Origin of the sequence: Streptomyces sp. NPDC001678 (assembly GCF_042892945.1) — a bacterium.
GTDB lineage: Bacteria > Actinomycetota > Actinomycetes > Streptomycetales > Streptomycetaceae > Streptomyces.
Genome location: NZ_JBIAUP010000012.1, coordinates 57,672 through 230,235, shown reverse-complemented (window position 1 = coordinate 230,235; position 172,564 = coordinate 57,672). Strand labels below are relative to the sequence as shown.

148 protein-coding genes, 1 tRNA gene, 3 pseudogenes and 2 riboswitches (1 of these 154 running past the window's edge) are annotated in these 172,564 nt (G+C 72.9%); of the genes and pseudogenes, 94 read left to right on the top strand and 58 right to left on the bottom strand.

Features of this window, described 5'->3' with window-relative positions; genetic code table 11:
- The first annotated feature begins 462 nt into the window (after positions 1-462).
- The 4 genes from ACFYZR_RS24705 (at position 463) to ACFYZR_RS24690 (ending at position 7,199) form a co-directional block, all read left to right on the top strand.
- Entirely contained in the window at positions 463-3,204 is a 2,742-nt protein-coding gene (locus ACFYZR_RS24705; protein ID WP_391913773.1) for a M4 family metallopeptidase, read from the top strand.
- 121 nt (positions 3,205-3,325) lie between these two features.
- Positions 3,326-4,087: a DeoR/GlpR family DNA-binding transcription regulator gene (locus ACFYZR_RS24700; protein ID WP_391913771.1), complete on the top strand. Its 762-nt coding sequence runs from the start codon at positions 3,326-3,328 to the stop codon at positions 4,085-4,087.
- On the top strand, positions 4,084-5,031 hold the full coding sequence (gene pfkB / locus ACFYZR_RS24695; protein WP_391913769.1) for a 1-phosphofructokinase: 948 nt from the start codon (positions 4,084-4,086) through the stop codon (positions 5,029-5,031). Before ACFYZR_RS24700 ends, pfkB begins: the two co-directional genes overlap by 4 nt.
- A 68-nt stretch (positions 5,032-5,099) precedes the next feature.
- Positions 5,100-7,199 carry a fructose-specific PTS transporter subunit EIIC gene (locus tag ACFYZR_RS24690; RefSeq protein WP_391913767.1) on the top strand — a complete coding sequence of 700 codons (2,100 nt, stop codon included), beginning with the start codon at positions 5,100-5,102 and terminating at the stop codon, positions 7,197-7,199.
- A gap of 93 nt (positions 7,200-7,292) precedes the next feature.
- Here ACFYZR_RS24690 and ACFYZR_RS24685 read toward each other — a convergent pair whose 3' ends face one another.
- On the bottom strand, positions 7,293-7,643 hold the full coding sequence (locus ACFYZR_RS24685; protein WP_361709706.1) for a peptidase inhibitor family I36 protein: 351 nt from the start codon (positions 7,641-7,643) through the stop codon (positions 7,293-7,295).
- Positions 7,644-7,790: 147 nt separating this feature from the next.
- Entirely contained in the window at positions 7,791-8,231 is a 441-nt protein-coding gene (locus tag ACFYZR_RS24680) for a MarR family winged helix-turn-helix transcriptional regulator (protein WP_391913765.1), read from the bottom strand.
- 122 nt (positions 8,232-8,353) lie between these two features.
- Here ACFYZR_RS24680 and ACFYZR_RS24675 point away from each other — a divergent pair, with 122 nt between their 5' ends.
- The gene (locus tag ACFYZR_RS24675) at positions 8,354-9,397 is read left to right on the top strand and encodes a hypothetical protein (protein ID WP_391913763.1); all 1,044 of its coding nucleotides are present in this window, start codon (positions 8,354-8,356) and stop codon (positions 9,395-9,397) included.
- A 97-nt stretch (positions 9,398-9,494) separates the two neighbouring features.
- Positions 9,495-10,331 (top strand): SAM-dependent methyltransferase, encoded by an 837-nt coding sequence (locus tag ACFYZR_RS24670; RefSeq protein WP_391913761.1) that lies wholly within the window; start codon positions 9,495-9,497, stop codon positions 10,329-10,331.
- Between the two features lie 15 nt (positions 10,332-10,346).
- Here ACFYZR_RS24670 and ACFYZR_RS24665 read toward each other — a convergent pair whose 3' ends face one another.
- On the bottom strand, positions 10,347-12,011 hold the full coding sequence (locus ACFYZR_RS24665) for an APC family permease (protein WP_391913759.1): 1,665 nt from the start codon (positions 12,009-12,011) through the stop codon (positions 10,347-10,349).
- 686 nt (positions 12,012-12,697) lie between these two features.
- On the opposite strand from ACFYZR_RS24665, the gene ACFYZR_RS24660 reads away from it, so the two are divergent.
- The 12 genes from ACFYZR_RS24660 (at position 12,698) to ACFYZR_RS24605 (ending at position 26,860) form a co-directional block, all read left to right on the top strand.
- Positions 12,698-13,957: a hydroxymethylcytosylglucuronate/cytosylglucuronate synthase gene (locus ACFYZR_RS24660; protein WP_391913757.1), complete on the top strand. Its 1,260-nt coding sequence runs from the start codon at positions 12,698-12,700 to the stop codon at positions 13,955-13,957.
- A gap of 77 nt (positions 13,958-14,034) precedes the next feature.
- Complete coding sequence (gene blsE, locus ACFYZR_RS24655) at positions 14,035-15,024, top strand: cytosylglucuronate decarboxylase (protein WP_391913755.1); 990 nt, start codon at positions 14,035-14,037, stop codon at positions 15,022-15,024.
- A complete protein-coding gene (gene blsF / locus ACFYZR_RS24650) occupies positions 15,012-15,938 on the top strand; it encodes a CGA synthase-related protein (protein ID WP_391913753.1) in 927 nt (308 codons plus the stop codon). The genes blsE and blsF overlap by 13 nt, the downstream gene beginning before the upstream one ends.
- A 91-nt stretch (positions 15,939-16,029) precedes the next feature.
- Positions 16,030-17,193 carry an arginine 2,3-aminomutase gene (gene blsG / locus ACFYZR_RS24645; RefSeq protein ID WP_391913751.1) on the top strand — a complete coding sequence of 388 codons (1,164 nt, stop codon included), beginning with the start codon at positions 16,030-16,032 and terminating at the stop codon, positions 17,191-17,193.
- Positions 17,190-18,368, top strand: a complete 1,179-nt coding sequence (locus ACFYZR_RS24640; RefSeq protein WP_391913749.1) for a DegT/DnrJ/EryC1/StrS family aminotransferase — start codon at positions 17,190-17,192, stop codon at positions 18,366-18,368. The genes blsG and ACFYZR_RS24640 overlap by 4 nt, the downstream gene beginning before the upstream one ends.
- A 29-nt stretch (positions 18,369-18,397) precedes the next feature.
- Positions 18,398-19,591 carry an ATP-dependent carboxylate-amine ligase gene (locus ACFYZR_RS24635; RefSeq protein WP_391913791.1) on the top strand — a complete coding sequence of 398 codons (1,194 nt, stop codon included), beginning with the start codon at positions 18,398-18,400 and terminating at the stop codon, positions 19,589-19,591.
- Complete coding sequence (locus tag ACFYZR_RS24630) at positions 19,588-20,820, top strand: MFS transporter (protein WP_391913747.1); 1,233 nt, start codon at positions 19,588-19,590, stop codon at positions 20,818-20,820. The genes ACFYZR_RS24635 and ACFYZR_RS24630 overlap by 4 nt, the downstream gene beginning before the upstream one ends.
- A 97-nt stretch (positions 20,821-20,917) precedes the next feature.
- The gene (locus ACFYZR_RS24625; RefSeq protein ID WP_391913745.1) at positions 20,918-22,768 is read left to right on the top strand and encodes a hypothetical protein; all 1,851 of its coding nucleotides are present in this window, start codon (positions 20,918-20,920) and stop codon (positions 22,766-22,768) included.
- A 46-nt stretch (positions 22,769-22,814) separates the two neighbouring features.
- Positions 22,815-23,462 carry a class I SAM-dependent methyltransferase gene (locus tag ACFYZR_RS24620; RefSeq protein WP_391913743.1) on the top strand — a complete coding sequence of 216 codons (648 nt, stop codon included), beginning with the start codon at positions 22,815-22,817 and terminating at the stop codon, positions 23,460-23,462.
- 87 nt (positions 23,463-23,549) lie between these two features.
- The gene (locus tag ACFYZR_RS24615; RefSeq protein ID WP_391913789.1) at positions 23,550-24,314 is read left to right on the top strand and encodes an endonuclease/exonuclease/phosphatase family protein; all 765 of its coding nucleotides are present in this window, start codon (positions 23,550-23,552) and stop codon (positions 24,312-24,314) included.
- Between the two features lie 91 nt (positions 24,315-24,405).
- Positions 24,406-25,686 carry a CAP domain-containing protein gene (locus ACFYZR_RS24610; RefSeq protein ID WP_391913741.1) on the top strand — a complete coding sequence of 427 codons (1,281 nt, stop codon included), beginning with the start codon at positions 24,406-24,408 and terminating at the stop codon, positions 25,684-25,686.
- 301 nt (positions 25,687-25,987) lie between these two features.
- On the top strand, positions 25,988-26,860 hold the full coding sequence (locus ACFYZR_RS24605) for a class II glutamine amidotransferase (RefSeq protein WP_391913739.1): 873 nt from the start codon (positions 25,988-25,990) through the stop codon (positions 26,858-26,860).
- Positions 26,861-26,881: 21 nt separating this feature from the next.
- Here ACFYZR_RS24605 and ACFYZR_RS24600 read toward each other — a convergent pair whose 3' ends face one another.
- Positions 26,882-27,751: an ATP-grasp domain-containing protein gene (locus ACFYZR_RS24600; RefSeq protein WP_391913737.1), complete on the bottom strand. Its 870-nt coding sequence runs from the start codon at positions 27,749-27,751 to the stop codon at positions 26,882-26,884.
- 118 nt (positions 27,752-27,869) lie between these two features.
- Here ACFYZR_RS24600 and ACFYZR_RS24595 point away from each other — a divergent pair, with 118 nt between their 5' ends.
- Entirely contained in the window at positions 27,870-28,268 is a 399-nt protein-coding gene (locus ACFYZR_RS24595) for a hypothetical protein (protein WP_391913735.1), read from the top strand.
- 14 nt (positions 28,269-28,282) lie between these two features.
- Here the strand turns inward: ACFYZR_RS24595 and ACFYZR_RS24590 are convergent, their stop codons facing one another.
- Positions 28,283-29,869: a phytoene desaturase family protein gene (locus ACFYZR_RS24590; protein WP_391913733.1), complete on the bottom strand. Its 1,587-nt coding sequence runs from the start codon at positions 29,867-29,869 to the stop codon at positions 28,283-28,285.
- 95 nt (positions 29,870-29,964) lie between these two features.
- The gene (locus ACFYZR_RS24585; RefSeq protein ID WP_391913731.1) at positions 29,965-30,537 is read right to left on the bottom strand and encodes a TetR family transcriptional regulator; all 573 of its coding nucleotides are present in this window, start codon (positions 30,535-30,537) and stop codon (positions 29,965-29,967) included.
- A gap of 139 nt (positions 30,538-30,676) precedes the next feature.
- Here ACFYZR_RS24585 and ACFYZR_RS24580 point away from each other — a divergent pair, with 139 nt between their 5' ends.
- Together ACFYZR_RS24580 and ACFYZR_RS24575 are read left to right on the top strand one after the other, a co-directional pair.
- Positions 30,677-31,867: a cytochrome P450 gene (locus ACFYZR_RS24580; protein ID WP_391913729.1), complete on the top strand. Its 1,191-nt coding sequence runs from the start codon at positions 30,677-30,679 to the stop codon at positions 31,865-31,867.
- A 5-nt stretch (positions 31,868-31,872) separates the two neighbouring features.
- Complete coding sequence (locus ACFYZR_RS24575; RefSeq protein ID WP_391913727.1) at positions 31,873-32,088, top strand: ferredoxin; 216 nt, start codon at positions 31,873-31,875, stop codon at positions 32,086-32,088.
- A 16-nt stretch (positions 32,089-32,104) separates the two neighbouring features.
- On the opposite strand, the gene ACFYZR_RS24570 is transcribed toward ACFYZR_RS24575, so the two are convergent.
- From ACFYZR_RS24570 to ACFYZR_RS24535, 8 genes are all read right to left on the bottom strand, one after another.
- Positions 32,105-33,316, bottom strand: a complete 1,212-nt coding sequence (locus ACFYZR_RS24570) for a cytochrome P450 (protein ID WP_391913725.1) — start codon at positions 33,314-33,316, stop codon at positions 32,105-32,107.
- Positions 33,317-33,325: 9 nt separating this feature from the next.
- Positions 33,326-33,913: a GNAT family N-acetyltransferase gene (locus ACFYZR_RS24565; RefSeq protein ID WP_391913723.1), complete on the bottom strand. Its 588-nt coding sequence runs from the start codon at positions 33,911-33,913 to the stop codon at positions 33,326-33,328.
- 46 nt (positions 33,914-33,959) lie between these two features.
- Positions 33,960-34,706, bottom strand: a complete 747-nt coding sequence (gene uppS, locus ACFYZR_RS24560) for a polyprenyl diphosphate synthase (RefSeq protein ID WP_391913721.1) — start codon at positions 34,704-34,706, stop codon at positions 33,960-33,962.
- A 430-nt stretch (positions 34,707-35,136) separates the two neighbouring features.
- Positions 35,137-36,201, bottom strand: a complete 1,065-nt coding sequence (locus tag ACFYZR_RS24555; RefSeq protein ID WP_391913719.1) for a chitinase — start codon at positions 36,199-36,201, stop codon at positions 35,137-35,139.
- Positions 36,202-36,302: 101 nt separating this feature from the next.
- On the bottom strand, positions 36,303-38,297 hold the full coding sequence (locus ACFYZR_RS24550; protein ID WP_391913717.1) for a M6 family metalloprotease domain-containing protein: 1,995 nt from the start codon (positions 38,295-38,297) through the stop codon (positions 36,303-36,305).
- 201 nt (positions 38,298-38,498) lie between these two features.
- The gene (locus ACFYZR_RS24545) at positions 38,499-39,230 is read right to left on the bottom strand and encodes an SDR family oxidoreductase (RefSeq protein WP_391913715.1); all 732 of its coding nucleotides are present in this window, start codon (positions 39,228-39,230) and stop codon (positions 38,499-38,501) included.
- A 23-nt stretch (positions 39,231-39,253) separates the two neighbouring features.
- Positions 39,254-40,471 carry a ferritin-like domain-containing protein gene (locus ACFYZR_RS24540; RefSeq protein ID WP_391913713.1) on the bottom strand — a complete coding sequence of 406 codons (1,218 nt, stop codon included), beginning with the start codon at positions 40,469-40,471 and terminating at the stop codon, positions 39,254-39,256.
- Positions 40,468-41,295 (bottom strand): DJ-1/PfpI family protein, encoded by an 828-nt coding sequence (locus ACFYZR_RS24535; RefSeq protein ID WP_391913711.1) that lies wholly within the window; start codon positions 41,293-41,295, stop codon positions 40,468-40,470. Before ACFYZR_RS24535 ends, ACFYZR_RS24540 begins: the two co-directional genes overlap by 4 nt.
- Before the next feature lie 290 nt (positions 41,296-41,585).
- On the opposite strand from ACFYZR_RS24535, the gene ACFYZR_RS24530 reads away from it, so the two are divergent.
- The 5 genes from ACFYZR_RS24530 to ACFYZR_RS24510 all read left to right on the top strand — a co-directional run bounded on the left by ACFYZR_RS24530 (position 41,586) and on the right by ACFYZR_RS24510 (position 45,612).
- Positions 41,586-42,386 carry a cupin domain-containing protein gene (locus ACFYZR_RS24530; protein ID WP_391913709.1) on the top strand — a complete coding sequence of 267 codons (801 nt, stop codon included), beginning with the start codon at positions 41,586-41,588 and terminating at the stop codon, positions 42,384-42,386.
- Between the two features lie 23 nt (positions 42,387-42,409).
- Entirely contained in the window at positions 42,410-42,970 is a 561-nt protein-coding gene (locus tag ACFYZR_RS24525) for a DJ-1/PfpI family protein (RefSeq protein WP_391913707.1), read from the top strand.
- A gap of 91 nt (positions 42,971-43,061) precedes the next feature.
- Complete coding sequence (locus tag ACFYZR_RS24520; protein ID WP_391913705.1) at positions 43,062-43,790, top strand: HAD family hydrolase; 729 nt, start codon at positions 43,062-43,064, stop codon at positions 43,788-43,790.
- Between the two features lie 47 nt (positions 43,791-43,837).
- A complete protein-coding gene (locus tag ACFYZR_RS24515) occupies positions 43,838-44,512 on the top strand; it encodes a type 1 glutamine amidotransferase domain-containing protein (protein ID WP_391913703.1) in 675 nt (224 codons plus the stop codon).
- A gap of 188 nt (positions 44,513-44,700) precedes the next feature.
- Positions 44,701-45,612 carry a LysR family transcriptional regulator gene (locus ACFYZR_RS24510; RefSeq protein WP_391913701.1) on the top strand — a complete coding sequence of 304 codons (912 nt, stop codon included), beginning with the start codon at positions 44,701-44,703 and terminating at the stop codon, positions 45,610-45,612.
- Between the two features lie 42 nt (positions 45,613-45,654).
- Here ACFYZR_RS24510 and ACFYZR_RS24505 read toward each other — a convergent pair whose 3' ends face one another.
- Positions 45,655-47,043, bottom strand: a complete 1,389-nt coding sequence (locus ACFYZR_RS24505; protein ID WP_391913699.1) for an MFS transporter — start codon at positions 47,041-47,043, stop codon at positions 45,655-45,657.
- Positions 47,044-47,129: 86 nt separating this feature from the next.
- Here ACFYZR_RS24505 and ACFYZR_RS24500 point away from each other — a divergent pair, with 86 nt between their 5' ends.
- From ACFYZR_RS24500 to ACFYZR_RS24465, 8 genes are all read left to right on the top strand, one after another.
- The gene (locus ACFYZR_RS24500; RefSeq protein ID WP_391913697.1) at positions 47,130-48,083 is read left to right on the top strand and encodes a LysR family transcriptional regulator; all 954 of its coding nucleotides are present in this window, start codon (positions 47,130-47,132) and stop codon (positions 48,081-48,083) included.
- 132 nt (positions 48,084-48,215) lie between these two features.
- Positions 48,216-48,983, top strand: a complete 768-nt coding sequence (locus tag ACFYZR_RS24495; RefSeq protein WP_391913695.1) for an antibiotic biosynthesis monooxygenase — start codon at positions 48,216-48,218, stop codon at positions 48,981-48,983.
- A gap of 136 nt (positions 48,984-49,119) precedes the next feature.
- Positions 49,120-50,478, top strand: coding sequence for a condensation domain-containing protein (locus ACFYZR_RS24490; protein ID WP_391913693.1), 1,359 nt, complete (start codon positions 49,120-49,122; stop codon positions 50,476-50,478).
- 112 nt (positions 50,479-50,590) lie between these two features.
- Positions 50,591-51,478: a diiron oxygenase gene (locus ACFYZR_RS24485; RefSeq protein WP_391913691.1), complete on the top strand. Its 888-nt coding sequence runs from the start codon at positions 50,591-50,593 to the stop codon at positions 51,476-51,478.
- Positions 51,462-51,737 carry a phosphopantetheine-binding protein gene (locus ACFYZR_RS24480; protein ID WP_391913689.1) on the top strand — a complete coding sequence of 92 codons (276 nt, stop codon included), beginning with the start codon at positions 51,462-51,464 and terminating at the stop codon, positions 51,735-51,737. Before ACFYZR_RS24485 ends, ACFYZR_RS24480 begins: the two co-directional genes overlap by 17 nt.
- The gene (locus ACFYZR_RS24475) at positions 51,727-52,590 is read left to right on the top strand and encodes an aminoacyl--tRNA ligase-related protein (protein ID WP_391913687.1); all 864 of its coding nucleotides are present in this window, start codon (positions 51,727-51,729) and stop codon (positions 52,588-52,590) included. The genes ACFYZR_RS24480 and ACFYZR_RS24475 overlap by 11 nt, the downstream gene beginning before the upstream one ends.
- Positions 52,591-52,672: 82 nt before the next feature.
- A complete protein-coding gene (locus tag ACFYZR_RS24470; RefSeq protein WP_391913685.1) occupies positions 52,673-53,692 on the top strand; it encodes an agmatine/peptidylarginine deiminase in 1,020 nt (339 codons plus the stop codon).
- The gene (locus ACFYZR_RS24465; protein ID WP_391913683.1) at positions 53,689-54,879 is read left to right on the top strand and encodes an MFS transporter; all 1,191 of its coding nucleotides are present in this window, start codon (positions 53,689-53,691) and stop codon (positions 54,877-54,879) included. The genes ACFYZR_RS24470 and ACFYZR_RS24465 overlap by 4 nt, the downstream gene beginning before the upstream one ends.
- A 36-nt stretch (positions 54,880-54,915) precedes the next feature.
- Here the strand turns inward: ACFYZR_RS24465 and ACFYZR_RS24460 are convergent, their stop codons facing one another.
- From ACFYZR_RS24460 to ACFYZR_RS24420, 9 genes are all read right to left on the bottom strand, one after another.
- A complete protein-coding gene (locus ACFYZR_RS24460) occupies positions 54,916-56,016 on the bottom strand; it encodes a calcium:proton antiporter (protein ID WP_391913681.1) in 1,101 nt (366 codons plus the stop codon).
- Between the two features lie 230 nt (positions 56,017-56,246).
- The gene (locus tag ACFYZR_RS24455) at positions 56,247-57,440 is read right to left on the bottom strand and encodes a saccharopine dehydrogenase family protein (protein WP_391913680.1); all 1,194 of its coding nucleotides are present in this window, start codon (positions 57,438-57,440) and stop codon (positions 56,247-56,249) included.
- Between the two features lie 45 nt (positions 57,441-57,485).
- Positions 57,486-58,283 (bottom strand): 3-hydroxybutyrate dehydrogenase, encoded by a 798-nt coding sequence (locus tag ACFYZR_RS24450; RefSeq protein ID WP_391913678.1) that lies wholly within the window; start codon positions 58,281-58,283, stop codon positions 57,486-57,488.
- A 16-nt stretch (positions 58,284-58,299) separates the two neighbouring features.
- The gene (locus tag ACFYZR_RS24445) at positions 58,300-60,666 is read right to left on the bottom strand and encodes an Orn/Lys/Arg decarboxylase N-terminal domain-containing protein (protein WP_391913676.1); all 2,367 of its coding nucleotides are present in this window, start codon (positions 60,664-60,666) and stop codon (positions 58,300-58,302) included.
- 131 nt (positions 60,667-60,797) lie between these two features.
- On the bottom strand, positions 60,798-61,028 hold the full coding sequence (locus ACFYZR_RS24440; protein ID WP_391913674.1) for a hypothetical protein: 231 nt from the start codon (positions 61,026-61,028) through the stop codon (positions 60,798-60,800).
- A 122-nt stretch (positions 61,029-61,150) separates the two neighbouring features.
- Positions 61,151-62,464, bottom strand: a complete 1,314-nt coding sequence (locus ACFYZR_RS24435) for an MFS transporter (RefSeq protein ID WP_391913672.1) — start codon at positions 62,462-62,464, stop codon at positions 61,151-61,153.
- Positions 62,461-63,723: a hypothetical protein gene (locus ACFYZR_RS24430; protein ID WP_391913670.1), complete on the bottom strand. Its 1,263-nt coding sequence runs from the start codon at positions 63,721-63,723 to the stop codon at positions 62,461-62,463. Before ACFYZR_RS24430 ends, ACFYZR_RS24435 begins: the two co-directional genes overlap by 4 nt.
- Positions 63,724-63,823: 100 nt before the next feature.
- A complete protein-coding gene (locus ACFYZR_RS24425; RefSeq protein ID WP_391913668.1) occupies positions 63,824-64,036 on the bottom strand; it encodes a hypothetical protein in 213 nt (70 codons plus the stop codon).
- Between the two features lie 212 nt (positions 64,037-64,248).
- Positions 64,249-65,502, bottom strand: coding sequence for a S8 family peptidase (locus tag ACFYZR_RS24420; RefSeq protein WP_391913666.1), 1,254 nt, complete (start codon positions 65,500-65,502; stop codon positions 64,249-64,251).
- Between the two features lie 1,253 nt (positions 65,503-66,755).
- Between ACFYZR_RS24420 and ACFYZR_RS24415 the strand changes: the two genes are divergently transcribed.
- Positions 66,756-67,007 carry a hypothetical protein gene (locus ACFYZR_RS24415; protein WP_391913664.1) on the top strand — a complete coding sequence of 84 codons (252 nt, stop codon included), beginning with the start codon at positions 66,756-66,758 and terminating at the stop codon, positions 67,005-67,007.
- 17 nt (positions 67,008-67,024) lie between these two features.
- Here the strand turns inward: ACFYZR_RS24415 and ACFYZR_RS24410 are convergent, their stop codons facing one another.
- Both ACFYZR_RS24410 and ACFYZR_RS24405 read right to left on the bottom strand, forming a co-directional pair.
- Positions 67,025-67,306 carry a hypothetical protein gene (locus tag ACFYZR_RS24410; protein WP_391913662.1) on the bottom strand — a complete coding sequence of 94 codons (282 nt, stop codon included), beginning with the start codon at positions 67,304-67,306 and terminating at the stop codon, positions 67,025-67,027.
- Complete coding sequence (locus ACFYZR_RS24405) at positions 67,303-68,046, bottom strand: HNH endonuclease family protein (protein WP_391913660.1); 744 nt, start codon at positions 68,044-68,046, stop codon at positions 67,303-67,305. The genes ACFYZR_RS24410 and ACFYZR_RS24405 overlap by 4 nt, the downstream gene beginning before the upstream one ends.
- A 207-nt stretch (positions 68,047-68,253) precedes the next feature.
- Between ACFYZR_RS24405 and ACFYZR_RS24400 the strand changes: the two genes are divergently transcribed.
- Positions 68,254-68,787 (top strand): DinB family protein, encoded by a 534-nt coding sequence (locus tag ACFYZR_RS24400; RefSeq protein ID WP_391913658.1) that lies wholly within the window; start codon positions 68,254-68,256, stop codon positions 68,785-68,787.
- 38 nt (positions 68,788-68,825) lie between these two features.
- Here the strand turns inward: ACFYZR_RS24400 and ACFYZR_RS24395 are convergent, their stop codons facing one another.
- Entirely contained in the window at positions 68,826-69,611 is a 786-nt protein-coding gene (locus ACFYZR_RS24395; protein WP_391913656.1) for an ABC transporter permease, read from the bottom strand.
- A gap of 7 nt (positions 69,612-69,618) precedes the next feature.
- Complete coding sequence (locus tag ACFYZR_RS24390; protein WP_391913787.1) at positions 69,619-70,224, bottom strand: ABC transporter ATP-binding protein; 606 nt, start codon at positions 70,222-70,224, stop codon at positions 69,619-69,621.
- Between the two features lie 344 nt (positions 70,225-70,568).
- Here ACFYZR_RS24390 and ACFYZR_RS24385 point away from each other — a divergent pair, with 344 nt between their 5' ends.
- From ACFYZR_RS24385 to ACFYZR_RS24300, 18 genes are all read left to right on the top strand, one after another.
- Positions 70,569-71,474: a hypothetical protein gene (locus ACFYZR_RS24385; protein WP_391913654.1), complete on the top strand. Its 906-nt coding sequence runs from the start codon at positions 70,569-70,571 to the stop codon at positions 71,472-71,474.
- 510 nt (positions 71,475-71,984) lie between these two features.
- Entirely contained in the window at positions 71,985-73,250 is a 1,266-nt protein-coding gene (locus ACFYZR_RS24380) for a hypothetical protein (RefSeq protein ID WP_391913652.1), read from the top strand.
- A gap of 52 nt (positions 73,251-73,302) precedes the next feature.
- Positions 73,303-74,841 (top strand): hypothetical protein, encoded by a 1,539-nt coding sequence (locus tag ACFYZR_RS24375; RefSeq protein WP_391913650.1) that lies wholly within the window; start codon positions 73,303-73,305, stop codon positions 74,839-74,841.
- Between the two features lie 87 nt (positions 74,842-74,928).
- Positions 74,929-76,239, top strand: coding sequence for a hypothetical protein (locus ACFYZR_RS24370; RefSeq protein ID WP_391913648.1), 1,311 nt, complete (start codon positions 74,929-74,931; stop codon positions 76,237-76,239).
- Between the two features lie 42 nt (positions 76,240-76,281).
- Entirely contained in the window at positions 76,282-77,595 is a 1,314-nt protein-coding gene (locus tag ACFYZR_RS24365) for a hypothetical protein (protein ID WP_391913646.1), read from the top strand.
- Between the two features lie 33 nt (positions 77,596-77,628).
- Entirely contained in the window at positions 77,629-78,024 is a 396-nt protein-coding gene (locus tag ACFYZR_RS24360; RefSeq protein ID WP_391913644.1) for a hypothetical protein, read from the top strand.
- Entirely contained in the window at positions 78,021-78,179 is a 159-nt protein-coding gene (locus ACFYZR_RS24355) for a DUF6760 family protein (protein ID WP_391913642.1), read from the top strand. Before ACFYZR_RS24360 ends, ACFYZR_RS24355 begins: the two co-directional genes overlap by 4 nt.
- A gap of 1,956 nt (positions 78,180-80,135) precedes the next feature.
- Positions 80,136-80,567 carry a phage tail protein gene (locus ACFYZR_RS24350; RefSeq protein ID WP_391913640.1) on the top strand — a complete coding sequence of 144 codons (432 nt, stop codon included), beginning with the start codon at positions 80,136-80,138 and terminating at the stop codon, positions 80,565-80,567.
- Positions 80,568-80,595: 28 nt separating this feature from the next.
- The gene (locus tag ACFYZR_RS24345) at positions 80,596-81,318 is read left to right on the top strand and encodes a LysM peptidoglycan-binding domain-containing protein (RefSeq protein WP_391913638.1); all 723 of its coding nucleotides are present in this window, start codon (positions 80,596-80,598) and stop codon (positions 81,316-81,318) included.
- Positions 81,315-83,078, top strand: a complete 1,764-nt coding sequence (locus tag ACFYZR_RS24340) for a VgrG-related protein (protein ID WP_391913636.1) — start codon at positions 81,315-81,317, stop codon at positions 83,076-83,078. The genes ACFYZR_RS24345 and ACFYZR_RS24340 overlap by 4 nt, the downstream gene beginning before the upstream one ends.
- Before the next feature lie 39 nt (positions 83,079-83,117).
- Entirely contained in the window at positions 83,118-83,519 is a 402-nt protein-coding gene (locus ACFYZR_RS24335; protein WP_391913634.1) for a GPW/gp25 family protein, read from the top strand.
- Positions 83,520-83,533: 14 nt separating this feature from the next.
- Entirely contained in the window at positions 83,534-85,663 is a 2,130-nt protein-coding gene (locus ACFYZR_RS24330; RefSeq protein ID WP_391913632.1) for a hypothetical protein, read from the top strand.
- 35 nt (positions 85,664-85,698) lie between these two features.
- Positions 85,699-86,283: a phage tail protein gene (locus ACFYZR_RS24325; protein WP_391913630.1), complete on the top strand. Its 585-nt coding sequence runs from the start codon at positions 85,699-85,701 to the stop codon at positions 86,281-86,283.
- On the top strand, positions 86,280-89,576 hold the full coding sequence (locus tag ACFYZR_RS24320; protein ID WP_391913628.1) for a putative baseplate assembly protein: 3,297 nt from the start codon (positions 86,280-86,282) through the stop codon (positions 89,574-89,576). Before ACFYZR_RS24325 ends, ACFYZR_RS24320 begins: the two co-directional genes overlap by 4 nt.
- Positions 89,573-92,536, top strand: a complete 2,964-nt coding sequence (locus ACFYZR_RS24315) for a beta-propeller fold lactonase family protein (protein WP_391913626.1) — start codon at positions 89,573-89,575, stop codon at positions 92,534-92,536. Before ACFYZR_RS24320 ends, ACFYZR_RS24315 begins: the two co-directional genes overlap by 4 nt.
- Entirely contained in the window at positions 92,533-93,177 is a 645-nt protein-coding gene (locus tag ACFYZR_RS24310; protein WP_391913624.1) for a DUF4255 domain-containing protein, read from the top strand. Before ACFYZR_RS24315 ends, ACFYZR_RS24310 begins: the two co-directional genes overlap by 4 nt.
- Positions 93,174-95,318 carry an AAA family ATPase gene (locus ACFYZR_RS24305; protein ID WP_391913622.1) on the top strand — a complete coding sequence of 715 codons (2,145 nt, stop codon included), beginning with the start codon at positions 93,174-93,176 and terminating at the stop codon, positions 95,316-95,318. The genes ACFYZR_RS24310 and ACFYZR_RS24305 overlap by 4 nt, the downstream gene beginning before the upstream one ends.
- Positions 95,315-97,630: a hypothetical protein gene (locus ACFYZR_RS24300; RefSeq protein ID WP_391913620.1), complete on the top strand. Its 2,316-nt coding sequence runs from the start codon at positions 95,315-95,317 to the stop codon at positions 97,628-97,630. Before ACFYZR_RS24305 ends, ACFYZR_RS24300 begins: the two co-directional genes overlap by 4 nt.
- 63 nt (positions 97,631-97,693) lie before the next feature.
- Here ACFYZR_RS24300 and ACFYZR_RS24295 read toward each other — a convergent pair whose 3' ends face one another.
- The 13 genes from ACFYZR_RS24295 to ACFYZR_RS24235 all read right to left on the bottom strand — a co-directional run bounded on the left by ACFYZR_RS24295 (position 97,694) and on the right by ACFYZR_RS24235 (position 114,391).
- The gene (locus ACFYZR_RS24295) at positions 97,694-99,283 is read right to left on the bottom strand and encodes a hypothetical protein (RefSeq protein WP_391913618.1); all 1,590 of its coding nucleotides are present in this window, start codon (positions 99,281-99,283) and stop codon (positions 97,694-97,696) included.
- 8 nt (positions 99,284-99,291) lie between these two features.
- Positions 99,292-100,707 carry a hypothetical protein gene (locus ACFYZR_RS24290; protein ID WP_391913616.1) on the bottom strand — a complete coding sequence of 472 codons (1,416 nt, stop codon included), beginning with the start codon at positions 100,705-100,707 and terminating at the stop codon, positions 99,292-99,294.
- Between the two features lie 81 nt (positions 100,708-100,788).
- Positions 100,789-101,220, bottom strand: coding sequence for a hypothetical protein (locus ACFYZR_RS24285; protein ID WP_391913614.1), 432 nt, complete (start codon positions 101,218-101,220; stop codon positions 100,789-100,791).
- Positions 101,221-101,224: 4 nt separating this feature from the next.
- Complete coding sequence (locus tag ACFYZR_RS24280) at positions 101,225-102,556, bottom strand: phage tail sheath family protein (RefSeq protein ID WP_391913612.1); 1,332 nt, start codon at positions 102,554-102,556, stop codon at positions 101,225-101,227.
- Between the two features lie 35 nt (positions 102,557-102,591).
- Positions 102,592-103,032 (bottom strand): phage tail protein, encoded by a 441-nt coding sequence (locus ACFYZR_RS24275; RefSeq protein WP_391913610.1) that lies wholly within the window; start codon positions 103,030-103,032, stop codon positions 102,592-102,594.
- 26 nt (positions 103,033-103,058) lie between these two features.
- Entirely contained in the window at positions 103,059-104,501 is a 1,443-nt protein-coding gene (locus ACFYZR_RS24270; protein WP_391913608.1) for a phage tail sheath family protein, read from the bottom strand.
- Between the two features lie 180 nt (positions 104,502-104,681).
- Positions 104,682-105,566 carry a sigma-70 family RNA polymerase sigma factor gene (locus ACFYZR_RS24265; RefSeq protein ID WP_391913606.1) on the bottom strand — a complete coding sequence of 295 codons (885 nt, stop codon included), beginning with the start codon at positions 105,564-105,566 and terminating at the stop codon, positions 104,682-104,684.
- A gap of 209 nt (positions 105,567-105,775) precedes the next feature.
- The gene (locus tag ACFYZR_RS24260) at positions 105,776-106,561 is read right to left on the bottom strand and encodes an alpha/beta fold hydrolase (RefSeq protein ID WP_391913604.1); all 786 of its coding nucleotides are present in this window, start codon (positions 106,559-106,561) and stop codon (positions 105,776-105,778) included.
- 73 nt (positions 106,562-106,634) lie between these two features.
- Entirely contained in the window at positions 106,635-107,933 is a 1,299-nt protein-coding gene (locus ACFYZR_RS24255; RefSeq protein WP_391913602.1) for an MFS transporter, read from the bottom strand.
- Positions 107,930-108,457 (bottom strand): nitrite reductase (NAD(P)H) small subunit, encoded by a 528-nt coding sequence (locus ACFYZR_RS24250; RefSeq protein WP_391913600.1) that lies wholly within the window; start codon positions 108,455-108,457, stop codon positions 107,930-107,932. The genes ACFYZR_RS24255 and ACFYZR_RS24250 overlap by 4 nt, the downstream gene beginning before the upstream one ends.
- The gene (gene nirB, locus ACFYZR_RS24245) at positions 108,454-110,955 is read right to left on the bottom strand and encodes a nitrite reductase large subunit NirB (RefSeq protein ID WP_391913785.1); all 2,502 of its coding nucleotides are present in this window, start codon (positions 110,953-110,955) and stop codon (positions 108,454-108,456) included. The genes ACFYZR_RS24250 and nirB overlap by 4 nt, the downstream gene beginning before the upstream one ends.
- A 53-nt stretch (positions 110,956-111,008) precedes the next feature.
- Positions 111,009-112,274 (bottom strand): NAD(P)/FAD-dependent oxidoreductase, encoded by a 1,266-nt coding sequence (locus ACFYZR_RS24240; protein WP_391913598.1) that lies wholly within the window; start codon positions 112,272-112,274, stop codon positions 111,009-111,011.
- Complete coding sequence (locus ACFYZR_RS24235) at positions 112,271-114,391, bottom strand: molybdopterin oxidoreductase family protein (RefSeq protein WP_391913596.1); 2,121 nt, start codon at positions 114,389-114,391, stop codon at positions 112,271-112,273. Before ACFYZR_RS24235 ends, ACFYZR_RS24240 begins: the two co-directional genes overlap by 4 nt.
- A gap of 191 nt (positions 114,392-114,582) precedes the next feature.
- On the opposite strand from ACFYZR_RS24235, the gene ACFYZR_RS24230 reads away from it, so the two are divergent.
- The 3 genes from ACFYZR_RS24230 to ACFYZR_RS24220 are packed head-to-tail and all read left to right on the top strand — an operon-like array spanning position 114,583 to position 117,061.
- Positions 114,583-115,716, top strand: a complete 1,134-nt coding sequence (locus ACFYZR_RS24230) for a uroporphyrinogen-III synthase (RefSeq protein WP_391913594.1) — start codon at positions 114,583-114,585, stop codon at positions 115,714-115,716.
- On the top strand, positions 115,716-116,684 hold the full coding sequence (locus tag ACFYZR_RS24225) for a sirohydrochlorin chelatase (protein WP_391913592.1): 969 nt from the start codon (positions 115,716-115,718) through the stop codon (positions 116,682-116,684). Before ACFYZR_RS24230 ends, ACFYZR_RS24225 begins: the two co-directional genes overlap by 1 nt.
- Positions 116,685-116,686: 2 nt before the next feature.
- A complete protein-coding gene (locus tag ACFYZR_RS24220) occupies positions 116,687-117,061 on the top strand; it encodes a DUF488 domain-containing protein (protein ID WP_391913590.1) in 375 nt (124 codons plus the stop codon).
- Between the two features lie 23 nt (positions 117,062-117,084).
- Here the strand turns inward: ACFYZR_RS24220 and ACFYZR_RS24215 are convergent, their stop codons facing one another.
- Positions 117,085-118,404, bottom strand: a complete 1,320-nt coding sequence (locus ACFYZR_RS24215; protein WP_391913588.1) for an aminotransferase class I/II-fold pyridoxal phosphate-dependent enzyme — start codon at positions 118,402-118,404, stop codon at positions 117,085-117,087.
- A gap of 111 nt (positions 118,405-118,515) precedes the next feature.
- On the opposite strand from ACFYZR_RS24215, the gene ACFYZR_RS24210 reads away from it, so the two are divergent.
- From ACFYZR_RS24210 to ACFYZR_RS24170, 9 genes and pseudogenes are all read left to right on the top strand, one after another.
- Complete coding sequence (locus ACFYZR_RS24210; RefSeq protein ID WP_391913586.1) at positions 118,516-119,733, top strand: MFS transporter; 1,218 nt, start codon at positions 118,516-118,518, stop codon at positions 119,731-119,733.
- Between the two features lie 143 nt (positions 119,734-119,876).
- Entirely contained in the window at positions 119,877-120,818 is a 942-nt protein-coding gene (locus ACFYZR_RS24205) for an FkbM family methyltransferase (protein WP_391913584.1), read from the top strand.
- Between the two features lie 230 nt (positions 120,819-121,048).
- Positions 121,049-125,176: a Pls/PosA family non-ribosomal peptide synthetase gene (locus ACFYZR_RS24200; protein WP_391913582.1), complete on the top strand. Its 4,128-nt coding sequence runs from the start codon at positions 121,049-121,051 to the stop codon at positions 125,174-125,176.
- Entirely contained in the window at positions 125,173-126,495 is a 1,323-nt protein-coding gene (locus ACFYZR_RS24195) for an aminotransferase class III-fold pyridoxal phosphate-dependent enzyme (protein WP_391913580.1), read from the top strand. Before ACFYZR_RS24200 ends, ACFYZR_RS24195 begins: the two co-directional genes overlap by 4 nt.
- Positions 126,496-126,537: 42 nt before the next feature.
- Positions 126,538-127,833, top strand: a pseudogene (locus tag ACFYZR_RS24190) (aspartate kinase); the annotation flags it as partial.
- Positions 127,834-127,925: 92 nt separating this feature from the next.
- Positions 127,926-128,378 carry a MarR family winged helix-turn-helix transcriptional regulator gene (locus ACFYZR_RS24185; RefSeq protein WP_391913578.1) on the top strand — a complete coding sequence of 151 codons (453 nt, stop codon included), beginning with the start codon at positions 127,926-127,928 and terminating at the stop codon, positions 128,376-128,378.
- Positions 128,379-128,439: 61 nt separating this feature from the next.
- Positions 128,440-129,333, top strand: a complete 894-nt coding sequence (locus tag ACFYZR_RS24180; RefSeq protein ID WP_391913576.1) for an ABC transporter ATP-binding protein — start codon at positions 128,440-128,442, stop codon at positions 129,331-129,333.
- The gene (locus ACFYZR_RS24175) at positions 129,293-130,177 is read left to right on the top strand and encodes an ABC transporter permease (protein ID WP_391913574.1); all 885 of its coding nucleotides are present in this window, start codon (positions 129,293-129,295) and stop codon (positions 130,175-130,177) included. Before ACFYZR_RS24180 ends, ACFYZR_RS24175 begins: the two co-directional genes overlap by 41 nt.
- A 4-nt stretch (positions 130,178-130,181) precedes the next feature.
- Positions 130,182-131,510: a M1 family metallopeptidase gene (locus ACFYZR_RS24170; RefSeq protein WP_391913572.1), complete on the top strand. Its 1,329-nt coding sequence runs from the start codon at positions 130,182-130,184 to the stop codon at positions 131,508-131,510.
- Here the strand turns inward: ACFYZR_RS24170 and ACFYZR_RS24165 are convergent.
- The gene (locus tag ACFYZR_RS24165; protein WP_391913570.1) at positions 131,507-132,391 is read right to left on the bottom strand and encodes a DUF2127 domain-containing protein; all 885 of its coding nucleotides are present in this window, start codon (positions 132,389-132,391) and stop codon (positions 131,507-131,509) included. The two genes, ACFYZR_RS24170 and ACFYZR_RS24165, sit on opposite strands and share 4 nt — an antisense overlap.
- A gap of 213 nt (positions 132,392-132,604) precedes the next feature.
- On the opposite strand from ACFYZR_RS24165, the gene ACFYZR_RS24160 reads away from it, so the two are divergent.
- Complete coding sequence (locus ACFYZR_RS24160; RefSeq protein ID WP_391913568.1) at positions 132,605-133,120, top strand: hypothetical protein; 516 nt, start codon at positions 132,605-132,607, stop codon at positions 133,118-133,120.
- Positions 133,121-133,123: 3 nt separating this feature from the next.
- Here ACFYZR_RS24160 and ACFYZR_RS24155 read toward each other — a convergent pair whose 3' ends face one another.
- The 3 genes from ACFYZR_RS24155 to ACFYZR_RS24145 form a co-directional block, all read right to left on the bottom strand.
- Complete coding sequence (locus tag ACFYZR_RS24155) at positions 133,124-133,402, bottom strand: DUF1540 domain-containing protein (protein ID WP_391913783.1); 279 nt, start codon at positions 133,400-133,402, stop codon at positions 133,124-133,126.
- A gap of 85 nt (positions 133,403-133,487) precedes the next feature.
- Complete coding sequence (locus tag ACFYZR_RS24150; RefSeq protein ID WP_391913566.1) at positions 133,488-133,763, bottom strand: hypothetical protein; 276 nt, start codon at positions 133,761-133,763, stop codon at positions 133,488-133,490.
- A 58-nt stretch (positions 133,764-133,821) separates the two neighbouring features.
- Positions 133,822-134,481, bottom strand: a complete 660-nt coding sequence (locus ACFYZR_RS24145) for a class I SAM-dependent methyltransferase (protein ID WP_391913564.1) — start codon at positions 134,479-134,481, stop codon at positions 133,822-133,824.
- A gap of 87 nt (positions 134,482-134,568) precedes the next feature.
- On the opposite strand from ACFYZR_RS24145, the gene ACFYZR_RS24140 reads away from it, so the two are divergent.
- The 7 genes from ACFYZR_RS24140 (at position 134,569) to ACFYZR_RS24110 (ending at position 141,198) form a co-directional block, all read left to right on the top strand.
- The gene (locus ACFYZR_RS24140; protein ID WP_391913562.1) at positions 134,569-135,162 is read left to right on the top strand and encodes a helix-turn-helix domain-containing protein; all 594 of its coding nucleotides are present in this window, start codon (positions 134,569-134,571) and stop codon (positions 135,160-135,162) included.
- Positions 135,163-135,237: 75 nt separating this feature from the next.
- Positions 135,238-137,106, top strand: a complete 1,869-nt coding sequence (locus ACFYZR_RS24135) for a potassium transporter TrkA (protein WP_391913560.1) — start codon at positions 135,238-135,240, stop codon at positions 137,104-137,106.
- A gap of 109 nt (positions 137,107-137,215) precedes the next feature.
- On the top strand, positions 137,216-137,791 hold the full coding sequence (locus ACFYZR_RS24130) for a TerD family protein (RefSeq protein WP_391913558.1): 576 nt from the start codon (positions 137,216-137,218) through the stop codon (positions 137,789-137,791).
- Positions 137,792-137,855: 64 nt separating this feature from the next.
- Positions 137,856-138,515 (top strand): transglycosylase SLT domain-containing protein, encoded by a 660-nt coding sequence (locus ACFYZR_RS24125; RefSeq protein WP_391913556.1) that lies wholly within the window; start codon positions 137,856-137,858, stop codon positions 138,513-138,515.
- Between the two features lie 323 nt (positions 138,516-138,838).
- The gene (locus ACFYZR_RS24120; protein ID WP_391913554.1) at positions 138,839-139,135 is read left to right on the top strand and encodes a hypothetical protein; all 297 of its coding nucleotides are present in this window, start codon (positions 138,839-138,841) and stop codon (positions 139,133-139,135) included.
- A gap of 193 nt (positions 139,136-139,328) precedes the next feature.
- A complete protein-coding gene (locus tag ACFYZR_RS24115; protein WP_391913552.1) occupies positions 139,329-140,129 on the top strand; it encodes a maleylpyruvate isomerase family mycothiol-dependent enzyme in 801 nt (266 codons plus the stop codon).
- Between the two features lie 181 nt (positions 140,130-140,310).
- Complete coding sequence (locus tag ACFYZR_RS24110; RefSeq protein ID WP_391913550.1) at positions 140,311-141,198, top strand: ATP nucleotide 3'-pyrophosphokinase; 888 nt, start codon at positions 140,311-140,313, stop codon at positions 141,196-141,198.
- Here ACFYZR_RS24110 and ACFYZR_RS24105 read toward each other — a convergent pair.
- Positions 141,174-141,596, bottom strand: coding sequence for a RidA family protein (locus ACFYZR_RS24105; RefSeq protein WP_391913548.1), 423 nt, complete (start codon positions 141,594-141,596; stop codon positions 141,174-141,176). The genes ACFYZR_RS24110 and ACFYZR_RS24105 overlap by 25 nt on opposite strands.
- Positions 141,597-141,690: 94 nt before the next feature.
- Between ACFYZR_RS24105 and ACFYZR_RS24100 the strand changes: the two genes are divergently transcribed.
- Together ACFYZR_RS24100 and ACFYZR_RS24095 are read left to right on the top strand one after the other, a co-directional pair.
- Positions 141,691-143,142 carry a sensor histidine kinase gene (locus tag ACFYZR_RS24100; protein WP_391913546.1) on the top strand — a complete coding sequence of 484 codons (1,452 nt, stop codon included), beginning with the start codon at positions 141,691-141,693 and terminating at the stop codon, positions 143,140-143,142.
- A 7-nt stretch (positions 143,143-143,149) separates the two neighbouring features.
- Entirely contained in the window at positions 143,150-143,848 is a 699-nt protein-coding gene (locus ACFYZR_RS24095; protein WP_391913544.1) for a response regulator, read from the top strand.
- Positions 143,849-143,950: 102 nt separating this feature from the next.
- Here ACFYZR_RS24095 and ACFYZR_RS24090 read toward each other — a convergent pair.
- Positions 143,951-144,166, bottom strand: a pseudogene (locus tag ACFYZR_RS24090) (phosphatase PAP2 family protein); the annotation flags it as partial.
- Between ACFYZR_RS24090 and ACFYZR_RS24085 the strand changes: the two are divergent.
- Positions 144,123-144,383, top strand: a complete 261-nt coding sequence (locus tag ACFYZR_RS24085; RefSeq protein ID WP_391913793.1) for a hypothetical protein — start codon at positions 144,123-144,125, stop codon at positions 144,381-144,383. The pseudogene ACFYZR_RS24090 and the gene ACFYZR_RS24085 overlap by 44 nt on opposite strands.
- A 245-nt stretch (positions 144,384-144,628) precedes the next feature.
- On the opposite strand, the gene ACFYZR_RS24080 is transcribed toward ACFYZR_RS24085, so the two are convergent.
- Complete coding sequence (locus ACFYZR_RS24080; protein ID WP_391913542.1) at positions 144,629-145,840, bottom strand: FAD-dependent oxidoreductase; 1,212 nt, start codon at positions 145,838-145,840, stop codon at positions 144,629-144,631.
- 154 nt (positions 145,841-145,994) lie between these two features.
- Between ACFYZR_RS24080 and ACFYZR_RS24075 the strand changes: the two genes are divergently transcribed.
- Positions 145,995-146,537 carry a TetR/AcrR family transcriptional regulator C-terminal domain-containing protein gene (locus ACFYZR_RS24075; RefSeq protein WP_391913540.1) on the top strand — a complete coding sequence of 181 codons (543 nt, stop codon included), beginning with the start codon at positions 145,995-145,997 and terminating at the stop codon, positions 146,535-146,537.
- Positions 146,538-146,554: 17 nt separating this feature from the next.
- On the opposite strand, the gene ACFYZR_RS24070 is transcribed toward ACFYZR_RS24075, so the two are convergent.
- A complete protein-coding gene (locus tag ACFYZR_RS24070; protein ID WP_391913781.1) occupies positions 146,555-147,925 on the bottom strand; it encodes an MFS transporter in 1,371 nt (456 codons plus the stop codon).
- 50 nt (positions 147,926-147,975) lie between these two features.
- A complete protein-coding gene (locus ACFYZR_RS24065) occupies positions 147,976-148,626 on the bottom strand; it encodes a TetR/AcrR family transcriptional regulator (protein ID WP_391913538.1) in 651 nt (216 codons plus the stop codon).
- A 116-nt stretch (positions 148,627-148,742) separates the two neighbouring features.
- Here ACFYZR_RS24065 and ACFYZR_RS24060 point away from each other — a divergent pair, with 116 nt between their 5' ends.
- A complete protein-coding gene (locus ACFYZR_RS24060) occupies positions 148,743-149,177 on the top strand; it encodes an SRPBCC family protein (RefSeq protein WP_391913536.1) in 435 nt (144 codons plus the stop codon).
- 70 nt (positions 149,178-149,247) lie between these two features.
- Here ACFYZR_RS24060 and ACFYZR_RS24055 read toward each other — a convergent pair whose 3' ends face one another.
- Together ACFYZR_RS24055 and ACFYZR_RS24050 are read right to left on the bottom strand one after the other, a co-directional pair.
- Entirely contained in the window at positions 149,248-150,153 is a 906-nt protein-coding gene (locus ACFYZR_RS24055; protein WP_391913534.1) for a hypothetical protein, read from the bottom strand.
- A gap of 43 nt (positions 150,154-150,196) precedes the next feature.
- Entirely contained in the window at positions 150,197-150,379 is a 183-nt protein-coding gene (locus ACFYZR_RS24050; protein WP_391913532.1) for a CsbD family protein, read from the bottom strand.
- Positions 150,380-150,536: 157 nt separating this feature from the next.
- Here ACFYZR_RS24050 and ACFYZR_RS24045 point away from each other — a divergent pair.
- The 3 genes and pseudogenes from ACFYZR_RS24045 to ACFYZR_RS24035 form a co-directional block, all read left to right on the top strand.
- A pseudogene (locus ACFYZR_RS24045) lies at positions 150,537-151,055 on the top strand (phosphatase PAP2 family protein); the annotation flags it as partial.
- A 101-nt stretch (positions 151,056-151,156) separates the two neighbouring features.
- Positions 151,157-151,244: transfer RNA gene (locus tag ACFYZR_RS24040), tRNA-Leu, on the top strand.
- Positions 151,245-151,954: 710 nt separating this feature from the next.
- Entirely contained in the window at positions 151,955-152,512 is a 558-nt protein-coding gene (locus tag ACFYZR_RS24035) for a hypothetical protein (protein ID WP_391913530.1), read from the top strand.
- A 431-nt stretch (positions 152,513-152,943) separates the two neighbouring features.
- Here the strand turns inward: ACFYZR_RS24035 and ACFYZR_RS24030 are convergent, their stop codons facing one another.
- The 4 genes from ACFYZR_RS24030 to metE all read right to left on the bottom strand — a co-directional run bounded on the left by ACFYZR_RS24030 (position 152,944) and on the right by metE (position 157,941).
- Positions 152,944-153,669, bottom strand: a complete 726-nt coding sequence (locus tag ACFYZR_RS24030; protein ID WP_391913528.1) for a uridine kinase — start codon at positions 153,667-153,669, stop codon at positions 152,944-152,946.
- 612 nt (positions 153,670-154,281) lie between these two features.
- Positions 154,282-154,533 (bottom strand): hypothetical protein, encoded by a 252-nt coding sequence (locus tag ACFYZR_RS24025; RefSeq protein WP_391913526.1) that lies wholly within the window; start codon positions 154,531-154,533, stop codon positions 154,282-154,284.
- A 203-nt stretch (positions 154,534-154,736) separates the two neighbouring features.
- On the bottom strand, positions 154,737-155,522 hold the full coding sequence (locus tag ACFYZR_RS24020; protein WP_391913524.1) for an aminotransferase class IV family protein: 786 nt from the start codon (positions 155,520-155,522) through the stop codon (positions 154,737-154,739).
- Positions 155,523-155,598: 76 nt separating this feature from the next.
- Positions 155,599-157,941, bottom strand: a complete 2,343-nt coding sequence (metE, locus tag ACFYZR_RS24015; RefSeq protein ID WP_391913522.1) for a 5-methyltetrahydropteroyltriglutamate--homocysteine S-methyltransferase — start codon at positions 157,939-157,941, stop codon at positions 155,599-155,601.
- A gap of 160 nt (positions 157,942-158,101) precedes the next feature.
- Positions 158,102-158,249, bottom strand: a riboswitch (cobalamin riboswitch).
- 323 nt (positions 158,250-158,572) lie between these two features.
- Positions 158,573-158,659, top strand: a riboswitch (cobalamin riboswitch).
- A 62-nt stretch (positions 158,660-158,721) separates the two neighbouring features.
- Here metE and ACFYZR_RS24010 point away from each other — a divergent pair.
- The 7 genes from ACFYZR_RS24010 (at position 158,722) to ACFYZR_RS23980 (ending at position 165,385) form a co-directional block, all read left to right on the top strand.
- Entirely contained in the window at positions 158,722-158,961 is a 240-nt protein-coding gene (locus tag ACFYZR_RS24010) for a CbtB-domain containing protein (protein WP_358623380.1), read from the top strand.
- Between the two features lie 19 nt (positions 158,962-158,980).
- A complete protein-coding gene (locus tag ACFYZR_RS24005) occupies positions 158,981-159,739 on the top strand; it encodes a CbtA family protein (RefSeq protein WP_391913520.1) in 759 nt (252 codons plus the stop codon).
- A 226-nt stretch (positions 159,740-159,965) separates the two neighbouring features.
- Positions 159,966-161,465: a CoA-acylating methylmalonate-semialdehyde dehydrogenase gene (locus ACFYZR_RS24000; RefSeq protein ID WP_391913518.1), complete on the top strand. Its 1,500-nt coding sequence runs from the start codon at positions 159,966-159,968 to the stop codon at positions 161,463-161,465.
- Positions 161,466-161,470: 5 nt separating this feature from the next.
- The gene (locus ACFYZR_RS23995; protein ID WP_391913516.1) at positions 161,471-162,619 is read left to right on the top strand and encodes an acyl-CoA dehydrogenase family protein; all 1,149 of its coding nucleotides are present in this window, start codon (positions 161,471-161,473) and stop codon (positions 162,617-162,619) included.
- Positions 162,616-163,665 (top strand): enoyl-CoA hydratase/isomerase family protein, encoded by a 1,050-nt coding sequence (locus ACFYZR_RS23990; protein WP_391913514.1) that lies wholly within the window; start codon positions 162,616-162,618, stop codon positions 163,663-163,665. Before ACFYZR_RS23995 ends, ACFYZR_RS23990 begins: the two co-directional genes overlap by 4 nt.
- Positions 163,665-164,588: a 3-hydroxyisobutyrate dehydrogenase gene (gene mmsB, locus ACFYZR_RS23985; protein WP_391913512.1), complete on the top strand. Its 924-nt coding sequence runs from the start codon at positions 163,665-163,667 to the stop codon at positions 164,586-164,588. The genes ACFYZR_RS23990 and mmsB overlap by 1 nt, the downstream gene beginning before the upstream one ends.
- Positions 164,588-165,385: an enoyl-CoA hydratase gene (locus ACFYZR_RS23980; protein WP_391913510.1), complete on the top strand. Its 798-nt coding sequence runs from the start codon at positions 164,588-164,590 to the stop codon at positions 165,383-165,385. The genes mmsB and ACFYZR_RS23980 overlap by 1 nt, the downstream gene beginning before the upstream one ends.
- 147 nt (positions 165,386-165,532) lie before the next feature.
- On the opposite strand, the gene ACFYZR_RS23975 is transcribed toward ACFYZR_RS23980, so the two are convergent.
- Positions 165,533-166,966 carry a short-chain fatty acyl-CoA regulator family protein gene (locus ACFYZR_RS23975; RefSeq protein WP_391913508.1) on the bottom strand — a complete coding sequence of 478 codons (1,434 nt, stop codon included), beginning with the start codon at positions 166,964-166,966 and terminating at the stop codon, positions 165,533-165,535.
- 194 nt (positions 166,967-167,160) lie between these two features.
- On the opposite strand from ACFYZR_RS23975, the gene ACFYZR_RS23970 reads away from it, so the two are divergent.
- The 5 genes from ACFYZR_RS23970 to ACFYZR_RS23950 form a co-directional block, all read left to right on the top strand.
- Positions 167,161-168,681, top strand: a complete 1,521-nt coding sequence (locus ACFYZR_RS23970; protein ID WP_391913506.1) for an MmgE/PrpD family protein — start codon at positions 167,161-167,163, stop codon at positions 168,679-168,681.
- Positions 168,681-169,586 (top strand): methylisocitrate lyase, encoded by a 906-nt coding sequence (gene prpB / locus ACFYZR_RS23965; RefSeq protein WP_391913504.1) that lies wholly within the window; start codon positions 168,681-168,683, stop codon positions 169,584-169,586. The genes ACFYZR_RS23970 and prpB overlap by 1 nt, the downstream gene beginning before the upstream one ends.
- A gap of 21 nt (positions 169,587-169,607) precedes the next feature.
- On the top strand, positions 169,608-170,732 hold the full coding sequence (locus ACFYZR_RS23960) for a bifunctional 2-methylcitrate synthase/citrate synthase (protein WP_391913502.1): 1,125 nt from the start codon (positions 169,608-169,610) through the stop codon (positions 170,730-170,732).
- A 366-nt stretch (positions 170,733-171,098) separates the two neighbouring features.
- Positions 171,099-172,430 (top strand): wax ester/triacylglycerol synthase family O-acyltransferase, encoded by a 1,332-nt coding sequence (locus ACFYZR_RS23955; RefSeq protein ID WP_391913779.1) that lies wholly within the window; start codon positions 171,099-171,101, stop codon positions 172,428-172,430.
- Positions 172,431-172,480: 50 nt separating this feature from the next.
- Positions 172,481-172,564, top strand: partial view of an NAD(P)/FAD-dependent oxidoreductase gene (locus tag ACFYZR_RS23950; RefSeq protein WP_391913500.1) — the 5' end (the start) only. The gene runs 1,302 nt beyond the window's last position; only the first 84 of its 1,386 coding nucleotides appear in the window; it begins with the start codon at positions 172,481-172,483; its stop codon lies off the right edge, out of view.

Genomic DNA, 172,564 nt, shown 5'->3' with positions numbered 1-172,564 from the left:
CGCCTACGCCGCCGACAAGTACGGCTCCATGGACAACGTCAACTCCGCGTACTAAGCGGACCCACAGACGCGAAAAGGGCGGCGGCACCCCACCCGGGGCGCCGCCGCCCTCCCCGTATATCCGCTTCGTCGCCGGGGGATATCCCCCGGCCGCTGGAGGCGGGGGCGGCGGGACGACAGTAGGGGGCTCCGAGCGAATCAAGGCTCGATTCCACTCGCGGAATCACCTTGCCCATTGATGAGCGGGCTCACCACCGCTTGCATGTTCCTGCTGTCGGGCACGTTACGCACCGCTCGTCGCGACGCATCGGACGCGACGTACTCGGAGGGGGAACCTTGCGCGAACCCAGAGCACGGACAGAAAGACGGACAGAAAGACGCACGGCAAGACGGACGGCACGGCCGAGGGCATCCACCGGTGCGGCGGCGCTGATCAGCGCCGCCGCACTCGTCGTCCCCGCGGTGCCCGCCGGCGCGGCCGCCGGGCCGTCGGGCACCGCGCCGGGAGAGGTGGTTCCCGGCCGGCGCACCGCGACGCCCGCCCTCGTCGAGGGCGTCCGGGAGCCGGTGGCGGCCACGGGGAGCGCGGCGGACGCGGCGCTCGTCCATCTCGCCGCCGGGGAGAGCCGCTACCGGATCGCCGATCCCGCCCGCGACCTGACGCCCCTGCTGACCACCGCCTCCGGCACCTCGGAGACCGTACGGTTCCAGCAGAAACACCGGGGCGTGGACGTCCTGGGCGGGCAGTACGTCGTTCGCATGCAACGGCAGAACGGCAAGCGCGTCGTCACCGGCGCCTCCGGCAAATACTTCACAGCGCTGACCACCGGCACCACACCCGAGGTGAGTGAGGAACTCGCTGTCGAACGGGCCGTCGACGCGACACTCACCCGGCTCGACCGCGACGGCTTCGGCGTTCGCGGCGGGGACGACCGGGACGACGAGGACGCGCCGCCGCTGACCGGCACCGCGCGCGGCCTGGTCGTCCTGCCCAGGGGTACGGGTGTGCTCGCCCAGCACGTCACCGTGCGCGGCACGGACCCGGCCACCGGGGCACCGGTGCTGGAAGAGGTCTACGTCGACGCCGCCGGCGGCTATCCGGTCTTCCAGTACAGCAGTATCAAGACGTTCGACGTGCCCTCACGGGACTTGCTCTCCGGCACATACGACCCCAACGGCACACCCGACGCACCCAAGCCGCCCCCGCCGGGGCCCGCAGTGCTGGGCTCCGGCGTCAGGGCCGACGGGACGACCGTCGAACTGCGGCTGGACCGCGACGAAGCGCGCAAGGAATACGTCATGCGCGACTACTCCCGAGCACGGGACGGCGGCGGCAAGAAGCCCATCGCCACCTGGGACGCGCGCCACATGGGCCCCAGCTGGGTGGCCGGTACCTGGCCGCCCGGTCTCAGGGAGTTCGGCTCGGCGACCCCGGCCTTCGGCAAGGAGGCCACCGAGGCCGGCGCGGTCGACGCGCACTGGGCAGCCGGGAAGGTCCACGACTACTACAAGTCCGTCCTCGGGTGGGACAGCGTCGACGGCCGGGGCATGGCGGTCAACTCCCTGGTGGGCCTCTGGGACTACGGACACCCGCTCAAGAACGCCTTCTGGGAGGGCACCAAGGCGGCGTACGGCGACGGCGACGCTGAGTACCGCCCGTTCTCCGCGGCCCTGGACGTGGTCGGCCACGTGATGACGCACGGAGTCGTCGAGCGCACCGCCGGGCTCGTCCAGGCGGGCCAGTCCGGAGCGCTCGCCGGGGCGATCGCGGACTACTTCGGTGCCGCCGTCAAGACCGACGCCCGGGGCACGTCCATGGGCGACCCGGAATCGGGGCTGCTGGGCGAGACCCTGTGCCGCACGAAGTCCCCGCGCGCGTGCGCCGTCCGGGACATGAACGACGGCAGGACGACCGCCAAGTCCTTCCTCGGCGTGGGCTTCGCCACCGACAGCGGCGGCGTCCACCTCAACTCCACCATCTTCTCCGGCGCGCTCTGGGACATCCGCAAGGACCTCGACCGCACCCTCGCCGACAGGATCGTCCACCGGGCACTCACCGGCTACATGACCCCGCTGGACGGCTTCACCGAAGGCCGCGACGCCGTCGTCGCCGCCGCCCGGGAACTCGGCGTCGCCGGAAAGGATCTCAGGGCCGTCGAACGGGCCTTCACCGCCCACGGCATCGTCCCCGGCTGGGAGCTGGCCATCGGCGCCGACACCGACCGGCTCCTCTCCAGGGTGACTACCGACAGGACGAACGTGGGCGCGGGCGGCGGCTGGTGGGCCGCGTCCGCGTCGAACGAGAGCGGTACCGAGGCCAACTCGGTCTGGGCCGGGCGTACGGACGGCACCGGCGAGAAGAAGCTGATCAGCCCCAACGACGGCCGGAACCACGTCGAGCCGGCCACCGACGGCAGGACGGTGGTCTGGGTGGCGTACCGGGGCAACCGTGTGGAGGTCCTGGCGCGGCCGATCGCCGGCGGGCCCATCAAAAAGCTGTACGCCGACCGGCACGGGATCTACTCGCCCCGGATCGAGGGGAAGGACGTGGTCTTCGAGATCGGGCAGCGCAAGGGCGGCAACCGCGTGGTGTACCTGCGCATCGGTGAGATCGAGCCTACGGAGATCTACCCGGAGTCGGGCAAGCTCTGGGCCATGACGGCACGGCCGTCCCTGAAGAACGGCCGCATCGCCTACACCGACTCGGGCCGCGTCCTCGGCGTCTACCGCCAGGACACCAAAGTGCTGGACATCGCGACCGGCAAGGTGACGGTACTGCCGCAGATCGGCACACCATATGACCTGGGGCGGACCGCGATCACGAGCAAGCACGTCTTCTGGCTGGTCAGGGACGCCAAGGACAGCGCCCGGACGGCCGTGCGGCGCGCGGGCCTCGACGGCACGGGCGTCGTCGACATCAGCCCGGGGCAGGGGGAGAACGCGCTGTACGGCGTCGGTCTGACGGCCTCCGAGGACGCGGTGACCGTCACGGCAGGGACGCCGGACACCGTCTTCCGCAACGAGACGCTGTCCAAGCTGTGGCAGCTCTCGACCGACGGCTCCCGCAGGGGCCGGGTCTCCTGCGGCCGCGGTGAACAGCTGGGAGCCGCCGCCGCAGCCGGCGCCCAGGTGGTGTGGATCGACGCGACCACCGGGTATCCCGACCTCGTCACCCGGTCCCGCCCAGCCGGGAAGTGCGGCTGATAACCCCGAGCAATGCCCGATCATGTCCGTTTGCTTGCCCGATTCTGTTTACTTTCTCACCATCCAGTCAGTAGGGTGGCCGATAACAACAGATTCGGGCATCGAACGGAAGTAGTCCTTCATGTACGCACCGGAGCGTCAGCAGGAGATCCTGCGCCTCGCCCGTGAGCGCGGCCGGGTGGAGGTGCTCTCCCTCGCCGAGGACTTCCGGGTCACCGCCGAGACCGTGCGGCGCGACCTCAAGGCCCTCGACCGGGCCGGGCTCGTCCGGCGGGTCCACGGTGGCGCCATCCCCGCCGGACGGCTCGACTTCGAGCCGGACCTCGCCGAGCGGGAGACCACGGCGGCGGACGAGAAGGACGCCATCGCGCGGGCCGCCCTCGCCGAGCTCCCCGCCGACGGCAGCGTCATCATCGACGCGGGTACGACCGCCACCCGCCTCGCCGGGCTGCTCCCCCTCGACTCCACCCTCACCGTCGTCACCCACGCCCTGCCGGTCGCCGCCCGGCTGGCCGACCACCCGGGCATCGCGCTGCACCTCGTCGGCGGCCGGGTACGGCGACGGACGCGCGCCGCCGTGGACGAATGGGCGCTGCGCGCGTACGCCGAGATCCACGCGGACGTCGCCTTCCTGGCGACCAACGGCTTCTCCCCCGACGGCGGCCTGACCACGCCCGATCTGGCGGAGGCCGCCGTCAAGCGGGCGGTGACGGGCGCGGCGCGGCGTGTGGTGCTGCTCGCCGACTCCGGCAAGTACGGTCAGCGGCACTTCGCGCGCTTCGGCGACCTGGCCGACGTGGACCTGGTCGTGACGGACTCGGGCCTGTCGCCGCAGGACGCGCGGGCCGTCGAGCTGGCCGGGCCGGCGGTGGTCCGCGCGTGATTCTCACCGTCACCCCCAATCCCAGCCTGGATCGCACTTTCGAGGTGCCTCGGCTCGAGCGCGGCGCTGTGCTGCGGGCGGGTGCCGACCGGGTCGACCCCGGTGGCAAGGGCGTCAACGTCTCGCGTGCCGTGGCCGCCGCCGGGCGGCGCACGGTCGCGGTGCTGCCGCTCGGCGGCGCGGAGGGCGCGCTGCTGGAGCGGCTGCTGGACGAGCAAGGCATCGAGGTGGCGGGGGTGCCCGTCCACGGCTCGACGCGTGTGAACGTCGCCGTCGCCGAACCGGACGGCACCCTCACCAAGATCAATGCCGCGGGTCCGGAGCTGGCCCCGGCCGAGGCCGACGCCCTGCTCACCGCCGTGGGGGCGCGGTCGGCCCGCGCGGACTGGGTCGCCTGCTGCGGCAGCCTGCCGCGCGGCCTGGCCCCCGAGTGGTACGGGCGGCTGGTGGCCGCCGCGCACGCGGGCGGGTCCCGGATCGCCCTGGACACCTCGGGGCCCGCGCTCACCGCGGCGCTGCGGGAGCGCCCGGACGTCGTCAAGCCCAACGCGCACGAGCTCGCCCAGGCCGTCGGCCGGCCGCTGGCCACCATCGGCGACGTGGCCGACGCGGCGGAGGAGCTGCGGGCCCTGGGCGCGCGGGCGGTGCTGGCCAGCCTCGGCGCGGACGGCCAGCTGCTGGTCGACGACAGCGGCACGCACTTCGGGACGGCGCCCGTAGCCGCCGTGCGCAGCGACGTCGGCGCGGGCGACGCGTCCCTGGCCGGCTTCCTCGTCGCCGGGGGGACCGGCCCGGCCGCCCTGGCCTCGGCCCTCGCGCACGGCGCGGCGGCCGTGGGGCTGCCCGGCAGCGCGATGCCGGTCCCGGCCGATCTCGTGCCGGAGGCGGTGACGGTCACGGCGGCGGTGCCGTACGACCGCGCGCTGGCCGGGCCCGCCGTCTGACGTCCTCTGCATTCCCCCTCCTGTCCCCCACCGCCCGCCGGGCGTCAGCGCGTGCAAGGGAGCCCGCGATGAGTGAACTGATCACGGCCGGACTGGTCGATCTGGACCTGTCCGCCAGTACGAAGGAAGCGGCGGCGCGCTCGCTCGCCGAACGGATGCGGGCCCTGGGCCGGGTCACGGACCTGGAGGGCTTCCTGGCCGACGTGGCCGCGCGCGAGGCGCAGATGCCGACGGGACTCGACGGTGGCATCGGCATCCCCCACTGCCGCAGCGCGCACGTCACCGAGCCGACGCTGGCCTTCGGCCGCGCTTCCGCCGGGATCGACTTCGGGGCGCCGGACGGCCCGGCGGACCTGGTCTTCCTGATAGCCGCCCCGGCGGGCGCCGACAGCGACCACCTCACCATTCTGTCGGCGCTGGCACGGCAGCTGATGGACGCGGAGTTCACGGGCGCGCTGCGGGCGGCGGAGAGCGCGGAGGCCGTCGCGGCGCTGCTGCGCGGCGACGCGCCGCCGGCGCGGGAGGAGGCCCAGGCGGACGAGGGGCCGGCCGAGGCCGCGGAAGTGACCGGGGCTCCGGCCCCGGCCCGGCGTCCGGACGGGGCCGAGGCGCCGGAGGCGGGGGCCGAGGCCCCGGGCGTCGTCGCGGCCTACGAGCGGCCCCGGGCGGCCGCGGTGGCGGAGCCGACGCCGTCGGCCCCCGCCGGCGCCTCCGGACGGCCGCCCCTGCGTCTCGTCGCGGTCACGTCCTGCCCGACCGGTATCGCGCACACCTATATGGCGGCCGAGGCGCTGCGGCAGGCCGCCGTGGACGCGGGGGTGGAGCTCGTCGTCGAGACGCAGGGTTCCGCCGGGTTCACCCGGCTCGACCCGGCGGTCGTCGCGGCGGCCGACGGCGTGATCCTCGCCCATGACGTGGAGGTGCGCGAGCGGGACCGTTTCGCGGGCAAGCCCACCGTGGACGTCGGCGTGAAGGCCGGGGTCAACCGGCCCGCCGAGCTGATCGCCGAGGTGTGCGGGCTGGCGGCGGCCGGTGGTGTGCGGGCGGCGCGCCCGGCCGCGCCCATGGACGCGGGGGCCGGGGCGGGCGACGGGTTCGGCACCCGGCTGCGTACATGGCTGATGACGGGCGTGAGCTACATGGTGCCGTTCGTCGCGGCGGGCGGTCTGCTGATCGCCCTGGCCTTCGCCGTCGGTGGCTACCAGGTGAACAAGGCGCCGTCGGTCGCCGACCACTTCCTGTGGACCGAGTCCGCGAGCTGGGCCGCGTTGTTCTTCCAGACCGGTGGGGCCGCCTTCGCGTTCCTGGTGCCGGTGCTGGCGGGCTATATCGCCTACGGGATGGCCGACCGGCCCGGGCTCGTGCCCGGTTTCGTGGGCGGTTCGATCGCCCTGACCGTGAACGCGGGCTTCCTGGGCGGGCTGATCGCCGGTCTCCTGGCGGGGACGGCCGTCCTGGGCGTCCGGCGGGTGACCGTTCCGCCCGTGCTGCGCGGCATCATGCCCGTGGTCGTGATTCCGCTGCTCTCGTCGGCGGTGGTCGGGTTCCTGATGTTCCTGGTGGTCGGCAAGCCGGTCGCCGCGCTGCAGAAGGCGCTCACCGACTGGCTGGGCGGCCTGTCGGGGACGAACGCGGTCGTCCTGGGCGCGGTGCTGGGCCTGATGATGTGCTTCGACCTCGGCGGTCCGCTGAACAAGTGCGCGTACACCTTCGCCGTCGGTGGGTTGGCCGACCCCAACGCGGGCAGTCTGAAGGTGATGGCGGCGGTCATGGCGGCCGGGATGGTGCCGCCGCTGGCGATGGCCCTGGCCACGGCCGTGCGGGGACGGCTGTTCACCCGGGCCGAGCGGGAGAACGGCAAGGCCGCGTGGGTGCTGGGCGCCTCCTTCATCACCGAGGGCGCGATCCCCTTCGCGGCGGCGGACCCCCTGCGCGTGATCCCTTCCGCGATGGCGGGCGGCGCGGTGACGGGCGCCCTGTCCATGGCGTTCGGCTGCACCCTGCGGGCACCGCACGGCGGTGCCTTCGTCGTCCCGCTGATCGGGCAGCCGCTGCTGTACCTCGTCGCGATCGCGGCGGGCACGGGCGTCGGCGCCGCGCTGGTCGTCCTCCTGAAGGGGCTGCGCCGCCCGGAGCCGGAGCGGGACGCGGCTGCGGCCGTCGCCTGACACGGCCGTCGCACCGCTGCGGGTCCCGGCGTCCTCCACGCCGGGACCCGCGGGCGTTTCAGCAGGTCATGCGGGTCATGCGGGTCATGCGGGTCAGCAGTTGCCCCCGTTGACCCCGTCGATCCGGCCGCCGAAGTCGCCCCCGTACGCCCTGCGCCAGTCGCCGTTGTGCACCTGGCGGGTCTCCTTCGGGTCCCAGTTGATGAAGCAGGCGTCGGTGCTCGCCACGAAGGATCCGACGTTGTCGTGGAGGGCCGGGGGCATGTCGCGGTAGCCGCTGGAGGCCGTCCACTCCCAGCTCGAGCCGTGGTAGTCCGACCCGCTGAAGAAGCAGACCGAGCCGTTGGGGCAGGCCGGTGGCCCGGCGGCCGGGGCGGCGAAAGCGCTGGTCGCAGGCATGAGGAGCGCGATCAGGGACATGGTGACGGCGGAGACGATGCGCATGGTTCACCCTTTCCAGGAACGGTCACGGAAGGCGTCGGCGGTGTCCTGAAGCAGTCGCTTCACCGCCACCGACAGCGACATCATCCGCACCCTTGGTGAGCGCCGTCGACTGCTTCGATCTCCGTCGAAGACCGCTCCCGGCGACGGCTACGCGCCCCCGGAGGGCTCGTGCGCCCCGTTGTAGCGCAGGAGGTGCGCGGCGAAGCCGGCGAGGTCCTCCTCGTTCCAGTCGGCGAGGCGCTCCTGGAAGGCCATGTGGCGTCGCGCGGCGACCTGGGCGAGGGTCTCCCGGCCCGCCGCGGTGAGGTGGAGGACCTGAACACGCTGGTCATCAGGGTCGACGCGGCGTTCGAGGAGGCCGAGGCGCTCCAGCGTGGCGATCTGCCGGCTGACGGTGGACTTGTCCAGCAGGTAGTGGGCCGCGAGGTCGGTGGCGCGGCAGCCCTGCCGGTCCTCGAGGTGGGACAGCAGGGTGAAGGAGACCAGGGAGAGCTCGGGGTGCACCCGGGCCGCGGAGGCGCGGGCGCGGCGGGCGAAGGCGGTCAGCTCCCGCTGGATGATCTCCACGGACTCGTCACGGTGGGGCACGGGGACTCCTTTCAGGCCATGTGGTTGTAGAGTACAACTTGAAGAGAGAGTTGTATTTGCCAACTATCTGCCGGCTATCACGCTCACGGCTCCCCGCACCGGGGAGCCCGAGGAAGGCACCGATGAGATCCACCAACGGCGGCGCGCTGCGTCATGTGCTGACCCACCTGCTCACCCCCCTGCTGATGTGCGTCGGCATGGGCCTCGCCTACCTGGGCGCCTTCGCCCACCCCGAGCCGCACCGGCTGCCCGTCGCCGTCGTGGGCTCCGGCACCGGCACCCAGGTGCTCGCGCAGACCATCGCCGACAAGGCGGGCGACCGCCTCGCCGTACGGACGGTCGCCGACCGCGAGGAAGCGGTCCGGCAGCTGAAGGACCGACAGGTCTTCGGCGCCTACGTACCCGGCCGGCGCTCCCCCGAGCTGCTGATCGCCTCGGCCGGCTCGGACACCACGGCCGTCGCCGTGCAGAAGGTCTTCCAGCCCGTCGCCGCGCGCCAGGGTGCCCCGCTGAAGGTCACCGACGTGGTGCCGCCCGCCGAGGACGATCCCACGGGCCAGGGCATCTTCTTCCTGCTGGTCGCGCTCAGCATCGGCTCGTACGCCTCCGTCGCCGTGATCGGCGGAGCGGGCGCGGTGCTGCCGATGCGGCTGCGGGTCGCGCTCTCCGGTGCCATGTCGCTCGTCGTCAGCGTGATCGGCACGCTCTTCGCCGGGCCCGTCTTCCACCTGGTCGACCGGGGCCTGCCGGGGCTGTGGGCCATGGCGTGGGTCTACTCGGCGGGCGTCCTGCTCGTCGGCACCGGACTGCACACCTTCCTCAAGCGCTGGACCACGCTGGGCGTGATGGTCCTCTTCGTCATGCTCAACTTCACCAGCGCCGGCGGTGTCTACCGCCCCGAGCTCCAGAACGGCTTCTTCGCCGCGCTGCACTCCTTCTGGAACGGCGCCGGGTTCGTCGAGGGCATCCGCAGCCTCGTCTACTTCGGCCACGCGGGCCTGGGCCGGCACGTGTGGACGCTGGCGCTGTGGCTGGTCGCCGGCGTCGCGGTCGTCTGCGCCGCCTGGGCCGCCGAGGCCCGGCGCGCTCGGCCCGCCACGTCCGCCGCGCCCGGGGCGGCCGCCGACGACGCGGAGGAGGAGATGGAGGAGGCCGTGGGGGTGTGAGCGACACCGCCCGAGCGCGCCCGCCGGGTCGGCGGGCGCGCGGGCGCGCGGGCGCATCCCCCAGGTCCCCGGCCGCGCCGGTGGGCATCCTGCCCCCATGACCACACCAGAACCCGCCGCCGGGCCCACCGGGGCCGTGTCGTTCAGCCCCGTCAGCAGGACGGCCCTGGCCGTCGCCCGGGTCCGGGCACGGGAGAGCGAACGCCCGGACGCCCTCTTCACGGACCCCCACGCCGCGGCGTTCCTCACCGCCGCCGGATACCCAGCCGAGCCGGCCGTACAGCCCGGGCCGTACGCCACCGCCATCACCCATCACACGGTGATCCGCACCCGCTTCTACGACGACTTCCTGCTCGCCGCCTGCGCGGCCGGGTGCCGTCAGACGGTCCTGCTGGCCGCCGGGCTGGACACCCGCGCGTACCGGCTGGCCTGGCCGGACGGGGTGCGGCTGTACGAGCTGGACCTTCCGCCCGTGCTGGCCTTCAAGGAACACGTCCTGGCCGGTCGGGCGGCCCGGCCGCGCTGTGCCCGGACGGCGGTGGCGGCCGATCTGCTGTCGCCCGAGTGGCCCGCCCTGCTGGCCGCGGCGGGCTTCGACCCGGCCGCGCGGACGGCCTGGCTGGCCGAGGGGCTCCTGGTGTACCTCACGGAGGAGCAGGCCACCGGACTGCTCCTCGCGCTCGGCGGGCTGTCCCGGCCGGGCGACCGGTTCGCCATGGAGCGCGGCCGGGACATCCCGGCGGCCGCCGCCGAACCGGGTCTCACCCACATCGCCCCGCTGTGGCGGGGCGGACTGGGCCCGGGCCTGGGCGACTGGCTCGGCGCCAACGGCTGGGACGTGGCGACCCACCCCATCGAGGAACTGTCGGCGACATACGACCGCCCCGGGACCGGTCCGGCCCGGGGCGGTTTCCATACCGCGACGCGACGCTGAGCGGCGCGGCCGTCGTCAGACGGCCGTGACCGCGGCGGGCTCGGGAGCCTCCCGCTCGTCCTCGGCCGCGCGCGCGGCCGGGGACCCGGCGCCGAGCACCGGGTCGGGGCCCGGCAGCCCGGCGCGATGGGCCTGGACGCCCGCGCGGACCGCCCAGAAGTAGAAGCCCAGCGCGGACACGCCCACCAGCGCGATGTCCAGGCCGCCGGGGATCACCCCGTGACCGCCGAACTCCTCACTGCCCAGCGCCGACAGCGCCGAGAGCCACAGCAGGAACGCCGCCATCCACCAGGCCGGCGCGAACTGCTTGCGCAGGTCCTTCTCGCCCCGGCGGCGCAGCACGATCGCGGCGATGGGCACCGAGAGCAGGGTGAGGACGGCGACCTTGCCGGTGTTGGGCCACTTCGACCAATACAGGGCGCAGGCCGCGAAGGCGAAGATGAGGGGGCAGAGGACCTTGGCGGCCGGGAGCCGGAAGGGGCGGGGCAGCTCGGGCTTGGTCTCCCGGAAGACGCCGACGGCGATGGGGCCCATGAGGTAGGAGACGACCATCGCGGCGGAGACGACGCTGGCCAGGGCCTCCCAGCTGTGGCCGATGGTCAGCAGCAGGAGGACGGAGAAGCCCAGGTTGAGCCACATCGCGGGGCGGGCGACGCCGTAGCGGGGGTGGACCTCGGCGATCTTCTTGGGGAAGAAGCCGGTCTCGGCGAGGTTCTGCGCCAGGTAGGCGGAGGAGGCGACGTTGCCGATGTTGGCGCCGTTGGGCGAGATGAAGGCGCCGAACTGGAGCATGGTGACGACCCAGTGGAGCATCAGCAGCTTGGCGAGGTCGGCGAAGGGGGAGGCGAAGTTGACGCCGCTCCAGCCGCCGGCCTCGGCCAGCTTCTCCGGCGGGACGGCGCCGAGGAAGGCGACCTGGAGGGCCAGGTAGATCACCAGGCCGAGGGAGAGCGCGCCGACGAGCGCGAGCGGGATGGCGCGGCCGGGGTTCTTGGCGTTGCCGCCGAGGTTGACGACGGCCTGGAAGCCGTTGAAGGCGAAGACGACGCCGGAGGCGGTGACGGCGGTGAGGACGGCGGACCAGCCGTTGGGGGCGAAGCCGCCGTGGGAGGTGAGGTTCTCCGTGTGGAAGCCCGAGGCGATGAGCGCGCCGACCGCGAGGACGGGGATGGCGAACTTGACCAGGGTCAGGAGGTTGTTGGCGCGCGCCAGCAGCTCGACCGACCAGTAGCAGGCCAGCCACAGGGCGAAGGTCAGGATCAGGGCCGTCGCGATGCCGGTGGCGGTGAGGCTGCCGCCGGAGACCAGCCCCTTGGCCCAGCCGAAGCTCCAGGAGGACATGTACTGGGTGCCCGCGATGGCCTCGATGGGGATCAGGGAGGCGGTCGCGATCCACACGGCCCAGCCGGTGATGAAGCCCAGCACCGGGCCGTGGGAGATGGAACCGAAGCGGGCCATGGCGCCCGGCAGCGGATAGGCGGCGCCCACCTCGGCGTACGTCATGGCGATCATGCCGATGAAGATGGCGCCGATCACCCAGGCGACCAGGGCGGCGGGCCCGGCCACCTGGGCCGCCTGACCGGCTCCGAAGAGCCAGCCGGAGCCGAAGATCGACCCCAGGCCTATCATGATCAGGGCGAAAAGGCTGAGGCCTTTCCTGTTGGCCGCGCTCATGTCCACGAGCTGTTTTTCCGTTCTGCCGGGAGACAAGGACTGGAAGTCCCTATGCGCCTCTTCGGCGTACGGCTGCCGGGGCCGTCCCACCGGCTCGCGCCGATGGACGGCGACGCCTGTCGAACTGAACGGGGATCAGTCGCCGACACCGCGTACCGGCCTGTTGGGCTTCGCCGGGATCGGCCCCGGGAACGGACACCGGGTACGACGCGACGAGCCCGGGGACTGCCCCAGAAGCGGTTCGGGAACGGTCCGGGCTCGTTGACGACGAGATGGCCGAGGACGCAATAGCGACGCCGGTCATACTACGCCAACCAGGAGTAACACCTCCAACCGCCCCATCGGCCCCGGTGGTCCGGCGGCCCGGATCGTCCGTTCCGCCGTCTTTCGGCCACACGGTTGCGTCCCGGCCGGGTGCGCGCCCCGGCGTACGACCTCCATGAGAGCCACGTCTCACTCGCACCGCCTCCCCCATGGAGCACAGCGAGCCCGGCATCGGCGCATATCTTCAGACTCATTCCTGATATACGCCTATCAGGGTTCTTCATATGACCTGTCCCCTTCGGGCAAGGGAGGTCCGGCCGCTGGCCGGAAGCCGATGCCACCGTCCTTGCGCCGCACCGGTCGCGGCCGCGAACGTGGTCCTCCCCTGCCCTGAAGGGCCGGGCCGCCGAGGAAGCCGGGAGGAACCGATGCGCTCCGTTCCCGGTCCACGACCGCGACACCGCCGCGACGAGCCCGTCACCGTGGCGATCGCCGGGGCGGAGTTCGGCTGGGGCAGCTCGGGGAAGCTGAGCGCCGTGCTCGGCGCGCTGCGGGAACGTTCGGGCGGATGCCCGCCGAGGATCGTCGGACTGGGCACCGGCCTCGGCCGTCCCCTGCTCACCGGGCATCCCGTCGCGTCCTGGCACGACCTGCCGGACACCGCGGCGGCCGCCCGCGACGCCGTCGCCGGCATCGTCCGGGCCCAGGGGGTGCGGGCGGCGCTCGTCGTCCTGGACGGGCCCGTCGCCATGGCCCTGGAGGCCGCCGGGGTGCCCACCGTGTTCGTCGACAGCCTGCCGTTCCTGTGGACCGACGGCGACCGGGAGGCGCTGCCGCTGGAGGCGGCCGCCTACTGCGCCCAGCGCTCCGTCGAGCTGCCCGCCGAGTGCCGGGGAGTCCTGGCCGCAGTCCGTCACCCGCGCTGGGTCGAGGCGGTCGTCGCCACCGCGCCCGGGGCGGCCACCGGACCCGGCGCCCGTGCCGACGGCCGCCCGTACCGCACGGCCCTCGTCAGCCTCGGCGGGCTCCGGGCGCCCCGGCTCGCCGATCCGGCGTGCTACCCGCGCGTCGTCGTGCCCGCGGTCCTCGCCGCGCTCGCCGCCCACGGCGTCCGGGAGGCGCACCTCGCGGGCAACCTCCCCGACGGCCTGGCCGCCCGGCTCACCGCCGGTCCCGCCGTCCCGCCGCGCGTCACGGCGGGGCCGCTCCCCCACGACGCGTTCCTGCGCCGCCTGGCCGACTGCGACGTCCTGCTCGCCTCCCCCGGGCTCACCACCCTGCTGGAGGCCGGCCGGACGGCCGTGCCGACCGTGTGCCTGCCGCCGCAGAACCTCAGCCAGATCTTCAACGGCCGGTTCCACAGCCGCGCCGTCGGCGCGGACGTCCGCGTCACCTGGCCCGGGGACGTCCTCTCCGAGGAAGCCGCCCTCGCGCTCCGCTCGGGCGGCGAGGACAGCGCCCTGGAGTTGATCTACGGCGGGATCGCCCGGGCCGCCGCCGACGACGCACCCGCGCCGGGCGGCCGTACGACCGGCGACGCCCTGCGCGAGGGCGTCCTGGCCGCGCTGCGCCGGGCGGCCGGGGGCGCCGACTGGGGCGGGCTCACCGCCGCCGTCGGCACCGGCGGCGCCGCCCAGGTGGCCGACGCGCTGCTGGAGATAGCGCGGCGGGCACCCCTGCCCGCCTGACCCCGCCCGCGCCCCGCCCCGACTCGTCCCGTCCCCGCACGCACGCATGCCCGCGAACGGTTCCGGAAGGTCTCCCCATGCGCCAGCGCGACCGCTATCTCTTCATCAGGATCCTGGAAGCCTGCAACGCCGACTGCTTCATGTGCGAGTTCGCCCTCTCCCGCGACGCCTTCCGCTTCCCTCTCGCCGACTTCGCCGGCCTGCTGCCCGAGGCCCGGGAGGCCGGGGTGCGCTACGTGCGCTTCACCGGCGGCGAGCCCCTGATGCACCCCGACGTCGTCGAGCTGGTGCGCGCGGGCACGGCCGCCGGCATGCGGATGTCCCTCATCACCAACGGCGCGCTGCTGCCCAGGATGGCCGGACGGCTCGCCGAGGCGGGGCTGGCCCAGGTCGTCGTCAGCGTCGACGGCGCGTCTGCCGCCACCCACGACGTGTACCGCCGCTCCCCCGGCATGTTCGACAGCGCCCTGCGCGGTCTGGTGGCCGCCGCCGGGTTCGGCGTCCTGCCCCGGGTCAACACGGTCGTCGGGCCGCACAACTACACCGAGATCCCCCGGCTCCAGCGGGTCCTCACCGACGCCGGGGTGCGCCAGTGGGAGCTGTCCGCGCTCAAGCTCGGCCGCCCCATCGTCTACCCCGACCCGGCCCACGTCCGCGCCGTCTGCGACCCGGTCTACGACGCCGGCCCGGAGGCGCTGCTCGTCCCGCTGGGCAAACGGTTCTACGGCGACACGCCGGAGGAACAAGAGGACTACTTCTCCCGCTCGCGGACCCCGCGCGCCTCCGGGCCGCTGTGCCACGTCGTGGACGACGTCATCTACATCGACGGCAAGTACGGGCGGGCGTACGCGTGCAGCTGCCTCCCGCACCGCGACGACGGCCACGGGCCCGGCGGCGCGGCCCTGCGCGAGGGCGGCGCGCTCCGCCTCGACACCCCGGACTTCGCCGCCCACGCGGGCTTCTTCCGCGAGCGCGGCCCCGAGCTGTGCTCCGGCTGCTCCACGACGGCCGCCGGCTACAGCGACGACGTCGCCCGGCTCGGAACGGCGGCGCCGTGGAGCTACTGACCCCCGGCCGCCGGCCCGGGCCCCCGGACCCCGCCGCGCCGTTCCGCCGGGTGCTGCTGATCTCCCGGGACGACGAGCTGGACTCGGTGCTGGCACGCCGCCGCGTCGCCGCCCACCTCGGCGGCCTGCGCCCCGTGCCCCTCGTCCCCGGCGGCCCGCCCCCGGACGCCGCGCTGGTCTGCGACGACGAGCGGGCCACCGCCCGGCTGCTCGGCCTCGGCGTCCCCGTGGTGCACCTGCGGTCGGGGCACGACCCCGGCCCGGGCCCCGCCACCGGCGACGACGGCCGGGCGTTGCGCCGGCTGCACCGGCCCGGCTGGCTGCCGGGCCCCCGGCCGGCCGGGGCGCGGACCACGGGGGTGCTCGCGCCCGCCCGGCTCACCCGCGACCGCGCCCGTGCGGGCACCTTGCTCCTGCTGTCCCTGTGGGGCGTGCCGGACGGGGAGGCCGGCGCGTTCGCCGCCGGGCCGTTGCGCGCGCTGGTCCACGAGGCCGAGCGCCGTACCGGGCGGTGCGAGGTCGTCTGCGACGTCCGGCTCGCGGCCGTCCGCGCGGGTCTCGGCGGGGCACGGCCGGTGCGTGCCGTCGCCGAGGTGGACGTGGACGCGCTGCACGCCGCCGCCGAGGTGTTCCTCGCCTCGCCCACGACGGGCGCGCTGGCCCTCGCCCACGCCCGGGGCGCGCCCCTGTGCTTCCTGCCGCCGCTGGGCGCCGCCCAGCGGGACCTGGCCGAGCGCGTGGGCCGCGTCGTCCCCGTGCCCCGGGCCGCCGACCCGGCGGACCCGGCCGTGTGGACACCGCCGGGGGTGGGCCCGCGCGGGCTGTGGGACGCCGTCGATCCCGGCCTCGACGATCTGCGGGGCGCGCAGCGCGTCGCCCGGACCCTCCGTCAGCTCGCGCTCGCCCCACTGTGAGCCCATTGTGAGCCCGCTGGGAGCCCGTGATGAGCCCGCTGTGAGCCCCGCTGTGAGCCCCGCTGTCGATCCCCCTCACCCTGGAGCCGCCATGCCCGGCACGACCGCAGCGTCCGGCACGCCCGCAGACCCGCCCTTCCGACCCCGCGTGCCCGCCGAGCTGTGGGACGACTGGCGCTGGCACATGCGCAAACGCATCACCAGCGTCGCCAAGGCCCGGCAGTGGCTGCGTCTCAGCGCGGACGAGGAGAAGGCGATCGCCGGGTCCGCCGGCCGGTACCGGTGGAGCATCACCCCGTACTACGCGTCCCTGATGGACCCCGACGACCCCTCCTGCCCCGTCCGGATGCAGGCCGTGCCGGCGCTCGCCGAGCTGGAGGAGTTCCCCGGTGCCGAGGTCGACCCGGTCGGGGACATGACCTACCGCAGGACCAACCGCGTGGTGCACAAATACCCGGACCGGGTGATCCTGCTGGTCACCGAGGCCTGCCCGGTCTACTGCCGGCACTGCACCCGCAAGTTCCACACCACCGACGTCGACGGCACGTACTTCCGCGACGACGAGGGCGGCTCGTTCGACGAGGACCTGCGCTACATCGCCGCCCACCCGGAGATCCGGGACGTGCTGCTGACCGGCGGCGACCCGCTGTCCTACCCGGACGGCAGGCTGGAGGAGATCGTCGCCGGGCTCCGGGCGATCCCCAGCGTGGAGATCATCCGTATCGGTACCCGCTTCCCGGTGCTGCTGCCGCAGCGGATCACCGAGGACCTGTGCGCGATGCTGGCCCGCCATCACCCGGTGTGGCTCAACACCCACTTCAACCACCCCAAGGAGATCACCGACGACGCGGCCCGCGCCGTGGACCGCCTGCTGCGCCACGGCATCCCCGTCGGCAACCAGACCGTGCTGCTGCGCGGCGTCAACGACGACGTCGCCACCATGCGCACCCTGATGACGGAGCTGCTGCGCGTCCGCGTCCGGCCCTACTACCTCTACCACTGCGACAACGTCACCGGTGTCTCGCACTTCATGACCTCCGTGGAGAAGGGCTGGCAGATCATGGAGGGCCTCCAGGGGCACATCACCGGGTTCGGGGTCCCCCAGTACGTCCTCACCACGGCGATCGGCAAGATCCCCGTCACCCGCCCGTACTTCACCCGCACCCCCGACGGCCTGCTGCTCCGCAACCACCACGGCCAGGAGCTGGCCGTCGGCGGCCCGGGGCACCCGATCACGGAGTCCGACACGCGATGACCCTCGACAAGCGGCTCGGGCAGCGCTTCCTGCCCTACGGCGCCAACTACCTCGACTGGTCCGACATGACGGAGCTGCGGGAGGTGATCGACCGGCGGGTGCTGTTCCGCTATCAGACGGAGGGCGAGAGCATGGCCTCCCGGCTGGAGCGCCACGCGGCGCGGCGCCTGGGCGCGCGGCACGCACTGGCCGTGCACAACGGCACCGAGGCGCTGCGCCTGGCCCTGGTCTCCACCCGTCCCCGCGTCGGCGACCTGGTGTTCGTCCCGGCCGTCACCTTCGTGGCCGTGGCCGGGGCGGTGCTGGCCAGCGGGCTGATCCCCGTCCTCGTCGACACCGACGCATCGCTCTCCCTCGACCCCACTCTTCTGCCGCCGGACGCCCGGCGGGTCGTGGTGGCGCACATGGAGGGCACGGTGGGGCCCCTGCCCGAGGGCGTGCCGTTCGTGATCGAGGACTGCGCGCAGTCCCTGGGCGCCCGGCTGCCCGACGGACGGCACGCGGGGACCGCGGGCTACGCCGGGACGTTCAGCTTCCACCACAACAAGGTGCTCACCTCGGGCGAGGGCGGTCTGGTCGTCACCGGCGACGACGAGGCGTGGGCGAGGATGCGCGGCTACCACGACCACGGCTCGGCGCGGGTCCCCGGGCGCTATCCGACGTGGGATCAGGACGCGTACTTCGGGGAGAACTTCGTCACCAGCGAGGGCGTGGCCGCCATCCAGAGCCAGCAGTTCCGTCATCTCGACGCGCTCCTGGCCGGGCTGGAGCGCATGTACGCCATCGCCGCGGCGGAGCTGCCGGACCGGCCCGGCCTGGAGGCGCTGCCGCGGGCGGCGGGGGATGTGAAGGTCAGTCTGCGGTTCCGGTGGGAGAGCCGCGAGCTGCGTGACGCCGCCGTGGCCGGGCTCACCGCCCGGGGGATCGCCAACTGGACCCTGGGCAAGTACTTCCTGCCCGAGCATCCGGTGCTCACAGGCCGGCGCTCCCTCTACGCCGACGGCTTCCCCTGGGGCCTCGCCCCGGACGGGCCCCTAGCCCTCAGCCGTGACGGCTTCGCCCGCACCCGCGACCTGCTGGACCGGACCCTGTGCGTCCCGTTGTCGCCGGAGCTCTCCGAGCCGGATCAGGTCCTCGCCGTCAAGGCGATCCGCCAGGCCCTGGACGCGGTGTGAGCGCGCCCGGAGGAGGGCCGGTGCTGCTGATGGTGGACGACCGCCCGTCCTCCTTCACCCAGTACGCGATCCGTGCCCTCCCCGGCGGGCTGGTGCTGCTGCGTTTCGAAGGGCTCCGCCACGACCTCCCGGAGGGGTATCTGCGGCGGACCGCGCACCTCCCGGCGTTCTGGGTGCGCGAGGGGGTGCCGCTGGAGGTGGAGGTGCGGCGGTACGAGCGGTGGGCCGGGCGGCTGCCGGCGCGGCCGGCCCGCTTCTGCAATCCGTCCGAGCCCCGCCAGGGCGTCGCCCAGCGGTTCGCGGCGCTGGCCGGGCTGCCGCACCTGACGGAGCGACAGGTGGCGTGGGTGCGGGACAAGACGGCCATGAAGGACCGCTTCCGGCAGCTGGGGCTGCGTACGGCCCGGTACGCGCGGGTGCGGTCGGCCGGGGACGTGGAGCGGTTCGCCGGGCGGTACGGCTGGCCGGTCGTCCTCAAGCCGGTGGACTCCTTCGCCTGTGTGGACACCCACCGGCTGACCGGGCCCGGCGCCCCGGCCGGCCTCGACTTCGGGGCGCGGCGGTGGATGGTGGAGGAGCACCTCGGGGGCGTCGAGTGGGAGGTGTGCGGGCTCGTCCACGCCGGGGAGGTGCTGGACGCCTGGCCGAGCGCGATGCCCTGCCGTCCGCTGGACATCGTCGACGGCGCGATGAACGCCAACATCAGCGTCGGCAGCGGCGAGGGACCGCCCGTGGACCTGCGGGCCCTGCTCCAGCGCGTCGTCACCGGGATGGGCGTCGACCACGGCTACGCGCACATGGAGTTCTTCGTGGTCGACGGGGAGGTGTACGCGGGCGAGATCGGTGTGCGGCTGGCCGGCTGCGAGATCCCCGCCAACCACGGGCACGCCTACGGCTTCGACGTCTTCGGCGCCACCCTGGACGTCTATCTGGGCCGCCGTCCCGTCCTCGACTACCGCGAACGGCGTTGCGCGGGCGACCTGCTGCTGCCGCTGCCGGGCTCGGGTACCGTGCGCCGCATCACCCCGAGGGAGGAGTTGCTGCGCATCCCCGGGGTCATCGACGCCGTTCTCAAGGTGGGCGTCGGCGAGTCGGTGGCGGCCCGCCGGGCGTCGCACAACGCGTCCGGGTACGTGCATGTCGCGGGAGCGTCGATCGGTGAGGTGGAAAGCCGTATGCGGGAGGTCCTGGACGTCTTCACGATCGAGGTGGCCCCCGCGTGACCGGCACCCTGCCCCGCCGTTTCCTCGCCCTGCTCACCCGGCGTCATGTCGCGGGCCCGGCCTGGTGGAGCGTCGTCGCCCGGATGCCGGTCTATCTGCTGTCGCTGGCCATGGTGCTCGTCGTCCGGGAGCAGGGCGGCGGCTACGCCCGGGCCGGTTTGACGGCCGCGCTGTGCACCACGGGCATGGCCCTGGGCGGTCCGCTGATCGCCCGGCGGATGGATCGTGCCGGGCGCCGTGCGGTGCTGCTCGTCACCGGTGTGTGCCATCCGTCGGCGCTGTGCGCGCTGGTGTGGGCCACCCGTCCGGGCGGCTGGGCGCAGCCCGTCATGGCGTTCGCCGCCGGGCTGACGCTGCCGCCCGCGAACGCCTGCATGCGCTCGCTGTGGGCGCGGCTGCCGCTGGAGGACGAGGAACGGGAGCTGGCCTATCTGTGGGAGGCGCTGCTCACGGAGGTCCTGGTGATCGGGGCGCCGTTGGTGCTGGCCGCGCTGATGCTCGTGGGGTCGGCGGGGCTCGCGCTCACCACGGTGGCCGTGATCGGCGGCGCCGGGTCGCTGGGGCTCGCCCTCACCCCGCTGCCCGCCGGTACGGACCAGCCGGACCCGGCGGCGCGGGAGGCCGGGCCACGCCATCCGCTGGGGCCGTTGCGGTCGCCGGCGATGCTGGCCCTGACCGGCATCATGGCCGTGTGCGCCGTGCCCATCGGCCTGATGACGCTGGCCATTCCGGCGTCGGTCGCCGCCCATGGCAGTACGGGCGGCACGGGCGTGGTGTACGCCTGCTGGGGCGTCGGCAGCGCGGTGGGGGCGCTGTGGCTGGGGCGCGCCCAGTCGGAGGTCGCCGCGTACCGGCGCTTCCCGCGCCTGGTGCTCGCCTACGCCGCCGGCACGGGGCTGACCCTGCTCGCCACGTCCCAGCTCACCCTGGGCGTGGCCCTCGCGGTCGGCGGCGCGCCGATCGCCCTGGTGTCGGCGAGCGAGATGACGCTGGTCAGCACGGTCGCGGACCGGGATGCGCTGGCGGAGGCGTTCACCTGGGCGTCGCTGGCGACGGTCGTGGGGGACGCCGTGGGGCAGCAGGCCGGGGGGCTGCTGATGGATCCGCTGGGGCCGCGCGGGGTGTTCACCGCCGCCTTCGCCACGGCCGTGGCGGGGGCGGTGCTGGCCTTCGGCTGTCAGGGGCTGCTGGGCCGGGGCTCCCGGCGGCGCGCGGAGTGCGCGGCGTGAGCCGCGCCCGTACGGCCAGACCGCCACCCCCTTCTTCACGCATCCCGCTTCCGGCGTCCGTTTCCCAGGTCAGCGCGAGAACACGAGGTATCCCGTCATGAACACCGTCGCCACCCTCTTCCGTACGGTCGGCTTCGGGCAGTTGCCCGACGCCGTACGGGAGTTCCTGGCCTCCCCCGGCGGCACGCCCGTGCCCGTCCCGGTCGAGGGCCGCGCGGACCTGGAGCGGAGTGTGGAGCTGGCGGCCGGGCTGTACACCGGGCCGTGTTCCCCCCACCCCCTGGACGTCGGGGTCGTGCTCGGGGAGAAGGAGCTGCCCGAGGGGACGGTGGAGCTGGCCCGGCCGCTCGCCCGTACCTGGGTGGCCGAGGAGGAGCTGTCCGGCGGCGACGGCCCGTTCGCGGCGCGGCATCCCGGGACCCTGCTGGTCGTGGGCTGTTACGACCGGCTCACCCTGGACCCGGTGCGGGAGCTGCTGCTGGCCACGTACCGGGGCGCGGAGCACGGTCTGACCGTGCTGAGCGGCCGCGACGGCGCCTCCGTCGCCTGGAACGTCGCCAAGCAGTACGCCGCGCCGGACCCGGGCGTCGGGGCGCTGGGCCTGTTCACCGACACGGACCGGCCGCCGCGCCCGGACGGCGTGCGGGTCTTCGACGACCGCGACTTCGAGCGCGTCGACATCCAGACCGAGATCCTCGGCACCCGCTGGCGCCGGGTCGTCTTCCAGGGGCACGGCAAGGACGACAGCGTGAACCTCGGCGAGTTCACCATCTGCGGCATGAACCCGTCCGTGCCCGCGCGGCCGGGGCTGCTCGGACCCCGCTGCGCCTACGGCCTGCCCTGCTACAAGCCCGAGGACAAGCTCGTGCCCCTCAACCGGGTGGCGGCCGTGGAGCTCGTCCTCAGCGCCTGCAACAGCGGCCCGCTCGCCGACCTCGCGCTCTACGACCCCAAGTACCAGCTGCTGCTCAACGCCCTGGACGGGCCGGCCCGCACGGTCGTCTCCGCCGTGTCCGTCCACGACTCCGACCGGCCGGAGAACGTGGCGTGGATGCGGGCCGCCACCGGCGGCGCGGACTCGGTGGACGCCCTCAACGCCAGCCTGGCGGGCTCGCACCCCTATCCGGCGTTCATGCGCTTCGGCCTGCCCGGGGCGCCGGGGCGGGCGCCCGCCGCGCCGGCCCCGGCCGACCACCGGCCCGACCCGCTCGTCCTCACCACCGGGCGCAGGCTCACCGCGCTGCTCGCCTCGGACCTGCTGCCGCACCACCATCCCCTGCGCCCCCGGCTCACCAAGCTCGCCCGCAAGGTGGACCTGTGGGCGGCCCGGCCCACCCATCTCGCCGACCGGTCGCGGGAGGAGATCCACCGCTCGCTCTCGGCAGACCTCCAGTCCCTCGACCACGCCATCGCCGAACTGGTCGCCACCAACCCCGAGAACGAGATCATGAACTACCCCGCGCACTTCGGGGACCGCAGCTCCCTCGACCCGGACGTCCGCGAGGTCACCTGCCACTGCGGCCGTCCCGCCCAGGAGTTCACCCGGCGCGGGCTCCTCCCGTACGTCCTGGACACCACGTGCGTGGTCTGCATGCGCTGCGGCGACGTCACCTTCCGGGTGCCCGACGCGCCCTCGCTGCTGGCCCACGCCGCCGACGAGGCAGAGCGGGGCGGGGTGCTCCAGGTGCGGGCCGCGCTCACGGCCGCACGCCCCGGCCCCGTCCGCATGGGCCTGTTCGTCCCCACCTATCTGCGCGAGGACACCACGGTCGAACCGGTCACGACAAAGATCCGGGCCACCCCCGGCCGGGTCGAGGACGTCGTCTTCCGCGTGCGCTTCGCGCCCTCGACGGCACCCCAGGCCTACTACTTCACGGTCTTCGCCGTGCAGGACCTCGCGGTCTCCACCGCCCGGCGGCACTTCGGAGTCGTACCGCCCCGGGCCTGAGCGTCCACCGATCGCCTCCCACGAATCCCACGAAGGACGGTTGTCCATGGAACAGAACGCGAACGGGCCCGCGATCGAACTCGTCGAGCAGGACGGCGAGGTGACCCTGAGCATCGGCGGCGAACAGGCCATGCAGGCCTGGGAACGCGACCTGATGTGGGCGAGCGCCGACATGCTGTGCGCGTACGGCCACGACTTCTACGAGGTGGGCCTGGGCCTCGGCCTGTCGGCCCTGCGCATCGCGGGCAACCCCGCCACCCGCCGCCACACCGTCCTGGAGCTCCACGGCGAGGTCGAGGACCTCTTCCGCGCCCGCCACCCCGAACTGCCGGACAACCTCACCGTCGAGCGCGGCGACTTCTTCGAGCGGATCTTCGAGCTGCCCTCGGAGAGCGTCGACGGGATCTTCTTCGACCCGGCCCTGGAGATGGAGGTGTGGAAGGACGAGGCACTGTGGCGCCGGACCATGCCGGAGGTGGTGCGGGTGCTGCGGCCCGGCGGGGCGTTCATCCCGTTCTTCAGCACCCGTCCCGAGCTGCGGTGGCAGTACACCCCGCACTTCCGCGTGATCCGGGTGGAGCGTCACCCGTATGTGGCGTACGACTCCACCGAGTACACCTACGGCACCAGCGGCGACGCGTTCATCCAGTGTTTCGTGAAGGATCCTTCGTCTTTGTCAGCGTCGTCCTCGTGACCGCCGGGCCGGGCCGCGCGGTTACGGGCGGCCTGGCGGGGGAACACCCGAACCGTGACCACACATGTGTCGCACGCGCTTCGGGTGATGTCCTTCAATCTGCGCTACGCCTCCGAGAGCGATCCGCACCCCTGGTCGGAGCGCCGGCCGGTGATGCGCCGGCTGCTGCGCGAGGAACGCCCCCATCTGCTGGGCACGCAGGAGGGGCTGCACGGGCAGTTGCGCGACATCGCCGAGGATCTGGGCCCGGGCCACGCCTGGGTCGGCCTGGGCCGCCTCGGGGGCAGTCATGACGAGTTCGCGGCCGTCTTCTACGACACCGGACGGCTCGTGCCCGTCGAGTACGACCACTTCTGGCTGTCGGACACCCCCGCTCTCATAGGCTCGGCCACCTGGGGCAACACCGTGGTGCGGATGGCGACCTGGGTGCGCTTCGCCGATCTGAGCACGGGCACGGAGTTCCTCGCCCTCAACACCCACCTCGACCACGCCCACCAGCACTCGCGCGAGCGCGCCGCGGAGCTGATCACCCGGCGTCTGCGGGAGGCGGCTGCCCCGGCCCTCCCCCGCCTCGTGACCGGCGACTTCAACGTCCCCGCCCACGGCAACCCCGTCTACGACGCGATGCTGGACGGTGGCGCCCTGGCAGACAGCTGGGACACCGCCGAGGAACGCGGCCCCCAGTACGCCACCTTCCACGGCTACGAACCGCTGGTGCCCGACGGGGACCGTATCGACTGGATCCTCACCTCGCCCGCCGTGCGCACCCTCGGCGCCACCGTCAACACGTACTCCGAGGACGGCCGCTTCCCCAGCGACCACCTTCCCGTGCGGGCGCTCGTCGAAATGTGACCGGGAACGCTCGCCGTCCGCCGGGCGTTCCTCCTGCACATACCTCGATCCGGGGCGGGTGAGCCCGCCTCCCTCACGACGGGCGGACCCGGTGCGCGACCTGATTTCCGGAGGGAACCTTCCGCTGCCGGACGGCCCGGTGTCGGTCCAGGTGCCCGGCCCGTTCGACATATCGGCGCTGATCACCGGGGACGACGGCAAGGTCCGCGGCGACGGCGACTTCGTCTTCTACAACCAGCCCACCGCCCCCGGCGCCCGCCTCGCACCCGGCGGGCTCACGGTGGACCCGCGGCGGCTGCGGGCCGGGGCGACCCGGGTCACCGTGGTCGTCACCCCCGCCGAGCCCGGTGCCGTGCTCAGCGCTCTGCCCGCGCCCGTCCTGTGCGTCGCCGACGGCGGCGACCGGGGTGCGCTCGCCCGGTTCGCGCCCGCGCGGCCGGTCCACGAGACGGCGCTGCTGCTCGCCGAGATCTACCGGCGCGGGCCGCAGTGGAAGCTCCGCGCGCTCGGCCAGGGCTACGCGGACGGGCTGGCGGGCCTGGCCCGGGACTTCGGCGTCGAGGTGACGGAGGACGACGCCGAGCCGGACGCCGACCCTGCCACGACGGCGCTGGTCAACGCCATACGCGTAGCAGCCGGCGCGCCCCCGCTGACCTCCGACGCCCGGCTCGTGGCGGCGGCCCGGGCGCACGCTACGGCCATGGCCGCCCAGCGGCGCCTGGACGCCACGGGCCCTGACGGGGCGTCGGTCTTCCAGCGGGTCACCGCCGGCGGCTACGCGTACGCGCGGATGGCGGAGCACCTGGTGTCCGGGCCGCGCACCGTCGACGCGTTCCTGGACTACTGCCTGGGCGAGGGCCGGGCGCGGGCCGGCCATCCGGCGCACGACCCGGCCTTCACCCACGTGGGCATCGCCCACGCCGTCGCGGCCTCGGGCGACACGTACTGGACGGCGCTGTGGGCCGAGCCGCTGACCGACGAGAGCCTGGCGCGCACGGTGGCGGAGGTCCTGGCGCTCACCAACGCCGAGCGGGCCGCCGCCGGTCTGCCGCCGCTGACCGCCGACGCCCGTCTGGCAGCGGCGGCCCAGGCGTACAGCACGGACATGGCCGCGCGCGGCTTCTACTCCCACACCTCCCCCGAGGGCACCGAGCCCTGGGACCGGGCGGCCGCCGCCGGGGCGGGCCACCGGGGCATCGGCGAGAACATCGCGTGCGGTCAGCGCTCCCCCGCCGAGGTCGTCCGGGGCTGGATGGACAGCCCCGGCCACCGCGCGAACATCCTCAAGCCCGGCTTCACCCACCTCGGCGTGGGCTACGCGGGCGGCGGCCCGGCCGGTACGTACTGGACGCAGCTCTTCGGCATGGCCTGAGCACCGGGCCGTCAGTTCCCCGACGGCGGCGTCGAGGTGCCCGGCGAGGCCGCCCACCGTGAACTCCGGCAGGGAGATCGGCCGCTCCCAGGCCGTGGCGACCGCCGGCTCGCGCAACAGGCCCACGGCGACACGGGCCATGGACAGGGAGTCGTCCCTGATGTCGGTCATCCCCCCGTCCTCCCTCTGCCGGAGCGGAACGCAGCCGGATACCGACTGTCGGCGTGGGCGCGCCGCGCCGATGCTGTACGCGGCGGGACCCGGAGGGAAGAGGGGACCCCGAGGGAGAGGGGACGGGCCCATGTGCCGTCTGTTCGGCATGAGCAGCACTCCGCTCCGTACCCGGGCCACGTTCTGGCTGCTGGACGCGCCCGACAGCCTCAGCGTCCAGAGCCGTCGCGATCCCGACGGGACGGGCCTGGGGTTCTTCGACGCGGCGGCGGTGCCGCGGGTGCACAAGGCTCCGGTGGCCGCCTACGCGGACCGGGCCTTCGCCGAGGAGGCGCGGCAGGTGGAGTCGGCGACGTTCCTCGCCCACATCCGCTTCGCCTCGACCGGGCGGCCGGAGACGCGCAACACCCATCCGTTCGAGCAGGACGGGCGGCTGTTCGCCCACAACGGCGTCATCGAGGGCCTCGACGCGCTCGACGACCGCCTGGGCCCGGCGGCCCGGGCCACGGTGCGCGGGGAAACCGACTCCGAGCGGTTCTTCGCCCTGATCACCCGTGAGATCGCCGCGCACGGCGGCGACGTCACGGCGGGCATCGTGGGGGCCGCCCGGTGGATCGCCGACGAGCTGCCCGTCTTCTCCCTCAATCTCGTCCTCACCACACGGGACGAGCTGTGGGCGCTGCGCTATCCCGACACCCACGAGCTGTATGTGCTGGAGCGCGCGGCGGGCGGCCACCACGGGGGCCGGCACCTGGACCACAGCGGCACCGGCGGCCGGCTGCGCGTCCACTCGCACGACCTGAGCGAGGCCCCGGCCGTGGTCGTCGCCAGCGAGGCCATGGACGAGAACCCCGGCTGGCGGCCGCTGGAGAGCGGTGAGCTCCTCCACGTAGGGCCGGATCTGGCCACCACCGGCCGGATCGTCCTCCCCGGCCCGCCCCGCCACCGGCTGGCCCTCGGCGACCTGCGCCCCGAAGCGGCACGGTCGCAGAAGGCGCGCTGACCCGGGGCCACCGCGCTGGGGCTACCCCGCGTTCAGCAGCGGTCCGAGCAACGCCGAGGGGTCGGTCCCGGCGGGCAGGTCGCTGACCTGCCCGTCGCCGACCTCGATCACCCGCCAGGCGCCGTCGGCGCGCCGGGCGAGGTCCGTGGTGACGAACCGGCACCCGAGCGCGGCCACCAGCGGCGCGACCTCGCCGAGGCCGGGACCGGGCGTCAGGCCGGGGGTGTCCGGGTGGGCGGTGGTCAGCAGCGGACGCCCGTCGAGCCACCACACCCGTGCCTCGCCCTCCTCGCCTCGCAGCTCCTCGAAGGCGCGCAGGACGACGCCGCCGATGAGGGAGTCCTCCTGGAGCTCCACGAACCGGGACACCACCGCGTGGAGCGCCGCCGTGTCGGCGAGGTCGGGCACGTGGCAGGCCCGTTCCCAGTCGTGCTTGCGGGACTTCACGAAGTCCTTGACGATGCCGGGCCCTTGGGGGAGGCGTGCGGCGGCCTCCGCCAGCGCGGCCGGTCCCGGTGCCCGGAAGGGGGCGCAGGGCAGCCAGGTGCTCGCCGGTGTCACCGCCGTGAACGTCCCGTACCAGCCGGGCAGCTCGTGGGCGGTGCGGTAGCGCTCCGCGCCGGTGCGCAGGAGGGCGCCGCGCGCGGCGAGCGCGGCCTGGAGCCCGGCGTAGGCGGTGGCGGGGATCATCCAGCCCCGGTACCACAGCGGTCCGATGTCCCGGGGCACGCGCCGTACGGCCTCCTCCGCGCGGCCCGCGAGCAGCGCGTCGTGGTCGAGCAGCGCCACCGTCGCGCCGGCCGCGCGGGCGGCGGCGGCCTGCGCGGCGAAGTGCGGGTCGCTGCGGGCGGGGCGGAGCGGGTCGGCGCAGAGCAGCAGGGAGTCGGTCATCGCCCCACCGTAGAGGGTCTCCGTTCGGGTGATATCGGCGGTCGGCGCGAGCGTGCGGGAGGCCGGGGCCGGGTGTGCTGGCAGGCTCGTCGCACACCGACGAACGAAGGGCGGAGCTGTGACGAAGTGGTTGGCGGCGAGGACGCGTTGGGCACTGCGGTCGGCGGTGAGCGCGGTGGGCACCCTGACCTTGCTCCTCGCCACCGGGCCGACGGCCTTCGCGGCGACGTCGTGCGGAGGGCAGTCGTGCCTCACGGTGGACGCGAAGGGCCGGTACGTGCTGCGGGCGTCGGCCACGCCCGCGCCGGACGGTGACTTCCTCGGCCTGTTCCACATGTACGGCGGCGGCCTGGACGGCAAGAGCGCGCTGCGGCACTGGCGTCCCGGCCAGCTGTACGGGATGGCGCTGGGCCGGACGCTGCCGGACCGTACGTGGATCTGCGTCGACGGGTGGCGGAAGCTCGACGAGGGCGGCCTCGCGCCGCACGGGCACGCGTGTGTGCAGGTCCACGGGTAGGGGCTCGTGTCCGTTCAGGGCCGTGCCGGTCCGGTCAGTTCCTTGGCGACGATGTAGCCGGAGCCGCCGTTGACGCCGTGGCCGGGCCAGGTCGCGGCTCCGACCATGAAGAGGTTGGGGACGACGGTGCGGTGCGAGGGCTGTCCCGGGAGGGGGCGCAGGAGGTAGCTCTGGGCGAGTTCGTGGCTGCCGCCGTAGGGGTCGCCGGGGCCGCAGTTGGGGTTGAAGCGGGCCAGGTCGGGCGGTGCGATGACGTGGCGGCCGAGGACGGCGCCGGGCAGGTTGGGGGCGTGGCGGCCGGCGAGTTCGAGGACGCGGTCGGCGAAGGCGTTCTTGACGTCGTCGGTCCAGCCGCCGGCCGTGTCGATCTCGCCGGCCGCGTCGCCCCGCAGGCGCAGCGGGACGTCGAGCAGTTGCAGCCTGGCCACGGCCGCGCCCGGTGGGCAGCGGGTGGGGTCCGCGGCGGCGGGGGTGTCGATGGAGATGGTGGGTTCCGCGGGGAGGAGGCCGCGGGTGGCCTCGTTGACGGAGCGGGAGAGCGCGTCGAGGCCGCCGGTGAGGTGGGACTGGCCGGTCCTGGTGAGGCGTTCGTCGGTGAAGCGGGGCGGTTCGGAGAGGGCCAGGTGGATCTGTACGCAGCCGCGCCCGTAGCGGTAGTCGCCGGCCTGCCGCCGGATGAGGGGCGGGACGACGCCGTCCTCGTGGGCGAGCAGCCGGAGGTAGAGCTGGTCGGGGTTGACGGAGGCGACGACGGCCTCGGCGGCGCGCACGACCTCGCCGTCGGCGGTGCGGACGCCCACGGCACGGCCGTCCCGGACCAGGATCCGGTCCACCCGGCGGCCGGTCTCGATCCGTCCACCGTGCCGTTCGGTCAGGGCGGCGAGGGCCTGGGCGAGGCGTTCGCTGCCGCCTTCGGGGGTGGGCATGCCGGCGGAGGTGACGGCGAGGAGCACCATGACGGTCCAGAAGGAGCTGTTGACCTCGTCGGGGCCGCGGCCCAGGTGGAGGGCCCAGGGTGCGAGCAGGCCGTGGGCGACCGGTGAGGCGAAGGTGTGTTCCAGCAGGTCCCGGGCGGTGCGCAGGAACTGCTGGGTGAAGGCCGAGTAATGCCCGTCGTCGTGCGTCAGGTCGTGGATGACGCGGGCGGACACGGGGCTCGCGAGCTCGGCCGCGAACAGCTGGAACACCGGGCCGGCGTGGGGCTGGAAGTCCTTGAGGAGGGCGGTCAGGGCGGCGCCGTCGCCGGGGGCGAGGCGCTCGGCCTCGGCCACGTTCTCATCAAGGTTCGTCGACAGTACGGCCGTCCGCGCGCCGGGCATCGACACACCCACGCAGTAGCGGGAGTTGCGGTAGGTGAGGCCGAGGGCGGTGAGCTCCGGGCCCAGTTCGGCGTAGGCGGGGCCGGTGGTGAACAGGGGGTGCGCGGAGGAGTAGGTGTCGTGGAGGAAGCCGGGGACGGTGAGCTCTTCGGTGCGGACGAGGCCGCCGGGCCGGTCGTTTCCTTCGAGGACGACGACGCCCCGGCCCGCCCGGGCCAGATATGCCGCCGTGACCAGGGCGTTGTGGCCGCTGCCGACCACCACCACGTCGTAACGCCGCATGATGGATGGTGGCACGCGGGTTTCGCCCGGGTGAAGTACGCAAAGGGCTGAGACGGGCCGGGCTCCGTGTCTACACGAGGGGTGTCCGCACGAGCTCAGGCCAGCCCCTCCAGCAGGGTCCGGGAGGCGTCCAGCATCAGCCGGCACACCCGTTCGGGGTCCGCGCCGGCCAGTGGCTCCTGGCGTACGACCAGCCGGGAGAGCCCGATGCCGAGCAGCCAGGCGAGGACGAGGGCCGCGCGCAGCTCGGCGTCCTCCTCGCCGGTGAGCCGGGCCAGGGCCCGGGCGTACTCCTCGCCCAGGCGCCGGCTGGCGTCCGCCACCTCGTCGTCGCCCCCGGCGGAGCGCAGGAAGACCTCCAGGGAGCGGTCCCCGTGGGGGGCGTCGCCGGGGGCGAGCAGCCCGCGCAGGGCGGATTCCAGCAGCCGTTCGGGCGGGCTCTCCCGCAGCCGTCTGCGCCCGTCGTTCGCCATGACCTCGCCGAAGAGGGCGGTCTTGGAGCCGAAGTACCGGAAGAGCAGGGCCTGGTTGACGCCGGCGCGGTCGGCGATCGCGCGGACGGTGGTCCGTTCGTACCCCCGCTCGGCGAACAGCCCGGCCGCGGCGTCGATCAGCGCCTGCCGGGTCGTATCGGCGCGGCGGCGCCGTATGGGCTTGTCCTCGGTCATCCCCCGGCTCTCCTTCCCCACGGGACCGCCCGGTGATCCCCGGCGGGTGCGACAACCCTGGCCGAAGGCACCGTTGACGCGCTACCCACTCCGCCCTACGTTTTTGTAAGCAGACGCTTACATCGCGAAGAGGGGTCTCATGTCCACCTCCCACGACGAACCTGTCGTCTATCCCTTCAACCACGCCGAGGGCCTCGCCCTGTCCCCGGCGTACGAGCGGGCACGGCACGGCGAGGGGCTGCTGCGGGTGCGGTTGCCCTACGGCGAGCCGGCCTGGCTCGCGACCCGGTACGCGGACGCCCGCCTCGTCCTGGGCGACCGCCGGTTCAGCCGGGCCGCGGCCCAGGAGCACGATGCACCCCGCCAGTCGGCGGGCCGGAGCGACGCCGGTCTCCTGTCCATGGACCCGCCCGACCACACCCGGCTGCGCACCCTGGTGACCAAGGCGTTCACCGTGCAGCGGGTGGAACGGATGCGGCCGGGCATCCGCGCCCTGGCCGAGGGCCTGCTGGACGACATGGTCGCCGCGGGCCCGCCCGCCGACCTGGTGGAGCACTTCGCGCTGCCGCTCCCGGTCGCCGTGATCTGCCGGATGCTCGGCGTGCCCGAGGAGGACCGGCCGCTCTTCCGCAAGTGGAGCGACGACGCGCTGTCGACCAGCTCGCTCACCGCCGAGGAGTGGGAGAGGAGCCGGGACGAGCTGCGGGCCTATATGGCCGGGCTGGTCGCCGAGCACCGCGCCCGGCCCGCCGACGACCTGATGACGGCGCTCATCGAGGCCCGGGACGGCACCGGCCGGCTCTCCGAACTGGAGCTGGTCGACCTGTGCGTGGGCATCCTCGTCGCCGGCCACGAGACCACCGCGACCCAGATCCCCAACTTCCTGCTGACGCTCCTGGAGCACCCCGGTGAGCTGGCGCGGCTGGGCGAGGACCCGGAGCGGGTCCCCGCCGCGGTGGAGGAGCTGATGCGCTTCGTCCCCCTGGGCATGGCCGCGGGCTTCGCCCGGTACGCCACCGAGGACGTCGAGGTGGGCGGCACGCTGGTGCGGGCTGGCGAGCCGGTCCTGGTGGCCGTGGGCTCCGCCAACCGCGACGCACGGCGGTTCGACTCCCCCGACAGCCTCGACCTGGGCCGCGAGGGCAACCAGCACCTGGGCTTCGGCCACGGCGTCCACCACTGCCTGGGGGCGCCCCTGGCCCGGCTGGAGCTCCAGGAGGCGCTGCGGGCCCTGGCCCTGCGGCTGCCCGGCGTCCGTGTCGCCGGGGAGATCGGCTGGAAGACGGAGATGCTGGTCCGGGGGCCGCGCTCGATGCCGGTGGGGTGGTGAGGGCGATGGCCTGGCGGGTGACGGTGGACCGCGGCCGGTGCATGGGCTCGGGGATCTGTACGGCCCTGGCGCCGGAGCTGTTCACGATGGACGGCGAACGGTCGCACGGGCCGGACGGGGAGTGCGGGCCGGACGAGGAGCTCCTCGACGCGGCCGACTCCTGCCCGGCGGGGGCCATCACGGTCGTCGAGGACGGGCGGGTGATCGGCCCCCGCGACTGAGATCGCTGACAGCGGCTCAGCACTCCACGAGCAGCTCCCGCAGCCCCCGGATGACAAAGCCCGTTCTCCACTCCGGCTCCGCCACCAGCCGCAGCTTCGGTGCCCGCCGCAGCAGCTCGCCGAAGGACGCCGCGAGTTCGAGGCGGGCGAGCGGCGCGCCGAGGCAGTAGTGGATGCCCGCGCCGAAGCTGAGGTGGGGGTTGTCGGCGCGGGTGAGGTCCAGCCGGTCCGGTGCGGGGAACCGGGCCGGGTCGCGGTTGGCGGAGCCGAGGAGCAGGGCGACCTCGCTGCCGCGCGGGACGAGAGTGCCGCCGATCTCGATGTCGTCGAGCACCCAGCGTTCGAAGAGCTGGAGCGGAGTGTCGTAGCGCATCAGCTCTTCGATCGCCCCCGGCAGCAGCCCGTGGTCGGCGTGCAGGGCGGCGAGCTGCTCCGGGTGGCGGAAGAGGGTCCACCAGCCGTTTCCGGTGGTGTTGACGGTGGCCTCGTGGCCGGCGTTGAGGAGCAGGACGCAGGTGGAGACCATCTCCTGCTCCGTGAGCCGGTCCCCCTCGTCATGGGCGACGATCAGCGCGCTGATCAGGTCGTCGCCGGGGTCGGCGCGGCGGGCGGCGATCAGCGACCTCAAGTACGCGGAGAACTCGGCCGAGGCCCGTACCGCGCGCCGCGCCGTCTCCTCGCCGGGGTTGAGCTCGTACATCCCGCAGATGTCCGCCGACCAGGGGCGCAGCAGGCCCCGGTCGGCGGCGGGGATCCCGAGCGTCTCGGCGATGACGGCCACCGGCAGGGGCTCGGCCAGCGTCGTCATCAGATCGCCGCCGCCCTCGGCGAGGAGGCCGTCGACCAGTTCGCGGGCCAGCCGCCGGACGACCGGCGCGAGCCGTTCGACCGTGCGCGGGGTGAAGGCCTGCGACACCAGGCGCCGGATCCTGGTGTGGTCGGGCGGCTCCAGGTCCAGCAGGCCCTGGTCGTTGAGGGTGTGGAAGGGCTCGTGCTCGGGGGGCGGCGGGGTGCGCCCGAACTCCTCGTGGGTGAACCGGTGGAGGTAGGTGCGCCCCAGCCGGCGGTCGCGCAGCAGTGCCGAGACGTCGGCGTGCCGGGGCACCAGCCACTGCCGGCTGGGCTCGAACCAGTGCGCGCGCCCGGCCGCGCGCAGTCTTTCGAATCCGGGGTAGGGGTCGGCGACGAACCGGGGGGACCAGGGGTCGAAATCGGCGCTCGCATCCATGTGCGGATGCTACTCGGGGCGGCCGGCCGCCAGCCGGGCGTGGAGATGGGCGTCGTGGCGCCGCCCGGAGGGTTCCTTGAAGTAGTCCCGCATCACGCCTTCCGGGCGGAAGCCGGCGGCGACCGCCACCCGGCACGAGGCGACGTTGGACTCCACGTGGTCGAGCGAGATCCGGTGGACGCCGAGCCCGCCGTCCTCGGGGGCGGCGAGGGCCCAGCCGGCCGCCGTGTCGAGGGCGGTCCGGGCCACGCCCCGGCCCCGGGAGCGCGGCGTGACCCAGTAGCCGACGACCGCCTGGTCCGGAAGCCGGTTGATCTCCCGGACGCCCAGCGCCCCGTGGAACTCTCCCGTCGTCCCGTCGGTGACGGCGAAATAGGCGTCCCCGGCCGCCCACCCGGATATGCGCGACCGCAGCCACACGGCCGCGCGCTCGTGGACGGGCGCGCGGACGGTGGCGTGGCCGGCCGCCCAGCGGAGGATGTCCGCGTCGCGCAGCGCTTCGGCGACGGCGGGCTCGTCGCTCTCCCGGAGGGGCCGCAGGAGCAGGCCCTCGGCGGAGAGGGTCGTCGGGGCGAGGGACGGTGTCGCAAAGGTCATCCCTGTGTTGTAGTCGATCTCCTTTCGCCGCTGCCGGGCGGGGTGTTCACAAGCCGTAGCGCCGGTGCCGCGACGCGTACGAGTCCAGGGCCAGGTCGAATTCGTCACGGGTGAAGGAAGGCCAAGGCACGTCGCAGAAGTAGAACTCGGAGGCGGCGGTCTGCCAGAGCAGGAAGCCGGAGAGCCGCTGCTCCCCCGAGGTCCGGATGATCAGGTCGGGGTCGGGCTGGTTGCGGGTGTAGAGGTGTTCGGCGATCAGGTGCTGCCAGTTGCCGGCCGGGTCGTCGGCGTCGGCCGGCGGTATCGTGCCGGCGCACAGGATCTGCCGTACGGCGTGGGCGATCTCCCGGCGGCCGTCGTAGGCGACCGCGACGTTCACGGTCATGCCGGGTGCCCGGTGGCTGGCGTCGCGGGCGCGTTCCATGGCGGCGCGCAGATGGCCCGGCAGGGCCATGAGGTCGCCGATGGGGTTGACGGGCCAGCGCCGGAGGGCGGCCAGCTCCTCGATGGTCTCGCCGATCAGCGGGAGCAGGCCGGAGAGTTCCTGGTCGGACCGCTTCAGGTTGTCGGTCGACAGCCCCCATAAGGTCAGCGCGGTGAGCCCGGCCTGTTCGGCCCATTCGCACACCTCGCGGAGCCGGCGGGCGCCCTCCCGGTAGCCTTCGACGGGGTCGAGCCCCCGGGCCCGCGCCCAGCGCCGGTTGCCGTCCATGATGATGCCCACGTGCTGGGGTATCGGCCGGGCCGTGGCCGGCCGGGCCACGGCGGGGGTCGTACTGACCACTCCTGACATGCGGTGCCTCCTTGCCGCTCACCCGGGCTCCGCCGGCGGATGCCGCCCGGGTGCCGGGAACGTACGCAGGGCCTGTCTCGGTGGTGGACCGGGGACCGTCACACCTCACACCTCTGAGCCCCGCAGAGCAATCACCCTCACGGGGGGCTCACGCGCCTCAGCGGCGCACAGCTACAACCGTCGACGGGGAGCCCCGGGCTTCTCGCTCCGCGCGCCCGTGCTCCGCGCCTCGTACGCCGGAATCGGCCGGCCACCGCGATGGTGATGAACGTGAGCCACGGTCACACACTTTCCGTGAGGCGGCTGACTCAACCTCGGCAACTTTGTTCGCCCGGGCTACGGCGCTACGACACCTTCGGCCGGGAGGCGGGCGGCATATTCCGTAGGCGGCTCGCCGGAGGCAGGTGCCGGGCCGTAGCGGTGCCGCGTCTCAACGCCCCTGGAGGGCCTTGACGTTGTCGCCGAAGGTCCAGTTCCGCGCCCCGTCCCAATTGACCGACCAGGTCATCAGGCCCTTCAGGGCGCCGCCGTAGGTGTTCCACGCGCGGGCCACGAGACCGGGGGACATATGGCCGCCGCCCGCGCCCGGCTGGGCCGGGAGCCCCGGGACCTGTTTGTCGTAGGGGACCGTGACCGTGGTGCCCTGGACGACGAGTCCGCTGTTCAGGCAGTCGGTCTGGGCGGTGAACCCCTCGACCGTCCCGGCGGAGTAGGAGTCCCCGGAGCAGCCGTACATGCTCCCGTTGTAGTACTGCATATTCAGCCACCAGAGACGGCCGTCGTCCGCGTACTTCTTCACGATCGGCAGGTACGCGCCCCAGATCGAGCCGTAGGTGACGCTACCTCCGGTGACGTAGGCCGTCTCCGGCGCCATGGTGAGGCCGAAACCCCGGGGCATCCGGGCGAGCACACCGTCGATGATGCGGATCAGATTGGTCTGGGAGGGCGAGAGGCGGTTGATGTCCCCGCTTCCGACGAGACCGGTCTCGATGTCGATGTCGATGCCGTCGAAGTTGTACGTCCTGAGAATGGGGACGATCGTCTCGACGAACCGGTCGGCGACGGCGGCGGAGCTCAGATCGATGCCCGCCGCCGCGCCGCCGATGGACAGCAGGACCGTCTGCCCGGCCGCCTTGGCCCGGCACATCTCGGCCGGGGTGGGGATCTTGACGGTCGCGTCCATCCCGTCCTCCCAGAGGGCGGTGCCGTCCGGGCGGATGACGGGGAACGCCGCGTTGAGCACGTTGTGGCCGTGGGCGGGGATACGGGGGTCGTCGACGGGCGTCCAGCCGAAGGGCGGGTGGACGCCGTTGGCGGCGCCGTCCCAGTTCTCCCAGTACCCCTGGAGCACCTTCCCCGCGGGTCTCGGCTTGACCGCGCACGTGTCGTCGCGCGCGGCGCCGGTCGCGGTGGCCGCGACCGGCGTCGACAGGGCGAGGGCCAGGGCCGTGCAGACGAGCGGCGGCAGGGCTCTCCGGAACGGCGCGCGCGACATGTCCACCTCCGGGGCTGTGGGGGCCTGGAGACTGGTGCGGTGGGGTCGACCGCACGGTAGGAGAGCCCACGACCGACGTCAATAGGTCTGGACCAAGTCCCCTATTTCTTGAGCGAGCAGGTGGCCGTGGCCGTTCTGCCCGGGTCGCTCTCCGAGCGCGCGGTCAGGGTGACCTTGCCGTTCCGGTCGGCGCCCGCCGCCGCGCTCACGGCGACGTCGACGGGGACCCGGGCGCCGGGGGCCGCGGTGGCCAGCCGGTTGGGGAGCCAGGCGGACCAGCCGCGTCCGGAGGCCGTGGCCGACAGCCGGTAGATGTCGGAGGCGTGGGACGCCTCGTCCTGGGGCGCGGCCCGCCCGGTGTTGGCCAGGGCGAACGTGCACAGCGCCCGGCCGTCGGCCGGCCTGCCCTTCGGCGCGCCCCGGCCGAGGGCCACGCCGCGTGTCCGGGCCGCCCCGGCGCCGTCGAGGGACCTGACGCCCACGGTGTAGGACAGGACGCCGGAGGCGTCGCGCTTGACGTCGACGATGTAGAAGTGCAGCCGGTTGGCCCGGTCGACGTACTCGTAGGAGCTGCCCGAGTCGGCGCCCGCGTGGAAGAGGGCGTCGCTGAGCTGGCGGTAGTCCCCCATGGTGATCTTCTGCTGGGTGCCGTCGGGGCGGGTGAAGTCCACCAGGTCGATGTCCTCGGGGTGGGCGTCGACCACCCAGGCGAAGGGCGCGCGGTCCGCGTTCTTGGTCTTGCTCAGGAGCACGCCGCTGTCGGGCGTGAAGGAGTCCATGCCCATGCGGTCGACGACCTCGACGGTGTAGTTGTCGTAACCGCCGCCGTCGCACAGCGGGTCGGTGGCGCGGTCGCAGGCGGGGGACAGATCGCGGCGCATGGCGATGTTGACGCCCGTGAGCCCCTTGTCGCCGGGCGGGGCGGAGCGCGCGGTGACGCGGGCGACGACGGGGCCGGAGTCCTTGAGGGCGTCGCGGTCGAGGCGCAGCACGTTCTTCTCGTCGACGACGCCGAGCTTGAGCTTGTCGCGCAGGACGTGCTGGGCGCCCATGGAGCCGCCGCCGGTCGCGGGTATTTTCCAGCGGGTGTGGGGTCCGCCGGGGCCGTTGAAGGTGCCCCGGGAGAGCATGCCCCAGATGCCGGTGTAGGCGCGGCTCAGCGGGGTGCCGTAGGGGTTGTTGTAGTTGTCGCCGATGCCCAGGATGTGGCTGAGTTCATGGGCGTAGGTGGCCATGCCGGAGCTCTCGGCCTGGGTGGAGGAGCCGTTCTCGGCGTTGGGCCACATCCGGGCGGCCGCCCGCCAGGACGTCCAGGGGACGTAGCGGGTCCGGGCGGCGTTGCCCCCGCCGGGGACGGGCGACGGCGGCCCCCAGGCGGGCGGGACGTCGCCGGGCCCGGTGAATTTCATCTGGCCGAACTCCTGCCAGGTGGCGGACTCGTCCTCGCCGGCGCCGAGGTAGAAGACGAAGTCGAACTCGGCCGCCCGGTCGGCGCCGACGTCGGCGATCCAGGCGTTCTTGCCGTCGGCGCGGATGTCCTGGCCGCAGGTGTCGCCGGTGGGGCAGGCCCCGGGGTTCATGCCGGGGTCGATGCCGTACTCGTGCGACTTGCCGGGCATGCGGTAGACGCCGAAGGCCGTGAGGTCGACGCCGAGGCGGCCGCCGGAGTCCTCCATCCAGTACTCGTTGATGGTGTGGCCGTGGTTGAGCGTCCCCGGCTTGTTCAGGAAGTCCTGGTAGAAGCGGGGGACCTGTGCGCGCGGGATGCCGGCGGCGGTGGGCTGGGGGTTGCCGAAGACGGTCGACCCGGCGGGCCGGGTGACGGCGAACTCCTCGTCGGGGTAGTCGAGGAGGACGAGGGCGCCTTTGAAGGTGCGCCGGGTGGGTCTGACGTCGGGGTTGGCCCAGTCGGTGCCGGGGACGGAGCGGTATTCGGCCCAGGTCATGTCGTCGGGGTTGCGCCAGTGCTGCGGGTCGATCGGCTGGACGAGGGGCGTTCTCGCCCGGGCGGTGGCCTCCGGGGTCGCCCGGGCGGCTCCGGGGGCCACGACGGCCAGGGCACCGAGGAGCGCGGCGACGATGCCCAGGCGCCGCATGCGACGGGTGCGGAGGATGTGACCGCGGTGTCTACGGTTTCCACGGCTTCTACGGCGAGGGGACACGGGACTTACCTCTTGTCTGTCGTCCTCGGACGAGGAGATGGCAAGTCGTTCGATGGGATGCGCCCATCGCCGTCAAGGTAGGGCGGAGGGAGGAGTGACGCCAGAGCGCCTGCGTGACTCCCGACGCGCCAGGGGTCAGACGGGCTGGCCCAGCGGCCGTACCAGGACCTGGTTGACGTCCGTTCCCTCGGGCTGGGACAGCACCCAGGCGACGCATTCGGCGATCGACTCGGCGGAGAGCGCCGGGCCGGGCGGGCGGGTGCCGTCGGGGCGGTTGTCCCAGAAGGGCGTGTCGACCCTGCCGGGGGCGATCAGGCTGACACCGACGCCGTCGGCGGTGACCTGCATCCGGGTGTTCTCCGCGAGGGCGTGCACGGCCCATTTGGTGACGGAGTACATATTTCCCGGGGTGTTCTTCACCCCGGCGACGCTGCCGATGAGGACGATCCGTCCGCGGGTCCCGCGCAGGGCCGGCAGGGCGGCGTTCACCAGCAGCGCCGGGCCCAGGACGTTGGCGAGCACCATGTCCCGCCAGCCCGCCGGGTCGCCGTCGGCGACGGTGTCGTGGGTGGAGAACCCGGCGTTGGCGACGGCGTGGTCGAGTCTGCCGAACCGTCCGGTCGTCGCCGCGACCGCCGAGGCGACGGCCTCGGGGTCGGTGGCGTCGCCGGGCAGGGTGAGCAGGCGGTCCCCGGCGGCCGCCCGCCCGGCGAGCGCGGCGAGCCTGCCGGCGTCCCGGCCGGTGGCCGCGACCCGGTGGCCCGACTTGAGCAGCCGGAGGACGGTGGCGGCGCCGATGCCGGTCGAGCCGCCGGTGATCAGTGTGACGGGGCCTTCGGGCCCGCTCGGGGCGGTGGTGTCGGTCATGGCCGTATTCTCACTCAACTCCTTTACCGAAGGGCAGAGTTGTTACGGAACCTCGGCCCGTAGAAGACCGGCCGGCCGAGATCCGTGCGGTCCGCCAGCAGCTTGTGCTCCTGCGGGTAGAGGACCTCCAGGCGTTCCACCGCCGTCTCCGGGACCGGCTGCCGCATGACGTTGAAGCAGGACAGCACCCGCATGTCGTTCATCCGCTCCACCGCTGCGCCCAGCGAGGGCCACCAGGTCTCGGCGGGCCCGTTCCAGGCGCGGTCCAGGGCCGCCATCATCGCGGTGTACGCGGCGTCGAAGGCGTCCAGCTCCTTGCTCGCGGCCGGGCCGTCCGGGTCCTCGGCGAGCACGGCCGCGTAGCCGTCGGCCGGGACGGCGAGGGTGTTGATGACGACCGGCCAGGGGATCTCCTCGCCCCGGAAGAAGTCCTTCTCGGTGTCCCGGGTGAGCGGCCGCGCCGGGTCGGGGGCGCGGTAGCGGCGCCGGTGGCGGAGTTCGGCGAACCGGGCGTAGTGGGAGCCCTCGTGCTGATAGGCGCCGCCCGCCTCGATGGTGTGCTCGTGCTCGCCCTCTCCCTGGTGGGTGATGACGTCGAACCCGTGGAGGAACCGCTCGACGGGGTCGGTGGGGTCGTCCGGGCCGAAGGTGGGGTAGCCGAGGTTGCCGCCGACCTGGTTGGCCGGTCCCCCGGCCCGTACGGCCCGGCGCACCTGGTCCGCGTTGGCGGTGACGGCCTGGCGCAGGGCGTCGTAGAAGTGGCCGATGGTGGGGTAGGCGGAGCGCCGCTCGCGTTCGGTCAGGAGGCGGGCGGGGGCCTCGATCCGCAGGAAGTCGTCCAGCTGGCGGGCGGAGAGCCGGGCGAGGACCGGGGTGAGGTCGGGCATCACACCGCCGGGCAGGCCGCCGCCCGGTGCCGGGTAGTCCGGCCGGAGGCCCTTGATGTCCGGTGAACCGCCCAGCGCGGCGAGCATGTTGGCGGCGATGGCCATGTGGACCATCTCCTCCATCAGGACGCTGCGGATGGTGTTGTAGGAGGGGTAGTTCTGTACCTCCAGCGAGTACATGGCGGCCGAATACAGCGGCATGGTGGCGTGTTCGAGGGCCACGGCGGTCTGGAGGGCGCCCCGGATCCAGTCCAGGTCGCGCAGGGCCGGGGGTGTGACGCGGATGCCGGGCCCGGTGGCGCGTACGGCGGCCGCGGGCGGTCCGGCGGCGGTGACGACCGAGCGCGGGCTCACCGGCGTCCCTCGCGGCCGGCCGGGGCGCCGGCGGACGGCTCCTCGGCGACGCGGGGCAGCAGCATGTCCTGGAAGTAGTCCTGGAAGGACTGCTCGAGTTCGGGGTGGTGGTAGAACTCCGGGCCGACCTCCTCGAAGATGACGTCGCCCAGCCCGCTGAGGGTGTCGAACATCATCGACACGATCGTCCCGGTCTCCCGGCCCAGGTAGTGGGCCACCATGGCGACGGCGCCGCCGTGCACCCCGTAGGAGCCGGTCGCCGTCCAGATGCCGGTGTTGGGGTTGCCGATCCACATCCGGCGGCCGACGGGCACGTTGAAGCCCTCGGCCCGCAGTCCGCGGGCCACGGCGGCGACGCAGGTGACGGGCGAGTCGTCCAGGACGCCGGCGCGGGCGAGCACGCCGACTCCGGAGCAGTTGGCGGCCACGACCCGGCCCGCCTCGTGGTGCCGGCGGATCAGCTTCAGCACCCGCTCGTCGGAGGTGAGCTCCCCGGAGCCGACGCCGCCGGGCACGTACAGGATGTCGAAGAGCTCGTCGGGGTCGAGCACGGAGTCCGCGACGACCTGGGTGCCCATCTGCATGGTCACCACTCCCGGTGTCAGCCCCACCAGGCGGACGTCCAGCTCCCTGGGCGCGGCCTCGCGCTGCCAGGGCGCGATGCCCCCGGAGGTCACCAGCGCGGCGCCCTTGAAGATCTCCAGCGGGGTGATGGTGTCCTGCTCGCTGCACTTCTCGTAGCCGAGCACCGCGATGGAGCGGACGACACCGCCGCCCATGCCCGGACGCACTTCCTCCGCCGTCTCCCGTGTCCCCGTCGTCATGGCGATTTCCCCCTCGGATTCGTTCGCGCGACGCTGCGCGCGGTGAACGCAGGAGAGTGAATCAGCGCCCTTCACGCCCCGGCAAATAACGGAACGGGGGCCGTCCATAAGAGGAAATGACGCGATCCGCATCCGGGATTCCGGACGAAAGGATTCCTTATCGGGGGTGCACGGAGAGCTATTTGGCTCGCCTTCCCGGCCGGTATAGCGTCAGTGCGTCGGCCGCCGGGCGAGGGGGTTCGGGGACGGTTTTCCGGTGGCCGCGGGGATTGCACGCAAGAGGGGGGACAATGCCCGTACCGAGTAATGACGTCATACCCGTCGACGTCGCGGAAAACCTTGTGGTGCGGATCGACCCGGGCCCGCGCGACTTCGCGGTGCTCCGCGAAGTGGTCCGTAAGGGAAGCCGTGTGGGAAACGAGCGGCTGGACGCGGACGAGCATCTGAACGAGGTCATTCCCAAGCCCTGGGGCCTGGAATACCGGGTGTTCGTCGACGACTTCCTCGACATTTGGAATCTGCGGATCGAGGAGGGGCACGCCACTTCGCTGCACGTCCATCCGCGCAAGCTGACCTATCTGCTCTGCCTGGGCGGGCAGGGTGTCGCCAAGACCCTCTCCGCGGAGTATCCGGTCGGCGTCGGCACCCTGCTGAGGATCGGCGGCGGGGCGTTCCACTCGACGCGCTCGCTGGGCCCCGGCCCGCTGTTCCTGGTCGAGGTCGAGGCGCCCCGCAACAAGTTCGACCTGATCCGGCTGCGCGACGGGTACAGCCGGGAGAACAGCGGTTACGAGTCCGAGCACCGGGAGCTGGCGGAGCTGCCCGTCCGCCCGGTGCCGTATCTGCCCGAGGCCCGGATGCGCGACCGCTCGCCCTGCGGCGGCTTCCGGTTCGAGATCCGGGCGGGCATGGACATCTTCTACCGGCCCCGCCCGGAGGACCTCTTCCACATCCCGCTGGGGCTGACCGGGGTGGTCACCGGGGAGCTGGGGATCCTCGCGCCGGCCCGCGGCGATGCCCGGCGGCCGGCCGTCGACGAGTACTACCTGAGCCTCGCGCTCGCCACCACGTCATCAACGCACACGTCATGAACACCACTGAGAAAGGACCCGCCATGACCCACCGCGCGGTGATCGTCACCGGTCCGGGATTCCAGGACCACGACGTCGTCTACACCTACTACCGCCTCCTGGAGGAGGGCTGGCACGCGGACGTCGCCACCAGGGACGGCGGCGAGGTCACCGGCAAGTACGGGGTGCCGCTGCCCATGGACAAGACCGCCAAGCCGCTCGTCTCCTTCGACCAGCTGGACGTGGCCGGGTACGACGCGGTCATCCTCACCGGCGGCCACGAGGCCCCGGACCGGGTGCGCCAGGACGCTCGGGTGCTGGACTTCGTCCGGGGCATGGACGCCGCGGGGAAGGTCGTCGCGGGGCTCTGCCACGGCCCGTGGATCATGGTCAGCGCCGGGGTGCTCAGGGGCCGCAGGGCGTGCGCCTACATCGGGCTGCGGGACGACGTCGTCAACGCGGGCGCCCATGTCGTGGACGGCGACGTGGTGGTGGACGGCCACATCGTCACCTGCTCCTACTACGGCTACGTCGGCCGCTTCATGCAGGCCGTCCTCGAGACCGTACGCAACCGTACGGCGACCCCCGAGCCGGTGGCGCCCTGAGCGTGCGGGCCCACCGCAGGTGCGGGGACGGGCGAGCCGTTCCGTCCCAGGACCCCCGCCCGTCCCCGCGCGCCCACGAAGGAGCACAGCCATGCTGATACTCGACTTCGACGGCGTCGTCTGCGACGCCTTCGAGGAGTGCGCGGTCGTCACCCGCCACGCCGGGGACAGTGCCGCGGCCACCGCCGCGAAGTCCCCGGCCGAGCTGGCCGCCGGGCTCGCCCCGGCGTTCCTCGACCGCTTCCGGGCCGTACGCCGGCACTCCCGGCTGCTGGACCACTTCATGGTGGCCCTCGACCCCCGCAGCGAACGCCTGGGGGACCAGGAGGAGTTCACCGCCCTGTTCGACGACATCCCGGCCGACCGGCGGGAGCGGCTGGTCGCGGGGGCCACCGCGCTCCGGGCGGAACTGCGCCGCCGGCACCGAGCCGAGTGGCTGGGGATGCACCGGCTGTACCCCGGGATCCGTGGCCTGCTGGAGCGGCACGCGGGGCGCGTCGGCATCGTCACCGCGAAGGACGAGACGTCCGTGCGGGAGATCCTCGCCCACCACGGCCTCGGCCACACCGTGGTGTCGGTGGTGGGCGAGTGCTCCGACAAGCGCACCGCGGTGCTGGAGCTGGTCGCCGAGGACGGACTGCGGCCCGAGCACGCCACGTTCGTCGACGACAACCTGCGCAACGCCCTCCAGGTGCGGGACACCGGCGCCCGTGCCCTGTGGGCCTACTGGGGCTACCACACCGCCGACGACGTGGGGAAGTCGCTGCGGCGGCGTGTGTCCCGTATCTATCTGCCGGAACTGGCCGGGCTTTCGGCATGATGCACGCCACGGCCATCGCAAGTGCGAGCGAGAGGAAGAACGCTGTCATGACCGTCAAGGTTCTGTTCGCCCTCACCAGCCATGGGCAGCTGGGCGACACGGGTCGTCCCACGGGCTTCTACGTACCGGAGGTCGCCCATCCGGCCCGGGTGTTCGCGGAGGCGGGCTGCGAGATCGGCTTCGTCTCGGTGCAGGGCGGCGCCCCGCCCCGGGACGGGGTGAAGCCGGACGACACCGTCGTCGCCGCGTTCCTCGCCGACCCCGCGACGCGGCGCGCGCTGAGCGAGACCCCCACCGCGGACCGGGTGGACGCGGAAGCGGTGGACATCCTCTACTACGCCGGCGGGCACGGCGCCATGTGGGACTTTCCCCACGACACCGCCCTGGCCGCGCTCGGCGCCCGGGTGTACGAGCGCGGCGGCGTGGTGGCGGCGGTGTGCCACGGGCCGGCCGGGCTGGTCGGGCTGCGACTCTCCGACGGGTCCCATCTCGTCGAGGGCAAGCAGGTCTCGTCGTTCACCGACGACGAGGAGGCGGCCGTCGGGCTGACCGGCGTGGTGCCGTTCCCGCTGGAGACCACGCTGACGCGGCGGGGCGCGAAGTTCTCCAAGGCCCCGGACTTCACCGAGCACGCCGTCGCCGACGGCCGTCTGGTGACCGGGCAGAACCCCGCCTCCGCCGTCAAGGTGGCCCGGCTCGCGCTGGCCGCCCTGCGGCCCTGAGGAACGGCGCGGCCACCGCCCGGGACCGGACCGCGCGCGAACGCGAAGCACCAGCTCCCCAGGGAGCTGGTGCTTCCGTATGCCGTACCCACAAGCTCGGCTTCCGCCGCAACGCCTCACCGCCGCCGAGCATCTTTATGTGCGAACAGCGAACGTACTGTCGGCGTCATCACGGGGGAGACAGGCCGATGCAGTCCATGCAGCTGGGGTGGCTCCGTACCTTCGTCTACGTATACCGGCGTGGTTCGTTCACCCGGGCCGCGCGGGAGCTGGGGCTGTCCCAGCCGGCCGTCACCCAGCAGATCCGGGCCCTGGAGACGAAACTCGGCAGACAGCTCTTCGAGAGGATGCCGGAAGGGGCGCGTCCCACTCCGGACGCCGAGACCCTCATCCGTGAGGTGGAGTCGCCCATCGACACCCTGGGGCTGGTCACCGACCGGCTCACCAGTTGTTCCAAGCCGGTGCCGGACCGGCCCGTCCTCCTCGGCGGGCCCAACGAGCTGCTCACCACCCGCGTCCTGCCCGCCGTCGGCGAGCTCGTACGCAGCGGGGTGCGGCTGCGCTGCGGCTTCGGGCTGGCCGACGCGCTGCTCCAGGAGCTGTCGGACGGCCGTTTCGACCTGGTGCTGTCCACCAAGCGGCCGCGGTCGCGGGCGTTCTCGGCGATCGCCCTCTTCGACGAGGAGTTCGTCCTGCTCGCCTCGCCCGGGCTGCGCGACGAGATCCCGCTGGACCGGCTGGCCGAGGAGGGCCCCGCCGTGCTGGAGAAGTACCCGGTCATCGCCTACGCGGAGTCGCTGCCCATCGTGCGCCGCTACTGGCGCAGCGTCTTCGACGCCACGCCCGGGACGACGCCTGCCGTGGTGGTGCCCGATCTGCGGGGCGCCCTGGCGGCCGTCCGCGCCTCCGCCGGAATCTCCGTCCTGCCCACGTATCTGTGCGGGGACGAGCTGACGCGCGGTGAGGTGGTGCCGCTGCTGGAGCCGGAGATCCCGCCGATCAACACCATCTATCTCACCACCCGCGCGGGCGGCCGGCACCAGCCCCATGTCCAGCTGGTGCACGGCCAGTTGCTGCTGAAGGCGCCGCTGTGGGGCTGAGCCCGGCCCGCGCCGCGCCCATGGTCACGCGGGGGCCGGTGGTCACTCGGGCGTCGGCCGCGCCGCGGCCACCAGGGCCAGCGAGAGGACGGCGCCCACGGCCAGGGTGATGCCCGAGGCGTGGAGGGTGGCCTGGGTGCCCAGCACCGCGACACCCAGCGCGGCGCCCGCCTGCCGGCAGGCGTTGAGCGCCCCCTGGCCGGTGGCGGCGTACCGGGCGGGGGCGGCGGCCGCCATGTCGGCCGTGGCCCCCGGGATGGCCAGGGTCGAACCGAAGGCCAGCAGCACCTGCGCGACGGTGATCAGGGCGAACGGGGAGTCCTGCGAGCAGAACGCGAGGGCCGCGCCCGCGGCTGCGTCCAGCCCCAGCCCCGCGTACAGCACGGGCCGGGCGCCCCAGCGCGCGACGATACGGCCGGTGAAGTACGGCATGAAGCACATGGGCAGGGTCATCGGCAGGAACGCCAGCCCGGTCCTCAGGGGCGAGAGCCCGCGTTCGTCGACGAGCCACTGGGTGAGGGCGAACAGCAGCCCGTAGAAGAGGAAGGACGCCATCCCGCCGGCCACCAGGTCGGCGCGGACCCGGGGCAGGCCGGTCAGCGCGGGCGGCAGGGCGGGGGCCTCGGCACGCCGCTCGGCGAGCGCCAGCAGGACCAGGGCGGCCGCCGCCACGCCCAGCGCCACCAGCGGCAGCGGCCGTCCCCAGCCGTCCGTGTTCGCCGCGATCAGGCCGTAGGTGAGCGAGCCCAGGGCGAGCACCGACAAAAGCATCCCGGCGCGGTCGGGCCGGGCGGCGGACTCGGGCCGCTCCCCGCTGAGCCGGCGGGCGGCCAGCAGGGCGAGGAGGGCGATCGGCGGGTTGACGAGGAACACCAGCCGCCAGCCGCCCTGGTCCACGAGCAGACCGCCCAGCACCGGCCCGGCGATCAGTCCGACGCTGCTGAGCGCCGCCCAGGAACCCACCGCCCGCATCCGTTCCTTGGGGTCGGGGTGGAGCCGGGCCAGCAGCGCCAGCGAGGCGGGCACCAGCCCGGCGGCGGCCACGCCCAGCAGCGCCCGGCCGGCGATCAGCGTGCCCACGTTCGGCGCCAGGGCGCTGAGCAGCGAGATCGCGCCGAAGGCGACGAGCGCGGCGCGGTAGACGCGGCGGGGCCCGAAGCGGTCGGAGACGACGCCGGCGACGAGCAGCAGCCCGGCGAAGACGACGGTGTAGGCGTCGACCGCCCATGGCAGGGCCGCCGCCGGGGCGCCGAGGTCCTCCCGTACGTCCGGCAGCGCCACATTGAGGATCGAAGTGTCCAGGAGGACCAGGAAGTTGCCGGCGACGACCCCGGCGAAGAGCATGCGCGGGCCGGCCTGACGCGCCGTGCCGTGCTTCGCCTGGGACTCCGCCCGCGGGATCCGCTCGACTCTGTCATTCGTTGTCGACATGGCCCCAAGGCTCGCGGCCCTGGGGACATCCGGCCAGGCCGGTTCTTCGATGGCCCCATCGGACTTCCCGATGGCATGCTGGGGCCATGGACTCTCGCTATCTCAGGGCCTTCGTGGCGGTCGTGGACGCGGGCGGGATCTCGGCGGCGGCCGTCGCGCTCGGCTACGCGCAGTCCACGCTCAGCGTCCAGCTGCGGCGGCTGGAGCGGGAGTTGGGCGCGGAGGTGCTGCGCCGTTCGCCGACCGGCACCACCCTCACCGAGGCGGGGCGGCTGCTGCTGCCGTACGCCCGGGAGGCGCTGGAGCTGGAGGAGCGGATGCGGCGTGCCGTCGGCGACCGGGTGCCCCGGCTGCGGCTGGGGGCGCTGGAGTCCCTCGCGGTGGAGTGGCTGCCGGACATCCTCGCGGCGTTCGGGCGCGGGGCGGCCGGGCCGGGCACCGGGGCGGCGGAGGTGCGGCTGAAGGTCGCGGGGCGGGCCGTGCTCCAGGAGGAGCTGGCCGCCGGACGGCTGGACCTCATCTTCCTGTTCGACAACGGGGCCCCGGGCGGCGGCCCGCCCTCCGTGGGCGGCCACGAGCGGACCGTCGTCGGCCACGACCGGACCGTCGCGGTCGCCGGGCCCGGGCACCGGCTGGCCCGGGTCCGGGGGCTCGCGCCGGAGGAGCTGCTGGAGGAGGAGTTCCTGGTGGCCGAGGCGGGCTGCACCTCGCAGATGCTCGTCGACCGCTTCGGCCGCGATCTGTCCCCGCGCGCCCGTCTGAGCATGGTCACCGGCTCCCTCGCCGCCCTCCGCCGCCTCGCCGCCCACGGCCGGGGCATCGCGCTCCTCCCCCACCTCGCCGCCCGGCAGGACCTGGACACGGGCGAGCTGGTCGAGCTGGACGTCCGGCAGGGCCTGGAGCCGGTCAGCATCGAGGCCCGCTGGCGCACGGGGCTCGGCCCGGCCGAGCGCCCCCTGGCGGCCCTGGTCGCCCTGGCCCGCCGCAACGCGCCCTGGGACGCGCGGTCGTCGCTCACCGGTGTGGCGCGCTCCGCCTGACCCGCCCGGCGGCGGGCGACCGCGGATATGCGGATATTCAGCGGGCGATACCCCCCGCGACCTCTCCTTATTTGCCGCGCCCCCGGGCCGCTGCTTCACTCGGATTCCCACGGATTTCAAGGGGGAAACCACGTGATCACCGTGATAGCCGAGCAGCACGTCGTCCCGGGCCGGGAGGAGGAACTCGACGCCCTGATGGCCGGATTGCGCAACGCCATTCTCGAGAGCGAGCCGGGCTGTCTGCGTTTCGACTACGTCCGCACCGAGGAATCACCGCTGCGCCGCCTCGTCATCGAGGAGTACCGTGACGCGGCGGCGCTGGAGGCCCATCAGGGCTCGCGTCATCTCCGGGAATTCCTGCCCCGGTTGCTGGCCTGCCTGACGGAATTCCCGAAGGTCACCACGTACCGGAACGTGGTGCCCGTGCCGGATTCCGTGCCGGATTCCCTGTTCCACGTCGGTATGGTGGTGCCCGACCTGGAGAAGGCGGTGGCGCTCCACTCCGATGTGCTCGGCATCGAGTTCACCGAGCCGCACGTCTTCCGGATCCCCCGGCTGGAGGACCCGGATCCCCACCCGGCGGAGCTGACCGCCGTGTTCTCCCGCACGGGAGCGCCCTACTACGAGCTCATCCAGGCAGCCGGGGACGGCATCATCTCGGCGGCCCAGTGCGGAAGGATCCTCTACTACGGCGTCTGGGAGCCGGACATGGACGCCCGGCTGGAGCTGCTGCGGCGGCAGGGCGTCGGTGTGGACGCCTACTTCCGCTCCGGGCCGGGCGCCACCCCGTTCGCCGTGATCACGGCCCCCGATCTGCTGGGCGCGCGCGTCGAGTACGTCGGTCTGGGCGACCGGGCGCCGATCGAGGAGTGGGTGCGCACCGGGCGCTATCCGGAGTGAGCCGGACGTTCTCCCCTCAACGATCAAGTGCACGGGAAGTCTTGTGCCGCCGGGACCGCTCCCCAATAATGATCAACCTCTGAACCAGCAGAGATGCTCATGACAAGTGGTGCCGACACGGGGGCGGAACGACGACGTGATCCCACGACTGCGAAAACAGGCGGCCTTCACGGGCACACGGAGCGTCGAGGCCGGGCTCACCTGGAGCCAGCAGGAGATCTGGTCCCTCATCGAGGCGGCGGCACCCGAGGACCACGTCTACAACGTGGTGGGCGTCATCGACGTACCGGACGGCACGCGGATCGACGAACTCCGCTGTCTGCGAGCAGTGTCCTTCTTCGTCTCGCGCCATGAGGCACTGCGCACGCTCTTCCCTCGCGACCGGCACGGACGGGTCTTCCAGCAGGTGCTGCGCGAGGGAAGCGCCCCCGTCGTGGTGGCCCACACGGACGAGCCGGGCGTCGCCGGGCTCACCGCCGCGTTCCGCGAGGACTTCGGCTCCCGGCCCTTCTCGTACGCGGACGAACTCCCCGTACGCATCGGGCTGGTCGTCTCCGGCGGCGACGTCCGCGCGGCCGTCTACGCGTTCTCGCACATGGCCGTCGACTGGTTCGGGCTCGACGCCCTGCTCCAGGAGGTCCGCGCCCACTTCCGCGACGGCGGGACGCTGCCTCCGCTCCCCGACGACGTGCCGCGCCCGGCCGATCTGGCGGAGTGGCAGGCATCGCCCGAGGGCGTCGCCAAGGGCACCCGCGCCCTGCGCCACATCGAGGCGACCTTCGGCGGCCGGCCACTGCTGCCCCTGCCCCCGGCGCCCGGCACGCCCGCGGCCGGCCCCCGGCACCACCGGGCCGCCCTGCGCTCGCCCGCCGCGAACCTCGCGACCGGCGTGATCGCCCGGCACATGGGCATGAGCACGACGTCGGTCGTCCTCGGCTGCGCGGCCGCGCTGCTCGGCGAGACCACCGGCAGCGACACCGTGGACCTCCTCCTCACCAGCTCCCAGCGGTTCGACCGGGACCTGCGGCACATGGTCGCGACCCTGATGCAGGAGGCGTACTTCTCCGTCGACGTCACCGGCGCGGACGTCTTCGAGATCATCAAGCGCTCGTGGCGGGCGTCGATCGTCGCCTACCGCAACGCGGGCTGCGCCACCGACGCGCTGACCGCCCTGCTCGGCCGCCTCGGGGACGGGCCCGACGCCCCGCTGAAGCTCTCCCACTGCTTCAACGACAAGCGCGCCCGGACCGAACCGGTCCCCCTCGCCCCCGGGACGGACCCCCGGGACCTGCTGGACGACTCCACGCTCACCTGGCTCCCGGTCACCGAGCGCGAGCCGTTCTACCTCGTCGTCGACGAGGACGGCGACGCCATGGAGTTCTCCCTGACCTGCGACGCCGCGCACTTCGCGGCGGCGGACACCGAGGGCTTCCTCCGGGCGCTGGAGAGCTCCCTCGTCACCGCGGCCGGCCGCGTGCCCGCCGCCGGCGGCTGAACCGCGGCCGTACCGGCGCCGCGGGCCACACCACGACTTTCCGAATCCCCCACGCACGACAACCCATCGCGAACCCTCCGCCGCCCTCCGGGCGGCCAGTCAGAGGTGCACCATGAACGACGCCGGTACCGGCGCCATGCTCGCGCGGCTCTCCGAGAAGTCGCGGCACGACCACTACAACCCGTACACCCGGTTCTCCTGGCCGGACGAGGTACCCGAGGACTCCTGGTGGATGACGCCCGAGTACCTCACCGTGCACGGCACGGGCCTGGTCGAGGACGAGAGGACCCTCAAGGCGCTGGCCCGCCGCGAGACCGTCAACTTCTTCAGCCTCCACGTCCACGGCATCCGCGAGCTGATGATCGGGGTGTCCCGGCGCATCCACACCCCGGACTTCGCCGACTACAACGAATACCTCCACCACTTCATCGGCGAGGAGAACGCACACATGTGGTTCTTCGCCGAGTTCTGCTACCGCTACGCGGGCGGGATCTACCCGGAGGCGTACTCCCCGGTGCGCGGCGAGGGCTTCGGCCCCGCCTGGGAGGACGTCGTGGTCTTCGCCAGGATCCTGATCTTCGAAGAGATCTTCGACTACTTCAACAGCCGGCTGGGCAAGTCCGGCGAGATCCCCGGGATCCTGCGGGAGATCCACGCCGTGCACCACCACGACGAGAGCCGGCACGTGGCGTTCGGCAAGCAGCTGCTCAAGCACCTCTACGCACGGGCCTGCGAGCAGGACCAGGCGGGGCCCGAGCGCCGCCTGGAGATCGAGAACTACATCAAGTCCTATATGACGTACTCGGTGCGCAGCCTCTACAGCCCGCACGCCTATCGCGACTCCGGGATGCCGAAGGCCCTGGAGACGCGCAGGGCGGCGATGGCGCACCCGGTGCGGGAGGCGTTCCACAGCAAGGTGATGGCCCGCGTCGACAGGTTCTTCGTGGCAGCCGGGATTTTCCAGACCGCTTGGGGGGTCGGCAATGACGTCAGCAGGTGACAAGAGCATGGAGCACGACGAGGCCATGGAGAAGGTCGTCGACTTCCTCCGGAAGGCCAACGACGCCACCGACGCCCTCGACTGGGACCAGGACCTCATCGAGCTGCGGATCCTCGACTCGCTGGCGTTCGTCGAGTTCCTCGTCCTGCTGGAGGAGGTCACGGGCGCGCCCGTCGATCCCGGCACGATCGACGTGGAGAACTTCCGGACCCTCAACCGCATCCACGCGCTGATCGGCGGTGCCGGACGTGCCCAGTGACCATCTGTTCCCGCCGGTCGACGTCGCCGACGGCTTCGTCACCCTCGGCCCCACCGCCGTCCGGCTCCGCTCGGCCCTCGACGCGGTCTTCACCGGCTGGGCCGCCGCGGCCGGTGCCGCCGAGGTCCTGTATCCCCCGCTGACCCGGGTCGCCGACCTGGCGCGCTTCGACTACTTCGTCAACTTCCCGCACCTGGCGCTCGCCGCGGCCCCCCTGGACACCTCGGACACCGGCGGGCTGCCCCGCCACCCGGTCGCCCGTGACGAGCGGCTGAGCGCCGACCGGCTGGGCGACGCCGGGCTGATGCTGCCGTCGGCGGCCTGCTACAACGCCTATCTGGCCCTGGCGGGCGCCCGGCTGGACCGGCCGGTGAAGCTGACGACGATCGCGCAGTGCTTCCGTCGCGAGAACGAGTACGCCGGGCTGCGCCGGCTGCACGGCTTCACCATGCGGGAGATCATCGCGATCGGCGACCCGGAGACCGTCAAGGACCACCTGGACACCCACAAGTCGCTCATCCTGGGGTTCGCCGACCACCTCGGGCTGAAGCTTGTGACCGAGACGGCCACCGACCCGTTCTTCGACGCCAACGGCTCCCGTGCCGTGATGCAGAAGCTCTTCCCCACCAAGGAGGAGTTCGTCAGCGGCGGCGGGCTCGCCATCGCGTCGGTGAACTACCACCGCAACTTCTTCGGTGAACGGGCCGACATCCTGGTGTCCGGCACGCAGGCCAGCACCTCGTGCGTGGCCTTCGGCGTCGAACGCTGGCTGCACGTGCTCGCCGGCCGCTTCGACGGCGACTGGGACGCGGCCTACGAGGCGGTGACCTCCTTCGCCCCCGTGACGGCCTGACGGATCCGGACCCGGCCGGTGAGCCCCTCCACGGCGGCTCACCGGCCGTCCTTTTTACCGAGGTTGACTGAGGAGATGTGTTGTGACGCAACTGCGGATGCCCGCGGAGTGGCACCGGCACGCGGCCTGCCTGATCGCGTGGCCGACCCGGGAGGCGCTGTGGGGTGAGGGTTTCGAGGGTGCCGAGCGCGAATACGCGGCGACGGTCCGGGCCATCGCTACGTTCGAGCCCGTCACCGTCGTGGTGCCGCCCGGCCGGGCCGGCCGGGTGCGGGAGCTGTGCGGCGCGGGGATCGACACCGTCGAGATCCCGCTGGACGACTCCTGGATCAGGGCCTTTGGCCCGGTCTTCGTCCACGGCCCGGCGGGCGAACCGATCGGCGTGGACTTCCGGTTCAACTCCTTCGGCGAGCGGTTCTTCCCCTACGACCAGGACGAGAAGGCCGGCGAACGCCTCCTCGGCGCACTCGGCGTGGCGCGCCGGGGCACCATGACGGTGCTGGAGGGCGGGGCGATCACCGTCGACGGCGAGGGCACCCTCGTCACCACCGAGCAGTGCCTGCTCAACCCCAATCGCAACCCCCGGCTGTCCCGGCGCGACATCGAGGCCGAGCTCGGGCACCTGCTCGGGGTCACCAAGGTGATCTGGCTGCCCTACGGCCACCTGGAGGGGGACACCGACGGGCACGTCGACCACGTGTGCCAGTTCGTGGGGCCGGGCCGGGTCGTCGTCGAGGCCCCCGGCGACCCCGCCGGACCGGACCACGCGCGGCTCAAGGCCGACCGGGCCGTCCTGGAGGCCGCCACCGACGCGCTCGGACGCCCCCTGGACATCGTCGAGCTCCCGCCCCGGCAGACCGTGCGGGCGTACGGCGAGGACGTGGGCGTCAGCTATACGAACTTCTACATCGCCAACGGCGGAGTGGTGGTGCCCCTGGCCGGCACCGACGCCGACGCGGACGCCCTCGCCACCCTCGCGGCCGTCTTCCCGGAGCGCGAGGTAGTCGGCGTGGAGGCCCGGGCCCTCGCCCTGGGCGACGGCGGAATCCACTGTGTGACGCTGCAACTGCCCGCGGAGCGCCGGGAAGCGGGGGCGCCGTGAGCGCCACCGGCAGCGGCATACGCGTACCGCCGGACACCCTGCGCCGGGCCCATCTCGGGGTCTTCGCCACCTTCGCGCTGACCGGCGTGGTCAACGGCATCCTGGTGGCGCGCCTTCCCGGGCTCGCCGGCAAACTGGGGCTGGACGCCGGGAAGGTCGGCGTGCTCATCCTCACCTGGGGCATCGCGGCCACGGTGACGATGCAGTGCGTGCGCTGGCTCGTCGCCGCCCTGGGCAACCGGGCGCTGCTGCGCGTCGGCGCCCCCGCGGTCACCGTCGCGGTGGGCCTCTTCGGCCTCAGCCCCAGCTATCCGCTGTTGCTCGCGGCGGCCGCCTGCTTCGGGATGACGTCCGGTGTCGCCGAGACCATGATGAACGCCCAGGGCAGTCTGGTCGAAAGGCTCTCCGGCCGGCCGCTGATGAACGGTCTGCACGCCGGGTGGAGCACCGGGGCGGTGACGGGCGGGCTGCTGGCGGCGCTGCTGGCCGCCTTCCACGTCTCGTACACCACCTCGGTGGTGGCCGTCGCGGTGTGCGCGCTGCCGGTCGCGCTGGCGGTGGGCGGCACGTATCTGGACGAGCCGGCGGAGGAGGAGACGTCCGAGGGGCGGCGGGGCCTGCCCGCGAGCGTCTATGTGATCGGCGCGATCTCGTTCCTGGGCCTGCTGCTGGAGGGGCTGGTCGCCGACTGGAGCGGTCTGCTCCTCCACGGCGACCTCCACGCCTCCGAGGCGCTCGCCGCGCTCGCCTACCCGGCGTTCGAGCTCGCGACGCTCACGGGCAGGCTGTTCGGCGACCGGCTGCGCGTCCGTCTCGGCGGCCGGTCGCTGCTCGCGGCGGCGGGCGGGGCGACGGCCGTCGGCGTCCTGGTGGTCGTCGCCGCCGGGTCGGCGCCGGTCGCGATCGCGGGGTTCGCCCTGACGGGGCTGGCGGTGTGCGTGGTCGTCCCGCTGACGATGTCGCTGGCCGGGACGGTCGCGCCGGGGCGCTCGGACGCGGCCATCGCCCAGGTGTCCGCCATGGGTTACTCGGGACTGCTGGTGGGACCGGTCGTCATCGGGTTCGTCGCCGAGGCGAGCACGCTGCGCACCGGGATCGGGCTGACGACGGTGGCGGCGCTCCTGATCGCCGCGGGCAGCCGGGCCGTTCCCGCGCACGACGCCCCCCGCCGGACGCCGGAGGGCTGACGGTGTGGGGGCGGCCCGGGCCGCCCCCACATACGGTCAGGGGGTGACGGCGAGTTCGATGTAGGCGGCCAGGAGCGAGAGGTGGAGGCCGCCCTGGAGCACGGTGGCCCGGCCCGGGATGACGGTCAGGGTGCCGACGGCGACGGTGAGGGCGAGCAGCACCATATGGGTGGCGCCCAGGCCGAGGACGAGCGGGCCCTCCAGCCACACCGAGGCCACCGCGACGGCGGGGATGGTCAGCCCGATGCTGGCCATGGCCGAGCCCAGGCCGAGGTTGAGGCTGGTCTGGACGCGGTCGCGACGGGCGGCGCGCAGGGCCGCGATCGTCTCCGGGAGGAGCACCAGCAGCGCGATGACGACGCCGACGACCGAGGCGGGCAGGCCCGCCGCCGCCACGCCCGACTCGATGGTGGGCGAGACGCCCTTGGCCAGCCCGACCACGGAGACGAGGGCGACGCCCAGCAGACCGAGGCTGACCAGGGCGACGCGGGACGACGGCGGGTGGGCGTGGTCGTCGCCGTCGATGACCTCGCCCTCGGCGGTCACGGGCAGGAAGTAGTCGCGGTGGCGCACGGTCTGGGTCGCCACGAACAGGCCGTAGAGGATGAGCGCGGCGGTCGCGGCGAAGACGAGCTGGGGCGGGGAGAACCGGGGTCCCGGGGTGCTGGTGGTGAAGGTCGGCAGGACCAGGCTGAGGCCCGCGAGCGTCGCGACGCTCGCGAAGGCCGCGCCCGTGCCCTCGGCGTTGAACACCGCCACCCGCCGCCGGAGCGCGCCCACCAGCAGGGACAGTCCGACGATGCCATTGCAGGTGATCATGACGGCGGCGAAGACGGTGTCCCGCGCCAGGGAACTGCTCTTCTCGCCGCCGTCGGCCATCAGCGTGACGATGAGCGCCACTTCGATGATCGTCACCGCGACCGCCAGGACCAGTGACCCGAACGGCTCACCGACCCGGTGCGCGATCACTTCCGCGTGGTGCACGGCGGCGAGGACCGCGCCGGCCAGACAGCAGCTGACCACGACCACCATGCCGACGGACAGTGACCGTCCCCAGGTCATGGCCAGCACGGCGGCGGCCACGACGGGCACGACGGCTGGCCAGTGGGCGACGGGCAAGCGGAAGCGAGTAGTCATGCCCCAAGCTTCGCAGATGACCCGAAAACCCGACCAAGGCGGATTCACCTCACCATCACCGAGCGAACCGGCCATGAGCCGGATAAATTGGACGGAGGCTCCCCCGGAGAGGAGGCGTCATGTCCTCGAAGCGCCGTCGCAAGAAGAAGCAGCGCCGCAAGCACGCGGCCAACCACGGCCGCCGGCCCCAGTGCTGAGACGAGGCCCGACGGCCCGTCCCGGTGACCGCGTCAGCGTGCGTGCCTGACGCGGTACGGGAGGCCGGCCGCCGCCAGCCGTTCCAGCAGCGCGTCGCCCATCGCGACGGCGGGGGTGACCTGTCCGGACGTCGTCGGCAGGTCGTCCAGCGCCAGGCACAGCGACGCCTCGGCGAACATCCTCGCGGTCTCGCCGTAGCCCGGGTCGTCGCCCGTGAGCTCGGTGAACACCCGCCGTCCGCCGCCCTCCCCCACGAACCGCAGCCGGAACCAGCCGCGGGCTCGCAGGCGCGCGTCCGGCCCGCGCCCCGGCTCGTACAGCGCCGTCAGCCATGACCTGACGGGCGGCACCTGCGCGAGGACCGCGACCGTGCCCACCGCGACGGGCCCGGCCAGCGCCATCGGCAGGGTCTTCACGGACGCGTAGTGGCGGTAGCGGAAGTCCGGGCCGTAACGTTCCAGCGCCTCGGCCGAGCGCCGTACGACCACCGGGTCGAGCGTGGGCAGCGGCAGCGCCCAGGTGCCCGTCTCCTTGCTGAACCGCGGCGCCCCCAGCGGCGCCCTGACCCGCCGCCCGGCCGGCCGCGGCTCGCAGCGCCGCCGCTCCCGGGCCGCGGCCGCCGCCTGGGGCCGCCGGGAGAGGATCGTCAGCGACGAGGCGAGCGTGCCGCCGGAGACCAGGCCCATCGCCCGGACGAACCCGTCGACCGTCAGCGGCACCCCTTCCGGGAGCTGCCGCACGGTGAAGTACGCCCCCAGGTCGTGCGGCAGCGAGTCGAAGCCGCACGCGTGCACGAGCCGCGCTCCCGTCTCCCGGGCCCGCGCGCCGTACCGGACGAACATCAGGTCCACGAACTCCGGCTCGCCCGTGAGGTCCGTGTAGTCGGTGCCCGCCTCCGCGCACGCGGCCACCAGTTCCTCACCGTGCCGGATGTACGGTCCGACGGTCGACGCGACGACATGCGTGGACTGCGCGAGCGCCCGCAGGGCCACCGGGTCGGACGCGTCGGCCGTCACGATCCCCAACTCGGCGGCCCGCGCCGGGTCCACCGCCGCCAGCCGTTCCCGCAGCCGTTCCAGCTTCGCCCGGTCGCGCCCGGCGAGCGCCAGCCGGCAGGTCTCCGGAGCGTGCCCCAGCAGATACTCCGCGGTGAGCCCGCCGACGAACCCCGTCGCTCCGAAGAGCACGACGTCGTAGGGCCGTTGGGGCCCGTCCTGTCTGTTCATGACGCCTCCTTCTCCCGGGTCCGGGTCACTCTAGACCGTGCGCGGTCAGTGGGCGGTCCAGCCGCCGTCCATCACCAGGCTGGTGCCGGTGATGGAGGAGGCGTGCGGCGCGCAGAGGTAGGCGACGGCCTCGGCCACCTCCTCCGGCTCGACGAGCCGCTTGAGGGCCGTGTCGCGCAGGAGGACGTCGGTCAGGACGTCCTCGACGGGCAGGCAGTGGGCGGCGGCCTGGTCGGCGAGCTGCTTCTCCACGAGAGGGGTGCGCACGTAGCCGGGGCTGACGCAGTTGGAGGTGACGCCGTGGGCGGCACCCTCGAGGGCCACGGTCTTCGACAGTCCTTCGAGGCCGTGTTTGGCGGTGACATAGGCGGACTTGTACGCGGAGGCCCGCAGCCCGTGGACGGAGGAGACGTTGACGACGCGGCCCCAGCCCCGTTCGTACATGTGCGGCAGGGCGCCTCTGATCAGCCGGAAGGGGGCTTCCAGCATGACGGTGAGCATCGTGTGGAAGGCGTCGGGCGGGAAGTCCTGGACGGGTCGGACGAGCTGGATCCCCGCGTTGTTGACGAGGATGTCGGCGCCGGCGGCGGCACGTTCGGCGGCGTCGAGGTCGGTGAGGTCGAGGGCGACGGCCTCGACCGTCCCGGGCAGCCCGGACGCCCGCCGGACGAGCCCGTCGAGGCCCGCCGCGTCGCGGTCCAGCGCGCGGACGTGGGCTCCGGCGGCCGCGAGCCGTAAGGAGCAGGCCGCCCCTATGCCGCTCGCGGCTCCGGTGACGAGCGCGGTGCGGCCGTGGTGGCCGGGGGTGCCGGGCGGGGGTGCGGGTATGGCGGTGGCGGTCATGCCCGCACCCTAGGCGTCAACAGGCGGGGATGTCCTCGTCCTGACGTACGCACTCGATCGCGTAGTCGCCGCTCTCCTCGTCCACCGTGACGCCGTGGGTCTCGCTCCGGAAGCCGGGGAAGCGACGGTCGAAGGACTCCAGCGCGCCGAGGTAGCGCAGCAGGGGGCCGTCGGCGGCGCCGATGGACTCGCCGGGCATCAGCACCGGGATGCCCGGCGGGGTGACGGTGACCATGGCCGCGGCCACGCGGTCCGCCGCGTCGGCGAGGCGGACGCGCTCGGTGCCCCGGCGGATCAGCCGCTGGTAGCACCACTGGGGCGGGACGACGGGACGCGGCAGCTCCTGGAAGGCGGTGTCGAGGAGGCCGACGAGGTCCGCGTCGCGCAGGTGGTCGTGCATGGACCGGCACAGTTCGCGCAGGGTCGTGCCGGTGTAGCGGCGGGGGTACCGGTCCACCAGGCCGGGCAGGACGCGGTCGAGGGGCGCGTCCTCGTCGTGGAGCGCCTTGAAGTCCATCAGGGCGTCCAGCAGGGTGCCCCACTTGCCCTTGGTGATGCCCATGGAGAAGAGGATCAGCGTGGTGTAGCTGTCGGTCTTCTCCACGACGATGTTGCGGGTCGCGAGGTAGGCCGTCAGGATCCGGGCCGGGATGCCCCAGTCGGCCCAGGCGCCGGTGGCGTCGATACCGGGGCAGGTGAGGGTGACCTTGACCGGGTCGAGCTGGCAGTAGCGGTCGGCGAGGCCGGGGAAGCCGTGCCAGTCGGCGCCGGGTTCGAGCTGCCAGCACGAGGCGTGCGAGCGCAGCAGCTCGGCGGGGGCGTCGGCGAAGTCGTAGCGCTCGCCGGTCGCCGGGTCGGTGACGGCCGGGGGCTGCCAGGCGCCGAAGAACCAGGCGGGGCGGTCGCCCGCCGCCGCGACGCGCCGTCCGGTGCGGGCGACGGTCTGGCGGAAGCGGATCGCCTCGGTGACCGCCTCGTCGACCAGCCAGTGGCCCTGCGGGCCGTCCATCATCCCGGCCGCCACGTCGAGGGAGGCGATGGCCGGGTAGAGCGGCGAGGTCGTGCCGTGCATCATGAACGCCTCGTTGAAGCGCTCGTGTTCGACCGGTGCCCTCGGTGACGGCTTGACGTGCACCATCGCGCTCTGCGACAGCGCCGCCAGCAGCTTGTGCGTGGACTGGGTGGAGAAGACCGTGGGACGGTCGGGACCGTCGAAGGTGTCGGGGCCGACGGCCATCCCGTAGCGGCCCGCGTAGAGGGGGTGGAAGCGCGCGTAGGCGAACCACGCCTCGTCGAAGTGGACGCGCGGGGTGCTGGGGGCGAGTTCACGGGCGACCCGGATCGCGTCGTAGCACAGGCCGTCGTAGGTGGAGTTGGTGAGGACGGCGTATTCGGCCCGGGGCGACACCGCCCCACTGGTGAGGGGGTTGCGGGCGATGCGGCCGGCCACGGACGCCGCCCCGATCTCCTCCGGGGGCAGCGGGCCGGCCAGCCCGTAGCCGTTGCGGGTGGGCACGAGATAGACCGGGCGGGCGCCGGAGAGCACGAGTCCGTGGAGGACGGACTTGTGGCAGTTGCGGTCCACCAGGGCGATCTCGTCCTGGGCGACGCAGTAGTGGCCGACCATGCGGTCGGCGGTGGAGTTGCCGTGGAGGACGAAATAGGTGCGGTCGGCGCCGAAGATCCGGGCGGCGTTGCGCTCGGCCTCGCCGATCGGACCCGTGTGCTCGAAGAGGGAGCCGAGCTCCTCGACCGAGATCGACAGGTCGCTGCGGAAGAGCCGCTCCCCGTAGTGGTCGAAGAAGGCGCGCCCCACGGGGGACTTCAGGAAGGCCACGCCTCCGGCGTGCGCCGGGGTGTGCCAGGAGTACTCGTGCGCGTCGTCGAAGCGGCGCAGCGCCTTGAAGAACGGCGGGAGGACCGACTGCCGGTAGGAACGCGCCGCGCCGGCGATCCGCCCGGCGATGAACGCCGGGGTGTCCTCCAGCGGCCAGACGTAGCCGACGACGGTCTCCGCCACCCACAGGGGCAGCCGCTCCAGGTCGTCGTCGGCGCCGTCCGTCATCACCAGGAGCACGGGCAGGTCCGTGAAGCGCCGCCCGATCTGGCGCAGCACCGCCGCGCCGCCCGTCTCGTGGCCGTCCTTCTCCCCGTCCTGCGCCCCCGGGCTCCGCTTCCCCGGCGGGAGGTCCCAGGCCACCACCGCGGCGGCCAGTCCGGCTTCCGTCCGCAGCACCGCCCGGGCGTCGGTCCCGGTGCGGGCCCAGCGCACTTCGAGGCCCTGCGCCTCCACCTCCTCGCGAATCCTGCGCAGTTGTCCACCCGCCGCGCCCCCGTCGAGCGGATCCTCGTCGAGCGCGAACAGCACCGTGCCGCTCACCATGGCGTCCCCCGTATGTTGAGATGATCTGCCTGTCCGGACCACGGCAGTGTCCCGGCGGGGTCCTGCCGTAGGCGCTCCTGCGGCGGTCAAACCACTCTCCGGGGCGATTTCAACGCGGCACGGCGCGGGGGTCATGAGCGCCGCATGGCCAGTTTCCCCACCACCCAGTGGCCGCACCGGGCGCACTCGGGCGCTCCTTCCCAGCTGTACGGGGGCGTCACCGGCAGGTCGTGGATGCGGAAGCACTCCCGCTCGAAGCCGCTCGACGTCGCGCAGCGGACCACCTCGTACTCATGGGTCCAGCTGAATCCACAGTGCGCGCACGCGAACTCGACGACATCGATGCCCTTGTCTGCATTCATCCGCACCCCTCCGGCCTTGGTGACGCACACATTCGGCCATCTTCGGGCCGCGCACCCGGGGTGTGAACAAAGGGCGGGGCAAGGGGGCGCCGGGAATCCGTCCAGGTCTTGCCAAGGGGTGACTATCCCCGCGCCGGGGCGCCTTCGCCTCCCGGCGCCAGCAGGGCCACGCCGCTGATCGCGCAGGTCACGGCGGCGTAGTAGGCGGGGATACCGGTGTTCCCGGTGCGTTCGACCAGCTCGGTGACGATCAGGCCGGCGCAGCCGGAGAACACCGCGTTCGCCAGCGCGTAGGACAGCCCCAGACCCGTGCAGCGCACCCGGGACGGAAACATCTCCGCCAGCATCGCGGGCCCCGGTCCCGCCATCGCGCCGACCGCAGCCCCGGCGAGGAGGAGCGCGGCGGCCTTCGCGACGGTGGGGGCGGTGGTGCTCCGGAGGAGTGTCAGCAGGGGGAAGGCGAGCAGGACGACGAGTGCCGCGCCCGCGGCCATGACCGGGCGGCGGCCGACGCGGTCGCTCAGCGCCCCGGCGGGCAGGACGGCGGCGGCGAAGCCGAGGTTGGCCAGGGCGGTGGCGGTCAGGGCCTGCTGGAAGGTGGTGCCCACGGTGTGCTGGAGATACGTCGGGAGCACCACCAGGAAGGTGTAGCCGGCCGCCGCCCAGCCCATGATCCGCCCGATGCCTAGGGCGATGGCCCGAAGCGGCCGGGGCAGTTCCTCCCGTACGCCGTCGGCCGCCGGGCCGGGCGCGGTGGACGTGGCGGCCGCGGTGGACGTGGCGGCCGCGGCCGTGCGCCGGAACTCCGGTGACTCCTCCAGCGTCAGCCTCAGCCACAACGCCACCGCGCCCAGGGGAAACGCCAGCAGGAAGGGCACCCGCCACCCCCACGCGGTCAGCGCGTCCGGTCCGAGTACCGTCGCCAGCACGGCGGCGAGCCCCGCCCCGGCCAGCAGGCCCAGGGCGACCGTGCAGGACTGCCACGCCCCGTACAGGCCGCGGCGGCCGGGCGGGGCGTTCTCGGTCAGCAGTGACACCGCGCCGCCGAACTCCCCGCCGGCGGACAGGCCCTGGAGCACCCGCACCCCGGTGAGGAGCCATGGCGCGGCGGCGCCGAGCGTGGCGTACGTGGGGAGCAGCCCGATGAGGGTGGTGGCCCCGGTCATCAGCGCGAGCGCGAGAACGAGGGCGGGGCGCCGCCCGAGCCGGTCGCCGACCCGGCCGAAGAGCGCCGCGCCCACGGGCCGGAAGAAGAAGGCCAGGGCGAAGGACGCGTACGTCCTGATCAGCCCCTCGGCGCCGCCCGCCGGTCCGTCGCCGCCGAAGAAGTTGACGGCGATGACCGTGGCCATGTGCCCGTACGCCCCGAACTCGTACCACTCGATGAAGTTGCCCACCGAGCCCGCGATCAGGGCGCGTCGCGCCTGCGGTCTCACGGCTCCCGGCAGGTGGTGCGGGGCTGTCCGAGGTGGGTGACCAGCCGGTCGAGGGCGGCGCGGTGGCCGGGGAGGGCGAAGTGGTCCACGCCGGGGTTGTCGGTGAGGGAGAACCGGTGGCAGGGCATCGACCGCCAGGCCAGGACCGCCTCGTTGGTGAGGTCCTCCTGGTTGCCGTCGCCGTCGCGGGTCAGGAGGGCGCCCGTGTCCACGACCTGTCCGGGGGTCAGTCCGGCGAGGCGTGCCCCCACGGTGGTGGGCAGGCCGGAGCCCTTCTCCGCGAAGACGTCGACGCCGGGGAAGGAGTGGGGGTCGGTGAACTTCACGAAGCCGAGGTAGTGGTCGGCGAGCTCCTTGGCCATCGGCAGGCGGGCGTCGGCGAAGAGCCGCGGGTAGTCGCGGGGGGTGTAGGAGCGTCCGGTCGAGGTGTCCTGGACGACGACCTCGCGGTCGCCGAATACGGCGGGGTCGGAGGCGCTCATATAGGTGGAGGGGGCGCTCAGGTACATCAGGGCGCTGCTGCGGGCGTTCTCGGCGGTCTTCGGGGTGGCGAAGTCCTGGATGTTGAGGCCGGTGAACATCGTCGCGTAAAGGAGGCCCTGGCCCGGGAGGTTGCCCGCGAACGGGGTGAAGCCGTGGATGTACTTGTCCCGCCAGGCGCGGGTGGTGTGGGTGAGCAGGTACTGGGCGTAGAGCGGGCCGTTGGAGTGCCCGGCCAGGTGGACGGGCCGGTCGCCGTTCTCGCGGTAGGTGTCCTCGACGAGCCGGCGGGTCCGCTCCAGGAAGCCGTCCAGGTCGGGGGTGAGCCGGGGGTCGTAGCCGGCGACGCGGATGTCGTGGTCGCGCCGGTATCCGCTCGCCTCCAGGGCCCGGTACAGCGGCTCGTAGGCGGGCGCGCTGTCCGTCCTGCCGTAGCCGGTGACGCGGACGGTGACGCCGGGCGGGTAGGAGAAGCGCGCGGGCATCGGCTTCGCCGGGTCCGGGTCGTACTGGAGGGTGAGCAGTTGGTCCTGGCAGACCTGGCTGAATTCCGTGCTCGGGTGCTCGTTGGCGAACCAGCTTCCGAAGCTGCCGGAACGCGGGCATCCGGGGGCCGTGGTCTGGCCGTCGACGGTCACCTCGAGTCTGGTGAGGCCGTAACCGGGGAAGAACACGACGGGGGTTCTGCCGGGCGGCGGTGAGGCGTCGGCCGCGCCCGGGAACACGGCCAGCGCGATCACCGCCGCGATCACGATCCGAAGCCAGGTTTTGACGAGCATCCGGTCCCCACCCCTCATTCGGTCACGGTCGGCCGACAGCGCGGCCCACCCTAGTCATGACCGGTGGCTCGTGAACTCCCTTTTCTCCTTTCCGCCTTCGTCACCCGCAGGTTCTCGGCCGGGAGCGGGATCCGAGGACGGTCGCCACCGTCCCGATGATCCCCAGCGCCTCCGGGCTCAGGCCCGGGGAGCAGACGGCGACGACGATGACCACGATCACGACGGTCAGCGCGTCGTATAGCTGATCGGCGAGCGGGTGGCGACGGGGCGCACACCGCCGAATCCACTGAATCTGCCTGCCCTTCACGATCACTCCCCTAACTGTCGTGACTGGGTTACCGGCGGAACCATGATGTTTCCGCTTAATGGAACTGTGCAGGCTGAAAGGGTGGGCAATCAAATACAAAGCGAATTAGTCACCCTTGTGTCGCAATCCGAAAGGGAAATCAACACTTCCGTGGGCATGCGCAACCGTCCCCGGCCGGGGTGACCGGCCGGGGACGGCAGGGGTGGCGCCGGGATTCGCTACTGAACGACCTTCAGGAGCTTGTTGGGGGTTCCCGCACCGGGGTTGGCGATCTTGTCGGCGGTGGCGCCCTGGGTCAGGGCGCTCGCCACCTGCTCCGGGGTGGCGTCCTTGTGACCCGCGAGGTACAGCGCGGCGGCACCCGTGACGTGCGGGGTGGCCATGGACGTTCCGGAGATGGTCTTGCTGCCGGAGTCGCTGTCGTTCCAGTCGGAGGTGATGTCCGAGCCGGGGGCGTAGAGGTCGACGACGGAGCCGAAGTTCGAGAAGTCCGACTGCTGGTCGTCCTTGGTGCTGGAGGCGACGGTGATGGCCTCCTTCACCCGGGACGGGGAGCCCTGGCCGGCGTCGGTGGACTCGTTGCCCGCCGCGACGGCGAAGGTGACGCCCGAGGCGATGGCCTTCTGGACGGCCGCGTCGAGCGCCTCGTCCGCACCGCCGCCGAGGCTCATATTGGCGACGGAGGGGCCCTTGTGGTTCTTGGTGACCCAGTCGATTCCGGCCACGACCTGCTCGGTGGTGCCCTGCCCCTCGGCGTTCAGCACCCGCACCGCCACGATCTTGGCCTTCTTGGCCACGCCGTGCGCGGCGCCGGCGATGGTGCCCGCCACGTGGGTGCCGTGGCCGTTGCCGTCGTCGGCCTTGTCGTTGTTGTCGACGGCGTTGAAACCGTACGAGGCGCGACCGCCGAAGTCCTTGTGGCTGATGCGCACACCGGTGTCGACGACGTACGCGGTGACGCCCTCACCGGCGCTGTCCGGGTAGGCGTACTTCCCGTCGCCCTTGGTCTCGGTCTGGTCGATCCGGTCCAGCCCCCAGGAGGGTGGGGCCTCCTGGGTGGCCTTGACGGTGAAGCGGTGGTTCTGGACGACCTTGGCGACGGCGGGGTCGGCGGCGAGCCGCTTCGCCCCCTTCAGGTCGAGGCCGCTGGCGGAGAAGCCGTGGACGGCGGAGGTGTACGTACGCTCCAGCTTGCCGCCGTACCGCTCGGCCAGGCTCTTGCCTTCGGTGGAGACAGCGTGGGCGTCGGCGCTCTTCGCCACGCCCTTCGCACCGTCCTTCGCGCTGTCCTTCAGCAGGACGATGTAGCTGCCGTCGACGGCGTCCTTGGAAGCCGTTCCGAAGACGGTGCCTTCCGCGGGCGCACTCGCCCCTGCGGGCAGGGCCAGCAGGGTGGCTCCGGCGGTCACGGCCGCGGCGGTGGATATCGCCAGGACGAGACGCCGTTTGCCGGTGCGCTTGTGGGCTGCCATAACGAGGGTTCCTCCTCGTGGAGTTGTGGGGGGGGAGTCGCGCGTTCGGTCACGCGACACACCCGATGCGAACACGGATTCGCTCCGGGTGATCCAAAACCCTGGCAGCCTTGACGCGCTCAGATCAACACCGATCCGGGATGTGTGGCATACGCAACATTCTTGCGGAACTACAAACAGCAAGGAACGCAGGCAAGTTGGACAGCCACTCCTGATATCGGCTGTCACGTTTTACATCGCCGACACAGACAACTCATCCCTTCCACACGCGACTTGATTGCCACCGCCCCGGCGGCGGAATAAACCTCTTAAGGGTGCGCTCGGTCATTTTTCCGCCCATCGGAGGAATCCGGCCGCGAACACGGCTGTACACACGCTCGGTTGTGCAGGCTGTCTCCGTGACGGGATGGCGAAGAGCAACACACGCGGGGGTGTTGGCCGCGCTCGCCGTGTTCGCGCCTGCGGGCCATGCGGCCGCGGACGACGGCGGCGCGCACGCCGCGCTCGGCGACACATCGGTGACGGCGGTCCTCCACCACCTGCCGAACCCGCTGGCCCTGCTCCCGCACCCGCCGACCCATGTGACCGCGTCACCATTGGGCGGCGCGGTGACCGCCGAGGTCATCGACAGCGGTACGGGTTGTCTGAACGTCAACGCGCAGGTGCCCGGCGCGAACGCGGACGCGGAGGTGTGGCTGCGCTGCCGCAAGCCGAGACCGCCGGCTCCGGCACCACCGGCGCCCGCCCCTCCGGCTCCGGCACCACCGGCTCCGGGTGCGCCTCCGGCCCCGGCGCCGCCGGCGCCCGCGCCACCCGCACCGGCACCTCCCGTGCCTGCCCCACCGGCTCCCGGCGCGCCACCGGCCCCGGGCGCACCGCCGGCTCCGGGTGTGCCTCCGGCTCCGGGTGCACCTCCGGCGCCCGCACCACCGGCCCCAGCGCCCCCGGCTCCCGCGCCACCCGTGCCCGCTCCCCCGGCTCCGGGCGCTCCGGGCGCGCCTCCGGCACCACCCGCCCCCGCGCCTCCGGCCCCGGGCGCACCACCGGCCCCGGCGCCACCCGCTCCCCCGGGCGCCCCGCCCGCTCCGGCGCCACCGGCGCCGCCCGCCCCACCGACCCCCGGCACACCGCCTGTTCCGGGCGCTCCTCCGGCGCCGGGCGCCCCCGCGCCCGTACCTCCCGGGCAGCCCGGTCGTCCCGCGCCGGCGGCGCCCGCCGCACCCGCCGCGCCCGGGCCGAGGGCGCCGGGCGCCGTGCCCGTCGACAACGCGCCCCCGCGCCCGGCACCCGCGCCGCCGCCGCCCGCGCCCGCCCCTCGCGCCCCGGCGCCGCGACCGCGCCCGGGGTACCCCCAGGGGTCCGTCCATCACGGTGTCCTCAAGGCACTGGGCAAGAAGGCGGTGCACGGCTTCCCGCTGGTCACGCTCACCCTGCTGATCACGGCCCCGGCCGTGCTGGCCGCGGCGCTGCTGCGGCCGCGTTCGGGCGGCGCGCGGCGCCGCTGACCTCACGTGTCAGCGCGTCAGCGCGGCACCTCGGCCGAGCCCCCGGCGCGGACAGCCGCCAGGACCGCGTCGTGGAAGGCCCGCAGCCCCCCGGGCGGCACGGCCCGGGGGCCGCCGGTGAGCGCGTACCACTCCTCGGCGCCGGTGTACTGCACGCGGACGTCCACCAGCCCGTCGGGGCGCCGCGCGGTGACCACGGTGAGGTCGCCGGTGACGACCCCGACGTCGTCGGTCATGGCGCCGCCGGGTCCGGCGACCACCGGGTCCACATACTGCTCTTGGCTCGCTTCTCCGCTCATGACGTACACGTATCCATCATCTTGGTGAGCATGCCTCGCTCCTCCTCGGTGACGCTCAGACCGTAGGTGGACTTCACCGAGGTCCACGCCCGGCCGTAGAAACACCAGGCGCTCTTCGCCGGCGGCTGCCACTGGTCCGGGGACTGGTCGCCCTTGGAGCGGTTCGAGCCGGCGGAGACCGTGAGCAGCTGCGGGTGCGTCAGGTCGTTGGCGAACGCCTTGCGCCGGTCGTCGTCCCACTTGTCGGCGCCCGAACGCCAGGCGTTGGCCAGCGGCACGATGTGGTCGATGTCCACCTGACCGGCCTTGTCGGCGGTCTTGTCGTCGTAGAGGCTGTGCCAGGTGCCCGCGACGGCCCGGCACTCCCCGTCCCGCTTCACGCCCTTTCCGTCCCGCTCCAGGACCGTCTCACGGGTGTCGCACTTGTTGCCCTGCTGAGCCCAGTGGGGGAACCTGGCGCGGCTGTAGCCGGACATCGGGTGGGGCTTCTCCACCTTCAGCGCGGCCAGTTGCTTACGGGCGTCGGCCGTCGACGGGAGCCCCGGCAGCGGGTCGCCCGCGCGGTTCTTCCCCTCGCCCGGGGGTGTCTTGGACGCCGGTGCCGACGCGGCGACCGAGCCCGACGGGGAGATGGACGACGAAGCCGTGTCACCGGACTTGCCGCCGCAACCGGCGAGGGCGGCCCCCACCGTGCACACGGCGACCACCAGCGTCCCGACCCGCCCCTGACGAAGCCTCATCCCTCAACAACCCCTTCGGTTACAGCACACACATCCGACATAACGTTCGATCCTACGTGCAGGCCGACCACCGGAGAGACCTGCCCCGTCGGTCGACCGGCAAGCCGAACCCACCCGGACGGCTCCATGGCGTTCACCCCTCCCCGATCGTGTGAATCCGTCGCCGGGGCCCGGTGCCGTGCCGAGCGGCGTCCTCACAGTGGGGTGATGACGCCATGGGAAGAGGACGAGGAACGGGCCGCCGGGGCCATCGGGTACGCCACCGCCCAGCTGGAGCACACGCGGGAGTTGCTCGGCATGCTCAGCGACGCGCAGTACGTCTGCCGGCCCCATGAGGCGGCCAGTTGTGTCGCCGGGCACGTACGGCACTGCGTGGACCACTACACGGCGATCCTGGCCGGTGCGGGCGGCGGCACGGTCGACTACGACCGGCGCAAGCGCGGTGGTGTGCTGGAGACCGACCGGGGTGCCGCGCTGGCGCGGCTGGCCGATGTCTCCGCCCGGGTGGCCGCGGTGGTACCGGCGGAGCTCGACCGGCCCGTGGACGTGCTCAGCGTGGTGGACGCGGCGGGCACGGTCGTCCGGACGCGCTCCACCGTGGGGCGGGAGCTGCTGTTCGTCGCGCACCACGCCGTCCACCACCTGGCGGTGATGGTGCCGGTGGCCCGCGCCCTGGGCGTGGCCGTTCCCGTGGAGTTCGGGTACGCGCCCGCGACGCTCGCCTACCTCCGGCGGGTCTGAACCGGGCCGCCGGACGTCAGCCGGACATCAGCCGGACGTCACCCGAAGAAGGCCGGCCTGCGGTCGCGGGTCTGCCGGTGGAAGGCGATCCCGGCGACGACGACGGCGCCGAGGAACCACAGCGGGCCCAGCAGCAGGTAGAGGACCGGGAAGGAGTCCCGGAAGCCCGCCGTGACCGCGGCCTGCATCGCCCCGTAGGACGGCAGGTACCGGACGATGTCGTTGTCCGCGATCGGATTCGCGATCGGGCTCTGGAGGCCCGTGTCGATGATGCTGGTCATGATGATGAGCAGCATGCCCGCCAGTTCGCCGCGCAGCGTCGCGCCGAGCATCACCCCGAAGCCGCCGTAGGTCAGGGCGCCGGTGGCCAGGGCGAGGCCGAGCAGCCAGGGCTGCCGGGGGTGCCAGTAGCAGCAGACCACGGCGGTGGCGTAGGCGCTGGTCAGCACGGACGCGATGAGCAGCGCGGCGAGCTTGGCGGCGATCAGGTGGGCGCGGGGGTAACCGGCCATGGCGAGCCGGTGGTCGAACCGGCCCGCCGTGAAGGTGACCGAGAACATCATGAAGCCGACGATCAGGGTGACGGCGTTGAGGGCCCCGGAAATGTTGCTGAGGTTGTTGCCCGGCGCGGTGATCGTCTCGTTGGTCGCGCGCAGCAAAAAGCGGGCCTCGGCGGAGGTGATCACCACATGGCCGAGGGAGATCCACAGCGGGAGGTAGAAGAGGACGAGCACGAGCGCCAGCCGGTTGCGGGAGTGCTCGAGCAGCGCGTAGCGGGCGGCGGTGGAGAAGTACGTCCAGGTGGGGGTGGGGGCGGAGCGCACGGCCGGGTCACCCGGCCCGTCGCGCGTCGTCGGCGAGCCGTCCGGCGTCGAGCCGCCACAGGTCGTCGAACCGGGTGGTGTCGTAGGCGATGTGGGTGACGACCAGACAGGACCGCCCCGCCGCCCGGAGTTGCCCGGCCAGTTCCCAGAACCGCTGGTAGGCCTCCCAGTCGAAGCCCTGGTAGGGCTCGTCCAGGAGCAGCAGGGGCGGGTCGTGCATCAGGGCGAGGACGAGATTGAGCTTCTGCTGGGTGCCGCCGCTGAGCGTGCCGATCCGGTGCCGGCGGTAGTCGGCGAAGCTCAGTGTCTCCAGGAGTTCATGGGCGCGGTCGAGGCCGGGCAGACCATAGGCGACCCGGAAGAGTTCGAGGTGCTGTTCGACGGTGAAGGCGGGGTTGAGCACGGTCTCCTGCGGGCAGTAGCCGATGGCGCCGGGGCCTTTGACCACGCCCCGGTCGGGCCGCAGCCGCCCGGCGAGGATGCGCAGCAGCGTCGACTTGCCGGACCCGTTCTCGCCGACGACCCCGGCCAGGCGGCCCGCCCGCAGCTCCATGTCGACGCCGCGCAGCACACGGTGCCTGCCGTATGCCTTGTGGACGTCGTGGACCTCCAGGAGCGGACGCGCGTCAGTCATCGTTCCCATCCCTACCACCGGGGGCGCGCCCGGGGTGGTAGGTGGGCTGGCAGGGGCGGCCAGGAGCGGCCGATTGGCCTCATGGCGCTCTTTCCGGCGCGGGACGCCCGGCCGGATGATGCACGGATGGCCGGGGCCGTGGGGCGGCCCCGTCGGATCACGGAGGACTCATGCCCGGGCAGAAACAGCAGGCTGTCGCGAGCACGGCAGGTCCATCACCTTCCGCCGTCGCGGAGCGGGAGCCCGCCGGGGTGCAGCAGCAGGCAGCGCGGCCCTTGACCGCGGAGGTGCTCGCACTGCAGCAAACGGCTGGGAACGCGGCCGTGGCCAAGCGGTTCGGGCAGAGGAGCGCCACCGCCCCGGGGGACCGGGACGTGGTGCTGCGGATGCTGGACCGGATATCCCGTATCGCCTTGGACGTGATCAAGGGGACGAACAGCGAATTCACCAAGGGCGGGAAGAAGAACCCGCAGGTGGCGCGCAGCGCGAAGAAAATCACCCCGCACTTGGCGGTCGCGCTGATGCCGGACGGGTCGCTGGCCATCTCGGGGAATACGGGAGAGAAGAAGGTCACCGACAACGACAAGACGGTGGTCGAGCGGGAGATCAAGAAGTTCGTGGAGTCGGGCGCCGAACCGTACGGTGCGCACTCCAAGCCGAAGGACCGGAACAAACTCGGGGCCCTCGTGTCCGGAGACTACGCGGCGGGCCACGCCGAAGCTTCTGCGCTGCGCACGATCGCCGACGCGCTGGAGAAGCCGATCGGATGGCTCGTGGCGCAACGGGCGGACAAGGACGAGAAGGAAGGGGTCTCCCAGCACGGAGAGATGACCCTCCTGGGGCGGCTCGTCGAGCACTGGAGGGAGAACCCGGGAGACCCGGGCCGGCCACAGGAGGTCATGCTGGGCGGAGTCAAGAAGGCATGTCTCGCCTGCCAATGGGCCTTCGAGGCGGTCGACGAGCACATCGGGAAACCGCTCGGGTACAAGGTTGTAGTCGCCGGCACGCACGGGCAGTACTTCCCGGGCTGGCGTATGCCGAACTGGATCACGGACGAGAACCCGAAGTACAAGGACCAGAACGAAGTGGTACGGAAGTCGATCGAGGACAAGGCCAGGGGGACGGAGGGGGTCGAGGTGGACGGCGACAAGCTGCAAGGCAGCATGTCCGAAATGAAGAACGGTCATGACCCCGACGCGTCCGCCTCCGAGTGGGAAGAAGAGGGCTGAGCTCCGGCCACAGGTCTGCACCAATGCCCGTGAGGTCATTGCGCGACATTGGACATTTTTACCTGCAGGCAGAAACGGTTCTCGAAAGAATTCCGGCCACATCACACAGCCATGCCAGGGGTGTACAGGCACCCTTGACACTTCGTGAGCCGACGCGGCCTTGCGGGAGCCCACACGGAATGGCAGGTGTCGATTCCGTCCGTTCGCAGCCGAAACGGCATCGACCACCTGGTGCCGGACGCGTGTCGCCAGGAAGCCTGGGGCTCCGCCCCACGGTGGCCGGTTCGCCCAGGTGCGGTGGTGGTGCTGACGGCATAGTCTCTCGACCGGTCGACCGTCGTCCCCGCGTGATTCATCGGTTTGCGGCCCCTTTCCGGGGGCTCACTGTCGCGCGCCTTCTTGATGTTTCACGCGTCAACCAAAAGGCTGGAGGGGATCGCTGTGCCGGATGTCGCAAGCATCCAGGAAGTTCCCATCGGAAATGGAACTACGTCTTCTACACCGCATTCGGTGGCGGTCGGCAACCACGGATACGTCTGGGTGACCACCAGCAACAAGAGGGTGTTCCGCGTCCATCCCGCCACCCCCACCTCCCAGACGCCGATCAGCCATGCCGGCATCCCCGACCGCACCGCGGGCGTCATGAAGGACCCGGGACCGGATCAGCGGAGGATCTGGTTCGCGGCTCCGGTGGTGCAGGACCCCATCGTCTCCATGGAGACCGTGGGCCAGTTCCCAACGACCATCTTCCCGCTGGAGGCCAACGCCCAGGCCGAGAGCATCAAGCTCAGGACGCACAACGCCGGCGGCTCAGGCACCCCGGACAACAAGTACAGCCTCGTGTTCGCCGAACCGGTGAACAAGTACATCGGGATCCTCGCCATCCCCTCGCACGACGGGCAGATCGACCGCCTGCCCGTCGCCCAGGACACCTGGCTGTGGGACGTGGCCGTCGCGACCGCCAGCGACGGCAAGACGCACACCTACTGGGCCACCGGCCAGAAGCGGACGAGCACTCCCGTCAGGTCCGAGAACGGCCTGTACCGCCGTCTGCCCGGCCAGATGTCCTGGGAGCGGATCGAGGTGCTCCGAGGGCCGGACCACAAGCCGCTCTACATCATCGCGGACACCGAAGCGGTGTATCTCACCACGCAGGGCCCGAACATGGTGATCCGCATCTCCCTCACCGACATGTCGGTGCGCAGCCAGGAGATGGGATCGGCCGCTCCGCAGCAGCTGGCGTTCGGCACGGAAGGCCAGGTGTGGGTGGCCTCAAGCGAGGGCCTCCACGAGTTCGACGCGGGCCTGACGGGACCGGGCTCCGTGGTGAACCTCCCGAACGGCGGCGGGGCCAAGGGGCTTTGCGTCGGCAAGGACGGGCAGCTCTGGTACACGAACCCCACGCGGAAGACCCTGGGGTCCTACACCCCTCCCCCGCCCCCGTTCGGCGCGGCCACGCTCACCGGCCGGACCCAGGTGGTGGCGCACGGAGCGACCGAGGTGCGGATGAAGGATCACGTCGAGCGCCCGCTGGTCGCGGAGTACGTGGCCGGCGGCAGGCCCATTCCGGGAATTCCGCTGACCGCCCGCATTCAGGCGGAAGGAGCGACGTTCGACGACGGGACCCAGGAACGCGTGCTGCTCACGGACCAGCGCGGCCGTGTCGTCCTCCCCGACGTGGTCGCCGGCGGCATCGAGGAGAAGGCGGTGCTCAGCGTCGGCCTCGGTGCCAGCGAGCCGCACGCCGCCACCATGATGGAGATCACCCAGTCCTAGCGCGACGCAGCACCCCATCCGGCTCGTTCACCCCCTACGGAGGGAGCACCACATGCCGTCCGCAGCGTCGCCCGCCGGCGACAAGTACCCCATCACCGCCGCCGCCATCGATCTGACGTGGAACGGCGACGACCACAACGTATGGTTCGTGACCGCCGAGGGCATCGTCGGCGTCTTCGAGCCCCGCAGCCCGTGGAGCAGCAGTCTCTTCACCCCGGGCTCGGGTGTCACCGGCAGCGCCTCCTCCGTCGTCGCCTGGCCGGGCCACGGTGTGTGGACCTTCATCAGCGGGCAGAACGACTGCGCCTTCGTCAAGTGCGACCTCAACGGCCTGTACCGGACGCACCCGCTGAGCGGGCGGACGGAATGCCGGTCCCTGACCCTCGCGCAGGGCCCCGGCGGGCACGAGTGCGTCGTCGCGGCGCTGACCGACTGGAAGATGCTCGCCTTCGTCGACCCCGGGGGCGCCATCTCCTACTCGAGGGGTTACACGCCGGGCCTGTACGCGGTCGCGGCCGCGCAACAGGATCCGGCGCTCCTGTGGATCAGTTCCCCGGGCGCCAAGTCCCTGGCCACCTATGACGTACGCACCGGTGAGTTCTCCCAGCCGATCGACGTCGGCGCGGAGGCGCGGGACATCGCCGTCACACCGTCCGGCGACGCGGTGTGGGTGGCCACTCCCGAGAACATGGTCCTCAAGTACACCGTCCAGGGCGGCATCGTCCACCGCTTCGAGACCCCGGCTCCGGCCCACCGTCTGACGGCGACGGCGGACGGGACGCTGTGGTTCGCCAGCACGGAGGGCGATGCCATCGGCTACGTCCTGCCCGGGCAGACCAGGGCGGCCACGATCCCCACGGGTGCCGGCAGCCGGCCCTCGGGCGTCACCGTCTCCGGGGACGGTGTGCTGTGGGCCGCCCTGTCCGGGGAGCGGGCGCTGCAGCGGGTGTCCCGCTACCGGCTCGCCGTGGAGTCCGGGGACGGGCAGTCGGCCACGGTCGGCCAGCGCTTCCCCGACCCCCTCGTGGTCAAGGCGACCCAGCTCGACGGCACCCCGGTCGGCGGGCAGAAGATCGAGTTCTCCGTGGAGGCCGGATCGGCGGTCTTCGAGAACGGCGAGCCCGTGGAGACCAGGCGGACCGAGACCGACGGAGTGGCGACCAGCTCCCGGCTCAAGGCGCTCAAGGAAGGCCCCTGCGTCGTCACCGCCCGCTGGACCGAGACCGAGGCCGTCGCCTCCTTCTCCCGGCTGACCGTCACCCCGCCGGTGGGCGCCGCACACCACGTCCGCTATGTCTCGGGCGCCGGGCAGACCGTGCCTCCGGGGAAGTCCTTCGACGAGCCGATGAAGGTCGTCGTGGAGGACAAGAACGGGGTCGCCGTGCCGGGTGCCGAGGTCACCTTCAAGATCCAGGACGAGGGAGCGGCGACGTTCCCCGGCGGGGTGGAAACGGCCAAGGTGACGAGTGAGGCCGACGGTTCGGCCACGTCCCCCGTCCTGACGGCCGGGGACAAGGCCGATGTGTTCGCGGTGCGGGTCTGGGTGGCGAAGACGCCGGTGAGCCTGCTGCTCGACCAGTACATCCAGTAGACGACGCCGTGCGCTGACCGCCTTCCCCCGGCTCCCGCCCCGGCGGCGGGAGCCGGGGGCCCGGGCGGCCGACTCCAGGGGGTAAGGATGACCGTAGGCCAGGAGCCTTCGGTGCGATATGAACTGCTCGGCGACTGGGAACAGACGCGGCCTCCTGAGGCGAAGGGCTGGGTCTACAGGTACCAGTTCAAGGTGCTCGCCGGCGTAGAACGAGTCCAGCTGCGGGGGATCGACTTCGAGCTTCCCGAGGGCGGGGTGGCTCGTGCGAACCCCCAGGAAACGAGGTGGTACGACGTCGTCAAAGACGGTCCTGATGCGTTTGCACTGCGTTTTCGTGAAGCAGTCCAGCTCGAGCCCCATAGCGAACTCAAGGTTGGACTGGAGCTGCTCCACCCGGAGAAAAACGGCGGCGAGCTCTGCAATGTTCGCGCCATCGGAGCATCCGCCCCCAACACCGTCCACGCCTGGAACCGCTCCGGCGATCCGGTCCAACTGGACCTGCGCGGGCTGACGGATGAGGTCGCCCAAATATCAGCCGGCTATGCCGCTGTGGCATTGAGCGGCGGGAAGGTCCATGCCTGGAGTGCCACCGGTGAGGCGATTCCACTGGAGGGAAAAACAACCGGCTTCGTCCACATCGCCGCTCAAGCTCGCGCGATCATGGGAATCAGTGGGGACGCGAGCAAGCTGCACGCCTGGACAAGTGATGGCGTGGTGATTCCACTGGCAGGCGACACGACCGGCGTCACCCAGAGCGCCGTCGCATGGTCCGAGGCCGATCCTTTCATGTCCATGATCGGAGGATTGAGGGGCGGGAAAGTACATGCCTGGGATCCGCTCTCCGGCGCGGTGATTCCACTGGCAGGTGAAACAGCCGACGTCGATCACATCGTCGGTTCCCGGAACCAAATCGTAGGGCTACGCCGGGGGATCGTGGAAGCATGGGACTCCAGCGGTTCACACCACCGCCCGTCCGACCAACCCGGAGACCTCACCGGGATCACTGCTTCGTATATGTCCATCGCAGGATTGAGTGGCGGAAATGTGTACGCCTGGAACCCTACTGGCTCCAGGGTTGAACTGCAGGGCGATACATCCGGTTTCACCCAGGTCGCCACCTCCGAATGGGGTTCCCTCATCGCAGGGCTGAAGAACGGCAAGGTGCACGCCTGGACTGGAGCATCCGGCACAGAGGTTCCACTGCAAGGTGACGCAACCGGCATCACCCAGATCATCAGCGGCGGTTCATTCCTCATCAGCGGTTCATTCATCGCTGGGCTGAGCGATGACAAGGTGCACTTGTGGGATTACAGCGGTGCAGTGGTCGCCCTGATCGAGGAACCCGGAATCACCAGGATCGCTGCTTCTAGAGTCATCGTGATGGGTCTGGCCGGATAAAGAAGACCAGCAATAACGCGACAAAGGCCGGAGGGCACCACCGTGGCAGACGCTCCCCTCATCGAAGAGTTCCCCCTTGACGAGACCCCGTCCTCAGTGGCCGTGGGGAATCTACGATATCTGTGGATCACCGCCGTCAACTCCATCTTCAAGGTCAACCCCAATGACCTCGAAAACGCTGAACCAATCCCTCCCGGAAGGTCCACTGTCGGAGTCATCAAGGACCCGGAATCCGGGAACAAGCGGATCTGGATGGCAGCGGGGAACGCCATCCTGATGATGGAGACCTACGGCAGGTATCCGGTGACCACATACAGGTTGGACGAGAGCGACCGGGCGTCTACGGTCACGCTCCTGACGACCGACGAGGGCGGACCAGGCACGCCGGTAGATGTCCACCGTCTACTGTTCACCGGAGGGCAATCCAGCATCGGCGTCCTCCCGATCCCCGCCTTGGGTGGCTCATACAGCAAGATTCTCGTCGGCGAGAATACCCGGATCGTGGACGTGACCGTTACAACCGTGGAGGACGAGGACGGCAAGAAGGCGGCCCACACTTACTGGGCCATAAGCCAGAAGCAGGCGGGAGACCCCGACGCGATCAAGAACGGCCTGTACCGGAGGCTCCCTGAACAGACGGCATGGGAAAAGATCGATACTCTCGGCATTTCCGGCCAGACTCCCCATCACATCATCGCCGACACCGAGGCCGTCTGGCTCACCGCCACCAACCCCAACCAGGTGATCCGGTACAGCATCGCGGATGGCCACATCAAGACCGTGGACCTGGACGACGCAGTACCAGGCCGCCTGGTGTTCTACGCGGACGACACGGTGTGGGTGGCCTCCAACAAGGGCCTCCACGAGATCGACCGCCATGACCCGGGTACGGACCGCAAGGTGGACCTCCCCAAGGGTGGTTACGTGAAGGACCTCTGCGTCGGCACCAACGCGGAGCTCTGGTACACGAACCCCGAGAACAAGTCACTGGGCAAATACCTCCCGCCCCCGCCCCCGCCTCCTGGCGATGGCGGTTCCCGCATCGGGCGGACGCAGGTGGTGTCTCAGGGCGAGTCAGCGGTGCGCGTGCAGGGCCGCGTCGAGCGGCCTCTCGTCGCCGAGTACGTCGCCAACGGCTGTCCCGTACCGGGAATTCCGCTCACCTGCCGCATCGAGGCGGAGGGGGCGACGTTCGACGACGGGTCCAGGGAGCAGGTGATCCTGACGAATCAGCTCGGCCGCGTCACCCTGCCGCCCGTGGTGGCCGGACCGATCGAGGAAACGGCGGTCCTGAGCGCCGGTCTGGGCGACACCGAGCCGCACGCGACCACCACCTTGAGGATCGTCCAGGAGTAGTGGCCCGACACCGGAGGAGGAACCCGCCCCACCATGCCCGAGAATGATCCGCCGCTGCGCACCGAGTACGAATTCGAACTCCCCCACGGCTACGTGGATGCCGCCGGCACCGTGCACCGCCGGGGCGCCATGCGGCTCGCCACGGCCCGCGACGAGTTGTCGCCACTGATCGACCAGCGGGTCCGGGAGAACCCCGCCTATCTGGGGGTCGTCCTCCTCAGCCTCGTCATCACCCGGTTGGGCACGGTGAGCGACATCCACGCGGGTGTGGTGGAACAGCTCTTCGCCAAGGACCTCGCCCACCTCCAGGACCTCTACCGGCACATCAACGGCCTGGACTCCGGTCACGGCGCCGTCGCCTGCCCCTCCTGCGGGACGAGCTTCGCCCTGCCCGGACCCATCTCCGGCAGCCGCCTGGGGGAAGGATGACGCACCCGGAGCGCCGGCTCCGCGAGGAGAGCGCCTACATCGCCTACCACTTCCACTGGGCGTACGAGGACATCCTCACCCTGCCGCATGCGGAGCGGCGCGCGTGGGTGCGTGAGATCGCGCGGATCAACTCCGCGATGGGTGAAGGGCGGTGAGCACGGTGCGGCTGCTGAGCGGGCTGGTGCGACGAGGGCGCCGAGGACGTCGAGGGCGACATACGGTTCCGGCTTCCCCGGCGACGGCGGCTCCGGCCCCGCCCCCGCCGCGTGCGGACTGGCGCGTGGTCGCGCCCGTCGGGCTGTTACGGCTGCCGGTGCCGCTCACCAGCGGGTTCGCCGGCTTCCGGCAGGACCTCGCGGCCTGGCGCCCCGCACCGCTCGCCACGGCCGATGGCCGGCTGCTGCCGCGCGGGGTGCCGTTGGCGCTGGGGCGGGGTGAGTGGGGTGCGCCGGTGGCCGAGGTGACGGTGGTGGGGGTGGAGGGTTCCCCGATCCCGCCCCTTCCCGAAACAGGGGGCTTCGCCCCCGGCACCCCGGTTCCCCCGGTTCCCCCGGTGAACACCCGGAGTACCCCGGGGGCCCTGAGTGACGGCGTCGCAAGCCGTACGGACCGACGCGCCCGGAGCGGGAGCGACGAGCCGCCCGGGGCCTCGGCGAGCGCGGGGCACGACAGGTCCAGGGCACCCCGGGACACCGGCCGTGCCCCGGCCCCGCGGGACGCCGGAGACGGCCGGTTCCCGAGCGAGCCCCGCGTTGTCGGCCTCCGGAACGGCTCGGGAGACCACGACGGCCGACCGAGGCCGGGTGCGCTGTCGTTAACCGGGCGCCCCGGAGACCGACCGGGCGCGGGCGAGTCTTCCGCCCCCGGCTCCGGCCCTGCCTCGCCTTGGGCCCCCGGGCGCCTTCACGGCCCGTCGGCCACGGCCCAAGAGCCCGACCACCCCACTCCCCGCCGGGGCTTCAGGTATCGCCCACGCCGACCGGACCGAGGCGCAGCCGACATCCTCGACCAACCCGGCACCCCGGAGCATCACCGGAACCGACCCGCCCCCCAGGACGAAGCCCCCGGGCGCGCCTTTCCATGGAGCCTCAGGAACCGCCGGCGCCAACCGGACCGGGGCGCGGCCGATGGGTCCGCCCCCGCCCCCTCGGCAACCCCCGGGGGCCGGAACGGCCGACCGGCCGGGGGCAAGGCCGAGGCCCTCGTCCCGCCGAGCGGCCCGGGCCCGCACCAAGGCCGCCCGAGCGAAGGATCAACCGACGGACCCGACACCTCGAGGCGTCCGACGCCGCCTCAGAATCCGGTCCGTGAAGGCGAATCCATCGCCCTCGGCTTCCCTCCGCTCCTCAACGCTCCCCGCCCGTCGGCGAGCCCGGAGCACCAGCAGAACCAACCGGGTGAAGACGAAACCCTCACCCCCGCATCCCCTCCGCCCCCCACATACCGCCGACTGCAACCCGGCCGAAGTGAAGCTCCCGCCCTCGGCCTCCCCCGGGCACCCGGCCCGTCGGAGAGCCCGGCAGGCACTCCTTCCGGTCTCGGCGGTCACAGGAACCAGGACCGGCAGGGGCAGGAACAGGAGAAAGGCGAAGCCTCTGCCTCCAACCCTCTGCGGGGTCCGGGGCGGAGCCCCCACCCGGCGAAGCCGCAAATCGACTACGCCGGGAAGGGGCGGGATCGGGGAAACCTCCCCCCGGTCGGCCCCCCACACCGGCTCGGCATCGGGCAGCCGCTCCCCCATGTCCCCGGCACGGCCATGCCGTTCGTCGTCCCGCCTCCCGCCGGGAACGGAACGCCACCCCGTGCCGCCGCGACAGGCGAACCGGCCGCCACCACCCCCGCGTTCGTCCCGAGACCGGCCCAGCATCCCGCGCCCGATCCGCCCGCCCCGGACCCCACAGCCGTGGCCCACGAAATTGCCCAACGGCACGCCGGTCTCCTGGCCGAGGCCGTCGTCCCGGCACTCGGGCTCTCCCGACGACTGCGCCGAGCGGCGGCGGCGACGTCGCCGACCAAACCGTCACCGCAGGACGGCCCCTGGGGCCCCTACCCACCCCGCTGACGCCCCGCCGCCCCCTCCTCCCCCCGCCGACCCCACGGAGTGCCCGTACATGCCGGATCAGCCGTTCGCCGTCAGTTCCCACTTCCAGCTCTCCATAGGCACCCACGCCCTCGGCTCGTTCACCGCCTGTGACGGGCTCGGCTGTGCCATCGAGGTCGAGGAGCGCGTCGAGGGCGGGATGAACGCGCACGTGTGGCAGCTGCCGACGCGGTTGCGCTACACGAACGTCACGCTCAGCAGGCCGCTGACGCAGGACACCCTGCTCGTCTGGGCCTGGTTGCAGGCGCAGGTGATCGAGCCGATGCGGCTTCCGGGGCAGCTCGTCGCGCTCGGCCCGGACCGGCGGCCGATCGTACGGTGGCTGCTCGACGGTGTGCTGCCGGTGCGCTGGAGCGGTCCGACGTTCGACGCGGATCAGTCGCAGCCGGCCCGGGAGACCTTGGAGATCACCCACAACGGCTTCCTCGGCATCACCGTCTGAACCGCCCGAACCGTCTGAGAGGACCCGCATGCTGCCCGAGCTCCTGGGAGGCGCGCCGGTACGGGCCGCCCTCGTGATCTACGAACCGCCGACGGGGACCGGCAACACCCCCGGGCCGGAACGCGGCCGGGTCCGCTTCCACTTCAACCCCGACCGGGTCCAGGTCGGCAAACAGGCCCGCTGGGACCGCAGCCGTGCGCCGTCCGGCGAGGAAGCCGCGCGGGCGCAGTTCGTGGGGTCGCAACCCCGCACGATGACGCTGGAGGTCTTCCTCGACGCGGGCGACTTCCGCTCCAGTGTGCAGGACCAGGTGGAGAAGCTCCTCGACTGCTGCGCCCCGACCGCGCGGAGCAGCACGGCGAAGCCCGCCTCGGCGCCCTGGGTGCGGCTGGAGTGGGGGAAGTCGCGGACGACCGCGTTCCTGGCGCTGGTGACGCAGGTCGACGCGGCGTACACCCGGTTCGGGCCCGACGGGACTCCGCTGCGCGCCACCTGCACCGTCTCCCTGGAGGAGGTGGGCGGTTCGACGCCCCGGCAGAATCCGACGTCCGGCGGCGACGGGCCGGTGGACACCCACCTCGTCGTCGCGGGCGACACCCTGGCCGGGCTGGCGTGGCAGGCGTACGGCGATCCGACGCGGTGGCGGGCGATCGCCGAGGCGAACGGCGTCGACGATCCGGCCCGGGTGCCCGTGGGCGCGGTACTGGTCCTGCCGGTCCTGGAAGAGCGGCCCGCCGGAGGTGCCGGGTGACGGAGAGGCTGTACGCGGCGGAGCCGGTCGTCGCCTTCGCGTCGCCGCTGCGGGAGCCGTGGGCGCAGCGCCTGGTGGACGTCTCCGTGGAGACGGCGATCGGCCTTCCCGCCCGCGCCGCCTTACGGTTCCGCGATCCCGAGCACCGGCTGCTCGCGGCGGCGGGGATCTCCGTCGGGGTGCCGTTGACCGTGTCGGTGGCCGCCGCGCGCCGCCGTACCCGGGCCGGGATCTTCGACGGCGAGGTCACGGCGCTGGAGACCGAGGTGGACGCCGACGGGAGCTTCACGACCGTACGGGCGATGGACCGGGGGCACCGGCTCACCCGGGGGCGGCGGGTGGCCGCCTACGTCGACACCACGGTGGCCGAGGTCGTCCGGCAGGCCGTCGCCCGGCACGGGCTGACGGCCGGCCGGATCGACGCCGAGGGCACGCGGATCGCGCACTTGGCCCAGCCCAACCTGACCGACTGGGAGTTCCTCAACCACCTCGCCGACGAACGTGGCCTGCGTCTGACGGTCGAAGGGAGCACCGTGCACATGCTGCGCCCGGCCGCCGCGAGCGCGGCGCCGTCGCCCGGTACGGGGGCGGACCGCAGCCCGTTCGTCCTGGAGTACGGGGTGAATCTGCTGGCGCTGAGCGCCGGGGTGTCCTCCGAGGGGCAGGTCGCCGACGTGGAGGTGCGGGGTTGGGACCCGGACGGCAAGGCCGCGCTGTCCGCGAAGGCGGGTGCGGGTGACAGTGACCGGCTGCTGCTGGGTGTCACGCCAGGGAAGCTCGGCAAGGCGTTCCCGGGTCCGGCGCCGGAGCTGCTCGTGGGCGGCCGGGCCCACACGACCGCCCCGCAGGTGGACGCGGCGGCCCGCGCGGTGGCGGCGGAGTCGGCTGCCTCGATGGCGTCGCTGTCCGCGGAGGTCTCGGGCGCCCCCGAGCTGCGGGCGGGGGTGCCGGTCACCGTGGCCGGTGTGGGCGAGCCGTTCGCCGGCAAGTACACCGTCACCTCCTGTGGTCACGTCTTCGACGGCGACCGGGGCTACCGGACCGAGGTCCGGGTCGGCCCGCTGCCCCCGCCCGTGGTGCCCTATCCGCCGCCGCTGTGCGCTCCGGGCGTGGCGGTGGGCGTCGTCACGGACATCAAGGAGCCGGGGAAGGGCCAGCGGGGCGCCGTACGGCTGCGGTTGCCGTGGCTCTCCCAGGACTATGTGACGGACTGGGTCCGTACGGTCCAGTGGGGCGGGGTCGACGGCGGCGGGGTCTTCGCGCCGGAGGCCGGGGACGAGGTCCTCGTCGGCTTCGAGCACGGGCGGCTGGACCGGCCGTACGTCCTCGGCGGCCTCTACAACGGCATGGACGCCCCCACCGACCACGGCCTGCCGCTCGTCGACGCCGGAACGGGAAAGGCCAACCGCCGTTCCCTGGCGTCCCGTTCGGGCGATCGGCTCGAACTGCTCAGCGCCACCGACGGCCCCCAGGGCGTCCGGCTCCTGACAGGTGACGGCAAACTCGTCACCCACCTCGACCGGAAGGACACCACCATCGCCCTCACGGCGGGGGAAGGGAACAAGACCGTACGGATCTCGCTCGACGGCCGTGGCGACGGCACCCTCACCATCGACGCGGGCACGACGGGCACCCTCGTCCTCAAGGCCGGCACGGTGACGCTGGAGGGCGGCACCACCGTCACGATCAAGAGCGGCGGCGAGCTCAAGCTCGAAGGGCAGAAGACCACCATCACCGGCAACACCGTCGACATCAACTGACCCGGTACGGACACCGGTACGGACAAGCGGGAGGCGAGCGTGGACATCATCGGCGCGGGGTGGGCGTTCCCCGCCGTCATCACCGGCACCGGCCGCGTGGGCCTGGCGAGCGGCGCCGAGGACGTGGAACAGGCCGTGCGCATCATCCTGTCGACCGCGCCCGGCGAGCGGCCGATGCGGCCCGAGTTCGGCTGCGGCATCCACGGGCTCGTCTTCGACCCGCTCGACGCCACGACCGTCGCCCGCGCCGATGTGGAGGTGCGCCAGGCACTGGACCGGTGGGAGCCGCGCATCGAGGTCGACGACCTGCTGTTCAGCACGGACACCGTGGACGTCGGCGTGCTCTACATCGACATCCGCTACCGGCTGCGCGCCACCAACGAACCCCGCAACTTGGTCTTCCCCTTCTACACCCTGCCCGGCGATTCCCCGACCGAGTGACGAGTGAGTGACGAGTGAGCGACCTGCCCGTACCCGACCTGGACGACCTGCGCTTCCAGCCGCTCGTCGACGCCGCCAAACGCGCCCTGCCGCAGCGCGCGCCCGAGTGGACCGACCACAACGTCTCCGATCCCGGCATCACCCTCGTCGAAGCCTGCGCGGAACGCACCGACCAACTGCTCTACCGTGTCAACCGCATGACGGACCGACAGCGATCGGCCGTACTGCGGCTCATGGGCATCACCCCGCTCCCCGCGTCCCCCGCCCGGATCACCGTCCTGTTCACCCGGACCGACGACATGGCCGTGAGGCGGGTGATCCCGGCAGGCACCGAGCTCCGCACCGAGGGCGGCGAGGAGCCCGTCGTCCTCACGACCACCGCGCCGCTCACGCTCGCCGAACACCAGGCCACGGGAATGGTGGAGGCCGTCGAACAGCTCGTGACCGTCACCGAGGTGCTGGGCGTCTCCGACGGTCTCCCGGGCGGCCGCTTCGCGACTCGCCACCGCCCCTGGGGGTCCCGCACGCCGGTCGCGGACCCCCGGTTCGGCCCACAGCTCACGGTCCGGGTCGACAGGGAGATCTGGCCGGCGGTCCGCACCTTCGCGGAGGCCGGGCCGGACAGCCGGGTCCACTGGTGGGACGACGTGTCGTGCGAGGTCGTCTTCGGACCCGAGGTCCCCACCGGGGACGGGCGGTCGGAGCGGCGCGGATCCACACCGCCGAAGGGCGCGAGCGTCAGCGCGGAGTACGAGGTCTTCCGCGGCCGGAAGGGAGACGTATCGGCCGGTACGCCGCTGACACCGGCTTCGCTGCCCGGGCTGAGCGCCACCGTCCACGCCGTGCTCGCCCCCGCCGAGGACGCGGAGGACTGGCGGCAGGCACTGGAACGCGCCGGGCTGGGCCTCGCGCCGCTGCGCCGCGCGGTCACGGCCGCCGACCACGAGCAGATCATCGCGGAGCATGTGGCCGGGCTCGCCAGGGTCCGGGTCACGGCGCTGACCCGGCCGACCGACTCCCGCGTACCGGACGCCCTCGTGGTGCCGCAGCGCCCGGCCGCCGTCCTCGCCTGCGCCGTCGCCGCCCGGAGCCCGCAACGGGTCGTGCACTACTACGACGACAACGGGGTCATCACGCCTGTCCCACTGGCCCTGGGCGGCGGGCCGTCGGGGCAGCACGACGACGCGGTGCCACCGCCAGTGGCGGAAGCGAAGCGCCTGGACGCCGTCGTCCTGACCGAGGAGGGCAAGCCCAGGCTGTGGTTCTACGGGGACAAGTGCGTCTGGGACAGCGAGCCGCCCTGGCAACCGAAGGACATCAAGGCCGAATTCCCCGGTCTGCCGGAGGCGTTCGCCTCGGACCTCGACGAGGTCGCCATGCTCCCGATACCCGGCACGCCCGACCCCGCCTACGAGCTCTTCCTCTTCAAGGGCGAGACCTTCCACCACCGCACCTACACCTATAGCGACCACGACCGGGCGTTCACGCCACAGGAGGGAAGCCGGGGTGTGACGTCGCTGATCCCGGAGGCCTTTCCCGGTCTCTCGCCGCAGTGCCAGCGGTCGCCGGACGCCGTGGCCGTCGTCGGCGGTGTCTTCTTCTTCATGAAGGGGACGCGGACCGAGCCCGCCCTCTGGCGCCGCGAGGACGACCCCCTCCGTGTCCTCCTGGTGCCCCGCGTCGAGGGGGATCCGGAAGAGGCCCCGCCCCACGGTGCCTTCGACATCCCACCGGACGTCCTGGACTCGGTGAAGGGCGTCGTCGACGCCTCGCGGCTGCTGGGCGAACGCCTCCGCATCGGGCCGCCCCGCTACCACCGGTTCGGCATCACGGCGACCGTACGCCCCTGGAGCAGCATGCCCGCGGACCTCGAACGGACCGAGCGGGCGGCCGAACGGGCCCTGCGGCGCTTCTTCCACCCCACGGCCGGCGGGCCGGACGGGCGGGGCTGGCCCTGGGGGCGGCGCGTCCACGCGGGCGACGTCTTCACCGTGCTGGAGGCGGTCCCCGAGGTGCGGGCCACGGTCGCGGTGGACCTCACCGACCTCGAGGACGGGGGAAACGTGCCGTCCCTGGAGGTCTCCGACGGCGGCCTGGTCCGCTTGGACAGCGTGACCATTCACGTCGACACCACCGAAGGCTGAGGAAGAGTCCGAGAAGGAGAGCGAGAGAGGACGGCATGTCCCCGTACCCCGCACGGCCGCTGCCACTGCCCGCCGTCTACGGCCGCGACACGGTCGCCCTGGCCTTCGCCGCCGCGATCGGCGAGGCCATGGCCCCCGCCGAGGAGCGGATCGACGGCCTCGACGCGGTCCTCGACCCCTGGCGCGCGCCGCCGGCCTTCCTGGACTGGCTGATCCGGATCACCGGCGCCCGGGTCGAACCGGGCTGGCCGGAGGAACTGCGGCGCAAGGCCGTGGACCTCGCGCCCCGGCTGGCGGCATACCGCGGGACACCGTACGGGCTCCTGCTGGAGGCCCGGGAGATCCACGGCTGGGAGGCGCCGCGCTACACGCTCCGCGTCGACGACCCCGGCCTCGTCTTCACGGACGACGACCCGGCACCCCGCGCCGGGCGCATGCTCACCGTGACTCTGACCGCCCCAGGACCGGAGGACCCCACGGAGGACCAGGCCGAGTACCAGCGGGCGCTCGAAAGTCGTCTGACGCGTCTGGTACGGGCGCACTGCCCGGCCCACCTCCCCTTCAAGGTCACAGTCACCGTCGCTCGAAGCACTTCTGACGAAGGGTCACATTCGGGATGAGCCTGCCGACGCCCGAGTACGACGGGCGCACCCGCGACGAGGTCGTCGCCACCGCCGTCGCCGCCGTGCGGGAGAGGGTGGCGGCCTGGACCGGCCAGGACCGGACGGACCCCGGCCGGGGCCTGATCGAGACGTGTACCGACATGGTCATGGCCCTGCGCGACCGGCTCAACCTGGCCCCCGACCAGCGCCGGCTCCGGACGCTGAGTCTCCTGGGCGTACGGCCGTACCGGCCCGCGCCCGCGCAGACCGAGGTCATCCTGGAGCTGGCCGCGCCGCCGCCGGAGCCGGTGGTCGTGCCCGCCGGCCAGGAGGTGGCCACACGGCCGGTGGGGGACGCCGAGCCGGTCGTCTTCAGCACACTGACGGACGCGGTGCTCAACCCCTGTGTGCTCGTCGCCGCCGGGAACTTCACGGAGCGGGGGCGGGCCGACGGCGCCCTGGAGGGCACGCTGACCGCCTTCGGCCCGGCGGAGGCGGGCCGGACCGTCGAGCCGGCCGGCCCCGCCTCCGCCGGGCCGGCCTTCCATCTCAACCTCCCCTACTTCGGGGACTTCCCTCCTGCCGGCGAACCCTTGGGGCGGTCGGGACGGGGAGGTACCGGCGGCGATGACGACTCGCCCTACGCCCTCCTCGTGCTGTCGGTGCCGGTGCCCGGCACACGGGTGACGCTGGACGTCCGGATGGGGGTGGGGCTCGGGTCCAAGACGGGGAGGAACATCGCCAAGGGGCGCTGGGAGGCCTGGCAGGGCACCCACTGGACCCCCTGTCGCGTCGTCACGGACACCGTGACCGCCGCCGGCCTCCCCGGCAGGGTCACGCTCGACCTTCCTCCCGCCCACGCACCGGCCCGGCTCCTGCTCCACCGGCCGGCGGACGACGGCGGTGACGGCTCCGTGCAGCAGCTCAGGGACGTCGGGCTGATCCGCTACTGTCACGGTCCCGGCCTCAGTCCGCTCACCGGGGCCGCGCTCCAGCCGGTGCTCGCCGTGACCGTCCCGGCCGTCCAGGCCCGGCTCGTACGGAACGAGACCCTGGGCACCGCGACCGGCACCCCCGGCGAACGCCTCCGCTTCGCGCATCCGCCGCTGCCCCGCAGCACCGATCCCCTCGTCGTGGAAGCCGTCCTCGGCGAGCGGACCGCCCAGTGGACGTACGTCGCCTCGCTCGCCGGATCGGGGCCCGACGACCGGCACTTCACCCTCGACCCCCGCACCGGGGAGGCCGTCTTCGCGCCCGTCGTGGCCGGGGCCCGGGGGCCGCGTCGGCACGGAGCGGCGCTCCCGGCGGGGGCGGTCGTACGGATCCGGCGCTATCTGACCGGCGGCGGCGCCCGGGGCAACGTCCCCGCCCGCACCATCACCGTCCTCCGTACACCCGTGCCGTACGTCTCCTCCGTGACCAACCCCGCGCCGGCGGTCGGCGGTACGGAGGGCGAGAGCCCGGCCGCCTGTGCGACGCGCCTGCCCCTGGGCTCCCCGGTGCCGGAACGGGCGGTCGTCCCCGGCGACTACGAGCAGCTCGCGCTGGCCGCGTCGGCGGGCATGGCCCGGATCCACCACGTCCGGGACACACCCAACGACGCGCTGGATCCGGCCCGCAACTACCTGCCGTGGCTGCCCGCCACGACAGACGTCTCCTTCACCCTGGCGCCCAGGACGCTCAGGGTTCCCACGGGGACACAGGTCACCACGGAGGGCGGCGAGACGGTCTTCACGACGACGCGGGATGCCACGCGCGTGGCGCCGGACGCCATGGGCGCGGCGTCCCTCACGCTCGCCCCCGGAGTCACCGCCGCCGTCGGGATGTTCAAGGCGGGTGACTACCGGGCGAACGGGGAGTTCTCCGGGCCTTTCAAGGAGGGCGGCGGGCTGGTGACGGCCCTGGTGGAGATCAAGAAGCCGCACGATCCGAACCGTCTCACGCTCTGGGTGACGGCCGGAGGGAAGCGCAAGGCGGAGGGCCGCATCGCGGTGTCCGTGTTCGCACCGAGGAAGACCGCGCCGTGGTGGGACACCGCCGCTCCCCTCGCCTATGCCTCCGCGCCCGCGCAGGAGATCACGGTGGCAGGTGAGTCGACGGTCTCCGCCCACCCCGTCCCCGTGAGCGAGTCCGCGCGGTGGAAGGCGGCCGTCGCACGCGGCGACCTCGTCGGCAGGGCACAGGACGCCGTCGACGAACTGGGCCAGGGCTTCCCGGCCGGGGAAGCCGCGTGCTGGATCGCCGTCCAGATCCTCGACCAGGACGGCACACCCGACACTCCGTACACGGTCTACGCCGACTCCGGGACGACGGACGCCGTTCCCGCCGCGCAGTACGAGGAACACAGCCAGGCGCGAGAGCTGTTCCACTCCACGGACAAGCCCGGTCAGACGTACCCCCTGTTGTACTCCCCGGTGTACGTCCCCGAGAACGAGGAGCTTCCCAAGATCCGTGTAGGTGACGAGAGCTGGCACACCGTCACGTCCTTCCAGGATTCCCTCGAGAACAGCAAGGACGTGGTCGTCAACGCCAGCACGGGACAGGTCTACTTCGGGCCGGAGGCGGACGGCCCCTCGGGCCACCGGAGGTACGGCGCCATTCCGCTTCCTCAGGGCACGCTCATCACCGTGGAGGGCCCGTACAAGACCACGCTCGGCGCGGGGGGCAACGACATTCCCCCGGGCGGGATCTGCCGGCTGAAGGAGGCGGACGACAGTGTGGTGCTCGACGTCCGCAACGTCACCACCTCGCACGGCGGCAAGAACGGCTATACCGACACCAGCGGCGGCAGCACCCGGGCCGGTGTGACGCTGATGGTCGTCCCCTTCGTCACGGCGGACGAACGGGGCTGGTTCCCCTACCACATGCTCACCCCCACCCCCGACGCCTGCGACACCCTGCGCCGGGCCCTACGGGCCTGCCAGCCCGAGGGCGTTCCGGTGTGGCTGGTGAAGCCCGTCTACCACGGCATCCGCGTCGACGCCCGGATCGTGCCCGCCGACTTCCGCACCGCCGACGAACGCGCGGAACTGCGGGCCGCCGCCGAACGCGCCCTGTACCGGTACTTCAGCCCGGTCGGCGGGGGCCCGGACGGCACTGGATGGCCCCTGGGGCGCCCGGTGTACGCGGGCGAGGCGTTCCGGGTCCTGGAGCGGGTGCCGGGGGTCGGCCGGGTCGCCACGGCCGAGCTGGTCCCGGTCGATCCGGTCACCGGCGAGGCATCGAAGCCCGTCGCCCGGATCGACTCCGGGCCGGGCGAGACCGTGTACTCCGTCGAACACCGCGTCACCGTCGCGGAGGTGCCCTCATGAGCGATGTCCCGAAGAGCGCCGGTAACCCCTTGCTCCTGGCCACGGACTGGGGTGGGGACGGCCTGGCCGTGGTGGACCTCACCACGCCGGAGGCCCCCGGGGTCCGTGTCACGGCGGTGGGCGGGAATCCACGTGCCGTCGCCGTCGGTTCGGACGGCACCAGGGCCTACGTCGTGAACCACGACGACGGGACACTGTCCGTGGTGGACCTCACGGCGCCGGACCACCCGGAGCTGGCCGCCGTTCCCGCCGGGAAGGGCCCGTGCGCCGTCGTGGCCGGGTTGGTGGACGACCGGGTCTGCGTGGTCGCGCAGGGGGACGGCACGGTCGTGGTGTTCGACAAGGAAGGGTCGCGGCGGGGCGAGCCCCTGCCGGTCGGTACCGGCCCCTGCACGCTGGTGGCGGACCCGGGCGGCGGGGCCGGACGGGTCTGTGTCGTCGACGAGTCGGACGGCACGGTGTCGGTGGTCGACGTGAGCCGGACCGACGGGCCGTCCAGGATCGCGAGCGTTCCCGTGCCCGGGGTCACCCGGGCGATCGCGGTGGCACCGGGAGGGCGCTTCGCGTACGTCGCGAGCCGGGGGGACGGTACGGCCGACGGCCGGGTGACGGTGCTGGACCTGGACGCGGACGGCCCGACCGTGGGCGACCCCGTGCCGGTCGAGGCCGAGCCCCGGGCTCTCGCCCTCAGCCCCGCGGGCGACCGGCTGTGCGTGGCGAACTACGGCTCCGCGTCCGTGTCCGTCGCCACCGTGCACCCGGACAGCGGTCTGGTCGACGCTCCCGCCGCCGTCCCGGCCGGACCGCACCCGGTCGCCGTGGCCTTCGCCCCGGACGGCGGCGTGATCCACGTCGTCGGCCAGACCTCGGGCACCCTCACCGCCATCGACCCGAACACCCTCGACCACGCGGATGTATCCGTGGGAGGCGTGCCGTCGGGGACGGTGTTCGGCCCGGACGGCCGCTACGCCTACGTCACCGACCAGGCCACCGGAAAGCTGACCGCCGTGCGGACCGCCCCGCACAGGACGGGTGAGATCACGACCGGGGCGGGGTCGAAGCCGGTCAACGTCGCCGTGTCACCGGACGGGACATGGGCCTACGCGGCCGACTCCGAGTCGGACAAGGTCGCCGTACTGGACCTCGGCCAGACCGCCCCGCTCGCCCCGATCCCCCTCGGGGACCCGCACAAGCCGTGGGACGTCGCCATCGCGCCCAACAAGGAGTTCGCCTGCGCGACCGCCCCGGACACGTCGCACCTCCTCGTCCTCACCCCCGCGCAGGGGACGAAGCTCGGCGCCGGTGGCAGCGTCACGGTGACCCCCGTCCCCCTGGCGACCGGCGCATGCCCCCACGGGGTGGCCGTCACCCCGGACAGCCGGTACGCGGTGACCGCCGACTCCGGCACGGCGACGGTCTCGCTCGTCGACCCGAAGGGCGGTACGCACACGATCGACGCCGAGGTGGTGGGGTGCAAAGAGCCCACCGGTGTCGCCGTCTCCAAGGACGGCCGGACGCTCTACGTATCCGACTTCGCCCCGGCCGATGGGTCGGGCGGAAAGATCGCGATACTCCACAGGACGGATCAGGGTCAGTGGGAACAACAGGGATTCATCGACGCAGTTACGGGCGACCTGTCGGGACCGCATGAGTCGGCCCTGTCGCCCGACGAGCTCCGGCTCTACGTCGCCAACTACAGCAGCGGAACCGTCTCGGTCCTGAAGCGCGATGCGGTGGGGGGCTCCTGGAGCCACGAGATGCCCGTGACCAAGTCCCCCGCCATGCACCAGCCCTACGGTCTTGCCCTGTCACCGGGCGGGAAGACTCTCTACGTGTCGAACGCCGCCAACAGCCAGGGCACGGTCGAGGAGTTCGACGTATCCGTCAACCCGGCGATACATCGGCGAACGATCACGATCAAGACCAACGCGAGCCCCCTCCACGCCGGGCTCGCCCTCTCCCCTGACGGCCAGTACCTCTACGCGGTCGACACCGAGTACTGGCGACAGGGAACCGGGGCCATGGGCACGGTGTACGGCATCAAGCTCGACGGGGGCACCCAGATGCACCCCATTGCCACAGCCTCCGCCGCCGCCTACATCGACAGGCCCAGCGCGCTGGTCTGCCCGGACGACCGGACCCTGTGCGTCGTCAACCAGGGGAAGACGGCGCCCGACCCCCGCGAGGCGTGCCTGGCCGTGATCACCCTCGACGACTCGCGACTCGGCGTCCGAAGCAGCGATACCCGCCCCCTCGACAAGAACGACCTCCCTTACGCGGCAGCGGTCTCCGACGACGGGACCGTGTACGTCGCCAACTTCACCGCCAAAACGGTCACCGTCTTCGGGTCGAAGGTGACGCCCGTCCAGGTCGGCGAGCAGGGCGCCTCGGAGCCATGGGACGTTGCCGTCACCGACGACGGCGTCTACGCCTACGTCACCGACCGCACCGCGAACTCCCTGCGCTGTGTCCGCCTCGCCGACCACCACGTGACCTCCCTCGACGTGGGCCGGGACCCCATGGGCGTGGCCGTCGCCCCGGGCGGCCTGCGCGCCTATGTCGCCAACCATGGGGACGACAGCATCTCCGTCATCGCTCGGTCCGCCGGTGAGGGCGGCAACCCGGCGGGCGCCCCCGAAGTCGTCGACCCCTGGCAAGACCCACGGATCACCAAACCCGAGTCGGTGTCCGTCTCGGCCGACGGCGCCTGGCTCTTCGTGACCACCGAGAACGGCGGAGCACTGCTCATGCTCGACACCAGGACCGGAAAGCCCCGGTTCTCCGTCCCGGACGGCGCGGGGCTCACCGGGAGCGCACCTCACCCGGACCGTGAAAAACATCTGGTGTACCTGGCCGACGCCGCGGGAGCGGTCGTCGCCATTGTCGACACCACGACGCTCACCCCTCTGGGCAGTGGGACTCCGATGGGACTCGACGTACGACAGGCGGCACAGACATGATCGAACTGGTCGACCAGGCACTCGAAGACCGCGTACGGGACGTCCTGACCTGGCCGCCGCCGGGATTCCCCGTCACCTTCCAGCCGCCCGGCCGCGACGGAGCGCACGGCGAGACCGCCGGCGCCGAGACGGTCGGCATCTACCTCTACGGCATCCGCGAGGACCTGGACCGGCGGCAGACCGGCACCGTCTACCAGTGCAGCGGGCCGCTGACCGCCATCGAACTCCCCCTCAAGAAGGCCGAGTTCGACCCGCCGCGCTACGCCCGGCTGTCGTATCTGGTCACCGCCTGGGCACCGGACGCCCTCGGCGCCCACCGCATGCTCGGCGAGCTCCTCGTCGGTTTCGCCAGGAGCCGGGTCCTCCCCGTGACCCTGCCCCAGGAACTGCAGGAGATGGAGCTGTCCGCGCTGCTCGACGTCGGCCATCCGCCCGCCGAGGACCGTGCCCTGACGGAGTTGTGGAGCGCGGTGGGGCACACCCTCGTCCCCGCGCTGAACGTGACCGTGACCATCCCCCTGCTCTCGTTCGTCCCGTACGACTACACCCGCTGGGTCGAGAAACCCCCGGTCGTCCGCGAGGCGCTCAAGCCCGGGCCCCAGCCCCAGCCCGGGCCCGAAGCCGCCGGGGAGTCACGGTGACCGCCACGGCCCGTCGTGGGGCACCCACGGCCGCGGACTGGCTCCTCGCCCGGCTCGCCCTCGTCGAGGCCAGGGTGCGGCGCGCCATCGCGCTCCGTACGGGCGAGGAGCCCTTCCCCGACGGCAGCGGCCTCCCGGACCTCCTGGAAGCGCCCTTCGACCCGCTCCGCGGGCTCTACATCTCCGACGACATGGCCCCGCACCTCCTGGACGCGCCAGCCGGGCTCCCCTTGCCCCCCGCCACTGCTGCCGACGACGCCCTCGCCGCCGCCCTGCGCGCCCGGGAGGACGCGGCGACGGCGGCGGGGGCCGTACCACCGCCACGCCGCCTCGCCGTGGAGTTCGGCCTGGACGCGCTCGCCCTGGACGTCCTGTTGATCGCGCTGGCGCCCGACGTCGACACCCGGTTCGAGCGCTGTTACGGCTATCTCAACGACGACATCACTTGCCGGCACGCCACCATCGGTCTCGCCCTCGCCCTCTGCGGCGTCCCGGGCGCCTCGGCGGTCGCACGCAGGGTCTTCGCGGCGGACGCGCCACTGCGTGCCGGTGGTCTTCTGGAGGTCACGGACACCGCACGCCCGTATCCGACCCGGGGGTTGCGCGTTCCCGACCGGGTCACCGCGCACCTGCTGGGCGACGACACCGCGCCGGCCTCCCTCGCTCACGCGGTGGCCCCGGCGGAAGCCGTCCTGCCGCCGGGCGGCGGCCCCTTGGCCGGGGCCGTGCGGCACGTGGCCCGGCTGCTCGCCCACCGCCACCCGGTCCATCTGCGCGACAGCCCCGACGGCACGGCCGAGGACGTCGCCGAGGCCGCGCTGCGCGCCTGCGGCCGGCCGGCGCTCCGCCTGGACCTCGCGGAGCTCGCGCGGGAGCCGGACCCGGCCGGGTCCGTGCGCGCGGCGCTCCTCGAGGCGCGGTTGCGCGGCCACGGGCTGATCGCCGGACCCGTCGACGCCCTCGACGCCCGGCACGTCCGCGAGTTGCTCGCCCCGCTCGCCGGGGCGCCGGTCCCTCTGGTCCTCACCGGACGGCAGCCGTGGGACGCCCGCTGGACGGCCGCCCCGCCGCTGCTCGCCGACTGCCCGCCCCTGACCGAGGCTGAGCGCACCACCCTGTGGCAGTACGAACTCACCTCCCACGCCCCAGCCGCGACCGACGAGGCGGTCGCCGCCGGCGCCCGGTACCGGCTCGGCCCCCACCGGATCCGCGCCGTGGCCGCGGCGGCGGGCCGGCAGGCCGCCGCGCACGGCGCCCCCGTAGGCGCCGCGGCGGTCCGGACCGCCGCCCGCGCCTGGAACAGCAGCGCCCTCGACCGTCTCGCCCGGCCCGTACGCCCCGCCGTCGGCTGGGCCGACCTGGTGCTGCCCGAGCGGACCCACGAGCAGCTGCGCGACCTGGCCCGGCGCGTGCGCCACCGCGATCGGGTCCTCGGGGAGTGGCGGATGCGGCCGGGCGGGGGCCGCGGGCGCGGCGTCACCGCCCTGTTCAGCGGGGGTTCCGGCACCGGGAAGACCCTGGCGGCGGAGGTCGTGGCCGCCGACCTCGGCCTCGATCTGTACGTCGTCGACCTCGCCACGGTCGTCGACAAGTACATCGGGGAGACCGAGAAACACCTGGAACGGATCTTCACCGAGGCCGGCGCCGTCGACGCCGTCCTCCTCTTCGACGAGGCCGACGCCGTCTTCGGCAAGCGCACGGTCACCCAGGACGCCCACGACCGCTACGCCAACACCGGCACCTCCTACCTCCTCCAGCGCCTGGAGTCCTTCGACGGGCTGGCTCTGTTGACCACCAACATGCACGCCAACATCGACCCGGCGTTCCTGCGCCGCCTCGACCTCGTCGTCCACTTCCCCGCACCCGACGAAGCCCGGCGTCAGGCCTTGTGGGACCGCTGTCTGGGCCCCGCCGTGCCCCGGGCCGACGACGTCGACGAGGCCGCTCTCGCCGCCCTCGCGGCCGACTTCGACCTGCCGGGCGGCGCGATCCGCTGCTGCGTCGTCACCGCCGCCTACCGCGCCGCCGACGACGACCGCCCGCTCGCCCTGGCGGACCTGCTGGCGGCCGTCCGCGAGGAGTACGCCAAACTCGGCCGCTACGTCGACGAGTCCCGCTTCCCCGCCCCGGACCGCCCATGAGCCCCGGCCCGCTCGACAAGCCCCTCGACAAGCCCCTCGACGGCCCGCTCCACGAACCGGCTCCGGATAAGCACCCGGCACCGGCACCGTCACCGCCGGAGGCGGCCGCCACCCTGACCGAGCGGCTGCGGAGCCTGCAGCAGGAGGCAGGCAACGCGGCAACGGCCCATGCCATCCAGCAGGGTCCGCCCACCACCGACGCGCCGTTCGGCCACCGGCGCCTGCTGGCATCGCCGGGCTGGCACCAGGCGGCCGAGCTGTACGAGCAGCGCCTCGGCGCGGCGCTGTCCGCCGCACCCGAGGTCGCGCGGGCGGCCCGGACGGCCGTGCTGCGGCTGTACGAGGCCCTGAGCCGGGGGTTCACACCGGAAAAGGCGGCGGGGGCCTTCCTGAAGGACGACCGGGAGAGCGCCGGCCAGGTCGGTACGGACGGCGACCCCACGGACCGGCTCCTCCAGTGGACCGGACCGGACTCGACCGCCACCGTCCGCGAGCTGGTCACGGCCTTCTACAACGCCGCCTACTACAAGTACGGCCCCCAGCCCGCACCGCACCCCGACGAGCGCGAGGTGTCGTTCAAGACCCTCCTGCACCGCGTCGTCCTCGACGGGGACATGGACCTGGCCCGCTCGCTCGGCCTCGACACCGACGCCCTGCGCGCCCAGCGCGAGTACCTGACCGGCGGCACCCGCGCCGCCCTCGGAAGCCTCCCGACCGACCTGCGACGGCTGTTCGCGGCGGACGTCTTCGCCCTGGGGAACCTCACCCTCCAGCACGGCGCCGGGACCACCCTCTCCATGGGCCGCAGCCAGCGCGGACGCTCCGAACGGCCCGCCCCGGAGACCGGCCCCGGCAAACGCACCCTGCGCGACTACCGCGACCTCGGGGTGCCCCTGAGCGAGGCCGAGGCAGCGCACGCCCGGCGCAGCACTGTTCCCCTCTCCGTCGAGGGACTCGACGCGGCCCGCCACGACGTCACCCCGGAGGACATCTGGGCGGCGATGGCCGGCCCCGGGGAACAGGGCCCCGAGTTCCCGCTGCCGTGGGCGTCCGGGCAGGCCCTCTTCGCCATGGACCCCTCGGCCGGCTGGTACCGCAAGCACCATGAGCGCGGCGCGCCACTGGTGGCGGGCATCTCGGGCACGACCACCCGGATGCTGAGCGCCTTCCGCTGGCTGCGCGCCGTACCGAGCGGCGGGAACGGGGGCGGGGGCGGGCGGGAGCGGTCGGAGCGGGAGTTCTTCCTCGCCGTCGCCGCGTGGATGCTGACGGGCCGCGACCATTCGCTGTACGAGATCCTGCGGGGCGCGAAGGCGGCGGGCCTGCCGAGTGTGTCGGGCTTCACGGCGTCGTCGAAGGACGTGGCCCGGATGTACCGGGACTTCGACGCGTTCGTCAGGAGCGTGCTGCCGACGGCCCGGCTGCCCGAGCTGCCGTACGCCGCGCTGTACGAACAGAAGGCGCGGGCCGAGCGCGAGCACGGTGGTTTCGTCACCGTGCACGACCGTACGGTCCGCACCGCGCGCCGCGCCCTGCGGAAACTGCGCAAGGAGCCTCCCTCCCCCGCCCTCACCTCCTGGCTCGACGAGCAGGGGCTCACGGGCGCCGACGCGGACGCGGAGCGGGCCCGGCTCAAAGAGCGTCTTGGCTTTCCGCAGTTGCTCGCGCTGGCGGAGTACACCGGGGACAACCACCAGCTCGTCAACCGCGTCCTCGCCACCCCCGGCGCGCTGGGCTCGACCGGTGTACGACGGCTGATCGACGAAATGATCTCCCTGCTCGCCAAGGGCGAAGCCGTCGAGGTGCCGTACGCCACCTGGCGCGATCCCGAGTTGCAACGGCTGATCGACGCCTACCGGGCACCAGGCCTCGACGACGCCGAGCGCACGACCCGCCTGGGTGCGGTGCGCGGCCGTATGCACGCCATGGCGGACACCCTGCGGGCCGAGGCGAAGACCCACGCCGACATGCTCGTCGACGCGCTCGACAGGCTGCCGCCCGTCAAGGGGGTGGTGTATCGCGCGGGGTGGGAGCTGCTGCCCCGGGAGCGGGTGACGTTCAGCGGTTTCACCAGTACGAGCCGGAGCAGGGAGGAGGCGGAGAAGTTCCTGCCGTTGCAGCACCCGCCCGCGTGGGGCCGTCGCGTGCTCTACTGCCTGGAGCTGACCGGGCGGCACGGCCGGGACATCGCGTATTTCTCCCGGGAGCCCGCCGAGAAGGAGGTGCTGCTCCTCCCCGGGGCGGTCTTCACGGTGAACCTGCGCGATCGCAGCGGGGATCACGACTACGTCTGGGCCACGGAAACCGCCTGAGACCGGTCCGTCGCGGCTGTCCGCGGCGGGCGTTCTCAGGCGGGATCCGACCGATCGACGGTGCTAGTCGATGATGTACTCGCGGAACGTCACGCCCGCCCGGGCGCCCTCCGCCCAGGCCTCGACCGTGAACCTGTCGGCTTCCGGGCCCGCGATGAGGGACTGCGAGGTGGTGGCGACACCGTCCGCGCCGCTGGTGGCCTCCGTGGTAGCGGAGCCGCCCTCGAACGAGGCCGAGTCGTCCATGACCCTGAAGACGACCTTCGTCTTCTTCACGGGCGCGCCGTTCTTGTCCTGCACGACGACGCTGAGCGGCAGCGTGAACTTCTTCCCCACGGTGGCGCGTTGCCCCGCGCCCGAGCGATACCCCAGGTGGTCGGGCGGACCGACCTTGTCCTTGACGACGATGCCCTCGAACGGCGTGAAGCCGTCCTCTTCGAGCCATTCGGCCGAGGCGTCCACCCGCCCGGGCTTCAGCGCCACCAGCGGCGCGCTCTCGGCGATGCCCATCAAATCGCCCGAGTCGTGTACGGGCTTGATGTCGTACGCCGCGCCTCCGACGAAACGCGCCTGATCGCCCTGGAGGACGAACTTGATGGTCGCCTTTCCGACCGGCGTTCCGTCGAGATTGGCGGCCAGGACCCGGAGAGGGGTCTTGAACTGGGCGCCGACCGTCGCCTCCTGGCCCTGCCCCGCCTTCGGGATGAGCCGGAACTTCGAGATGTGGAACATCTCCCCGGTTCCTTCGAGCCCGACCCACAGCTGGGAGTTCGCGTCCATCGCGATGCCCGACGGCTTCGATCCCTTGCCGGTGTCGATACTGCCGGATGTGTGTGCGGCACCGGGGAGGACGCAGTCCACCGCGTCGGCGGACGGCATGGTGAACCACAGGGAGCCGTCCGGCATCGCGAACAGCCGGTCGGGGACGGCAGCGGTGTCGACCTTTTGCTGGGACTTGCGGTCGAGGTCGTACTTGATGAGGTATGCGCCGGTGGTCGCCACCCAGAGCGCCCGCTCACCGGCGGTTTCGGTGATCGCCAGATGTCCGGGGGTCGCGTCGCCGTCGAGGCGGACGGGGTTGCCGGAGAATGCGCCGCTCTTGGCGTCGAACGAGACCACGCAGCCCGAGTCGGGAGAGCTCAGCCAGTATTCCTGAGGGGCCTTCTTCGCGACGGCGAGTCCATGCAGCGGACGGGAGAACGCGTTGGACGTCTGGATGCCGCCCTGCGCATCGATGAACGTCAGCGAAGCCATGCCCGAGAGGGTCGCGACGATCCTTTCGGCACCTGTCGAATCGGTGCCGATCGCCATGGCGGAGCAGGACGCGGCCGTACCCCTGTCGCAGTTGTCGTAGCGGCCGTCGCCGCCGGCCGTGGGCGTGCACCTGACCACGCAGCCTTCACCGGTTGCCAGTGCGTACATCCATACGACCTGGTTCCAAGCCGCCAGGGTTTCCGCGCTCCTGCCCTTGTCGGGCGAGTCGAGGACCTTGCTCTCGTAGGGTGCCCCGGTGGCGAACCATCCTAATTGCGCGTCGTTGGTGACGAACCACACCTTCCGGTCATGCGGGTTGTAGACGAGGGAGGCAGGCTTGGCCGAACCTGCCAGCGGATGGTGAGGATCGGTGGAGCTGTTGCCGGTCATGGAGGGCATCGCTGGGCTCACCTCTCCGTCGACTCGGGCCGCACGCGGAGGGAGATGGCGGCGGGAGTCTCGGTGTCGCCGTAACCGACCTGGACCATCACCTTCTCCTCCTCCTGACCGGCCAGCAGGGCGGGGAGCGCGGCCCTGCCTCGGGCGTCCGTGGTCAGGAGTACTTCTGTGCTTCCGTCCCTGAATGTCGTACCACCGTCGGAGAACACACGGCAGGTGAGCGGTACGCCGGGAATGGGGGTGCCATTGCTGACGTACTGGACCACGCCGGTCTTCCCGGTGAGCCGTCCCGAGGGGGCTTCACCCACCAGCTGGGACATGAACTGGGTCTTCCCGGCGGCGCTACTCGGGTCATCGGGGATCGGATACTTGCCGATCGACTTGTTGGTCGGATTGGTGTACCAGACCCATTTGCCGTCCTTGGACACGCACAACCCCATGGCGTCGCCGCCGCTCGGCAGGGCCGGGCCGGGCAGCGGGGTGATCGCGACGTCCGTCCGGAACCGCGAGATCCCATTGCTGCACGCCACCCAGAGATTCCCGTCCACGCCCAGCATCATCTGGCGGGGTGCGCCCCCTCCGGGGATGTCTCGCTGCCTCCAGCTGCGGAGTTCCGTGTCGTACCGGCAGATCTGATTCGGAGTTTCGGTGCCCACCCATATCGCACCCCCCTTGGGGTCGGCGACGACGTGAACCGGTTTCTGGTCCTTCCCGCCGGGGAGCGAAATGGGGGCCGGCTTGTCATCCTTGGCCGGTGCGTACCTGAAGAGGCTGTTCGTCTTCCGCTTGAGCGTCCCCCCTGAGCCCCCTGTGTCGCTGACTTGGCCCGTCGCCCAATAGACGCACTCCGAGAGCGATTTCGCGCTCTCCGGTGCGGTGACGGCCACGGACCAGAGCCACGTGTCGTAGACGGGGTCCTGTTGAGGGTTCGGGAACGGGTACGTCTGCGGCTTGCTGGACTGGTCTTCCGGGTCGCAATAGCCCACCAGCGTGTGCACGGGCTCGGCGAACATGATCCAGTAGACGTAGTCGGGAGTTCCGGGAGTGCCCTTGTTGAGCAGGAGCGACGCGATGGTCTGAGCCCTGGCGTCATCGGCCAGATCGAACTCGTTGAGCCGCTTCTGGTTCTCGATGTCGTACTCGATGACCGGGTCGTAGTCCTGCTCGTACCGGGGAGAGGCGAACCATACGACCTTCTTCCCGTCCTTCCGGTCCGGACACGGGTCCGGAATGATTCCGGCGGAAAGCGGGCGGACATCCCTGGTGACCTTGAGTTGAGAAGCGATGCTCTTCGGGTTCACCTGGACGAGCGTGCTGTCGTGGGTCGTCACCCAAAGGTAGCCGTCGGGCCCGACCGTGACGGAGTGCGGCGTTACCGTGCCGCTGAGGAGAGGGTATTCCTCCGGCTGACCGGTGTCCTGCATGTCAAATCCACTCCTTCGCTGTGCTGCTCTCTTTTGCCGTTCGCAGGGCGCAGTGGCGCAGTGCAGTGGAGTGCTTCTTTTCTAGCCGGCCGTCACGGGGCGTACGCGGGGGCAGGTGAGGGTCGCCCTGCCCTGGTACGTGGGTGTGGTGTCCGTGGCGGTGGGGTTGCTGGCCGGGGCGAGCACGGTGAATACCAGGTCGAGCGGGCCGCCGTTGACGACGACTTCCTTCACGCCCTGGCTCGTCCGGGCGTACTTGGCGCGGTTCGCCGCAGGAACCTTCAGCTGGACGCGCCCGGTGCCCGCAGTCGGAAACGCCGGCGGCACCGAATAGCCGATGGGCGGGAAGACCCACAACTCGATGTCCTCGGGCACACAGGCGAAGCGCCTTTCGACCCGGAATCCCGCCGTGCCCAGCGGTATGAAGAAGGGTGTGGGCGGCGGCGTGAACACGGCCGGCGGGGTCAGGGTGAGCGTAACCGTGTCGGCCTCCCTGACCACGATCTTCGGCACGGCCTCAGCCGCTCTGGCCGGGTTGGCCGGCGATCTGGGTGATGGTGAAGTGCACGAACTCGGCGGGACGCACCGGAGCGATCCCGATGTCACAGATCACCTGACCGGCGTCGATCGTCGCCGAGGTGTTGTTGGTGCTGTCGCAGATCACATAGAAGGCTTCGTCGGGGGTGCGGCCGAGCAGTGCGCCCTGCCGCCACTGGTCGGTCAGGAAACTGGTGACCGAGTGCCGGAGGGTGGCCCAGAGACGGTCGTCGTTGGGCTCGAAGACGGCCCAGGTGGACGACTGACGGATGGAATCGGAGAGGAAGCACACGAGCCGGCGGACGTTGAGGTACTTCCAGTCACGGCTGGTGGAGCGTGTCCGGGCACCCCACACCAGCAGGCCCCGGCCGGGGAAGACCCGCAGGCAGTTGACGCCCTTGTCGTTCAGCTCCCCGTTCTGGTCGTCGGTCAGCAGGGTGGGGAGGTCGAGCACGCCGCGCAGGTTCTGGTTGGCGGGGGCCTTGAAGACACCGCGCTCGGCGTCCGTACGGGCCCACACGCCGGCCAGGTGGCCGGACGGCGGCACGGTACGCGGGACGCCGTCCACGCCGGGGACCTTCACCCAGGGGTAGTACAGCGCCGTGAACGCCGCGTCCGGGTCCGTCGAGGCGAGGTTGTCACCCACGAATGTCTTGAGCGGTTCTACGAGTTGACCGGGCGGCGGGTCGACCAGCGCGAGGCGGTTGCGCTGCGCGGTGCAGTGGGCGAGGACCTGGTCGATGAGCGGCTTTCCGTTCGCCGGGACCGGTGTCGGCGGGTCCTGCGTGTCGGTGGCCGCGACGGTCATGTCCCAGAGGCTGGGCACGGCGACCATGGTCACTTCGGGGACCGTCTCCAGCCCGCCGAGCCCCGTGCGTGTCTCCGCGTTGCCGGCGAGGGCGGGGGCATCCACCTTCGCGTCCGGATTCAGGAAGCCGACGACGTAACAAGACGTGCCGCCGTTGGCGAAGAACCCGTAGACCGCCTCGGCCAGGGTGAGGCAGCGCTGGAGGACCTGGATCCTTTTCTGGTCCCCGGCCGCCAGTGGCGACTTCTTCAGGAGGGCCGCCAGCTCCTTCCCCAGATCCGGAATGCTGTAGCGGTCGGCGAACTCCTGCCAGCCGCGGATCGGTTGCGGGATCTTCCGCTCGTCCGGCGTGAACGGAGGAGTCGTCGTCTCCGTGGGATTCTGTGTCGGTGTGGTCGTGTATCCGAGGAAGGCCGGGGTGGACGTGCCCACTCCGACGATCATGCGCACGCCGCTGGACTTCTCCGTGACGTAGACACCCGGAGGCTTCGGGCTCGTGGTCATCGCTGCTGTTCCCCTCTCGACTGTTCGACTTCGGGCTATTCGACGGTGATGTCCTCGTAGGTGATCGTCACCTGTTCCGTCGCGATCCCGGAGTTGGATGCGCCGAGTTGGGGGCCCTCCCAGCGGGAGGCCCAGGCGTTGGTGAGGTGAATGCGGCGGACGGTCTGCTTCTGCGCGTCCTTCAGGGCGATGGTGATGTTCTGCCGGGCGCTGTCGAGGTCGGCGTTGACCAGCGTGGTCTTGATCCAGTCGGTGAAGGCGGTGCTCTTGTCCATGCCCCGGGTGACCGTGATCTCGCCGGTCTTGCGCGCGCCAGGCTGTTTGCGCACGATCAGCTCGCCGGTCGAGGACACCTGGCGGGTCTCGACGACGTCCTGTTCCAGGGTCAGCCCGGAGACGTCCTGGACGGTCTCGACCTGGAACTTGCCCAGTTCGATGGCGAAGGTGCTGCTGCTGAAGGTGTCACCGGTCAACACGTGCGGTACCTCCTGGGTTCCGGGCGTCAGCTGTTGGCACCGGGCTGGCCGGCGATCTGGGTGATGGTGAAGTGCACGAACTCGGCGGGACGCACCGGAGCGATCCCGATGTCACAGATCACCTTGCCGTCGTCGATCGTCGCCGAGGTGTTGTTCGTACGGTCGCAGATCACGTAGAACGCCTCGTCAGGGGTGCGGCCGAGCAGCGCGCCCTGGCGCCACTGGTCGGTCAGGAAGCTGCTGACCGAGTGCCGGAGGGTGGCCCAGAGACGGTCGTCGTTGGGCTCGAAGACGGCCCACGTCGAGGATTGACGGATGGAGTCGGAGAGGAACGACACCAAGCGGCGGACGTTGAGGTACTTCCAGTCACGGCTGCCGGAGCGCGTACGGGCGCCCCACACCAGCAGGCCCCGGTCGGGGAAGACCCGGAGGCAGTTGACCCCCTTGTCGTTCAGCTCGCCGTGGCGTTGGTCGGTGAGCAGCGTGGGCAGGGACAGCACGCCGCGCAGGTTCTGGTTCGCCGGTGCCTTGAAGACGCCGCGCTCGGCGTCCGTACGGGCCCACACGCCGGCCAGGTGGCCGGACGGCGGCACGGTACGCGGGACACCGTCCACCCCGGGGACCTTCACCCAGGGGTAGTACAACGACATGAACGCCGCGTCGGGGTCCAGGCCCGTCAGGTGGGTGAGGAACTCGGGTACGTCGGCGGGTGCTGTATCGCGTGGTGGTTCGAGGAGGGCGAGCCTGTTGCCCATGGTCGAGCAGTGGGCGGCCACATTGTTCATGATGGCCGCACCGTTTTCCTCCGTGGTGCCCTCGCGCCATACGTCCGGGACCGCGACCATGGTCACGTCCGGCACCGACTTGAGCCCGGCGAGGCCAGTGCGTTCGTCGGGGTTGCCGTCGACCTCGTTCGCGAGGGGCTGGTCGGGGTCGAGGCGGAGGACGTAACAGGAAGTGCCGCCGTTGGCGAAGAAGCCATAGACGGCTTCGGGCAGCTGGACCTCCAGCGCTTTATCGAAGCACGCGCCGAGGGGGGTCAGCTCGCCCTCACGCCGTTTGAGGCCGGCCAGCTCGTTCCCGACCGCCTTCCAGAGCCCGTACGGCCCGGGAAGCTTTTCCACCGCCTTCTTCACCGCGGCTTCGGCCGCTGTCCTGTCCTCGTCGCCGACCTCTTCGCCTGCCCAGTCGGCAGCCTGTACCACGGCGAGAACGGTGAGTTCTTCCTGGGTGAGGACGGGAGGGTTGCCCGTGGTGGCCTTCTCCGCGAAATCCGCTCCCAGACGGTCGAGCTCCGCAGGGGCATCGGCCAGCCTCTTCAACGCCCGCCTTACTTCCTCCACCCCCATCGGGGAGCGGAAGTGGAACGTGTCCACGAACTCGGACCAGCTGTTGATCCGTGTCGGTGGCGTGGGGGCCGTCGGGCCGCCCACCGTGTAGCCGAGGAAAGCGGGGGTGGACGTCCCCACCCCCGTGATCGTCCGGACTCCGCTCGAACGCTCCGTGATGAACACTCCGGGTGCAGGCGCACTTGAAGCCATGCCCTGATTGCCCCTCTCATCGGAAAAGCGACCCTTAAGCCAACCACTCCCGAGGGGTACACGCATGCAAACGGAGGAAGCTACGACAGATGTGGTAGCGGACGCGCGTCAGCCGTCCAGGACCGTCAGATCGAGTCCGTTCAGCCGCTCGGGGTCGGCCAGGATGTCGATCTCGACGACCTTCCCATCCGTGATCGTGAAGCCCAGGACGGCCGTCGGTCGCCCGTCGATGACGGACACGATGCCCGCGGCGCCGTTGACGAGCGCCAGGCGCGCGAAGGCGGCGGCGCGCTGGAACAGGAGCGCCTGTCCGGCCACCGCGGCGGGGCCGCGCAGCTCCCGCGACGGGCCCGCGAGGCCCGCTCCGGTGTCGGCGCGCAGGACGACCTCCGGGTCGAGCAGGGCCACCAGGGCGTCGAAGTCGCCGCCGCGCGAGGCGGCGAGGAACGCGTCGACGACCTCCCACTGCCGGCCGAGGTCGGCGTCGGGCACCGGTGCCGCGCCCCGTACCCGGCGGCGGGCCCGGCTGGCGAGCTGGCGGGCGGCCGCCGGGGTGCGGCCGACCATGGGGGCGATCTCGTCGAAGGGCACGGCGAACATGTCGTGCAGCACGAACGCCAGCCGCTCGGCGGGAGCGAGCGACTCCAGCACCACGAGCAGCGCCAGGCCGACGGAGTCGGACAGCAGCGCCTCGTGCTCGGGGTCGATCCCGTCGGCGCCGCTCACGACCGGGTCGGGCACATGGACGTCCAGGGGCTGCTCGCCGCGCGTGTTCCGTGAGCGCAGCATGTCCAGGCACACCCGGCCCACCACGGTCGTCAGCCACCCGCCCAGGTTCGCGACGTCCCCGGTGTCGGTGCGCGCCAGCCGCAGCCAGGCCTCCTGCACCGCGTCGTCGGCCTCGCTCAGCGAGCCGAGCATCCGGTAGGCGACCGCACGCAGGTGGGTACGGTGCGCTTCGAAGCGCTCGGCCAGGAATTCCTCGTCGTTCATCGGTCGCTTTCTTCCGTCGGCTTTCGTCATCCCTATGACGAATATGACGAAGGAGACCGTACGGATGTGACACACCGGCTCATGGGACCGGGGTGGCGGCACACGAACGCCGGGCCGCCAGGGTGATGCCCTGGCGGCCCGGCGGTGATACGTGTACCCGTCGTGACCAACGACGGCGGGGACGAACGGTCACGCGGCGGGCGGTGGTCTCACGGCCCCGCCTCGAAGCGCTTGCCCCGGCCCTCCGCCGCGTCGATCAGCACCTGGGCGGTGGCGGTGGGCACGGAGAGCATCGGGTAGTGGCCGGTGGGCAGCTCGAAGAAGGTGGTGTCCTCGTCGACCACGGCCCTCAGCCGTGGGTCGCCGGCCCGGTAGAGGGCCTCGATCACGGCGACGGTGTTGCCGTTGGCCGTGCAGAACACCGCCGAGGCGGGCAGCCCGTCACCCGCTCCGGTCAGGTGGAGGGGTTCGGTGAAGGAGCCGTAGGGGTGGCCGACGGCGAGGCGGCGCATCCGGGCCAGGGCCGCGTCGTCCATGCCGTCGACACTGCCCCACAGGGGGAGTTCGTCCGGTTCCGGCAGCGGGAGGCGCAGGCCCTCGCCCTCGGTCGCGACCCGTTCCTCGAACGCCGCCCGCCGTTCGGGGTCCATGAAGGTGTTGACGACGCTCTGCCCGTCCCGCGGCGCGGCGGCGTCCAGGAAGACGACGCGGCCGACGCGATCCGGGGAGCGGTCGGCGGCGCCCAGGACGGGGAAGATGCCGTAGCTGTGGCCCACCAGGACGACGCCGGAGAGCTCCTCGTACTCCAGGACGTTGAGGATGTCCTGGACGTGGGTGCCCACCCCGGTCTCCGCCGTGGCGAGATGCGCGCGGTCCCCGAGGCCGGTCAGGGTGACCGGTACGGCCCGGTGCCCCGCGCGCTCCAGTTCCGCCGCGACGTCCCGCCAGGCCCAGCCGCCCAGCCATCCGCCCGCCACCAGCACGAACACCGCCATGCCACGCACCTCCCGGATCCGCTCGCCGCATTATGGTGCGTCCGGGCGGCCCGCGTCACCGTTGTAGGCGCCCTCATCCCAGCCGGCGTCGGCCGTACACCCCGTACGTCACCGCCGCGCACACCGCGTAGAAGACGAGGAACCCCGCGTACGCCCATTCGCCGTTCCCCGTGCTCTGGAACGACTGCCGGAACGCCACGTTCACCAGCACTCCGCCCAGCGCGCCCACCGCGCCGGCGAAGCCGATGAGGGTGGTCGCGCGGCGGACCCGGGTGCCGTGGACGGCCGGGATCATGCGGTAGGTCGAGCCGTTGCCGACGCCGCTGAGCACGAACAGGGCGATGAACCCGGCGAAGAAGACCACGGCCCAGTGAGCCCGCGCGGCGGCGAGGATGAGCCCGCTGCACGCCGCCATGGCCGCGAAGACGGCGAGGGTGACGCGGGCGCCGCCGAGGCGGTCGGCCAGGGCGCCCCCGTACGGGCGGGCCAGCGAGCCCAGCAGGGGGCCGAGGAAGGTGAGGCTCGCGACCTTCACCGGTGTGTCGAACTGATCGTGGAACTGCGTCTGGAGCACCAGTCCGAAGGCGAACGAGAAGCCGATGAACGACCCGAACGTCCCGATGTACAGCAGCGAGAGCCCCCAGGTGTGGCCGTCGCGGATGATCTCGCCGAGCACGGGCCGGGCGTCGCGCACCGCCGGGAGGTCGTCCATCCAGCGCAGGGCGCCGAGGGTGGCGAGGACGATCAGGGGGACGTAGGCCAGCGGGAGCACGGCGGGGTGGCCCGCGTCGGCGGTGGCGAGGACGAGGAGGCCGGCGAGCTGCACGGCGGGGACGCCGATGTTGCCGACGCCGGCGTTGACGCCCAGGGCCCGGCCTTTGAGGCTCCGGGGGTAGAAGGCGTTGATGTTGGCCATGGAGGAGGCGAAGTTGCCGCCGCCCACCCCCGCCACGGAGGCGACGAGCAGCAGGGTCGTGAAGGACACCCCCGGCTTGAGGACGGCGGCCATGAGGAGGGTGGGCACCAGCAGCAGGAGCGAGCTGAACACCGTCCAGGCGCGGCCCCCGAAGCGGGCCACCGCGTAGGTGTAGGGCAGCCGCAGGACGCCGCCGACGACGGTCGGCACGGCCGTGAGCGTGAACTTGCCCGCCGGGTCGATGCCGTACTCGGGGCCGAGGAAGAGCACCAGCACCGACCACATGCTCCACACCGAGAAGCCGATGTGCTCGGTGGCCACGGACAGCAGCAGATTGCGCCGGGCGACGCGGGCGCCCGTGCGTTCCCAGAACTCGGGCTCCTCCGGCCGCCAGTCGGTCAGGGTGCGGCCCCGGACGGCCGGGTCCGCCGGGGCCGCCAGGCCCGCCGGGGTCACCGGGTCTCCCCGGGGCGCGGGCCGGACGGGGCCGCCGGGGCCTGCGGTCCGGGCACGGGGTGGACCGCGCGGACCGGCCACGTCCGCAGGCGGTCCGCCGTGGCGTCGCCGCCCTCGCCGCTGTCGTCGCCGACGTCCTCGCCGACGCGCACGCCCGTCCGCAGGTCGTACGTCTCCTTGTACATGGGCGAGGTCACCACCGGCACGCCGCCCAGGCTGCCGGTGATCCCCCGTGAGATGACGTACGCGCCGCTGACGGGGTCGCGGTTGTCCAGCGCGTAGAGCGTTCCGCTCTCGTCGCGGAAGACCGCGACCTGCCGCCCGGCGACGAGGGCGGTGACGCCGCGTCCCGGGGTGAGGTCGCCGTAGCGGCAGACGGCGGTCCAGGCCGTGTCGTCGCCGGTCCCGTCGGTGCCGGTCCCGTCGGTGCCAATTCCGTCGGTGCCGGTCCCGTCGATCTCCACCCGCGCGTCGGGGTGAAGGGGGTCGGGCGGGGTGGGGCCGGTGGTGGGGTGGTCGTTCATCGGGTGCCTACCTCTTCGGGGAGGGCCGGGCGGATCTGCTCGCGCTCGGGGACGAAGCTGACGGAGGGGTCCGGTGTTCCCGGGGCGTTGACGAAGGAGACGAAGCGCCGCAGCCGGTCGGGGTCGGCGAGGGTGGCGGCCCACTCGTCCTCGTAGCCCTCGATGTGGCGGGCCATCAGCTCGTCCAGTTCCCCGGCGATGCCGAGCACGTCGTCGACGACGACGGCGCGCAGGTGGTCGAGGCCGCCTTCGAGGCGTTCGATCCAGGGGGCGGTGCGCTCCAGCCGGTCGGCGGTGCGGATGTAGAACATCAGGAAGCGGTCGATGGTCCGCAGGAGGGTGTCGCGGTCGGTGTCCTTCAGGAGGAGGTCGGCGTGGCGGGGGGTGGCACCGCCGTTGCCGCCGACGTAGAGGTTCCAGCCCTGGGCGGTGGCGATGACGCCGAAGTCCTTGCTCTGTGCCTCGGCGCACTCGCGGGCGCAGCCGGAGACGGCGGCCTTGATCTTGTGGGGGGAGCGCAGGCCCCGGTAGCGGAGCTCCAGTTCGATGGCGAGGGCCACGGAGTCCTGGACGCCGTAGCGGCACCAGGTCTGCCCGACGCAGGACTTCACGGTGCGCAGGGACTTGCCGTAGGCGTGCCCGGACTCGAAGCCCGCGTCGACGAGCCGGCGCCAGATGGCGGGGAGCTGGTCGACGGTGGCGCCGAACATGTCGATGCGCTGACCGCCGGTGATCTTGGTGTAGAGGCCGAAGTCCCGGGCGATGGCGCCGATGGTGATCAGGCCGTCGGGGGTGATCTCGCCGCCGGGGACGCGGGGGACGACGGAGTAGGAGCCGTTGCGCTGGAGGTTGGCGAGGAAGTGGTCGTTGGTGTCCTGGAGGGCGGCCTGTTCGCCGTCGAGGATGTAGGAGGTGTCGCCGAGCCCGGCCAGGATGGAGGCGATGGCCGGCTTGCAGACGGCGCAGCCCCGGCCGGTGCCGTGTTCGGCGAGGAGCCGGGCGAAGGTGGTGATGCCCTTGACGCGGATGATCTCGTAGAGCTCGGCGCGGGTGTGGGTGAAGTGCTCGCACAGTCCGCGGCTGACCGGTGTGCCCGCCGCGGCGAGTTCGTCGGCGATGATCGAGGTGAGGAGCTTCTCGCAGCTTCCGCAGCCGGTGCCGGCCTTGGTGCACTTCTTGACGGCGGGGACGGAGGCGCGCCGGCGCTCGGCGACGGCGGCGCGGATGGTTCCCTTGGTGACGTTGTGGCAGGAGCAGACGACGGCCTCGTCGGGCAGCGCCGCGGCGCCGACACCGCCGCCGGTCGAGCCGGCCGGCTGGGGCAGGAGCAGTTGTTCCGCCGGTACGGGCAGGGGGGCGCCGTTGCCCGCGAGGGGGCGGAGGGTGGCGTAGGCGTCGGTGTCCCCGACGAGGATGCCGCCGAGCAGGGAGCCGTCGGGGCCGAGGACCAGTTTCTTGTAGACGCCGGCCCGGCTGTTGGCGTAGGTGATGTCCAGGGCGCCCTCGGTGGTGCCGTGGGCGTCGCCGAAGCTGGCCACGCCGACGCCGAGGAGCTTGAGCTGGGTGGAGGTGTCGGCGCCGGTGAACTCGCCGGTCGTGTCGCCGGTGATGGCGCGGGCGGCGGTCTCGGCCATGGCGTAGCCAGGGGCGACGAGCCCGTAGACGCGGCCGTCTACGGCCAGGGCGCATTCGCCGATCGCGAAGACGTGCGGATCGGCGGTGCGGCAGCGGGCGTCGACGACGATGCCGCCGCGTTCGCCGACGGGCAGTCCGCAGTCCCGGGCGAGCCGGTCCTGGGGCCGGACGCCCGCCGAGAAGACGACGAGGTCGGTGGGGAAACCGGTGCCGTCGGAGAGGGTCAGGGCGCTGACACGGCCGTCGGGGCCGGTCTCGACGGCCTGGGCGCCGGCGCTCGTGTGCACGGTGACGCCGAGGTTCTCGATCTTGCTGCGGAGCAGCGCGCCGCCGGCGTCGTCTATTTGAAGGGCCATCAGCCGGGGGGCGAATTCGACGACGTGGGTGTCGAGTCCGAGGGCGCGCAGGGCTCCGGCGGCCTCCAGGCCGAGGAGTCCGCCGCCGATGACGGCGCCGGTGCGGGCGTCGGCGGCGTCGGCGCGGATGGCGGCGACGTCCTCCAGGGTGCGGTAGACGTGGCAGCCGTCGGCGTCGTGGCCGGGGACGGGCGGGACGAAGGGGTAGGAGCCGGTGGCGAGGACGAGGGTGTCGTAGGGCACGCGGGCGCCGGAGGCGGTGGTGACAGTGCGGGCCGGGCGGTCGACGGCGACGGCCGCCTCGCCCAGGCGCAGGTCGATGCCGTGGGCGGTGAGGAAGTCCGGCGGGCACAGGGACAGTTCGTCGGCGGTGGTGCCGCTGAGGGCCGAGGTGAGGTGGACCCGGTCGTAGGCGGGCCGGGGCTCGGCCGCGAGGACGGTCACCGTGATGCGCCCGGCCGTGCCGGTCCGCTCGTGGAGGGCTTCCAGGAAGCGCTGGCCGACCATGCCGTGGCCGACGAGGACCAGTCGGTGCGGGCCGGAGGTGGAGGGCGGGGGCGTCACGCGCGGGCTCCTTCGGGGATGAGCAGGTAGGAGGGGTCTGCGGGCAGGGGGTCGTCCCGGTGCCAGGCGAGCGCGATGTCGCCCGTGGTGGTGAGGTCGCCCAGGAGGACGCCGGCGACGAGCCGGTCGCCGCGCAGGACGAGCGTGGTGGAGGTGCCGCGCGTGGTGTCGGAATAGCGCAGCACGTCGTGGCCGGGGTCGTGTTCGGCGGTCATGTCGCCGAACGCGGTGAGCTGGAGGGGGCCCGCCGACAGCCGGGTCAGGGGCCTGGCGGCGGTGCGGCGTGCTCCGGGGTCCGTGCCCGCGAGGCGGGCGGCGAGGGCGTCGGCCTGGTCCCATGCGGGTCCGGTCAGTCCGTGGACGACGCCCCGGTGCTCGGCGCAGTCGCCGATGGCGTGGACGTAGGGGGCGGAGGTGGCCAGCCGGTCGTCGACGACGACTCCGTGGCGTACGCGCAGCCCCGCCGCCCGCGCCAGCGCGGTGCGGGGCCGGGTGCCGCAGGCGAGCAGGACGAGATCGGTCTCCAGCTCGGTGCCGTCGGCGAGTTCGACGGTGTGGACGTGGCCGGCGCCGTGGAGGGCGACGGGGTGGGCTGCGAGGTGGGTGGTGATGCCGAGGGCCGTGAGCTGCCCGTGCACCAAGTGCGTCGATCGGTCGTCGAGATGACGTTCCATCACCCATGCGGCCCGGTGGACGATCGTGGTGGCCGTGCCGAGGGCGGCCAGGGCCCGGGCGGCGCTGACGCCGAGCACTCCGCCGCCGATGACGACGGCGTGCGCGGCGCGGCGGGCGGCCGCGGCCAGGGCCCGGCAGTCGGCGAGCGTGCGCAGGACGTGGACGCCGCCGAGGAGTCCGTCGCCGTGGACGGGCCCGTCGCCGTCGCGAGGCCCACCGTCGCGCAGGCCCCGCAGGGGTGGCAGGACGGGGGCGGCTCCGGTGGCGAGGACGAGGGTGTCGTAGTGGCCGGTGGTGCCGTCGGCCAGGGTGAGGGAGCGGGTGGCGGGGGCGACGGCCGTGACCCGGGTGCCGGTGCGCAGGGTCGCGCCCTCGCCCAGGGGCAGGCCGATGCCGTCGGGGTCGTGGCGGCCGGTGAGGACGTCGGCGAGGAGGGTGCGGTTGTAGGGCGCGTCCGGCTCCGCGCCGTACAGCGTCACCTCGACGGTGCCGGGCGGTGTGCGGGCGAGAAGCTGCTGGGCGAAGCGGGCGGCGGCCATGCCGGCGCCGACGACGGCGACGCGGCGGGGGCTTGTGCTCGTGCTCATGCGCGGGCCTCGGCTTCGGTGGCCTTCTCCACCCGTACCGCGCAGACCTTGAACTCGGGCATGCGCGACTGGGGGTCCAGGGCGGGGTTGGTGAGGGTGTTGGCGCGGCCGGGTCCGTTCCAGTGGAAGGGCATGAAGACGGTGTCGGGGCGGATGGCGGTGGTGATCCTGGCGGGGGCGAGGGCGCGGCCGCGCCGGCTGGTGACGGCCAGTACGTCGCCCTCGCCGACGCCGAGGTGCTCGGCGAGGTGGGGGTGGAGTTCGACGAACGGGCCGGGGGCGGCCGCGTTGAGCTCGGCGACCCGGCGGGTCTGGGCGCCGCTCTGGTACTGGGCGGTGACCCGTCCGGTGGTGAGGTGCAGCGGATAGGCGTGGTCGGGCTCCTCGGCCTGCGGTCGGTGGCCGGCCCCGGCGAACCGGGCCCGGCCGTCGGGGGTGGCGAAGCGGTCGAGGAACAGGCGGGGTGTACCCGGGTGCGCGGGGTCGGGGCAGGGCCAGAAGACGCCGTTCTCGGCGCGGATGCGGTCGTAGTCGATGCCCGCGTAGTCGGCGGCGCCGCCCGCCGAGGCCCGGCGCAGCTCGTCGAAGACCTCCCGCGGGTCGTCGGGGAAGCCCCGGGTGGTGCCCAGGCGCGCGGCCAGCTCCTTGAGGACGGTGAGGTCGGTGCGGACCCCGGGGGGCGGGGGGACTGCCGCCTGACGGAGGATCACCCGGCCTTCGAGGTTGGTGGTGGTGCCGGTCTCCTCGGCCCACTGGGCGGCGGGCAGGACCACGTCGGCCAGCTCGGCGGTCTCGGAGAGCACGACGTCGCTGACGGCGAGGAGGTCCAGCGCCCGGAGGCGCTCGGTGACGTGGGCGGCGCGGGGCGCGGAGACGACCGGGTTGGAGCCCATGACGAGCAGGGCCCGTACGCCGTCGGGGGTTCCGGCGCGTTCGAGCAGTTCGTAGGCGGACGGGCCGGGGCCGGGGAGGGTGTCGGGGTCGACGCCCCAGACGGCGGCGACGTGGGCGCGGTCGGCGGGGTCCGTCAGCGAGCGGTAGCCGGGGAGCTGGTCGGACTTCTGCCCGTGCTCGCGGCCGCCCTGGCCGTTGCCCTGGCCGGTCAGGCATCCGTAGCCGCTGCCGGGGCGGCCGGCCTTGCCGGTGGCCAGGCACAGGTTGATCCAGGCGCGGACGGTGTCGGTGCCCTTGCTGTGCTGTTCGCTGCCGCGCGCGGTGAGGACCATGCCGGTGTCGGCCCCGGCGAACAGGCGTACCGCTTCGCGCAGTTGTGAGACGGGCACCCCGGTGATCTGCTCGACCCGTTCGGGCCAGTGGGCCATGGCGGCGGCCCGGGCTCCTTCGAAGCCGGTGGTGCGGGCGGCGATGAACTCCTCGTCCAGATGGCCGTCGGCGATCACCAGGTGGAGCATTCCCAGGGCGAGCGCGAGGTCGGTGCCGGGGACCGGGCGCAGATGGAGGTCGGCCTGCTCGGCGGTGCGCGTCCGGCGCGGGTCGATGACGATCAGCCGGCCGCCGGCCTCGCGCATGCGGGTGAAGTAGCGCAGCGAGGGCGGCATGGTCTCGGCGGGGTTGGCCCCGGCGAGAATGACGCAGCCGGTCGTCGCGACGTCCTCCAGAGGGAAGGGCAGGCCGCGGTCGATGCCGAAGGCCGCGCGGTGGGCGGCGGCGGCAGAGGACATGCAGAAGCGGCCGTTGTAGTCGATGTTCGGGGTGCGCAGCACCACGCGGGCGAATTTGCCCAGCAGATACGCCTTTTCGTTGGTCAGCCCGCCCCCGCCGAAGACGCCGGCGGCCGCGGGCCCGTGGCGTTCGGCGGCCTGCCGGAAACCGGTGGCCACCCGGTCCAGGGCGGTGGCCCAGGACGCCTCGCGCAGCACCCCGTCGCGGGGGTCGCGGACCAGGGGCGCGGTCAGGCGGACGGCGGGGGCGAGGAGGGCGGGCGCGGTGCGGCCCTTGCCGCACAACGCGCCCCGGTTGACGGGGAATCCGGGGCGTTCCTCGACGTCGACCGGCGGGTCGGAGGGCGACGGGCCGCCGGGGCCGGGGAGCCGCTGCCGCAGTCGCATGCCGCACTGCAAGGCGCAGTAGGGGCAGTGGGTGTCGGTCGAAGTCATGGGCCGAGCATTGGTCCCGGCCGTTACACGGCCGGGTCCGGGGTGTTGCGGACATGGCACGAATTCCTCACTACCCCGCCGGGGCGATGTGATGTCCGTGGCATCGACATTTAACAGAAGCCGGGCAAATACTGATGCCTGCATGACAGAGCGGCAACTCGCCGGTAACAAACCGCCGGAAGCCTGAGCCCATGAGTTCGGGGAATACGACCGCCGGGGCGGCGGGAACGCTGACGGGTTTCACGATCGGGGTGACGGCCGACCGGCGCCGCGAGGAGCTGGTGGCGATGCTCGTGCGCCGGGGGGCCCGCGTCGTGGAGGCCCCCGCGCTGCGCATCATGCCACTCGGTGACGACGTCGCGCTGCGCCGCGCCACCGAGCGCTGCCTCGCCGCTCCGCCGGACTACGTCGTCGCCACGACGGGCGTGGGCTGGCGCGGCTGGATGAGCGCCGCCGAGGGATGGGGGACGGCCGACGCCCTGCTGGGCGCGTTCCGGGACGCCACGGTCGTCAGCCGGGGCCCGAAGGCCACCGGCGCGGTACGGGCCTGTGGCCTGGCGGAGGCGTTCGCGCCCGGGACCGAGGCCACTCACGAGGTGCTGACGTGGCTGCTCGCCCGGGATCTCACCGGCCGCCGGGTCGCGGTCCAGGAACACGGGGCGCCGCTGCCGGAGTTCACGGCCGCGCTGCGCGAGCGGGGCGCCGAGGTGATCGAGGTCCCGGTCTACCGGTGGGGGCCGCCGGAGGATCCGGGCGCGGTCCGGCGCCTTGTGGAGGCCACCACGCGCGCGGAGGTGCACGCGCTGACGTTCACCAGCGCCCCGGCCGCCGTGGCGCTGCTGGAGGCGGCCGCCGCGATCGGGCGGCGGGAACGGTTCCTGGCCGCGCTGCGCGACGACACGGCGGCGTTCTGCGTCGGCCGGCTGTGCGCCCAGCCCCTGCGGGAGGCGGACGTGCCGGTGCACTGCCCGGAGCGGAGCCGGCTCGGCGCGCTCGTACGGACGCTGGAGGACGTCCTGTCCCGGCACGGCCGCCGGGACCTCCGCCCCGGGCCGGACCGCCTGGTGCTCCAGGGCAACGCGCTCCTCGGCGACGGCGCCCCGGTGTGGCTGCCGCCGCTGCAGGCGGCGGTGCTGCGCGCCCTCGCCGAGCACCCCGGCCAGGTGCTCAGCCGCACCGAACTGCTGCTCCGCGCCTGGCCGGACGGCCGCGCCGACCGGCACGCGGTCGACATGTCGATCGCCCGCCTGCGCAGGGCCCTGGGCCGCCACGCGGCCCTGGTCCGCACGGTCCCCAAGCGGGGCTACGCGCTGGCGGGGGCGTGATGGACGGGTACGAGGCGCTGCCGCCCCGCATCCCGGGCCCGGCCGCGCACCGGCTGCCGGACACGGGCCCGGCGGCCAGGAGGCCCGGTGTCCCTGCCGGGGGGCGCGACCGGCGGGACGGCCCGGCCGCCTCCGCGTACCGCACGCTCGCCCCGCCGGCCCGGGGCGAGCGTGGGCGCCCCGCCGCCGACGCCCCGGACGGGCCCGGGCCCGTCCTCGTCGCCGCCGCGCACGGCACCCGGGATCCGGCCGGTGTGCGGACCGTGCGCCGGCTGCTGGAGCGGGTGCGGGCCGCGCGGCCGGGGCTGCGGGTGGAGTGCGGGTTCCTGGGGCCGGCCTCGCCCTCGTTGCCGGACGTGCTCGGCCGGGTGGCGGGCCCCGTCGTGGTGGTGCCCGTGCTGCTCGGGCCCGGGTATCACGTCCGCGTGGACATCCCCGCCGTGCTGGCCGCCGCCGGTGCCGGTCACCGGGCCGTGACGGCGCCCGCGCTGGGCCCGGACCCGCTGCTCGCCGAGGCGCTGTGCGGGCGGCTGCGCGAGGCGGGGTGGCACGGGCGCGTACCCGACCACGGGCGCGTACCCGGCGGGGCCGTGGTGCTGACGGCCGCCGGGTCCCGGGACCCGGCGGCGACGGCGGCCACGCGCGCCATGGCCGGGCTGCTGAGCGCGCGGCTGGGCGCGCCGGTCGTCCCCGCGCACCTCGGCGGGCCGCTGCCCCCGCCCGCCGAGGCCGTCGCGGCGCTGCGCGGGCGCGGCCGTCCGGGGCCGGTGGCGGTGGCCCCGTACCTGCTGGCGCCGGGCGACTTCGCCCGGCGGGCCGGGCCGGGCTGCGGGGCCGATGCCGTGGCCGCGCCGCTCGGCGCCCACCCGGCCGTGGCCCACCTGGTCCTGCGCCGCTACGACGAGGCCCGGCTCCGGGGTGCACGGCCCGCCCGCGCGGCGGACCATGGAAGCCCGACCGGGAGGTGACGGTGACGGCGAAGAAGGACCGCGACATCCGGGTGCGCAGGGTCTACGAGGACCCCTCGGCGGCGGACGGCAGCAGGGTGCTGGTCGACCGGATCTGGCCGCGCGGCCTCCGCAAGGAGGCGGCCGCCCTCGACGAGTGGTGCAAGGACGTCGCCCCCTCGACCGGGCTGCGCGTCTGGTACGGCCACGACCCGGGCAAGTTCGCCGAGTTCGGCCGCCGCTACCGGGCCGAACTCCACGGCGACGCGACGCACGAGAACGCCCTCGGGCATCTGCGCGAGGTGGCCGGGGAGCGGACGCTCACCCTGCTGACGGCCACCCGTGACCAGGACATCAGCGCCGCCGCCGTCCTCAAGGAGGAGCTGGAGCGGCGCTGACCTCCGGTCCCCCACCGTGGGCCTCACCCCCCGTACGTCGCCTGGGACTCGCCCAGCACCGCCGCGAAGTCGGCGGCCAGCCGCCGCCCGTCGGCGGGCGGCAGCCCGGCGGCGGTGATGCGCACCCCGGGCGCGCTGCCGATCCGGAAGCGCGCCCCGGCCGCGACCCACCAGCCGTACGTCCGCAGCCCGTTGACCACGGCGGACTCGTCCCGCACGGGCACCCAGACGTTCATGCCGCTCACCCCGTGGGCCGTGATGCCGTGCCGGCCGAGCTCACCGGCCAGGGCCAGCCGCCGTTCCTCGTAGGCGTCGCGGGCCCCGCGCACCAGGTCCCGGGTCGCGGTGTCCGTCATCAGGCCGAGGACCGTCTCCTGGAGCAGGTGGCTCACCCAGCCGGAGGTGAGCAGCATCCGGCCGTCGTGCCGGGCGAGGGTCGTCGCGTCGCACGCGGCGGCCGCCCAGCGCAGGTCCGTGCCCAGGTACTTGGTGACGGTCGCGACGTGCGCCCAGCGCGCGAGCCCACCGCCGGTGAGGGTGTGGAGGGGCGCCGCCGCGACGCTCCCCGCGTGGTCGTTCTCGATCACGAGGACGTCGGGCGCCTCGCGCAGGACCGCCACCAGCGCGTCCCGGCGGGCGGGGGTGAAGCGGCCGCCGCAGGGGTTCTGCGCCCGGGGGCTGCACACCACGGCGCGCACACCCGCGCGCAGCGCCGTGCGCAGGGCCTCGGGGCGGATGCCCTCGTCATCGACCGCGACGGCGACGGTACGCAGCCCGAGCGCCGTGACCAGGTCGAGCAGGTGGTGGTAGCCGGGGTCCTCCATGGCCACGGCGTCGCCCGGGCGGAGCTCGACGGACAGCAGCCGTCCGATCATGTCCAGCGCGCCGTGCGCGAACGTCACGTGCTCCACCGGCACCCCGTCCGCCCCCAGCCAGGCGCGGACGGCCTCCTCCAGGCGCGGCAGCCGGGGGGACGAGCGGTGGGAGCGGGCGCCGGGCGAGAGCCGGACGGGCGGCAGGAGGTCGGGGAGGAAGGCCGGGTCGGGGTGGCCGCCGGCCAGGTCGCGCAGCCCTTCGGGCACCTTGGGCGGGCGCCGGGAGGCCACGGCGGGGGCGGGCGCGACGACCGTGCCGCCCCTCCCCCGGGTGACGACGATCCCGCGCCGCCGCAGTTCCTTGTAGGCGGTCGCGACCGTGCCGGGGCTGATCCCGAGGTCCTCCGCGAGCCTGCGCACCGGCGGCAGCGCGGCGCCGGGCTCCAAGACGCCCTCGGTCACGGCCCGTTCGACGGACGCGGCGAGGGTCTTGGCTGTCGTACCAGTGATCGCATATTGTATTGCCACATCGTCAATTATGTATTGATACATATCTGGTTGGCAAGGGAATCTGGGGGAACGATGCGCGAGGCACGGATACCGAAGGCACGGATTCCAGGAGGGCGGGACGGGCGGCGCATGCTGGCCGTCGCCCTCGTCGACCGGGTGGGCAGCGGCCTGTGGGCCGCCACCTCGGTCCTGTACTTCACCTACGTCGCCCACCTCGACCTGGCCCAGGTCGGCACGCTGGTCGCCGCCGCCGGGATCGTCGGCATCGCGGGCGCGCCGGTGGGCGGGCTGCTGGCCGACCGGCTGTCGGTCGTCCGCGTCCTGGCCGCCCTCCAACTGCTGCGCACCGCAGGCGCCGTGGGCCTGCTCCTCACCCACGACTACCCCCTCCTGCTGATCTGTTCGGCGGCCGGCGGCTTCGGCGACCGGGCGTCGAGCGTGCTCACCAAGCTCTACGCCTCCCGCATCGCCGGGCCCGAACGGGTGCGCTACCAGGCGGTCCACCGCACCGTCGCCAACGCCGGCTGGGCCGTCGGCGGGCTCGGCGCGGCGGCGGCCCTCTCCGCCGGCACGACCACCGTCTACACGGTCCTGCTCCTCGGCGACGCCCTCTCCTTCGTCGCCGCCGCCCTGATCACCCTGCGCTGCGCGGAGGCGTCCGCGCCCGCCCGCACGGTCGCGGGCGGCTCGGGGCCCGTACCGGCGGCGCGCCCCACGAACCCCTGGCAGGACCGTACGTATCTCGCGTACGTGGTCAGCGAGACCGTGCTCTTCCTCGACGACGCCGTCTTCCGGGTGGGCCTGCCCCTGTGGGCGATCCGCGCCACCGACGCCCCGCACGGCCTCGTCCCCCTGCTGCTGGTGCTCAACAGCGTGCTGGTCGTGGCCCTCCAGGTGCCCCTCGCCCGCTTCGGCGCCACGACCGCCAGGTCGCGTGCGCTGCTCCTCCCCCTCGGCGCCGTCTTCGCCGCGTCCGGCATCGCCATGGCGGCCGGCGCCGCCCACGGCGCCGTGCCCGCCACGGTCTTCCTGACCCTCGCCGCCACCGGCTTCACCCTCGCCGAGATGCTCCACGCCACCGTGTCCTGGGAGTTGTCCATCGCCCTGGCCCCCGACACCGCCCAGGGCGCCTACCTGGGCGTCCACGGCCTCGCCCAGGCGACCCAGCGCGCCGTGGGCCCCCTGGCCGTCACGGCCGCCATCGCCACGGGCCCCCTGGGCTGGACGGCCTTCGGCGCCCTCATCGCCGCCACCTGCGCCGCCCAGCACCGCCTCGTCCGCACCCGCCTGGCCGCCCCCGCGCCGGGCCCGCAGGCCGCACCGGCCGTCCCGGCGACCCGCATCTGACCGTTCCCGCCCGGTCACCTGCCGCCGCGCGGCGTACTCCGTCCGGCGGCATCCCTTCCCGAACCACCCGGTGGACACCGGTCCTTCACGTACCGTGATGGGCTCCAGGACGTACCGGAAGGGCGCCGGAGGGGGTAGGGGCGATGGGATTCGCGTATCTGCGGTCGGACGCCGACCGGGCGGCGGGGACGGGCACGGCACGGGTACTGGCGCGGGAGGCGGCCGGGTGCGTGCGGGACATGGCGGTGGGCGCCCGGCGGGCGCGGGGGGCCGGGCGGGTGACGGTGCCGTACTGGATGGCCCGGCGCTTCGCGGGCGCCGCGGGCACGCCCCTCGACAGCGAGACGTTACTGTCCTTCCGCTTCGCCACCCCGGAGCGCCCCGCGCCCGTGGTCGTCCGCAGAAGCCAGAGCGATCTGCTGATCCTGTGGCAGGTGTTCCTGCGCCGCTCCTACGAGCTCGACGCCGTCTACGCGCTGGACGAGCCCCTCACCACCCTCGACACGGTGGTGGACCTCGGTGGCAACACCGGCCTGGCCGCCGCCTATCTGACGGCCCGCTACCGGCCGCGCCGACTGCTGACGGTCGAGCCCATCGCGGAGAGCCTCGCGGTCCTGCGGCGCAACGCCGCGCTGTCCGGCCTGGAATGGATCGTCGAGCCGCTGGCCGTCGACGGCCGGGAAGGGGAACTGGAGTTCGCGGTGAGCGGCTTCTGGGACACCTGCACCGCCGTCCCCGCCGTCCGCGAGCTGCGCCGCAGCCGCCCCCACCGGCTGGAGAACGTCCTGGCCCGGCCGCCGCGCACAGTCCGGGCGGTCACCGTGGAACATCTGCTGGACAGCCACGGCATCGACCGTGTCGACCTGCTGAAGGTCGACGTCGAGGGCAGCGAGACCGGGATCTTCGCCGAACCCCGGCCGTGGATGGCCCGGGTGGCGCGGATCGTGATGGAGATCCATGACAAGTACATCGACGGCATCGCCGTCCGCTCCACGCTGGCCCGGGCCGGCTTCCGCCGCGTCCCGCCACGCGTCCCCGACCCGGTCGGCTTCAACCCCGTGGAGCTCTACGTCCGCCGTACCTAGAGCCCCCACCGCCCCTCCATTTCCCCTTCGCGGTCACGTTACTTACCGTGGAAGAAGAAGAGGAACAAAACGCTACATTCCACTCGTCAAAAGCTCGACGTGAAGATTCCGACGTGAAGATTCCGCAGACGCCGTCGTCCGGGCCCATCGGATGAACAGCGCACCTCATCAATCCGTACATATGGACAGCAAGGCGCACATGCTGCGGATCCGCCCCGCAGGGAGAGGTCATGGCAGAGTCGACGACAGCCGCGGGGTCCGCCGGGACCCGGGCCACGGGCGCGCCGCCCGACGTCCGGACCCTGGCGGAATACTTCGAATACGCTTGTGACAAAGCCCCCCACCGCACCGCCGTCATCGACGACGGACGGCGCCTCGGCTACGCGGAGCTCGACCGCCGGGCCAACCGGCTGGCCCATCTGCTCCGGGAGCGCGGCGCCGGGGAGGGCGCCCGGGTGGGAATCCTCCTCGACCGTTCCACCGACGGCTACGCCGCCCTCCTCGCGGTGCTCAAGGCGGGCGCCGCCTATGTGCCGCTCGACCCGTCCTTCCCTGCCGACCGGCTGGCGTTCATCGCCCATGACGCGGAGCTGTCCGACCTGGTGACGACATCGTCCCTCGGTGGGAAGACCCGTGACCTCCACTGTCCCATCCTCGAACTGGACCGCGCCGAGGAGCAGCTGGCCCGCCGGCCGGACAGCCGGCCCGGGGTGCGGGCGGGCCCGTCCTCGCTGTGCTACGTCATCTACACCTCCGGCACCACCGGCCGGCCCAAGGGCGTGGCCGTCTCGCACGCGAGCATCGTCAACTTCCTGCGCGTGGCCGCCCCCGTCTACCGCGTACGGCCGGAGGACCGGGTCTACCAGGGCCTCTCCCTCGCCTTCGACTTCGCCGTCGAGGAGATATGGCCCACCTGGCTGGCCGGGGCGACCCTCGTCGCCGGGCCCGGCGACGACCGGCGGGCCGGCGAGGGACTGAACGACTTCCTGATCGAGCACGGCATCACGGTGCTGTGCTGCGTCCCCGCCCTCCTGATGACGCTGGAGACGGAGGTGCCCACCCTGCGCAGCCTGCTCGTCAGCGGCGAGGCGTGCCCTCCCGACCTGGTGCGCCGCTGGTGGCGCCCCGGCCGGCGCATCCTCAACGCCTACGGCCCCACGGAGGCGACCGTCACCGCCACCTGCGGCGAGCTCGCCCCCGACCGGCCGGTCACCATCGGCACACCCCTGCCCACCTACCGTGTCTACATCCTCGACGAAAAGCTCCGCCCGGTCGCCCGGGGCGAGAGCGGCGAGATCTGCATCGGCGGCCCCGGAGTCGCCCTGGGCTACGTCAACCGCCCCGAGCTCACCGCCGAGCGTTTCGTCCCCAACCCGGTGCCGGACGACCGCGACCGCGCCCCGCGCGTCTACCGCACGGGCGACCGGGGCCGCTTCACCGGGGCGGGAGAGCTCGAATACCTGGGCCGCACCGACACCCAGGTGAAGATCCGTGGCTACCGCATAGAACTCGCCGAGATCGAAACGATTCTGCGCGAGGACCGGGCGGTCGGGAACGCGGTTGTCACCCCCCTGGAGCGCGAGGGCGTCGCCCAGGGCCTGATCGGCTATGTCACCCTCACCGGCCACGCCGCCGACCGGCCCTCCGAGGAGGAGCTGCGCGAACGGCTGCGGGTCCGGCTGCGCAACAGGCTGCCCGGCTACATGGTCCCCTCGTTCCTCGAAGTGCTCCCCGAGTTTCCGCTGCTGGCCGCCGACAAGGTGGACCGGGCCGCGCTGCCCCCGCCCGTCTCCCCACCGCTCGCCCGCCGCACCAGGCCGCGCACCGCCCCGGCGACACCGCTGGAACGGCGGCTGACCGCCCTCTGGCAGGACATCCTGGGCGCCGGCAGCGACACCGGCAGCGGCAAAAGCAGCGCCGACGGCTCCGACAGCGGGATCTCCGTCGAGGACGACTTCTTCTGCGACCTCGGCGGTCACTCCATGACCGCGGCCCGGCTGATCTCCCGGATGCGCCAGGACCCCGCGCTCAGCGACGTGGCCATGGGCGACCTCTACGCCCACCCGACCGTCCGTGACCTGGCCGCCTTCATCGCCTCCGCCCGTTCACGGACACCCGCGCGCGAGACACCCGCGCCCCCTCCCCTGCGGCACTCCACCCTCCGCGTGGCGGTCTGCGGGGTCGCCCAGCTCATGGGGCTGTACCTGTGGCTGCTGCTGCCGTCGGTCGCCGGGGTGGCCCTGCTGTACCGCCTCTTCGAGGCGTGGCGCGTCCCCGTGCGGGCACCACTGGCAGGCAGCGCGCTGGACGTCGTCGGGCATCTCCCGGCGCCCGTGTTCCTGCTGCTGATCGCGGGCTGGATGGTCCTCACCCTGGGCGTGCTGCCGCTGTTCGTCTGCCGGCTGCTCATGGCCGGTGTGCGCCCCGGGGACTACCCCCTGTGGGGCGTGACCTATCTGCGGTTCTGGCTGCACGGCAGGGTGCTCGCCACATCGCCGGTCGCCCTGCTGCCCGGTTCGCCGCTCTTCGCCGGCTGTCTGCGGCTGCTGGGCGCCCGGATCGGGCGGGCCTGCCATCTCTCGGCGCTCTTCTTCCCTCCCGCGCTCGTGGACATCGGCGACCGGACCAGCGTCGGATACGGCGCCCGTATCCAGCCGTACACCGTCACGGGCGGCCGGCTGCGGCTCGGGCCCGTGCGGATCGGCTCCGGCTGCTTCGTGGGAGCCAACAGCGTGGTGCTCCCCGGTGCCGTCATCGGCGACGGGGCCTCGGTCGGCGAGCAGTCGCTCGTCCCCGAGGGCCAGGTCGTCCCCGGCGGCGAGCACTGGGCCGGCGCGCCCGTGACCCGCCGGGACGCCACCCCGCCCCTGCTCGCGGACATGGCCGCCCGCGCCGACGACGAACGTCCCTGGCCCGTCCCGGTGCTGGCCGGCTACGCGGCGGGCGCGCTGCTCTTCACGCTCGTCCCCCTGCTGTCGATCTCCGTCCCCCCGGTGATCGTGGCGGGCACGGCCTGGCGCTACGGCTTCGCCTGGGCCTGCGCGGCGGCGTTCGTGGCCGGGCCCGTGGCCGTGCTGGGCATCTGCGGGGCCGTCCTCCTCGTCAAGAAGGCCCTCATGCGCACCGCGCCCGCCGGGCTCCACATCGAGCGCGGCGCCTTCGGGGTGCGCAAGTGGATCAGCGACGGCATGCTCACGCGGAGCCTGACGCTCACCCACTCCCTGTACTCCACCCTCTACCTCGTGCCCTTCCTGCGGTGGCTGGGCGCGCGGACGGGACGCTGGGCGGAGGTGGCGACGGTGAGCTTCGTCGACCCCGACATGCTGGTCATCGGCGGGCAGAGCTTCGTCGCGGACATCAGCATGGTGGGCCCGGCCGTCTTCCACCGGGGCCGGATCGCGCTCGCGCCCGCCGAGGTGGGGCGGCGCGCCTTCGTCGGCAACGGGGCGCTGGTGCCCGGCTCCTGCCGGATCGGCGACAACGCCCTCCTGGGCGTCCACTCCCTCGCGCCCGAGACGCCCATCGCCCCCGAGACGACCTGGCTGGGCTCCCCCGCGATCTTCCTGCCGCACCGCGAGGCCAGCAAGGCGTTCGACCCGAAGCTGACCTACAGTCCGACCCCGGGGCTGATCGCCGCGCGCCTGGCCATCGAGTACTTCCGGGTGACCCTGCCCGCGACGATCGGCGCGCTGTGCGGCCTCGGCAGCCTCTACCTCGCGCTGCGCGTGGCCGAGGCCTCCCGGCCCCTGGTGCTGTTCCTCGTCGGCCCGGCCCTGGTGCTGCTGGCGGGGCTGGCCGCCACCCTGGTCACGGTGGTGGTCAAATGGCTGGTCGTGGGCCGCTACCGGCCGCGCGAGGAGCCGTTGTGGAGCATCTGGGTCCGGCGCACGGAGCTGGTCACCGGGCTGTTCGAGAACCTGGTCGTGCCCGCCTTCCTCAATCTGCTGACCGGCACGCCCTGGGCCTGCTGGGTGCTGCGGCTGTTCGGCGCGCGGATCGGGCGGCGGGTGTGGCTGTCCACCACGTACCTGACGGAGTTCGACCTGGTCGAGGTCGGGGACGACGCGGCGGTCGGGGAGGTCACCTCCCTCCAGACCCATCTGTTCGAGGACCGGGTGATGAAGATGTCCCGTGTCACGGTCGGGGCGTCGGCGTCGGTCGGCGTGCGCTGCGTCGTCCTGTACGACGCGCGGGTGGGCTCCGGCGCCCGGCTCGACTCGATGTCCCTCGTCATGAAGGGCGAGTCCCTGCCCGACGGCACGAGCTGGCGGGGCATCCCCGCCCGGCCCGCCGCGCCCGCCCGGACGACCGCCGAAACCGCCGGAGCGACCGAAGCGACCGCAGGAGGCGTGTCATGACCTCGCTCGTCACCGCCCGCCCGCTGACCGCCCCGTATGTCGGCGGCGAGCTGCCCGGCCCGCTCTCCGCCGAGCTGCTGGCCCGTCAGGAGCTCCGGGAGTCCGGCGCCCGGACGTACCCCAGGCATCTGCCCATCGCCCTGGAGGAGGGCTCCGGGAGCTTCGTCCGTGACGTCGACGGCAATGTCTTCATCGACTTCCTCGCCGGCGCCGGGGTGCTCTCCCTGGGCCACAACCACCCCGAGGTCGTCGCGAGCGTGAGCCGGCAGCTGGGGCTGCTCGCCCACGGCCTGGACTTCCCCACCCCGGCCAAGGACGCCTTCACCGAGGCACAACTGTCCATGCTCCGCCCGGGGCTGCGCGACAGGATGAAGATCCATTTCTGTGGGCCCACCGGCGCCAACGCGGTCGAGGCCGCGATCAAGCTGTGCAAGACCGCGACCGGGCGCGGGGACGTCGTCTCCTTCCAGGGCGGCTTCCACGGCAGTACCCACGCCGCCATGGCGCTCAGCGGCCTGGTGTCCGCCAAGCGGAACGTGGCCAACACCATGCCCGGCGTCCATTTCTTCCCCTACAACGACGCCGGGTACCTGGAGCGGGCGCTGACCGACAGCCTCGGCGGCATCCCGCTGCCCGCCGCCGTCCTGCTGGAGCTGGTGCAGGGCGAGGGCGGCGTGGTCCCGGCCCGCCCCGAATTCGCCCGGCGGGTGCGGGAGCTGACCCGTTACCTCGGCATCCCCCTGGTGGTCGACGAGGTGCAGACGGGCTGCGGGCGCACCGGCACGTGGTTCGCGTTCGAGCAGTACGGCGTCGAGCCGGACGTCGTCGTGGCGTCCAAGGCCCTGAGCGGCATCGGCATGCCCGTGGCCGTCATCCTCTACGACGCCGCGCTGGATACCTGGGAGGCCGGCGCCCACATCGGCACCTTCCGGGGCAACCAGCTGGCGTTCGCCGCCGGGGTGGAGGCGATCCGGGTGATCCGGCGCGACGACGTGCTGGGCAACGTCCGGCGGCGCGGCGAGCAGATCGCCGGCCGGCTGGCGCCGCTGACGGGCCGTCCCTGGGTCCGCGAGGTGCGGGGCCGGGGCCTGATGTGGGGCGTCGAGCTGGCCGATCCGGTGACCGGCCGGCCCGCGACCGGGGCCGCCTCGGCCGTGCAGGCCCACGCGCTGCGCCACGGGCTGATCGTGGAGCTGGGCGGCCGGAACGACTGTGTCGTACGGATCCTGCCGCCGCTCAATGTGACGGCCGAGGTCGTCGACACCGCCTGCTCGATCCTCGTCGACGCGGTCGACGCCCGCGCCCCGTCGTCCCCGTAGTCGATCCCACCGCACGTACTCCGTAGTGGAAGGCCCCGAACGATGCTCATCGTCCAGAAATACGGCGGCTCCTCGGTAGGGAGTACCGAGCGGATCCGGCGCGTCGCCGAACGCATCGTCGCCGCGCACGACGAAGGCCACGACGTCGTCGTGGTGGTCTCCGCCATGGGCGACACCACCGATCAGCTCCTCGGGCTGGCGCGGGAGATGGCCCCGGTCCCCTCGCGTCGCGAGCTCGACATGCTGCTGAGCGCCGGCGAGCGCATCTCCAACGCGCTGACGGCCATGGCGGTCCAGTCGCTGGGGGTGCCCGCCTGTTCCTTCTCGGGCCCGCAGGCCGGTGTGATCACCAGCTCGGTGCACGGCCGGGCCCGGATCATCGGCGTCGAGCCCACCCGGGTGCGGCAGGCGCTCGACCGCGGGATGGTCGTGCTGGTCGCGGGGTTCCAGGGCGTCAGCCGGGAGACCGGCGAGGACACCACGCTGGGCCGCGGCGGGTCCGACACCACGGCGATCGCGCTGGCCGCCGCGCTCAAGGCGGACGTCTGCGAGATCTACACCGATGTGGACGGCGTCCACACCGCCGACCCCCATCTGGTGCCGCAGGCCAGGCCGCTGTCCCGGCTGGACTACGACACGATGCTGGAGCTGGCCGCGAGCGGTGCCAAGGTGCTGGCCCCGCGCAGCGTGGAGTACGCGCGCCGGCACGGTGTGACCGTGCGCGTCCGCGCCTCCGACGGCGGCTGCCCCGGCACGGTGGTGTCGGCGTGCCAGGATGAACCGGAGCGCGGGGCGTGCGCGGAACACGCCGCCTGTCCGGAGCGCGCGCCGTTCGCGGGCGTCGCGCACGACCTGTCCACGGCCGAGGTCACCGTCACCGCCGTCCCGGCCCGCCCGGGGGCCGTGTCCACGGTGTTCCGGGTGGTGGCGGACGCCGGTGCCGAGATCGACACGGTCGTCCAGCCGCCGGTGCGCGGGCCCGGTGAACAGGCCGGCGACATCAGGTTCGTCCTCCCCAAGAGCGATGTGCCCGCCGTGCTCGCGGCGCTGTGCGAGCACCGGGCGGAGATCGGCCACGAGGAGGTGACCTGCCGTGACGACATCGGCAAGGTCTCGCTCGTCGGCTCCGGTGTCCGCACCCGCACGGGCGCGATCGCGACGTTCTGCGAGACGCTGGCCCGGGCGGACGTGCGGTTCGAGACCATCACGGCGACGGAGACCCGGATCTCGGTGCTCTGCCCCGCCGACCGGCTCCCGGACGCGCTGCGGGCGCTGCACCGGTCCTTCGGCCTCGGCGCGGACGCCGAACCGGCCAAGCGCGTGGTCTCCTCCGGCCGGGCGGCGAACGCCCCGCACGCGGCGTGCGCCGGGGCCGAACCGGCGCGTGCCGGCGTCTGTCGGTAGCTCTTACACAGAGCTAAACTGATGATATGGCCGTAGGGAGTCTGCCCGACGAGCTCGCCGGGGTCCTGTCCGGTATCCAGCGGTTGGCCCGCCGGAGGCTCTGGAGCGGCCTTCCGGTGCCACGACCCCGTGGCGCCCAGGTCGAACTGATGCGAGTGGTCACGGCCCGCCCCGGCATCGGCGTCTCGGCCGCCGCCCGCGAGCTGTGCCTGGCCTCCAACACCGTCAGCACACTGGTCAATCAACTGATGTCGGCCGGCCTGCTGCTCCGGGAGGCCGACCCCGGGGACGGGCGCGCCGTGCTGCTCTTCCCGACGCCGTCGTGCGGGGAACGGCTTCGGGACTGGGACGCGCGGCGCGCCGCACTCTTCCGGGACCACGTCCGAAAGCTCACGGACGAGGACCGGGCGGCCCTGGCGGCGGCGCTGCCGGCGCTGCGCAGGCTGGCCGCGTCGCTACGGGACGCGGAGCCCGTCTGACCGCACCCGTCCGGCACGGGCTCGCGCCGGACGGCATCGCTTCCGACACCGCGGAGGTGCCATGACCACTCCCCTCCCCCACCGCCCGGAGACCTCCGGGGAAGCCGCCGGCACCGCGGCCCTCAGCTGCGTGGACCTCCATTACTCGTTCGGTGCCACAAAGGCCGTGGACGGGCTGGACCTGCGGGTCGAGCAGGGCGAGGTCTTCGGCCTCCTGGGGCCCAACGGCGCGGGCAAGACGACCACGATCCGCGCGATCACCACGCTCCTGCCCGTCCCGCCGGGCGTCGTCGAGGTCTTCGGGCACGACGCGGCCCGGCAGCGGATGGCCGTCCGGCGGCTGCTCGGCTATGTGCCCCAGCAGTTGTCCGCCGACGCGGGCCTCACCGGCCGCGAGAACGTGGCCCTCTTCGCCCGGGTCTTCGACGTCCCCCGACGCGAACGCGCCGCGCGCGTCGCGCAGGCGCTGGACGCGGTCGGCCTGGCCGACGCCGCGCAGCGGTCCGCGGGAACGTACTCGGGCGGCATGGTCCGCCGTCTCGAGCTCGCCCAGGCGCTGGTGAGCGCCCCGCGGCTGCTGATCCTGGACGAGCCGACCATCGGCATGGACCCGATCGCCCGCGACAGCGTCTGGGAGCGGATCTCCGACATCCGCTCGGGCACGGGGATGACCGTGCTGGTGACCACCCACTCCATGGAGGAGGCCGACCAGCGCTGCGACCGGCTGGCGCTGATGCACCGCGGGCGTATCCGCGCCCAGGGCACGCCCGAGGAGCTCAAGGCGGAACTGGTCGGCCGGCGCCGGGAGTCCGGCGACACGGACTCGCCGCCGCCCTCCCTGGAGGACGTCTTCCGGCACTTCGCGGGCAGCGGGCTGGGCGACCCGGGCCCCGGACAGCGAGGGGAGTTCAGCGATGTCCGCCGTACCCGCCGCACCGCGTCCCGCATCGGCTGACGCCACGCCGGGCGGGACCGTCGCCCCGGAACCGGAACAGCGCTTCGCGCTGCTGCTGAGCCCGCCGCGCGCCCGCAGCGGCCTGCGGGTCGTACCGGCCCGGGTGGCCGCGATGTGCGCGGTCGAGCTCCAGAAGCTGCGGCACGACCGCACCGAGCTCTACACCCGGGCCGTCCAGCCGGCGCTCTGGCTGCTGATCTTCGGCGAGACCTTCACCCGGATGCGGGTCATCCCCACGGGGAACGTCCCGTACATCGACTACCTCGCCCCCGGGATCATCGCCCAGTCGGCGATGTTCATCGCCATCTTCTACGGCATCATGATCATCTGGGAGCGGGACTCCGGTGTCCTCACCAAGCTCCTGGTCACCCCCACCCCCAGGGCCGCGCTGATCACCGGCAAGGCGTTCGCGTCCGGGGTGAAGGCGGTGATCCAGGCCGTGGTCGTGATCGCGATCGCCGCCGTCCTGGGCGTCGCGCTCACCTGGAACCCGCTGAAGCTGCTGGGCGTCGTCGTGGTCGTCCTCCTCGGCTCGGCCTTCTTCTCCTGCCTGTCGATGACGATCGCCGGGATCGTGCTCACCCGCGACCGCCTCATGGGCATCGGCCAGGCCATCACCATGCCGCTGTTCTTCGGCTCCAACGCCCTCTACCCGGTGGACGTGATGCCCGGCTGGCTGCGGGCGTTCAGCGCCGTGAACCCGCTCAGCTACCAGGTGGACGCCCTGCGCGGACTCCTCATCGGCACCCACGCCCACCTCGTCACCGACTTCGCCGTCCTCATTCTCGCCGCGCTCCTGGGCATCGCCGCGGCGGCCTCCCTGCTGGGCCGGCTGGCCCGCTGAGACCGTGCGCTCCCCGGCCCGGCGGCACCGCTACTTCCCCGGCCACGGGAGCACGGGCTTCCATGTGGCGCGCTACCGGATCCGCCTGGACTGGAAGCCCGGCTCGGGCCGCGTCCTCGCCGACGCGGCCCTGACCGTCGTCCCCGAACGCCCGCTCGACGCACTCGACCTCGACCTGGCGCGTCTGCGCGTCACCCGTGTCACGGTCGCCGGCTCGGCCGTGGCCTTCCGGCACCGCAAGAGGAAGCTCCGCCTCGCAGCGGGACGCCCCCTGCCGGCGGGCGAGCCCGTCGAGGTCACCGTGGCCTACCACGGGGTGCCCCGGCCGGTGGGCCTGCCCGAACTGGACGACGCGGCGGGCTGGTTCCGCACCCGGGACGGCGGCGTCCGGGTCACCAGCGAGCCGGTGGGCGCCTCGTCCTGGTATCCCTGCGACGACCGACCCGACGACAAGGCCGCCCACCGCTTCGAGATCACGGCCCCGGGCCCGTACCAGGTGTGCGCCAACGGCCTGCTGACGGAGCGCCGGGCGGCGGGGGCGGGCCGTACCACGTGGGTGTACGAGCACGCGGAGCCGATGGCGCCGTACCTGGCGACCGTCGCCATCGGCCGCTTCGTCCTCACCGAGCAGTCCGGCGGCCCGCCGGGCGTCCTGCTGCGCAACGCCTTCCCGGAGCGGCTGGCGGACCGGGCGGCGTACGACTTCGGCCGGCAGCCGCGGATGCTGCGGGTGTTCACGGACCTCTTCGGGCCGTACCCCTTCGGGGAGTACGGGGTCGTGGTCGTGGACGACGACGTCGGGGACCCCCTGGAGGCGCAGACCCTCCCGGTCTTCGGCACCGACCGCGTCGACGGCGTCCGGGGCCACGAGGACGAGGTGGCGCACGAGCTGGCCCACCAGTGGTTCGGCGACCACGTGGGCATCCGCGGCTGGCGGGACCTCTGGCTGAAGGAGGCGTTCGCGACGTACGCCGAGTGGCTGTGGTGGGAGGCCTCCGGCGGGCCCGCCGCTTCGGCCACGGCCGCCCCGGAGCTGGCCGGGCTGCGGCGGGCCGGGACACCGAGGGGGTCGGTCCTGGCGGACCCGGGGCCGGGCGAGATGTACGAGGACTGGATGTACGGCCGTAGCGCGTGCACGCTGCACGCGCTACGGCTGACCGTGGGCGACGACGCGTTCTTCCGGCTGGCGCGCGAGCTGCCCGCCCGGTACGGGGGCGGGGTGTGCGACACGGAACGATTCGTCGCGCTCGCGGAGGAGGTGACGGGACGGGAGTTGGGCGACTTCTTCGCGGGCTGGCTCCACGAGCGGGCGCTGCCGGAATTCCCGGGTTAGGGGCCGCGCTCAGATACGTCCCGGTGCCCAGGGAAGACCCGTTCCAGCGCCCCCCAGCCGGTGTCGTGAGCACGCTCGGCCGCCTCGGCCCGGCCGCCGCCCCGGACGCCGAACAGCCGCTTGGCGATGAGCAGATAGAGCACGACGGCCAGGTTGATGACCAGCGTCAGGATCTTGGTGACGGTGATGTGCCCGGTGAGCTCGTAGATTTCGGGCACCAGCAGCACCGCCGTGGCCACGAAGGTGAGGTACTCCGCCCACCGCTTCGCGTACCAGAGCCCCACGGCCTCGACGCCTTCGAGCACCGCGTACGCGGCCAGGACCAGGCCGATGATCCAGAGGGTGGAGGTGTGCGCGGCGAAGGCCTTGTCGAGGTCCTTGAGCAGCCCGTGGTTCGACAGCCCGCTGGGCCCTCCGACGCCGTTCTGGATCGCGTCGACGATCCGGTAGAACGGCTTCTGGAGCCGGCCGCGTTCATGGACGAACACGAAGACGGCGGCGGCGAGCACGGCCAGAACGACGAAGTGCACCATCCGGTCGATGGCGATCAGTCGCAGGACGTACCGGTCCCGTAGCGGCCTGCCCCGCAGCGGGAGCTCGATCTCCGCCCGGCCGGGCGGGAACTCCCGCTCCGGGCGGGCGGGCGCGGGCAGCGGCAGCCACGCGTCACAGCGCAGGCAGCGGTGCCAGCGCGTGCCGTCGGCCGTCTCGCGGACGACGAGCGCGTCCGTCCCGCGCACGGCGGCCGCGTCGGTGCCGACGAGGTGATGCCCGTGCAGGGCGCAATTGAGCAGTTCGTAGACGGGGGCGCGGCGGCGTCGGCGCGGCGCGGGGTGCGGGTGCGCCCCGGGGGCGGGTACGAGGGCGGGCTTTTCCGTCACGGTCGTGGAGTATGCCCCGGTCCGGCGGGGCTACGCCCATGAGTGGGCAAACCGTGGGCGCGCCGTGGTGGGCGCCGGGTGGGCGCCGGGTGTCTACCGTTCGAGTGAACCGACATGGGCGTTCACGCCGCCGGAACGGCGGAGGCGTCCCTGTACCGTAGCGGCGGCGGATTTCCGGGGCGGACGGTCCCGGCGACGATGGAGGCGGAGACCTTGAACGATCCCGGCCGGACCGAGGCGTACACGGCCGAGGACCGCGCGACCATGACCGGGCCCGCGTGCGCGTTCCTCGACCAGTGGCTGGCCACCATGGACACCGCGCTGGAGGAGTGGCGCCGGGCCCATCTTCCGGCCGGTTTCCCCTTCGACTTCGGCCTCGATTCCCTGGACGCGCTGGAGCCGCTGCTGTTGTCGCGCTATCCGGACCGTGCCGCCATCGACGCCGCGTCCAACGCGGACTTCACCTCCGGGGCCGTGCGCTACATCGGCGAGGTGCTGCTGCGCGCCGTGCCCGCCCGGTGGGGCTACGAGGACCGTGGCGCGGAGAACACCCACCCGTACAACCGGGTCCCGGTCGTCCGCTCCAACACCCCCGCCGCCTTCATGGAGGCGGTGGCCCCGTATCTGACCCTGCACGTACTGGTCCGCGACAGGGGGCGCGGGACGCTGCGGCAGTTCACCGGCCCGCTCCTCGACGCCCACGAGGCGGCGGAACTCGCGGCCGACTGACCGTCACCGCGCCGTGTACGTCAGGCAGTCCGCCGCGTCCTGGAGGGCTGCCACCGTGATGCCGGGGGCCTGGCACTCGAGCCCGACGTTGTGGAGACACCCCGCCATGTGGCAGGCCCCCACCCGCCCCACGGCGGAGGCGTCACCGCCCTTGGACGGGTGGACGAAGAACGTGTCGCAGCGCGCGCGGGTCGAGTCGCCCACGGTGATGGCCAGGGCGTGGCAGGCGCTGTCCTCGTTGTACGCGCACTCGGTGACCTCGCACACGGCCACTTGCGGCATCTCCACAGCGCCCTCCTCGCTCCTCGGTGTTCGCGCCTGATGCCTTCCTCGGGCAGCGGGGCGTGACACCGCCCGTCCCCTCCGTTCACCCGGAAGCCGGGGCCGGGCCGCCGTGGCGTGCCGGCAGTTCCCTCTCCTGTTCCGGGCCGAAACCGCTCCGGAGCGCCGGCAGACCGCGGGCGCGGTCCCAGGCGAGGACGTCGGCCGCCGTCACCTCCAGCGGGGTCGCGGGCAGGCCCGCCGCCCGGGCGCGGGCCGGGCTGCGCTGCTGGGACGGCCGGTCCGGGCGCAGCAGCGGGAAGAGCGGGGGCAGCTCGTCGGGGGCCACCGTCAGGGCGACACGGCCGCCCAGCGCGTCCATGGCCGTCGACCCTACCCGGCGGGGTTCCGGCGGAACCCCGCCGTGCGGGCCCGGACGGTCAACGCGCGGCGCGCCGGAGGGCGATGACGTTGTCGGTGACGGTGGCCGTCCGTCCGTCAGGTCCGGTCGCCCGGCGGGCGGGGGCGTCCAGGCGCTCGGTGTGCCACCCGTCGGGTGCGAGGCCCAGCGCGGCGAGTTCCTCCTCCGGGGTGGGGACGGCGGTGTCCTCGTGGGGATGCCAGGACCACGGGGGGACGGTGGCGTGGGTGACGACGAGCAGGAGGCCGCCGGGCGCGACCTTCTCCGCGACCGCGCGCAGGATCCGCTCGCGGGGCAGTTCCACGTTCGACTGGAAGAACTGGGCGGAGACCAGGTCGAAGGAGCCGTCGGGGAGGGTGCGGGACAGGTCGTGCCGCTGGAAGTCGATCCGGTCCGCGACGCCCGCGTCGGCCGCGTGGCCCGCGGCTCGCTCCAGGGCGGTGGCGGACACGTCGGCGGCGGTCACCCGCCAGCCGCGCCGGGCGAGCCAGACTGCGTCGGCGCCCTCGCCGCAGCCCAGGTCGAGGGCCGTGCCGGCCGGCAGCGGCTCGACGACGTCGACGAGGACGGGGTTCGCCCGGCCGCTCCACACGCGTTGGCGCTCCTGGTAGCGCCGCTCCCAGTACTCGGCGGGGTCGACGTTCTCGGCCTGGTGGTGCCGGTGCTCGCTGATGCTCATCGGGAGTCCTCCCTCTCGGTTCCCCGTGAGCCTCGCCCGGACCCCGCCCGCTTGACAAAATTTCTTGCCGGATCGGCAAATGGAGGGATGACCGACGACGACATTCCCCAGGTGCTCAGCGCTGTCGGCCCCCGGCTGCGGGCGCTGCGCCACGAGCGCGGGGTCACCCTGGCGCGGCTGGGCGAGACCACCGGGATCTCGCTCAGCACCCTCTCCCGGCTGGAGGCCGGGCAGCGCAAGCCGACCCTCGAACTGCTGCTGCCGCTGGCCAAGGCCTATGGCGTCCAGCTGGACGAGCTGGTGGGCGCGCCGCCCACCGGCGACCCGCGCGTCCACCCCCGCCCGTTCACCCGGAACGGGAAGACCTTCATCCCGCTCACCCGTGACCTCGGCGGTGGGCTGCGCGCCTTCAAGCACATCGTCCCGGCCCGGGAGGCGAAGGACGTACGGCCCGGGCAGAAGACCCACGAGGGCTACGAGTGGCTCTACGTCCTGTCGGGGCGGCTGTGGCTGGCGCTCGGCGAGCACGATCTCGTCCTCACCGCCGGTGAGGCCGCCGAGTTCGACACCCGCGTCCCCCACGGCTTCGGCAACGCCGGGGACGAGCCGGTGGAGTTCCTCAGCCTCTTCGGCCCGCAGGGCGAGCGGATGCACGTACGGGCCCGGCCCAGCGGCGCGTGACCGGCGCGCGGGCCGGGCTACCGGCGCCCTGACGGGGTAGAACCCCGTCGACGGCGGACGGCGGGAGTGGTGCGGGTGAAGTGGCGGGACCGGCTGCGGTACTGGTTCGACAGCACCATGGACCGTGGCACGCCGGCCCTCATCGGCTGGCTGGCGCTGGCGTCGGTGGTGCTGATCGGCGTGACGACCGTGCTGGTGGTGACCCTCACCGACGAGGACACCGAGGCGAACGGCGGCTGGGCGGGCGTCGCGTGGATGAGCATGCTGCGCACCCTGGATCCGGGCACCATGGGCGGGGACCACGGCGGCTGGGTGTTCCTGGCGCTGATGCTGATGGTGACCATCGGGGGCATCTTCATCGTCAGCACCTTCATCGGTGTGCTCACCACGGGCCTGAACAACCGGATCCAGCAGTTGCGCAAGGGGCACTCGCAGATCATCGAGAGCGGCCACACGATCGTCCTGGGCTGGTCGGAGCAGGTCTTCACGGTGGTCGAGGAGCTGGTCGAGGCCAATCAGAGCGAGCGGCGGTCCTGTGTGGCCATCCTGGCGGACCGCGACAAGGTGGACATGGAGGAGCAGATACGGCTGCGGGTCCCCGACACCGGCCATACGCAGGTGATCTGCCGGTCCGGCAATCCGCTGAAGCAGGCGGACCTGGAGCTGGTCAGCCCGGACACGGCGAAGGCCGTCATCGTGCTGCCGTCGTTCTGCCGGGACAGCGACACCAAGGTGATCAAGGTGTTGCTGGTCCTCAACAACAGGCCGTGGGCCAAGGGGCGGCCGCCGCTGATCGCGGCCGTGCAGGACGCGGGCAATCTCGCCGCCGCCCGGCTCGCGGCGGGGCCGAGCGGTCTGGTGGTCGACGCGGACGACCTCGCCGTACGGCTGACCGTGCAGTCGCACCGGCAGTCGGGTCTGTCCACGGTCTGCAACGAACTGCTGAGCTTCTACGGCAACGAGATCTACATCGTCCGGGAACCGGCCCTCGCCGGGATCTCCTACGGGGACTCCCTCCACCGCTACGCCCTCGGCGTGCCCATCGGCGTGGCACGGGCGAACGGCCGGATCCTGCTCAACCCGGCCATGGACACCCTCATCGGCGCGGAGGACGGCGTCATCCTGGTCGCCGAGGACGACGAGTTCATCCGGCTCGCGGACGCGCCGCCGCCGATCGTGGAGACGGCCATCGCCGGGGGCACGAGGCGGCCGCCGGCCCCCGACCGTACGCTGCTGATCGGCTGGAACTCCCGGGCCCCGAAGATCATCGAGCTGCTGGACGAGTTCACCCGGCCCGGCTCGGCCCTCGACGTGGCCTCCCCCGCCCGCCCGGCCGGATTCGACGACCTCGCGCCACAACGCCTCACGCTCGGGCACAGGCACTGCGAACCGACGAACAGAAGGTCGCTGGAGGCCCTCTCCCCCGGCGACTACCAGCACATCCTCGTCCTCTCGGACGAGAGCGTCGACCCCGAACAGGCAGACAACCGGACGCTGGTGACGCTGCTGCACCTCCGCGACATCGAAGTCGGCCTCGGCGACCCGTACTCGATCGTCTCGGAGATGAACAACGACAGCAACCGCGAGGTCGCCCAGGTCACCAAGGCCGACGACTTCATCGTCAGCAACAAGCTGATCTGTCTGCTGCTGACGCAACTGGCCGAGAACCAGCGGCTCTACCGGGTGCTGCGCATCCTCCTCGACCCGGCCGGCTCGGAGATCTACCTCAAACCGGCTGACCACTATCTGGTGCCCGGCGCCGAGGCCACCTTCGCGACCGCCGTCGAGGCCGCCCGCAGGCGGGGCGAGACCGCGATCGGCTACCGCCTCGGCCGGGACCGCGACACCCCGCCCTCGTACGGGGTGCGCCTCAACCCGTCCAGGACCGAGCCCTTGACCCTGCGCGAAGGGGATCAGATCGTCGTACTCGCCGAGGAAGGGTGACAGGCGTGACAAAATACTTCACTGCTTGCGCAAATCGGGAACCATAGGCTCTGGCCTGGCGTTATTGCGCAATGACAGCACGCAGACCAGCGAACTCCGGAGGAAGAACATGGCCGTGACCCTGGCCAAGGGCGGCAACGTCTCACTGAGCAAGGAGGCCCCGGGCCTGACGGCCGTCATGGTCGGGCTGGGCTGGGACGTGCGCACCACCACGGGCGCCGACTACGACCTCGACGCCTCCGCCCTGCTGTGCGACACGGCCGGGAAGGTCCTCTCCGACCAGCACTTCGTCTTCTTCAACAACCTCCGCAGCCCCGAGGGCTCGGTGGTGCACTCCGGGGACAACCTCACCGGCGGCGGCGACGGGGACGACGAGCAGATCCAGGTCTCGCTGGGCACGGTCCCGCCCGGGGTCGCCCGGATCGTCTTCCCGGTGTCCATCTACGACGCCGACCAGCGCGGCCAGAGCTTCGGGCAGGTGCGCAACGCCTTCATCCGCGTGGTGAACCAGGCCGACGGCCGTGAGCTCGCCCGCTACGACCTCACCGAGGACGCCTCCACCGAGACGGCGATGGTCTTCGGCGAGCTCTACCGGCACGGCGCCGAGTGGAAGTTCCGGGCCATCGGCCAGGGTTACGCCTCGGGGCTGGCGGGCATCGCCTCGGACTTCGGCGTCAACGTCTGAACGTCCGAACGTCTGACGGATCGTGAGGCCCCTTCGGGGCGGTGGTGAAGGAGGCGGACGGCGCATGGCATCCCGGCGGTCCCTACGGCGACTCGCCGCCACGGTCGTGGTGACCGTCGCGGCGACCGCCTCTCTCGCGGCCTGCGGCGGCACGGGCGACCGCGCCGCTCCGGCGCCCGCCCCGGCGAGCCCCGGCGGGACGGGCGCGCCGGGGCCGAGCGTGTCGGGGCAGTCCGCGAACCAGGACCCCGCGCGCTTCGCGCCCCAGGTCCTCGAGCACGCGGGGCGGGCGAAGGTCGACGCCCAGCTGCTGATGGCGATCCTCTACAACGAGTCGTACAAGCCGCACGACCCGGCGCTGGAGCGTGCCTGGCAGCGCATGAAGCCCGATTCGGCGTTCGGCATCGCGAATATGCACAAGGCGGCCTTCGACGACACCAAACAGGGCCGCGACTTCGCGAACCGGTCGTGGGACGAACTGCCCGACGACCCGGACCTGGCCGTCGAGGCTGCGGCGTGGTTCCTCCACGACCTGGCCAAGGGCCTGCCGCAGCAGACGTCCGGTCCCTACACCCGGGACGAGCTGCTGGCCCTGGGTTACAACGCGGGCGCGGGCAACATGAGCGCCATCGCCCGGGGCACGAAGCCCGGCCCCCAGGCCCAGTCGTATCTGGACCGGCTGCGCGCCAACTGGGCGAAGGCCGGGGAGGCCGTCAAGCGATAGACCTTCCGCGGGGCCTGTAGCCGGGCCGGGCCCTCAGCCGACCACCCGCAGGCCCAGCGCGGCACACACGGCAGCGGCCTGCCCCGGTGAGATCACCCGCCCATCGCGCCCCTCGGTGCCGCCCCGGCCACGGGACTTGAGCACACCGCACCGGCGCCCGCGCCCGGACCGTACGGATCAGCTCCCGACGCTCCGACGAGCCGTCACCCGCGTGGGTGTCCCGGGCGGAGTCCGGGGCGATCGTTGGTCCGTACGGCCCCCGGCGGGCCGTGCCGCACACGGATCTCAGGGACAACGGATCTCAGGGACAGGAGCACGCCACCATGGCCATTGTCGTCACGTTCCAGGTCGAGGGCACCGCGGGTCAGAAGCTCTACGACGACTGCATCACCCGTATCACCAACGGCCGCGGCTTCACCTCGCCTGCCGACCTCCCCGTGCCCGGCCTGCTCGCGCACGTCGCGGGCCCGGTGGACGGCGGCTGGCGGGTCGTCGACGTCTGGGAGTCCTCCGAGGCGCTGGAGGCCTTCGCCAAGCACCTCGGCCCCATCCTGGCCGAGCTGGGGTACGCCGATCTCCACCCCGACGTCACCCCCGCCTACAACGTCGTCCTCCGCTGACCGGAATCACGGCCGACCGGACCACGGGCGAAGGGCCCGCGCCGCATTCCCCTGCGATGCGGCGCGGGCCCGCCGCCCGTGGCGGCGCTCCCCACTCTGCCGTCCCGCGCGCCCCGGAACGTCCTTCCAGGGTCGGGGGTCCCTCCGCCGTACGGCGGAGGCGCCCCACGGCCACGGGTCGTACCGTGGCGTCATGACGCCGCTGAGCTTCGACCGTCTCTGCGCCGAAATCCCCGCGCAGACCGAACTGTTGACGTCGTATGTCAAGGGCGCGGACCTGAGCGCCCCCGTGCCGTCCTGCCCCGGCTGGAACCTCGGGCAGTTGCTGCGCCACCTGGGCTGGGCGCACCGGTGGGCGGAGGCGATCGTGCGGACGCGGTCGCCGGAGGCCCTGTCCGACGCGCGGCTCAACGACGTCGCCGGGTACGCCGACGAGGACGTGGCCGTGGTCGGCCCGTGGCTGGCCGAGGGCGCGGAACTGCTGGCGGCCGCGCTGCGGGACGCCGGCCCCGGGGCGCGGGTGTGGACGCCGGTGCCCGGGGAGGCCTCCCCGGCGTTCTGGGCCCGCAGGATGACGCACGAGACGGCCGTCCACCGCGCGGACGCCGCGCTGGCCGCAGGCGTGGAGTTCACCGTCGCCGAGGACGTCGCCGCCGACGCGCTCGACGAGTGGATGTCCTTCGGCCCGGTGCCGGAGGCGTTCGCCCCGGGGCCCGGAGTGCCCGCGCTGCTGGGCCCCGGCCGTACGCTCGCGTTCCGCGCCACGGGCACCGCGCCCGGGGCGCCGGCGCACTGGCGGGTGGATCTCACGGGCAACGTCCCGGTCTGGAGCCGTTCCCCCGGGGAGGCCGCCGTCGTCGCGAGCGCCCCGCTGGCCGACCTGCTGCTGTACGTCTACGGGCGCCCGACGGCGGGCGGCGGCCCTGAGGTCACCGGGGACGCGGCGCTGCTGGAGCTGTGGCGGGAGCGGACGGGCTTCTGGCTCCACGATTGACCGGGCGGTGGCCCGGGCGCGGTGATTCCGCCACGGCACCGATCGGATCGCGTCGGAAGAAGGGACACGCCGGGATCCCGCGTCACCTGTGAGCACGTCATGCGGTTGTGTACGCGTACTCGTACGCGCACACCAGTGCACGTACTCACCAGCTCACCAGGAAAAGGGACGCGACACCTCCATGACCCTCCACCGCACCGCTCTCCGGGCCGTCTCCTCGGCCGCGCTGGTCACGGCGCTCGGCCTCGTACCGGCTCACACGGCCACGGCGGCTCCGGCCGGGGACCGGCAGTCCCCGGCCGGGCTGTCGGCCGGCCTCCTGCCCGGCGCCCACGGCGACACCTCCGGCAAGGCCCTCAAGGGCGGCCCGGGCGACGGCGGGTGGCACGGCGAAGGGCTGGAGCTCAACGCCGCCGACAACAAGAAGGTCGACGCCTTCCTCCTGCGCGCCCGCCGCGCGGAGCGGTCCGTCAGCCCGCAGGTCAGGGCGGCGGCCGTGATCAGCCATGCCCAGGTGATCGGCTTCGACCACCGGCTGAAGTCCCCCGACTCGCTGAAGCGCAAGGTCGCCACCTCCATGAAGGAGACCCCCGGCCGGACCGTGGACCAGGCACTCGCGGGCATCAGCGACTCCGTCCGCTACACCCTCCAGTGGCCCGACGGGCGGTACACCTCGGGCGTCGCCCTCGCCTCGTCGGTCCTGGCCGGCTGGGGCGACGACAGCGTGAAGTGGTCCAACACCTGGGGCCGCGCGAAGGGCTACAAGGGCGTCAATTCCGCGTGGAAGGAGCCGCGTTCGGGGCACGTCTTCGAGGTGCAGTTCCACACCCCGGCGAGCAAGCGGGCGCAGGAGGAGACCCACAAGCTCTACGAGGAGCAGCGGCTGCCCACGACCACGCCCGAGCGCCGGAAGGAGCTCCAGGAGCAGCAGGACGCGATCTTCGCCGCCGTGCCCGTCCCCGCCGGGGCGCCGGAGCTGACGGCGCCCGCGTCACGCCGCCACCCCGCTCACGCAGCCCACGCAGCTCACCCGGCCCACTCGGCTCATTCCGTGCGCCCGGCCGCCTGACCCAGGAGCGCGAACGCCTCCACCTCCAGCAGCAGCTCGGGCCGGAACAGCGCGGCCACCTGCACGGCGGTACTGGCGGGCGGGCGCGCGGTGTCGACGTGCGCGTCGCGCGCCTCGCGGACGGCGGGGAGGTGGGCGATGTCGGTGACGTAGTAGGTGAGTTTGACGACGTCGTCGAACGTGGCGCCCGCCGCCGCCAGGCAGCGCCGCAGGTTCTCGAAGACCTGCCGTGCCTGGGCGGCGGGGTCGCCCTCGCCGACCACCTCGCCCCGCTCGTCGAGGGCCACCTGCCCGGAGAGCGCGACGAAGCGGCCGGTGCCCATGACGACATGGGTGTAGCCGTTGCCGGGGAGGACGCCTTCCGGCGCCGGGATGTGGGTGAGTCGTGTGTCGGTCATGGCCGCATCCTGACCCGTGGAAGATCGTTTCTGCCAGCCGCCCGCCGTTCCTTCGCCTGCCGTTCCTTCGCCTGCCGTTCCTTACCGTGGTCGGGTGGACGGAACGAGAACGAGAACGGCCGAAACGACGGCGGCGACGCGTGCGGCCGGACGCCGCCGTGATCCGGGGGCCTTGCTGGCCCCGGTCGCCGTGGCGGCGGCGGGGCTGGGGACGACCAGCCTGTGGTGGGCCCTGCCCGCGATGGCCGCGGCCTTGTCGGCGGGGCGCCTGTCGGGGCGGACCCGGCCGCTGGTGGTGGCGCTGACCGTGCTGGTGACGGCGGCGTCGATCGCGGTGGTGGCCGTGCCGGGGCTGCTGGTGCTCGGCAGCAGGTTCGTGGTCGTGGTGGTCGGTGCCGCGCTGCTGCCGTGGTTCGCGGGGCGGGTGTGGCGGCAGTATCAGGAGCTGACCCGCCTGGGCTGGGACCGTGCCGCGCGGCTGGAACGCGAGCAGCGGCTGGTGGCGGAGCAGGCGCGGCTGCGCGAACGGGCCCGTATCGCCCAGGACATGCACGACGCCCTCGGGCACGACCTGAGCCTGATCGCGCTGTCGGCGGGGGCGCTGAAGCTCGCGCCGGGCCTGGCCAACGAGCACCGGGCGGCGGCCGAGGACGTACGGGCCCGGGCGGCGGGCGCGGTCGAGCGGCTGGGGCAGGTGATCGGCATCCTGCGCGAGGAGGCGGACGGCGCGCCCACGGAGCCCGCGGACTTCGCCGTGGCGCGGCTGGTGGAGGACGCGGCGGCCTCGGGTCTGGCGGCCGTGCTGTGCACGGAGGGCGAGGAGTACGGGATGCCGCCCGCGGTGGAGCGGGCCGCGCACCGGGTCGTCCAGGAGGCGCTGACGAACGTCGCCAAGCACGCCCCGGGCGCGGCGGCCACCGTGCGGCTCTCCCGGACGGCCGCGGAGGTCGTGGTCTCGGTGGAGAACACTCCCCCGCCCGCGCCCGCGGCGCCGCCCCTGCCCGGTGGAGGACTGGGGCTGATCGGCCTGGACGAGCGGGTGCGGCTGGCGGGCGGCTCGTTCGAGTGCGGCCCGCGCGGGGGCGGTTTCGCGGTGACGGCCCGGCTGCCGCGCACCCCGTCCGCCCGGCCGGTGGCCCCGGCGCCTTCGCCGGCGCCCGGAGCGGGCGCGCTGCCGCCGGAGCACCGGCGGGCCCGGCGGCGGGCCGGCCGGGCCCTGGCCACGGCGGTCGCCGTACCGCTGCTGGCCACGGTCGTCCTCACGGGCGCCCTGACGGCATGGGGCTCGCTGACGCTGTCCCACACCGTCCTCGACCCCACCGACTACGCCGCGCTGCGCGTGGGGCAGAATCGCTCGGAGGTGGCTCGTGTGCTGCCCGACCGTCAGTTGCCGTACCGGCCACGGGCGTACGAACCGAAGGGGCCCGGAATCAGGTGCGAGTACTACGCCGTGACGGCCGCCCGGTTCGTGTCGAGCTCCGGGGACGCGTACCAGCTCTGCTTCCAGGACGGGCGGCTGATCGGCCGTACCGTCTTCGGCGGGTGAGCGGGCGGTGATCCGGGTCCTGATCGCCGACGACGAGCCGATGGTCCGCGCGGGCGTCCGGGCGGTGCTGGCCACCGACCCGGGGCTGACGGTCGTCGCGGAGGCGGGCGACGGCGCCGAGGCGGTGGAGCTGGTCCGGCGGCACCGGCCCGACGTGGCCGTCCTCGACATCCGCATGCCGCGCGTGGGCGGCATCGAGGCGCTGGCGTCGCTCCGGGGCGCCGCGCCGGACACGGGGGTCGTGATGCTCACGACGTTCGGCGAGGACGACTACATCCTCCAGGCGCTCGCGGGCGGCGCCGCCGGATTCCTCGTCAAGTCCGGGGCGCCCGAGGAGCTCATCGCGGGCGTCCGCGCGGTGGCCGAGGGCGCCGCCTATCTGTCACCGAAGGTCGCCGCCCGGGTGGTGGCCCATCTCGCCGCGACCGGCGCCGGGTCCGCCGCCGGACGGCGCGCCACCGCCAGGGAACGGGTCGCGGCCCTCACCGCCCGCGAGCGGGACGTGCTGGCCCATGTGGCCGCCGGGCTGTCCAACGGGCAGATCGCGCGTCGGCTGCGCGTGGTGGAAGGCACCGTCAAAGCGCATGTCAGCTCCATACTGGCCCGGCTGGGCGTCGACAACCGGGCCGCGGCCGCCGTCATGGCCCATGAAGCGGGTGTGACGCCCCCGGATCCCCTGGGCGCCCCGTTCCGGTCCGAACCGTGACGTCAGCCGGGCCACCGGCCCGACGGTGACCGGCAGCAGCGCGAGGAACAGGACGACCGCCGCCGACGCGCCGAGCACGGAGCCGGCCAGCACGTCGTGCGGGTAGTGCACACCGACGGCGACCCGCAGCAGCGCGCCGGCCGCGCCCAGCGGCAGGGCCACGGCGGCGAGCCGCGGCCGCGCCAGGGCCACGCCGACGGCGATCGCCACGGCGAGGGTGGAGTGGTTGCTGGGGAAGGACCAGTCCCCCACCTCGGGGCACGGATCGACGGCCGTGACCCCGCTCAGCGCCCGGCAGGGCCGCTCCTCGTCCACCATCGTCTTCAGGACCTCGCTGATCCCGTACGCCACGACGGTGGCGGCACCGGCCAGCACCACCGCGGCGACCGTCCGCGCGTCCCCGCGGCGCAGCCCCCGCCAGCCGGTCCACACGAGCAGCAGCCCGAGCACGACCAGCGTCCCCTCGGTGGCCAGGCCGAGCGCCGACCCCACCCAGCCCGGCGCGTCCGCCGCCGCCCCGGCGAGCGACCGGTAGGCCGAGACGGAGACCCCACCGGTGACCTCGACGGCCCCGCCCGGCCCGGGCGCTCCGCCCGGCGTCAGCCACCACAACACCCCGGCGGCCGCGACCGCGACTCCCACGGCGGCCGCCGGCCGCCGCCCCGGCCTGCCGTGGCTCGTTGACGTTCGTTCCCTGTTGCGCAGTTCCATGAGCCCGAAGCTACGGATTCCGGGCAGCCGTCACCCCTGCCGAACGGCATCGCCGACCCCTGACGATCGTCAGGGTTGCGATGGCGGCTGGGGGTGAGATACGCCCTTGGCGGCCGCGACGGCTGTCTGGGCCCCGCCGCTCGCCGTCCCGTCCGCCGGCGGGAGGAACGGGACGAGAGCGGCCAGGCTGTGTTCCACCGCCTCGGCGCCGTAGCGGAGCATCCGGCGCTCGTACGCGTCGACGGCGTCGGGCAGGGTGCGGCGGCCCGCGTGGGCGTCGAGGAGGAGGCTCCGCAGCAGGTCGGCGTCCCTCAGTGCCGTGTTCGCGCCGTTGCCGCCGCTGGGCGACGTGGCGTGGATGGCGTCCCCGAGCAGGGTCACCGGGCCCAGGGGCCATCTCGGGCCGGGTCGTACCACCCGGATCGACAGCAGGGTGCTGTTGTCGGGGTCGGCGGCCTCGACGACGGCCCGCAGCTCGGGGTGCCAGCCCTCCGTCCGGGCCAGTACGGTCTGTTGCGCCCCGTCGCGGCCGGGGGCCGGCTCCGGCGCGTGCCCCGGCGGCAGCAACATGGCCCAGCGGAGGTAGTCGGCGGTGGCGGGCAGCGAGAGCCCGGGCGCCAGCTCGGCCGCCGCCTCGCCCGGCGACCGGCGGAAGCGCATCAGGCCGAGCAGCATGCTCACGTCCTGGGCGACGACGCGCGTGCCGAAGCCGGGGACGAGACCGGCGAAGCGGTCGGTGAGCGGCGTACGGCCGATGACGAACCGGACGCCGGTGTCCTCGGGCCGGACGGACGGCGCCAGCCGGGCCCGTACCGCCGAGTTGATCCCGTCGGCGCCGACCAGCAGATCGGCCGTGTCACCGGTACCGTCCGCGAAGCGGGCGTCCACCCGGCCGTCGGACCGCACGTGATAGGCCGTCAACTCCTTGCCGAAGCGCAGGGCGTCGCCGAGCCCCGCGAGCAGGATGTGGCGCAGGACGTGCCGGTCGGCGGCGGTGACCCCCGCCGTCGGCTGCTCGCTCAGCGGACGCAGCCACGGGTCGACGGCCCGCGCGGGGCCCGTGAGGTCGCCCAGGGTCGCCTCCACCAAGGGGTGGAGCTCGCCGGGCAGACAGCCGCGCAGCGCGGCGAGCCCCTGTTCGGCGAGGCCGATCCGGAAGCCCTGGAAGCGGGCCGTGACGCCCGGGTCCCTCTCGTAGACCACCACGTCGACCCCCGCCCGCCGGAGCCCCTGCGCCAGGCACAGCCCTCCCAGTCCGGCGCCGATCACGATGACACGCATGTCTCCCCCTGCACGAGCACTGTTTTGAGCACTGCTTTGAGCACTACCTATTGAGCAGTGTTCAATTGAACGATGCTCAAGTTACTTGGTCGGTGTTCAAGTCGGCAAGGGGCACGGGCATCATGGGACGGCGAAGGAACATGGGAGGTTCGCGATGCCGTTGGACAGGTCCATCGTGCTGGAAGCCGCGCTGGCACAGCTCGACGAGGTGGGACTGGACGAGTTCTCCACCCGCAAACTGGCGGCCGCGCTGGGCGTCCGGGTCGGCGCCCTCTACTGGCACTACCCCAGCAAGCAGGCCCTGCTGGACGCGATCGCCGAACGCATCGCCGCCGACGCCACGGCCGTGCCGCTGCCCGACGGGGACTGGGCGGAGCGACTGGCGGCGATCGCCCGGGCGCACCGCGACGCCATGCTCGCGCACACCGACGGGGCGCGGGTCATCGCCTGCATGAGCGCGCCGGGCCCCATGGCGCACGCCTTCTTCGAACGCCTCGTCACGGTACTGCGGGAGGCGGGGCTGGACGCCGACACCGCGGCCTCCGCCGGTGACGTCCTGACCAGCTACGTCAACGGGTTCACCGTCGAGGAGCAGGCCCGCGGGCTCCGGCGGCAGAGCAGGGCCGAGCGCGACCAGCTCTTCGGCTTCGGCGTCGCCGTGGTGATCGGCGGGCTGCGCCCCGTGGTCGGCGACTGAACCGGCGGCGGCCGGGATCAGCCGGCGGCGTGCGGCGGGACGGGGCGGGGGTCGTGCTGGGCGGGGGTTCCCTTCCCGGGCGTCCCGCCGCGTGGGAGCAGGGCCGCCGGGAGCAGGCCGAGGGCGGTGACCCCGGCCAGGACCAGGAGCGTCGGGCCCATCCGTGGGGCGGCGCTGCCGCCGGCCTGCGGATGGAGGAGCATCATGCCCGCGGCGACGGCGATGCCGAAGGCCGGGCCGACGTTCATCGCGGTCTGCTTGAGGCCGCCGACGACCCCGGCGTAGCCGGGCGGGGCATCGCCGACGACCGTCCCGGTGGCGGTGACCATCACGGTCGCGAACCCCGCGCCGAGCACCGCGAAGGCGGCCCCGGCGACCGTCCACGGGCTATCCGCGCCGAGCCGGGAGAGCCCGGCGACGCCGAGGACGACGAGGAGCGACCCGGCGGTCGCGGTACGGCGCGGGCCGTGGCGGCGCAGGGCCGTACTCGCGACGGGCGCGCCGAGCACCATGAGGGCCGTCAGCGGAAGGACGCGCAGACCGCAGTCGAACGGGCCGTACCCGAGGACGTTCTGGAGGAAGAACGTCGTCACGAACAGCGCGCCGAACATGCCCGCCGTGGTCACCAGCAGCAGGGTCATCGACGCCGTCACCGGTACCGACCGGGCCACGGCGCGCGGCACGATCGGGCGCGCCGCGTGGCGTTCGTGCGCGACGAACGCCGTCGCGAGCCCGGCGACGGCCGTGAGGCCGAGGAGCGTGGGCGGGGCGAGCCAGCCGTGTTCCGGCACGCCGACGAGGGTGTGCACCAGGACCGCGAGTGCCGTCGTGAGCAGGGCGGCGCCGGGGAGGTCGAGCTGCCGGGAGCCGTCGCGGGGCGGCGCGGGAGCGCGGACGGCGAGGGTGACGGCGGCGCTCGCGAGGGCGATCGGCACGTTGATGACGAACACCGCGCGCCAGCCCAGCGGGCCGACGAGGGCGCCCCCGAGCACGGGCCCGGCCGCGGCCGCCACCCCGATCGCGCTCGTACGGAGGGCGACGGCGCGGCCGAGCCGCTCCTCCGGGTACGCCGACCTCAGCAGGGCGAGGGTCGCGGGCTGGAGGAGCGCCCCGAACACGCCCTGGACGGCGCGCAGTCCGATCACCCAGCCGATGCCGGGCGCGAGCGCGATGCCGGCCGAGGCGGCCGCGAAGCCGAGCAGTCCGACGCGGAGCATCAGCGGGTGCCCGTACCGGTCGCCGAGGCGTCCGGCGACGACGAGGAGCGCGGCGACGGCCAGTAGATAGCTCGTGCTCGTCCACTGGACCTGGGCGACGCCCGCGCCGAAGTCCCGTTGCAGGCTGGGCTGCGCGACGCTCAGTACCGTGCCGTCCAGCGCGACGATCATCGCGCCGGCCACGCTGACGAGCAGGACGAGACGGGCGCGTGCGGCCCCGGTCACGGGTTCACCGGGCCGAGGTGGGCGTCCAGGGCGGCGGTGACGAGCGCGTCGAGGGGGGTGGGGAGGCCTGGCCCGCCGCTTCCCGCCGCGGGGGCGCCGAGGACGAGGGGCAGGCTCTCCGACGTCCAGAGCTGGGCGATGCCGTGGAGGTTGGCCCAGAGGGCGGCGGCCGCGACGTCCGGCGGGGTGTCCTCGTCCGTACGGCAGTGGGCGACGAGTCCGGCGAAGAGGCCGAACATGGGGAGCGTCGACTCCCGGAGGCGGGAGCCGCCCCCGCCGGGCGCGTTCTTCTCGCTGTCCAGCAGGTCGTGCCGGAACATCAGCTCGAACATGCCGCGGCGCTCCAGCGCGTATCCGACGTACGTCCGCGCCAGCGCGTCGAGCCGGGCGCGGGGCGTCGCGCCTTCTCCCGTGTCCGTCGTGGCGGCGACGCGGGCCCCGAGGTCCGCGAAGCCGCGGCGGGCGATCGCGGAGAGGAGGGAGTGGTGCGTCGGGAAGTACCGGCGCGGGGCCCCGTGCGAGACACCGGCGCGGCGGGCGATCTCGCGCAGGCCCAGCGCGGCGGTGCCCTCGGTCAGCACCAGCTCCACCCCGGCGTCGATCAGCCGTTCCCGGAGGGAGGTATCGGGTTCCTGTGACGATGACATAGACACTGTCTACCACGATGAGTAGACAGTGTCTATTCGCCTTGGGTGGTGAGCGGTGGTGAGCGAGCCCGAGCCGTTCCCCGCATGGGCCGCGAGGATGTGACATACCTTCAGTGGTGAGATCCATTCTGATCAGCCACCGCTCCCGGCTGCCCGTCGACGAGGCGTGGCTGCGGCTCACGGACTGGGAGCGGCACGGGGCGCACGTCCCGTTCACCCACGTCGAGGTGACGACGCCACCGCCGACGGGCGTGGGGACGCGGTTCTCGGCCCGGACCGGGGTGGGCCCGGTGGCGTTCGAGGACGTCATGGAGGTCGTCCGCTGGCACCCGCCGGCCGGGGGCCGGCCCGGCCACTGCCGGCTGGAGAAACGCGGCTCCTTCGTCACCGGCTGGGCCGAGCTGGAGGCGGGCCCGTCCGGGTCCGGCTCCTGGATCGTCTGGCGCGAGGTGCTGCACATCGCGGGACTGCCGGCGGCGTTCGACTCGGTGACGGCCTTGTGCGGCCACTGGGTCTTCGGCCGGGTGGTCCGGCGGCTGATGGAGGCGTGAGGTGTGACGGCGGGGGGGGGAGGCACCGGGGACGGGCGGCCTGGCCCGGAAGGGGCCGGCGGGCCGCCCCTCACCGCAGGCGGTCGACCTCGGCGTCGGCGGCTTCCGCCGCCTCCCGGGCCGCGCGCCAGGCGCGTTCCGCCTCGCGGAGCCGGTCGCGGACCTCCCCCACCGTCTCCTCGGCGGCGCTCCGGCGGGCCCGGGCGGCGTCCAGTTCGGCGGTCAGCTCGGCGAGGTGCCGCCCGGCGGTGCGTTCGTCCCGTTCCGCCCGGTCGGCCGCCTCCCGGACGCGGGCCAGTGCCGTCTCGCAGGCGCGGACGTCGGCCGCGGCCTGCTCGGCCCGGCGCCGGGCGCGGTCGAGCTCCTCGCGCCGCCGCTCCCGCCGGCGCCGCTCGCGGGCCTCGGCCAGGTCGGCGACCTCGGCCCCCTCCACGCCACCGGACCCTCCCCCGGACTCCCGGCCGGGCGGGGCCGCCAGCCGGTCCGCCGGACCGGGGAGCATCCCGGGGAAGCCGGGCACACCGGCCAGGGGCCGGGACAGCCGGCCGGTGGCCCACTCCTCCGCCGCCCGTGGGTCCGCGAGGACGGCGTACAGGGTCTCCTCGACCTCGCGCGCCACGGCGTCACCGACCGGGTGCCCCGCCTCCTCCGCGAGACCGCGGGCCTCCCGGGACAGGGAGGCGACCAGGGCACGCTGCCGGTGGCCGAGCTCGCGCAACCGTCCGCCGTCCAGCGTCCGGTGGGCCTCGCGCAGCCCCTCGCCGAGGCGGACGAGGGCGCGGGCCTCGTCCGGCCGGTTCCGTACGAGGAGGTTGCACACCCAGGCCGCCAGCGTGGGGCGGCGCAGGGCCTTCAGACGGCGGGCCAGCTCCGGGTCGCCGTCGCGGACGGCCCGGGCGGCGAGCCGGTCGCGGGCGGCGGTGAACTCCTCCGGCCGCAGCAGGAAGAGTTCGCCGGCGGCGCTGTCGACGTCCATGGCCGGTCGTGTGGGGAACGCCTAGCGCGTGAGCGGGCGGCGGCTACTTGTGCTTCTTCCGGAAGCCCTGCCGCGCCTTCTCCATGACGTCGCGGAGGTCGCCCTTGGCACGCTCGTAGCGCCCCTGGGCCTCCATGCGCCGATCGCCGGTCATCCGGCCGGCGGTCTCCTTGATCAGGCCCTTCGTCTGCTCGGCCTTCGCCCTGACCCTGTCCTTGGCGCTCATCCGGAGCCCGCCTTTCGAAAGCGAGGTGCTGCGGTCGTCCCCGTGCACGAGTCTCCGGGGGCTCCGCCGCGGGCGCATGCCCCGTACGGCATACGGCTGAACCACCCCCTCCCGGACCCGGGAGCGTGCGCACCGCCGCAGCGGGTACCCGCCGGGCATGCGGAACACGGTGAGCGCATGGGACCGGGCCCTGTTCCAACAGGTCGCGACCCACCACTGGCCGGCGGGCGACCGGGTGCTGCCGAGGCTGTCGCGCGGCGCCGACCACGGGATCCTGTGGCTCGGCATGGCCGCCGGCGCGGCACTGCTGGGCGGCCCGCCAGCCCGCCGCGCCGCGCTACGGGGCGTGACGTCGCTGGCGGCCGCCTCGGCGACGGTGAACACACTCGGCAAACGGACGGTACGCCGCGGCCGTCCGGTGCTGGACGCGGTGCCCGTGGTCCGCCGGCTGTCCCGGCAGCCGTTCACCACGTCCTTCCCCTCGGGGCACGCCGCCTCGGCCGTCGCCTTCGCCACGGGCGTGGGCCTGGAGAACCCCGCCTGGGGCCTGGCCCTCGCCCCGCTCGCCTGGTCGGTGTGCTTCTCCCGCGTCTACACCGGTGTGCACTACCCCGGCGACGTCCTCGCCGGCGCCCTCCTCGGCGCGGGCGCCGCACTCGCGGTGCACGGCATCCTGCGCCCGGACCGCGACGACGACCGGGCGTGAAAGAGCACCCCGAAACCTTGGTATTCTTTTCCATGTCGCCACGGGGAACACCCGGCAGCGACAAACACCCGGTCCGGGTGGCGGAATGGCAGACGCGCTAGCTTGAGGTGCTAGTGCCCTTTATCGGGCGTGGGGGTTCAAGTCCCCCCTCGGACACCAGCTAAGACCCCAGTTCATCTGGGGTCTTTCTGCTTTCCCGGGTTTGGCGGCGCTTCGCGTGCCCCACCGCGTGGCCCACGGAATCGGGCACTTCCTGAACCGGTGGCGTGACCGACCACGAGACCGACCGGACGGGAACCTTGCCCGCCAGGCCCGGCAGGCTGCTCGAGCCGCCCGGAGCATGCCCCGCGAGGCTGGTCCGACGCGAGGCCGGAGCCGTCGTTTACTTCGGATCCGGCGGCGGCACACACGTCGGCATCGTCACCAGCCACACGGACGACACCATTTACACAGTCGAGGGCAACACCGACGACTCCGGCTCAGCCGAGGGCGATGGCGTCTACCGAAGGCACGTCCCCGAAAGTCGGGTTACATCTACGGCTACGGATACCCGGCCTATCCGGAGGGCATTGTCGTGGCTGATCCCGATTGGAAAGGCCGCGATGGTGTTGTCTTCTTCGGCCGTGAGGCCTCGGAGGACGACATCTCGGCCAGCGTCTCCCGCCCGAGCACTCCGCCCGGCTCCGGCCGCCAGGGTTGTCATTGATGGCCTCTCTTACGGTCCGGGAGCGAAGGGCGACCGCATCACGGCTCTTGACCGAAATGCTCGTCGCCGCAGGCTGCTCCGCACACAAGGAGGGTCCGGGCCCGGTGTGGACGCCTGCGGACACCGAGTCCATGCGGAAGTACCAGATCAAGCCACGACCGCTGTGCGCCGCAAGGCCCAGATCCTCAAGGTGAGGCGCGACCTCAACGTCATTCGGGTTCGCGGCGCCGTCGGGACACGCCTCGAGAAACTCGACGGCAAGATGGGCGACCTCCAGGCCGAGGCCATGGTCCTTGCCCGCGCCGGCCTCGAACGCCTCGGCCTCGAAGATCGGATTCGCCACGAGTTCACGTCCCACGAGATGCTCCCCGCCGTCGGCGCCGGTGTCCTCGCACTCGAATGCCGCCGCGACGACGGCCCCGTCGCCACACTCCTGGAACGCCTCAACGACCCCAAGACACAGACCGAAGCCACCGCCGAACGCGTGATGCTGCACGGCCTGCGCGGACACTGCAACAGCCCCATCGCCGGGCACTGCACCACCGAACCCGACGGACAACTCTCCCTCCGCGGCATGGTCTTCTCCCGCGACGGCAGCAAATTCGTCCACGCCCACATCTGGGGAGAGATCTTGAACGACCCCGGCACCCTCGGCGCCCGCGTCTCCGCCGAACTGCTCCGGCAAGGCGCCCGCGACATCATCGAAGGTATCCCTCACTGACAGGAAGGAGCGATGGACGATCGATATGAACGTAGAGCAAGCCCGTCAAGTGGAGGCCGCCCTAAGGCGACTTGGCGCCCCCGGCGTCATCGCGCCGAAAGATCCCAACGACCCCCAGGGGCCTTGGCGGGTGTACGGCCAAGTCGACCCCGAGCAGCGCGAGGACGTGACCGCTGACGCGCTGGCCGCTGTGGCAGCCAGGGTCCTGGAGCTCGAAGCAGAGCTCGCTCGACACGGCAGCGGCCCAACCCGCGGGTTCATCCTCTGACTCCGCAGGTGGCATAAGGTCCCGTCCACGATCCCGTGGACGGGACTTTCCCGAAAGCGGTGGCCATGGGGCCACGAAGCCCTGCGGGCTACTCCGCCTGTGTCTCCCCGTTGTCGGCGGCGTGTTCTGGGCCTGGACGTGTGGTGGGCGCACCTCGCCGACGTCACGGTGTTACGACCTGCGGACGCGCGAAGACCGAGTTGTCGATGACAACGTCCATCATCGGCAACGGGTCGACTTCCTGAAGATAGATACGCTCGGCGACCGGATACCTGTTGCGGTGGATCGACTCTGCTTCAGTTCCGGCCCAGTCCTGGTCACGCTCGGCGCCCCGCTGAACGGACAGTTCCGCATCCACCTGCAACCAGACACGGAAGTCCCAGTATTCATTGATCTCGGGGCGGAAGGCGAAGACACCATCCACAATCAGCACCGCGTCCGCCTCAAGTGGCGTCACTTCGGATGAGTGATCTCGTTGGGTCAGCGGGTCGATGCTGCACAGCGCACAGGTTGTCGCTCCCGATGACCGGCAGGGATCCAGCAGCAGACGCTTGACCGCCTCATAGTCATACGCGTTGCGGTAGTACCCCTCACCAGACTCCCGGTCATAGAGATGCCGGTCCCTCCACGGCTTCTTGAAGTCGTCGAGAGTCGCCCGGAGCACCGGCCGTCCCGCAGCACTGATCCACTCAGCCAGTTCATGTCCGAAGCTCGTCTTCCCAGCGGCGGTGAAGCCGTCGATCCCCACGAGCAGGCGCCCCTGACCGAGAGCCAGGATGCGCTTGGCGATCTCTTCAACCAGCATGCTGCGCTCGACGGAGGCCGCCGGAGGAGAGGGCTGCCGCCAGGACGAAGCCGAATGATGCACGTCCGCCTGTGGTGATCTCATGGAGGTGAACCTATCGGCTGCTTCAACGGCCAGGAAGATCGTCCATCAGCACTCAGAGCGCCGACCCTCCACGGCCGTCCTTCCAGGCCGGCAGACACGATGAAGTGAGACAGCCGTCGGCATCTGTTTGGCGCGGGCACGATGAGATGAGACACGGGTGTGGTCCCCTCTCACGTCAAAGCACATCCTCGCTGGTCAGAAGGCCTCGCGAAAGCAAGGCCCAATGAGACGGGACAGTTTGATCGGAACCACCTGTGACGGCGCGTTCGAATCCGAGCTCCCCAGAGCTTGCCCTGCCCGGCTTAGGACGTGTCTGGCCGGACGGGGCGTCGTTGATCCGGACACCAGGCCGCAATGATGAGCGGCCCATATGACAGGAGTGCAGCGATGCTCTTGCCCATTGTCGGTCAGCTCTTGGGCCTAGTCGTGGTCGGGCTCCACGCTCTCGTCGGAGGTGTGATCAGCAACCTGGCCGGCCTGCTCTGAGAGCGGCCTGCTTCCCATGGCGTCGGGCGGGGGAAGCCTCGGGGCGTCCCTTGGTCCGACGCCACCCTGCCCTGAAACGCCTCTAGGGGCTGTCCGATGAGTCACATCCGACCCACCGGACAGCCCCTAGGCCTTGCGGGCTCTTCTACGCCTCGCCTCGAGGTTCCTCACGGCCTGGAGGGCCATAGGGGACAGGGCTAGGACGGTGTCGTCACGGACCACGAGCCAGCCCTTCCGGCTGAGAGACTCGGCGGTCGGCCGGGCATCATGCCCTGCGTTCGAGGACAGTTCGTCGAGTGTGGGCGCGTTCCCGGCGTCCAGATGATCGACGATCACGAAGAGAAGGTTCTGCTCTTCGCCGGTGATGTTGAAGTCCACGCCTCCACTGTGCGAGCCCATTGGGGGCTCGGCATCTTGGTGGTGGATGGGGTGGCCGCGTGACCAGTAGCGCTCTGAAACGCCCTGAAACACGCAGGACAGCCCAGCAGCACCCGGGGGTCAAGTCCCCCCTCGGACACAAGGAAAACCCCCAGATTCTCTGGGGGGTTTCGTCTCCCGTCGTGGATGTCCGTCGTGGATCTCTAAAGGCGCTCGCCGGGAATACCCGCGAACGCGTCGCGCAGTGCCGCGAGCACCGGGTGGTCCTGGGGGAACCGCACGTCGTCGAGGGCGCTGACGGTGCGGACGCCGATGGACGTGTTCGTGGCGAACGCGGCGGCCATGGCGGGGACGTCGGCGAGCTGTACCGGGGCGGTGATCTGTTTCGGGGCGTCCAGGCTCTGGAGCAGCAGCATCGTCGTGCCGGGGAGGACGGGGGCGTCCGGCCAGACGACCGTGCCCTGCTGGTCGACGAAGCCGAGGTTCCAGGTGGCGCCCTCGGAGACTCGGCCGTCCGGTTCGGCGAATACGGCGTCGTCGAATCCGGCGAGCTGGGCGTCGCGGCGGAGCTTGAGCTGCGGGTGGAGTCCGACATGCTTCACCTCCGCGTTGTCGCGGGTGAAAGTGAAGGTCTTCGCTGTCAGTGGGGGTGGTGTCAGGGCGCCGGCGGGGCGCAGGTTCACCAGGATGTGGGGGTCCTTGGCGGCACCGGGGCGGCTCAGGTCGAGGGCGGGGTCGAAGACGGTGACGCGGATGCCGGCGATGCCGGTGATGCCGTCGGCCGCTTTGCGGATGTAGTCCAGCGTCCGGTCGCGGTCCAGTTCGACGCCGAACACGATGCGGCAGTCCCGCACCAGGCGGTCCAGGTGGAGCGACAGACCCCGGATCGTGCCGTTCTCCATCCGCATGGTCGTGAAGTGCCCGTAGTTCGTGAGGGCGAGGCTCTGGAGGTCGTCGAGGGTAACGGGCTTTCCGTTGAGTTCGGCCATGCGGGCAGTCTCTCAGCCGTCGAGGAGACGGGGTGCCCCCGGTTGATGACGACCCGGGGGCACCCCGTCCCGCGCCTTACGAGGAAGAGGAAGAGGACGAGGAAGAGTCCGGGAGTTCCTCCCGCAGCGTGCGCGCCGCCTTCACCAGGTGTTCCAGCGAGGCGCGGACCTCGGGCCAGGCGCGGGTCTTCAGGCCGCAGTCGGGGTTGACCCACAGCCGTTCGGCGGGGATGGCCGCGAGGCCCCGGCGCAGCAGGGCGGCCGCCTCGTCGGTGCCGGGGACGCGGGGCGAGTGGATGTCGTAGACGCCGGGGCCCACCTCGCGGGGGTAGCCGGCGCCCGCGAGTTCGCCCGCGACCTGCATATGGGAGCGTGCCGCCTCCAGGCTGATGACGTCGGCGTCGAGGTCGTCGATGGCCTGGAGGATGTCGCCGAACTCGGCGTAGCACATGTGGGTGTGGATCTGGGTGTCCGGGCGGACGCCGCCGGTGGTCAGGCGGAAGGCCTCGGTGGCCCAGGACAGATAGCCGGGGCGGGCGGCGGCGCGCAGGGGGAGGGTCTCGCGGAGGGCGGGTTCGTCGACCTGGATCACGGCGGTGCCCGCCGCCTCCAGGTCGGCGACCTCGTCGCGCAGGGCGAGCGCGACCTGGCGGGCGGTCTCGGCGCGGGGCTGGTCGTCGCGGACGAAGGACCAGGCGAGCATGGTGACGGGGCCGGTGAGCATGCCCTTGACGGGGCGTGCGGTGAGGGACTGGGCGTGGGTCGTCCAGCGCACGGTCATCGGCTCGGGCCGGGAGACGTCGCCGGCCAGGACCGGCGGGCGGACGTAGCGGGTGCCGTAGGACTGGACCCAGCCGTGCCGGGTGGCGAGGTAGCCGGTGAGGCGTTCGGCGAAGTACTGGACCATGTCGTTGCGTTCGGCCTCGCCGTGGACCAGGACGTCCAGGCCGGTCTTCTCCTGGAAGGCGACGACCTCGCGGATCTCGGCCTCGATGCGCCGCTCGTAGGCGTCGGTGTCGATGCGCCCGGCGCGCAGGTCGGCGCGGGCGGTACGCAGTTCGGTGGTCTGGGGGAAGGAACCGATGGTGGTCGTGGGCAGCGGGGGCAGGCCCAGCCGGGCGCGCTGGGCGGCCGTCCGCTCGGCGTAGGGCAGGGAGCGGCGGGCGTCGTCGCCGGTGACGGCGGCGGTGCGGGCGCGGACGGCCGGGTCGTGGGTGAGGGCGGAGCCGGCGCGGGAGGCCAGGTCGGCGCGGTTGGCGGTGAGTTCGGCGGCGATCGCGGCGGTGCCGTGGCCGAGGCCGCGGGCGAGGGTGACGATCTCGGTGGTCTTCTGGCGGGCGAAGGCGAGCCAGCGGGCGATCCGCGGGTCGATGTCGTGTTCGGCGGTGGCGTCGAGGGGGACGTGGAGGAGGGAGCTGGAGGCGGCGACGTCCACGCGGTCGGCGAGGCCGAGGAGGGTGGCGAGGGTGGCCAGCGACGCCGTCAGGTCGTTGATCCAGATGTTGCGGCCGTCGACGACGCCCGCGACGAGCCGTTTGCCGGGCAGTCCGCCGACGGCGGCGAGGTCGTCGAGGTTGGCGGCGGCGGGGCCGGTGAAGTCGAGGGCGAGGCCGTCGACGGGGGCCTTGGCCAGTACGGGCAGGGCCTCGCCGAGCCGGTCGAAGTAGGAGGCGACCAGCAGCTTCGGGCGGTCCGTGCGGCCGCCGAGGTCGCGGTAGGCGCGGGCGGCCGCGGTCAGTTCGGCCGGGGTGCGGTCCTGGACGAGGGCGGGCTCGTCCAGCTGGACCCACTCGGCCCCGGCGGCGCGCAGCGCGGTGAGTACGTCGGCGTAGACGGGCAGCAGCCGGTCCAGGAGGGTGAGCGGGTCGAAGCCGGCCGGGGCGCCGGGGGCGGGCTTGGCGAGCAGGAGGTAGGTGACCGGCCCGACGAGGACGGGGCGGGCGGCGAGGCCGAGGGCCAGGGCCTCGGCGAGTTCGCCGAGCTGTTTGGCGGGGTCGGCGGTGAAGACGGTGTCGGGGCCGAGCTCCGGGACGAGGTAGTGGTAGTTGGTGTCGAACCACTTGGTCATCTCCAGGGGCGCCACGTCCTGGGTGCCGCGTGCCATGGCGAAGTAGCCGTCCAGGGGGTCGGCGGCGAAGGCGGCGCGGTGGCGGGCGGGGATCGCGCCGACCATGACGCTGGTGTCGAGGACGTGGTCGTAGTACGAGAAGTCACCGGTGGGGACCTCGTGGAGGCCGGCGGCGTCGAGATCGCGCCATGTGGCGGCGCGCAGTGCGGCGGCGGTCCGGCGCAGGGCGTCGGCGGTGACGGCGCCCTTCCAGTAGCCTTCGACGGCCTTCTTCAGTTCCCGGTCCCGCCCTTGGCGGGGGTAGCCGTACAGGGTGGCCCGGGCTGCCGCGGCTGCGGACTTGCTGGTCACGGAACTCTCCTTCGCGAGCTCGTCTTCACAGGATCCTGGAAGGGCCGCGAGGGGTCGCGCCGGTGCGGGCGAGCCGACGGGTGCTCGTCCGTGCGCGCCGACCCGCCCTCGGGGTCACCGGGATCTCCGCGCGCGGTGCGTTCGCGCGCGGGCAGCGGGCAGGTCTTCGGACTCGCGGGCGCGTCCACCCGAGGGCGGACACCTAGTGGCCGTCGCTTCCCGGGCCCTGTCGGGCCCAGTGCGTATGACGGCGGTCGTTCCCGCTCACCGCTGCGGGGCAGTCCCGGATTCCCACCGGGTTCCCTCTTGCGACGCGTCTGCCTGGCGGGCAGGGCGAACCGGCTGCGTGGCCAGCGTAGGCACAGAAGTCGCCCGCCGAACAGCCCTGTTCACATACCGGTCACACTCGGGTGGCGAAGGAGGCGGAGCGGTCGGGGAGGCGGAGCGGTCAAGGAGGCGGAGCGGTCGGGGAACGGTCGCTAAGCGGGCGCGGGCCCGGCGCAGGCCCCGTGCGGGTCCAGCGCACGCTCCAGGGCGTGCGCGCCGGTCGTACGCCGGTACGCGTCCCCCCGCCCCATGGCGCAATGTTGGCCTGAACGGTACGGTCGCGTGGACATGACGACGGGGTGACGGAAGCCGGTGGGAATCCGGCACGGTCGCGCCACTGTGAATCCGGCCGAGCGCTCGTGGCAGCGCGGTGACGCCCGGGGAGTCAGACCCGCCTCCCGTCGTCCAGGAACCCCTAGTTCTGGGACGCGTGTTTCCCCAGGAGGTTTGATCATGGCCTATTCCGCCGCTCCCGTGTCCGGCGCTCCCACGTCCGGCTCGTCCGCCCGGCCGGAGATCGCGCCGATATCCCTCAAGGCGATCGCCCCGTGGGCGGTCTTCTTCGGCCTTCTCATGCTGATCCTGCTGTACTTCGTCGGCGCCGAGCAGGGCGCCACCTCGCTGCTGTCCGGCGAGGGCGTCCACGAGTGGGTCCACGACGGACGCCACCTGCTCGGCTTCCCGTGCCACTGACCCCCGGGGAGTCCGACTCGTGAATACCGTCTCCGTACGGTCGCTGCTGGTGCGCGGCATGCTCGCCGGGCTGGCGGCGGGGTGCCTCGCGTTGCTCGTGGCCTATCTGCTCGGTGAGCCGTCCGTGGACAAGGCCATCGGCTTCGAGGAGGCCCACAGCCACGACGACCACGGTGTGGAGCTGGTCAGCCGCACCCTCCAGTCCACCGCCGGGCTGGCGACCGGCGTCCTGGTCTACGGCGTCGCGCTCGGCGGCATCGCGGCGCTGGCCTTCTGCGTGGCCCTGGGCCGCATCGGCCGGATCGGCCCGCGCGCCACGGCGGCCCTGCTCTCGCTGGGCGGGCTGCTGGTGGTCTATGTGGTGCCGTTCCTCAAGTACCCGGCCAATCCGCCGTCCGTCGGCGACCCCGACACCATCGGCAAGCGCACCGCACTGTACTTCCTGATGATCGTGCTCAGCGTCCTGCTGGGCGTCGCCGCGATCTTCCTGGGCCGTGCGCTGGTCCCCCGGCTGGGCGGCTGGTGGGCCGGCGTCGTAGCGGTGGCGGCGTTCGCCCTGATGGCGGGGGTGGCGTACGCCGTCCTGCCCGTGGTCGACGAGGTGCCCGCGGACTTCCCGGCCACCGTGCTGTGGCGGTTCCGCCTCGCGGCCCTGGCCATCCAGTGCGCCCTGTGGGCGGGCTTCGGGCTGCTCTTCGGGCACCTGGCGGAACGGCTGCTCGTCCACCGGGCCGGGCCCGACCGCTCGGCCCAGGGGGCGGCCGAACCCGTCTCCTGACCGATTCCGCTTCCCCGTCCTTCTCTCATCCCTCACCCGTCCCCGGCGTGCGGGGCGGCCACCCGGCCGCCCCGCACGTTTTTTCGACTCTGGACTTAGTAGGACGTCCAACTATATGTTCGGGTGCACCACGAGGACGGACAGGACGGACCGCGCCCCACAAGGGCGCGCGCCCGCGGCCCCGCCGTGCCTGTCCCCGGATCTCACCTGATGAGAGCAGGCTTCCATGGTCCGTGAACTGACCCATTTCATCGGCGGAAAGCACACCCCGGGAACATCGGGGGTCTTCGGCGATGTGTACGACCCCAACACCGGCGAGATCCAGGCCCGGGTCCCCCTGGCGAACCGCGCGGAGACCGAGGCGGCCATCGCCGACGCGGTCCGCGCCCAGCGCGAGTGGGGTGAGTGGAACCCCCAGCGCCGGGCCCGGGTCCTGCTGCGCTTCCTCCAGCTGATCGAGGGCGAGAAGGACGCGCTGGCCCGGCTGCTGTCCGCCGAGCACGGCAAGACGATCGCCGACGCCCACGGCGACATCCAGCGCGGCCTGGAGGTCGTGGAGTTCGCCGCGGGCATTCCGCATCTGCTCAAGGGCGAGTTCACGGACAACGCCGGCACCGGCATCGACGTCCACTCCCTGCGCCGCCCGATCGGCGTCGCCGCCGGCATCACCCCGTTCAACTTCCCCGCGATGATCCCGCTGTGGAAGGCCGCCCCCGCGATCGCCTGCGGCAATTCCTTCATCCTCAAGCCCTCCGAGCGCGACCCGTCCGTACCGCTGCGGCTGGCGGAGCTGTTCCTGGAGGCGGGCCTTCCGGCGGGCGTCCTCAATGTCGTCAACGGCGACAAGGAGACCGTCACCACCCTCCTCGAGGACCCGCGCGTCGGCGCCGTCGGCTTCGTCGGCTCCACCCCGATCGCCGCGCACATCTACGCCACCGCCGCCGCCCACGGCAAGCGCGCCCAGTGTTTCGGCGGCGCCAAGAACCACATGATCGTGATGCCGGACGCCGACCTCGACCAGGCCGTCGACGCCCTCATCGGCGCCGGCTACGGCTCCGCCGGGGAGCGCTGCATGGCCATCTCCGTGGCCGTGCCCGTCGGCGAGGAGACCGCCGACGCGCTCGTCGCCAAGCTCAAGGAGCGCATCGGCACGCTGCGCATCGGCCGTTCCGACGACCCCGAGGCGGACTTCGGCCCGCTCGTCGGCCGGGACGCCGTCGACCGGGTGCGCGGCTATGTGGACCTGGGCGTCGAGGAGGGCGCGGAACTGGTCGTCGACGGCCGGGACTTCGTCCTGCCGGGCCACGAGAAAGGTTTCTTCGCCGGCGCCACCCTCTTCGACCGGGTCACCCCGGACATGCGGATCTACCAGGAGGAGATCTTCGGCCCCGTCCTGTCGGTGGTCCGCGCCGCCGACTACGACGAGGCCCTGCGGCTGCCCAGCGAGCACCCCTTCGGCAACGGCGTCGCCATCTTCACCCGCGACGGGGACACCGCCCGCGACTTCACCCGCCGCGTGGACACCGGCATGATCGGCGTCAACGTCCCGATCCCCGTGCCCGTCGCCTACCACACCTTCGGCGGCTGGAAGCGGTCCGGCTTCGGCGATCTCAACCAGCACGGCCCCGACGCCATCCGCTTCTACACCCGCACCAAGACCGTCACCTCGCGCTGGCCCTCGGGGGTCAAGGAGGGCGCGAGCTTCACGATCCCGACGATGGGCTGACCGCCATGACGACCCTCTTCCTCACCGAGGACCAGCGCGCCATAGCCGAGACCACCCTCGACTTCGCCCGCGAGCACCTCGCCCCGAACGCCGTCGACTGGGACCGCGACAAGCACTTCCCCGTCGACGTGCTCCGCAAGGGCGCCGATCTCGGCCTCGGCGGCGTCTACGTCCGCGAGGAGTCCGGCGGCTCCGGCCTCACCCGCGCCGACGGCGTCCTCGTCTTCGAGAGCCTGGCCACGGGCTGCCCCTCCGTCGCCGGCTACTTCTCCATCCACAACATGGTCGCCTGGATGATCGACCACTACGGCGACGACGCCCAGCGCGCCCGCTACCTGCCCGGCCTGTGCTCGATGGAGACCCTCGGCAGCTACTGCCTCACCGAGCCGGGCGCCGGCTCCGACGCCGCCGCGCTGACCACCCGCGCCGAACGCGACGGCGACGAGTACGTCCTCGACGGCGTCAAGCAGTTCATCTCCGGCGCGGGCTCGACCGACGTCTACATCGTCATGGCCCGCACCGGCGGCCCCGGGGCGCGCGGCGTCTCCGCCTTCCTCGTCCACCGCGACGACCCCGGCCTGTCCTTCGGCCCCAACGAGAAGAAGATGGGCTGGAACGCCCAGCCCACCCGCCAGGTGATCCTCGACGGCGTCCGGATCCCCGCCGACCGGCTGCTCGGTGGCGAGGGCGAGGGCTTCCGCATCGCCATGAGCGGGCTCAACGGCGGCCGGCTCGGCATCGCCGCCTGCTCCCTCGGCGGAGCCCAGAGCGCCCTCGACCGCAGCCTGGCCTACCTCGCCGACCGGGAGGCCTTCGGGGAGCCCCTCATCGACTCCCCGGCCCTGCGCTTCCGCCTCGCCGACATGGCCACCGAGCTGACCGCCGCCCGCGCCCTGGTCCGCCAGGCCGCCGAGGCGCTGGACCGCGGCGACGACCAGGCACCCCAGCTGTGCGCCATGGCGAAGCGTTTCGCCACCGACACCGGGTACGAGGTCGCCGACCAGGCGCTGCAGCTCCACGGCGGCTACGGCTACCTCAACGAGTACGGCGTCGAGAAGATCGTCCGCGATCTGCGGGTCCACCGGATCCTGGAGGGGACGAACGAGATCATGCGCCTCATCGTGGCCCGCGGCCTGACGGGGGCGGGCCGATGAGCGACGATTCCGTACTGTTCCGGGTCGAGGGCCGGGCCGCCCATATCGTCCTCAACCGTCCCAAGGCCCTCAACGCCCTCACCCACGCGATGGCCTCCCGGATCGACGAGGCCCTCACCGCCTGGGAGCACGACCCGGCCGTCGGGACCGTCGTGATCACCGGCGCGGGCGAGCGCGGGCTGTGCGCGGGCGGCGACATCCGCTCGATCCACGAGGACGCCCGCTCCGGCGGCACGGCCTCGGCGGACTTCTGGCGAGACGAGTACCGGCTCAACGCCCGGATCGCCCGTTACCCCAAGCCCTATGTGGCCGTCATGGACGGCATCGTCATGGGCGGCGGCGTCGGCGTCTCCGCCCACGGCGGCGTACGGATCGTCACCGAGCGCTCCCGGGTGGCCATGCCCGAGACCGGCATCGGCTTCGTCCCCGACGTCGGCGGCACCTATCTGCTGGCGAAGGCGCCCGGGGAGCTCGGCACCCATCTCGCCCTGACCGGCGAGGCGGTGGGCGCCGCCGACGCCCTGCTGTGCGGCCTCGCCGACCACTTCGTCCCCTCGGACCGGCTGCCCGCGCTCCTCGCGGAGCTCGCCGACGCGCCGGCCCACGAGGTCGTCGCCCGGCACACCGCCGAGGCGCCCGGGGGCGAACTGGCCGCTCACCGCGAGTGGATCGACGCCTGCTACGCCGCCGGCACCGTCGAGGAGATCGTCGAGCGGCTCCAGGGCTACGGCACCCCGGCCGCCAAACAGGCCGCCGAGACGATCCTCGCCAAGTCCCCCACCGCGCTCAAGGTCACCCTCGCCGCGCTGCGCGCCGTCCCGGGGCTCGGCCCGCTGGAGCGGGTGCTGGAGCAGGAGTACCGCGTCTCATGTGCGGCCCTGGCCGCGCCGGACCTGGTGGAGGGCATCCGCGCCCAGGTCATCGACAAGGACCGCAGCCCCCGCTGGTCCCCCGCCACGCTCGCCGAGGTGGGCGAGGCGGACGTCGCCCGGTTCTTCGCACCGCTGGGCGAGCGGGAACTCGCCCTTACCCAGGAGGTGTCGTGATGAGCAGCAGCACTCCCCTGACCGTCGGATTCGTCGGCCTCGGCCACATGGGCGGCCCGATGGCCGCCAACCTCGTCAAGGCCGGGCACCGGGTGCGCGGCTACGACCTGGTGGCCGAGTCCCTCAAGGCGGCCGTGACCGCCGGTGTCGAGGCCGCGGCCTCGGCGGCGGACGCCGCCGCCGGCGCGGACGTGGTGATCACCATGCTGCCCGCCGGACGGCACGTCCTCGCCCTCTACCGGGACGAGGGGCTCCTCGCCGCGGCCGCGCCCGGCACGCTCTTCATCGACTGCTCCACCATCGACGTCGCCGACGCCCGCGCCGCCCACGAGGCCGCGCTCGAGGCCGGCCACCTCGCCCTGGACGCGCCCGTCTCCGGCGGCGTGGCCGGTGCCGAGGCAGGCACGCTGACCTTCATGGCCGGTGGCGGCGAGGCCGAGTTCGCCCGGGCCGAACCGCTGCTCGCCGCCATGGGCAAGAAGACCGTGCACTGCGGCGGCCCGGGCGCCGGGCAGGCGGCGAAGATCTGCAACAACATGATCCTCGGCATCTCGATGATCGCGGTCAGTGAGGCCTTCGTCCTCGGCGAGAGCCTCGGCCTGTCCCACCAGGCCCTCTTCGACGTGGCCTCCACGGCGTCCGGCCAGTGCTGGTCGCTGACCAGCAACTGCCCGGTGCCCGGCCCGGTCCCGGCCAGCCCGGCCAACCGCGACTACCGGCCCGGCTTCGCGGCCCCCCTGATGGCCAAGGACCTCGGCCTCGCCGCCGACGCGCTCCGCGCGAGCGGGATCGACTCCGCCTTCGGGATCGAGGCGGCGAAGCGGTACGCGGAGTTCGCCGCGGGCGCCGGGGCGACGGAGGACTTCTCCGGGATCATCCGGACGATCCGGCAGCGCGACGAACGAAACGAGACGGCTTCCTGATGACCACCGCGTACGAGACGTACAAGACGTACGAGACCATCCTCGTCGAGCGCAAGGGCCGGGTCGCCCTTGTCACTCTCAACCGCCCCAAGGCCCTCAACGCCCTCAACCTCCAGGTGATGAACGAGGTCGTCGAGGCCACCGAAGCCCTCGACCGTGACCCGGACGTCGGCTGTATCGTCCTCACCGGCTCGGCGAAGGCGTTCGCCGCCGGTGCCGACATCAAGGAGATGCAGCCGCAGGGGTACATGGACATGTACCTCAACGACTGGTTCACCGCCTGGGACCGGCTCGGCGCCCTCCGCACCCCGACCGTCGCGGCCGTCTCCGGCTACGCGCTGGGCGGCGGCTGCGAACTCGCCATGCTCTGCGACATCCTGCTGGCCGCCGACACCGCCGTCTTCGGGCAGCCGGAGATCAAGCTCGGGGTGATCCCCGGCATCGGCGGCTCGCAGCGGCTGACCCGGGCCGTCGGCAAGGCCAAGGCGATGGAGCTGTGCCTGACCGGGCGCACCATGGACGCGACCGAGGCCGAGCGGGCGGGCCTGGTCTCCCGGATCGTCCCGGCGGACGAGCTCCTCGCGGAGGCGCTGTCCGTCGCCGAGACCGTCGCCGGGATGTCCGCGCCGGTCGCCATGATGGCGAAGGAGGCGGTCAACCGGGCGTTCGAGACGACGCTCGCGGAGGGCGTGCGGTTCGAACGGCGCGTCTTCCACGCGGTGTTCGCCGTCGCGGACCAGAAGGAAGGGATGGCGGCGTTCACGGAGAAGCGGAAGCCGGAGTTTCGGCACCGCTGACGTGCGGGGTTCGCCCCGCCAGGGGCGCGGGGAACTGCGCGATCAGCCCCCCCCCCCCCAGCGACGCACGGTCGAAAGGCTGCGGAGCCGACGTACCGTCGGTCGGCTGCGGACCGTCGTGGCTGGTCGCGTAGTTCCCCGCGCCCCTCAGTGGGTACCCAGCACCGGATACGGCACCCTCGTCCGCCGGTCGGGGTCGACGGCGAGTCGGCCACCGGCCGGTGGACGCGCGCGCTGGGCGCAGTCGCGGCGCTCGCAGATGCGGCATCCGAGGCCGATCGGGGTGGCCGCCCGTGGGTCGTCCAGGGCGATGCCCTCCGCGTAGACCAGCCGGCCCGCGTGGCGGAGTTCGCAGCCCAGGGCGACGGCGAAGTCCGCTCGCGCGGCCCGGTGGCCGAAGCCGCCGCGTGTGACGGTTCGCGCTATCCAGAAGTACCGTTTGCCGTCGGGCATCTCCGCGACCTGTGTGAGGATCCGCCCGGGCGCGGAGAACGCCTCGTACACCGTCCACAGCGGGCACGTCCCGCCCAGCCGGGAGAAGTGGAAGTCCGTCGCCGACTGCCGCTTGGAGATGTTGCCGGCCCGGTCCACCCGCAGGAACGAGAAGGGCACGCCGCGCCGGCCCGTCCGCTGGAGGGTGCTGAGGCGGTGGCAGACGGTCTCGAAGCCCACGCCGAAGCGGGAGCCGAGCAGTTCGACGTCGTAGCGCAGTTCCTCGGCCGCCGCGTGGAAGGCCGTGTACGGCATGAGGAGCGCGCCCGCGAAGTAGTCGGCCAGGCCGATGCGGGCCAGGGCGACGGAGTCCGGGGAAGAGAGGGCCGCGTCGTCGGCCAGGGCGTCCAGCAAGGGGCCGTGTTCCAGGAGGGCAAGCTGGGTGGCCAGTTGGAAGGCCCGTTGGCCGTCGCTGAGCCAGGGCGAGAGGAAGACCAGTCCGGCGTCGGGGTCGAAGAGCCGGGCGTCGGCCGTCTGGGCGGGGGCCGCCTGGACGACCGTGACGCCGTGCCGTGCCGCGAGGCGGGCGGTGAGCGCCTCGGCGGAGCGGCCGGGCCGTATCCCCAGTTCGGCCGCGGTCCGTTCGGCGGCGGTGTCGAGCGGGCCGAAGTGGTTGTGATGCTCGTAGAAGAAGTCCCGTACCTCGTCGTGGAGTTCGGCGGGCGGCAGGGCGGTGGTGTCGCCGGGGGCGGCCAGGGCGGCGGTACGTTCGGCGGCGTCGCGGTAGCGGCGGTGGAGGGCGACGAGGGCGCGGGCCACCTCGGGGTGGTCGCGGGCGACTTCGGCGATCTCCTCGGCGGGCGGCGGGGCCCCGGGGCCGCACGCCTCGTCGCCGAGGGCGGCCCGGAGGTCGGTGGTGAGCCGTTCCTCGTCGGCCTCGGAGAAGAACTCGGCGTCGACGCCCAGCACCTGGGCGATCCGCAGCAGCACGGAGGCGGTGAGCGGCCGCTGGTTCTGCTCGATCTGGTTGAGATAGCTGGTGGAGATACCGAGTTCGCGGGCGAGCTCCACCTGATTGAGGCCGTGCTCGCGGCGGAGCCGGCGCAGTTTCGCGTGCGCGTAGATCTTCCGGCCCGCCGTTCGCGCCATGTCGTCCGCCCCCTCGAAGTCCCTGGTCCCCGATCCCGGATCACTGCTGCGAAAGTAGCATCCGCATGTTTCGCAGCTTTCGCGGATTCGCAGCTCGGGGCTGTACGGATTCCGCACGGTGGAGCCGTCGCGGACGGCGGGCGCAGCGGGCAGGCTCGGTCGCGGAAGCCCAAGCGCCCTCCCCGAGGAGTCCCGTGATCGACCACCGGATACGCGTCCACCCCAGCGCCGCCCCGCTGCCCCGCGAGGAGCAGCTCGCCTGGCGGCTCGCGGCCGTCGCCACCGCCACCCCGGCCGCCCCCGAACTCGACCCCGACGCCGCCGCGATGGCCGTCAACCGGGTCGTCGACAACACCGCCGTCGCCGTCGCCTCCCTGGCGCGCCGCCCGGTGGCCGTCGCCCGGTCGCAGGCCCTCCCCCACCACGCCCGGCCCGGCGCCTCCGTCCTCGGGGCCCCGGCCGGGGCGCGGGTCTCCCCGGAGTGGGCGGCCTGGGCCAATGGCACGGCCGTCCGGGAGCTCGACTTCCACGACACGTTCCTGGCCGCCGACTACTCCCACCCCGGCGACAACATCCCGCCCCTGCTCGCCGTCGCCCAGCACACCGGCCGCTCCGGCGCCGACCTGCTGCGTGGCGTCATCGCCGCGTACGAGGTGCACGTCGCCCTCGTCAAGGGTGTCTGCCTGCACGAGCACCGCGTCGACCACGTGGCCCACCTGGGCGCGGCCGCCGTCTGCGGCCTCGGGGCGATGCTGCGGCTGCCCACGGAGACGGTGTACCAGGCCGTGCAGCAGGCGGTGCACACCACGACCGCCACCCGGCAGTCCCGCAAGGGCGAGATCTCCAGCTGGAAGGCGTTCGCGCCGGCGTTCGCCGGGAAGGCGGCGGTCGAGGCCGTGGACCGCGCGATGCGCGGCGAGGGCTCGCCCTCGCCGGTCTACGAGGGCGAGGACGGTTTCCTCGCCTGGATGCTGGGCGGCCCGGACGCCGAGTACACCGTCGCGCTGCCGGAGCCCGGGGAGGCCCTGCGCGGCATCCTGGAGACGTACACCAAGGAGCACTCCGCCGAGTACCAGGCGCAGGCCGTCATCGACCTCGCCCGGCGGCTGGGCCCGCGGATCGGGCCGCCGGAGCGCGTCGAGCGGATCGTCCTCCACACCAGCCACCACACCCACCGGGTGATCGGCTCCGGGTCCGGCGACCCGCAGAAGTACGACCCCGGGGCCGCCCGGGAGACACTGGACCACTCCGTGCCGTACATCTTCGCCGTCGCCCTGGAGGACGGCGCCTGGCACCACGAGCGCTCCTACGCGCCCGAGCGCGCCCGCCGGCCGGAGACCGTCGCGCTGTGGCGGAGGATCTCGACGGTGGAGGACCCGGAGTGGACCCGCCGCTACCACGACCCGGACCCGGGGCGCCGTGCGTTCGGCGGCCGCGCGGTGGTCACCCTCACCGACGGCACGGTCGTCGAGGACGAGCTGGCCGTCGCCGACGCCCACCCCGCCGGGGCCCGGCCCTTCGGCCGCGCGGACTACGCCGCCAAGTTCCGCACCCTCGCCGAGGGCCGCGTCGGGCCGAAGGACCAGGACCGCTTCCTGGAGACCGCCGGACGGCTGGCCGAGCTGGACGCGGCCGGCCTGGACGGGCTGTTCCCCGCCGTCGACACCGCCGCCCTCGCCGCGTACGACGCCGGGCTGCCCAAGGGGCTGTTCTGATGCTGCACACCCGCACCACCCCCGCCGAGCGGCGCCGCGCCTTCCGCGAGCGGCTCGCCTCCGGGCGGCTGCTGCGCGTACCGGGCGCGGTCAACCCGCTCTCGGCACGCCTGATCCAGGAGACCGGCTTCGACGCCGTCTACCTCTCCGGGGCCGTGCTCTCCGCCGACCTCGGCCTGCCGGACATCGGGCTCACCACCACGACCGAACTGGCCGCCCGCGCCCAGCAGATCTGCCGCGTCACCGACCTGCCCGCCCTCATCGACGCGGACACCGGCTTCGGCGGTCCGCTCAACGCCGCCCGGACCGTCCAGCTGATGGAGGACGCGGGCCTGGCGGGGCTCCACCTGGAGGACCAGGTGAACCCCAAGCGGTGCGGGCACCTCGACGGCAAGGCGGTCGTGTCCCGCGAGGACATGGCACGGCGGGTGCGCGCCGCCGCCGACGCCCGCCGGGACCCGGGCTTCCTGCTGATGGCCCGCACCGACGCCCGCGCCGTGGAGGGCCTGGCCGCGGCGATCGACCGTGCCAAGGCGTACGTGGACGCCGGCGCCGACGCCGTCTTCCCCGAGGCCCTCGTGGACGAGCGGGAGTTCGAGGCGTTCCGCGCGGCCGTGGACGTCCCCCTGCTCGCCAACATGACCGAGTTCGGCAAGGGCCGGCTGCTGGACGCCCGTACGCTCCAGGACCTCGGCTACAACATCGCCCTGTACCCGGTCACCCTGCTGCGCCTGGCCATGGGCGCCGTCGAGGACGGTCTGCGGACGCTGGCCGCCGAGGGGACCCAGGAGTCCCTGCTCCCCCGGATGCAGACGCGGTCGCGGCTGTACGAGCTCCTCGGCTACGAGGAGTACACGGCCTTCGACGCGTCGGTCTTCGACTTCACGCTCCCGCCCGGCGCCTGACCCGATCCCCGGAGGTTTCCCATGACGCTCAGCATCCACCGCGGGCTGGCCGGGGTGGTCGTCGACACCACGGCCATCTCCACGGTCATCGAGGAGAGCAACTCCCTGACGTACCGGGGCTATCCGGTCCAGGAGCTGGCCGACCGCCGTTCGTTCGAGGAGGTCGCCCACTTGCTGTGGCACGGCGAGCTCCCCGACGCCGGGCAGCTGCGGGAGTTCCGGGCGCGCGAGCGCGCCCTGCGGCCGCTGGGCCGTACGACGGCGGAGCTGCTGGCCCGGCTGCCCCGGACGTGCCACCCGATGGACGTGCTGCGGACCGCCGTCAGCCTGTTCGGCGCGGAGGACCCCGCCGAGGACGACGGCAGCCCGGCCGCCAACCGCGCCAAGTCCCTGGCGCTGCTGGCGAAGCTGCCGGTGGTCGTCGCCGCCGACCACCGCAGGCGGCGCGGCCTCGACCCGATCCCGCCCGACGCCTCGCTGGGGCTCGCCGAGAACTTTTTCCACATGTGCTTCGGCGAGGTGCCGGACCCGGAGGTGGTGCGCTGCTTCGAGGTCTCCCTGATCCTGTACGCCGAGCACAGTTTCAACGCCTCGACGTACACCGCACGGGTGGTCACGTCCACGCTTTCCGACCTCTACAGCGCGGTGACGGCCGCGGTCGGCGCGCTCAAGGGGCCGCTGCACGGCGGGGCCAACGAGGCGGTGATGCGGACGCTGGAGGAGATCGGCGACCCGGCGCGGGCCGGCGAGTGGCTGGCGGCGGCGCTGGCCGGCAAGCGCAAGGTCATGGGCTTCGGCCACCGTGTCTACAAGCGCGGGGACTCCCGCGTCCCGCTGATGCAGCGGGCCACGGACCGGCTCGTCGCCCTGTCGGCCGACCCGGAGACGGCCCGCCTGGCGGCCCTCCACACGGCCTTGCGCGAGGCGATGGCCGCCCGCACGGGCATCCACCCCAACCTCGACTATCCGGCGGGGCTCGCGTACCACCTGATGGGGTTCGACATCCCGTCCTTCACCCCCGTCTTCGTGATGAGCCGCATCACGGGCTGGACGGCGCACATCACCGAGCAGCTGGCCCACAACGCGCTGATCCGTCCGCTGGGCGCGTACAACGGGCCGGGGCAGCGGGTGGTGCCGGCCGCGTGAGCGCTTCGCTGGAGGTCCGGTACGTCATGCGCGGGCGCGTCGTGGCCGGTCGCGCAGTTCCTCGCGCCCCTTCGGGGCGCTACCCGCCCGGCAGGGGTCCCGATCCGGACAACTCCCGTGCGGGGCCGATGCGGTGGTCGGCGGCGGGTTACCCGAGGAAGGGGGGCCGTCAAGGGGGCTTGGGAGGGGCTGAAATCCGTGGGCCTTCACACGTCGTTAACGGAGCGTATCCAGATCGCACTTGACCGTAGTCGACCGACGGCGATTGACTTCTGCTCGCTTACGTCCAGCAGCGCCGTCCCCCGGCCCACCCGACGCGCGAGCACGTCGAGGCCCCGTGATCCCGGAGACCCCGTGACCCCTGAAGTGACCCCCGAACCGCTCACGCCGCTCGACCTCGCCTTCTGGAACATCGAGTCCGCCGGTCATCCCCTGCACATGGGCGGGCTCGCCGTCTTCGACGCCGACACCCCGGACGCCGCCCGGCGTGCCGCCGGGCTGCTCGCGGACCGCGCTGCCCGCGTGCCGGGGCTGAACACCCGTATCCGCCCCGTCCTCCTCCCCGTCGGCGCGGCCGCACGCCATGTCGCCCCCGGCTACGACCCGTCGGACCACGTCCATCTCACCGCGCCGGTGCGGGACTTCTTCGCGGCCGCCGGGGCGCTGATGCAGCAGCCCCTGGACCGGGAGCGGCCGCCGTGGGCCGCGCACGTGCTGCCCGGCGCGGACGGCACGTCCTTCGCCGTGCTGTTCACGTTCCACCACGCCCACGCGGACGGCATGCGCGCGGCGTCGTACGTCCTGTCGCTCCTGGACCCCGCCGCTCATGAGGCACCCGCCGCGGCCGAAGCGCCGCGGACGGAGCGGAACGGCTCCGCTCTGCGCCTGCCCGATCCGCGTGAGCTGCCCGGTCTGGTGCGCGGCGCCGTCGGCGACGCCGGACGGGCCCTGGCCATCGGCTCCGCCATGGCCCGTGCCGCGCTGGACGTGCGCTCCTCGCCCGCCCTCGTCTCCCGCGCCACCGGCGCTCGCCGCGCCGACGGTGCGACCGTCGACCTGCGCGATGTGAACCGCGTCCGCGAGGCCACGGGCGGCACGGTCAACGACGTCCTCCTGGCCGTGGTCGCGGGCGGTCTGCGGCGCTGGCTCGACAAGCGCGGCGACGGCAGCGACGGCGTACGTCCCCGCGCCCTCGTCCCCGTGTCGCTGCGCGACCCGGACAATCCGGGCGCCTCGGGCAACCGGCTCTCCGGCTATCTGGTCCGGCTCCCCGTCGACGAGGCCGATCCCCTCGCCCGGCTGCGCGCGGTGCGCAAGGTCATGGACCGCAACAAGCAGGCGGGGCCCGCCAGCGGGCCGGGCGCCGCCGCGCTGCTCGCCGAGGTCATCCCGCCCTTCGGCCACCTCTTCGGCGGCGGCCTGATCGCCCGCTCGGGCCGGCTCTTCTACGACCTGCTGGTCTCCAGCGTCCCGTTGCGCGGCTCCCACGGCCTCACGCTCGCGAACAGCCGCCTCCGCGAGGCCTGTCCGCTCGCCCCGCTCGCGCCCGGGCAGTCCCTCGCCGTGGGCATCACCACCTACGAGGACCGCATCTGCTACGGCCTGCTCGCCGACGCCGTCGCCGTGCCCGACCTGGATCTGCTCGCCCGGTCGATCACTGAGGAGGCCGCGGAGCTGGTCGCCGCCTGCGGCGGCTGAGCCGTTCCCCCTCCACACCAGCCACCGTCACCGCCGCAGGAGCCACGCCCATGACGATCTCCCCCGGCCGCACCGGCAGCGCTGTCGTCCTGGGCGGAGGCCTGGCCGGCATGCTCGCCGCCGCGGCCCTCGCC

What these genes read in the sequence shown, in the direction of transcription:
- ACFYZR_RS24700 (WP_391913771.1), top strand. Translation starts at nt 3,326, where the DNA reads ATGTACGCACCGGAGCGTCAGCAGGAGATCCTGCGCCTCGCCCGTGAG.
- ACFYZR_RS24430 (WP_391913670.1), bottom strand. Translation starts at nt 63,723, where the DNA reads ATGCTCGTCAAAACCTGGCTTCGGATCGTGATCGCGGCGGTGATCGCG.
- ACFYZR_RS24570 (WP_391913725.1), bottom strand. Translation starts at nt 33,316, where the DNA reads ATGGATGCGAGCGCCGATTTCGACCCCTGGTCCCCCCGGTTCGTCGCC.
- ACFYZR_RS24200 (WP_391913582.1), top strand. Translation starts at nt 121,049, where the DNA reads ATGGCAGAGTCGACGACAGCCGCGGGGTCCGCCGGGACCCGGGCCACG.
- ACFYZR_RS24480 (WP_391913689.1), top strand. Translation starts at nt 51,462, where the DNA reads ATGACGTCAGCAGGTGACAAGAGCATGGAGCACGACGAGGCCATGGAG.
- ACFYZR_RS24300 (WP_391913620.1), top strand. Translation starts at nt 95,315, where the DNA reads ATGAGCCCCGGCCCGCTCGACAAGCCCCTCGACAAGCCCCTCGACGGC.
- ACFYZR_RS24185 (WP_391913578.1), top strand. Translation starts at nt 127,926, where the DNA reads ATGGCCGTAGGGAGTCTGCCCGACGAGCTCGCCGGGGTCCTGTCCGGT.
- ACFYZR_RS24280 (WP_391913612.1), bottom strand. Translation starts at nt 102,556, where the DNA reads ATGACCACGAGCCCGAAGCCTCCGGGTGTCTACGTCACGGAGAAGTCC.
- blsE (WP_391913755.1), top strand. Translation starts at nt 14,035, where the DNA reads ATGCGCCAGCGCGACCGCTATCTCTTCATCAGGATCCTGGAAGCCTGC.
- ACFYZR_RS24010 (WP_358623380.1), top strand. Translation starts at nt 158,722, where the DNA reads ATGGCCTATTCCGCCGCTCCCGTGTCCGGCGCTCCCACGTCCGGCTCG.
- ACFYZR_RS23990 (WP_391913514.1), top strand. Translation starts at nt 162,616, where the DNA reads ATGAGCGACGATTCCGTACTGTTCCGGGTCGAGGGCCGGGCCGCCCAT.
- ACFYZR_RS24175 (WP_391913574.1), top strand. Translation starts at nt 129,293, where the DNA reads ATGTCCGCCGTACCCGCCGCACCGCGTCCCGCATCGGCTGACGCCACG.
- ACFYZR_RS24675 (WP_391913763.1), top strand. Translation starts at nt 8,354, where the DNA reads ATGAGATCCACCAACGGCGGCGCGCTGCGTCATGTGCTGACCCACCTG.
- ACFYZR_RS24455 (WP_391913680.1), bottom strand. Translation starts at nt 57,440, where the DNA reads ATGAACAGACAGGACGGGCCCCAACGGCCCTACGACGTCGTGCTCTTC.
- ACFYZR_RS24500 (WP_391913697.1), top strand. Translation starts at nt 47,130, where the DNA reads ATGGACTCTCGCTATCTCAGGGCCTTCGTGGCGGTCGTGGACGCGGGC.
- ACFYZR_RS24400 (WP_391913658.1), top strand. Translation starts at nt 68,254, where the DNA reads ATGACGCCATGGGAAGAGGACGAGGAACGGGCCGCCGGGGCCATCGGG.
- ACFYZR_RS24030 (WP_391913528.1), bottom strand. Translation starts at nt 153,669, where the DNA reads ATGAGATCACCACAGGCGGACGTGCATCATTCGGCTTCGTCCTGGCGG.
- ACFYZR_RS24690 (WP_391913767.1), top strand. Translation starts at nt 5,100, where the DNA reads ATGAGTGAACTGATCACGGCCGGACTGGTCGATCTGGACCTGTCCGCC.
- ACFYZR_RS24110 (WP_391913550.1), top strand. Translation starts at nt 140,311, where the DNA reads ATGACCCTCCACCGCACCGCTCTCCGGGCCGTCTCCTCGGCCGCGCTG.
- ACFYZR_RS24145 (WP_391913564.1), bottom strand. Translation starts at nt 134,481, where the DNA reads ATGAGCATCAGCGAGCACCGGCACCACCAGGCCGAGAACGTCGACCCC.
- blsG (WP_391913751.1), top strand. Translation starts at nt 16,030, where the DNA reads ATGCCCGGCACGACCGCAGCGTCCGGCACGCCCGCAGACCCGCCCTTC.
- ACFYZR_RS24440 (WP_391913674.1), bottom strand. Translation starts at nt 61,028, where the DNA reads ATGAATGCAGACAAGGGCATCGATGTCGTCGAGTTCGCGTGCGCGCAC.
- ACFYZR_RS24260 (WP_391913604.1), bottom strand. Translation starts at nt 106,561, where the DNA reads ATGGCGGTGTTCGTGCTGGTGGCGGGCGGATGGCTGGGCGGCTGGGCC.
- ACFYZR_RS24120 (WP_391913554.1), top strand. Translation starts at nt 138,839, where the DNA reads ATGGCCATTGTCGTCACGTTCCAGGTCGAGGGCACCGCGGGTCAGAAG.
- ACFYZR_RS24545 (WP_391913715.1), bottom strand. Translation starts at nt 39,230, where the DNA reads ATGACCGACACCACCGCCCCGAGCGGGCCCGAAGGCCCCGTCACACTG.
- ACFYZR_RS24370 (WP_391913648.1), top strand. Translation starts at nt 74,929, where the DNA reads ATGACCGTAGGCCAGGAGCCTTCGGTGCGATATGAACTGCTCGGCGAC.
- ACFYZR_RS24575 (WP_391913727.1), top strand. Translation starts at nt 31,873, where the DNA reads ATGGCCTGGCGGGTGACGGTGGACCGCGGCCGGTGCATGGGCTCGGGG.
- ACFYZR_RS24520 (WP_391913705.1), top strand. Translation starts at nt 43,062, where the DNA reads ATGCTGATACTCGACTTCGACGGCGTCGTCTGCGACGCCTTCGAGGAG.
- ACFYZR_RS24620 (WP_391913743.1), top strand. Translation starts at nt 22,815, where the DNA reads ATGGAACAGAACGCGAACGGGCCCGCGATCGAACTCGTCGAGCAGGAC.
- ACFYZR_RS24565 (WP_391913723.1), bottom strand. Translation starts at nt 33,913, where the DNA reads ATGACCTTTGCGACACCGTCCCTCGCCCCGACGACCCTCTCCGCCGAG.
- ACFYZR_RS24115 (WP_391913552.1), top strand. Translation starts at nt 139,329, where the DNA reads ATGACGCCGCTGAGCTTCGACCGTCTCTGCGCCGAAATCCCCGCGCAG.
- ACFYZR_RS24210 (WP_391913586.1), top strand. Translation starts at nt 118,516, where the DNA reads ATGCTGGCCGTCGCCCTCGTCGACCGGGTGGGCAGCGGCCTGTGGGCC.
- ACFYZR_RS24590 (WP_391913733.1), bottom strand. Translation starts at nt 29,869, where the DNA reads ATGCGGCGTTACGACGTGGTGGTGGTCGGCAGCGGCCACAACGCCCTG.
- ACFYZR_RS24525 (WP_391913707.1), top strand. Translation starts at nt 42,410, where the DNA reads ATGACCCACCGCGCGGTGATCGTCACCGGTCCGGGATTCCAGGACCAC.
- ACFYZR_RS24555 (WP_391913719.1), bottom strand. Translation starts at nt 36,201, where the DNA reads ATGTCGCGCGCGCCGTTCCGGAGAGCCCTGCCGCCGCTCGTCTGCACG.
- ACFYZR_RS24375 (WP_391913650.1), top strand. Translation starts at nt 73,303, where the DNA reads ATGCCGTCCGCAGCGTCGCCCGCCGGCGACAAGTACCCCATCACCGCC.
- ACFYZR_RS24065 (WP_391913538.1), bottom strand. Translation starts at nt 148,626, where the DNA reads ATGTCATCGTCACAGGAACCCGATACCTCCCTCCGGGAACGGCTGATC.
- ACFYZR_RS24505 (WP_391913699.1), bottom strand. Translation starts at nt 47,043, where the DNA reads ATGTCGACAACGAATGACAGAGTCGAGCGGATCCCGCGGGCGGAGTCC.
- ACFYZR_RS24670 (WP_391913761.1), top strand. Translation starts at nt 9,495, where the DNA reads ATGACCACACCAGAACCCGCCGCCGGGCCCACCGGGGCCGTGTCGTTC.
- ACFYZR_RS23960 (WP_391913502.1), top strand. Translation starts at nt 169,608, where the DNA reads ATGACGCTCAGCATCCACCGCGGGCTGGCCGGGGTGGTCGTCGACACC.
- ACFYZR_RS24635 (WP_391913791.1), top strand. Translation starts at nt 18,398, where the DNA reads ATGGTGGACGACCGCCCGTCCTCCTTCACCCAGTACGCGATCCGTGCC.
- ACFYZR_RS24355 (WP_391913642.1), top strand. Translation starts at nt 78,021, where the DNA reads ATGACGCACCCGGAGCGCCGGCTCCGCGAGGAGAGCGCCTACATCGCC.
- ACFYZR_RS24660 (WP_391913757.1), top strand. Translation starts at nt 12,698, where the DNA reads ATGCGCTCCGTTCCCGGTCCACGACCGCGACACCGCCGCGACGAGCCC.
- ACFYZR_RS24055 (WP_391913534.1), bottom strand. Translation starts at nt 150,153, where the DNA reads ATGGACGTCGACAGCGCCGCCGGCGAACTCTTCCTGCTGCGGCCGGAG.
- ACFYZR_RS24225 (WP_391913592.1), top strand. Translation starts at nt 115,716, where the DNA reads ATGGACGGGTACGAGGCGCTGCCGCCCCGCATCCCGGGCCCGGCCGCG.
- ACFYZR_RS24450 (WP_391913678.1), bottom strand. Translation starts at nt 58,283, where the DNA reads ATGACCGCCACCGCCATACCCGCACCCCCGCCCGGCACCCCCGGCCAC.
- ACFYZR_RS24585 (WP_391913731.1), bottom strand. Translation starts at nt 30,537, where the DNA reads ATGACCGAGGACAAGCCCATACGGCGCCGCCGCGCCGATACGACCCGG.
- ACFYZR_RS24405 (WP_391913660.1), bottom strand. Translation starts at nt 68,046, where the DNA reads ATGAGGCTTCGTCAGGGGCGGGTCGGGACGCTGGTGGTCGCCGTGTGC.
- ACFYZR_RS24130 (WP_391913558.1), top strand. Translation starts at nt 137,216, where the DNA reads ATGGCCGTGACCCTGGCCAAGGGCGGCAACGTCTCACTGAGCAAGGAG.
- ACFYZR_RS24105 (WP_391913548.1), bottom strand. Translation starts at nt 141,596, where the DNA reads ATGACCGACACACGACTCACCCACATCCCGGCGCCGGAAGGCGTCCTC.
- ACFYZR_RS24515 (WP_391913703.1), top strand. Translation starts at nt 43,838, where the DNA reads ATGACCGTCAAGGTTCTGTTCGCCCTCACCAGCCATGGGCAGCTGGGC.
- ACFYZR_RS23975 (WP_391913508.1), bottom strand. Translation starts at nt 166,966, where the DNA reads ATGGCGCGAACGGCGGGCCGGAAGATCTACGCGCACGCGAAACTGCGC.
- ACFYZR_RS24600 (WP_391913737.1), bottom strand. Translation starts at nt 27,751, where the DNA reads ATGACCGACTCCCTGCTGCTCTGCGCCGACCCGCTCCGCCCCGCCCGC.
- ACFYZR_RS24310 (WP_391913624.1), top strand. Translation starts at nt 92,533, where the DNA reads ATGATCGAACTGGTCGACCAGGCACTCGAAGACCGCGTACGGGACGTC.
- mmsB (WP_391913512.1), top strand. Translation starts at nt 163,665, where the DNA reads ATGAGCAGCAGCACTCCCCTGACCGTCGGATTCGTCGGCCTCGGCCAC.
- prpB (WP_391913504.1), top strand. Translation starts at nt 168,681, where the DNA reads ATGCTGCACACCCGCACCACCCCCGCCGAGCGGCGCCGCGCCTTCCGC.
- ACFYZR_RS24550 (WP_391913717.1), bottom strand. Translation starts at nt 38,297, where the DNA reads ATGCGGCGCCTGGGCATCGTCGCCGCGCTCCTCGGTGCCCTGGCCGTC.
- ACFYZR_RS24410 (WP_391913662.1), bottom strand. Translation starts at nt 67,306, where the DNA reads ATGAGCGGAGAAGCGAGCCAAGAGCAGTATGTGGACCCGGTGGTCGCC.
- ACFYZR_RS24250 (WP_391913600.1), bottom strand. Translation starts at nt 108,457, where the DNA reads ATGAACGACCACCCCACCACCGGCCCCACCCCGCCCGACCCCCTTCAC.
- ACFYZR_RS24360 (WP_391913644.1), top strand. Translation starts at nt 77,629, where the DNA reads ATGCCCGAGAATGATCCGCCGCTGCGCACCGAGTACGAATTCGAACTC.
- ACFYZR_RS24460 (WP_391913681.1), bottom strand. Translation starts at nt 56,016, where the DNA reads ATGACTACTCGCTTCCGCTTGCCCGTCGCCCACTGGCCAGCCGTCGTG.
- ACFYZR_RS24150 (WP_391913566.1), bottom strand. Translation starts at nt 133,763, where the DNA reads ATGGACGCGCTGGGCGGCCGTGTCGCCCTGACGGTGGCCCCCGACGAG.
- ACFYZR_RS24070 (WP_391913781.1), bottom strand. Translation starts at nt 147,925, where the DNA reads ATGATCGTCGCGCTGGACGGCACGGTACTGAGCGTCGCGCAGCCCAGC.
- ACFYZR_RS24535 (WP_391913711.1), bottom strand. Translation starts at nt 41,295, where the DNA reads ATGACGACGGGGACACGGGAGACGGCGGAGGAAGTGCGTCCGGGCATG.
- ACFYZR_RS24180 (WP_391913576.1), top strand. Translation starts at nt 128,440, where the DNA reads ATGACCACTCCCCTCCCCCACCGCCCGGAGACCTCCGGGGAAGCCGCC.
- ACFYZR_RS24235 (WP_391913596.1), bottom strand. Translation starts at nt 114,391, where the DNA reads ATGACTTCGACCGACACCCACTGCCCCTACTGCGCCTTGCAGTGCGGC.
- ACFYZR_RS24125 (WP_391913556.1), top strand. Translation starts at nt 137,856, where the DNA reads ATGGCATCCCGGCGGTCCCTACGGCGACTCGCCGCCACGGTCGTGGTG.
- ACFYZR_RS24320 (WP_391913628.1), top strand. Translation starts at nt 86,280, where the DNA reads ATGAGCCTGCCGACGCCCGAGTACGACGGGCGCACCCGCGACGAGGTC.
- ACFYZR_RS24080 (WP_391913542.1), bottom strand. Translation starts at nt 145,840, where the DNA reads ATGCGTGTCATCGTGATCGGCGCCGGACTGGGAGGGCTGTGCCTGGCG.
- ACFYZR_RS24345 (WP_391913638.1), top strand. Translation starts at nt 80,596, where the DNA reads ATGCTGCCCGAGCTCCTGGGAGGCGCGCCGGTACGGGCCGCCCTCGTG.
- ACFYZR_RS24580 (WP_391913729.1), top strand. Translation starts at nt 30,677, where the DNA reads ATGTCCACCTCCCACGACGAACCTGTCGTCTATCCCTTCAACCACGCC.
- ACFYZR_RS24230 (WP_391913594.1), top strand. Translation starts at nt 114,583, where the DNA reads ATGAGTTCGGGGAATACGACCGCCGGGGCGGCGGGAACGCTGACGGGT.
- ACFYZR_RS24195 (WP_391913580.1), top strand. Translation starts at nt 125,173, where the DNA reads ATGACCTCGCTCGTCACCGCCCGCCCGCTGACCGCCCCGTATGTCGGC.
- ACFYZR_RS24350 (WP_391913640.1), top strand. Translation starts at nt 80,136, where the DNA reads ATGCCGGATCAGCCGTTCGCCGTCAGTTCCCACTTCCAGCTCTCCATA.
- nirB (WP_391913785.1), bottom strand. Translation starts at nt 110,955, where the DNA reads ATGGTCGGCCAGCGCTTCCTGGAAGCCCTCCACGAGCGGACCGGCACG.
- ACFYZR_RS24240 (WP_391913598.1), bottom strand. Translation starts at nt 112,274, where the DNA reads ATGAGCACGAGCACAAGCCCCCGCCGCGTCGCCGTCGTCGGCGCCGGC.
- ACFYZR_RS24295 (WP_391913618.1), bottom strand. Translation starts at nt 99,283, where the DNA reads ATGCCCTCCATGACCGGCAACAGCTCCACCGATCCTCACCATCCGCTG.
- ACFYZR_RS24075 (WP_391913540.1), top strand. Translation starts at nt 145,995, where the DNA reads ATGCCGTTGGACAGGTCCATCGTGCTGGAAGCCGCGCTGGCACAGCTC.
- uppS (WP_391913721.1), bottom strand. Translation starts at nt 34,706, where the DNA reads ATGTCAGGAGTGGTCAGTACGACCCCCGCCGTGGCCCGGCCGGCCACG.
- ACFYZR_RS24140 (WP_391913562.1), top strand. Translation starts at nt 134,569, where the DNA reads ATGACCGACGACGACATTCCCCAGGTGCTCAGCGCTGTCGGCCCCCGG.
- ACFYZR_RS24615 (WP_391913789.1), top strand. Translation starts at nt 23,550, where the DNA reads ATGTCCTTCAATCTGCGCTACGCCTCCGAGAGCGATCCGCACCCCTGG.
- ACFYZR_RS24155 (WP_391913783.1), bottom strand. Translation starts at nt 133,402, where the DNA reads ATGCCGCAAGTGGCCGTGTGCGAGGTCACCGAGTGCGCGTACAACGAG.
- ACFYZR_RS24290 (WP_391913616.1), bottom strand. Translation starts at nt 100,707, where the DNA reads ATGCAGGACACCGGTCAGCCGGAGGAATACCCTCTCCTCAGCGGCACG.
- ACFYZR_RS24510 (WP_391913701.1), top strand. Translation starts at nt 44,701, where the DNA reads ATGCAGTCCATGCAGCTGGGGTGGCTCCGTACCTTCGTCTACGTATAC.
- ACFYZR_RS24685 (WP_361709706.1), bottom strand. Translation starts at nt 7,643, where the DNA reads ATGCGCATCGTCTCCGCCGTCACCATGTCCCTGATCGCGCTCCTCATG.
- ACFYZR_RS24640 (WP_391913749.1), top strand. Translation starts at nt 17,190, where the DNA reads ATGACCCTCGACAAGCGGCTCGGGCAGCGCTTCCTGCCCTACGGCGCC.
- ACFYZR_RS24485 (WP_391913691.1), top strand. Translation starts at nt 50,591, where the DNA reads ATGAACGACGCCGGTACCGGCGCCATGCTCGCGCGGCTCTCCGAGAAG.
- ACFYZR_RS24530 (WP_391913709.1), top strand. Translation starts at nt 41,586, where the DNA reads ATGCCCGTACCGAGTAATGACGTCATACCCGTCGACGTCGCGGAAAAC.
- ACFYZR_RS24315 (WP_391913626.1), top strand. Translation starts at nt 89,573, where the DNA reads ATGAGCGATGTCCCGAAGAGCGCCGGTAACCCCTTGCTCCTGGCCACG.
- ACFYZR_RS24000 (WP_391913518.1), top strand. Translation starts at nt 159,966, where the DNA reads ATGGTCCGTGAACTGACCCATTTCATCGGCGGAAAGCACACCCCGGGA.
- ACFYZR_RS24325 (WP_391913630.1), top strand. Translation starts at nt 85,699, where the DNA reads ATGTCCCCGTACCCCGCACGGCCGCTGCCACTGCCCGCCGTCTACGGC.
- ACFYZR_RS24420 (WP_391913666.1), bottom strand. Translation starts at nt 65,502, where the DNA reads ATGGCAGCCCACAAGCGCACCGGCAAACGGCGTCTCGTCCTGGCGATA.
- ACFYZR_RS23980 (WP_391913510.1), top strand. Translation starts at nt 164,588, where the DNA reads ATGACCACCGCGTACGAGACGTACAAGACGTACGAGACCATCCTCGTC.
- ACFYZR_RS24445 (WP_391913676.1), bottom strand. Translation starts at nt 60,666, where the DNA reads ATGGTGAGCGGCACGGTGCTGTTCGCGCTCGACGAGGATCCGCTCGAC.
- ACFYZR_RS24605 (WP_391913739.1), top strand. Translation starts at nt 25,988, where the DNA reads ATGTGCCGTCTGTTCGGCATGAGCAGCACTCCGCTCCGTACCCGGGCC.
- ACFYZR_RS24625 (WP_391913745.1), top strand. Translation starts at nt 20,918, where the DNA reads ATGAACACCGTCGCCACCCTCTTCCGTACGGTCGGCTTCGGGCAGTTG.
- ACFYZR_RS24265 (WP_391913606.1), bottom strand. Translation starts at nt 105,566, where the DNA reads ATGAACGACGAGGAATTCCTGGCCGAGCGCTTCGAAGCGCACCGTACC.
- ACFYZR_RS23995 (WP_391913516.1), top strand. Translation starts at nt 161,471, where the DNA reads ATGACGACCCTCTTCCTCACCGAGGACCAGCGCGCCATAGCCGAGACC.
- ACFYZR_RS24050 (WP_391913532.1), bottom strand. Translation starts at nt 150,379, where the DNA reads ATGAGCGCCAAGGACAGGGTCAGGGCGAAGGCCGAGCAGACGAAGGGC.
- ACFYZR_RS24205 (WP_391913584.1), top strand. Translation starts at nt 119,877, where the DNA reads ATGGGATTCGCGTATCTGCGGTCGGACGCCGACCGGGCGGCGGGGACG.
- ACFYZR_RS24020 (WP_391913524.1), bottom strand. Translation starts at nt 155,522, where the DNA reads ATGGCCGAACTCAACGGAAAGCCCGTTACCCTCGACGACCTCCAGAGC.